Genomic DNA, 230,686 nt, shown 5'->3' with positions numbered 1-230,686 from the left:
CCGATGGCAATCAGCGCGTAGGTGCTTCCCAGCGTGACGCCGTTAAACATCTGCTGCAGGAAATAGAGAAACTGCTCGGACATATGCAAACCTTTTTATACCCGCCCGGCGGTCCGGGCGGTGGGATAATTATTTGGCGACCGAGGACGAACCGTCGGCGTGCCACTTAAAGACACCAAACTCAAATCCCTTCAGATCGCCTTTCTCATCCCAGTTCAGCGGCCCAATCACGGTGTTCGCCCCGTGCGCTTTTAAATCTTTCACCAGATCCAGCGGTTCTTTGCTGCCGGTACGATCCAGCGCCGTCGCCAGAGACTGTACGGCGGCGTAAGTGATCCAGACGTACGGCCCGCTCGGATCTTTTTTCTGCGCCTTGAGCGCATCAACGATAGCCTTGTTGGCCGGATCCTGGTCATAGCGTTTTGGCATCGTCACCAGCATGCCTTCGGCGGCATCACCCGCAATGTTAGACAGGGAGGCGTTACCCACGCCTTCCGGCCCCATAAACTGGGTTTTCAACCCTACCGAACGCGCCTGACGCAGCATTTGTCCCATTTCCGGGTAGTAGCCACCGTAGTAAACGAAGTCGATATTCTCTTTTTGCAGACGGGCAATCAGCGCGGAGAAGTCTTTCTCACCGGCGGTAATACCGTCGAAGAAGACGATGTTTGCGCCGCCTTTTTTCAGGCCGTCCTGAACGGAACGCGCCAGGCCTTCGCCATACTGTTGTTTGTCATGAATAATGGCGATGCGCTGTGGCTTGACGTTTTCGAGGATAAATTTGGCGGCAGTCGGCCCCTGAGAGGAGTCCAGACCGGCGGTACGCATAATGTGCTGATAGCCGCGCTGGGTCAGCTCCGGGTTGGTCGCACCGGGGGTGATCATCAGAATGCCTTCATCTTCGTAGATATCAGACGCCGGCTGGGTGGAGGATGAGCACAGATGGCCGATCACGTACTGGATGCCATCGTTGACGATTTTGTTAGCGACCGCGACGGCCTGTTTCGGATCGCAGGCGTCGTCATATTCCACGCCTACCAGCTTGTCGCCTTTGATGCCGCCTTTGGCGTTGATGTCTTTGATGGCCTGGCGCGCACCGTTGAACTCCATGTCACCCCACTGAGCAACAGGACCGGACATCGCCCCCACAACCGCAACTTTAATGTCCTCCGCCATAGCGGCATGCGAGATCGACAGTGCGACCATCCCCGCGAGTATCGTCTTCGCGTTCCTTTTCATCTCTGAATCCCCATTCGTGATGTCGTGTTTATATTTTGTTTTATTATGGTTAAAAAGCATTCTGTACTTTTAATGAACAACGCTATTTTTACCAGTGCCTTTAATGGTTTAGCGCAGTTTTTTGTCAAAAACCAGACTAAAATCTCTATTTTTCAGGCGATTAAGCAAAGATAATATTCTGAAATCAGGCAGAGATAAACAACTAAAAGTGCAGTTTGCAGCATAAAATAACGGTACAAAGCGCCGAATAAATCACTACCATTCAGGTTAAAATTCTGCTTATTTTTCGATCCATGTGTTTTCAATCTGCCCATTGTGTTGTCAAAAAACTAATCACCTGGCGAATGAGAATAAAAAGAGGAAGCCGCTGAGCGAATAAATTGAGTACACTGCCCCTACTCAATTTGATTTGGACAAGTGGCTAATGAAACTGACTATCGTGCGTCTGGTGACCTTTAGCGACCAGGATCATATCGACCTGGGCAAGATCTGGCCGGAATATTCCCCTTCGTCGCTACGCGTCGATGAGACCCACCGCATTTATGCCGCGCGCTTCAACGAGCGCCTGCTGGCTGCGGTTCGCGTGACGCTAAGCGGGACAGAAGGGGCGCTGGACTCATTGCGCGTACGTGACGTTACCCGTCGTCGCGGTGTAGGACAGTACTTAATTGAAGAAGTGATTCGCACAAACCCGAACGTGACCTCATGGTGGATGGCCGACGTGGGGGTAGAAGACCGCGGTGTGATGGCGGCGTTTATGCAGGCGTTAGGGTTTACGGCGCAGGAGAGCGGGTGGGAGAAGCGCCAGAGTTGATATGTGCGGCCTGATGCCCTCACCCCGGCCCTCTCCCACGGGGAGAGGGAGAAAACATTAAAAAAGGCAACTTACGTTGCCTTTTTGCTTTTATTTGGCGTCCGTCGCCGTGCCGTTAGCATGCCAGTCAAACACGCCGAACTCGAAGCCCTTCAGATCGCCCTTGGCGTCCCAGGAGAGAGGCCCCATAACGGTCTCGACGGTGTTCGCTTTCAGCCAGGTGGCAATTTCAGCTGGATCGGCTGACTGGTTCAGGCCCGCCTGCAGAGACTGCAGCGCCGCGTAGGTGGTCCAGACGAACGCGCCGCTTGGATCCTGTTTCTTCGCCTTGATGGCATCAACGATAGGTTTGTTCGCAGGGACCTGGTCGTAGTTCTTCGGCTTGGTCACCAGCAGGCCTTCCGCAGACTCACCCGCGATGTTAGACAGGGAAACGTTCGCCACCCCTTCTGGTCCCATAAACTGGGTTTTCAGACCGGCCGCGCGTGCCTGACGCAGGATCTGGCCCATTTCCGGGTGGTAGCCACCGTAGTAAACGAAGTCGATATTCTCTTTCTTCAGACGCGCAACCAGCGTGGAGAAGTCTTTCTCGCCCGCAGTGATCCCGTCGAAGAAGACGACGTTCGCATTGCCTTTCTTCAGACCATCCTGCACCGCACGCGCCAGACCTTCACCGTACTGCTGTTTATCGTGAACAATGGCGATGCGCTGCGGCTTCACTTTTTCAAGAATGTATTTTGCCGCCGTTGGGCCCTGGTCAGAATCCAGACCGGTGGTACGCAGGGTCAGCTTGTAGCCGCGTGCGGTCAGCTCCGGAGCGGTCGCCGCCGGGGTGATCATCAGAATACCTTCGTCTTCGTAGATGTCAGACGCAGGCTGCGTAGAGGAAGAACACAGGTGACCGATGACGTATTTGATCCCGTCGTTTACCACTTTGTTCGCGACCGCGACCGCTTGTTTCGGGTCACAGGCATCATCATATTTTACGATCTGCAGTTTTTCGCCCTTGATACCGCCCTTAGCGTTAATGTCTGCAACCGCCTGTTCTGCGCCAGTAAACTCCTGGTCGCCGTACTGCGCTACCGGACCGGACATCGCGCCAACCACAGCCACTTTGATGTCTGCCTGTGCCATGGTGCTGAATGCCAACGCGATACATCCTGCCAGTAACGCTTTACCCTTCATGTTCATCCTGAGATTCCCCATTATTATGGTTATTACGATTGTTGTGATGTTGTTGTGCAGCGCTTTATTTCAGTTATAGGTGTGCTGTTCGCGCTTTTTCAGCATACTCTGCTAAAACATACCCCATTTTTATGATTTTGGAATAGCAAATTTGAAATGAATATATGATAAGCCCGGCAGGGCGTTTTGCCGGGCATGTGGCTTTAACGTGTCAGCGAGGCGAAGATAATGTCCAGCGCTTTACGGAACTGCACCTCGGGGATCGTCAGCGGATAGAGGAAGCGAATGACGTTGCCGTACACGCCGCAGCTCAGAAGCAGCAAACCTTCCTGCAATGCCCGCTCCTGAACCTGGCGGGTAAATTCCGGCGAAGGATGACCCGTTTGCGGGTCGTTAAACTCCACCGCCACCATCGAGCCCTGCGCGCGAATATCCGCGATATACGGGCAGTGCTCCTTCGCTTTGTTCAGCACCTCCACCAGGTGATGGCCAAGATGTGCCGAGCGGGTGCAGAGGTCTTCTTCATCAATCACGTCCAGCACGGCATGCGCCGCGGCAATCGCCAGCGGGTTCCCCGCGTAGGTGCCGCCCAGCCCGCCAGGCGCAGGCGCATCCATTACCTCAGCACGACCCGAGACCGCCGAGAGCGGCATCCCGCCCGCCAGGCTTTTCGCCATGGTGATCAGATCCGGCTTCACGCAGTGGTGCTCCATCGAGAACAGCTTGCCGGTGCGGGCGAAACCGCTTTGCACCTCGTCGGCAATCAGCAAAATACCGTGGGTATCGCACAGGGCGCGCAGGGCCTGCATAAAATCAGCCGGGGCGATGTTGAAACCGCCCTCCCCCTGAACCGGTTCGAGAATAATCGCCGCAACCTGATCCGGGGCGATATCCGCTTTAAAGATGCGCTCCAGGCTCTTTAGCGCCTCCGCGGTGCTGACGCCATGCAGTTCATTCGGATACTGGGCGTGATAAACCGAGCCAGGGAAAGGGCCAAAGCCGAGCTTGTAGGGCGCGACTTTGCCGGTCAGCGCCATGGTCATAAAGGTTCGGCCGTGGAACGCGCCGCCGAAGGTGACAAGGCCAGGACGTCTGGTAAAGGCGCGGGCAATTTTTACGGCGTTTTCCACCGCTTCTGCGCCCGTCGAGAAGAACGCCGTTTTCGCCGGGCCGTCAATGGGCACGCGTGCGTTGATACGCTCGGCAAGCGACACATAGCCTTCATACGGCACAATCTGGTAAGCCGTATGGGTAAAGGCGTGGAGTTGTTTTTCGATGGCGGCAATGACCTTTGGATGGCGATGGCCGGTATTCAGCACCGCGATCCCCGCAGCAAAGTCGATGTACTCGTTGCCCTCGATGTCCCACACCGTGGCGTTCTCCGCTTTATCGGCATAGAAGTTACACATCACGCCGATGCCGCGCGGCGTCGCCTGTAAACGCCGGTCGTTGAGTTCGTTATTTTTCACCCTGTCCCCCTGAGAAAGTCGCCTGCTTAGCGCATCAGTAAGTGTTTGCCAGGGGGCGGAAATTCGCCAGAGCGGGCGCTAAAAAAACAAAACCCCCGGACTTGGCATCCAGGGGTTCTCGTCATACTTCGCGGAAATTACGCTTCGATAGCGGCGCGAAGTTTTTTCATGGCGTTCTTTTCAAGCTGACGCACACGTTCAGCGGAGACGCCGTAGCGGTCGGCCAGCTCCTGCAGCGTGGACTTGTTGTCTTCGTCCAGCCAGCGGGCGCGGATAATATCCTGGCTACGCTCGTCCAGGCCTTCCATCGCATAGCTCAGCTTGTTCGCGGCCTGATCTTCCCAGTTATCCTCTTCGATGCCGTCAGCAAAGTTAGAGGTCTTATCCTGCAGATACAGAACCGGCGCCATTGGCTGGCTGTCGGAAGCATCGTCGTCAGAGGACATATCAAAAGTCATGTCCTGCGCGGCCATACGGGATTCCATCTCACGCACGTCTTTACTGGATACGCCCAGCTCGCGCGCCACCATTTCGACTTCATCCTGATTGAACCAGCCCAGACGCTGCTTGGTTTTACGCAGGTTAAAGAACAGTTTGCGTTGCGCTTTTGTTGTGGCGACTTTCACGATACGCCAGTTGCGCAGCACGTATTCGTGAATCTCTGCTTTGATCCAGTGCACAGCGAAGGAGACCAGTCGCACACCCACTTCCGGGTTAAAGCGACGCACAGCCTTCATCAGACCGATGTTACCTTCCTGAATCAAGTCCGCCTGCGGCAGGCCATAGCCCGCGTAATTACGAGCAATGTGAACAACAAAGCGCAGGTGAGACAGGATCAGCTTTTTCGCTGCTTCCAGATCGCCCTGGTAATGCAGCTTTTCAGCAAGCTCCTTTTCTTCCTCGGCCGTTAACATCGGCCAGGTGTTCGCAGCCCGGATATACGATTCCAGGTTACCAACAGGGGCTAAAGCTAAAGTTTGCATTTCTTTGGTCATTCATTCCTCTCAATGTTTCTTCTGGTCCTGGTTGTCCCCGTCAGGCAACAACCATGCCAAAGCGTTTGAGCAACGAGATTAGCATTCACTCTTTTATCAGACAGTGATTTTATCCACAAGTTCCAGGTGCAACGGTGAATAAATTACGCACAAAATGTGACATGGAGATGATAACAGGGGAAGTGACAACAGGGACGCTTTCCCTGCAGAGCGAACATCTCGGTGCAGGGAAAGATTATATCACGCTTTTCTTAGTCGGGAGTAAAGTGGCGTAAATGTTGAACGGTTGCCAGCCAGGCGGCCACCCACCCGATCATCGAGCACACCAGCAGCAGCAGCAGGCACTCATCGAACCCTAAGCCACTGATATCAAACTTCGTTCCGAAAACCTGCGCCACTTCAGTCACGGCAGATGAAAGCCGCATCACCAAAATTTCTGACAATATCAGTGAAAGAAATGCGCCGGAAAACCCGAGCAGTGCGCCACCGTAAAGGAACGGTCGGAGGATGAAGCCATCCGTCGCACCAATCAGTTTCTGCACGTTGATGGTATCGCGACGGGCGAAGATGCTCAGGCGCACGCTGTTGCCGATGACCAGGAAGACCGCCGCCACCATCAGCACGCCAATCATCGCCGCCACACGCCCGACCAGGCCGGTCAGAGCAGAAAGACGCGCAAACCAGCTGTCATCCATGCGCACTTCGTCAATGCCTTTAATGCGGGTAATGCGATCGCGCAGGGTGTTAAGGGAATCGGTACCCTGGAAATCCAGCTTCGGGATCACCACCGCCACGGCAGGCAGCGGGTTCTCTTCAAGCATATCCAGCGCACCGCCAAAGCCTGACCAGTTGCGGAACTCGCCCAGCGCGTCTTCACGCGAGAGATAATTAACCTTCTCCACGCCCTGCTCGGCCTGAATTTGCCCGACCACCTGCGCCGCCGCGTTATCGTCGAGCGCTTTATCCAGATAGACCGTGATCTGCGGAGACGGATAATACTGTGAAGCCGCCTGGTTAACGTTCTTATAAACCATATAGCAGACGCTTGGCAGCGTGAGGGAGATGGCAATCACCATCACTGTCAGGAACGTCGCCAGCGGTTTGCTTTTCAGGTCCTGCAGCGCGCCGTGGAAGGCGTAGCGCACCTGCTCGTTGAACACGTTGGTTTTGCGCGAAGCCGGCTTAGGCGCGGCCTTCTGGCGCTTCGGCGCATTACGGTTACCGTCACCGCCGCTCTGCGGCTTGCGGAAACGGTCTAACCGGTTGCCAAACTGCCGAATCTGGTTCATTGCATCACGCTTATTCACCGTGGCCTCCGTGCAAATGACCGTCGCTCAGGGTTAGCATGCGGTACGAACGACGGGAAATGAGCCCGATATCGTGCGTCGCCATCAATACGGTGACCCCCACGCGGTTAAATTCCTCAAACAGACGCAAAATCCCTTCGGACAGGGCATCGTCCAGGTTACCGGTCGGTTCATCCGCCAGCAGTACCGCAGGCTTATTCACCACCGCACGGGCAATGCCCACACGCTGCTGTTCACCGCCGGAGAGCTGGATCGGGAAGTTCTTCGCTTTGTCCAGCAGCCCGACCTTATCCAGCGCCGCAGAGACGCGACGGCGGATATCGTCATAGCTGGCACCGGCAATAATCAGCGGAATGGCCACGTTATCGAAAACGGTGCGATCCATCAGCAGGTGGTGGTCCTGGAAAATCATGCCGATCTGCCGACGCAGGAACGGCACTTCGCGGTTTTTCAGGCGGCTGATCTCATGGCCGCCGAAAAAGATTTTCCCGGCGCTTGGCCGCTCGATCCCACAGATAAGCTTGAGCAGGGTACTTTTCCCCGCGCCGGAATGGCCGGTCAGGAATGCCATCTCGCCCGGCTGCAGGTGGAATGTCACCCCCTGCAGCGCTTGTCTCCCACCGAGATAGGCCTTGCTGACGTGTTCAAAGCGAATCATTGTTAGTCCTCTCGGGCAAATAATGCCTCAATAAAGTCGTCCGCTTTAAACGGACGTAAATCCTCAATACGCTCGCCCACACCGATGTAGCGGATAGGAATGCCGAACTGGTCAGCCACGGAGAAGATCACCCCGCCTTTCGCGGTGCCGTCCAGTTTGGTCAGCGTGATCCCCGTCAGTCCTACCGCTTCATGGAACAGCTTCGCCTGGCTGATGGCGTTCTGTCCGGTGCTGGCATCAATGGTCAGCATAATTTCATGCGGTGCGTCTTCGTCCAGCTTCTTCATCACGCGGACGATTTTCTTCAACTCTTCCATCAGGTGCGATTTGTTCTGCAAACGGCCTGCAGTATCGGCAATCAGCACGTCCACGTTGCGCGCCTTCGCCGCCTGAATGGCGTCGAAGATCACGGATGCGGAGTCCGCGCCGGTATGCTGAGCAATCACCGGAATATTATTGCGCTGGCCCCAGACCTGAAGCTGCTCAACCGCTGCCGCACGGAAGGTATCGCCCGCCGCCAGCATCACCGACTTGCCCTGCTGCTCGAACTGACGCGCCAGCTTGCCGATGGTGGTGGTTTTGCCCACGCCGTTCACGCCAACCATCAGAATAACAAATGGCGTTTTGCCTTCAATATTAAGCGGTTCGTCAACTTTTGCGAGAATTTCACCCATCTCGTCTTTCAGCAGGCCGTACAGCGCCTCGGCGTCACGCAATTGCTTGCGGCTCGCCCCTTCGGTCAGATTGGTGATGATCTTACGGGTGGTTTCTACCCCCACGTCCGCGATCAGCAACTGTTCTTCCAGTTCTTCAAACAGATCGTCGTCGATCTTTTTGCCGCGGAACAGACTGATAAATCCGGAACCTAAGTTTTCTTTGGTCTTCAGCAGGCTGCGTTTCAGGCGGGCGAAGAAACCTTCTTTGGTCGGTTTTTCCTGCTCCTGGACAATCTCTTCGCTCTGCTCTGGCTCTTCCACCGGCACGACGATAACCGCTTCTTCAGCGGCCTCTGCCGCCAGCGCCTGAGCTTCCAGCTCTTCGTCGGTCAGCTCGGGTTCGTTTTCGGCCTCTTCTTCCACCGCTTCAACAATTTCAACGGTTTCCGCTTCGGCCTGCCACTCTTCGGCAGAAACGGCTTCGGCTTTCACCTCTTCCGGCAGCGGCAACGCTTCATGTTCGATAACGGCCTGTGGCGCGTCGGGGATCTCATCAACCACGACCGGTTCTGGCTTCTCGCTCTCCTGAACCTCCTCAGTGACCGCAACCACCTCTTCAGCGAAAGATTCGATCTCTTCTTTGCTGTGCGCCGTTTCTTCCGCCTCGACAACCGCGGCGGTTTCTACAGGCGTTTCAGGCTGCGATTGCTCTTCAACGGCATGTTGCTCTTCGGTTTTCTGTTCTGTTTCTTGCTCTTTTTCACCGAAGCCCAGCCAGGAAAAGAAGCCACGTTTTTTTTGTTTTGCCATCTGCGACTACACTCCTCGCGGCGCTATATACATGGAAGCTAAAAAAATGATGAAATAGTCTAACACTTTACTTAATTGACATCACCGCCCGCAATCGCAGGCCAATTGTTAACAGAGCTTTCCTGAAATGAAGAAACCCAACCGCGCCCCGGCCGGTCAAATTCGTATTATCGGTGGTCAGTGGCGAGGCCGGAAATTACCGGTGCCGGACAGCCCCGGTTTACGCCCCACCACCGACCGCGTGCGCGAAACGCTGTTTAACTGGCTGGCCCCGTCAATGGTCGACGCCCACTGTCTCGACTGCTTCGCCGGCAGCGGCGCGCTCGGGCTGGAAGCGCTGTCGCGCTATGCCGCCAGCGCCACGCTGCTGGAGATGGAGCGCGGTGTTGCGCAGACCTTGCAGCAGAATCTGGCGACGCTGAAAGCGAGCAACGCGAAAGTGGTGAACACCAACACCCTGAGCTTTCTGGCACAGAAGGGCACGCCGCATAACGTAGTGTTTGTCGACCCGCCGTTCCGTAAGGGTCTGCTGGAAGAGACGTTATCCCTGCTGGAGCAAAACGGCTGGCTGGCGGATGACGCATTAATTTACGTGGAAAGCGAAGTGGAAAACGGTTTACCCCCGGTTCCCGCCCACTGGGAACTGCACCGTGAGAAAGTGGCCGGTCAGGTCGCTTATCGTCTGTATCACCGTCAGGCACAAGGAGGATCCGATGCCGGTACTGATTAATCTGGGACGTTTGTTGATGCTGGGCGTCTGGGCGTTTTTGCTTCTCAACCTGGTGCACCCGTTCCCGCGCCCGATGAATATTTTTGTTAACGTCGCGCTGATTTTCACCTCGTTCATGCACGCCCTGCAGATGGTGATGCTGAAAAATGGCCTGCCGAAAGATGGCCCACAGATGACCGGCTGGCAGCAGCTGCGCGTCTTTATTTTCGGCGTATTTGAACTGCTGGTGTGGATGAAGAAGTTTAAGGCGCAGGTGAAGAAATAACACCCTCACCCTAACCCTCTCCCGGAGGGAGAGGGGACGATTACACCCTCTCCCTCCGGGAGAGGGGCGGGGTGAGGGAAAATTACAGCGCCGGTTTAAACCCCTCAAACCGCGACCCTTTATAACTCAGCGTCCCTTTCTCCCCCACCGTCAGTTGATGGTACTGCGGCGCCTCCAGGCGGAAGGTCATCTCCAGACCGCCCGTTTCCGGCTTAAAGCTCGCTTCATAGCGCATAGCGGTACCCGCCGGCGCGACCTGCTGTTGCCGCGAGCGGCGGTCGTTAAGGGGCTTCTCGCGTTTGTTGCTCACAATCACACGCTTTTGCATCAGTGGCGCAGCGTCGTTATCCGCCTTTTCGCGGCGCTGTTGCACAAAACGGAACGACGCGGCAATAACGATAATCGCCACCACGATAATGAAAAACAGCGGCATCTTGCTCATTCAACCATCCCATAAGATTATGCGGAATTCAGGATACCCTGCCTTCCCCGCCATTGCCAAACGCCCGCCCGCGTCACTACACTGAATGAGAAACTGATTATTCAGCCTTAACAGATACAGGGAGTTAATATGCTTTGGTCATTTATCGCTGTCTGTTTTTCCGCATGGCTTTATGTCGATGCGTCGTACCGTGGTCCCACCTGGCAGCGCTGGCTGTTTAAACCCGTCACGCTGCTGCTGCTCCTGCTGCTTGCCTGGCAAGCACCGATGTTCAACGCCATAAGCTATCTGGTCCTCGCCGGACTGTGCGCCTCCCTGATTGGCGATGCCCTGACCCTGCTGCCGCGCCAGCGCCTGCTGTATGCCGTGGGGGCGTTCTTCCTGTCGCATCTGCTGTACACCATTTACTTCGCCAGCCAGATGACGCTCTCGTTCTTCTGGCCGCTGCCGCTGGTGCTGCTGGTGATTGGCGCCCTGCTGATTGCGGTGATCTGGTCGCGTCTGGAAGAGATGCGGTTGCCGATCTGCACGTTTATCGCCATGACGCTGGTGATGGTATGGCTGGCAGGTGAACTGTGGTTCTTCCGCCCAACGGCCCCGGCGATGTCCGCATTCTTCGGTGCGGCGCTGCTGTTGATCGGCAATATCGTCTGGCTGGGTAGCCACTATCGCCGCCGTTTCGGGGCAGATAACGCGATTGCCGCCGCCTGTTACTTTGCCGGGCACTTCCTGATTGTGCGTTCCCTGTATATCTAAATAACGCTTGACTCTGGAGTCGACTCCAGAGTGTATGCTGCGGTTAATGAGAAAATTATCATTGCCGGAGACTGCCATGTCGACTCCAGAAATACCTAAAAAAGTTCCTCAATTCTCGGCGCTTAAGCTCAGCCCGGTGCCGTCGAAAGACGACTGCTGCTGCGAAGGCGCGTGTGAAACGCAAACGCAGCCGCTGTCCGAAAGCGGAAATCGCTACAGCTGGATCGTCAACGGTATGGACTGCGCCGCCTGCGCCCGTAAAGTTGAAAACGCCGTGAAACAGGTTCCGGGCGTAAATCATGTTCAGGTGCTGTTCGCCACCGAGAAACTGCTGATCGGCGCCGAGAAGGACGTCAGCAAACAGGTGGAAGCCGCGGTCAGCCAGGCCGGTTACAGCCTGCGTAGCGAAACCGCACCCGCGGAAAAAACGTCATCCCTGCGCGAAAATCTGCCGCTCGTTACGCTCATCATTATGATGGCCCTGAGCTGGGGGCTGGAACAGATCAACCACCCGTTTGGCAATCTGGCATTTATCGCCACCACCCTGGTCGGGCTGTTCCCGATTGCCCGTCAGGCATGGCGTCTGATGAGAAGCGGCAGCTGGTTTGCCATCGAAACGCTGATGAGCGTGGCCGCCATCGGCGCGCTGTTTATTGGCGCGACGGCAGAAGCGGCAATGGTGCTGCTGCTGTTCTTAATCGGTGAACGCCTTGAGGGCTGGGCTGCCAGCCGGGCGCGTAAAGGGGTCAGCGCGTTAATGGCCCTGAAACCGGAAACCGCCACCCGCGTGGTAAACGGTACGCGTGAAACGGTCGCCATCAGTACGCTCCGCCCGGGCGACGTGATAGACGTTGCCGCAGGGGGCCGTCTGCCTGCGGACGGTGAGTTGCTCACCGCCACGGCAAGCTTCGACGAAAGTGCTCTCACCGGGGAGTCCATTCCGGTGGAACGCGCAATGGGCGAAAAAGTGCCCGCGGGCGCCACCAGCGTCGATCGTCTGGTACAGCTTAAGGTTCTTTCCGAACCGGGCGACAGCGCCATAGACCGTATCCTGAAGCTGATTGAAGAGGCCGAAGAGCGCCGCGCGCCTGTCGAACGCTTCATCGACCGCTTCAGCCGTATCTACACCCCCGCCATTATGCTGGTTGCCCTGCTGGTTACCGTCATTCCCCCGCTGTTCTTTGGCGCGCCGTGGGAGGGCTGGATTTATAAAGGGCTGACGCTGCTGCTGATCGGCTGCCCGTGCGCGCTGGTCATCTCCACCCCGGCGGCCATTACGTCCGGCCTGGCGGCGGCGGCACGTCGCGGCGCGTTGATTAAGGGCGGCGCGGCGCTGGAGCAGCTGAGCCAGGTTGAACACATCGCCTTCGATAAAACCGGCACACTGACCGTCGGCAAGCCGCAGGTCACCGGCGTGTATCCGCAGGAAATCAGTGAAGATGAACTGCTGACCCTGGCCGCCGCCGTTGAACAGGGTTCCACTCACCCGCTGGCGATGGCAATTGTGCGTGAAGCACAGTCGCGAGGATTAACCATCCCGGCGGCGACCGCGCAGCGAGCGCTGGTAGGGTCAGGGATTGAGGCCACCGTTGACGGTAAAAAGGTACTGATTGTCGCGGCTGGCAAGTCTGCTAATCCAGAGGTCGAGGCGTTAGAGAAAGCCGGACAGACGGTTGTTGCCGTCATGCTGGACGGCGGCGTGAAAGGCATTCTGGCGCTGCGCGATACCCTGCGTGACGATGCCAGAGAGGCCATAGCGGCACTGCATCAACTGGGCGTGCAGGGTGTGATTTTAACCGGGGACAACCCTCGCGCGGCGGCGGCCATTGCCGGTGAGCTGGGGCTCGAATTTAAAGCCAGCCTGCTGCCTGCGGATAAGGTCAGCGCGGTGACGGAGCTGAACGCACACGCCCCGCTGGCGATGGTCGGCGACGGGATTAACGATGCGCCGGCGATGAAGGCGTCCACCATTGGCATCGCCATGGGCAGCGGTACCGACGTGGCGCTGGAGACCGCTGACGCGGCGCTGACCCACAACCGCCTGACCGGGCTGGCCCAGATGATCGCGCTTGCGCGGGCGACGCGGGCCAACATCCGCCAGAACATCGGTATCGCGCTGGGGCTGAAGGGGATTTTCCTGGTCACCACGCTGCTGGGCATGACCGGATTATGGCTGGCGGTGCTGGCGGATACCGGGGCAACGGTGCTGGTGACGGCAAACGCGCTCCGGCTGTTGCGTCGCCGGTAAAAAAACGCCCGGTGGCGCTAACGCTTACCGGGCCTACATGTCCTGCCAGATCACAGGTCGGGTAAGGCGAAGCCGCCACCCGACTTTTTTTATAAGAAATAGCTCATCGCCAGGCCTAAAAACAGCACCAGACCGACGTAGTTATTGTTCATAAACGCTTTAAAGCAGGCGTCACGTTCACGCTTCGCGATCAGCTTCTGCTGATAAGCAAACAGCAGACCTGCCACCAGCACTGACCAGTAAAACGCCCAGTTCAGACCGTTGAGGCGACCGATCGCCACCATCAGCGCCAGCACGGCAACCTGCAGAATCCCGATGATCAGCTTGTCGTGACGGCCAAACAGAATGGCGGTGGATTTGATGCCAATTTTCAGGTCGTCGTCGCGGTCAACCATCGCGTATTGGGTATCGTAAGCCACGGCCCAGAGAATGTTCGCCAGAAACATCAGCCAGCAACTGAGCGGTAAGGACTCACTAACCGCCGCAAACGCCATCGGAATCGACCAGCCAAACGCCGCGCCCAGCACAACCTGCGGCAGATGGGTGTAGCGCTTCATAAACGGATAAACCCAGGCCAGCGCCAGCGCTGCCACGGAGAGCAGAATGGTCATGGTGTTCAGGGTTAACACCAGCAGGAAGGAGAGCAGCACCAGAACAACGAACAGCACGCGGGCCTCTTTCCCGGTCACCTGCCCACTGGGTAACGGACGACCGGCAGTCCGTTTGACATGGCCGTCGAATTTACGGTCGGCATAGTCATTGACCACGCAGCCCGCCGCACGCATCAGCCAGACCCCGGCAACAAACACGCCAAGGATCCACAGCGGCGGCACGCCTGGCGTCGCCACCCACAGCGCCCATAAGGTCGGCCACAGCAACAGTAACGCGCCAATAGGTTTATCGGTACGCATTAAGCGGTGATAAGCCAACAGCTTATTCTGCGTCAGGCTCCACTCCATTTTTTCTTCCTCTTAGTACAACGGTGATGCCGGTAAAAAAAGCTCCGTCAGAATTAACGGTTTACCACTCAGGCGAAGGCGGGAACGACGCCCCCACAGTTCGGCATCACGACCAATTTCAATAAAATCCCGGGTAAGTTCTGACGAGGTGAAGAGATAACGCCCCAGCGGCGTTTTCCCCAGACGCTGCAGCGCCAGCTCGGGCCCGGAAAGGGTGGACTCGGGTACCACCGTCCGTCCGGCAAGCCACGGTTCACCGTCAGCACAGAGTAAAATTTCACGCAGCCAGTAACGAGGCTCCTGCGGCAGCAGCGGCTGTTCGCTGGCGATCTCATCGCCAGAGACAAACCCTTCCTGAATCAGGGTCACCGTGACCGTTTTCCCCTGCTGCTCAAAACGTTTCGTCATGGAATCTTCCAGCAACAGCCAGTCAAGCTGCTGCGGATCAAGCGCAGGGATGTGGTCGAAATAGCGCAGCGCACGCAGTTGCGTTAGCGCGGGGTGTGACATGCCAGACTCTCCGATACATAACGTACTGGCATTGTATCGCAGAAACGCGGATTGAGGGGGGCCAAACGTTATTTAACGATCACGATCGCAACAAGGGCGCAACAACCTGGACGAGACGAAAAAAAGTGCGCCCACTCAGGCGCACTAAACTACTAACAAATCAGCACTGTGGGGAAACGGTTACCCCTTGCCTTTTACACTGCTGATAAAGGTGGAACGGGCAGTGGTTGAACCTAAACGTTCGGCTTCATCAAGCAGTTTCAGCGCTTTATCGACATCGCCGCGCTTCACCGCCTGCTTAATGGCGTTGTTGAAGTACTCTTCGGTGTCGTTCAGTACCGGCTCAGCTTTCTTCGCCGGGGCCGGCGCTGCGGTCGCTACCGGTGCGGCTGCCGTGGCAGCTGGCGCGGCATAGACAGGTGCAGCGGTATTCCCTACGGTCACCGGCCCTGGGCCTGAGGAGCCAAACAGTGGGCCAACGAGTACGCTGGAGGCGCTATTGGTGGAGACTTTCAGTTTGATCAGGCCATCAGTGGTATGACGGGCAAGCGGGTCCGGAATATCCGGAACCGAGTTGCCGGTGCCTTTCGCATAGGCTTTCGCCGGGTCAACCAGCTTTGTGGTCTGCTGCAAATCTTTCTCGGTGGTGAAGACCAGCACGTAAATTTTTTGCTGTCCCAGGGCTGGCGTCAGGCGCATCACGCCTTGCAGGCGGTCTGCACTCATCACGCCAGGCTCCTGATAGCTAAAGTAGCTGCTCGGGAAGAAAGCAGAAGGCGTCAGGTTTTGGTCCAGAATCAGCACGTTCGGGGCAAATACGCTGGTCTGTTTGTCCACTTCACTGGTTAACGTCAGGGTCAGTTCACCAATATTGGCTGGCACGCTGTAGGCGGCAACCGGCCCGGTGATCCCGGGCACGTTCAGCTGTTGTCCGCCTGTAGAAAGTTGGGTGGATTGCGTCTTGGATTGATCAACCGGTGTCCAGGTCAGTTGCTGGAGCGCCGCCGCCGGGATAGCTGGCGCAGCGCTGGTATTTTGTGGCACGAAATTCACATCTGCCAGGGAGACCGCCGGAACACAGGCCATCAGCCCCGCAGAGAGGCACAGCGCGACGAGACTTTTCTTCATTTTCATTGTTATTACCTCTGATAGCGTGAGCACTGCGGTGGCCAGGCAATAGCGCGCAGCACCCTAAGGATAGAGGGGCTTTCGCCCCTCTTTTTAGGTCATTACGTCAGGTCTAACGAATTACCACCAGATTTCCATCTGGGCGCCGAAGGTCCACTCATCGTCGTCGCCACGGCTGAAGGTTTTCGCGGAAGTGTCACTGTATGCCACGCCAGAGGTGTAGCCGGTGTCACTGTTGTTCGCGTAACCCCATTTCTCATCCCACTTCGCGTAGGTTGCGAAGACACGGATAGCCGGACGAGACCAGATGCTGTCGCCTGCCTGCCATTGCTGTGCCAGGGTGATTTTGTACTGGCTGTTTTTCTCGTCAGTTCTCTGAGATTTGACGTTGTCGTAGCCCACTTCCAGCAAGGTGCTCATGATCGGCGTCCATTTGAACATTGGACGAACACCCACGGTCCACCACTCGGTACCGTTGTTGTTGTCACGATCGATGTTCTGGTACATACCGACGTACATCAGGTCCCAACGGTCTGCCAGGGTGATTGCACCGTGGTCCAGCACACGCCACATGGAGCCATCGTTATCAACGCTACCGCCCTGTGGAATACCTTTGCCGTTAGAGGTCATGGAATCCGTACCGTACTGCAGTACGAACTTGTTGAAGCCCTTCATCATGCTCTGGGTGTGTTCAGCAGTGAACAGCCAGCCATCTTTGGAGGCGCCAGGCTGCAGGTAGTAATCGTCTGGAATGTTGGTGTGACCGTAGTCAACACCCAGCTCCAGCGTACCGCCCGGGTTGGTTTCCAGACCGGCTAAACGCACGTCGAAGACATCGTTCGGCACGATACGATCATAGGTACGGTCGCCGTTAATATCGCGATCGGCGAAGGTGCCGGAACCGCCCGCTTCAGAAGAACGGGTGGCGGCCAGAGAGAGCTTACCAAAGCCCAGGTCGATGTTTTCGATACCCGCACCAGGACCAGAAATATCCCAGTAGTAGAAGTCGATCATGTGAACGTCATGACGCTGATAGAAGCGCTTACCGGCCCAGATGGTGGAGCCTGGCAGCCACTCAATCAGGTTTTTACCCTGCACGTTAGCTTCACGGAATGCCGGGCTGGTGGCTTCCCAGTCATTCTGCTGAGAAACGGAATACGCGACGTTGGTGTCAAAGTAGAAGCTCTTATCGCCCTCTTTCCACACTTCCTGGCCCAGTTTCAGTTCAGCATAGGTCTCACATTCGTTGCCGAGACGGTATTTACTTTGAGCACCGGTTGCCTGGAAACATTGTTGTTCACCGCCACTCCCGGTCCAGCCAATGCCGGAACGAGCATAACCTTTAAAGTCCACGGCGCCTGCCTGGGCAGACAGGATGCCTGCCGCAACGGCGATTGCCAGAGGGACTTGTTTGCGCAGAGTAATCATCATTCTATCTCCTGAGATCATTGCTTTTCTTTGAACACTTCACCTGTCGGTTTCGTGTCTTCTTTTGGGATTGCTTAAACGCCTGGCTCTTTATGCAACCGACGACATGCAGTGCCATCCTCACGGAACAGATGGCAACGCTCTGGCGGCAAGCCGATAGCGAATGTGGCACCCTCTTCTACCAACACCACGTCATTCTGGCGGTAGACCAGGTTCTGACGAATGGCGGGGATCTGGATATGAATCTGTGTTTCGTGACCAAGCTGTTCGACGACCTGAACCTCACCTTCCAGCGTCACATCGGCGATGTGGCTCGGCAGTAAATGCTCAGGACGAATACCGAGGGACATGTTTGCCCCCACCTGTACGTTGGCGCTGTCGACCGGCAGCCAGACTTGCTGACGGTTTGGCAGCTCCACCTGTACCTGTTCAATGGCTGTCGCGGTCACTTTAACGGGCAGGAAGTTCATCTTTGGCGAGCCAATAAAGCCCGCAACAAAGCGGTCTGCCGGGTAGTGATAGAGCTCCAGCGGTTTGCCCACCTGCGCCACGCGACCGGCATCCAGCACCACAATTTTGTCCGCCAGGGTCATCGCTTCGACCTGATCGTGGGTGACGTAAATCATCGTGCGGCCAAGACGTTTATGCAGACGGGAGATTTCGATACGCATCTGGACGCGCAGGGCGGCATCCAGGTTGGAAAGCGGTTCATCGAGCAGGAACACGCGCGGTTCGGCGACAAGGGTACGGCCAATCGCCACACGCTGACGCTGACCGCCGGAAAGCGCTTTCGGTTTACGCTCCAGCAGATGCGCAAGCTGTAACACTTCCGCCACCTGGGTGACGCGCTGGTTAATGACCTCTTTCTTCGCGCCGGCCAGCTTCAGACCGAAGGACATGTTCTCGGCCACGGAAAGATGGGGATAGAGTGCATAGGACTGGAACACCATCCCGACACCACGTTCGGCGGGTGGGATGTCGTTCATTCGGGTATCACCGATCAGCAAGTCGCCGCTGGTGATGGTTTCAAGACCGGCAATCATACGCAGCAGAGTTGATTTACCGCAGCCTGATGGGCCGACAAATACCACGAATTCACCTTCGTGGATGTCCAGATTGATGTCTTTCGACACCACAACATCGCCCCAGGCTTTCGTTACATTACGCAGCTGTACGCTCGCCATGCCCTTCTCCCTTCGTTACAACCTGTCACCGACAGAAACATTCAAGATAAGTTCACTATGGGGTATCCATTACTTTCCTGAATCCTCCACCCCCCGGCTTTTTTATGGGGGAGGAGGCGGGAGGATGAGAGAGCAGGCTCTGCGACCGTCGCTGGCGGGGTGAGGCGAAATTCGTGAAGCGGCCTGCAAAATTCAGTGTGTTTTTATGTGCGCCAGCACTCATAACTTAAATTTATGCAACAGAGATCACACAAACGGGGGGTGGGGCGTAGGGGTTGGGAGGATGGAAAGAGGATGTCAAATAAGGAGACTGAGTCACGTTGAACCACTGAAGTCATACCACGAGACATCACCAAAAAGGATGGCAGATATGAATATCAAGACTGGCGCACGCGTTTTCGCATTGTCCGCCCTCGCAGCAATGATGGTTTCCGCACCGGCGCTCGCCAAAATTGAAGAAGGCAAGCTGGTTATCTGGATTAACGGCGACAAAGGCTATAACGGCCTGGCCGAAGTGGGTAAAAAATTCGAGAAAGACACCGGTATCAAAGTCACCGTAGAGCACCCGGACAAACTGGAAGAGAAATTCCCGCAGGTTGCGGCAACGGGTGACGGTCCGGACATTATCTTCTGGGCACATGACCGCTTCGGTGGCTACGCACAGTCTGGTCTGCTGGCTGAAGTCACCCCGGACAAAGCCTTCCAGGACAAGCTGTTCCCGTTCACCTGGGACGCCGTTCGCTATAACGGCAAACTGATCGCTTACCCGGTTGCGGTAGAAGCCCTGTCTCTGATTTACAACAAAGACCTGGTACCTAACCCGCCGAAAACCTGGGAAGAGATCCCGAAACTGGATAAAGAGCTGAAAGCGAAAGGCAAGAGCGCGCTGATGTTCAACCTGCAGGAGCCGTACTTCACCTGGCCGCTGATTGCAGCCGACGGCGGTTACGCGTTCAAGTTTGAAAACGGCAAATATGACGTGAAAGACGTGGGCGTAGACAGCGCTGGCGCGAAAGCAGGCCTGACCTTCCTGGTTGACCTCATCAAGAACAAACACATGAACGCGGATACCGACTACTCCATCGCAGAAGCGGCGTTCAACAAAGGCGAAACCGCGATGACCATCAACGGTCCGTGGGCCTGGAGCAACATCGACAAGAGCAAAATCAACTACGGCGTGACGCTGCTGCCAACCTTCAAAGGCAAACCGTCTAAACCGTTCGTTGGCGTGCTGAGCGCCGGTATCAACGCGGCCAGCCCGAACAAAGAGCTGGCGAAAGAGTTCCTGGAAAACTACCTGCTGACCGATCAGGGTCTGGATGAAGTGAACAAGGACAAACCGCTGGGTGCTGTTGCGCTGAAATCCTTCCAGGATCAGCTGGCGAAAGATCCTCGTATCGCCGCCACCATGGATAACGCCCAGAAAGGCGAAATCATGCCGAACATCCCACAGATGGCCGCGTTCTGGTACGCCACTCGTACTGCCGTCATCAACGCCGCAAGCGGTCGTCAGACTGTCGATGCCGCGCTGAAAGATGCACAGGGTCGTATTACCAAGTAAGCAGAAAAACGGCGGGTGGCGCTTGCGCTTACCCGCCCTACGACTACGGCACGATCCGTAGGTCAGGTAAGCGCAGCGCCACCTGACGATAAGTTTTCACCGTTGTAGAGGAAAAACCCCATGGATGTCATTAAAAAGAAACGCTGGTGGCAAAGCGACGCGCTGAAATGGTCAGCGATAGGTCTGCTGAGTCTGCTGGTGGGTTACCTTGTTGTTTTAATGTACGTACAAGGGGAATATCTGTTTGCCATCATGACGCTGATTTTAAGCTCTGCTGGCCTGTATATTTTCGCCAACCGTAAAACCTATGCCTGGCGTTATGTCTATCCGGGCGTGGCCGGGATGGGGCTGTTTGTCCTTTTCCCGCTGATTTGTACTATCGCCATTGCGTTTACCAACTACAGCAGCACCAACCAGCTTGCGCAGGAACGCGCGCAGCAGGTCCTGCTGGACCGCTCTTATCAGGCCGGCAAGACCTTTAATTTCGGTCTGTATCCTGCCGGTAAAGAGTGGAAGTTAGCGCTCACTGACGAAGCTAGCGGCAAATACTATGTCTCCGACGCCTTCACGTTCGGCGGCGAACAGAAGCTGGCCTTAAAAGAGGCTGCCGCCCTGCCGGAAGGTGAACGCGCCAACCTGCGCGTCATTACCCAGAACCGTCAGGCGCTGACCCAGCTCACTGCCGTGTTGCCAGACGAAAGCAAAGTGACGATGAGCTCGCTGCGCCAGTTCTCCGGCACACAGCCGCTCTACACCCTGGCGGATGACGGCGCACTGACCAACAACCAGAGCGGCGTGAAATATCGTCCGAACAACGACATTGGTTTCTATCAGTCCATTACCGCCGACGGCAAATGGGGTGATGACAAACTCAGCCCGGGCTATACCGTGACCATCGGCTGGGACAACTTTACCCGCGTGTTCACCGACGAAGGTATTCAGAAACCGTTCTTCGCCATCTTTGTCTGGACAGTCGTCTTCTCGGTGCTGACCGTGCTGCTGACCGTGGCCGTGGGCATGGTGCTGGCCTGCCTGGTTCAGTGGGAGTCCCTGAAAGGGAAAGCGATTTACCGCGTGCTGCTGATCCTGCCCTATGCCGTACCGTCGTTCATCTCGATTCTGATTTTCAAAGGGCTGTTTAACCAGAGCTTCGGTGAAATCAACATGATGCTGAGCGCGCTGTTTGGCATCAAACCAGCCTGGTTCAGCGACCCGACCACCGCCCGCGCGATGATTATCATTGTGAATACCTGGCTGGGCTATCCGTACATGATGATCCTGTGCATGGGTCTGCTGAAGGCCATCCCGGACGACCTGTACGAAGCCTCAGCGATGGATGGCGCAGGCCCGTTCCAGAACTTCTTTAAGATTACGCTGCCGCTGCTTATTAAGCCGTTGACGCCGCTGATGATCGCCAGCTTCGCCTTTAACTTTAACAACTTCGTGCTGATTCAGCTGTTGACCAACGGTGGTCCGGACCGTCTTGGCACCACCACGCCGGCCGGCTATACCGACCTGCTCGTGAGCTACACCTACCGTATCGCTTTCGAAGGCGGCGGCGGACAGGACTTCGGTCTGGCGGCAGCGATTGCCACCCTGATCTTCCTGCTGGTTGGCGCTCTGGCGATTGTGAATCTGAAAGCCACACGTATGAAATTTGACTAAGGAGGGCAACGATCATGGCTATGGTACAACCCAAATCTCAAAAACTGCGCCTCCTCGTGACGCACTTAGGTCTGCTGATTTTTATCGCGGCGATCATGTTCCCGCTGCTGATGGTTATCGCCATCTCCCTGCGTTCGGGTAACTTCGCCACCGGGAGCCTGATCCCGGACGAAATATCCTGGGAGCACTGGAAGCTCGCGTTGGGCTTCAGCGTGGAACACGCGGATGGCCGCGTCACGCCACCGCCGTTCCCGGTCCTGCTTTGGCTGTGGAACTCGGTGAAAATCGCAGGTATTACCGCGGTTGGTATCGTGGCGCTTTCCACCACCTGCGCTTACGCCTTCGCCCGTATGCGTTTCCCGGGCAAAGCGACGCTGCTGAAAGGGATGCTGATTTTCCAGATGTTCCCGGCAGTGCTCTCCCTGGTGGCGCTGTATGCCCTGTTTGACCGCCTGGGCCAGTATGTGCCGTTTATCGGTCTCAACACCCACGGCGGCGTAATCTTCGCTTATCTGGGCGGTATCGCACTGCATGTGTGGACCATTAAAGGCTATTTCGAAACCATCGACGGTTCGCTGGAAGAAGCAGCCGCGCTGGATGGGGCAACCCCGTGGCAGGCGTTCCGTCTGGTGCTGCTGCCGCTCTCGGTGCCAATCCTGGCGGTGGTGTTTATCCTGTCGTTTATCGCCGCCATCACCGAAGTGCCTGTCGCGTCGCTGTTGCTGCGCGATGTCAACAGCTACACCCTGGCCGTAGGGATGCAGCAATACCTCAACCCGCAAAACTACCTGTGGGGTGACTTTGCCGCAGCGGCCGTACTCTCTGCCATCCCGATTACCGTGGTGTTCCTGCTGGCGCAGCGCTGGCTGGTCAACGGCCTGACGGCGGGCGGTGTGAAAGGTTAAGTTTCATTTTGTTATGCCACTGCAACCCTCAACTTTAGACGTATTGTATTGACCCAACTTGTGACTGTTGTTAGGCGCTCTTCGGAGCGCCATTTTTTTATTCTCGCTTCAGCCGCTTCGAATTACACAGCCAAAGGGTGATCACCAGCAGCAGGATCGCCGCCGAGTAGATCAGCACATCGAGGGGGGATTTATGATCGACGATTATCAGCCGCACTATCGCGGTGATCCCAATGTAGACAAAATAGCGTAGCGGGAAGTGAAAGCCTGACTGAAAATATTTCACAATCAGGGCGATAAATTCAAAGTAGAGAAAGTAGACCACCAGTCCTTCCACCAGCGCATATTTGCTGGTTTGCTCGGGGGCGAACAGCACATCCGCCAGATGCACCGTCTCTTTACCCAAAAAGACGACCAGTATCAGGCCAAGGCTCAGCAGACCGAGGTTCAGCACGGTCTGGAGGATTGTTGAGATAAACTCAACGCGCGGGCGAGTCAGGGATGTCATACAGCACCTCATTCTCCAGGGCGAGGTTCCTGTATAACGCAAAAATGTGACGTGGATCTATATTTTTTAATTATGTTTTATGTACGGAGGTAAACGATGGAGCGCAAACCCACCGGGGTTCGTAACGTCACCTGTGGCGAAAATGTCACCGTGTACGAACCGGCCAATCTTTATGACTGCGTGCTCGGTAACGGGGTATTCGTCGGCCCGTTTGTTGAAATTCAGGGCAATACGCGAATTGGCGACGACAGCAAGATCCAGTCGCACACCTTCATCTGTGAGTACGTCACTGTCGGCGAACGCTGTTTTATCGGCCATGGTGTGATGTTTGCCAACGACCTGTTTCGCGAAGGCAAACCCAATGCTGACCGGAACAGCTGGGGGCGAATTACCGTAGGGAATGATGTATCGATAGGCAGCGGTGCCACCATCCTGGCGGTCGCCATCTGCGATGGCGCGGTGATTGGCGCAGGCAGCGTGGTAACCAAATCCATCACCAAGAAAGGCATTTATGCCGGGAATCCGGCGAGGCTTCTGCGCCGCCTGTAGGTCGCCCGGTGGCGCTGGCGCTTACCGGGCCTACGAAACCGTAGGCCGGGCAAACGCAGTGCCGCCCGGCAATCAGGCATCAGCGGAAGTTAATGTTCTTATCGCTGGTCATGTCGTACAGCTGGAACTTACGACCCAGCTGCTGACCGCCGTCACGCGTCAGCGGCGTCCAGCCAATGGCCGCGCGGCTGCGGGTTGGGCCTGACGAGAAGAGATCCAGCGGAATTGACACATACACCCCTTTGGTGAAGTCCCCTTCCCCGTATTCGTCCGGCGAGACGTTGGTGATGGTGGCGTAACCGCCCACGACCACGCCGCTGTCGAAGTGTTTAGAGATATCCAGCGTGCCGCCCTTATCGCCCGCCAGGTACTGACCGACGCTGGCTTTTACCAGCACATCAGGCGCAAACGACGGCGTCCAGTAGGCGGTCAGATGGCCCGTTTTGACGCTGTAGTCGGTGAACTTCATCATGTCCTGCGCGCTGCGCCAGTCACGCTGCTTGACGTAGTTGGCATCAATACCAAACGCCCAGTTGCTGTCCACCGGACGATACAGCACTTCCGCCCCCGCGCCGCCGTACATGGTTTCCAGGTACCCCCCGTAGACCTGGCCGTAGAAGCCGTTGCCAAAGTACTGGAAGTAGTTGGCCTGCAGGTTGTTCACGTAGGCATCGTTCTGCACATATTCACGCACGCGGGTACGCACGCGCGGCAGCGTCGAGTCCTTTGGCGGGTTGGTGTAGTTGAACTTGTCGTAGTTGTTGGCGATGTTGCCAAACAGGCTGCCGGTGGTCAGCAGGTGGTCGGTGAGCCACAGATCCGCCGTCGCCATGACCCCGAGCTGATACATGTAGAAGTTTTCCGGCCCGCCGACGGACTGGTTCAGCACCGGATCGATATGGAAATCAAAGCGCGATTTATCGATATACCAGCCCTGTTCGGTAGTGTCCGGCACGATCGGCTCAACGCGTTTTTGCACCAGTTCGGTTTCATGCCCCAGCGGTTCGCCTTCCAGATGGCGCTTGAGGCTGGCGACGTCCGTTTCCGTTGTCACCTGCGGCAGGTTGAGACGGTTCTCCGTCACGCGGATCGTACGGATCCCGTCCGGCAGATCGTTCATGATGATCCGGTTGGCGCGCTCGATCCCTTCCCGCGAGTCGCGATATTTCACCTGCTCACCGGTGACGTACAGCGTATCCCCTTTGACCTGAATTTTCGGATCGGCGAGGCCTGCGTTGTATTTCAGCAACGTCAGCTGGTTTGCCACCACGGAGTGCTGCAGGATCGCATCCTGCGGCTCCGGCTGGTATGCAGGCCGCGCGTTGTCGTTGTAGTGCGGGCGCATGTCGTTAAAGTTGGTGCGCAGCGTGAAGCCAAACATCACCGTATTGCCACGCTCGTAGCTGAGGTTAACGTCAGCCCAGTCAGTGACGCGATAAATGGCGCCGACGTTAAACTTGCTCTTCTGCTCAATCTTCCCGGCGAAATCCTGCGAGTAGTTATTACCTTCGTACTCCAGCTTCAGGCGCAGCGGCTGCCAGGGGGTCTGATATTCCACACCGCCAAACAGCGATGCCGGGCCGTGGAACATCTGGTCGCCATTGATGGATCCCGCTTTCTGATAACTGTTATCGCGGTAGCAGTATTTATCGCTGTAGGAGCAGAACGGGTTGGTCACGTTACCGCTGGTGCCCAGATAGCCCCATCCCAGGCCGAGAGAGAAGTCGAACGGTCCCCAGGCTTTGCTGGCGACGACGTATTCCGCATCAAACAGACCGGTACCGCCGATATCACGCGCGCCAACGGAGACCTGCGGCATCCAGTAGCTCTCTTCCCACAGACGCAGTTTGACGTCGAAGGCTTTATCTTTGTAGGTCTGATCGCCAGAGAAGGACTCAACGCTGCTGTATTTTTTGGTGCGCACGTCGGTGTAGCGCAGCGTGGTTTCAAGCCACGGGAATAGCTGCACAGACGCCGAGTAGTAGCGATACTGGTCGTTATCGCGGTAGTTAAGGCTCAATTCACCTTCACGCGCCATTCGCGCGGTGGGAGTCTGCATTAAACCGACGCCACCGAAGTCTGACTGAGACGGGCCAATGGGTGCCGGATACGTTTCTGCGTGGCAGGCGGCGCTCACGCAGAGCGCCAGCATGCTGTAGAGATAGGTTCTTTTCATTATTCCGGTATCCGCTGAATCAGGGAGTGAAGGATATCGGCGTTAAGCCCGTCATAGGCCTTCGTCCAGAAATGGTCGGCAAAACCGACAAAAATCACGCTGCCAGGCGCAGGTTCGATATGGCGTTTGTTCCAGTAAGCAACCGGGGCTTTTTGCGTGTGCCCGTCCGGGTAAACCACCCAGGCGTAGCTGTTGTCCGCTCCGCTCAGCAGGCTTTGCTCGTCAAGATAGCTCGCCACATCGCGACCCGGCGTAAAAGGCTTGTTACCCGGGCTGCTGATCAGTCCGAAGACGGTAATGGTGGCAGGCTGTGCCGGTAGCCAGAGCGTGTAATCGCCTTCCAGCGCCGGGTTGCCGTTCTCCGACACCCGCACGTCATCCGGATCGAGATTGACCTGCAGCCGTCCTGTTATTTTCAAAGCCTGAAGCTGCTGGCGAACGCTGTTAATCGCTGCCGCGTCATCACCGTCTTCCTGCTCCGCTAACCCCGTAAGCCTGGCGAGAAGCGCCTTGTGCTGTTGTTCCGCTTCAGCAGTCTTCTGGCGTTCAGCGATGACCGCGCCCGACCACCAGCTGTTTGCCAGACGTGGCTGGCCGACGAGATCGATAAGATGACCGGCATTGGTCAACGTTTTAGGCTGCGTGCTCTCCGGGGTATAGACCTTCACCGTTCCGGCAGACCATGCGAGCGGTGTGGTAAAGCTTGCGATCAGCGCAACGCGAATAAGTGTTTTCATGATTTCGCGGCCTTGATCAGCGTGGTTTTGACCGGGAAGAATCCGGCGCCGAGATACTGCAGGGACTGGCGGATCTGCCCGTCATCGTCGATCCAGAAACGGTTATGCCAGGTGGCCTGATCGGTGACGACCTCTTCATCCAGCACGCGAACACGGGTTTCATCGCTACCCACGCTGACGCTGTCCGTGCCGTTCCAGAGGAAGGTTGAACGCGCCGTGGCGTAACGCACCTGCTTATGTTCGGTCCAGCCCATCGTGCGCGTCCAGCTTGCGCCGTCGGTAATCTGGTTCGGTTTGATCAGCGGGTCGGCCGCGAGGTTATTCACCTCAAGCAGGTTATCGCCGCCCAACAGGGTTTTTACGATACGACCGTGCTGCGTCACGATGGTGGCCTGATCCTGCGTCACCCATTTCTGCTGCCCGTTTTCATCGAAAGCGAGCACCACAAACAGTTGCGGGCCATCGTTAAGCTGCATGTACTGGCTTGCATACGGCATGTTTTGCAGTTCGTCATCGGTCAGATGCACGCCCGGTGTGCCGAACATGCTCTCCCACAGTGAGTTTCCCAGCCCTTTGGTGGTGGCCGAGCACGCCTGCAACAGCAGGCAAATCAGGATGATCCCAGGTCGCTTCACGACTCTTCTCCGCATTATTGCCGGGTGGCGCTACTCGTACCCGGCCTACAGGTCCCGAAGGCTACTGAAAAGCCAGAATAACCACACCGAAGTGTGGTTATGATTAAAACACCCGCTATTACTGGGTGCTGGTTGTCGTGGTGGTCGTGGTTCCGGTATTGGAGCCATCACCGCCACCGGTTGCCGCCAGCGCGACACCCACGGCTGAACTTACGGTGCTGGCGCTGGCCGCGGTAGAACTTCCCGCAGACGCAGACGTCGCAGCCGAACCTGCCGCTTCCCCGACCTGAACCGGAGCTGCATAAACAGATGTCGCCGCAAGCGCAGATATGGCAAAAATGCCATACAGTACTTTCTTCATAAGAATTTCCCTTCATTGAATGAATGGAGATTTGCCCAAAAAGAATTTCAGGCGGATTCGAGTATACACAACTCCCGCCGCGGGTTTGCCGTCCGGGGAAATAGGAAAGGGGTTTTCAGACTAATGGATAAAATTGAAAGATAAGAGCAATTAACCAAATATAGAAAACATATAAATCAATAAGATAGAATTAAAAAGAGACTATGCCGTTATCCGTATATTCCTAAAGTAAACCTCAGTCATTAACGGGTTAACGGCTTTTTTCAGATTAAACTCAGTACAGGAATTTGAGCTAAATAACAGACATCAGGAATTATCTGATAAAAAAATGCCGGCATATCGCCGGCACATTTTCATGACAATTTAATTACGCACGCCATGCTTTATAACGGTTAATCAAGCCATTGGTCGAGCTGTCGTGGCTGGTGATCGCGTTATCGTCACCCAGCTCTGGCAGGATACGGTTTGCCAGCTGTTTGCCCAGCTCAACGCCCCACTGGTCAAAGGTGAAGATGTTCAGGATTGCGCCCTGAGTAAAGATTTTGTGCTCATACAGGGCAATCAGCGCACCCAGGCTGAACGGCGTGATTTCGCGCAGCAGGATGGAGTTGGTTGGACGGTTGCCTTCGAACACTTTGAACGGGACAACGTGGTCCAGCGTGGCCGGATCTTTACCCTGGTCGCGGTATTCCTGCTCAACCACCTCGCGGGATTTACCAAACGCCAGCGCTTCGGTCTGGGCGAAGAAGTTCGACAGCAGCTTCGGATGATGGTCGGACAGCGGGTTATGGGTGATAGCCGGGGCGATGAAATCGCACGGTACCATTTTGGTGCCCTGGTGAATCAGCTGGTAGAAGGCATGCTGGCCGTTAGTACCCGGCTCGCCCCAGATGATTGGCCCGGTCTGGTAATCCACCGCGTTGCCGTTACGGTCAACATATTTACCGTTGGATTCCATGTTGCCCTGCTGGAAGTAAGCAGCAAAGCGGTGCATGTACTGGTCATACGGCAGGATCGCTTCGGTTTCGGCACCGAAGAAGTTGTTGTACCAGATACCGATCAGCGCCAGCAGCACCGGCAGGTTTTTCTCAGGTGAGGTGGTGGAGAAGTGTTTATCCATCGCGTGCGCGCCGGAGAGCAGCTCAACGAAATTGTCGAAGCCCACGGACAGGATGATGGACAGACCGATCGCGGACCACAGAGAGTAACGGCCGCCAACCCAGTCCCAGAACTCAAACATATTCGCGGTATCGATACCGAACTCGCTGACCGCTTTACCGTTGGTGGACAGCGCCGCGAAGTGTTTCGCCACGTGCTTGTTGTCGCCCGCGGTTTTCAGGAACCAGTCGCGCGCGCTGTGGGCGTTGGTCATGGTTTCCTGGGTGGTAAAGGTTTTAGACGCGACCAGGAACAGGGTGGTTTCCGGGTTCACGTTTTTCAGCACTTCGGCGATGTGGGTACCATCAACGTTCGAGACAAAGTGCATGTTGAGGTGGTTTTTGTACGGGCGCAGCGCTTCGGTCACCATGAACGGACCGAGGTCAGAACCACCGATACCGATGTTAACCACGTCGGTAATCGGTTTGCCGGTGTAACCTTTCCAGCTTCCGGAGATGATCGCTTCAGAGAAGGCTTTCATCTTTTCCAGCACCGCGTTCACTTCCGGCATAACGTCTTTGCCGTCGACGATGATTGGGGTATTGCTACGGTTACGCAGGGCCACATGCAGCACGGCACGATCTTCGGTGCGGTTGATCTTCTCACCGGAGAACATGGATTTGATGGCGTCGGCCAGTTCAGTCTCTTTCGCCAGATCCTGCAGTTTTGCCAGCGTCTCTTCGGTGATACGGTTTTTGGAGAAATCCACCAGCATCAGGTCATCGAAAGTCGCGGAGAACTTATTGAAACGATCGGCATCTTTCGCGAACAGATCCGCGATGGTGACGTCTTTCATTTCATCAAAATGTTTCTGGAGTGCCTGCCAGGCAGCGGTCTGCGTTGGGTTGATGTTTTTCATTAGCAATACTCTTCTGATTTGAGAATTGTGACTGCGGTCGATTGTAGCGCCTGCAAATAAAAATTGTGATGGTTTTTATGCCATTGCCCTGGCCTGCATCAAACACAGGTGAAAAGACCCGAAAAGTATAGCTGCTGTATTGCCCTTCTGCGGCGGCGAAAAGTCGGTCAAAAAGCCCTAAAACGGAGCATAAAATCTGGCCCTGTTATAAGTCCTGTTTCTCAGGGGTACCCCCCCATAAAAAATCCGCATAATCCCAGCATTGACAGGACCTCCCCCACATTTTATTTATAGGGCCGTATTTTGCGCCTGCACCTGTTTTCGTTTCATTCTTGTGCCATGGTCGCTTATTCATTCCCTGACACGAGGTTGTTATGACGAGTTTTGTGGTCGCCAAATTTGGCGGCACCAGTGTGGCCGATTACGATGCCATGAACCGCAGCGCCGATGTGGTGCTGGCCGATCCGAATACCCGCCTGGTGGTGCTTTCCGCCTCTGCCGGCGTGACGAACCTGCTGGTTTCTCTGTCTGAAGGACTGGAAGCGACAGAACGTTTCGTTAAGCTGGATGCACTGCGCAAAATTCAGTTCGACATCCTTGAACGTCTGCAGAACCCGAACGTCATTCGGGAGGAAGTGGAACGTCTGCTGGAAAATATCACCACGCTGGCCGAAGCGGCCTCTCTGGCAACCTCCACCGCCCTGACAGACGAACTGGTCAGCCACGGTGAACTGATGTCCACCCTGCTGTTCGTGGAAATCATGCGCGAGCGTAATATTCCGGCGCAGTGGTTTGACGTGCGCAAAGTGATGCGTACCAGCGATCGCTTTGGCCGCGCCGAGCCGGACGTAGAAGTGCTGGCCGAGCTGACCACTCAGCAGCTGGCCCCACGCCTGGCCGATGGCATTGTGATCACCCAGGGCTTTATCGGCAGTGAAGCAAAAGGGCGCACAACAACGCTTGGCCGTGGCGGCAGCGACTATACCGCCGCGCTGCTGGGCGAAGCCCTGCATGCCACCCGCGTCGATATCTGGACTGACGTTCCAGGCATTTACACCACCGATCCGCGCGTCGTTTCTGCGGCCAAACGTATTGATGTCATCGCTTTTGAAGAGGCGGCGGAAATGGCCACCTTCGGCGCGAAAGTGCTGCACCCTGCCACGCTGCTGCCGGCCGTGCGCAGCGATATTCCGGTGTTCGTCGGCTCCAGTAAAGATCCGAAAGCGGGCGGTACGCTGGTCTGCAAGAAAACGGAAAACCCACCGCTGTTCCGCGCGCTGGCCCTGCGCCGTCGCCAGACGCTGGTGACGCTCCACAGCCACAATATGCTGCACTCGCGTGGTTTCCTGGCGGAAGTGTTTGGTATTCTGGCGCGCCATAATATCTCCGTGGATCTGATCACCACTTCTGAAGTGAGCATTGCGCTGACGCTGGACACCACCGGCTCTACCTCCACCGGTGACACCCTGCTGACACAGTCGCTGCTGATTGAGCTGTCTGAGCTGTGCCGCGTGGAAGTGGAAGAAGACCTGGCGCTGGTAGCCATCATCGGCAACAAACTGTCCCGCGCCTGCGGCGTAGGCAAAGAAGTGTTCGGCGTGCTCGACCCGTTCAATATCCGTATGATTTGCTACGGCGCGTCCAGCTATAACCTCTGCTTCCTGGTGCCTGCCGATCAGGCCGAGCAGGTGGTGCAGAAACTTCATCAGAATTTGTTTGAATAAAATTCGTTAGCACGATAAACATTATCTACAAGCCGGGCACAGACCCGGCTTTTTCATAACTAAACAACACGACAATACTGCAAGGAATCCACTATGTTATCCGCCATTACCCGGCTGTTCCCGCTCTGGGCGCTGCTGCTCTCCGTACTCGCGTATTACACTCCCGCTACGTTCACGGGCATTGGTCCGTGGGTCACCACGCTGCTGATGTTGATCATGTTCGGTATGGGTGTCCACCTGAAAATCGACGACTTCAAACGCGTGCTGTCCCGCCCGGCGCCTGTCGCAGCAGGGATTTTCCTGCACTACCTGGTGATGCCGCTTGCGGCGTGGCTACTGGCAATGGCCTTTAAGATGCCGCCCGACCTCTCCGCCGGGATGGTGCTGGTGGGTAGCGTGGCCAGCGGCACGGCGTCTAACGTGATGATCTACCTGGCAAAAGGCGACGTGGCGCTTTCCGTCACTATCTCTTCCGTCTCAACGCTGGTGGGCGTAATTGCCACACCGCTGTTAACCCGCCTGTACGTGGACGCGCATATTCAGGTGGATGTGATGGGCATGCTGCTGAGCATTCTGCAGATTGTGGTGATCCCGATTGCGCTGGGCCTGGTCATTCACCATCTTTTCCCGCGCGTGGTGAAAGCGGTTGAGCCGTATCTGCCTGCCTTTTCGATGGTCTGTATTCTGGCCATCATCAGCGCCGTGGTGGCGGGCTCCGCGTCGCACATTGCTTCCGTGGGGTTTGTGGTAATCGTCGCTGTGGTGCTGCATAACACCATCGGCCTGCTGGGCGGCTACTGGGGCGGGAAGCTGTTTGGTTTTGACGAATCGACCTGCCGCACGCTGGCAATCGAGGTAGGCATGCAGAACTCCGGCCTGGCGGCAGCGCTCGGGAAAATTTACTTTTCACCGCTGGCGGCATTGCCGGGAGCCCTGTTCTCCGTCTGGCATAACCTCTCCGGTTCGCTGCTGGCGGGCTACTGGTCAGGAAAACCGATAGAAGAAAAGCCACAGGAAATTGGCGAATATCGTCTTTAACAGTCGGGTGGCGCTACGCTTACCCGACCTACGCTCTCCGCACGCGCAAGCCGGGGAAAAAAGGGGCTTAACGCCCCTTCTTTTTACGTCCCGGTTGCGTAAAGCGTTTACCTGCGGGCTTGCCTCGCCCTTTCTCTTCCGACTGCGGTGCTTTCACGACCGGGCGTTTAATCGCCTGAGTTTTCGGTTTGGCTTTGGCCTTCGGCTTCGCTTCAGACGAGGAGTTCTCGATAAGCTTAAACAGCTCGATCAGTTCATCATCGGTTAAATCGCGCCACTCGCCCAGCGGGATACCGGACAGGCTGACGTTCATGATGCGGGTACGCTCAAGCTTCGTCACTTCATAGCCAAAGTATTCACACATACGGCGGATCTGGCGGTTTAAGCCCTGCACCAGAGTAATGCGGAACGCGAACGGCGCCTCTTTCTTCACCTTACACTTTTTCGTGACGGTCCCAAGGATCGGCACACCGGCGCCCATGCCGCGAATAAACTCGTCCGTGACCGGCTTATTCACCGTCACAATGTACTCTTTCTCGTGATCGTTACCGGCACGCAGGATTTTGTTGACCAGATCGCCGTGGTTGGTGAGGAAAATCAGCCCCTGAGAGTCTTTATCCAGACGGCCGATCGGGAAGATACGGCTGCTGTGGTTCACGAAATCAACAATGTTATCCCGCTCGCCATCTTCCGTGGTGCTGACAATCCCAACCGGTTTATTCAACGCGATAAACACCAGGTCTTCAGCATCGCGAGGTTCGATGAGCTGACCATTCACTTTTACCACGTCGCCAGGCATCACCTGGTCACCAATCGTGGCGCGTTTGCCGTTGAGGAACACGTTACCCTGTTCAATGTAACGGTCCGCCTCGCGACGTGAGCAGATCCCGCTCTCGCTAATGTATTTGTTTAATCGGGTTGATTGAGTTGGCAGCATAGTTTCTCCTGTGAAGGCGAAATATACCTTAGGTTTGGGCTGGAAAAAAAGATTAGCCGACGGTAACTGAGACGGGTTTTTTAGTTTGCGAGACACTTTCAGGATTTAGCGTCAGGCCATTTATCCTTGAGCTAACTCCTTTTAGCGTTACTCCCCACATACATTTATTTGTAGTTTATAAATCACAGGGAGTAATATGAAGGAGATCGTTCAGACAGAATCCTTCCGACGCTGGGAGCAAAACTTAAAAGATCGGCGAGCAAGGACCATTATCGCTTCCCGCCTCTTTCGGTTGGCAAATGGCTTAGCGGGCGACATAAAACCCGTGGGGGAAGGTATATGCGAGCTGAGGATCCACTTTGGTCCGGGCTACAGAATCTATTTTAAAGACCAGGGCAATTGCATCATCGTGCTGTTGTGTGGTGGTGACAAAAGCAGCCAGGCCAGAGACATACTTATGGCAAAAATGCTGAGCAATGTATCCCAATGGCAGGAGTGAATGAGCATGCATAAATTAACACCCTACGATCCAGCCATCGCGTTGGTGGATGATGAGGAAATAGCCGTGTTTATGGCTGATGCATTAGAAACTGGTGACTCAGCGTATATTGCTAAAGCTTTGGGCGTCATCGCGCGAGCGAAAGGGATGTCGACCATTTCACAGCAAACTGGCCTGTCACGAGAACAACTGTACCGATCATTTAGTGATAAGGGGAACCCAACGCTTAAAACCACGCTGGCGGTCATGAAAGCATTGGGTCTTGGGCTCACAATCAAACCCGCCGGGGATTAATACTCATCCCGCTCGTCATCTTCATCCGGCTGTTCCATCACGCTGTACGCCACCGCACAGAACAATGAGTTAAGGCGTTTCATATCCCCCAGCAGCCCCAGGTGCAGTGAGCTGGTCTCAATACTCTGTACGTTCTGTTGGTGCAGACGTTCCACGTGGGCGTGCGAGTAGCGGCGGTTGAGGATACGGAAGCGATGTTTATTGCGGCGCAGGCGGCGCGCGCTTGGCACGTCGCTGGAAAAGAAGACCAGCATCGCCAGCTTCAGGTTGCTAAGAAGTTGTTCGTGCAGAGCTTCCAGCTCCTTCAGCCCTTCGACGGAGAATGCACGGCGGGCGGCCAGAGATTTGTCAGCAATTTCACTGCCCATCCGCTCCACAATATCCGAAGCCTGCTCAAGGTTAAGCGACATCTCTATGATTTCCGCCCAGCGGCGGGACTCCTCCTCCGCCAGTTCATCCTGCGGTATGCGCGCCAGATAGAGCTTGATGGCGGTATAGAGCACGTTGATATCGTCCGCCAGCCTGCGCAGCTCTTTCTCTTCTCGCGGCTCACCGTGCATCACTTTTTGCAAGCCTTCGAGCATGGTTTCCATGGCGTCGCCCATGCGAAGCGTCTCGCGGGCGGCATTCGCCAGCGCCAGCGCCGGCGTATCCAGCGCGGAGGTATCCAGATGCTTCGGTTTCAGGCGCGCATCCAGCTCCGGTTCATCCTGGATCAGGCGCTCACAGAAGCGGGCCATCGGCTCGGCAAAGGGGACCATCGCCAGGCAACGTACCAGGTTGTAGAAGACGTGGAAGTAAATCACCAGCTCCGCCTTCGGCAGCGGGAGGTTGTCCATCAGGTTCGCCAGTGGATGGACAAACGGCAGAATGATCAGGCTGCCCACCAGCTTAAACAGCAGGCTACCCAGGGCCACGCGGCGGGCGGCAGCGTTGGCGGCGCTGTTATTGAGCATCGCCAGCAGGCCAGAGCCGAGATTAGCCCCGATCACCAGGCACAGCGCGACCGGGAAGGAGATCGCCCCGGCGGCGGTGAGCGTTGCCGTCAGCAGCACGGCGGCCAGGCTGGAGTAGCTGACGATGGCAAACACCGCGCCAATCAGCGCGTCCAGCATGATGTCACCGGTCAGGGAGGCGAAGATCACCTGAACACCGTTGGCCTCAGTAATAGGGGTGACGGCCTGAACAATCAGCTCCAGCGCCAGCAGGATCAACCCAAGGCCAATCCCCACGCGCCCAAGCTGCCCGGCCCGCGTCTGTTTGCGTCCGAGGAAGAAGATGACGCCAATGAAAATCAGCAGCGGCGACAGCCAGGAGAGATCGAACGTCAGGATACGCGCCATCAGCGCGGTACCCACGTCCGCCCCCAGCACAATGACCAGCGCCGGAGCCAGCGCCACCAGATCCTGCGCCACAAAGGAGGTGACAAGCAGTGTTGTGGCGTTACTGCTCTGCACCAGTGCCGTCACGCCAATGCCCGCGCAGAAGGCGAGCGGCTTCTTCTCAACGCTGTTGCTGAGAACGGTGCGTAAACGGGCACCAAAGACACGCATCACGCCGGTACGAACGATATGGGTGCCCCAGACGAGCAGTGCGACTGCAGAGAGCAGATGTAACAAGGTCAGCACGGAAGGTTTTCCTCCTTATCGTTATTCGTTTTCCTTAGGTTCAGTATAAGGGTTTAAACGTAAGAAAGAGACAGGGCGCCCAATGAGCGCCCTGTTTGTTGTAAGGAAAAGTGACGTCAGTCCGCGTCGTAGCCTAAATTCGGTGCTAACCAGCGCTCCACTTCAGCAACGCTCATGCCTTTACGCAGGGCATAATCTTCAATCTGATCCCGCTGCAGCTGCGCCACGGCGAAATATTTGCTGTCAGGATGGCTGAAGTACCAGCCGGAAACGGACGCCCCCGGCCACATGGCGAACGACTCGGTGAGCTTCATCCCGGTATGCGCCTCTACGTCCAGTAATGTCCAGATGGTGCCTTTTTCGGTGTGCTCCGGACAGGCCGGATAACCCGGTGCCGGACGAATGCCCTGGTAGTTCTCGCGGATCAGCTCCTCGTTGCTGAGGTTCTCATTGGCCGCGTAGCCCCAGTGCACCTTACGCACGCGCTCATGCAGGTACTCGGCGAAGGCTTCCGCCAGGCGGTCGGCAATCGCTTTCACCATGATTTTATTGTAATCATCGTGCTGCGCTTCAAAAGCGTCCGCCAGGGCATCTTCTTCCAGACCACCGGTCACGGCGAAGGCACCGATATAATCCGCTTTACCGGAAAGCTTCGGTGCCACGAAATCGGCCAGGCAGTAGTTGGCAAAGCCCACTTTTTCGGTTTGCTGACGCAGATGGCGGCTGACCGCCAGCACATGAGTGCGGGTTTCATCACGATAAATTTCAATGTCATCGCCCACGCGGTTCGCCGGGAAGAGTCCGACCACGCCCCGCGGATTAAGGGTTTTCTCTGCACTGAGCTTATCGAGCATATCGTTGGCGTCTTTAAACAAGCGCTTCGCCTCATCACCGACCACCTCATCCTCGAGGATGCGCGGATATTTACCCGCCAGCGACCAGGTCATAAAGAACGGTGTCCAGTCAATGTAGTTGCGCAGCGTTTCGATGCTGGCGGTCACCTCCTGCACGCCCAGCCGATGGGCCACCGGCGGCGTATAGCTCGACCAGTCAAAGGCCAGATCGTTATCGCGTGCCGCCTGCAGCGTTACCGGTGGCGTACGCGGTTTCTTGCGGGAATGCTGGATGCGGACGGTTTCGTACTCTTTACGGGTACGCGCCACAAAGTCATCGCGCTGGGTGTCAGAGAGCAGCGCGGAGACCACGCCAACGGTGCGCGAGGCGTTCTGCACGTACACCGTCGGGCCGCTGTAGTTCTGTTCGATTTTAACTGCCGTGTGCGCTTTCGAGGTGGTCGCCCCGCCAATCAGCAACGGAATGGTGAAGCCCTGACGCTCCATCTCTTTCGCCACGTTAACCATCTCGTCCAGCGATGGCGTAATCAGCCCGGAGAGGCCAATCAGGTCGGCATTCACTTCGCGCGCGGTCCTGAGGATTTTATCCGCCGGGACCATCACGCCGAGGTCGATAATTTCGTAGTTATTACACTGCAGCACCACGCCGACGATGTTCTTGCCGATGTCATGCACGTCGCCCTTCACGGTGGCAATGACCATTTTGCCGTTGCTGGAGCCCTGCTCTTTGCTGGCTTCGATAAACGGCTCCAGGTATGCCACGGCCTGCTTCATTACGCGGGCAGACTTCACCACCTGGGGCAGGAACATCTTGCCCTCACCGAACAGATCGCCCACCACGTTCATGCCGTCCATCAGTGGCCCTTCGATCACTTCAATCGGACGGGCTGACTGCTGACGCGCCTCTTCGGTATCCTGCTCGATAAACTCGGTGATGCCTTTGACCAGCGAATATTCCAGGCGTTTTTTCACATCCCAGGCGCGCCACTCGGCCTGCTGAACGTTGGCTGCGTCATCCGACTTGCTGCCACGGTATTTTTCGGCCAAATCCAGCAACCGCTCGGTCGCGTCGTCGCGGCGGTTAAGGATCACGTCTTCTACCGCGTCGCGTAGCTCCGCAGGCAGGTCGTCATAAATTGCCAGTTGTCCGGCGTTGACGATCCCCATGTCCATCCCGTTGCGGATGGCGTAATAGAGGAACACGGCGTGAATCGCTTCACGCACCGGGTCGTTACCGCGGAACGAGAACGAGACGTTCGACACGCCGCCGGAGATCAGCGCATGCGGCAGCTCGCGTTTGATGTCTTCACACGCGCCAATAAAATCCTGGGCGTAGTTATTGTGCTCTTCAATCCCGGTCGCGACGGCGAAGATATTCGGGTCAAAGATGATGTCTTCCGGCGGGAAGCCCACCTCTTCGGTTAAAATCTTGTACGCGCGGCGGCAAATCTCGATTTTGCGCTCGCGGGTGTCGGCCTGGCCCACTTCGTCAAAGGCCATCACCACCACAGCGGCCCCGTAGCGACGCACCATCTTCGCGTGGTGGATAAAGATATCCACACCCTCTTTCATCGAGATGGAGTTGACGATGCCTTTCCCCTGAATGCACTTCAGCCCTTTTTCGATGACCTCCCATTTGGAGGAGTCAATCATGATCGGCACGCGGGCGATATCCGGCTCACCGGCAATCAGGTTGAGGAAACGCACCATCGCCGCTTCGGCGTCGAGCATCCCCTCATCCATGTTGATATCGATAATCTGAGCGCCGCTCTCCACCTGCTGGCGGGCGACGTCCAGCGCTTCGCTGTACTTCTCTTCTTTAATCAGGCGCTTGAACTTCGCCGAGCCGGTGACGTTAGTACGTTCACCCACGTTCACAAACAGGCTGTCTTCGCCGATGGTCAACGGCTCAAGGCCGGAAAGACGACAGGCAACGGGAAGCTCCGGCAGCTTGCGCGGCGGCAGTCCTGCTACGGCGTTGCTCATCGCAGCGATGTGCGCCGGCGTGGTGCCGCAGCAGCCGCCGACGATGTTCAGAAAGCCGGACTCGGCCCATTCGCGAATTTGTGCCGCCATGGTGTCGGCATCCAGATCGTACTCACCAAACGCGTTCGGCAGACCGGCGTTCGGGTGGGCGGTGACGTAGCATTCCGCAATACGCGACAGCTCCTGCACGTACTGGCGCAGCTCATCCGGCCCCAGCGCACAGTTCAGGCCGAAGGAGAGGGCCTCCGCATGCCGCAGCGAGTTGTAAAACGCTTCAGTTGTCTGGCCGGACAGCGTACGGCCCGAGGCGTCAGTGATGGTGCCGGAAATCATGATCGGCAGGTCAACGCCCAGCGCCTCGAACTCCTCTTTCACCGCGTAAATCGCGGCTTTGGCGTTGAGGGTGTCGAATACCGTTTCAATCAGGATCAGGTCGGAACCGCCTTCCACCAGCGCTCTGGTCGATTCACGATAGGCCACGACCAGCTGGTCAAAGGTGATATTACGAAACGCCGGGTCGTTCACGTCCGGTGAAATCGACGCGGTGCGGTTAGTGGGACCCAGCACCCCTGCAACGTAGCGAGGTTTCTCCGGCGTGCGGGCCGTCCACTCATCGGCACAGGCGCGCGCCAGCTTCGCGGCTTCATAGTTGATTTCCGCCGACAGGGATTCCATCTGGTAATCCGCCATGGCGATGGTTGTCGAGTTAAAGGTGTTGGTTTCAATAATATCCGCGCCCGCCTCAAAGTAGGCGTTGTGGATATCCTTGATCACGGACGGCTTGCTGAGCACCAGCAGGTCGTTGTTTCCTTTCAGGTCGCATGGCCAGTCAGCGAAGCGTTCGCCGCGGAAATCGTCTTCGCTCAGGCGATAGCCCTGGATCATGGTGCCCATACCGCCGTCCAGCACCAGAATTCGTTCATTTAACTGCGCACGCAGTTGCTCTACTTTGCTGCTCACACTTGCTCCCGACAACGCTCAACAAGGCCAAAAGGCTGCATCCCATACTGGCACAATCTCGCAGGGTGGAAAAGTCACTCAGGGGTAACATGAGACATGTTCACCATCACTCCTCCGATCAGTCAGGATAACGGTTGCAAATTCACCAAATAAAACGAAAATGATTTCCACGATACAGAAAAAGGAGATCGTCATGGTCGCGACCGTTCCCGCTAAACGCGGCAGAAAACCTGCTGCCACCACCGCCGCCGCACAACAGAGCGGACAGGTTCAATCGCTCACGCGCGGTCTGAAGCTGCTGGAGTGGATAGCCGAGTCGCACAGCAGCGTGGCCCTGACGGAGCTGGCGCAGCAGGCGGGCCTGCCGAACTCCACAACCCACCGGCTATTGACCACCATGCAACAGCTGGGCTTTGTCCGTCAGGTCGGCGAGCTGGGGCACTGGGCGGTAGGCGCCCATGCGTTTATCGTCGGCAGCAGCTTCCTGCAGAGCCGCAACCTGCTGGCGATTGTGCACCCGATTCTGCGCAAGCTGATGGAAGATTCCGGCGAGACGGTAAACCTGGCGGTACTCGACCAGAGTGATCATCAGGCGATCATTATTGACCAGGTACAGTGCACGCAGCTGATGCGCATGTCAGCCCCCATTGGCGGCAAGCTGCCGATGCACGCGTCGGGCGCGGGGAAAGCGTTTCTGTCACAGCTGAGCGAGGAACAGGTGACAGGGCTGCTGCACCGCAAGGGACTGCATGCCTACACGCACGCTACGCTGGTGTCGCCGGTGCATCTGAAAGAAGATTTGGCCCTGACCCGCAAGCGTGGCTATTCGTTTGATGACGAAGAACATGCCCTCGGCCTGCGCTGTATCGCAGCCTGTATCTTTGACGAACACCGCGAACCGTTTGCCGCCATCTCCATCTCCGGGCCGATTTCCCGCATGACCGACGATCGGGTCACCGAGCTGGGTGCGCTGGTGATTAAGGCGGCGAAAGAGGTGACCCTGGCGTATGGTGGGATCCGTTAGGCATGCATTGCCGGGTGGCGGCTTCGCTTTACCCGGCCTACATGATGCCCTCTGAAAACCGGATGCAAAAGCGCTGCTTACGGCGGTAAGCGTAGACATCTTCCACATGCCCATTTTTGATCCGCGTTTGCAGTCCCCGCCAGTAGCTGGCGCGGAACAGATCCTCATGCATCTCTTCAAACAACGGCCCGATGCGCGGGTCAGCGCACAGCCAGTGGCGAAACTCTTCAGGAAAGACATCGCCCGGTGAGACGCTGTACCACGGCTCGCCGGAAAGCTCATCTTCCGGATAACGGGGCGGTGGGATATCGCGGAAATTCACTTCTGTCATGTAGCAAATTTCGTCGTAATCGTAGAACACCACGCGTCCATGACGCGTGACGCCGAAGTTCTTAAACAGCATATCGCCGGGGAAAATATTGGCCGCGGCAAGCTGGCGAATCGCGTTGCCGTACTCTTCAATGGCATCACGCAGCGCCTGGCCTTCGGACTGCTCCAGCCAGATATTCAGCGGCACCATGCGGCGTTCAATATAGAGATGGCTTATTACGATTTTGTCGCCAAGATCGGTGATTTTACCCGGGGCTTCCTGCAGTAAAAGGGTCATGAGCGCCGGATCGATCTGCTGCTTATCCAGCACAAAGTTTTCGAACTCCTGAGTATCCGCCATGCGTCCGACGCGATCGTGCTCCTTCACCAGTTGGTAGCAGGCACGAACGTGTGCCGCGGTCATCTCTTTCTGCGGCGCGAATTTATCTTTGATCACCTTAAATACGCGGTCGAAGCCCGGAAGGGTAAATACCAGCATCACCATGCCGCGAATGCCGGGCGCTTCAATAAACTGCTCATCGGCGGTGGTGACATAGCGCAGGTACTCCCGGTAGCTTTCCGTTTTGGCGTGCTTCTGACAGCCAATCGCCATATACAGCTCGGCCGTGGTTTTGCCCGGCAGGATCTCACGCAACCACTCCACGAGCGCGGCAGGTAACGGGGCATAGACCATAAAGTAGGAGCGGGCGAAGCCAAACACAATGCTGGCCTCCGCGCTGGTGGTCAGGCAGGTATCGACAAACAGTTCTCCGTCATCGGTGCGATGGATGGGCAGCAGAAACGGCAGAATGGCCGAGGGTGTAATCAGTTTACCGACCAGCCATGCGGCTTTATTGCGGTAGAAAAGCTCATTGGCGACCTGCAGATGGCTGTGGCTGAGCACCTCCGTACCGAAAGTTTCAATAAGATGGGCGTGGATATAACCAATATCCCGGGCTTTATTCTCCCAGGGCAAGCGCAGCGGCAAATCAGTTAGCACACGATGCAGGAGCTTATCCCATCCGCTATCAGGGAAGAAATCTTTAGCCAGCGGACGCGGAATGGTACGAAAGCGTCGCTCGGGCTGGGAGCTGAAGATAAATAACCGCTCAGGAGATAATGAGCGGTGGTCAAATAACCGGCAATAGACGGAGTTAAAAAAGCTCTCCGCAATCTCGAAGCGCGGGTAGTCCGGTAACAAATGGGTGTAATGATCCTTCACGCGCAGCAAAAATTCCGCATCCGGGCTTTTACCGTCGGTAATACAGCGCAACTGCTCCACCACCAGACCCACGTGGTGGTCGTAAAGATGGATACGCTGCTTCATCGCCTGCTGCACCGCATGCCAGTCAGCGTGTTCAAAGCGCTGCTGGGCGCCGGAGGTCACTTCCAGAAAACGTCCATACTGTGCATCAAAGCCCTGCAGAATAGTTTGGGCAATCAGTAATTCCAGACCACGCGACATATATTCCCCTTACCCCTCACCCCGGCCCTCTCCCCAATGGGGCGAGGGAGAAACAGATCTGCACCAGACCGTCCCCTCTCCCCTTCGGGGAGAGGGTTAGGGTAAGGGGGGAAAAGATTAGAACTGTGCTTCTTCCGTTGATCCCGTTAAAGCGGTGACGGAGGAGGCGCCACCCTGAATGATGGTTGTCACGTTATCGAAGTAGCCGGTTCCCACCTCCTGCTGATGTGAAACGAAGGTATAGCCCTCTTTACCGGCGGCAAATTCTGGCTGCTGCACCTTCTCAACATAGTGCTTCATGCCCTCGCCCTGCGCGTAGGCATGGGCCAGGTCGAACATGTTGAACCACATGCTGTGGATACCCGCCAGGGTGATGAACTGGTACTTGTAGCCCATATCGGACAGCTGCTGCTGGAAGCTGGCGATAGTTTTATCGTCCAGATTCTTCTGCCAGTTGAAGGACGGTGAGCAGTTATAGGCCAGCAGTTTGCCCGGGTATTTCGCGTGGATGGCATCGGCAAAGCGTTTTGCCAGCGCCAGATCCGGCGTCGAGGTTTCACACCAGACCAGGTCCGCGTATGGGGCGTACGCCAGGCCACGGCTGATCGCCTGCTCAATGCCCGCATGAGTGCGATAGAACCCTTCGCTGGTGCGCTCGCCGGTAATAAACTCGCTGTCGTACGGGTCGCAGTCCGAGGTGATCAGGTCAGCTGCGTCCGCATCGGTACGAGCAATGACCAGCGTCGGCACGCCGAGCACGTCAGCGGCCAGACGCGCCGCTACCAGCTTCTGAATCGCTTCCTGGGTCGGGACGAGAACTTTTCCGCCCATGTGCCCGCACTTCTTCACGGAGGCCAGCTGATCTTCGAAGTGAACGGCCGCTGCACCGGCCTCAATCATCGATTTCATCAGCTCAAATGCGTTCAGCACGCCACCAAAACCGGCTTCTGCGTCCGCGACGATCGGCAGGAAGTAGTCAATAAAGCGCGGATCGTTTGGCTCGATACCTGCGGCCCACTGGATCTGATCCGCACGGCGGAAGGTGTTGTTGATCCGATCCACGACCGACGGCACCGAGTTAGCCGGATAGAGCGACTGATCCGGATACATGCTGGACGCCAGGTTGGCATCCGCCGCGACCTGCCAGCCGGAGAGATAAATAGCTTCAATGCCTGCCTTCGCCTGCTGCAGTGCCTGACCGCCGGTCAGCGCACCGAGGCTGTTGATATAGCCCTTTTTGGAACCGCCGTGCAACAGCTTCCACATCTTCGCCGCACCGTTCTGTGCCAGCGTGCATTCCGGATTGACCGAGCCGCGTAATTTCACCACCTCTTCCGCGCTATAAGGACGGCGGATGCCTTCCCAGCGAGGCTGTGTCCACTCTTTCTTTAATTCTTCGATTTGTTGGGTACGGGTTTTCATGTGCAGATGCTCCATATTGTTATGTGGTGAGTTACGCCAGGAAGCGGTAGCCCGGCAGGGTCAGGAAGTCGATTAAGTCATCTGATGTGGTGATTTGCTCCATCAGGCGCGCGGCGTCGTCAAAACGTCCGCTGCTGAAGCGGTGTTCGCCCAGCTCGTCCTGGATCACCCGCATCTCTTCAGCCAGCATCTGGCGGAACAGGGATTTGGTCACCGGCTTGCCGTTGCTGAGCGTTTTTTGATGGTGGATCCACTGCCAGATTGAGGTGCGTGAGATCTCTGCCGTCGCGGCATCTTCCATCAGGCCGTAGATCGGTACACAGCCGTTGCCGGAGATCCACGCTTCGATGTACTGCACGGCCACGCGAATATTGGCGCGCATGCCCTCTTCCGTACGTTCGCCTGCACACGGGGCCAGCAGCTGTTCTTCCGCCGTTGGGGCATCCTCTTCGCGCGTGACGAACAGCTGGTTTTTGTTGTCACCGAGTATGCGGTTGAAGACTTCCATGGCCGTATCCGCCAGACCCGGGTGCGCGATCCACGTCCCGTCATGGCCGTTACGTGCTTCAAGCTCTTTATCGGCTTTAACCTTGTTGAGCACCTGGTTGTTACGCTCAGCATCTTTGCTCGGGATAAAGGCCGCCATACCGCCCATCGCAAAAGCGCCGCGCTTGTGGCAGGTTTTGATCAGCAGACGCGAGTAGGCGCTGAGGAAAGGTTTATCCATAGTAACGACCTGGCGATCCGGCAGCACGCGGTCGGGATAGTTTTTTAGGGTTTTGATATAGCTGAAAATATAGTCCCAGCGCCCACAGTTCAGGCCGACAATGTGGTCGCGCAGGGCATGGAGAATTTCGTTCATCTGGAACACTGCGGGCAATGTTTCAATCAGCAGTGTGGCCTTGATGGTGCCACGCGGCAGGTTGAAACGATCTTCCGCATAGCTGAACACCTCGCTCCACCAGGCCGCTTCCTGCCAGGCCTGCGTTTTAGGCAGATAGAAATACGGGCCGCTACCTTTTGCCAGCAGGGCTTTATAGTTGTGGAAGAAATAGAGTGCAAAATCAAACAGGCTTCCCGGAATGGCTTCCCCGCGCCAGGTAACATGTTTTTCCGGCAGATGCAGACCACGTACGCGACAGATCAGCACCGCCGGGTTCGGTTTGAGTTGATAAATTTTACCGGCTTCGTTGGTATAGCTGATGGTGCCGTTCACGGCATCGCGCAGGTTGATCTGCCCCTCGATGACCTTACGCCAGTCCGGTGCCAGTGAGTCTTCAAAATCGGCCATAAAGACTTTAACGTTCGCGTTCATGGCGTTGATCACCATTTTACGCTCCACCGGGCCGGTGATCTCAACGCGACGATCCTGTAAGTCGTCAGGAATGCCGCGGATTTTCCATTCACCACGGCGAATGGAAGCGGTTTCCGAAATAAAACCAGGCAACTTGCCGTTATCAATTTCCTGCTGCTGATGAATGCGTGCCGCCAGCAGCTTATTACGCTGTGGCGTAAAGCGGGTTACCAGTTCAGTCAGAAATTCTACCGCTTCTGCCGTCAATACTTGCTGTTCCTGCTCGCCATACGGCTGGGTAAAGGCCAGTTCATCGACCGTCGTTGCCTGTTGAGTCATTACTCTGCTCCTCATCAAAGATCCAAAATCACGCCCCCGATGCGAACGAAAGATCGTTGGGTAGTTTTCGCTCAGCAGAATTAAGACTATCTCCATTTTTTCTAAAATCAAAAACAATTTCCATTTTAATTTAAAATAACAGGCAACCAATTGATTTTAATGAGATTAAAGTTACCTCGCTTGATGAGTGGCATTTCGGAAATAAAAAAGGCACCCGAAGGTGCCTGATGTGAATAGCTGAAACGCTTTAGGATCGTTTAGTGCAGACGATTACTCCAGCGTCGGATTCATGTGACGCAGATCGTATGGCGTGATCTGGTAGACGTAATAGTTGAGCCAGTTGGTAAAAAGCAAATTCCCGTGGCTGCGCCAGGTGGCTCTCGGTGTGTTCTGTGGATCGTTTTTCGGGAAATAGTTGTACGGAACATCCGGGTTAAGGCCCGCTTCGACATCACGGAAATACTCTGACGCGAGGGTATGCGGATCGTACTCCGGATGTCCGGTTACAAAGGCAATGCGTTTATCTTTGCTGGCAAACAGGTAAGCATCGCCATCCTCTGTTTCGGCCAGGATCTCCAGATCGGTGTAATCACGTATCAACTGCGCCGGGAAATCGGCATAACGTGAATGTGGCGCCAGGAAAGAATCATCAAACCCGCGCGTCAGCAGAGCATGGGGATGGAGAATGTGGTGTTCGTACACGCCGGAGAGCTTTTCAGTGCGGGTTTGTTTGGGGATGCCATAAAGAATATTCAGAGCGGCTTGTACCGCCCAACAGACAAACAATGTCGACGTGACGTGATCTTTTGCCCACTCCAGCACCTGTTTGATCTGCGGCCAGTAGGCAACATCGTTGAATTCAACCAGACCCAGCGGGGCACCGGTCACAATCAGTCCGTCGAAGTTTTCGCCCTGAATGTCATCGAAGTTGCAGTAGAAGGTGTTCAGGTGCTCAGAAGGCGTATTACGCGACTCTCGGGCATCGATTCGCAGGAGCTGAATATCCACCTGCAGCGGGGAGTTCGAGAGCAAACGCAGGAACTGGTTTTCAGTTTCAATCTTCTTCGGCATCAGATTGAGAATAAGCACCTTCAGCGGGCGAATTTCCTGAACTGTCGCACGTGAAGCCGTCATAACGAAGACGTTTTCTTCACGTAAGAAATTGACGGCTGGTAGCTCGTCCTGCACCCGAATCGGCATAACCTTACTTCCTCACAGTATACGTATAAACGTTTAGACATCCAGACAGCTAACGATACCCAGAAATGATCGGAATGTCGAGTCTGCAAGGCGAAGGTGAGAAAGTTTCAGGGAGAGGGAGAAAAACAAAAGCAAAAAACCCCGCACCTTACGGTACGGGGTTCTTCTAAATTGATGCCTGGCAGTTCCCTACTCTCACATGGGGAGACCCCACACTACCATCGGCGCTACGGCGTTTCACTTCTGAGTTCGGCATGGGGTCAGGTGGGACCACCGCGCTAAAGCCGCCAGGCAAATTCTGTTAATCTGTATCAAAGCTGAAACTTGTGTCGTCTCTTCGCCAAAACATCTTCGGCGTTGTAAGGTTAAGCCTCACGGTTCATTAGTATCGGTTAGCTCAACGCATCGCTGCGCTTACACACCCGACCTATCAACGTCGTCGTCTTCAACGTTCCTTCAGGAGCCTTAAAGGCTCAGGGAGAACTCATCTCGGGGCAAGTTTCGTGCTTAGATGCTTTCAGCACTTATCTCTTCCGCATTTAGCTACCGGGCAGTGCCATTGGCATGACAACCCGAACACCAGTGATGCGTCCACTCCGGTCCTCTCGTACTAGGAGCAGCCCCCCTCAATTCTCCAGCGCCCACGGCAGATAGGGACCGAACTGTCTCACGACGTTCTAAACCCAGCTCGCGTACCACTTTAAATGGCGAACAGCCATACCCTTGGGACCTACTTCAGCCCCAGGATGTGATGAGCCGACATCGAGGTGCCAAACACCGCCGTCGATATGAACTCTTGGGCGGTATCAGCCTGTTATCCCCGGAGTACCTTTTATCCGTTGAGCGATGGCCCTTCCATTCAGAACCACCGGATCACTATGACCTGCTTTCGCACCTGCTCGAGCCGTCACTCTCGCAGTCAAGCTAGCTTATGCCATTGCACTAACCTCCTGATGTCCGACCAGGATTAGCTAACCTTCGTGCTCCTCCGTTACTCTTTGGGAGGAGACCGCCCCAGTCAAACTACCCACCAGACACTGTCCGCAACCCGGGTAACGGGTCTACGTTAGAACACCAGCCATTAAAGGGTGGTATTTCAAGGACGGCTCCATGCAGACTGGCGTCCACACTTCAAAGCCTCCCACCTATCCTACACATCAAGGACCAGTGTTCAGTGTCAAGCTATAGTAAAGGTTCACGGGGTCTTTCCGTCTTGCCGCGGGTACACTGCATCTTCACAGCGAGTTCAATTTCACTGAGTCTCGGGTGGAGACAGCCTGGCCATCATTACGCCATTCGTGCAGGTCGGAACTTACCCGACAAGGAATTTCGCTACCTTAGGACCGTTATAGTTACGGCCGCCGTTTACCGGGGCTTCGATCAAGAGCTTCGCGTTGCCGCTAACCCCATCAATTAACCTTCCGGCACCGGGCAGGCGTCACACCGTATACGTCCACTTTCGTGTTTGCACAGTGCTGTGTTTTTAATAAACAGTTGCAGCCAGCTGGTATCTTCGACTGATTTCAGCTCCACCCGCAGGGGCTTCACCTACATATCAGCGTGCCTTCTCCCGAAGTTACGGCACCATTTTGCCTAGTTCCTTCACCCGAGTTCTCTCAAGCGCCTTGGTATTCTCTACCTGACCACCTGTGTCGGTTTGGGGTACGATTTGATGTTACCTGATGCTTAGAGGCTTTTCCTGGAAGCAGGGCATTTGTTACTTCAGCACCGTAGTGCCTCGTCATCACACCTCAGCGTTAAAAAACGACCGGATTTACCTAATCGTTCCGCCTACATGCTTAAACCGGGACAACCGTCGCCCGGCTAACATAGCCTTCTCCGTCCCCCCTTCGCAGTAACACCAAGTACAGGAATATTAACCTGTTTTCCATCGACTACGCCTTTCGGCCTCGCCTTAGGGGTCGACTCACCCTGCCCCGATTAACGTTGGACAGGAACCCTTGGTCTTCCGGCGAGCGGGCTTTTCACCCGCTTTATCGTTACTTATGTCAGCATTCGCACTTCTGATACCTCCAGCAACCCTCACAGGCCACCTTCAACGGCTTACAGAACGCTCCCCTACCCAACAACACATAGTGTCGCTGCCGCAGCTTCGGTGCATGGTTTAGCCCCGTTACATCTTCCGCGCAGGCCGACTCGACCAGTGAGCTATTACGCTTTCTTTAAATGATGGCTGCTTCTAAGCCAACATCCTGGCTGTCTGTGCCTTCCCACATCGTTTCCCACTTAACCATGACTTTGGGACCTTAGCTGGCGGTCTGGGTTGTTTCCCTCTTCACGACGGACGTTAGCACCCGCCGTGTGTCTCCCGTGATAACATTCTTCGGTATTCGTAGTTTGCATCGGGTTGGTAAGCCGGGATGGCCCCCTAGCCGAAACAGTGCTCTACCCCCGAAGATGAATTCACGAGGCGCTACCTAAATAGCTTTCGGGGAGAACCAGCTATCTCCCGGTTTGATTGGCCTTTCACCCCCAGCCACAAGTCATCCGCTAATTTTTCAACATTAGTCGGTTCGGTCCTCCAGTTAGTGTTACCCAACCTTCAACCTGCCCATGGCTAGATCACCGGGTTTCGGGTCTATACCCTGCAACTTAACGCCCAGTTAAGACTCGGTTTCCCTTCGGCTCCCCTATACGGTTAACCTTGCTACAGAATATAAGTCGCTGACCCATTATACAAAAGGTACGCAGTCACACCACGAAGGTGCTCCCACTGCTTGTACGTACACGGTTTCAGGTTCTTTTTCACTCCCCTCGCCGGGGTTCTTTTCGCCTTTCCCTCACGGTACTGGTTCACTATCGGTCAGTCAGGAGTATTTAGCCTTGGAGGATGGTCCCCCCATATTCAGACAGGATACCACGTGTCCCGCCCTACTCTTCGAGTTCACAACCTGTGCATTTTCGTGTACGGGACTATCACCCTGTACCGTCGGACTTTCCAGACCGTTCCACTAACACACAAGCTGATTCAGACTCTGGGCTGCTCCCCGTTCGCTCGCCGCTACTGGGGGAATCTCGGTTGATTTCTTTTCCTCGGGGTACTTAGATGTTTCAGTTCCCCCGGTTCGCCTCGTTAACCTATGTATTCAGTTAACGATAGTGTGTCGGAACACACTGGGTTTCCCCATTCGGACATCGCCGGGTCAAAGGTTCATATCACCTCGCCGGCGCTTTTCGCAGATTAGCACGTCCTTCATCGCCTCTGACTGCCAGGGCATCCACCGTGTACGCTTAGTCGCTTAACCTCACAACCCGAAGATGTTTCACTTCATGATTGCGAAAATTTGAGAGACTCGAACACACATAACATGTGTGTCGTTTCAATTTTCAGCTTGATCCAGATTTTTAAAGAGCAAAACTTCTTAATGCACTCAAAAGTACATTCAGAAGTTCATCATTCATCAGACAATCTGTGTGAGCACTGCAAAGGCAGGTTCTTTAAGGTAAGGAGGTGATCCAACCGCAGGTTCCCCTACGGTTACCTTGTTACGACTTCACCCCAGTCATGAATCACAAAGTGGTAAGCGCCCTCCCGAAGGTTAAGCTACCTACTTCTTTTGCAACCCACTCCCATGGTGTGACGGGCGGTGTGTACAAGGCCCGGGAACGTATTCACCGTAGCATTCTGATCTACGATTACTAGCGATTCCGACTTCATGGAGTCGAGTTGCAGACTCCAATCCGGACTACGACGCACTTTATGAGGTCCGCTTGCTCTCGCGAGGTCGCTTCTCTTTGTATGCGCCATTGTAGCACGTGTGTAGCCCTACTCGTAAGGGCCATGATGACTTGACGTCATCCCCACCTTCCTCCAGTTTATCACTGGCAGTCTCCTTTGAGTTCCCGGCCTAACCGCTGGCAACAAAGGATAAGGGTTGCGCTCGTTGCGGGACTTAACCCAACATTTCACAACACGAGCTGACGACAGCCATGCAGCACCTGTCTCAGAGTTCCCGAAGGCACCAAAGCATCTCTGCTAAGTTCTCTGGATGTCAAGAGTAGGTAAGGTTCTTCGCGTTGCATCGAATTAAACCACATGCTCCACCGCTTGTGCGGGCCCCCGTCAATTCATTTGAGTTTTAACCTTGCGGCCGTACTCCCCAGGCGGTCGACTTAACGCGTTAGCTCCGGAAGCCACGCCTCAAGGGCACAACCTCCAAGTCGACATCGTTTACGGCGTGGACTACCAGGGTATCTAATCCTGTTTGCTCCCCACGCTTTCGCACCTGAGCGTCAGTCTTTGTCCAGGGGGCCGCCTTCGCCACCGGTATTCCTCCAGATCTCTACGCATTTCACCGCTACACCTGGAATTCTACCCCCCTCTACAAGACTCTAGCCTGCCAGTTTCGAATGCAGTTCCCAGGTTGAGCCCGGGGATTTCACATCCGACTTGACAGACCGCCTGCGTGCGCTTTACGCCCAGTAATTCCGATTAACGCTTGCACCCTCCGTATTACCGCGGCTGCTGGCACGGAGTTAGCCGGTGCTTCTTCTGCGGGTAACGTCAATTGCTGAGGTTATTAACCTCAACACCTTCCTCCCCGCTGAAAGTACTTTACAACCCGAAGGCCTTCTTCATACACGCGGCATGGCTGCATCAGGCTTGCGCCCATTGTGCAATATTCCCCACTGCTGCCTCCCGTAGGAGTCTGGACCGTGTCTCAGTTCCAGTGTGGCTGGTCATCCTCTCAGACCAGCTAGGGATCGTCGCCTAGGTGAGCCGTTACCCCACCTACTAGCTAATCCCATCTGGGCACATCTGATGGCAAGAGGCCCGAAGGTCCCCCTCTTTGGTCTTGCGACGTTATGCGGTATTAGCTACCGTTTCCAGTAGTTATCCCCCTCCATCAGGCAGTTTCCCAGACATTACTCACCCGTCCGCCACTCGTCACCCGAGAGCAAGCTCTCTGTGCTACCGTTCGACTTGCATGTGTTAGGCCTGCCGCCAGCGTTCAATCTGAGCCATGATCAAACTCTTCAATTTAAAAGTTTGATGCTCAATGAATTAAACTTCGTAATGAATTACGTGTTCACTCGTTGAGACTTGGTATTCATTTTTCGTCTTGCGACGTTAAGAATCCATGTCACTTTGAGTGCCCACACAGATTGTCTGATAAATTGTTAAAGAGCAGTTGCAACGCGGCTTTCGCTCACCGTTGCGAGGTGGCGTATATTACGCTTTCCTCTTTCAGAGTCAACCCGTTATTTTCAGGATTTTTTTCTCTTCAACCGACCGGGCTGTTTGTGAAGTGATTCACATCCGCCGTGTCGATGGAGGCGCATTATAGGGAGTTCTCCGCAGGCCGCAACCGCTAAATGACAGAAAGATGACTGACTGCTGCATTCCACAGCAAAACCCCGCCTTATACCTTTTTACACACAGACTTATCCACAATGATACGAAAAAGTGAAAATGTGCGAGCGTTGCGCAAACGTTTTCGTTAAAATGCTCGCGCTTCGCAAGGATGCCTCGTCAGGTGTGTTAGATGAGTTTTTCACAGGAAAATTCATCTAACGCTCTCTGTAATCGTGAAATCCAGGGGATTTACCATGCAACAACGTCGTCCAGTCCGCCGCGCTCTGCTCAGTGTTTCTGATAAAGCCGGTATCGTCGAATTCGCTCAGGCACTTTCTGCACGCGGTGTGGAGCTGCTTTCTACAGGCGGTACCGCTCGCCTGTTAGCAGATAAAGGTCTGCCGGTAACCGAAGTGTCCGATTACACCGGTTTCCCGGAAATGATGGATGGACGCGTCAAAACCCTGCACCCAAAAGTCCACGGCGGTATTCTTGGCCGTCGCGGTCAGGACGACGCCATTATGGAACAGCATGAGATCGCGCCAATCGACATGGTTGTCGTTAACCTCTATCCGTTCGCCCAGACCGTTGCCCGTGAAGGCTGCTCTCTGGAAGATGCCGTAGAAAATATTGATATCGGCGGCCCGACCATGGTGCGCTCCGCGGCCAAGAACCATAAAGATGTCGCCATCGTCGTAAAGAGCAGCGATTACGAAGCCATTATTAATGAGATGGACGCCAACGAAGGGTCACTGACCCTGGAAACGCGTTTCGACCTCGCCATCAAAGCCTTCGAACACACCGCTGCGTACGACAGCATGATTGCCAACTACTTCGGTAGCCTGGTACCGGCTTACCACGGTGAAAGTAAAGATCCTTCCGGTCGCTTCCCGCGCACCCTGAACCTGAACTTCATCAAAAAGCAGGATATGCGTTACGGTGAGAACAGCCACCAGCAGGCTGCCTTCTATATAGAAGAAGAGGTAAAAGAAGCCTCTGTTGCGACCGCCCGGCAGGTTCAGGGCAAGGCGCTCTCCTATAACAACATTGCCGATACCGACGCCGCGCTGGAATGCGTGAAAGAATTCAGCGAGCCTGCCTGCGTTATCGTCAAGCACGCGAACCCATGCGGCGTTGCCGTGAGCACCTCCATTCTGGATGCCTATGACCGCGCGTATAAAACCGACCCGACCTCTGCCTTCGGCGGCATTATCGCGTTTAACCGCGAACTGGATGCCGAAACCGCACAGGCCATTATCTCCCGTCAGTTTGTTGAAGTGATCATCGCGCCATCGGCGTCTGAAGAAGCGCTGAAGATCACCGCGGCGAAGCAGAACGTGCGTGTCCTGGTTTGCGGCCAGTGGGCGGAACGCGTTCCGGGCCTGGACTTCAAACGCGTGAACGGCGGCCTGCTGGTTCAGGACCGCGATCTGGGTATGGTGACAGAAGCCGACCTGCGCGTGGTGACCAAGCGTCAGCCAACAGAACAGGAACTGCGTGACGCGCTGTTCTGCTGGAAAGTGGCGAAGTTCGTCAAATCCAACGCCATTGTTTACGCCAAAGAGAACATGACCATCGGGATAGGCGCAGGCCAGATGAGCCGCGTTTACTCGGCGAAAATCGCGGGCATTAAAGCAGGCGATGAAGGTCTGGAAGTGAGAGGCTCCGCCATGGCCTCTGATGCCTTCTTCCCGTTCCGTGACGGTATTGACGCGGCTGCCGCGGTAGGCATCACCTGCGTGATCCAGCCAGGTGGTTCTATCCGTGACGACGAAGTGATTGCCGCTGCCGACGAACACGGCATTGCGATGATCTTCACCGACATGCGTCACTTCCGCCATTAATTCCCGGAGCAGAAAATGAACGTATTAGTGATTGGTAACGGCGGACGCGAGCACGCTCTGGCATGGAAAGCGGCCCAGTCTCCGCTGGTGAAAACGGTCTTCGTGGCGCCGGGCAACGCCGGTACCGCCCTGGAACCCGCGCTGCAGAACGTGGCTATCGGCGTGACCGACATTCCGGCGCTGTTGAGTTTCGCCCAAAGCGAGAAAATCGACCTGACCATCGTCGGCCCGGAAGCGCCGCTGGTGATTGGCGTGGTGGATGCGTTCCGCGCGGCAGGCCTGACAATCTTCGGTCCGACGGAAGGTGCTGCCCAGCTGGAGGGCTCCAAAGCTTTCACCAAAGATTTCCTCGCACGTCACAATATCCCGACGGCGGAATACCAGAACTTCACAGAGGTTGAGCCCGCTCTGGCTTACCTGCGTGAAAAAGGCGCACCGATTGTCATTAAGGCCGACGGCCTGGCTGCCGGGAAAGGCGTGATCGTAGCGATGACGCTCGAAGAAGCCGAAGCCGCGGTTCAGGATATGCTGGCAGGCAATGCCTTTGGCGATGCGGGCCACCGCATTGTGATTGAAGAGTTCCTCGACGGCGAAGAGGCGAGCTTTATCGTGATGGTCGACGGCGAGCACGTTCTGCCGATGGCCACCAGCCAGGATCATAAGCGTGTGGGCAATGGCGATACCGGCCCGAATACCGGCGGAATGGGGGCTTACTCCCCTGCTCCGGTGGTCACTGATGAAGTGCACCAGCGCACGATGGATCGCATCATCTGGCCAACCGTAAAAGGGATGGCTGCCGAGGGGAATACGTACACCGGTTTCCTCTATGCGGGCCTGATGATCGACAAGCAGGGTAATCCTAAGGTCATCGAATTCAACTGCCGCTTTGGCGATCCGGAAACCCAACCCATCATGCTGCGCATGAAATCCGACCTGGTAGAACTGTGCCTGGCGGCGTGCGAAGGTAAGCTGGACGAGAAAACTTCCGAGTGGGACGAGCGTGCGTCACTGGGCGTAGTCATTGCTGCGGGTGGATACCCAGGCCACTACAACACCGGTGATGAGATCCACGGCCTGCCGCTGGAAGAGGTTGAAGGCGCGAAGGTATTCCACGCCGGAACGAAGCTGGCTGACGATGACCGCGTACTGACCAACGGCGGACGCGTGCTGTGTGCTACCGCGCTGGGCCATACCGTAGCAGAAGCGCAGAAACGCGCCTATGCGCTGATGGCGGATATTCACTGGAACGGTAGCTTTAGCCGCCAGGATATCGGCTATCGCGCGATTGCGCGTGAGCAGGGGGAGTAATTTCCCCCTCACCCTAACCCTCTACCAAAGGGAGAGGGGATCGTTCGTAGGCCGGATAAGCGTTAGCGCCATCCGGCTTAATCCACAGAACTCAGAAACTCTTCTCTGTCGGCTGCCAGGTGCAGAAGTCTTCGTTAGCCACCAGCAGCAGCTGAGAGCCTTCCGGCGCGTCAAGCCACGCCACACTCACTTCCATTGATGAATGCCGCTGACGGCGTTCGATGTGTTCGATGGCCCAGGATTCTAGGTCAGGCTTGATGGTCTGCCCTTCGCAGGTTGTCACCGTCCCATCAGTATGCCAGCGACCCTGGCGCAGCACGACGCGGCCCTGACGCAGCGCATCGCTGGTCTGGCGGATTTGTTCGGCACGGTAACGGTAGAGCGCGACTTGATCGCTGGAAAGCTGCTGTTTTTGACCGCTGACTTCACGCTGCATAAAGCTTAGCTCGCCGTGGTCGTCAAAACGCACTTTCACATGTTCGGGGGTTTTGCTGTAGACGTTCAGTTCAATGAGCGACAGCTCATCGCCCTGCCAGCGATATTCCGCCGTCGACGTATTGCCGTTATGCCACGGACTAAACGCAGAGAGCAGATGAACTTCACCGCCGGAATCTTTACGCCAGATCCTGACCGCTCCCTGGTTATCCGCGTAGCCACTGGCGGTAAACGGTGGCAGAGAGGTATCGTGGCTACAGGCTGACAGCAACAGTATGCCTGCCAGCGCGAGCGTTCCACGCCAGAAAGACAAAAGGGGCGTTGCCGCCCCTTCGCTAAAACTGTTCACTGCCACGCGTCTTACTTAACAGCGTCTTTCAGTGCTTTACCAGAAACAAATGCCGGCACGTTAGCTGCGGCGATTTTGATTTCTTTACCGGTCTGCGGGTTGCGGCCAGTACGCTCAGCGCGGTGGTTCACTTTGAAGGTACCGAAACCAACCAGTTGTACAGCATCACCTTCTTTCAGAGACTCAGTAATAGCAGCCAGGGTAGATTCCAGAGCAGCTTTAGCCTGCACTTTAGACAGATCAGCCTTGTCCGCAATTACATCAATCAGTTGAGTCTTGTTCATAAGTTATCCTTTCAATGTGTTTATCGCTTGCTAAGCATCGAGTGCGACGAAAATGCCAAAAAAGCACTCTCCTGCATACACGCACCGATAGCCACTTTTTTTCGCCCCCCAAATGTAGACCAGACAAGGGTCGAAAGGGAAGAGTCGAGGAGCGACAAAACGGGCGTTATCTCAAGTTTTCTTATCTCATTGGTTAAAAATTATACCAATATTGCTCTCGCCGGCCTCACGTAAGTCTGCGCGCAGCCCTTTTATCAGCTCAATATCGCGTTCTTCACACTCTGCCAGCAGGCGGAAAATTTCCCACTGAATGTCCCATTCTTGCTCTACGGCCGGGTTTGCACGCAGCTCTTCGTCGGTCATTTCACGACCTTCCTGGGTCATTTCCAGCATCGCCACGGTGGTGATAGACGCTTTACTGACTTCGATAGCATGCTCCAGCGTTTCGCCGCTCAGACGGGAGTGAAGCAGTTCGCTTAACGCCACGCAGGCATCAATCGCCGGGTAGACGCCATACAGGTCAAAATCATCCGCAACCGGAATCGCCTCTTCCAGCTTTTCCAGCTGAGAGTCGAAATTCACCTTCGCGTCTTTCACCGTCAGCGTTTCCCAGATCAGGTCCAGAATGCGACGATAAATATGCCCATCGCCAAAGCCCGTCTCCTTACAAAACGCGGCATAGTTGGGATACATGCGCTCGCACAGGCAAGCCATAAAGGTGACGTGCTGCCAGCTTTCCAGCTTTTCCAGGCGCAGGTGAATCGGGTTTTGTAGCATGATGATCTCTCGAATCGAAAATTAGGCGCAGTTTACCTGAATCATCGCTGAATTTCCTGCCAACGAACAAAAGCTGGACGCGAAGAGGCCACGGCGTCTGCCCAGCGCGTGGGTTCCGGTAAACGGTAGCCCTTCATACAGCGCTGCACCCACGCCAGAGCGCTGTCCATGCTTACCCGATGCCCGGTGGCGATAAACAGCGGGTTACAGCGGGCTTTACTGCGCCAGACCCATGCCAGCTGCTCCCCTTTATGGATAAGCGGCGCCAGCGCGCCCGGCTCAGCGGAAAGGGGTTCAAACGCGCCGCAGAGACGTTTCTTGGCGACGCCAATGGTCGGCACATCCACCAGCAGCCCAAAGTGGCTGGCAACGCCTAAACGGCGCGGGTGTGAGATACCGTGTCCATCGACAAACAGCAGGTCGGGTTTTTGCGAAAGTTGCTCCCACGCGGCCAGCAGCGCGGGATATTCACGAAAGGAGAGAAAGCCGGGAATGTAGGGCATGGTGGTGGCGATACGCGCCACCTTGTATTCCACCAGCTCAAGCGAAGGGTATTTCAGAACCACCATTGCCGCTCGCGTCACTTCACCGCCCTGCTCGAACCCAACGTCGGCTCCGCCAATGTACTGCGGAGGATCCTTATCCAGCTGATCCTCACGGATCACTGATGAAGCCAGTTCGATTTGCTGAGCGCGTAGCGACGCGAGATCCATAACCACTCCTTACTGGTGATACTGGGCAGAAAGCCGATGCACCGCCTCCACAAATACGCCAGCGTGCTCTGGCGGCACATCCTGATGAATACCATGACCAAGGTTAAAGACGTGTCCTTCACCCTGGCCGAAACCAGACAGTATAGTCGACACTTCTTCCTCAATGCGGGCAGGCGGCGCATAGAGCATGGAAGGATCCATATTGCCCTGCAGCGCCACTTTGTCACCCACGCGGCGGCGGGCATCAGCGATATCGGTGGTCCAGTCGAGACCCAGCGCGTCACAACCGGTTGCCGCCATGGCTTCCAGCCACTGACCGCCACCTTTGGTGAACAGCGTCACCGGCACGCGGCGGCCTTCGTTTTCACGCAACAGGCCGTCGACGATTTTGTGCATGTAGTACAGCGAGAACTGCTGATAATCGCGCCCGGTCAGCACGCCACCCCAGGTGTCGAAAATCATGACCGACTGCGCACCCGCTTTAATCTGCGCGTTGAGGTAGAGCGTGACGCTCTTCGCCAGCTTGTCGAGAAGCGCATGCAGGGCCAGCGGCTCGGCGTACATCATCTTTTTAATCTGGGTGAAAGCTTTGCTGCTGCCGCCTTCAACCATATAGGTCGCCAGCGTCCATGGGCTGCCGGAAAAACCAATCAGCGGCACTTCGCCTTTCAGCTCGCGGCGAATGGTGCGCACAGCGTTCATCACATACCCCAGTTCTCCTTCCGGATCGGGGATCGGCAGCTTATCGACATCGGCTTTGCTTTTAATCGGGGAGGTAAAACGCGGGCCCTCACCGGTTTCGAAATAGAGCCCAAGGCCCATCGCGTCCGGAATGGTCAGAATGTCCGAAAAGAGAATGGCGGCATCCAGCGGGAAGCGACGCAGCGGCTGGAGCGTCACTTCGCAGGCCAGCTCGGCGTTTTTGCACAGCGACATAAAATCACCCGCCTGCGCGCGCGTGGCTTTGTACTCTGGCAAATAGCGTCCCGCCTGGCGCATCATCCATACCGGGGTGACATCAACGGGCTGGCGCAGCAGCGCACGCAGATAACGATCGTTCTTCAGTTCGGTCATTTTTGCAGTTCCTTAAGCGTCATAGCCCCAGTGTAACACTACTCATACTCGGCCCGACACATCGCCACGGTATCTTCTATCAGCCGACGCGCCACGGTGCCCGGTGGGGGAAGCAGCGGTAAATCGTCATAGCGATACCAGTTCGCTTCCTGCAGCTCTTTCTGATCGATAACGATCTCGCCGCTGTCGTATTCGGCCATAAAGGCCGTCATCAGCGACTGCGGGAAGGGCCAGGGCTGGGAGGTCACGTAGCGCAGGTTCTTCACTTTAATCCCACTCTCCTCCATCACCTCGCGCGCCACCGCCTGCTCCAGCGTTTCACCCACCTCAACGAAACCAGCCAGCACGGTATGAATGCCGTTGCGATGACGGGTATGCTGGGCCAGCAAGATAGAATCCTCCCGGCGGATAGCGACGATAATGCACGGCGCAATTTGTGGGTAGTAGCGTTCGCGGCAGTGGCTGCAGAGCATCGCCCACTCGGTTTTGCTCGGGTGCATAGTGTGACCGCAGTAGCCGCAGTATTTATGCGAGCGGTAAAACTCCGCCAGCTGTACACCACGCCCCGCCAGCTGGAACAGGCCCACATCCAGATCCAACACCTGTCGAACCGATCCCATCTCCTGACGGCGGGGTTGTTGGATCAACCACACCGCATCTCCCTGCCATTCGCCGATTTTCAGCGCCGGCTGGCCCACAAGATCGAACCTCTCTGCTGCGCCATAAGGGATCTCCCCGTCAGGAAGCCATAATTTTTGTTCGTGACTGACGATCCACCAACCGAGATCTGATTTTTCAATAATACGATCCATATCTATTGCACTACCTTCGCTTCACTGACATGTTGTTAGCATTGTGGTTACATTCTGGATGAGCAGATTCAATCCTACACTTTGCGGAGTCGACCATGTTAAACCAGCTGGAAAGCCTGACTGAGCGCGTTAGAGGAAGTAACAAACTGGTGGATCGCTGGCTACATGTGCGCAAGCATCTACTCGTGGCTTATTACAATCTGGTCGGTATTAAGCCTGGCAAAGAATCGTTTATGCGGTTGAATGAAAAAGCGCTGGATGATTTTTGTCAGAGCCTGGTCGACTATCTGTCCGACGGCCATTTCAATATTTATGAACGCATTATCCGCGAAATGGAAGGGACAACACCGTATTTAGCGGCCAGCAAACTCTATCCGCTGCTGGAAGCCAACACCCAACAGATCATGGATTACTACGATTCCACGCTTGAGAACGCCATCGATCACGATAACTATCTTGAGTTCCAGCAGGCGCTTTCCGACCTTGGCGAAGCGCTGGAAGAGCGATTCACGCTGGAAGATAAGCTGATTAGCCTCGTCCTGGATGCCAGCCCCGAAGATAACATCGTGCGCCCTGCTTGAGTTCTTAATCGTTAACGAGTAATTTACAACCATTCGCCCCTCTCACGAGGGGGATTTTTCTTGTCGGAGTGCCCAGAGCGAAAGCCGGGCTGAGACCGTTAATTCGGGATCCGCGGAACCTGATCAGGTTAATACCTGCGAAGGGAACAAGAGTCACACTGCTGTTGTATCGCCCCCTGGGCGATCCTCTCTTGCTTCATCCGTCGTCTGACAAGCCATGTCCTTCACTTTTGGAATGAGCTATGTCTACTGCAAAACTGACCCGCCGCGAACAGCGCGCACAGGCCCAACACTTTATTGATACCCTGGAAGGCACTGCTTTCCCGAACTCAAAACGCATCTACATTTCCGGCTCCCGGGCGGATATCCGCGTCCCGATGCGTGAAATCCAGCTGAGCCCGACGCTTATCGGCGGCAGCAAAGATAACCCGCAGTATGAAGACAACGAAGCTGTGCCGGTGTATGACACCTCCGGCCCGTACGGCGATCCTGCTGTTGCCATTAACGTGCAGCAGGGTCTGGCGAAACTGCGCCAGCCATGGATTGATGAACGTAATGACTGCGAAGCGCTGTCTGATCGCAGTTCGGCTTACACCAAAGCGCGTCTGGCCGACGACGGTCTTGACGAGCTGCGCTTCGCCGGACTGCTGACGCCGAAACGGGCGAAAGCGGGCAAACGTGTGACCCAGTTGCACTATGCGCGCCAGGGTATTATCACGCCGGAGATGGAGTTTATCGCTATCCGTGAAAACATGGGGCGCGAGCGCATCCGCAGCGAAGTGCTCCGCCATCAGCATCCGGGCGAAGGCTTTGGCGCTCGCCTGCCGGAGAACATCACGCCGGAGTTTGTGCGTGATGAGGTGGCCGCAGGCCGTGCGATTATCCCCGCCAACATCAACCACCCGGAATCTGAGCCGATGATTATCGGCCGCAATTTCCTGGTGAAGGTTAACGCCAATATCGGTAACTCGGCCGTCACCTCTTCCATCGAAGAAGAGGTGGAAAAGCTCGTCTGGTCAACGCGCTGGGGTGCGGACACGGTCATGGATCTCTCAACCGGGCGCTATATTCACGAAACCCGCGAGTGGATCCTGCGTAACAGCCCGGTTCCTATCGGAACGGTGCCCGTCTACCAGGCCCTGGAGAAGGTCAACGGCATTGCCGAAGACCTCACCTGGGAAGCCTTCCGCGACACGCTGCTGGAGCAGGCTGAACAGGGCGTAGACTACTTCACCATTCACGCGGGCGTACTGCTGCGCTACGTGCCGATGACGGCGAAACGTCTGACCGGTATTGTCTCACGCGGCGGCTCCATCATGGCCAAATGGTGCCTGTCGCACCATAAAGAGAACTTCCTCTACGAACACTTCCGCGAGATCTGCGAAATCTGCGCCGCGTACGATGTCTCCCTGTCGCTGGGGGATGGCCTGCGTCCGGGCTCCATTCGCGACGCCAACGACGAAGCGCAGTTTGCCGAGCTGCATACCCTGGGCGAGCTGACCAAAATCGCCTGGGAGTATGACGTGCAGGTGATGATTGAAGGCCCGGGACATGTGCCGATGCAGATGATCCGCCGCAACATGACCGAAGAGCTGGAGCACTGCCACGAAGCGCCATTCTATACCCTGGGGCCGTTGACCACCGATATTGCGCCAGGCTATGACCACTTCACCTCCGGGATTGGGGCGGCGATGATCGGCTGGTTCGGTTGCGCCATGCTCTGCTATGTGACGCCGAAAGAGCACCTCGGCCTGCCTAACAAAGAGGACGTGAAGCAGGGGCTGATTACTTACAAAATCGCCGCCCACGCCGCGGACCTGGCGAAAGGCCATCCCGGCGCGCAAATCCGTGATAACGCCATGTCGAAGGCGCGCTTTGAATTCCGCTGGGAAGATCAGTTCAACCTGGCGCTGGACCCGTTCACCGCCCGCGCCTATCACGACGAGACCCTGCCGCAGGAATCGGGCAAAGTCGCGCACTTCTGCTCCATGTGCGGGCCGAAATTCTGCTCGATGAAAATCAGCCAGGAAGTACGCGATTACGCCGCCACGCAAACCATTGAAGTGGGCATGGCGGACATGTCTGAAACCTTCCGCGCCAAAGGCGGCGAAATCTACCTCAAAAAAGAGGAGGCGTAATGTACCAGCCCGATTTCCCACCCGTTCCCTACCGTTTAGGGCTCTATCCGGTGGTGGACAGCGTGGCGTGGATAGCGCGCTTGCTGGAGGCAGGCGTTCGCACGATCCAGTTGCGCATCAAGGATAAACACGATGACGAGGTGGAGGCGGATGTGGTCGCCGCTATTGCGCTGGGGCGCCAGTATCACGCCCGTCTGTTTATCAACGACTACTGGCGACTGGCCCTTAAGCACCAGGCTTACGGCGTGCATCTGGGTCAGGAGGATCTGGAAACAACGGACCTGAGCGCTATCCGGGACGCCGGATTACGGCTGGGGGTGTCAACGCACGACGACATGGAGATCGACGTGGCGCTGACGGCTCGCCCCTCCTATATCGCGCTCGGTCACGTCTTTCCGACGCAAACCAAACAGATGCCTTCCGCACCGCAGGGGCTGACGCAGCTGGCGGGTCACGTCAAACGCCTTGCCGATTATCCTACCGTCGCCATCGGCGGCATTAGCCTTGAACGGGCGCCGGCGGTGCTGGAGACGGGCGTTGGCAGTATTGCCGTCGTCAGCGCCATCACCCAGGCCGCAAACTGGCAGACCGCCACTGAACAGCTGTTACAGCTGGCAGGAGCAGGTGATGAATGATCGTGATTTTATGCGCTACAGCCGCCAGATCCTGCTGGAGGATATTGCCATCGATGGGCAGCAAAAACTGCTCGCCAGCCGGGCGCTGATTGTTGGTCTGGGAGGATTAGGCGCACCTGCCGCGCTCTATCTGGCAGGCGCCGGCGTGGGCACGCTGGTGCTGGCCGATGACGACGACGTGCATCTCAGTAACCTGCAGCGCCAAATCCTTTTTACCACGGAGGATGTCAACCAGCCCAAAGCGCGTATTACCCGCCAGCGACTGAATCAATTGAACCCGGATATTACGCTTATTGCGCGCCAGGAGCGGCTCAGCGGCGAAAATTTGCAGCGTGAAGTCGCCCTTGCTGATGTGGTGCTGGACTGTACCGACAATATGGCGACGCGCCAGGCGATCAACGCCGCCTGCGTGGCCACGCATACCCCCCTCGTCACCGCCAGTGCGGTGGGGTTCGGCGGCCAGATGATGGTCCTGACGCCACCGTGGGCACAGGGCTGCTATCGCTGCCTGTGGCCGGATGATGCCGAGCCGGAACGCAACTGCCGCACGGCAGGCATTCTTGGTCCGGTGGTCGGCGTAATGGGCACCATGCAGGCGCTGGAAGCCATCAAGTTACTCAGCGGCATGGAGACGGAACGCAATACCCTGCGGCTGTTTGATGCCCGCTCCAGCGGCTGGCGCCATCTGGCGCTGCACCGTGACAGCCGCTGCCCGGTGTGCGGAGGCCACGATGCGCATTCTGTTTAACGATGAGCCGATGAAATGCGATGACGGCCTCACCGTTGCCGTCCTGCTCGACAAGCTGCGCCAGCTCAGGCCGGGAACGGCGCTGGCACTCAATCAACAGATCCTGCCGCGCGAGCAGTGGGAACATCAGCAGGTCAATGAGGGCGACCAGATCCTGCTGTTTCAGGTTATCGCAGGGGGCTGAGATGTTACGTATTGCTGATAAAGTTTTTGATTCGCATCTGTTTACCGGAACCGGGAAATTCGCCTCGCCGCAGCTGATGGTGGACGCCATTCGGGAAAGCGGCAGCCAGCTGGTGACGCTGGCGCTCAAGCGCGTGGATCTGCGCCACCACAGCGACGCCATTCTGGCTCCCTTACTGGAAGCGGGCGTCACGCTGCTGCCCAACACCTCCGGTGCGAAAACCGCCGAGGAGGCGATTTTTGCGGCTCAGCTGGCCCGTGAAGCGCTGGGCACACGCTGGCTCAAGCTGGAAATTCACCCGGACGCGCGCTGGCTGCTGCCCGATCCCATCGAAACGCTGAAAGCGGCTGAAAAGCTGGTGCAGCAAGGCTTTACTGTTCTGCCTTACTGCGGGGCCGATCCCGTGCTGTGTAAACGGCTGGAAGAGGTCGGCTGCGCCGCCGTCATGCCGCTGGGCGCGCCTATCGGCTCCAATCAGGGGCTGGAAACCCGCGCGATGCTGGAAATCATCATCGAACAGGCCACCGTGCCGGTGGTGGTAGATGCTGGCATTGGCGTACCCAGCCACGCCGCGCAGGCGCTGGAGATGGGTGCCGATGCGGTACTGGTGAACACCGCCATCGCGGTTGCCGACGATCCGGTCACGATGGCCCGCGCGTTCCGCATGGCTGTCGAAGCCGGCTTGCTGGCAAGAGCATCCGGCCCCGGTTCACGCAGTTTTCAGGCACAGGCCACCAGCCCGCTGACCGGTTTTCTGGAGGCGATCTCATGAGGACGTTTACCGAGCGCTGGCGGCAGCTTAACTGGGACGACATTGCCCTGCGCATCAACAGCAAAACGGCGGCCGACGTGGAGCGGGCATTGCAGGCCCGACATCTGACCCGCGAGGATCTGATGGCCCTGCTCTCGCCGGCGGCCAGTGCGTACCTCGAACCGATGGCCCAGCGTGCCCAGCGGCTTACCCGTCAGCGCTTTGGCAACACGGTGAGCTTCTACGTACCGCTCTATCTTTCGAATCTGTGCGCTAATGACTGTACCTACTGCGGTTTCTCCATGAGCAACCGCATCAAGCGTAAAACGCTCGATGAGGGTGAGATTGCCCGTGAGTGTGCGGCCATCCGTGAAATGGGCTTCGAGCATCTGCTGCTGGTAACGGGCGAACATCAGGGGAAGGTGGGAATGGACTATTTTCGCCAGCACCTTCCCGCTATTCGTCGTCAGTTCGCGTCGTTGCAGATGGAAGTGCAGCCTCTTTCGCAGGAGGAGTACGCGGAGCTCAAAACGCTTGGTCTGGACGGGGTCATGGTCTATCAGGAAACGTACCATGAGGCGACCTATGCCCGGCATCATCTTAAGGGGAAGAAACAGGATTTCATCTTCCGCCTGGAGACCCCGGACAGACTGGGCCGCGCTGGCATCGACAAAATCGGTCTGGGTGCGCTGATCGGGCTCTCCGACAGCTGGCGGGTGGATTGCTACATGGTGGCGGAACATCTCCTGTGGCTCCAGCAGCACTACTGGCAGAGCCGTTATTCCATCTCTTTCCCCCGGCTGCGACCTTGCGCTGGCGGGATTGAACCGGCGTCGCTTATGGATGAACGCCAGCTGGTGCAGACCATCTGCGCGTTTCGCCTGCTCGCGCCGGAAGTGGAGTTATCCCTGTCAACGCGTGAATCGCCGGCGTTTCGCGATCGCGTGGTCCCACTCGCGATCAACAACGTCAGCGCGTTTTCCAAAACGCAACCTGGTGGCTACGCCGACGATCGCCCGGAGCTGGAGCAGTTTGTACCGCATGACGGGCGGCGTCCGGAAGCGGTCGCTGCCGCCCTGAGCGCTCAGGGATTACAACCGGTCTGGAAAGACTGGGACAGCTGGCTGGGAAGAGCCTCACAATAATGTTGCAACGTACCGCAACCCGATAAAAAAGTGTCGAGGCGCTACGGAGAGTCACAACCGGATGATTGCCAGCACTCATCCGGTTTTTTATCGTCGCAGGGTCAGCAACGGATGCTGGCCAGGGCGAAAAGCTTCTTCCTCGTTTCGCCCTGCCTCTGATTAATTGCGCAAAAAGCGCACGCCCGTTTAATAAGTATTTTCTTAATGATCCTTAAGATAAATCATCCCGTCAGTAATCATGTTCCGTATAATTCACCGCTAACCGCAGGACAGCGACTATGCTGAGAGGATATCGGCAGACGAAAAGTATTCACCATCAGGATCGATGTACAACTCATGGCACTTCACAGCAAAAAGCTCTCTTTTACCCGGCCAATCATGCTCAGCTTCGCGGGGATCCTCTGCAGTTTTGCGGTGATCGCGATTGCGGTGACGCTTTCGCAGCGAAAAGATTTTCTTGAGGATTATCACAAGATTAATAGCAATTTCACGCACAACCTGGCGGTGAACTACACCGAATCCATCCTGCGTGAAAATGACTATATCCTTGGCCGCGCCGCGATATACTTCGCGCGCGACGACAGGCTAAACGAGACGCTGAACGTCAACCCGACGCAGGGGCTGCAGATGGTGATGCATTTGCAAAACCTGATGCCGACCGTCTCCTCCATTTCGCTTGCCGACACGCAGGGGCATTATCTGCGCGCACCGGAAGTACTCCCCACTGAGAAGGGTAAAACCTTCGATCCCCGGACGCGCCCGTGGTTTATCGCCCAGGCGGAAGCCAGTATCTTCAGCCACTATACGCGCCCCTACATGGACTACTTCACCGGCCATCCGACAGTAACACTCTATAAACCGTTGATTTCACCGGAAGGAAGACTAAAGGGAACGATCGCGTTTCATCTCGATTTGACCTCAATGGGCTATACGCTGCGTCAGATGGTGGCGCCCGTGCAGGGAGAATTCTTCGTCGTCGAACGTGACGGTGCCGTCGTGCTTCACCCTGATACCGGCGCGCTTTTCAAAAAGTACGTAAGCGAAGCGCTGATGGACAAAATGACCAGCGGCGAAGGCCACCTGTACGACAAGAAAAGCAATGCCTGGTATTACTACTACTCCTTTACTAACCCGGACTGGTTTGTCATCTACCGGGTATCAGGTGATACGCTCACCGATATTACCCGCCACGAAACGACGATTGTTGGCTGGGGATTCGCGCTGGCGGCCATCATTATCATTCTCTTTGGCTTATACCTCCGACACGCCTCGCGTAGCGTGCTGATGCACATTATCAATGCCATCAAAACCGGCGATGTCAGCGAGGCACCGCGTCTTGAAGCCATGCTGAGCCACACGATCCAGTCGAATAAAGAGCGCGAGATGGCCTATGTGCGCCAGGCGACTCACGATGCGCTGACGGGCTGTAAAAACCGCCGCGCATTCGACAGCGATGTCGCGGAACTGCTGAATGCCCAGCAGCCATTTGCGATGGCGCTGGTAGATATCGATAACTTTAAGTCGATTAACGACACCCTGGGCCACCTGACCGGTGATATTGTCCTGCGCAACGTAGCCCGTGAAGGGATCCAGATCATGCAGCCGCACCACGTCCCGGTTTACCGCTACGGTGGAGAGGAATTCGCGGTGGTCTTCCAGGCCGGGCAGATCGCGGACGCCTTCTCCTTACTGGAGGCATGGCGTACCGCGGTTGAAAAGCGCGTCTGGCGGGAGGAAAACCTGCGGGTCACGTTCAGCGGTGGTCTTGGGGAGTGGCATTTCGAACCGCTGGAGCAATTTGTAGAAAGTGTGGATAACGCTCTCTACAGTGCGAAGCGGCAGGGGAAAAACCGCATTCTTCGCACCTCCGTCGGCTGATTTTCGCGATGTCTGGCAAAATTGTAACCGGTTTCAGAAAAATGCTGATTTCTTTGTGATGCCTGACACACAATCGCGGTAAAGCGGTTGTTGAAGCGTTCTGCACGGGATAATTATCAATAAACACATGTAGATCGAGGCTGATTATGAAGAACATCGTTTTATGCTGTGCAGCGGGAATGTCAACCAGCATGCTGGTTCAACGTATGAAAGACGCCGCGCAGAAAAAAGGAGTAGAAGTCACCATTAAAGCCGTTCCGGTTGCGGAGTTTAAAGACAACATCGCGACGGCCGACATCGTTCTGCTGGGGCCCCAGGTGAAATACGAGCAGGCGAAACTCCAGGCGCAGGCCGACCCTCTGGGTAAAAAGGTCGCGGTGATCGACATGATGGATTACGGCATGATGAAAGGTGATGCCGTACTGGAAAAAGCGCTCAAACTTCTGGAGTGAACCATGGAAGATTTAGAAACAACGATCATGGAACTGCTGGTCAATGCGGGTGCGGCACGCAGTGCTGCCCTCACGGCGTTGCAGATGGCGCGTAAAGGCGACTTTACCGAAGCCGAGAAAGCGATGGAAGAGTCGCGGGAATATGTGAAGCATGCGCACACGATCCAGACGCAGCTTATCGGTCTTGATGAAGGCAGCGGAAAACTGCCGGTAAACCTGATCACCGTCCACTCCCAGGATCACCTGATGAACGCGATGGTCATACAGGATCTGGCGGGCGATATGATTGAGCTGTATCGACGGATCCCGTTAGTAAACTGAAATTGTACAGATATAAAAAAACCCGCCGAAGCGGGTTTTTTATTAGCGACTCAACGATTACTCGTTGTCGGAACCACCCAGACCTGCGTTCAGCAGTTCTGCCAGGCTCGCGGATGCATCTTCAGCAGTAACCTGCGGTGCGGCTGGCAGTTCGCCTGCAGCACGACGACGCATACGATCCTGATGGTACGCATAACCGGTACCAGCCGGGATCAGACGACCCACGATGACGTTCTCTTTCAGACCGCGCAGTTCATCACGCTTACCTGCAACAGCGGCTTCGGTCAGGACACGAGTGGTTTCCTGGAACGATGCTGCAGAGATGAAGGACTCGGTTGCCAGAGACGCTTTGGTGATACCCAGCAGATCGCGCGAGAAGGTCGCACCGATTTTGCCGTTCGCTTCCAGTTCGCGGTTAGCGATCTTGACGCGTGAGTATTCAACCTGCTCGCCTTCGAGGAACTCGGAGCTGCCCGCGTTTTCGATGGTTGCTTTACGCAGCATCTGACGAACGATAACTTCGATGTGTTTATCGTTAATCTTAACGCCCTGCAGGCGGTATACGTCCTGTACTTCGTTAACGATGTAACGAGTAACAGCATGCACACCACGCAGACGCAGGATGTCGTGCGGCGCTTCTGGACCGTCGGAAACCACGTCACCACGTTCTACACGTTCACCTTCGAACACGTTGAGCTGACGCCACTTAGGAATCATCTCTTCGTATGGCTCGCTACCGTCTACCGGTGTGATAACCAGACGGCGTTTACCTTTGGTCTCTTTACCGAAGGAGATGATACCGCTGATTTCAGCCAGGATTGCCGGCTCTTTCGGACGACGTGCTTCGAACAGGTCCGCAACGCGTGGCAGACCACCGGTGATGTCCTTGGTACCGCCGGATTCCTGAGGAATACGCGCCAGGGTGTCACCAGAGCTGATCTGTACGCCATCTTCCAGCTGTACAATCGCTTTACCCGGCAGGAAGTACTGCGCAGGCATATCGGTACCAGGGATCAGAACGTCATTACCCTGAGCATCAACGATTTTCAGCGCAGGACGCAGATCTTTACCGCCGGTAGTACGTTCAGCAGAATCCAGAACCACCAGAGAAGACAGACCGGTCAGCTCGTCGGTCTGACGAGTAATGGTCTGGCCGTCGATCATGTCAGTGAAGCGGATGAAACCACTTACTTCGGTGATAACCGGCATGGTGTGTGGATCCCAGTTTGCAACGGTTTCACCGCCGGCAACCTGCTCGCCATCACCTTTCGCCATAACCGCACCGTAAGGCACTTTATAGCTCTCTTTGGTACGACCGAATTCGTCGATCAGCTTCAGCTCGGTGTTACGGGAAGTGATAACCAGTTTACCGCTGGAGTTCACAACCGATTTCGCGTTGCTGAGCTTGATGCTACCTTTGTTTTTCACCTGGATGCTGGATTCAGCAGCCGCACGAGATGCCGCACCACCGATGTGGAACGTACGCATCGTCAGCTGTGTACCCGGCTCACCGATGGACTGTGCCGCAATAACGCCGATGGCTTCACCTTTGTTGATGATGTGGCCACGCGCCAGGTCACGACCGTAGCAGTGCGCACATACACCAAAGTCGGTGTCACAGGATACAACGGAACGCACTTTCACGGAGTCAACAGAGTTCGCTTCCAGCAGGTCACACCACTGTTCGTGCAGCAGGGTGTTGCGTGGAACCAGAATGTCTGCGGTACCCGGCTTCAGGATGTCTTCCGCGGTCACACGACCCAGTACGCGATCGCGCAGTGGCTCTTTAACATCACCACCCTCGATAACCGGGGTCATGGTGATACCTTCGAGGGTGCCACAATCGTCTTCGGTCACAACCAGATCCTGCGCAACGTCAACCAGACGACGCGTCAGATAACCGGAGTTCGCTGTCTTCAGTGCGGTATCCGCCAGACCTTTACGCGCACCGTGCGTGGAGATGAAGTACTGGAGTACGTTCAGACCTTCACGGAAGTTCGCGGTGATTGGCGTTTCGATGATGGAGCCATCTGGCTTCGCCATCAGACCACGCATACCTGCCAGCTGACGAATCTGTGCTGCAGAACCACGCGCACCGGAGTCGGCCATCATGTAGATGCTGTTGAAGGAAACCTGCTGCTCTTCGACACCGTCACGGTTAATCACGGTTTCGGTCTGCAGGTTATCCATCATCGCTTTGGATACACGATCGTTCGCCGCTGCCCAGATATCGATAACTTTGTTATAGCGCTCGCCCGCGGTAACCAGACCAGACTGGAACTGCTCCTGGATCTCAGCAACTTCGGCTTCCGCTTCAGAGATGATCTCGTGTTTCTTCTCTGGGATGACCATGTCATCAATACCAACAGATGCACCTGAACGCGCTGCATAAGCAAAGCCGGTGTACATTGTCTGGTCAGCGAAGATAACGGTCGGCTTCAGGCCCAGAATGCGGTAACAGGTGTTCAGCATTTTGGAGATTGCCTTCTTGCCCAGCGCCTGGTTGACGATGGAGAAAGGCAGACCTTTCGGTACGATCATCCACAGAATGGCACGGCCAACGGTCGTGTCTTTCAGGCTGGTTTTCGCAACGAATTCGCCGTTTGCATCTTTTTCGTATTCGGTGATACGCACTTTAACGCGCGCATGCAGAGAGGCCAGGCCAGCGCGATAAATACGCTCAGCTTCTTTCGGGCCAGTCAGCACCATGCCTTCGCCTTTGGCGTTAACACAGTCACGGGTCATGTAGTACAGACCCAATACAACGTCCTGAGAAGGAACGATGATAGGTTCACCGTTCGCTGGAGACAGGATGTTGTTGGTAGACATCATCAGCGCACGCGCTTCCAGCTGGGCTTCCAGCGTCAGCGGTACGTGAACAGCCATCTGGTCACCATCGAAGTCGGCGTTATATGCCGCACAAACCAGCGGGTGCAGCTGGATAGCTTTACCTTCGATCAGGACTGGCTCAAATGCCTGAATACCCAGACGGTGCAGGGTTGGTGCACGGTTCAGCAGTACCGGGTGTTCGCGGATCACTTCGTCCAGGATATCCCAAACGACAGCTTCTTCACGCTCAACCATTTTCTTAGCGGCTTTGATGGTGGTGGCGAGTCCTCGCAACTCCAGCTTGCCGTAGATGAACGGTTTGAACAGCTCCAGTGCCATTTTCTTCGGCAGACCGCACTGATGCAGACGCAGGTATGGACCTACGGTGATTACAGAACGACCGGAGTAGTCAACACGCTTACCGAGCAGGTTCTGACGGAAACGACCCTGTTTACCTTTGATCATGTCGGCCAAAGATTTCAGAGGACGCTTGTTAGAACCGGTGATCGCACGACCGCGACGACCGTTATCCAGCAGGGCATCTACCGCTTCCTGCAGCATACGTTTTTCGTTGCGTACGATAATGTCCGGCGCAGCCAGATCCAGCAGACGTTTCAGACGGTTGTTACGGTTAATGACGCGACGATACAGATCGTTCAGGTCAGACGTTGCGAAACGACCACCATCCAGCGGAACCAGCGGACGTAGATCTGGCGGCAGAACCGGCAGAACGGTCAGGATCATCCACTCTGGTTTGTTACCAGACTGCACGAACGCTTCCAGCAGCTTGATACGCTTGGTCAGCTTTTTACGCTTGGTTTCGGAGTTGGTTTCGTTCAGCTCTTCACGCAGCTGCTCGCACTCTTGCTCCAGATCCATGCTCTTCAGCAGGGCCTGGATAGCTTCCGCACCCATTTTCGCGTCGAATTCGTCACCGAACTCTTCCAGCGCGTCCAGATACTGCTCTTCAGTCAGGATCTGGTGACGTTCCAGGTTTGTCATCCCGCCTTCGATAACCACATAAGATTCGAAGTACAGAACACGTTCGATATCGCGAAGCGGCATATCCAGCAGCAGACCGATACGGGACGGCAGAGATTTCAGGAACCAGATGTGGGCGGTCGGAGACGCCAGCTCGATGTGGCCCATGCGCTCACGACGCACTTTGGTCTGGGTCACTTCAACGCCGCACTTCTCACAGATCACACCACGGTGTTTCAGGCGCTTGTACTTACCGCACAGGCACTCGTAATCTTTTACTGGCCCGAAAATACGCGCACAGAAAAGGCCGTCACGCTCAGGTTTGAACGTACGGTAGTTGATGGTTTCCGGCTTTTTAACTTCACCGAAAGACCATGAACGGATCATGTCTGGCGAAGCCAGAGCAATTTTGATCGCATCAAACTCTTCGGTTTTAGTTTGCGCTTTCAGAAACTTTAATAAGTCTTTCACGGATTTGCTCCCGTCGGAGTTAGCACACTCTGCTGTCGGGGGTTAACCCGACAGCAGTGACCTGTTTGAGCGAGAATTACTCGTCTTCCAGTTCGATGTTGATACCCAGCGAACGAATCTCTTTCAACAGTACGTTGAAGGATTCTGGCATGCCCGGCTCCATCTGATGGTTGCCGTCCACGATGTTCTTATACATCTTGGTACGACCGTTCACGTCATCAGACTTAACGGTGAGCATTTCCTGCAGGGTGTATGCTGCGCCGTATGCTTCCAGCGCCCACACTTCCATCTCCCCGAAGCGCTGACCACCGAACTGTGCCTTACCACCCAGCGGCTGCTGAGTAACCAGGCTGTAAGAACCGGTAGAACGAGCGTGCATCTTGTCGTCGACCAGGTGGTTCAGTTTCAGCATGTACATGTAACCTACGGTTACCGGACGCTCGAACTGTTCACCGGTACGGCCGTCAAACAGCGTAATCTGGCCAGACGTTGGCAGACCACCCAGTTGCAGCAGCTCTTTGATTTCAGCTTCTTTTGCACCGTCGAATACCGGCGTTGCAATTGGCATACCTTTGCGCAGGTTCTCTGCCAGACGCAGCACTTCTTCATCGCTGAAGGTGTTCAGGTCGACTTTCTGACGCACATCGGTACCCAGATCGTAGGCACGCTGGATGAATTCGCGCAGTTTCGCGACTTCCTGCTGCTGTTTCAGCATGGCGTTAATCTTGTCGCCAATACCTTTCGCAGCCATACCCAGGTGGGTTTCCAGAATCTGACCGATGTTCATACGAGACGGTACGCCCAGCGGGTTCAGTACGATATCTACCGGCGTACCGTTAGCATCGTGCGGCATATCTTCGATCGGGTTGATCTTAGAGATAACACCCTTGTTACCGTGACGACCTGCCATCTTATCACCAGGCTGGATCTGACGTTTAACAGCCAGATACACCTTAACAATCTTCAGCACGCCTGGTGCCAGATCGTCGCCCTGAGTGATTTTGCGGCGTTTCGCTTCGAGTTTTTTCTCGAACTCGTGTTTCAGTTCGTCATACTGCTCAGCCAGCTGTTCCAGCTGATTCTGTTTCTCTTCGTCGGTCAGGCCCAGTTCCAGCCAGCGATCGCGTGGCAGTTTGTCGAGCTTCTCAGCTTCAACGCCACCGGCAACCAGTACCGCATAGATACGGCTGAACAGACCCGCTTCGAGGATCTGCAGTTCTTCAGACAGGTCTTTCTTAGCCTGTTTGAGCTGCATCTCTTCGATTTCCAGCGCACGTTTATCTTTCTCAACGCCGTCACGGGTGAAGACCTGAACGTCGATAACCGTACCGGAAACACCGTTTGGTACGCGCAGAGAAGAGTCTTTAACGTCAGACGCTTTCTCACCGAAGATTGCACGCAGCAGTTTCTCTTCTGGCGTCAGCTGGGTTTCACCTTTCGGCGTAACCTTACCAACCAGAATATCGCCGCCAGTCACTTCCGCACCGATGTAAACGATACCGGATTCATCCAGTTTGGAGAGCGCAGCTTCACCCACGTTAGGGATGTCAGCGGTGATCTCTTCTGGCCCCAGCTTGGTGTCACGGGACACACATGCCAGTTCCTGAATGTGGATGGTGGTGAAACGATCTTCCTGAACCACACGCTCGGAAACGAGGATGGAGTCTTCGAAGTTGTAACCGTTCCACGGCATGAACGCTACGCGCATGTTCTGACCGAGCGCCAGTTCACCGAGGTCGGTGGATGGGCCGTCTGCCAGCACGTCGCCGCGCTCGACCGGCTCACCCAGAGACACACATGGCATCTGGTTGATACAGGTGTTCTGGTTAGAACGGGTGTATTTGGTCAGGTTATAGATGTCGATACCCGCTTCGCCCGGATACATCTCGTCTTCGTTAACTTTGATAACGATACGGGATGCGTCGACGTACTGTACGGTACCGCCACGCTTAGCAACTGCAGTAACACCGGAGTCAACGGCAACAGCACGTTCCATACCGGTACCAACCAGCGGCTTATCAGCACGCAGAGTTGGAACGGCCTGACGTTGCATGTTCGCACCCATCAATGCACGGTTGGCGTCATCGTGTTCCAGGAACGGGATCAGGGACGCACCGACGGATACCACCTGCTGGGTGGATACGTCCATGTAGTCAACCTGGTCGCGGCTGAACAAGCTGGATTCGCCTTTGCTACGGCAGGTAACCAGATCTTCTACAAAGTGGCCTTCGTCATCCAGGTTGGAGTTCGCCTGAGCGATAACGTAGTTGCCTTCTTCGATAGCAGACAGGTAATGAATTTCGTCGGTCACAACACCGTCAGTCACTTTACGGTACGGCGTCTCGAGGAAACCGTATTCGTTCGTCTGTGCGTACACGGACAGGGAGTTGATCAGACCGATGTTTGGACCTTCAGGCGTTTCGATTGGACATACGCGACCGTAGTGCGTCGGGTGTACGTCTCGAACTTCGAAGCCTGCGCGTTCACGGGTCAGACCGCCTGGGCCGAGTGCAGAGATACGACGCTTGTGCGTAATCTCAGACAGCGGGTTGTTCTGGTCCATGAACTGAGACAGCTGGCTGGAACCGAAGAACTCTTTCACTGCTGCAGAAATCGGCTTGGCGTTGATCATATCCTGAGGCATCAGGGTATCCAGATCGCCCAGAGACAGACGCTCTTTCACCGCACGTTCTACACGTACCAGGCCAACGCGGAACTGGTTTTCCGCCATTTCGCCTACGGAACGGATACGGCGGTTACCGAGGTGGTCGATATCGTCCACTTCGCCTTTACCGTTACGGATATCGATGAGCTTCTTCATCACTTCGATGATGTCGTCTTTGCTCAGGATACCGGAACCTTCGATCTCATCACGCAGCAGAGAACGGTTGAACTTCATACGACCCACTGCAGACAGATCGTAGCGGTCTTCGGAGAAGAACAGGTTCTCGAACAGGCTTTCAGCCGCTTCGCGAGTTGGTGGCTCACCAGGACGCATCATGCGGTAGATTTCAACCAGCGCGCTCAGACGGTCGGTCGTTGGGTCGACGCGAATAGTCTCAGAGATATATGGACCGTGGTCCAGATCGTTGGTGAACAGCGTTTCGATACGTTTGTGACCAGCCTGACTCAGCTTAGCCAGCAGATCCAGGCTCAGCTCCATGTTCGCCGGGCAGATCAGCTCGCCAGTTGATTCATCAACGTAATCTTTCGCGGCTACTTTTCCTGCAATGTATTCAACCGGAACTTCGATGTGTTTGATATCATCTTTTTCCAGCTGGCGGATGTGGCGCGCGGTGATACGGCGACCTTTTTCCACATACACTTTGCCGTCAGCTTCGATGTCGAACGACGCGGTCTCACCACGCAGACGTTCCGGCACCAGCTCCATCTGCAGCTTGTTGTCGCGGATTTCAAAGATCACTTTCTCAAAGAACAGGTCCAGGATCTGCTCAGTGGTATAGTTCAGTGCACGCAGAATGATGGTTGCAGGCAGTTTACGACGACGGTCGATACGGACAAACAGGTTGTCTTTTGGATCGAACTCGAAGTCCAGCCATGAACCACGGTAAGGAATGATGCGCGCGTTATACAGTACTTTACCGGAAGAGTGTGTTTTACCTTTATCGCTGTCGAAGAAGACGCCCGGGCTACGATGCAGCTGGGAAACGATAACACGCTCAGTACCGTTGATAACGAAAGTACCGTTGTCCGTCATGAGTGGAATTTCACCCATGTAGACTTCTTGTTCTTTAATGTCTTTTACGGTGCCTTCTGGCGCTTCGCGCTCATAGATCACCAGACGCAGTTTTACGCGCAGCGGTGCGGAATAGGTCACGCCACGGATCTGACATTCCTGAACGTCAAACACCGGCTCGCCAAGGCGATAGCTGACGTACTGCAGCTCGGAGTTACCGCTGTAGCTCTGAATTGGGAACACGGAACGGAAGGCGGCTTCCAGACCGTACTGCCCTTCAGGATCTTGCTCGATAAACTTCTGGAACGAGTCAAGCTGGATAGAAAGGAGATATGGAATGTCCAGAACTTGTGGACGTTTACCAAAATCCTTACGAATACGTTTTTTCTCGGTATAGGAGTAAACCATAGGGTTCCTCAGCTCGCTGACAAGTCGACCCATCTGTCCGACGAAGGGACAGTTTGTGCAACACCATTTTGTGGACCGGAAAATTGAATACTTTCCGCAATACCTGTTGCTATCACGCTTAAACCATTTCATTGCGATTTACACAGAGCGAGCACCCTGTCGCAGTATATTAAGTCGTCGATAGAAACAAGCATTGAAAGACACATCGATAGTCAAACAGTGTGAAATGCTACCGAGGCCTTACAGCGCAAAAAGGCTGGTGACTAAAAAGTCACCAGCCATCAGCCTAATGACTTAGGCTGCAACCAGAAAAGTTGGCTTATTTAACTTCAACTTCAGCGCCAGCTTCTTCCAGAGATTTTTTCAGTGCTTCTGCGTCGTCTTTGCTCACGCCTTCTTTCAGCGCAGCTGGAGCAGATTCTACCAGGTCTTTAGCTTCTTTCAGACCCAGACCGGTAGCGCCACGAACAGCTTTGATTACAGCAACTTTGTTCGCGCCAGCAGCTTTCAGAATTACGTCGAATTCAGTTTTCTCTTCAGCAGCGTCAGCAGCTGGGCCAGCAGCAACAGCTACAGCAGCAGCAGCAGAAACACCGAATTTTTCTTCCATTGCAGAGATCAGCTCAACAACGTCCATTACGGACATAGCGGATACTGCTTCAATGATTTGATCTTTAGTGATAGACATTTAAATTGTTCCTGAATATCAGAATAAGTTTATACGTAAGCAGATGCTTTATAAAGATAACTGCGATTAAGCAGCTTCTTTCGCATCGCGTACAGCAGCCAGAGTACGAACCAGTTTGCCAGCCGAAGCTTCTTTCATGGTTGCCATCAGGCGTGCAATTGCTTCTTCGTAGGTCGGCAGAGTTGCCAGGCGGTCGATCTGAGACGCCGGGATCAGCTCACCTTCAAAGGCAGCGGCTTTGACCTCAAATTTTGCATTCGCTTTCGCGAACTCTTTGAACAGACGAGCAGCAGCGCCCGGGTGTTCCATAGAGTATGCAATCAGGGTCGGACCAACAAACGTGTCTTTCAGGCACTCAAAAGAGGTACCTTCAACAGCACGACGCAGCAGGGTGTTACGAACAACACGCATGTAAACGCCAGCTTCACGACCTGCTTTACGCAGTTCAGTCATTTTATCTACAGTTACGCCACGGGAATCCGCAACTACTGCAGACAGCGCGCCTTTGGCTACTTCGCTGACTTCAGCAACAATCGCTTGTTTGTCTTGAAGATTTAAAGCCATTAGCTTTTGCTCCTGGATGTTTGCCGGAACTCATGTTCCGGAACTCACTTCACTCTTCCCAACGGAAAGAGCGTCTTAATACGGTGAGCAGAAACAAGCCAGAATATCCAAAAATAATCTTAGCGTTCTGTCACCGTCTACGCAGGGGATTAAGTCTCTTGCGAAACACCTGCGGTCTTCGACGGAGGCCTGGATTAGGCCAGGCTCCAACGAACAATTCTTTTAGCCGCTAACTTTCGTTAGCAAACGTGGGGGTAAGATTGTAGACAAAATCACCGCCCACGTAAAGGCATTAGTTTGCAGCAGCGCTCAGGCCAGCCTGGTCAACTGCAACACCTGCACCCATGGTGGTGGAGATGCTAACTTTCTTGATGTACACGCCTTTCGCCTGAGTTGGTTTTGCTTTTTTCAGCGCAACCAGCAGAGCTTCCAGGTTTTCTTTCAGTTTGTCAGCGTCGAAGTCCACTTTACCGATGGTGGTGTGGATGATGCCGTTTTTGTCGTTACGATAACGAACCTGACCTGCTTTAGCGTTCTTAACCGCTTCAGCAACGTTAGGGGTTACAGTACCCACTTTCGGGTTTGGCATCAGGCCGCGTGGACCCAGAACCTGGCCCAGCTGGCCAACAACGCGCATTGCATCTGGAGATGCGATAACAACGTCGAAGTTCATTTCGCCTTTCTTGATCTGGTCAGCCAGATCTTCCATACCTACCAGTTCAGCGCCAGCAGCTTTAGCAGCTTCTGCGTTTGCACCCTGAGTAAATACAGCTACGCGAACGGAACGGCCAGTACCGTGTGGCAGTACAGTCGCGCCACGAACGTTCTGATCAGATTTACGAGCATCGATGCCCAGGTTAACAGCAACGTCAACGCTTTCAACGAACTTAGCGGTCGCCAGTTCTTTCAGCAGAGCGATAGCTTCGTTGATGTCATACTGTTTGGTCGCATCAACTTTGTCACGGATCACGGACATGCGCTTGGTCAGTTTAGCCATTTCTTAGTCCTCCACTACCAGGCCCATGGAACGTGCAGTACCTTCGATTGAGCGAGTCATCGCTTCAATGTCGGCACCAGTCATGTCGGCAGCTTTGGTCTGCGCGATTTCCTGCAGCTGAGCGCGGGAAATTTTACCCACTTTGTCTTTGTTCGGCTTACCGGAACCAGACTTGATACCAGCCGCTTTCTTCAGCAGAACAGCTGCTGGAGGGGTTTTGGTAACGAAAGTGAAAGAACGGTCAGCGTAAACAGTGATAACAACTGGGATTGGCAGACCTTTTTCCAGGGATTCAGTTTTGGCGTTGAACGCTTTACAGAATTCCATGATGTTCACACCCTGCTGACCCAGAGCTGGACCAACTGGTGGACTTGGGTTCGCCATACCCGCTGCAACCTGCAGCTTGACGTAGGCTTGTACTTTCTTAGCCATTCTAAAATCCTCTGATTGGGTGATAACGCCTCAGTGAGGCTCCCCGTGAATAAAATTCGTTTTACGGGCCTTAACCCATAAAAACAAAAGGCGCGAAATTGTATTCCAATCTCGCGCCCTGTGCAACGATTAAATCGTCGCTTTTTTGATCGCTGCTTAGGCTTTTTCGACCTGAGCGAAGTCCAGCTCTACCGGGGTCGCACGACCGAAGATAGAAACAGACACTTTCAGGCGGGACTTCTCGTAGTCCACTTCTTCAACGACGCCGTTAAAGTCAGCAAACGGACCGTCATTAACACGCACCATTTCACCCGGTTCAAACAGCGTTTTCGGACGCGGCTTATCGCCCACCTGCTGCAGGCGGTTCATAATCGCATCAACTTCTTTGTCGCTGATTGGCGCCGGACGGTCAGACGTGCCGCCGATAAAGCCCATCACACGCGGTACGCTGCGCACAAGGTGCCAGCTCGCGTCGTTCATAACCATCTGAACCAGCACGTAACCCGGGAAGAATTTACGCTCGCTTTTGCGACGTTGGCCGCCACGGATCTCAACCACTTCTTCGGTCGGAACCATAACTTCGCCAAATAACTCTTCCATGTTGTGTAATTTGATATGCTCACGCAGCGACGTTGCTACGCGGCCTTCAAAACCGGAAAACGCCTGAACGACGTACCAGCGCTTTTTAGGGGCTTCAGACATCTCAGAACCTCAGGCCAGTGATAAAGGATACCAGGCGAACCAGAATACCATCCAGTCCCCACAGGATCAGTGACATTACAGCGGTAACCGCCGCTACGATCAGCGTGGTGTGCAATGTTTCCTGGCGAGTCGGCCAAATTACCTTGCGGACTTCGGTACGCGCTTCGCGAGCAAAAGCGACAGTCGCTTTGCCTTTCGTCGTCAACAGCGCGACACCACCCGCTGCAGCAATCAGAATTACCACTGCAAGCGCGCGTAGCGGCAGCATAATGTCACGATAAAGGTAGTTACCGACAATCGCTACGATCAGCAGAACGGCTACCACTACCCATTTCATCGCTTCCAGGCCGCGCCCGCTCCCTTGAGCTTCGGTATTCGCACTCATAAACCAACCTGTCAGAAGTATTCTACAAACATTTTCACCCCGCGATTGCGAGGCAAACCAAATCGAAATGCTAATTCGCTTTTCGAATTATACGCTCTCTGCAGAGCCTGTCTCAGCAATGATTATGACAAAAATAATCACTGATGAGCCAGGTTCTGACGTGAAAGCGTGCAAAAAGGGCATCAAATGATGCCCTTTTATTGCGCATTGCGTCAAATGTTATCAGCAATTAGCCGAGAACTTTAGCAACCACGCCCGCGCCAACGGTACGGCCACCTTCACGGATTGCGAAACGCAGACCGTCGTCCATCGCGATTGGGTGGATCAGAGTCACAACCATCTTGATGTTGTCGCCTGGCATTACCATCTCAACGCCTTCTGGCAGTTCGATGGTACCGGTCACGTCAGTTGTACGGAAGTAGAACTGTGGACGGTAGCCTTTGAAGAACGGAGTATGACGGCCGCCTTCGTCTTTGGACAGGATGTACACTTCAGATTCGAACTTGGTGTGTGGCTTGATTGAGCCTGGCTTCGCCAGAACCTGACCACGTTCGATTTCTTCACGTTTGATACCACGCAGCAGAACACCAACGTTCTCACCAGCACGGCCTTCGTCCAGCAGTTTGCGGAACATTTCAACGCCAGTACAGGTAGACTTCGCAGTCTCTTTGATACCAACGATTTCAACTTCTTCGCCAACTTTGATGATACCGCGCTCTACACGACCGGTAACAACGGTACCACGACCGGAGATGGAGAATACGTCTTCGATTGGCAGCAGGAATGGCTTGTCAATCGCACGCTCTGGTTCTGGGATGTAAGAATCCAGGAAGCCAGCCAGTTCGATGATTTTCGCTTCCCACTCTGCGTCGCCTTCCAGCGCTTTCAGAGCAGAACCACGAACGATTGGGGTATCGTCGCCTGGGAAATCGTACTGAGACAGCAGTTCACGAACTTCCATCTCTACCAGTTCCAGCAGCTCTTCGTCATCAACCATGTCGCACTTGTTCAGGAACACGATGATGTAAGGAACGCCTACCTGACGACCCAGCAGGATGTGCTCACGAGTCTGAGGCATTGGGCCGTCAGTCGCAGCAACTACCAGGATCGCGCCGTCCATCTGCGCAGCACCGGTGATCATGTTTTTAACATAGTCGGCGTGGCCTGGGCAGTCTACGTGTGCGTAGTGGCGAGTCGGGGTGTCGTACTCAACGTGAGAGGTGTTGATGGTGATACCACGAGCTTTTTCTTCTGGTGCGTTATCGATCTGGTCGAATGCACGAGCAGAACCACCGTAGGTTTTTGCCAGAACGGTAGTGATTGCAGCGGTCAGCGTTGTTTTACCATGGTCAACGTGGCCGATAGTACCGACGTTAACGTGCGGTTTTGTACGTTCAAACTTTTCTTTAGACATCGATTGTCCCTCTAAGACACGGATAAATCGGTGATATCACCACATCAACCAGGCGAAATGCCTGAATTGTTGAATACAGTAAAATTGAAACAGAGAGAAACGGGAAGGAGAAGTGAAGTGGTGCTGATACCCAGAGTCGAACTGGGGACCTCACCCTTACCAAGGGTGCGCTCTACCAACTGAGCCATATCAGCACGTATTGGAGCGGGCAGCGGGAATCGAACCCGCATCATCAGCTTGGAAGGCTGAGGTAATAGCCATTATACGATGCCCGCATCCTGAAACTCGGCTACCCAGTTCTTTCTGTAACAAAAAAAGAGATTTCTCTCTTTTTCAGTTCGAGCTGATTCAGCTTTTAAACCAGCTCCGGCGGCATTTACGCTGCCAGAAAGTGGTGGTGGGGGAAGGATTCGAACCTTCGAAGTCTGTGACGGCAGATTTACAGTCTGCTCCCTTTGGCCGCTCGGGAACCCCACCGGACTTGATGGTGCCGACTACCGGAATCGAACTGGTGACCTACTGATTACAAGTCAGTTGCTCTACCTACTGAGCTAAGTCGGCATCAAGTAGCGCGCATTCTATGGATACCTGCGCGGTCATGCAACTAAAAATTTGCATAAAACGTTCTTTCGCTCACATTTTATGCGAACAGCGCATTGAGCGCTGTAAAAGTAGTCATTCACGGTCAAATATTCAACATATCAGTGTGATTTGCACCGTATACACCGTAGCGTGACGGCTTCCGCGTTACGCAGCGCTTTCCATCTTTTTTCTTATTATTCCTGTCATCTGGTGTTAACCTCCTGCCCATTGTCCAAAATTAACTGTGTGATGAGCCACGATCCGGCAGTTGTGATGCTGGCTCACTGAAGCATGCTTATGAGCAAAAAAGAGCAAACGTTAATGACGCCTTACCTTCACTTTAACCGCAGTCAGTGGGCTGCCCTGCGTGATTCCGTCCCTATGACGCTGACGGAAGGTGAAATCGCACGGTTAAAAGGGATAAACGAAGATCTGTCCCTGGAAGAGGTGGCAGAAATTTATCTCCCCCTCTCTCGCTTGCTTAACTTCTATATCAGCTCCAACCTGCGTCGTCAGGCGGTGCTGGAGCAGTTCCTTGGAACCAACGGTCAACGCATTCCTTATATCATCAGTATTGCCGGCAGCGTGGCCGTGGGTAAAAGCACCACCGCACGTGTCCTGCAGGCGCTGTTGAGCCGCTGGCCCGAGCACCGCAGCGTAGAGTTGATCACCACCGACGGTTTCCTGCATCCGAACGAAGTATTAAAAGAACGCGGGCTGATGAAGAAGAAAGGCTTCCCGCTCTCTTATGATATGCACCGCCTGGTGAAATTTGTCTCCGATCTGAAATCTGGCGTGCCTCACGTGACGGCGCCAGTCTATTCACACCTGATCTACGATCGCATCCCGGGTGGGGATAAAACTGTGGTCCAGCCGGATATCCTGATTCTGGAAGGTCTGAACGTGCTGCAAAGTGGCATGGATTATCCTCACGATCCGCATCATGTCTTTGTCTCTGATTTCGTCGATTTCTCTATTTATGTCGATGCGCCGGAAGACCTTCTGCAAAACTGGTACATCAACCGCTTCCTGAAGTTCCGTGAAGGGGCGTTCACTGACCCGGACTCCTATTTCCATCACTATGCTCAGCTATCTGAAGAAGAAGCGATCAATGTGGCCACGGGGCTGTGGAAAGAGATCAACTACGTGAACCTCAAAGAGAACATCCTGCCCACACGCGAGCGTGCGAGCCTGATCCTCACCAAGAGCGAGAAGCACGCCGTTGACCAGATTCGCTTGCGGAAGTAATCACGCAGACATAAAAAAACCGGCTAAGCGCCGGTTTTTTTTATTTTATGCGTGTGGCTTCTCGCCATTTTCATCCTGATCGACCGCGAAGCAGGCAACCAGCTGACCACCATACTCCTTCAGCTGCGGCTGTAGCTGGGTGCAAGGGCCAAAGCGACGGCTGCAGCGGGCGTTGAATGCACATCCCGGAGGTGGATTAAGCGGGCTTGGCAGTTCACCCGTCAGCTTAATACGCTCACGACGATCGTCCGGGTTCAGACGCGGCGTCGCAGACAGCAGCGCCTGGGTATACGGGTGACGAGGATTATTAAAAATCTGGTCTTTGGTCCCCTTCTCCACGCAGCGTCCCAGATACATCACCATCACTTCATCAGCGATATGCTCCACTACCGACAGGTCGTGGGAGATGAAGACGTAAGAGAGCCCCAGCTCCTGCTGCAGATCCATCATCAGGTTTAGCACCTGCGCGCGGACGGAAACATCGAGCGCTGAAACCGGTTCATCGGCAATCACCACGTCCGGATCGAGCATCAGCCCCCGCGCGATCGCGATACGCTGACGCTGCCCGCCGGAGAACATATGCGGATAGCGGTCATAATGCTCGGTTTTGAGCCCGACCTTCGCCATCATCGCCAGCGCTTTTTCACGGCGCTGCTCTTTGCTCAGATTGCTGTTAATCAACAGCGGCTCTTCCAGAATCTGCCCTACTTTTTTACGCGGGTTCAACGAACCGTACGGGTTCTGAAACACAATCTGGATTTTCTGGCGACGCAGCTTCTGCGCCTGCGGGTCATGCTTGAGCAGATCCTGACCCTGATAATAGAGCTCGCCGCCGGTCGGCACTTCAATCATCGTCAGCAGACGGCCCAGCGTGGATTTACCGCAGCCAGACTCCCCCACCACCGCCAGCGTTTTACCGCGTTCGAGGTTAAAGGAGACGCCGTCCAGCGCTTTCACCAGGCGCTCAGGGGCAAACAGTCCCTTCTTCACCGGGTAGTATTTTTTCAGATCGATGGCCTGCAACAGCGGCTGTTGCGTGGTGGCCTGTTGCGTACTCATAGTGTTGGCCTCCCGGCATCATCGAGTGGGTAGTGGCATTTTGACTGACGACCGTCAGCAAGCTGGTTCAGCTCTGGCTCTTCTGCCCGACATTTGTCTGTCGCATACGGACAGCGCGGGTTAAGCAGACAGCCCTGCGGACGGTCATATTTACCCGGTACCACGCCCGGCAGCGACGCCAGGCGCGCTTTGTCCTGGGCAAACTCCGGCAGCGCGCGTAAAAGCGCCTGGGTATACGGGTGACGCGGCGCGCGGAAAATATCGTGCGAATTTCCGGTCTCGACCACCTGGCCGGCATACATCACGATGATCTTATGCGCCGCTTCGGCCACCAGCGCCAGGTCGTGCGTAATCAGCACCAGTGCCATATTCTCTTTCTGCTGCAGCTCCAGCAGCAGCTCGATGATTTGCGCCTGAATGGTCACATCCAGCGCCGTCGTCGGCTCATCCGCAATCAGCAGCTTTGGTCGACAGGCAATCGCCATCGCGATCATTACGCGCTGACTCATCCCACCGGAGAGCTGATGCGGGTAAACGTCCAGACGGGATGCCGGGTCAGGGATCCCGACCTGGTTCAGCAGATCGATCGCACGCTGGCGACGGGTTTTCTTATTCCCGCCCTGATGCACCTTGATCGCTTCCATAATCTGGAAACCCACTGTGTAGCAAGGGTTCAGGCTGGTCATCGGGTCCTGGAAAATCATCGCCACTTCCGCGCCCACCAGCTGGCGGCGCTGTTTCTCGGAAATGCGCTTCAGATCCTGACCGTTGAACTGCAGGTTTTCCGCCATCACGCGGCCCGGATAATCAATCAGCCCCATGATCGCCAGTGAGCTTACTGACTTACCGGAACCGGACTCCCCGACAATACCTACCACTTCGCCCTGATTAACGCTGTAGCTGATGCGGTCCACGGCGCGAAACGGGGTGCCTTCATCGCCGAAGTGCACCGATAATTTATCTACATTTAATAACGCCATCTCGTGCCTCTTACTGCTTCAGTTTGGGATCAAGTGCATCACGCAGGCCATCACCCATCAGGTTAAATGCCAGCACCGTCAGCAGGATTGCCAAACCCGGGAAGGTGACAACCCACCAGGCGCTTTGTGCGAACTGCAACACGTCGGAGAGCATGGTGCCCCACTCCGGTGTTGGCGGCTGCGCACCCATGCCCAGGAAGCCAAGAGCGGCCATATCAAGAATGGCGTTAGAGAAACCGAGCGACGCCTGAACAATCAGCGGCGCAAGGCAGTTAGGGAAGATATTGACGAACATCTGACGCATCGCACCCGCACCCGCCACGCGAGACGCGGTGACGTAGTCGCGATTCACTTCCACCAGCACTGCCGCACGGGTTAAACGTACGTAGTGAGGGAGTGCCACGAAGGTCAGCGCCAGCGCGGCGTTACCGATCGACGGGCCAAATATCGCCACCAGCACCAGGGCCAACAGCAGACTAGGTAGCGCCAGCATGATGTCGACAATACGCATGATGATGTTATCAACGATACCGCCGAAATAACCCGCAACCAGGCCGAGGATGATCCCCATAATCAGGGACAGCACCACCACCAGGCAGCCGACCAGCAGCGACAGTCGCGCGCCATACATCAGACGCGACAACACGTCGCGGCCCACGTCATCGGTACCTAACAGGTGCGCCAGGCTACCGCCATCCTGCCATGCCGGGGGGGCAAGCAGCGCATCGCGGAACTGGTCCGCCGGGTTATACGGTGCCAGCACGTTCGCAAACACCGCAATGAGGATCATGATAGAGACATACACCAGCCCCACCACCGCGCCTTTGTTGCGCTTGAAGTAGTGCCAGAATTCCTGCAGCGGCGTCATTGGAACCGGTGCAGCAACCACTTTATTTTCAGAAACGTGTGACATGATGGCCCCTTACTTCTTATGACGAATACGCGGGTTCACCACGCCGTACAGCAAATCGACCAGCAGGTTGACGAGGATAATCATCGTCGCGACCAGCAGTACACCGCCCTGCACAACCGGATAGTCACGGCGTTGCAGCGCATCAATCAGCCACCGGCCCAGACCCGGCCAGGAGAAGATGGTTTCGGTCAGGATCGCCCCCGCCAGCAGTGTCCCCACCTGCAGCCCGATAACGGTTACCACCGGCAGCATGGCATTACGCAGCGCATGGACGATGATGACGCGCATACGCGTCAGGCCCTTGGCGCGCGCGGTGCGGATATAATCCTCACCCAGCACTTCCAGCATGGACGAACGGGTCATACGCACGATGACCGCCAGAGGAATGGTGCCCAGCACCATGGCAGGCAGGATCATATGCGCGACGGCATCAATGAAATTGCCCTCTTCACCCCAGATAGCCGTATCAATCAGCATAAAGCCAGTGAGCGGGTTGGAGTCATCCAGGAAGACCATGTCGCTGACGCGCCCGGAGACCGGCGTCAGGTTAAGCTGAACCGAGACCAGCATGATCAGCATCATGCCCCACCAGAAGATAGGCATGGAGTAGCCGGTCAGCGCCAGGCCCACGGCAGTATGGTCAAAAATGGAGCCACGTTTAACGGCAGCCAGTACCCCAACCGGAATACCCACCGCGGTGGCAAAAATCATGGCGCAGACGCCAAGCTCCAGTGTCGCTTTAAAACGCGGCACGAACTCGTCCCACACCGGAAGACGGCTTTTCAGCGAAATCCCTAAGTCGCCGTGCATGACGCCCCAAATATAATGGAGGTACTGCTGCCACATCGGCTTATCGAGGCCGAGTTCAGCCAGCAGCTGTGCATGGCGCTCAGGGGAAATACCACGCTCGCCCGCCATAATCATTACCGGGTCGCCGGGGATCATATGGACGAAGGCAAAAGTGAGAAGGGTGATACCGATAAACGTGGGGATAACAAGTCCCAGACGTCGGAGGATGAACTGCAACATAACCCGGATTCTCTCTGATGACGCACGACCAGTGGCGTGGCGTCTGTATTGCTCACAAATCTTATCCCCTCTCCTTTCAGAGAGGGAATAAAGCACTGCTGCCGGGTGGCGCTACGCTTACCCGGCCTACATACCGTAGGCCAGTGCAAGCGCAGCGTCGCCTGGCGTGGCTTTTAATTATTCAACAGAAACGTTTTCGAAGTGGTGTTTGCCCAGTGGATCAACCACGTAGCCTTTCACTTCTTTGCGCACTGGCTCGTACACGGTGGAGTGAGCAACAATCAGCGCCGGAGCCTGATCGTGCATGACAACCTGCGCCTGCTTGTACAGTTCAATACGTTTGTTGTGATCGTCGGTCGCACGCGCCGGCTGGATCAGGTCTTCAAACGGCTTGTAGCACCAGCGAGAGTAGTTAGAACCATCTTTTGCCGCCGCGCAGCTGAACAGAGTAGCGAAGAAGTTGTCCGGATCCCCATTGTCACCGGTCCAGCCCATCATTACCGCCTGGTGCTCACCCGCTTTGGCGCGCTTCAGATACTCGCCCCACTCGTAGGTCACAATCTTGGCCTGAACGCCAATCTTCGCCCAGTCAGCCTGAACCATTTCTGCCATGCGGCGTGCGTTCGGGTTGTACGGACGCTGTACCGGCATCGCCCAAAGCTCAACGGTAAAGCCTTTATCCTGGCCTGCTTCTTTCAGCAGCGCTTTCGCTTTCTCAGGATCGTAGGTGTAGTCTTTAACGTCATCGTTATAGCCCCACATGGTCGGTGGGATCAGGTTTTTGGCAGCAACGCCAGCGCCCTGGTAAACCGCTTTGATGATCGCTTCTTTGTTCACCGCGTAAGTCAGCGCCTGACGCACTTTCACGTCATCGAACGGTTTCTTCTCGGTGTTGAAAGAGAGGTAGCCTACGTTCAGACCTGCCTGCTCCAGCAGGTTGATGTTCTTATCCTGCTTCATACGAGCAATGTCAGCCGGGTTCGGGTATGGCATCACCTGGCATTCGTTTTTCTGCAGTTTTGCATAACGCACTGACGCATCAGGCGTGATAGAGAAGACCAGACGGTCGATCTTCGGCTTGGTTCCCCAGTAGCCTTCGAACGCTTTGTAGAGAATACGGGAGTCTTTCTGGTACTGCAGCAGCTGGAATGGACCGGTACCGATTGGGTTCAGGTCGACTTTCTCCGGCGTACCGGCTTTCAGCATATTATCCGCGTACTCTTTAGACAGAATAGAGGCGAAGTCCATGGCCAGGTCCGCCAGGAATGGCGCTTCCGGACGCGTCAGCACGAACTGAACGGTATTATCGTCCACTTTTTTCACTTCGGCGATCAGGTCCGGCAGACCCATCCCTTCGAAGTATTCATAGCTGCCGCCAGAGACTTTGTGGTACGGGTTCTGGGCGTTTTTCTGACGGTCGAAGGAGAACACAACGTCGTCGGCGTTAAAGTCACGCGTTGGTTTGAATTCTTTGCTGTCCTGCCACTTCACGCCCTTGCGCAGGTGGAAGGTATAGGTTTTACCGTCTTCGCTGACGTCCCACTTCTCCGCCAGCCCCGGGATCACTTCCGTAGTACCGGTTTTGAATTCAACCAGACGGTTATAGATTGGTACAGAACTGGCGTCGTATGTCGTACCAGAGGTAAAGAGCTGTGGGTTAAAGCCTTCCGGCGAGCCTTCAGAACAGTAAACCAGGGTTTTTGCCTGTACGCTTGCTGCCACGGTCATAGCCACCAGGCTCAGACCAAGCTTCAGCATCCCTGACTTCTTCAAGGAAATACTCATTATTCTGCTCCAATGTGATGTTTTGCTTTGTTGTGTTACGCCGCCAGACCTTTATTTATTTTTTACCCGGTCCGGTCGGTGATGCCCGAAGGCGTTAAAGGGATGGAGAATCCTTTCAGAAGAGCGTTTGAGTTGCAGCGCAGATCGTCCCTGAAATGCCCCTCATGCCCTACAATCTGTCAACAGAATGTGAAAACGTCAATACAGGTGACGGGGATTTACGCTGAGTGTGAGAAACCGCAAACAAAGATTAAAAAAACTGTGCATGCCAGTTTTCAGCAGGGAAATTTATGCTACTCGCCATCTTGCAGCACAACTATCTTCATATTGCGCAACAATTAGTGATTAACTTTTATTCAGAATGGGTAAATTTTCTTGCAGAATGGTGATTATCTGAGCACTAAATACCGCGAACGTTAAAACGCACAGCGAAAAATGCTGAGGTTATCCATAAGCAACGCGAAAAAAGATCAATCTATATATAAAAAAATACAATGGATTATGTCACAAAATCGTTAACAGGCAGGGTGAAGCGAGGCTAAGGGGCATTTTGGCCACTCTGGCGGGCTAAGATCATAATGCAAAAAGGGCTAACCTTGCGGTTAGCCCTTTTCAGAATGTGGTCGGCGAGAGAGGATTCGAACCTCCGACCCACTGGTCCCAAACCAGTTGCGCTACCAAGCTGCGCTACTCGCCGAATGCGGAGCGCATCTTACTGCTGAGGTGCGCCCCCGTCAATCCCTTAATTTAAAAAAGCCCTTCAACTGGCGATATTCTCGCCAGGCGAGTTACTGCGCGGCTTTAGCGGTGCTGTCAGGGAGTTTGCACCAGTTGTTATTTTCGTTCAGACCGCCGTCCGGAGAGGTATAACCCAGGCAGCCTAAAATAGTGTCGTACAGCTCAACGTGACGACGTGGCACCTTCATATCCGCCTCTTTTTTCAGGTGAGCAAACATCTTCGCTTTCTCCGGATCTTCCAGATACTTGTCAGACATCCACACCATCATCGGTACACGGAACTGCTCCGGCGGCGCCATCTTACGTGGCGTACCGTGCAGGTGCTCGAATTCATTGATGGATTCACCATGGTCCGCCGCATAGAACACTATCGCTTTCTTATCACGCACCTGGTCAATAACCGAATCAATAAAGTGATCCACATACATCACGGAGTTGTCATAAGAGTTAATCAGCTGCTCTTTGGTGCAGTCTTTATCTACCCCGACACATTCCGGCGTCCATTTCGCAAAGCTACGCGGGTAGCGTTGCGTGTAGTTAAAGTGCGACCCTTTGGTATGCAGAATAATCATGTGCTTACCGTTCGGGTTACCGTTGAGAGACAACTTCATCTCATCAATCAGCAGCATGTCATCAACAGGCTTACCGCGGTTACGGGCCTCCGCGCCAATCTGCTCGCGGTAGGAAATGTTCTGCGCCATGGTGTTGCTGTAGAACCACATCTCGCTCTGCATCGCATACAGGTCAGACGTAAACCCAAGCTGATGCAGCACCGAGAAGACGTTTTGCTCTTTCAGCGTCCGCTGTGGGTTATCACTCGCCCCTCCTTCACGTACGAACATGCAGCGCAAGGAGAGCTTGGTGGCGGTATCACAGGAGTAGCCGCGATAGGCAATCAGGTTTTTCTCCTGCGCCAGTTTTGGCGTTGTATCGCGGTCATAGCCAAGAATACCCATATGATCCCAGCGCGTGGTTTCCCCAATAATAAAGACGACGTAGGTATCGTCGATATCTTTTGGCGCGACATAGGTAAACTTCTTCGCCGGGTTCATCAGCGATTTATTATCAGAAGACTCATCCACCTGCGCCCACGCATACAGCCCCAGCGCAGAGATCCAGTTAGACGGTAAATACGAGTTGGCAACCACACCGCCGTAGCTTGGCATATCCACGCCGGAGGTACGTTCGTCATTCTTCTGCTTCACCTCCAGCAGACGAATTGGCCCCCAGACCATCAGACCGGCCAGCAGGACAATCGCAACGCTTCTGAAGCGTTTACCCGGCGTGCGGATCTGGTGAACCAGCGTGTACCGGCAGCGGTTACTCCAGATGAGCAGCAACGGCAAAGCACTGACCGCCGCCACCCAGAGAATAAAGTGCAACCCCACGACCTCTTTAGAGAGATCGATATCCGTGGTCATCACCGAGGCGATAATGCCGTAGCCAATGACCACATTCATAAAGGTCATGTAATAGCTGGCCCCCGCCGAGCACAGCACGATAAACGTTGCCAGCACTCGCCACACGCGACGGCCAAACAGGGTCAGAATACGGAATAAAAAGAAGGTGACCAGTACCGCGGCGACCAATTCGACAACCGCTGCAATTCCTTTCCAGGCGGTAAAATCTTGCGCATAACCGTCAAACCGACGGAAAAAAACCGCGCCATTCATAAACAGGCCGATGTACAACGCCAGCAAAAAGCAGAGCTTTTGTTGCGCCATCGATTTAATGTATTTCATGCAAGCTACCCGGAAATAAGGGACAGTACCGCCGCCTGCCTCGGTTAAAAAGCAGACAGATTAAACATACGCTCAAGGGATCGTTCAATGAAACGTCTGGAGGCGTGGTAAGTAGACCACAGGGAAGCAGAAAAGTGGCAGAAGAGAGTGTGATCGGTACAGTTATTTACAAAAAAGCAAATCCCAAAACAGACAAAAACGCTTTATTACCCGTTTTCAGAAAATACAAAGGCCGGATAACCGGCCTTTCGTGTCGTCATTACGCATGAACTTCTTTGAAAACTTCACGCTGCGGTTGGCGAATCGTGGTAGAGAGCGCCAGGGAGATAATCAGCAGAGCGAAAATCACGCAGAAAGTCACATAGAACCCACCGAACAGGGAAGCAATCAGCGAACCGCAGATACTGCCAATCCCGAAGCCCAGATAGATAACGCCGTAGTTTTTCGCCAGATTATTCAGGCCAAAGAACTCGCTCACCAGTGACGGGAAGACGGTAATGGTGCCGCCGAAGTTAAAGGCTACGCAGGCAATCGCCGCAAAGAAGGTCGCTTCGTTCAGCGGGGCAAACAGCAGAGCCGCCATACCGACCAGCGAAACCACCTGCCCAATCGTAATCACGCGGATACGGGCGATTTTGTCAGAGAGAATACCGAGCACCAGACGACCGGAGAGGTTGGCAATGGAGATCACGGTCACCGCATTGGCCGCCGTGGCCGCATCCAGTTTCACCATCCCCTGGGCGATATCTTTTGCGACACCGATAACATACAGGCCGCTCATGCAGGCCGTCAGGAACATCACCGCCAGCATCCAGTACTGGGGTTTACGCATGGACTGCGCGAGGGTGAAGTCGTTCTCCACCACGCCGTTCACGGACTTAACCTCCTGCTGCGGCGCATCCTTCATCAGCGTGGCGCCGAAGAGGATCATCACCAGAACGATTGCGCCCCAGATCATAAAGGTTTTTTCGAGACCAACGGACGCCAGCAGGTGGGCGTCGATAAATTTGAAGCCGAGGCTGCCCAGACCATAAGATCCGATGGCAAATGCGGAGATCAGGCCTTTACGTTCCGGGAACCACTTCACGCAGTTCGACAGCGTCAGCAGGTAACCTGCGCCATCGGCCAGCCCCACTAGCACCCCGGCGCTCAGCCACAGCATCATCAGGTTGCTGGAATGCGCCGTCAGGAAAAAGCCCAGGCCGAGCAGGAGCCCGGACGCCATGGTCACACGCTTCACGCCAAAACGCTCCTGCAGCTTGCCCGCCACGGAAGACGAAATTGCCAGCCCCAGGCTCAGCAGACCAAAGGAGAACGCGACCTGGCTAACCGGTGCGCCGAGTTTGTCGGAAAGGGCACTGTTAAACAGGCTCCAGGTATAGACCGAGCCCAGCGCAAACTGGGTGACGATGGTGCCAAAGAGCGTGAGCCAGCGCGTGCGGTTATAAGTTGATGTGTTCATGGCAGTTGTCCTGCAAGAGAAATTGAGGGAATTCACTGAGGACAACGATAAACAAAACCTTAATATGCCTGGGGTAAAACGGCATGAAGTGCAGGCGAAACGGAATGAAATGCCTGGAATCGGGAATGAATGGCCTGGCCCGGGAATAAAGCGATAGTATGTTAGTATCTGCTATCGCTGTAACCCCCAGCGGTTATTGTGTTCAGGATGTTATCGTAACGTTTAAAAAAGTAACAACGCTAGAAATTTGCATTAACACCCAGAGTATACAAAAACTCCTCTCCGCTGGTGGTATGTTCCCCTTGTGCAAGCGACGCATAGGCCGCAACGTGCGTGTTAAACGGCATATCCGTTCCCACGGTCACATCCATCCAGTTGCCGTTTTGTGCCGGAGAGGGTGTCTGCGGCATGCCAAACTGCGATTTCCACTGATTCTCACCAAACTGCTGGTTATAGCTAATCTGCGCCCAGGGACGGAGATCGCCGTAGCGGGTATTCACACGCCACCCCAGCGTGCTGACGCTGGCATGCCAGAGCGGGTCGCTGGACGTTTGCATCGTCGCACTATCACCAAACTCGTTAATCATCATGGGAGCCGTGCCGTCATAACGCCACGCCACCACCGGGCCGGTGTTGGTACGCGCTGAAACAGGAAAATTCCAGCCCACGCTCATCGCTCCGTCCAGGGTATTCAGGGCCAGGCCAGGCGCATCCTGTGACGACTGAATACGTTCAGCAAGAATATCCTCATACCGCGGTGGGTGATCCGCGTCCCAGGTATAGCGTTCCGCCGTATTATTTTGTGCGTCTGAAACAATATATTCCTGTTGCCAGGCAGATGCTGTATTACAAAAAAACAGGCAGGCTGAAATTCCCACCAGGCCAGAAGCGGCATGGCGACCACTGATTTTTTTTATCATCATCAATGCGACCCCAGAGAGAGCCGAATTCGGCGATTATTATCATTTTCAGGACGAGATTTTAGAGCCTATGGCTCTGTATTAACTATTGTCTTTTTCGCCAGCACGTCAAGCCAGCCAGGTTGAATTATTTAACGTTCTGTCAGCCACTGCGCTATTCATAAACAACGCTGAAGGTCAGCATGGCGTTAGCCGCTCCCGATTTTGCATCAGGGCTGACCGTGACATAGCTGGCGATATACTCCAGCGCGTTGTTTCCATCAGTGGGGATGATGTGTGCCAGGGGCGTGGGATCGGTGCTCAGCGGATACTGCTGAACGCCCCCGCCGGTTTTAATTTTCAGGGCAATCCCCGTCGCGCCGCCGCTGTCCAGCGCAAAAAGATGGGGGTCCGTGCTGTCCGCCAGGCCATCCATAGTGACGTAAGTCCGGGCCACGTTAGCGCAGTTTTTTAGCGCAATCGTAAATTTCTGTTGATTAAGTTCACGCCCAGCCTGTACCGGGCGCGGCAGTATTACCGACCCCATATCCACCTCAATGTTGTCCTTCTCCAGTTCGCAGGTTCCCTGACGAATGCTGATGGTAAAATGTACATCCCCGGCAGACCCTATATTGACGGGAATCGCCCATGCGCCGCAGGAGATCAGCAGTCCACCATAGATCATCGCGTTTATCATTTTCACGGCGTCACTCCACATCAATTCGCAAGGTGGCGATACCTTCAAAATCGCCGGTTTCCGGCAGCTTACCGGTCGTGCTCACAGGCGAGAACGAAAGCGTGGTGGAGGCCGAACGGTGGATGTCATCCGTCAGCGGCGAGGCCGTCAGCGCCTGCGCATCCGTGCTATTCGGTTTTAGCACCACGCCGCTGGCGTTTTTGATCACTGCGCCAATATCCGGATTACCAAGATCGATGGCTGAACTGTCATTCGCATTCGGCGTTCCCTCAATGCGCAGATAGATTTTCACGCCGTCCGCAATATTAGTGCAATTAAACTGCAGATCTTTCGTCACCGGCGAGGCGCCAGCCGGAAGCTGTCCTTTGCGATCCTTAAAGTCATGCGCCTGGAATTCACCAAAGGGGATCTCCAGCGTGCTGCCGCTGGCCAGTTCACAGCCCTGGGGCACGGTGACAGAACCACTGAGATAAACCGCTGCCAGAGGCATTGCGCTATACACGCCGGGTTTCTTGGTGCCATACAGGTTCATAATATTAGTGGAAGGGATATCCAACTGGCCTACAAAGGGGTGGTTGATATAGAGCGATAATTTTCCTTTACTGCCTGTCGTTATATCTGCGTTCTCAGTGTCAGTATTCACATCACACAATTGACGAGTACTGTTCTTATTTGAAACATCGGAAAAAGGGGCGTCAACATACTCTTTTACACGACCCTCAATCCAAATCTGAGTGGCGATTTGAATATTGTTATTCACACTATAGAACTCTTGCGTACCATCACGATGACCAAATGGAAGTGAAGTGGCTGCTTTATAATATACTGGTGTCGTTTCCTCATTATCCGGGCAGTCGCAGATGCCCGGATATTGCCTCCCTAAATCCCAGGTATAAAAATCCGGTAACACTGTGCCCGAACTGTTCTTCGAGGTATCTGTTACCGTCTTGATCATTAAAGCGTTCAACTGGTACGTGCCGTTCAGGGAGGTGCAGGGGCCCCAGTCGTCTGCCGCCAGCGCCTGGCGGGAAAACAGCGCCGCACACACCAGCCCGGTTAGCGCAAAAACACGTTGATACATCGTCTTTTCCTTCCCTGTTATCGACAGACCGCGTGGGTCATCACCACGTCGCTGCTGTTTTGCTGCTCTGGCAGCGTAAAGTTCACGCGACACTGCTGGCCGGCATCGTTACCCCAGCGCAGCTGTAGCAGCCCGCTCTCCGGCATGCCGCTGATATAAAGCTGCCCCTCTTCACCCACAATACTGCTGTTCTCTTTCTTATCATCCACCAGCGTGGCCGTAGCGCCAAAAGGCACGACCCGGCCATCAACCTGAGTGACGTTCATCAGCACCCGGTAGCCCACGCGGGTATCGAAGCGAGCCCGTACGATGGCGCCCCGCGTGGGCACCACGTTCACCGAGGCATTGTCCAGATCCACCTGGCTGTTCAGGCTGTCGCTTCTCAGCGCGACCTCCGTTTCACGGTACGGACTGAGGTAAGGCACCACCGCATTCCCCATCCAGTCCACCGTCACGCCACCGTTATTGACCACTCTTGCGCCCCGTGCGCCCGGCGCCGAAATCAGCGCAATCGACTCGCCCAACGGCTGTGACAGCGTAATCCCTTCGCTGTGGGCAATAATCCCGCCGCGCAGACCATAGTTAACCTGCTGACTGTCGCGGTTGTAGTTATACCCCATGCTGGCATTGCCAAATCCTCCCTGGTAATCCAGATTGGCGTTGCCGCTGTTGCCAACGCCATTGCTGCCATACCCTTCCTGGACGCTGTAGTTGAGGTTATGGTCTTCCAGCGCAGAGCCGCTTAACCCCGCCTGCTGCAGGGTACGGCCATGCTGGTCGGTGGTAAGGTGGTAGTTGCTCCATACGCGACCGAGCGGCACCGACAGGCTAAACGACCACAAGCGGTCGCTCTCATGACCATCGTGGCTTTTGGTCCAGGAGTAGGCCACGCTGTAATTCACCCGGCCAATACGTCCGTTATAGCCAGCGTTAATGGAGCGCTGCTTACCTTCATCATTCCAGTAATCCTGCTGAGTGGCGTTAACATAAACCGAACCGTAGCTGCCCATCTGCTGGCTGACGTTAGCCTGAATCTGGCTGCGTTTGTGGTAGTTGGCGGAATCACTGCCCGCGTCGCTGCGCACATCTGTTGCTTCCTGGAAGGTATAAAAACCGCTGGTCGAATACTTGTAGCCCATCAGGCGAAAATCCGTCCCGCCGTTAAAGCTTTTGGAATAGAGGAATCGATAAGACTGGCCTTCGTCGGAGCGGCCATCCGCCAGCGTGCTTTTGGCCTGGGTCACATCAACGGAGATCGCGCCAATGTAGCCGAAGTTTTTCCCCAGCCCCGTTGCCAGTGCGGTGTAATCCTCAGAAAGGATGGCACCGCCATAGACAGTAAAACCCAGCGGCAGCCCGTACATGGCATCAAACTGTCCAAATTTTGGCTCGTCACTGCGGTAATTCCCGGCGCGGTATTCCCCACCGGAAAGCGTGTATTTGAGATGTCCCTCGCGCTGAAAAATCGCGACCGACGAGAAAGGCTGAATAAATGTCTGCTCGCTGCCATCGGCCTCTTTCACCTTCACCGTCAGGTCGCCGCTGTTCGAGGTGGGATAAAGATCGTTAATCTCAAATGCGCCAGGCTGTACATACGCACGGTAAATGACGTAACCATTCTGTTCGATGGTCACCTCAGCGTTGCTTTTCGCGATACCACGTACTACGGGGGCAAACCCCCGCTGGCTGTCCGGTAACATGTCATCGTCCGAGGCCAGCATGACGCCACGCATCTGCACGCTGTCAAAGATATCGCCCGCCGTTGAGGTATCCCCGAGGGTAAGTTCAGCTTTCAGCGGCACGATGGCGCGACTCAGAGATGTACCAAGATTATCCCAGTGCTGTTCACCGTCGTTGCGGGTCCAGGTACTGTAGTTACGCAAACGCCATGGCCCCAGGTTCATGCCGCTGCGCGTATTCAGGTAATGGTTGTCGCTGCTGTCACTCAGATCGCTGTTATGGTCGTTGTAACTGGAATGACTGCCGGAAAAGTTGTAGTCCAGCAGCAGAGCGTTGACCCCCTCATCCCAGCGTGATTCGGGTACCGTACCGCGTGCGGTTTGCTGCATAGCGGCCTGGGGGAAACGCATCACCAGCGTTTGTTCAGCAAAATCAAAATGGCTTGCCGCCTGGGGAATAATCTCTTCAAAGGCAACGCAGGCTTCAGGTAGAACCTGCTTAAGCGCCGGGAAACTGTCGATACGCACACCCATGCCTTCAAGCTGCACCCGACTCAGGCAAGGCATCAGCGTTTCACCCAGTTTATCGTGCTGAGCCGGAGTCGCCGCTTTAAACTCCAGCGTTCTGGACTCCATCTTGCGGTCATTCACTACCACTGCCACCCGATATTTGCCAGGTACCTGCTCAGCACTTTTCGATTCAAACAGTGAGAGATCGACGTGCTGATCAATACCAGGTACCTCTTCCAGAAAACGAGGATTAAATTTTCCCGCCCATGCAGGGGACGTCCCCGCCACCATCAGCGCGAGTGCAGACAACGAGAAATGGGGAGCGTTTCTGGCAAAAAAATGTGACATCCATGGCATTGCGGCGTTCCTTAAGACAATGTTCAGTTCAGATGCTGCGTCAGCATCTCGCCTGCCGTCCCAAAGTCATTGATAATGTTATATTTAACGTCTTTTACCTGACCCACTTCTGCAGGAAGCTGGATAATCAATGAGCCTTTTGCAGGGACCATTCCCAACTTTTCAACAGCGTGCCCATCGGCATAAAGCTGATTAAAAGTAAGATTGAAAGCGGAAGGATTGGTCACACTGAGTTGATGGTTTCCCACACGAGAGAAACGCAGCGTTTCCCAGCCATCCATACTTTTGCCCTGAAGACTCGCCGGGCGATAAAAAAGCTTAAGACGTGTACGTACCGCAATCTGCAGCACGTTTTTGTCCGCTGAGCCCTCGCTTTGTGCAGGAATGGATTTTACGTTTATCCAGTAAACAGACTCGCGATCCTGAGGCAGCGCATCCGTGGTTTTCACAATACGCAGGACGTTATTTTTCGTTGGATTCAGTTTGAACAAAGGCGGCGTGATGATAAACGGCGTTTTTTTACTGCCATTGATATCATCAATCCAGGACTGAATAAGAAATTCATCCGTCGTACTTTTATTATTCACCGTGAGCGACGCTTCTTTTTTACTCCCGTCATATATCACTCGCGTACTGCTCAACGCCACCCCAGCGGCGTAACCGGTTGACGTAATAAATGAAAGCGTTAATGTACCGAGTAATATAAAACTGCCACCTCTCATGATTCTCTCCATCGAATCATTAAAGGCAATAGAAACTATTGCCTTTTCTCTTTGTTAATTATTCGTATGTCAGATTGAAGTCAACTTCTGCATTACCATAACCCGTAGTTATAGCAGCCTTGGTGGCGACATAACTGGCGGTGTAGTACAGAACGGTTTGACCCGCCTGAAGCGTTGTTGTCGCTTTTCCTGTATTGACATCAACCAGCTTATTGCCGTTGTCATAGATGCCAATACCTACGCCTGAAGCAGAGCCAGCCTCCGTGTTGACGGAGAGCAGCGAATCGTTTGTTTCATCGGCGATGCCTGAAAAACTCACGTTAACTTTGGTCTTGCTGGAGATATCACATTCTTCCAGTTTGATTTCAAACGGTCTGGAGGAAGATTTATCGCCCACTTCAGTGAATACGCTCTTTTTCACCTGGCCGAGCACAACTTCCTGATTTTGTGAATCAACAGAAATGACGCAGGGTGAATCAACTATTTCACCTGTGAATTTGATCGTACCATCACCGGACGCTGCGGCAAAAACGGATGACGACATAACAGCAAGAATCGGAAAAAGCGCAATAATCTTTTTCATTAAAACTCCTTTTAAAAAATACGCCAATGGGATAAAACAAGCCTGAAAATATAATACACCTGCAGATTCAATAAAATAATATTCATTAAAGAATGTATTCAGTTAAACTAAACACTCCCTTTAATAATCATTAAAACAATATTTAATTTAAACATCTAAACTTATACAGATTAATCAGCCTTGAAAATATAATTCCTATTAATACAAGCCAAAAAATACATTTTGCGAATGTCAGAATGATACGCGGTTCACAGTGTCATCGAAGAGGTTATGCGCTTTGGAGGCTGAACCGTCATAATGTCCGCAGGCTATCGATTCATTTAGCATCAACATCATTAAGGGACATCGCCTATGCAACGTTGCGGTTGGGTAAGCCAGGATCAGCTTTATATCGACTATCACGATGGGGAATGGGGCGTGCCGGAAAGGGATGGCAAAAAACTCTTCGAGATGATCTGTCTGGAGGGCCAGCAGGCGGGTTTGTCATGGATTACGGTACTAAAGAAACGCGAAAACTACCGCAATGCCTTTCACCAGTTCGATCCTGTCGCCGTCGCCGCCATGACCGATGACGACGTGGAACGCCTGGTGCTGGATGCCGGCATCATCCGCCATCGCGGTAAGATCCAGGCCATTATTGGTAACGCACGCGCTTACCTGGCGATGGAGCAAAACGGTGAATCCTTTTCAGCGTTTGTCTGGACGTTCGTGAATAACGAACCACAAATCACGCAGGCCGCCACGCTGGCTGAAATCCCCGCCTCGACGCCAGCCTCGGATGCGCTCTCGAAAGCCCTGAAAAAACGTGGCTTCAAGTTTGTCGGCTCCACTATCTGCTACGCCTTTATGCAGGCCTGTGGCCTGGTCAACGACCATGTTACCGGCTGCTTCTGTCATCCGGGAGGCCATTATGATCCGCAAATGGCAAAGTGAGAATACCGCACCGCTTTTGAGCCTATGGCTTGAAAGCACCACCGTAGCGCATCCGTTTATTGAGGCGAGTTACTGGAAAGAAAATGAAGCCATGGTGCGGGATGTTTACCTGCCTTCGGCTGAAACCTGGGTCTGGGAACAGGATGGCGAACCTTGCGGATTTATCAGCGTGATGCAGTCGCAGTTTGTCGGCGCACTGTTTGTCGCCCCGGGGTATATCGGTAAAGGCATCGGGCGTGCGCTGCTGAACCACGTTCAACAGCGCTTCCCGCACTTAAGCCTGGAGGTGTATCAGAAAAATGTCCGGGCGGTGAATTTCTACCACGCGCAGGGCTTTCGTATTGAAGACAGCGCCTGGCAGGATGACACTCAACATCCGACCTGGATCATGAGCTGGCAGGCGGATCAAACGCCGTTAAGGTAAGCTCGGGTCCCTGATATTTCTCGACCCAGGCCAGCGCCGTGTTTCCTGCACAACCATTCCCCAGCTTCGAGCTGGGGAGATCTTTGGTCAGCACGTTAACCGCCCCGTTTTTACAGATCCCCCCTTCGGTGGGCTCCAGGTCAGGCCAGGCGCCCTGGTGAATACAGAAAACACCCGGTTTAATCCCGTCGCTCACGACCGCTCCGGCCAACACCTGTCCGCGATGGTTCCAGACGCGCACCACGTCACCGTCAACAATTCCGCGGGCGTTTGCATCGAGGGTATTCAGCGTAATCGGTTCTCGCCCTGCAACCGCATACCGCTCACGCAGTGACGTGTAATTAAGCTGGCTGTGCAGACGATGCGCAGGATGGGCTGACAACACCTGCAGCTGCCCCGGCTGGGCGTTGCCGTGCCACTCGTCCGGCTCGAGCCACATAGGGTGCGGCGGGCAGTCGGCATAGCCAAAGCTGGCGATGCGCTCGCTGTAGATCACCATCTTTCCGCTCTCGGTTTTCAGCGGGTGCTTCTCCGGGTCGCGTCGGAAATCGGCGAAACGGACAAACTGCGCGTTCTGTTCACTCTCCGGCATTTCGACGATCTGGTTTGCTTCCCAGAATTCAGTAAAGGGCGGTAGCGTGACACCCTGGGCGGCACCGCGCTGAGCGGCAATCTGATAGAAAGTTTCCAGCCATTCGAGATCGGTTTTCCCCTCGGTGAAACGCTCCCGACCACCCGCTTCCCACAACTCGCTCAGTTCAGCAAATACGTCAAAATCATCACGCGCTTCATCACGTGGCGCCACCACGCGCTTCATCGGCACCATATGCTGGTTGCTGTAGTCGCCGGTCATGGTGAGATCGTTACGCTCAAACGAGGTGGTCGCCGGCAGCACGATATCGGCGTGTTTGGCCGAGGCGGTCCAGAAGCACTCTGAGATCACCACCAGCTCCGGCTTCTGCCAGGCGCGGATCAGACGATGGGTATCCTGATGATGCGTGAAATTCGCCCCACCCGCCCACCAGACAAATTTAATCTCCGGGAAATGGCGGTCCTGACCGTTGTGCTGATAAAAACCGCCCGGATTTTCCAGGGCTTCAACAATACGCGCCACCGGAATTTTATCCACGGCATCCACGCCCCCCTGCACCGAGCCCTGCATGGAGGCTAGCACGGCCGCTTTACGGGTGGGGTTACCGCCGTTCGCGAAGTGATAAGAGAGGCCAAAACCACCACCCGGGGTACCGATCTGCCCGATCATCGCGGCGAGCGTCACCAGCATCCAGTGTTTTTGCTCGCCAAACTGCTGGCGCTGCATCCCCCAGCCGGACATCAGCATCGTGAGGTTTTGATGGAACAACGCCGCCAGTTCGCGGAGTTTATCCGCAGGAACGCCGCAAATGTCTGCCGCCCACTCTGCCGTTTTGGCCACGCCATCCGTTTTACCCGTCAGATAGTCGGCGAATTTATCGAAGCCGGTGGTACAACGCGTCAGGAATTCGACATCGTGCCAGCCGTTTTCGACCAGCGTATGGGCGATACCTAACATCATTGCCACGTCGGTGCCCATATGCGGGGCAATCCACTCGGCGCTGTCGCCAAAGAAGTCCATGGTTTCAGAACGCATCGGGTCAATACAGATGATGCGCTTGCCGCTTTTACGCAGCGCGTCAAAATAGCCAATGCCCTGCTCGTCGCTGGCATTCCAGGCAATTTTCAGCGTGTTGAGGGGGTTAGCGCTCCAGAGCACCACCACATCGGTGTGTTCCAGCACCAGCGGCCAGCTGGTCTGCTGCTGATAAACCTCATTACCCCCCACCACATACGGCATAATCGCCTGCGCCGCGCCGGTGGAGTAATCCCCGAGATGGCCGGTGTAGCCTCCCGCCAGGCTCATATAACGCTGCAGCAGCGTCGAAGCCTTATGCAGCACGCCGTTTGAACGCCAGCCGTAAGAGCCGGCAAAAATAGAGGCAGGACCATAGCTGTCGCGGATCCGCTTGTGCTGGGTGTGGATCAGCGCCAGCGCGTCATCCCAGCTCACGCGAACAAATTCGTCCTGACCACGAATGCCCTGTGGCTTGTCCGGCGAAGCCAGAAATCCTTTACGCACCATCGGCCAGCGCACGCGCGTTTTACTGTGCACCTGATCGCGAACGACGGTCTGTAAAGAGTTGGGATGTTGGGTTGGCAATGCCCCGCGAGAAGACAGGACATTCTCGCCATCGGTTTCGACCAGCATCGGCCCCCAGTGGGCGGCGGTCAGAATGGTTTTCGTTGAGGTGCTCAAGCGTGCGCTCCTGGTTGCGTGCAGGTTTACGGCCTTCTTATTGAGGCAGTTTATGGTTTGTCACAAATTTCAGAGTTATCCCCGGAATTTTCTCCGTATCCGGACGTCATAATCAACTGCCACGCTCGCCGTGGCAAAGAATAAAAAGGATTAAGGAAAGAAGATGAAAAAACGCGTACTCGTTATTGCCGCTCTGGTGAGCGGTGCACTGGCTGTTTCTGGCTGCACAACCAACCCTTACACCGGCGAACGCGAAGCGGGTAAATCCGGTATCGGCGCGGGTATCGGCTCGCTGGTAGGCGCAGGCGTTGGGGCACTCTCCTCCTCCAAGAAAGACCGCGGCAAAGGCGCGCTGATTGGCGCAGCAGCGGGCGCGGCGCTGGGCGGCGGCGTCGGTTATTACATGGACGTACAGGAAGCGAAACTGCGCGACAAAATGAAGGGAACCGGCGTGAGCGTCACCCGCAGCGGGGATAACATCATCCTGAACATGCCAAACAACGTGACCTTCGACAGCAACAGCGCAACGCTGAAACCTGCGGGTGCTAACACCCTGACCGGCGTGGCGATGGTGCTGAAAGAGTACAACAAAACCGCCGTGAACGTGATTGGCTATACCGACAGCACCGGCAGCAAGGATCTGAACATGCGTCTGTCCCAGCAGCGCGCCGATTCCGTGGCCAGCTCGCTGATTACCCAGGGTGTTGAAGCAAACCGCATCCGCACCAGCGGCATGGGCCCAGCTAACCCTATCGCCAGCAACAGCACGGCGGAAGGCAAAGCGCAGAACCGCCGCGTTGAGATTACGTTAAGCCCAATTCAGTAGGTAAAAGCAAAACGGCAACCCCGTTGCCGTTTTTAGTGTTTGCGCCCTCTCCCGTGGGAGAGGGTTGGGGTGAGGGCATCAGGCCGCAACCTCCGGTAAGCGCAGCGCCACCGGGCAAATTACTTGATTCGTCCGATTTTCCCGCTAAGGTATTCTCACTAAATTCAGGGAAATCAGTGATGAGCAAACCAGCCCGGGCCACCATCAGCGACGTGGCGAAAGCCGCCAGAACCGGTAAAACCAGTATTTCGCGCTATCTCAACGGCGAGAAACACCTGTTGTCTGATGCCCTGCTGGCGCGAATTGAACAGGCGATTGCCGATCTCGACTACCGCCCCAGCCTGATGGCGCGCGGGCTTAAACGCGGCCGCACCCGCCTCATCGGTCTTATCATCGCCGATATCACCAATCCCTATTCCGTTAACGTGCTCAGCGGTATCGAAGCGGCCTGTCGCGAGAAGGGCTTCACGCCGCTGGTCTGTAATACCAACAACGAAGTCGACCAGGAGCTGCACTATCTCGATCTGCTGCGCAGCTATCAGGTGGAAGGGATTGTGGTTAACGCGGTGGGCATGCGGGAAGAAGGATTAAATCGCCTGCAGCAGTCCTCCCTGCCCATGGTCCTCATCGACCGTAAAATTCCCGAATTTGCCTGTGATGTGGTCGGGCTGGATAACACCCAGGCCGCCACGACCGCCACCGAACATCTGATTGAACAGGGTTTCGAGGCCATTCTGTTTCTGAGCGAACCGCTGGGCATGGTTAACACCCGTCGTGAACGCCTGGGCGCATTTCGCGCCACGCTGGAGCGTTATCCGGGTGTGATCGCCGAAAATGCCGAAACGCCGCTTCACGAAGCCGACCAGCTCGACAACACCCTGCGCCAGTTCCACACCCGCCATCGCGGGATGCGCAAAGCCGTGATCTCCGCCAACGGGGCGCTGACGCTTCAGGTCGCCCGTTCGCTCAAGCGCATTGGCCTGCACTGGGGCAGCGACATTGGTCTGCTGGGGTTTGATGAACTGGAGTGGGCGGAGCTGGCCGGTGTCGGTATCACCACCCTCAAACAACCCACCTGGCAAATTGGCTATGCTGCTGTAGAACAAGTGGTTCGTCGTATCGAAGGTATCAACGATGCCGTACGCGAGCAGGTGTTCTCCGGTGAACTGATTGTTCGCGGCTCCACCGCGCGTTAATTTCCCCTTGTGATGTCGATCATAAATTCAACATCCTGACCTTTTCTTTGGAACCGGTTCCATCTAGCGTAATAGTATTGATATGTTGCGATGGAGTCCGACGATGGACAGGAAAATTATGGTGGTCACCGCCGCGTACGGCGCGGAACAGGTGCGACAGGCGGGCGGTCAGCGGGCGATGCTTCCCGTTATTGCTGGCGCGGGCGCAGACGGCGTGGAGATCCGCCGGGAACTGTTCAACAGCGAAGAGCTGCTGGCGCTGCCTGCGCTGGGTGAATCCATTGAGCTGCTGGGCCTGCTGGCGTGCTACTCCGCACCCTCCGCCCTGTTTATGCCCGACGGCACACTCAACCCGGACCTGCCCCGCTATCTCTCTGAGGCCAATACCCTGAACGCGCTGTGGCTCAAGGTTTCCCTCGGCCATTTCAGCGACACGCACTCTCTCGACGCCCTGCGTGCGCTGCTGAACACAAGCGGCATGGCGCTGGTCGTGGAAAACGATCAGACCGACTGCGGCCAGCTCGCGCCTATGCAGCGTTTCCAGGCCGCCTGTCGGGACATGGCGCTCCCCGTCACCCTGACCTTCGACATGGGTAACTGGCTGTGGGTTGGCGATTCGCCCGAAGAAGCAGCCCGCCATCTGGCCCCTGCCGTGAGTTATATCCACGTGAAAGCCGCCGTGCCGCATAAGGATAACTTCCGCGCTGTCGCACCGGACCACGCCGATGCGCGCTGGCTGGCTCTGCTCAGCCAGCTGCCCGCCGATGCCCCGCGCGGTATCGAGTTCCCGCTGGAAGGGACGGATTTAACCGCCGTGACCCGCCATTACGTCAACCTGCTACGCGAGGAGTAAACCATGCACAAGACGCTGGATGTCATCACTATCGGCGAGGCCATGGCGATGTTTGTCGCCACCGAAACAGGCGAGCTGAGCGCGGTGGAGCGCTTTATCAAACGCGTGGCAGGCGCAGAGCTGAACGTCGCGACCGGGCTGGCGCGTCTCGGCCTGAACGTCGGCTGGGTCAGCCGCGTGGGGGATGACAGCTTTGGTCATTTCGTTCTCGATTCGCTGAAAAAAGAGGGTATTGATGCCGCAGGCGTCACCCTCGACGGACGCTTCCCCACCGGTTTTCAGCTTAAATCTAAAGTCGAAAATGGAACCGATCCCATCGTGGAATATTTCCGCAAGGGATCGGCTGCAAGCCATCTCTCCGTGGCGGATTACCACGCCGACTATTTTGCAGGCGCACGTCACCTGCACCTGAGCGGCGTCGCCGCGGCACTTTCTGCCAGCTCGTATGAACTGCTCGATCATGCCGCGACCACCATGAAGGCCCAGGGGAAAACCATCTCATTCGATCCCAACCTACGCCCGGTGCTGTGGAAAAGCGAGGCAGAAATGGTTGAGAAGCTCAACCGTCTGGCGTTCCGGGCGGACTGGGTTCTGCCAGGCCTGAAAGAAGGGATGATTCTGACCGGCGAAAGTACGCCGGAAGGCATTGCCGACTTCTACCTTAATAAGGGGGTAAAAGCGGTGGTGCTGAAAACCGGTGCCGATGGCGCATGGTTTAAAACCGTCGAGGGTGAACAAGGCGCGGTCGCTGCGGTGAAGGTTGAGAACGTCGTCGATACCGTCGGCGCGGGCGATGGTTTTGCCGTGGGCGTCATTAGCGCCCTGCTGGAAGGCAAAACGCTGCAGCAGGCTGTCGCGCGGGGCAACAAGATTGGCTCGCTGGCCATTCAGGTGCAGGGCGATAGCGAAGGATTACCAACACGAGCACAGCTCGGCGCTTAAATTCCCTCTCCCTGTGGGAGAGGGCCAGGGTGAGGGCAGCAAGCCGCACCAGATAATTAAACCACCGTGTACCCTACAGACAACGGCGGTAACCACCTCAACAACAGAGGCAAGCCTATGAACAGTTCGACCAATGCAGTAAAACGCTGGTGGTACATCATGCCAATCGTGTTCATCACGTACAGCCTGGCGTACCTTGATCGTGCCAACTTCAGTTTCGCGTCCGCGGCAGGGATCACCGAAGACCTGGGGATCACCAAAGGGATCTCCTCCCTGCTGGGCGCCCTTTTCTTCCTCGGCTACTTCTTCTTCCAGATCCCTGGCGCGATCTATGCGGAACGCCGCAGCGTGCGCAAGCTGATCTTCATCTGTCTGATCCTGTGGGGCGCCTGCGCGTCTCTCACCGGCATGGTGAACAATATTCCTGCCCTGGCCGCTATTCGCTTTATCCTCGGCGTGGTTGAAGCGGCGGTGATGCCGGCGATGCTGATCTACATCAGCAACTGGTTTACCAAATCCGAACGTTCACGCGCCAATACCTTCCTGATCCTCGGTAACCCGGTCACGGTACTGTGGATGTCGGTCGTCTCCGGCTACCTCATCCAGTCCTTCGGCTGGCGCGAGATGTTTATCATCGAAGGGGTACCGGCGATTATCTGGGCCTTCTGCTGGTGGGTGCTGGTGAAAGATAAACCAGCCCAGGCGAAATGGCTCTCCGAAGATGAGAAAGCGGCGCTGCAGGCACAGCTGGATAAAGAGCAGCAAGGACTGAAGGCGGTGCGTAACTATGGCGAAGCCTTCCGCTCCCGCAACGTGATCCTGCTGTGCGCACAGTATTTTACCTGGAGTATTGGGGTGTACGGCTTTGTGCTGTGGCTGCCGTCCATTATCCGCAGCGGCGGTGAAAACCTCGGTATGGTCGAGGTAGGCTGGCTGTCATCCGTGCCGTATCTGGCGGCGACAATCGCGATGATCATCGTCTCCTGGGCATCGGACAAGCTGCAAAACCGTAAGCTGTTTGTCTGGCCGCTGCTGCTGATCGCTGCCTTTGCCTTCATTGGCTCCTGGGCCGTGGGCGCAAACCACTTCTGGGTCTCTTATACGCTGCTGGTGATTGCCGGTGCAGCCATGTACGCCCCGTATGGACCGTTCTTTGCCATCATCCCGGAGATGCTGCCGCGTAACGTCGCAGGTGGCGCGATGGCGCTGATCAACAGTATGGGTGCGCTGGGCTCGTTCTGCGGCTCCTGGTTCGTCGGTTACCTGAACGGTGCCACCGGCAGCCCGGCTGCGTCATACATCTTTATGGGGGTGGCGCTTTTCGCCTCCGTATGGCTTACTCTGATTGTTAAGCCTGCTAATAATCAACAACACCCTGTCGGCGCTCGCCACGCCTGAAACCTTAAAACACAACGGAGATTAGCATGAAGCCGTCCGTCATTTTGTATAAAGCCCTGCCGGAAGATCTGCAGAAGCGCCTTGAAGAGCACTTCACCGTCACGCAGGTGAAGAACCTGAGCCCGGAGACCGTGGCACAGCACGCTGAGGCGTTCGCCCGCGCTGAAGGCCTGCTGGGTTCAAGCGAAAAAGTGGATGTCGCCCTGCTGGAGAAAATGCCGAAGCTTCATGCTACCTCAACCGTGTCCGTGGGTTACGATAACTTCGACGTGGAGGCCCTTAATGCCCGCAGGATCCTGCTGATGCATACACCGCATGCCCTGACGGAAACCGTGGCCGACACGCTAATGGCGCTGATGCTCACGACGGCCCGTCGCGTGGTGGAAGTGGCTGAGCGCGTCAAAGCGGGCGAGTGGACAAAAAGCATAGGTCCGGACTGGTTCGGCGTGGATGTGCACGGCAAAACGCTGGGTATTGTGGGCATGGGGCGTATCGGACTGGCACTGGCGCAGCGCGCGCATTTTGGGTTTAACATGCCGATTCTGTACAACGCGCGTCGCCACCACAGTGAAGCTGAAGGACGTTTTAACGCCCGCTACTGCGAGCTGGATACGCTGCTGCAGGAAGCGGATTTTGTCTGCCTGGTCCTGCCGCTGACAGACGAAACCCGTCATCTGATTGGCAAAGCGGCGTTCGAAAAGATGAAGAAGTCAGCCATTTTCATCAACGCGGGTCGCGGCCCGGTAGTGGATGAGAAGGCGCTGATTGAAGCCCTGCAAAACGGTGAGATCCATGCCGCCGGTCTGGACGTGTTTGAGCAGGAGCCGCTGCCGGTGGATTCCCCACTGCTGACGCTACCCAACGTGGTCGCCCTGCCCCACATCGGCTCCGCCACCCATGAGACGCGCTACAACATGGCGGCCACGGCAGTAGATAATCTTATCGCTGCCCTCAGTGGCAGAGTGGAGATGAACTGCGTGAATCCGCAGGTACAACGGTAGAAACGAAAAAACCCGCCAGAAGGCGGGTTTTTAAATTCTTTGCTACTGGGTTGGAAGCTTACAGGCTTACAACGTTACCAGCTGCTGGGCCTTTAGCGCCGCTTTCGATGGTGAAGGACACTTTCTGACCTTCGTCCAGAGATTTGTAGCCATCGTTCTGGATAGCAGAGAAGTGTACGAACACGTCTTTAGAGCCATCGTCAGGAGTGATGAAGCCGAAACCTTTATCAGCGTTGAACCATTTTACCAGACCAGTCATTTTAGCAGACATAGAATTACCTTAATTAACAAATATATTGTGCCTTCCGGCTTGATGGATTGCGTTACAGATTTTTAAGCGATGAAGGAAGGGTCACTACGAAGGGTATCTATGGATAACAATCTGGACTGCTTTACTAAACTGCTTTAGGTCTGTGTAACAAACCGACGCGAACAGTTATACCGATGTGGGGGAGGAATGACAAGCGTTATTTTCGGAATGCATAAAAAAACCCCGCCGGAAGCGGGGTTTTTTCAGTTTATTCTGTGGCCGCGACGGCTGCGCTCCAGGCCTGGCTAAAGGCCTGATGCTGGGAGGCCAGCGGTCCAATCAGCGTATTGTACTGACTTGCCTGCTGCGAGGTCGGGAACTGAATGCCATTGGCGACAAAGCTTACCTGAGTCTCCTGCTGGGCGATAAAGTCACCCACCTGAACCAGCTGCTGCGTGAAAATTTGCGCGGCCGGAATCAGCGGTTGCAGCGCTTCAGACGGTTTGGTCACCACTTTCTCATACACTTTGTCGAAGACAGGTTTGAGATCGTCGCCCTGCTTCAGCGCAGAACGTGACGCATCAGCCTGCATTTTCGCATTCTGCAACTGCTGACTCAGCACGCCAAGCGCACCGTTGGACTGACGTAACGGTTCGCGCTGCGTCATATAATCCTGTGGAACGCGGATGGCGTTCACGCTATCCACTACCGGGCGGATACCGGAATCCATCGCCTGACTCACCTGCTGTGAATAACCATAAAGAATGGCGTAATCGGACACGAAGGGGCCAAACTGTTTTTTCTGATCCGCAGTCAGCGTCGGCAACCGCTCGCCGCTGCGCATCACTGTATTCTGCAGAAAATCGATAAACGCTTTGCGCTGATCGCCTTCTTTATCAAAACACCCACTCAGGCTAACAACCATCAACAACGCCGCAATAGGCGCAAACCAGCGAGAGCAGGACTTTCCTGTCGCCATTTTATTACTCCTTTCACCCAAAAAAGCGCACACCGGCACACGCGTGCCCAACGCTGACAAGGATAGTCCAGGTCAGCCTTGCAAGATACTCTTTTCATGCAAAACGGCTATTGCCAATTTATTTCTTACCATTTACAAAAAAATACCTGGCGAGGCCGACATATGACTAATCAGGTAATTAGCATAAATATCCATATCGCTGAATCGGGTACAGCATTCGTTACCGCACGATTAATCACAGCCGTGACGATCCTGGGTCTGGATTAGGGACTATTCTTAATTGGCTCTCTGATGTTCTTGATCACGATGTGAGATTTAAGAGGAGTCCTCAATGGAATATAAAGATCCTGAGTTTGAGCTGCTGAGCAGTCTGGAACAGATCATTTTTAAAGATGTACCGCAGACGATTACCCTGCAACAAAAATCCAATCCCTTTACAGAATATGAGCAATTGCGCAAAGGGACAGGACTGAAAACCGAAGAATTCGCCAGAGCGATGGGTGTCAGCGTGGCTATGGTGCAGGAGTGGGAGTCGAAACGTGAGAAACCCACCCCAACCGAGTTAAAGCTGATGCGCCTGATTCAGGCCAACCCTGCACTCAGCAAACAGATAGCGTAGTGACGTTTGAATGCCCCCGCCTTTGCGGGGGCTTGTGTTTTAAAGGCTTTCACAACGCCATCCCGCCTGTTCCCACACCCATTCATGCGTTAACGTTAAGCCTCTTAAAAAAGCCTCATCGTGTGATACCACCAGCAGTGCCCCGGGGAAACCGGCCAGCGCCGCTTCAATCGCCTGTACCGAAGCCAGATCAAGATGATTGGTTGGTTCATCCAGCAGCAGAAGCTGCGTGGCTTCAGCGCGCCAAAGCACGCAGGCGAGCGCAGCCTTAAGACGCTCGCCACCGCTGAGTTCCGCCAGCGGGAGCGTGACTTTGTCGGCACCCAGCTGCAGCTGCGCTAAACGGGTTCGCAATACCCCCTCTTCCAGAGGCGTATGACTCAAATTGAGATGCGTCATGACCGATTGTGAAAGATCGAGCTGTGACAAATGCTGATCGAGATAGGCGCAGCTGACAGAAACCTTACAGGCACCTGAACGTGGGGCGATCTCACCGAGGATAGTTCTTAACAGCGTTGATTTTCCGCAGCCGTTTGGCCCCTTTAACGCCACGCGCATCGGTCCGTCCATGCGCAAGGTGATGGGTGCAACGGGCACATGCGGTAATACCAGATCCTCCAGCACCAGCACCTGTTTGCCTTCCGGGATCTGACTTCCCGGCAGGGTAAACATCACCGGGTTATCTTCTTCAACCCTTTCACGCGCCTTATTAACCGCGGCATTCAGCGCCTCGTTTTGCTCGCTGTGCTGCTTCTTCCAGCTGCCAATTCGTTCCTTTGCCGCGCCTTTGTATTTGACCCGCTCAAACGAGGCGATATTCAGGGTATCAACGGTGCGTAACGTCTTTGCCGACCGCCGCTGGCTGTCGTCATGCTCTTTCTGCATGCGCGCCCGGGTACGTTTGCGCTCGGTTGCTGCATGCTCCAGCGCCGCACGGGCAGCCTGCTGTTCGGTATCCCGCTGATGGGTATAGTCCGCATAATTCCCGCCGTAGCTGCGCAGGCCCGAGGCGCTCAGTTCCAGAATACGCGGTACCTGCTCCAGAAGTTCTCGGTCATGGGAGGCCACCAGCACACCGCCCTGAAACCGTCTAAGCTGGTCGTAAAACCATGCCCGGCTTTGTCGATCCAGATGGTTAGTGGGTTCGTCCAGCAGAAGAAAGTCCGCGTCCGCCGTAAATGCCCCGCACAGCAGGGCGCGAATGCGCTCGCCGCCGCTGAGTTCACCGGCGGGCTTATCCGGATCAAACGCGGGCAGTTGCGCATGGATAAATGCCTCGCTCAGACGCTCGGCTAAATCCCAGTGGCCGTCGAGTATGTCCAGATCCTCAGGCTGGTAATCGCCGCTATCAATACGCTCACGTGCCGCGAAAATCGCCTCATAACCCAGCAGTTCCGCCAGTGTCGTCTGTGCAGAAATAGCATGCTGCTGCGCCACATAGAAGTACGAGCCAAAGCGTTCAATATGACCGCTGGCTGGTTCATCCCGCCCCGCCAGCATGCGCAGCAGACGCGTTTTCCCGCTACCGTTGCGACCAACCAGCGCGCACAGGGAGGGCTCCAGCGTGAGATTCAGCGGACCAAAAAGGATATCGCCCGTCGCAAACTGACAGGTGACCTGATGCAAAATAAAAGAGGGGGACTGCGCAAAATGAGCCATAAGCACTCCTGAATGAAATCAAAACATCCCCTGCCGACGCGGTAGCGTTTAGCAAGGATCGAAATTCATCAGTCGTGTTTGTTCATTTTTGGGGGGCGCTCCAGAGCGAGAAAGTTAACGCGGATAAGAATAGCGGTAATGTGTTGACCATTTCAAGGTTAAATTTTCATCAGTGCACCATAAAAAAACCCGCCGAAGCGGGTTTTTAGCCTTTATAACAACGGGCACATTACTGCAGCAGCGAAATATCCGCCACGCGCAGGAACAGCTCACGCAGTTTTTCGAGCATAGAGAGACGGTTAATACGCAGCTCTTTGTCTTCTACGTTCACCATCACTTTCTCGAAGAAGGCGTCGATAACGTCACGTAGCTCCGCCAGCTCCACCAGCGCTTCCTGGTAGCGGCCTTCCGCGAAGTACGGCTCGAGCTTGTCGCGCAGCACCACAACCTGCATCGCCAGGGCGATCTCTTCCGGCTCTTTCAGCGTCGCGGCGTTTACGCGCTCGTTCAGCGTTTCGTCGGATTTCGCCAGAATGTTGGAGACACGCTTGTTGGCCGCAGCCAGGGCAGATGCCGCTTCCAGCGTACGGAAGTGGGAAACCGCCTTCATACGCGCATCGAAATCTGCCGGACGGGTTGGACGACGTGCCAGTACCGCCTGAATGGTGTCAACGGTGTAACCTTCGTCCTGATACCACGCGCGGAAGCGACCGAGCATAAAGTCGATCACATCATCCACCACGTTGGCGTTGGTCAGCTTATCACCGTACAGACGCACCGCTTCTTCGGTCAGGGTCTGCAGATCCAGGTTCAGGTTCTTCTCAACGATGATACGCAGCACGCCCAGCGCCGCACGACGCAGCGCAAACGGGTCTTTGTCGCCTTTTGGATGCTGGCCGATACCGAAGATACCTGCCAGGGTGTCCATCTTATCGGCAATCGCCACGGCGCAGGCAACCGGGTTAGACGGCAGCTCGTCACCCGCAAAGCGCGGCTGATACTGCTCGTTCAGGGCAACCGCCACGTCTTCCGCTTCGCCATCGTGACGCGCGTAGTGCATCCCCATCACACCCTGGGTGTCGGTAAATTCGAACACCATGTTGGTCATCAGGTCGCACTTGGACAGCAGGCCCGCACGGGTGGCGTGGTTGACATCAGCGCCGATTTCACGGGCGATCCAGCCGGACAGCTCCGCAATACGGTCGGTCTTGTCGCGCAGCGTACCCAGCTGCTGCTGGAACAGTACGGTCTGCAGACGCGGAAGATGATCTTCCAGACGTTTTTTACGGTCGGTGTTGAAGAAGAACTCGGCATCCGCCAGACGCGGGCGCACCACTTTCTCGTTACCGGAGATAATCTGGCTCGGATCTTTCGATTCGATGTTCGCGACAAAGATGAAGTTTGGCAGCAGCTTGCCGTCGTTGGCGTAGACAGGGAAGTACTTCTGGTCACCCTTCATGGTGTACACCAGCGCTTCAGCCGGAACGGCCAGGAATTTCTCTTCGAACTTCGCGGTCAGCACAACCGGCCATTCCACCAGCGAGGTCACTTCTTCCAGCAGGCTGTCGCTCAGATCGGCTTTACCGCCAATCTTACGCGCCGCCTCTTCTGCATCGGCTTTGATTTTGGCTTTACGCTGTTCGTAGTCAGCAATGACCTTACCGCGCTCCAGCAGGATTTGCGGATACTGATCGGCATTGTCGATGGTGAACTCAGGCTCGCCCATGAAGCGGTGACCGCGGATCACGCGATCGGACGCCACGCCCAGGATGGTGGCCGGAATCACGGTATCGCCCAGCAGCAGGGTCACGGTGTGAACCGGACGCACGAAGTGCACGTCGGACGCGCCCCAGCGCATCAGCTTAGGAATCGGCAGCTTAGCCAGCGAACTCGCAATCATGTCCGGCAGCAGCGCTTCAGCGCTTTCACCTTTTACGTGAGCGCGATACAGCAGCCACTCGCCTTTGTCGGTGGTCAGACGCTCGGCCTGGTCAACGGTAATACCGCAACCACGCGCCCAGCCTTCTGCTGCTTTGCTTGGCTTGCCTTCGGCATCGAACGCCTGGGCAATCGCCGGGCCACGTTTTTCCACTTCACGATCCGGCTGAGACGCCGCCAGGTTAGCCACTTTCAGCGCCAGACGACGCGGCGCAGCAAACCATTCAATTTTACCGTGCGCCAGGCCAGCGTTATCCAGCTCGGCAGTCACGTTCGCAGCAAAAGATTCAGCCAGGCTGCGCAGGGCTTTTGGTGGCAGCTCTTCGGTGCCGATTTCCACCAGGAAAGTTTTCTCAGACATGGCCGCCTCTTATTTGTTTCGGTTGCACATCGGGAAGCCAAGGGCTTCACGGGACGCATAGTAAGCTTCTGCAACGGCTTTGGTCAGGGTACGAATACGCAGAATGTAGCGCTGACGTTCAGTCACGGAGATCGCTTTGCGGGCGTCCAGCAGGTTGAAGCTGTGGGCGGCCTTCAGAATACGCTCATAAGCAGGCAGCGGCAGCGGAGTCTCCAGCGCCAGCAGCTGCTGCGCTTCTTTCTCGTACTGCTCGAAGCAGGTGAACAGGAAGTCCACGTCCGCGTATTCGAAGTTATAGGTGGATTGCTCCACTTCGTTCTGATGGAACACGTCGCCGTAGGTGGTTTTACCCAGCGGGCCGTCGCTCCAGACCAGGTCGTAAACGCTGTCTACGCCCTGAATATACATAGCCAGACGTTCCAGACCGTAGGTGATTTCACCGGTGATCGGTTTACATTCCAGACCGCCAACCTGCTGGAAGTAGGTAAACTGGGTCACTTCCATGCCGTTCAGCCACACTTCCCAACCCAGCCCCCAGGCACCCAGCGTTGGGTTTTCCCAGTTATCTTCCACGAAACGGATATCGTGAATGGTGGGATCCATACCCAGCTCTTTCAGTGACCCGAGATACAGTTCCTGAATATTGTCTGGTGATGGCTTAATCACCACCTGGAACTGATAGTAATGCTGCAGACGGTTCGGGTTCTCACCGTAACGACCATCGGTCGGACGGCGGGAAGGCTGCACATAAGCGGTCGCCATTGGCTCTGGCCCCAACGCGCGTAAGCTGGTCATCGGGTGTGAAGTGCCGGCGCCGACTTCCATGTCCAAAGGTTGAACAATGGTACAGCCCTGACGAGCCCAGTAATCCTGTAAGGTCAGGATCAGGCCCTGGAAGGTCTTGGTATCAAACTTTTGCATAGTATTTCGTGCTGGATACGTGTGGTTTTAAATGGAAGGGACCAGTATACCCGCTGGCTGCAAGATATACAGTACGAAACGGAGTTGTTTAGGGAAAATTGGGAAATAAGCATTCAAGCCAGAACGCCGCGGGCGTCTGGCTGTTGATTATCCGAGCAGGCTAGCGCATGGAGAGGTGTAAAAACTGACCGTCCGCATCAAACGAGCAGACAAAGCCCTCTTTACGGGGCGTATGGCCCCGCAGTTCATAGCTTCCCTGAAAGCGCTCAAACCCGGTGACATCAATTTTCTGCACCTCCGAGTTATAACGTCGCGCAGCCTGATCTTTACAGAGCGCTTCCATATTCAGTGAACGTTCCGGGCTCATTTTACCCTGCTGTGCTTTTTGCACCGGTGCTTCTTGCGGGGCACTGCATCCTGCCAGAATGCCCAGCAGAAAGAGTGACGCCACACGCTTCATCATCATTTTTATTACCGCCCTGGTCTGTGGCTGTTATTTTTAGTATCAAAGCTTTTATAGATTATGGTCTGGCATTCTGCGAATCTCGCGGCCTCCCGACAACACTGCTGAATAAATCTCAGATTTTTCCAGGGAAAGATATTTCCACAACGGCAGTCACACTCTATTTACAGGGAAAAGAGGAACTGATGCAGTCTAAAATTAACTGGATTGATAACCTGCGAGGAATAGCGTGTCTGATGGTGGTGATGATCCACACGACGACCTGGTACATCACGAACGCCCACAGCGTCAGCCCCGTTAACTGGGATATCGCCAATATTCTCAATTCTGCTTCACGCGTCAGCGTTCCCCTGTTCTTTATGATTTCCGGCTTTCTCTTTTTTGGCGAGCGTAGCGCGCAGCCGAGGCATTTCATTCGCATCGCGGCTTGCCTCGGGTTTTACAGCGCCATTGCCCTGCTCTATATCACGCTGTTCACCTCAATTAACGCCGGGTTAGCGCTGAAATACGTACTGCAAAAACCGGTGTTCTACCATCTTTGGTTCTTCTTCGCCATTATCGTTATCTATCTGGTCTCCCCCCTCATACAGGTGAAAAACGTCAGCGGAAAAATGCTTCTGGCGCTGATGGTGGTGATTGGCATTGTCGCCAACCCGAATACAGTCTCGCAGAAAATCGACGGTTTTGAGTGGCTACCGGTCAACCTCTACATCAACGGCGATACCTTTTATTATGTGCTTTACGGCATGCTGGGGCGGGCCATCGGGATGATGAATACGCAAAAACGCGGTATGAACGGGCTCTGCGCGGCGCTGTTTATCGCTGGCGTGGCGGTGATTGCGCGCGGGACACTGCATGAACTGCAGTGGCGCGGTAATTTTGCGGATACCTGGTATCTCTACTGCGGGCCGATGGTCTTTATCTGTGCCGTTTCCCTGCTGACGCTGGTCAAAAACACGATGAACGCGCGCCCGCTTCCCGTGCTGGGCTATATCTCGCGCCACTCGCTGGGGATTTACGGTTTTCATGCCCTGGTAATCCACGCTCTGCGAACGAGGGGGGTGGAACTGAAAAGCTGGCCGGTGCTGGACATCGTCTGGATTTTCTCCGCCACACTGGTCGTCAGCTTACTGCTGTCGATGCTGCTACAGAAGGTAGATACGCGCCGCTTCGTCAGTTAACGGTGCGCTGTCGGGCGCGATGAAACTGGCGCGGGGAAGAAAACCCTGCCGCCAGGGAAGCCTGCTCCACGCCACGCCCCTGCAATAACCACTGCTCGGCCACTGCCAGACGCAGCTGCTCCAGGTAATCACGAACGCTAATGCCTAAATGCGTCTGAAACAGACGGGTTAAATGGCGGGGACTGACGTGCGCCAGCGCGGCGATATCCGGGACGCTCCAGGCTTTTTGTGGTTCGGCGGTCAGCGCATCCTGGGCACGGTGGATAGCCGGGTGAAGATGATTGCGGTAGCGTAGCCACGGAGAAAGCTGCGGATCGTCTCCCGACCGGCGGAACCAGACCACCATCTCACGCGCCACGGCCAGCGCCTTTTCGGGGCCACACAGGCGGTTAATCATATGCAGCGCCAGATCGATACCTGAAGTGATGCCTGCGCTGGTCCAGATATTCTCATCCTGCACAAATATCCGGTTTTCTTTAATCACCGCCGAGGGAGCCGCGGTACGCAAACGGCTAATCACATCATGATGTGTGGTGCACTGCCGGTGATTCAGCAACCCGGATTTCGCCGCCAGCAATGCCCCCGAACAGACGCACATCACCGTGATATCCCGACGCTGAATGGCGGGCTGCAGGCGCATCAGCCAGTGCTGGATCTGCAACGCCTGCGGTGTCGAAAACTGAGTGCGGGAGTCGCTCACGCCGGGCAGAACCAGCAGGCTCCCCGCCGGGAGCCCTTCCGGTAAAGGCTGAATGCCGCTCATTGCGAGACCAATCGACGTTTGGACCTCAGGTTGCGGGCCAATGTAATGCAGGCGAAACGCCTCGCCCGCCAGCACAAAGGTTTCCGCCGGGCCGGTCATATCTAAAGACAGCACCCCGGGCAACATCACAAACCAGACGTCGATGCGCATTACAGTGACTCCAGCGTCTCCGCTACCGTTTTAATCCCGGCAAACCGCCCGGCCAGTACCGTTTCGGTACGATGGCGAATTTCCGCTGCACTAAGGGTAATCCCTCTGTACGTCATGGGAAACGTCAGCGTTGCCTCGCTTACAAAGGTCACAGCATAACCCAGATCGGATGCCACCCGTGCGGTGGTCTCGCAGCACTGTTCAGTACGAATGCCACACACGATTAGCTGGTTGATATCACGCTCACGCAACCAGCGGTCAAGCCCGGTATCCGTGAAGGCATTATGGACGTGTTTCTGGAAAACCACATCCGGCTGATGACGTAAAAAGGCCATCGGTTTGACATAGCCGCTTTGCAGTGAGAAAGGGCCATCTTCATCCACATGAAATATATCAACGACGGGAACATTGCGTGCCTGGCAGCCCTCAATCAACCCCAGCATTGCCTGCTGAAAGGCCGGAATGTCTTGTTCCTGCCAGTAATCACGGTGATGAAAAGACTGTTGGGTATCGATGTTGAGTAGTGCAATGCGTGTCATGATGGTGCTCCTCGCCAGTGGGTATGAATACATACTGACGAGGAAACGAGCACGCGGACAGACCAAAAAAGGACATCCTCGTGCCGCTGGCAGACAATCGCGTTTACGACATCAGCGGCAGCAACTGCTGATAAATTTTGCGGAACACATCGCGCCTTTCTGCGTAACGCGCATGGCGTGTCGCATCAGGCAGATGCGCCTGTTCCAGCGTAAGCTGCGGCAACAGTTGCGCAAGCGGTATTTCCGGGTTCATGGCGATCTGCGCCAGTCGCGCGGCACCGAGCGCTGGCCCGACGTCACCACCGGTGCGAAAATCCAGCTGCAGTCCGCTAATATCCGCCAGCATTTGTCGCCAGTACGGGCTTCGCGCCCCGCCGCCGATCAGGGTAATGCTCGCCGGTTTCAGGCCGCAGTCATGCACCACGTCCATGCCGTCAGCCAGGGCATAACCTACGCCTTCGAGAACTGCTCGTGCCAGTTCTGCCGGGCCATGTTGATGGGTTAAGCCAAAGAACACGCCCTTTGCTTCCGGGTTGTTGTGCGGCGTTCGCTCACCGGACAGATACGGTAAAAACCAGACGGTACCGGCATTTTCATCCGCCTGTTGGGCTGCGGCAATCAACGCAGGCACATCGGCCATCCCGGTCAGCTTCGCCGCCCAGTCCAGGCACGACGCGGCACTCAGCATCACCGACATCAAATGCCATTTTCCTGGCAGCGCATGGCAGAAGCTGTGCACTGCACTTTCAGGGTTGCTGCGATACCCATCACTGACGGCAAAATAGACGCCGGAGGTTCCCAGCGAGAGCATAGCCTGCCCGGCCTCAACCATCCCGACACCCACAGCTCCCGCCGCGTTGTCCCCGCCTCCAGCCACCACCGGTACGGCAGGCATATTCCAGCGTTCAGCAACCGCTGGCAGCAATGTGCCCGTCACCTCACTGCCTTCGAACAAGGCGGGCATCTGTTCACGGGTCAAATGGCAGGCATCCAGCATCGCCTCGCTCCAGTCACGTTTCGCCACGTCGAGCCACATCGTGCCGGCGGCATCGGACATGTCGCTGGCAAAATCCCTCGTCATGCGAAAACGCAGATAATCTTTTGGCAGCAATACTTTTGCCACCTGACGGAAAATATCCGGCTCGTGTCGCTGTACCCACAGTAATTTGGGTGCTGTAAAGCCGGGCATCATCAGGTTGCCGGTAATCTCACGAGAGGCAGGAACACGTGCCTCAAGAAGCGCACACTCTTCTGCACATCGGCCATCGTTCCAGAGAATGGCAGGACGGAGCACACGATGCTGGTTGTCGAGCAGCGTAGCGCCATGCATTTGTCCGGCGATCCCCAGCGCGTTGACGTCACGCAAACTGTGCTGCTTACCCAGGGCCTGAATGGCACGATCCGTCGCCTGCCACCACTGCTCCGGATCCTGCTCCGACCACAGCGGGTGCGGACGTGAAACCTGCAGTTTTTCTGTCTGCGTTGCTAACACGTCGCCCTGCTCGCTTAACAGGATGGCTTTCACACCCGATGTGCCAAGATCGATCCCGATGTACATTAACGGTGACTCCTTTAACAGAAATGCCCGGTGGCGCTACCGCTTACCGGGCCTGCGTGCTGTTATTTATCGAACAGGTAGTGATTGACCAGATTTTCCAGCAGCTCCTGGTGTCCGCTCTGGTGCTGCGGAGCCAGCTGATGTTGTTCAGCGTACTTCGCAATTTCCGCAAGCGATAACTGACCTTTCAGAATTTGCTGGCCCAGCTCACTGTTCCAGCCGCTATAACGCTTCGCCACGCGCTTATCCAGCTCGCCGTCTTCGATCATGCGCGCGGCCACTTTCAGCGCCAGCGCCATGGTGTCCATCGCGCCAATGTGGCCGTAGAACAGATCGTATTTATCGGTGCTCTGGCGACGCACTTTGGCGTCAAAGTTCAGGCCACCGGTGGTGAATCCCCCCGCTTTGATAATTTCATACATCACCAGCGCATTCTCTTCCACGCTGTTCGGGAACTGATCCGTATCCCAGCCCAGCTGCGCATCGCCACGGTTAGCGTCGACAGAGCCGAAAATACCCAGCGCAATCGCAGACGCGATCTCGTGATGGAATGAGTGGCCCGCGAGGGTGGCGTGGTTGGCTTCAATGTTAACTTTAATCTCTTTTTCCAGGCCAAACTGCTTCAGGAAACCGTACACCGTCGCCACATCATAGTCATACTGGTGCTTGGTGGGTTCCTGCGGTTTCGGCTCAATCAGCAGCGTGCCGCGGAAACCGATTTTATGCTTATGCTCAACAACCATCTGCATAAAGCGGCCAATTTGCTCACGCTCCTGGCGCAGGTCCGTGTTAAGCAGGGTTTCGTAGCCTTCACGGCCGCCCCACAGAACATAGTTCTCACCGCCCAGCTGATGCGTGGCGTTCATGGCCGTCACCACCTGGGTGGCCGCCCAGCTAAACACTTCCGGATCCGGGTTAGTTGCCGCCCCCGCGCCGTAGCGTGGATTCGTGAAGCAGTTCGCCGTGCCCCACAGCAGCTTCACGCCACTTTGCTGCTGTTTCGCCGCCAGCACATCCACCATCTGCGCGAAGTTGTTCAGGTACTCTTTCAGCGACGCGCCCTCTGGCGACACGTCCACATCGTGGAAGCAGTAGTACGGCACGTTCAGCTTGTGGAAGAACTCAAACGCCACATCGGCTTTCCGTTTCGCCAGCTCGATAGCCTCACCCGGCTGTTGCCACGGACGGTCAAAGGAGCCCACGCCGAACATGTCGGCGCCATTCCAGCAGAAGGTATGCCAGTAACAGGCAGCAAAGCGCAAATGATCTTCCATGCGCTTACCCAGCACCAGCTCATCCGGGTTGTAGTGACGAAATGCTAAAGGATTGGTCGTTTTTGGGCCTTCGTAACGAACACGATCGAGTTGGTCGAAATAAGCTTGCATATTGAGCTCCATAATCAGGGTATGCGGCGAGTCGTTGATACAGGAGTAATAGTGAATAGACATTTGGGGTTGCTCAATTACGTTATTTCACACTGCTATTGAGAGAATGCACAACTGTGCGCTGGCTCGCAAAATAATGCGCAGGCAAACTATTTTTCGGCGTGTATTCCAGAATCAAATGTAATTAAGACGTTACGTATTTTAAAATCCGATCGCGGTCATAAATTCAGAAATAAACCAAATATCATAATAGGAAGATAAAAATCTGTAATTGCCAGCCTGCCTTTCCGCGTTAAAAATTTGCTGCGTCTCAGTAGTGAATGTTTCTTTTATCTCAGCAACACATACCCCTACAAAAGGCCTAATAATTATGAAGATAAAGAACCTGACCCTAACGCTCTGCACTACGCTCCTGCTGGCAAGCTTTGCAGGCCATGCTAAGGAGGTCAAAATTGGCATGGCGATTGATGACCTGCGTCTGGAGCGCTGGCAAAAAGATCGCGATATTTTTGTTAAGAAAGCAGAATCACTCGGCGCAAGCGTGTTTGTTCAGTCGGCGAACGGCAACGAAGAAACGCAAATGTCGCAAATTGAGAATATGATTAACCGTGGTGTCGATGTCCTGGTCATTATCCCCTATAACGGCCAGGTATTAAGTAACGTGGTGAAAGAAGCCAAACAGGAAGGGATAAAAGTTCTGGCCTATGACCGTATGATTAATAATGCGGATATTGATTATTATATTTCCTTCGACAATGAAAAAGTGGGCGAATTACAGGCGCAAAGCCTGATCGACAAAGTGCCTCAGGGCAATTATTTCCTGATGGGCGGTTCGCCGGTAGATAACAACGCCAAACTGTTCCGCGAAGGGCAAATGAAAGTTCTTAAGCCGTACATCGACAGCGGGAAAATTAAAGTGGTTGGCGATCAATGGGCCGACGGCTGGCTGCCAGAAAACGCGCTGAAAATTATGGAGAACGCGCTGACGGCCAACAACAACAAAATTGATGCGGTCGTCGCCTCCAACGATGCTACCGCAGGCGGCGCGATTCAGGCGCTGAGCGCCCAGGGCCTGGCCGGGAAAGTGGCCATTTCAGGGCAAGATGCCGATCTGGCCGGGGTAAAACGTATTATCGCCGGCACCCAGACAATGACGGTCTACAAACCGATTACCGAGCTTGCGAATACGGCGGCGGAAATTGCCGTGGAGCTGGGCAACGGTAAGCAACCTAAAGCCGACGCGACGCTGAATAACGGGCTGAAAGACGTTCCGGCTCGTCTGCTCACCCCTATTGAAGTCAATAAAGAGAACATTGACGCCACCGTGATTAAAGACGGTTTCCACAAGAAGAGCGAACTGTAATCCGGCGCGCCCCTGCTCTGCGGGGGCGCTTCACGTTGTACTGTTCTTCCCTCGGGTTACGTGGAGCAGTTATGCCTTATTTACTTGAAATGAAAAGCATCACCAAGCGCTTCGGCACGGTGAAAGCCGTCGACAACGTCAGTCTTCGGCTGAACCCCGGCGAGGTCGTTTCGCTGTGTGGCGAGAACGGCTCGGGCAAGTCAACGCTGATGAAAGTGTTGTGCGGGATCTACCCCCATGGCAGTTACGAAGGCGAAATCGTCTTTGCCGGTGAAGTGATTCAGGCGACACACATTCGCGATACCGAACGTAAAGGCATCGCCATCATCCACCAGGAGCTGGCGCTGGTGAAGCATCTCACCGTGCTGGAGAATATTTTCCTTGGGGCCGAAATTTCCCGCCACGGCGTGCTGGATTACGACACCATGACGCTGCGCTGTGAAAAGCTGCTGGCGCAGGTGAGCCTCAGCATTTCACCGGACACCCGCGTGGGGGATCTGGGCCTGGGGCAGCAGCAGCTGGTCGAAATTGCGAAAGCACTGAATAAACAGGTCAGGCTGCTCATACTCGATGAGCCAACGGCGTCGCTCACCGAACAGGAAACCGCGGTTCTGCTCAATATCATCCGCGACCTGCAAAACCACGGCATCGCCTGCATCTACATTTCGCACAAGCTCAACGAGGTCAAAGCCATTTCGGACACCATTTGCGTGATCCGCGACGGACAACACATCGGCACGCGTGAAGCCGCGGGCATGAGTGAAGATGACATCATCACCATGATGGTGGGCCGCGAGCTGACGGCACTCTACCCTAATGAACCTCACACCACCGGTGACGAAGTGTTACGCGTGGAAAACCTGACCGCGTGGCATCCCGTTAACCGCCACATTAAGCGCGTCAATAACGTCTCGTTTTCTCTTCACAGCGGTGAAATTCTTGGGATTGCGGGGCTCGTCGGGGCCGGGCGAACCGAAGCCGTACAGTGTCTGTTTGGCGTATGGCCGGGGCGCTGGGAGGGCAAAATTTATATCGACGGACAGCCGGTGAAAATTGACAACTGCCAGCAGGCGATTGCCCGCGGTATTGCCATGGTCCCGGAAGACCGTAAAAAAGACGGCATCGTGCCGGTGATGGCGGTCGGAAAAAATATCACGCTGGCAGCACTCGATCAGTTCTCCGGTGCGCTAAGCAGCCTGGACGATGCCGCAGAGCAGCAATGTATTCTGCAGTCTCTCGCCCGCCTCAAGGTGAAGACTTCCTCTCCTGAACTGGCCATTGGTCGTCTGAGCGGCGGCAACCAGCAAAAAGCGATTCTGGCCCGCTGCCTGCTTCTCAACCCGCGCATATTAATCCTCGATGAGCCCACGCGCGGGATTGATATCGGTGCCAAATATGAAATCTACAAACTGATTAATCAGCTTGTACAGCAAGGGATTGCCGTCATTGTCATCTCGTCTGAGTTACCCGAAGTGCTCGGCCTGAGCGACCGCGTGCTGGTCATGCACGAGGGAAAACTGAAAGCCAACCTGATTAACCAGAACCTGACGCAGGAGCAGGTGATGGAAGCCGCTTTAAGGAGCGAACGTCATGTCGAAAAGCAATCCGTCTGATATCAAAGTCGCTGTTCCGACGCCCGGCGCGTTCGCGGGGCTAAAAGCGCTGAACCTGCAGGTTTTCGTGATGATCGCGGCGATTATCGTCATCATGCTGTTTTTTACCTGGATGACCGATGGCTCGTACCTGAGCGCGCGTAACGTCTCAAACCTGCTGCGCCAGACCGCCATCACCGGCATTCTGGCCGTGGGGATGGTGTTTGTGATCATCTCCGCGGAAATCGACCTGTCGGTCGGGTCGATGATGGGCCTGCTTGGCGGCGTGGCGGCTATTTTTGACGTCTGGCTTGGCTGGCCGCTGCCGCTGACCGTGGCGGTCACGCTGGTATTGGGTCTGGTATTGGGGGCCTGGAACGGCTGGTGGGTTGCCTACCGTAAAGTGCCGTCGTTTATTGTTACCCTGGCAGGAATGCTGGCCTTCCGCGGGATCTTAATCGGCATCACCAACGGTACCACCGTCTCTCCCACCAGCGCGGCCATGTCGCAGATTGGCCAGAGTTACCTCTCAGACAGCATAGGCTTTACGATTGGGGTGATTGGGCTGCTGGCGTTTGTCGCGTGGCAGTGGCGCGGTCGTATGCGCCGTCAGGCGCTGGGGCTGGCGTCTCCGGCGTCAACGTCGGTGGTAGGGCGTCAGGCGCTCACCGCAGTCATTGTGCTCGGCGCAATCTGGCTCCTGAACGACTATCGCGGCGTGCCTACGCCGGTATTGCTGCTGGCCCTCTTACTGCTGGGCGGCATGTTTATGGCTACCCGTACCGCGTTCGGTCGCCGTATTTACGCCATCGGCGGCAACCTTGAAGCCGCCCGTCTGTCAGGGATTAACGTTGAGCGTACCAAACTGGCCGTCTTCGCCATTAATGGCCTGATGGTCGCTATCGCCGGGCTGATCCTCAGCTCGCGTCTGGGGGCCGGTTCTCCCTCTGCCGGCAACATCGCCGAGCTGGATGCTATTGCCGCCTGCGTCATTGGCGGCACCAGCCTCGCAGGCGGTATCGGTAGCGTGGCGGGCGCGGTGATGGGGGCATTTATTATGGCGTCGCTGGATAACGGGATGAGTATGATGGACGTCCCGACGTTTTGGCAGTATATCGTCAAGGGGGCCATTCTTTTGCTGGCAGTCTGGATGGACTCAGCAACCAAGCGACGGGCCTGATAACGGTATTGTGACTTAATTGGGAAGTGAGCCATGTTTGAAAAGCGTCACCGCATTACGTTGTTATTCAATGCCAATAAAGCCTACGACCGTCAGGTGGTTGAAGGGGTTGGCGAATATTTGCAGGCGTCGCAATCGGAGTGGGATATTTTTATTGAAGAAGATTTCCGCACCCGTCTGGAGAACATCAAAGACTGGCTGGGCGATGGCGTCATCGCCGACTATGACGACCCCGTGATTGAGCAACTGCTGACCGACGTCGACGTCCCGATTGTGGGCGTCGGCGGCTCCTATCATTCTCCGGAACACTATCCGCCAGTCCATTATATTGCTACCGATAACCATGCCCTGGTCGAAGCGGCCTTTCTCCATTTAAAAGAGAAAGGCGTTCATCGTTTCGCGTTTTATGGTTTGCCCGCCACCAGCGGCAAGCGCTGGGCCGTTGAGCGTGAGCACGCGTTTTGTCAGCTGGTCGCGCAGGAGAAGTACCGCGGCGTGGTCTATCAGGGGCTGGAAACCGCACCGGAGAACTGGCAGCACGCGCAAAACCGCCTGGCGGACTGGCTGCAAACGCTACCGCCGCAAACCGGTATTATTGCCGTTACGGATGCCCGCGCGCGCCACGTGCTGCAGGTCTGCGAACATTTACACATCCCGGTACCTGAAAAACTGTGCGTGATTGGCATTGATAACGAAGAACTTACTCGCTATCTGTCTCGCGTGGCGCTCTCTTCCGTTGCTCAGGGCACACGTCAGATGGGCTATCAGGCGGCGAAGCTGCTGCATCGTCTGCTGGATAAAGAGTCTCTGCCGCTTCAGCGCTTGCTGGTACCCCCTGTGCGCGTCGTTGAACGGCGCTCAACCGACTATCGCTCCTTAAGCGATCCTGCCGTTATTCAGGCCATGCACTACATTCGTAACCACGCGTGTAAAGGGATTAAGGTCGATCAGGTTCTGGATTCAGTGGGCATTTCGCGTTCGAATCTGGAGAAGCGCTTCAAAGAAGAGGTGGGCGAAACCATTCATGCGGTTATTCATGCTGAGAAGCTGGAGAAGGCCCGCAGCCTGCTCATCTCCACGTCGCTGTCGATCAACGAAATTTCGCAGATGTGCGGTTACCCATCCCTGCAGTATTTCTATTCGGTGTTTCGCAAAGAGTATGACACCACACCCAAAGAGTACCGGGATCGCCACAGCGAGGTGCTGATATAGAAAAGAAAACGCCTTCCAGTGGAAGGCGTTCTTTTAAGATTACATATGGGCGGCAATTAAGCGCTGGTTATCCTGATACATCGCGAACAGATAGTTGTTATAGCTCTGTCCCTTCGTCGAATACCCTTTCAGCTTGTGGATCATCGTACTGGCCGTCACTTCCTGGTCCGCTTTACGCAACTGCGCACGTGATTTACGGAACGATGAGTAGGCCGGGTGCGTGTTCAGATTCACCACGTAGGCATTCACAGAATCTTTCACTGATTCAAACTGAGAATAACCTTTCACCTTGCCAGGCGCATTGTTACAACGCCCTTTCACACACTTCATACCGAAAAGGTTATTGTTGTTACGCGCAAGCTTAGAGGTCCCCCAGCCGCTTTCAGCCGCCGCCATGGTCGCAACCATGCTACCTGGGATGATATCCACACGCTCAAGGAGAGCGTTCCACGGCACACGACGGGTGTTACCGTTCCAGCTCAGCTTGTAGCGCTTCGTGATATCTTTCAGACGCGCACGCTCTGACGGCGACCAGCGGCTATCGTACTGTTTCGAAATCAGCCAGTTACGATCCGCAGTAATCGCGGCATTTTGACTCGTGATGTAAGGCATTACCGTCCGGAGAAACGCTTTTTTCCTTGGTGTTCCGGAAGGGTATTTTCGCAAATCAGGAAGTGAACTACTCTTTGCACTATTGCGAGAATACTCTTGTTTACTGCTAACCTTACTACTTGTCGTCTTTATTACGTGGGCTTTCTTACTCGTTGTATCCGTGTGCGTCTTCGCAAGCACCTCACCCGAAAATGCCGTGGTGAGTAACATGAGTATCGCAGCCCCATATCGTCGAATGGGAGTCGATATCATTAGGTCTCCTGGTCGGATGTAATCATCCTAACACCTTATTTTTTTCACAAATTTGAGAGCGGAATCTCAAATCATATCAAAAATAGACTTCAAGAGCACGTATAGAAATAGTCCAATTCTGAAACTATGTCATCTGAAACTTGCTCATTTAAGCATCAATTCTGAAAAAATGTGTGCGATCTCGCAGATAACTGCCTAATTTTGCGCGAGATCACTCATCCTCACGCATCCTCCGGGCAGAAAGCGCCGGGGGATGAGTTTTTACCCTCCGCCTGGTGGCACACTGGTCAAAAATGCCGCGACAGGAAAATGGAATGAAACGCACCGCAATAGCCTTTCTGATGTTACCCGCACTGGCACATGCTGACTGGTCGTCACCGGGGTTTAACGCCTTTAGCGCCGAAGGCACCGGCGTTTTCATAAGCCAAGCAAAGCTTGCGAAGGGTACGCGTCCTTTGACCGTGAGTTTTGACAACACGTGCTGGCAGCCAACAGACGCGATAAAACTCAATGAGATGCTGTCACTTAAACCCTGTGACGGCACGCCGCCGCAGTGGCGCCTGTTCCGCGACGGTGAATACCAGATGCGGATAGATACCCGCTCCGGCACGCCCACTCTGCTGCTGACCATCCAGAGCACTGCAGAACAACCGGTGGCAAACGTCATCCGCCAGTGCCCGACGTGGGACGGTAAACCGCTGACGCTGGACGTCAGCCATACCTTCCCGGAAGGCTCGGTCGTGCGCGACTATTACAGTAAACAGACCACGACAGTGCAGAACGGAAAAATCACTCTGCAGCCAGCTGCCAACAGCAATGGCCTGCTGCTGCTTGAGCGCGCAGAAACCGACAAACCCGCGCCGTTTAGCTGGCAAAACGCCACCGTCTATTTTGTACTGACCGACCGCTATGTGAATGGCGATCCTGGCAACGACAACAGCTATGGCCGTCATAAAGACGGCATGCAGGAGATAGGCACATTCCACGGCGGCGATCTTAAGGGACTGGCCAGCAAGCTCGATTACTTACAGCAGCTGGGCGTGAATGCCCTCTGGATAAGCTCTCCGCTTGAGCAGATCCATGGCTGGGTGGGCGGGGGGACCAAAGGTGACTTCCCTCATTACGCCTATCACGGCTACTACACCCAGGACTGGACAACGCTTGATGCCAACATGGGTAGCGAAGAGGATTTACGCCATCTTGTTGATGAAGCGCATAAACGCGGCATTCGCATCCTGTTCGATATCGTGATGAACCACACGGGCTACGCAACGCTTGCGGACATGCAGGAGTATCAGTTTGGCGCCCTGTACCTGCAGGGCGATGAGCTGAAAAAGACGCTGGGAGAGCGCTGGACAAACTGGACGCCGGGCGCAGGCCAAAGCTGGCACAGCTTTAACGACTACATCAACTTCAGCGACAAAGCCGCATGGGAAAAATGGTGGGGGAAAAAGTGGATCCGCACCGACATTGGCGATTACGACAACCCCGGCTTCGATGATTTAACGATGTCGCTGGCATTCTTACCCGATTTGAAAACAGAATCCACCGCGCCTTCCGGGTTACCTAACTTCTATCAACACAAACCCGATACCCATGCGAAAGCCATTCCGGGCTATACCCCGCGCGATTACCTGACCCACTGGCTGAGCCAGTGGGTCAGGGACTATGGCATTGACGGTTTCCGGGTGGATACCGCCAAACACGTCGAACTTGCGGCCTGGCAACAGCTGAAAGACCAGGCAAGCCAGGCGCTGGCCGCCTGGAAAGGCGCGAACCCGGACAAAAAGCTCGACAACGCGCCATTCTGGATGACAGGGGAATCCTGGGGCCACGGGGTCATGCAGAGCGATTATTATCGCCACGGCTTCGATGCGATGATCAACTTCGATTATCAGGAGCAGGCGGCGAAAGCGGTAAATTGCCTGGCTGATATGGACCTCACGTGGCAGCAGATGGCGGAAAAGCTGCAAAGCTTCAATGTGCTGAGCTATCTCTCCTCGCATGACACGCGCCTGTTCCGTGAAGGTGGCCAGCGCGCGGCCGAACTGCTCCTGTTAGCACCGGGTAGCGTTCAAATTTATTACGGAGATGAATCTGAACGTCCGTTCGGCCCGACGGGTTCCGACCCGCTGCAGGGCACCCGCTCGGACATGAACTGGCAGGACGTGACGGGCAAACAGGCGTTAACCGTCGCCCACTGGCAAACGCTGGGTCAGTTCCGCGCCCGCCATCCCGCGATAGGTGAAGGCAAGCAAACCACGCTGTCGCTGAAAGAGGGGTATGGCTTCGTGCGCGAGCATAAGGGCGATAAGGTGATGGTGGTTTGGGCAGGTAATCAATAAACCACACCCCTCACCCTTTGGGGTGAGGGGAAAAGCACCAGAACTATTCACTACATAAACCCACTCCCACCCTATAAAACAACAAATCCGACCACACCAGCCGATTTGCACCAGCACGGTGCTAGCGTTATGGTTACCCACTTTCAAAATAAGCTCGACAGATCACCTGCTATGACGTTTTCACTTTTCGGCGACAAATTTACCCGCCATTCAGGCATTACTCGCCTGATGGAGGACCTCAACGACGGGCTGCGCACACCGGGCGCAATCATGCTCGGAGGCGGAAACCCGGCTCAAATCCCGGAGATGAATACCTATTTCCAGACCCTGCTTGCTCAGATGCTGGAAAGCGGCAAAGCAACCGATGCGCTTTGCAATTACGACGGCCCGCAGGGGAAAACTGAACTGCTGGCACTCCTCGCTGAAATGCTGCGTGACGAGCTGGGCTGGGATATCGAACCACAGAATATTGCACTGACAAACGGCAGCCAGAGCGCATTTTTCTACTTGTTTAACCTCTTCGCTGGGCGTCGCGCCGACGGCACCACCAAAAAAGTGCTGTTCCCGCTGGCGCCAGAGTACATCGGCTACGCCGATTCCGGCCTGGAAGAGGATCTGTTCGTCTCCGCGCGCCCGAACATCGAACTGCTGCCGGAAGGCCAGTTCAAATATCACGTCGATTTTGAACATCTGCATATTGGTGAAGAGACGGGCATGATCTGCGTATCACGTCCCACGAATCCAACGGGCAACGTGATCACCGACGAGGAGTTAATGAAGCTGGATGCGCTGGCGAATCAGCACGGCATCCCGCTGGTGATCGATAACGCCTACGGCGTACCGTTCCCCGGTATTATCTTCAGCGAAGCACGTCCGCTGTGGAACCCGAACATTGTCCTGTGCATGAGCCTCTCTAAGCTGGGCCTGCCGGGCAGCCGCTGCGGCATCATCATCGCCAATGAGAAAATCATCACCGCCATTACCAATATGAACGGCATTATCAGCCTTTCACCGGGCGGCATCGGTCCGGCGATGATGTGCGAAATGATCAAACGCAACGACCTGCTGCGCCTGTCGAATGAGGTCATCAAACCTTTCTATTACCAGCGCGTTCAGGAAACCATTGCGATTCTTCGCCGCTATTTACCGGAAGAACGCTGCCTGATCCACAAACCTGAAGGGGCGATTTTCCTGTGGCTGTGGTTTAAGGACCTGCCTATCACCACCGAACTGCTCTACCAGCGCCTGAAAAAGCGCGGCGTACTGATGGTACCAGGTGATTACTTCTTCCCGGGGCTGGATAAGCCGTGGCCACATACACATCAGTGCATGCGGATGAACTACGTGCCCGATCCGGAAAAAATTGAAGCCGGGGTGAAAATTCTCGCCGAAGAGATCGAATACGCCTGGCGCGAAGATACGCAGTAAGAGCTTACGCCAGATGACGCACCAGACGGTACGTCATCTGGCAGGCTCCGCAAGGATAAACCTGCCCTTCTGCTACGCCTCGCGCACGTTAAAACCCAGCTCTTTTGAAATAGCCTCTGCCGTTTCGCGCAGCGGCTTGAGTAAGTTCTTCTCGCCCACCTGCTTCATGCGCGACGTCGACAGCGATATAGAGATCGCGTACGGCACGCGGCCATGAATATCAAATACCGGCACGGCAATACAGGAGACACCCAGTTCGTTCTCTTCTTTGTCCATCGCCATGCTGTGCTCGCGGATCGTTGCCAGCTCGTCATACATCGCGCTCAGTTCGGTGATGGTATTGCGGGTCAACGGCTGGATCTGATCCTGGTGGCTTTCCCAGTAGCTCGCCACATACGCCTGTTGACCAAACGCCATGTAGATCTTGCCCATCGCAGAGCAGTAGAGCGGCATATGCTGACCGATATAAGCACGCGTGCGCAGCATACCGGTTGTCGGCTCAAGCTTATAAATCAGAATGGCGTGGTCGTCTTCCCGGCTGGAGAAGTTCACCGTCTCGCCGGTAGCAATATTCAGCGCTTCAAGGTGTGGCGCCGCCACGTGGATAATATTCAATGATGACAGCGCCTTTTGCCCGACGGCGATAAATTTGGTGGTCAGGCGATAGCTCCCCGCCGCGGGTGCCGGCGTGACGTACCCGCACGACTGCAATCCCTGCAGCAACCGGTGCACGGTGCTCTTATTTAGCCCCGCCAGTTCCGATAAATGCGCCAGCGGACAGCCGTTCGGATAGTTACTGAGGATCTCAATCAGCATCAGGCCGCGAAACAAGCTCTGGCTGCCTGCTGGCCTCTCTTTTTCTTGCGTCATTTCGCTCTCTTTCATGCTTTTCCCATGGCTCCTGTTTAGCGCGTCCTGATGGTAGCGCAAAGTGTGGGTCAGTTCACGATCTCGACAGAAAAAATACAACCAGTTGATTTTAATCGATTTTGAAAAACAGGAATGTCGTTGATCTGACAAATTTTGATCGCTATATTTGAAATCAGATTTCGCATAGTGAAATTTAGCGATAAAAAAGCACTCGCACTTGCCCCGACAAAAACAGGAGAACAGGGATGAAAGTGACCTTCGAAGAGTTGAAAGCAGCGTTCAATCGGGTTCTGCTCGATCGCGGTGTCAGCGCGGACACCGCAGACGCCTGCGCGGAGATGTTTGCCCGCACCACGGAATCCGGCGTCTATTCGCATGGCGTCAACCGCTTCCCGCGCTTTATTCAGCAGCTTGACGCCGGCGACATCATTCCTGACGCCCAGCCAAAACGGGTTACCACATTAGGGGCCATCGAACAGTGGGATGCGCAGCGATCCATCGGCAACCTGACAGCGAAGAAGATGATGGACCGCGCCACCGAGCTGGCGTCCGATCACGGAATTGGTCTGGTGGCGCTGCGTAACGCGAACCACTGGATGCGCGGCGGCAGCTACGGGTGGCAAGCCGCCGAGAAGGGCTATATCGGGATTTGCTGGACCAACTCCATAGCCGTGATGCCCGCCTGGGGCTCAAAAACGTGTTGCATCGGCACCAACCCGCTGATCGTGGCCATTCCTTCAAGCCCGATCACCATGGTCGATATGTCGATGTCGATGTTTTCCTACGGCATGCTGGAGGTCAACCGTCTGGCGGGGCGCGAACTCCCGGTAGACGGCGGCTTTGACGACGAGGGTAATCTCACCAGAGAGCCTGGCGTGATTGAGAAAAACCGTCGCATTCTGCCGATGGGATACTGGAAAGGCTCAGGCTTATCGATCGTGCTCGATATGATCGCCACCCTGCTCTCCAACGGCGCGTCCGTGGCGGAAGTGACCCAGGACAACAGTGACGAATACGGCGTGTCGCAGATCTTTATCGCCATCGAGGTCGATCGCCTGATCGACGGACCAACCCGCGACGCTAAGCTGCAGCGCATCATGGACTTTATCACTACCGCAGAGCGGTCAGATGAAAACGTGGCGGTCCGTCTGCCGGGGCATGAATTTACGCGTCATCTGGAAGAGAACCGTCACCACGGTATCACCATCGACGACAGCGTGTGGGCGAAAATCCAGGCACTGTAAGGAGTGGACCATGATATTCGGACATATCTCGCAGCCCAATCCGTGCCGCCTGCCACGCGCCATTGAAAGAGCACTGGATTTTCTGCGTACCACGGATTTCACCTCCCTGACGCCGGGTGTCGTTGAAATCGAAGGACGTAGCATCTTTGCTCAGGTGCTCGACCTGACTACCAAAGCACAGCATGAGAATCGCCCGGAAGTACATCGCCGCTACCTCGATATTCAATTCCTGGCCTCCGGTGAAGAGAAAATCGGTGTCGCTATTGATACTGGTAATAACAAAATAAGCGAATCATTGCTCGAACAGCGGGATATTATTTTTTATCACGACAGTGAAAATGAGTCGTTTATTGAAATGGTACCGGGCAGCTATGCCATATTTTTCCCGCAGGACGTTCACCGCCCTGCCTGTATTAAAAATAAAAGTTCTGCAATTCGTAAAATTGTGGTGAAAGTTGCCATCAGCGAATTGAATTAATTTTTTTATAAATAGTGGAAACGCGAAATGACCAACACCGGGTTTATTATTGGTGCGTATCCCTGCGCACCCTCGTTTCACCAGCAAGGGGAACAAGAAGAACGGGCCTTCTGGCGGGCACTTTCCGACACGCCGGATATCCGTGGGCTGGAACAACCGTGTCTGGAAAATCTCCATCCGTTTGGTGATGAATGGCTGTTCCGCCATACGCCGGGCGACTGGCAAATGGTTGTCACCGCCGTTATGGAAACCATGCGCCGCCGGGGCACCCACGGTGCGTTTGGCCTGGCGTCTGCTGACGAAGCGCAGCGTAAAGCCTGCGTCAATTTCTACCGTCATCTGCATCAGAAAATTGACGCCGTGAATGCCCGTTTTCCGGGAAAAATTATCGCTCTGGAGATGCAGGCGGCTCCGCAGATCGGCAATGCTTCTGTTGAGCAGGCCACCGACGCATTTTCCCGCTCTGTTCGCGAAATCACCGCATGGGACTGGTCCTGCGACCTGGTGCTTGAACATTGTGATGCCATGACAGGTCTCGCCCCGCGCAAGGGTTTCCTGCCTCTGAAGCAGGTTCTGGAGGCGATCAACGAGACCGATATCAGCGTCTGCATCAACTGGGCGCGTTCGGCCATTGAGGGACGCAACACAACGCTTCCGGTTGAGCATGTGCAGACCGCCCTTCAGGCCGGAAAGCTGGGCGCGCTGATGTTCTCGGGTACCACCCTCAGCGGGGAGTACGGTGAATGGCAGGATCTGCACGCGCCGTTTTCTTCGTTCTGCGCCGACAGTCTGATGTCCACTGAACACGTAAAAGCACTGTTTACTGCGGCGCACGCCGCAACGTTGAAATTCTCCGGTATTAAATTACTGGAAATAAATGCTAATGCTGACGTCGGGCATCGTATCGCTATTTTACGCGACGGCATTAGCGCGATGAAAAAAGCAACACAATAACAATAAAAAAACGTAATTCCGGTTACCTACACTGAGAGATTAAATATGACTACGTCTACTCAAGCCCTACATGCGGACATTCCGCGCCAGCGCTGGCTAAGAATCATTCCCCCTATTCTTATCGCCTGCATTATTTCTTATATGGACCGTGTGAATATCGCTTTTGCCATGCCGGGCGGTATGGATGAAGAGTTGGGTATTTCCGCCACCATGGCAGGTCTGGCGGGCGGGATATTTTTTATCGGTTATCTGTTCCTGCAGGTTCCCGGCGGCAAGATTGCCGTGCACGGCAGCGGTAAGAAGTTTATCGGCTGGTCACTGGTCGCCTGGGCGGTGATCTCGGTTCTGACCGGGCTTGTGACGAATCAGTATCAGCTTCTGGTGCTGCGTTTCTTACTCGGTGTGGCGGAAGGGGGGATGCTGCCCGTTGTGCTCACCATGATCAGCAACTGGTTCCCGGATGCCGAGCGCGGTCGCGCCAACGCCATTGTGATCATGTTTGTGCCCATCGCCGGGATCATCACCGCCCCGCTGTCGGGCTGGATTATTACCGCACTCGACTGGCGCTGGCTGTTTATCATTGAAGGGCTGATGTCCATCGCGGTGCTGGTGCTGTGGGCGTTCACCATTTATGACCGCCCCCAGGAAGCCCGCTGGATCTCAGACGCCGAGAAAAACTATCTGGTGCACACGCTGGCGGCTGAACAGCAGGCCATCGCCGGAAAAGAGGTGAAAAACGCCTCGCTCAGTGCGGTGCTGTCAGACAAAACCATGTGGCAGCTGATCGCCCTGAACTTCTTCTATCAGACCGGAATTTACGGTTACACCCTCTGGCTGCCCACCATTCTCAAAGAGCTGACGCACACCAGCATCGGCCAGGTGGGAGTGCTCGCGATCCTGCCTTACATCGGCGCTATTGCGGGCATGTTCCTGTTCTCTACGCTCTCTGACCGTACCGGCAAGCGCAAGCTGTTTGTCTCCCTGCCGTTGATTGGTTTCGCGCTCTGCATGTTCCTCTCGGTGGCGCTCAAAGCGAATACCTGGCTGGCCTATGCCGCTCTGGTGGGCTGTGGTTTCTTCCTGCAGTCGGCCGCAGGCGTGTTCTGGACCATTCCGGCCCGCCTGTTCAGCGCGGAGATGGCGGGCGGTGCGCGTGGCGTGATCAACGCCCTGGGCAACCTCGGTGGCTTCTGCGGCCCGTATGCGGTAGGCGTGCTGATCACGCTCTACAGCAAAGATGCGGGAGTGTACTGCCTGGCGGTCTCTCTGGCACTGGCATCACTGCTGGCCCTGCTGCTGCCGGCGAAATGTGATGCGGGGACAGAGCCCAATCCCACGGTGACCCCCCATAAACGTGCGGCCTGATGCCCTCAAACCGAACCGTAGGCCGGGTAAGCGCAGCGCCACCCGGCGAATAAGCGAGATCAAGATGAGTGAAAAAGAGCCCTTCTGGCTGGGTATCGATTGTGGCGGTACTTATCTGAAAGCCGGTTTATACAACAGCCAGGGCAAAGAAGTCAGTATCGAACGCCGCTCCGTTGCCACGCTCAGCCCGCGAGCAGGCTACGCCGAGCGGGATATGCATCAGCTGTGGCAGCACTGCCACGCGACCATTGCCTTGCTGCTCAAACATTCAGGGGTAAACGGAAAACAGATCAAGGGTGTCGGTATTTCCGCACAGGGCAAGGGACTGTTTTTACTCGATAAACAGGACCAGCCGCTGGGTAACGCCATCCTCTCCTCTGACCGCCGGGCCCTGGACATTGTGCAGCGCTGGCAGCAGGACAGTATTCCCGAAAAACTCTATCCGCATACGCGCCAGACGCTGTGGACCGGGCATCCGGTCTCCCTGCTGCGCTGGATCAAAGAGCACGAACCGCAGCGGTATCAGCAAATCGGCTGCGTGATGATGGCGCACGACTATCTGCGCTGGTGCCTCACCGGCGTAAAAGGCTGCGAAGAGAGCAACATCTCCGAGTCCAACCTCTATAACATGAATACCGGTCAGTACGACCCACAGCTTACGCGCTGGCTTGGCATCAGCGAGATTGACGGCGCACTGCCGCCGATTGTCGGTTCAGCAGAAATTTGCGGGGAAATAACCTCTCAGGCAGCCGCACTTACCGGTCTCGCGGCGGGCACGCCTGTCGTGGGTGGACTGTTTGATGTGGTTTCCACCGCGATCTGCGCCGGACTGCATGACGAACATACGCTGAACGCCGTGATGGGCACCTGGGCCGTCACCAGCGGGATCGCCAGTGCGCTTCGCGACAACGAACCCTTCCCGTACGTCTATGGACGCTACGTGCATCCGCAGCAATACATCGTGCACGAAGCCAGCCCTACCTCGTCCGGCAACCTTGAGTGGCTAACCACGCAGTGGGGCGACATGTCATTCGATGAGATCAACCTTGCCGTCGCCAGCCAGCCGAAAGCCGAAAGCGATCTGTTCTTCCTGCCGTTCCTTTATGGCAGCAACGCCGGGCTGGAGATGACCAGCGGTTTCTACGGCATGCAGGCGCTACACACCCGCGCGCATCTGCTCCAGGCGGTTTACGAGGGCGTGGTATTTAGCCACATGACCCACCTCAACCGTATGCTCGAACGCTTTACCCACGTTCACGCCCTGCGCGTGACGGGTGGACCCACCCATTCGGACGTGTGGATGCAAATGCTTGCAGACGTCAGCGGCCTGGCAATTGAACTGCCGCAGGTTGAGGAGACCGGTTGTTCCGGCGCGGCGCTGGCAGCCCTGGTTGGCACTGGCGTATATCCCGATTTTCACGCGGCGCAACGCGCCCTTCGACACGACATTCGGGTCATTGAACCTGACATGCACGCCCATGCAGCCTATCAGCGCAAGTATCAGCGCTACCGGCTACTGATTTCAGCACTACAGGGCTACCACGCCCGCGTTAAGGAGTACGACCTATGAGCCGACCATTATTGCAGCTGGCGCTCGACCACACCTCTCTGCAGGCCGCGCAGCGCGATGTCGCGACGCTTGCAGATCACGTTGATATTGTCGAAGCGGGCACCCTTTTGTGCCTGACCGAAGGGCTGAACGCCGTACGCGCCCTGCGCGCGCAGTGCCCGGATAAGATCGTCGTGGCGGACTGGAAAGTGGCCGATGCCGGAGAAACGCTGGCGGAACAGGCGTTTGGCGCAGGCGCGAACTGGATGACCATTATCTGCGCCGCACCGCTGGCGACCGTTGAAAGAGGCCACGAAGTAGCACTGCGTTGCGGGGGAGAAATCCAGATGGAACTCTTTGGCCACTGGACGCTGGACGACGCGCGCGCCTGGCAGCGCATCGGCGTGAAGCAGGCCATTTATCACCGGGGTCGCGACGCCCAGGCCAGCGGACAGCAGTGGGGCGAGGCGGATCTCGCCAGAATGAAAGCCCTCTCCGACATCGGTTTGCAGATCTCGATCACCGGCGGCATCACCCCCGCCGACCTGCCGCTGTTTAAGCAGATCAACGTGAAAGCCTTCATTGCCGGACGCGCGCTGGCAGGCGCGGCCAATCCATCGCAGGTGGCGCACGCGTTCCATTCACAAATCCGCGACATCTGGGGAGCGTAACCATGCGTCAGCATCCGTTAGGTATTTACGAAAAAGCGCTGCCGAAATCCCTCACCTGGCCGGAGCGCCTTGTGCTGGCGAAAAGCTGCGGGTTCGACTTTGTTGAGATGTCGGTTGATGAAACTGACGAACGCCTGTCGCGACTCGAGTGGAGCACCACACAGCGCGCATCGCTGGTTGAAGCGATGCTGGAAACCGGGGTGGCGGTCCCCTCCATGTGCCTGTCGGCCCACCGCCGCTTCCCGTTTGGTAGCCGGGATGAAACCGTGCGTGAACGCGCCCGTGAAATCATGACCAAAGCCATCAGGCTGGCCCGCGATCTCGGCATTCGCACCATCCAGCTTGCGGGTTATGACGTCTACTACGAAGCGCACGACGAGGGCACGCAACAGCGCTTTGCTGAAGGGCTGGCGTGGGCTGTAGAGCAGGCCGCGGCCGCCCAGGTGATGCTGGCGGTGGAGATCATGGACACGGCGTTTATGAACTCCATCAGCAAATGGAAAAAGTGGGATGAGATGCTCGCCTCGCCGTGGTTCAGCGTTTATCCGGATGTCGGCAACCTCAGCGCGTGGGGCAACGATGTGGCTGCCGAATTGACGCTGGGTATCGATCGCATCGCTGCAATTCACCTGAAAGATACCCAGCCCGTCACCGAGCAAAGTCCGGGACAGTTCCGCGATGTGCCGTTTGGCGAGGGCTGCGTCGATTTCGTAGGGATATTTAGCACACTCAATCAGTTGAACTATCGCGGTGCGTTTCTGATTGAAATGTGGACTGAAAAAGCAAAAGAGCCGGTGCTGGAGATCATCCAGGCGCGCCGCTGGATTGAAGCCCGCATGCAGGAAGGAGGCATGACATGTTAGAACAACTCAAAGCCGAGGTACTGGCGGCAAACCTGGCGCTTCCCGCCCACCATCTGGTGACCTTCACCTGGGGCAACGTCAGCGCAGTGGATCGCGCAAGCGGCCTGATGGTGATCAAGCCCTCCGGCGTGGAGTATGACGTGATGACCGCAGAAGATATGGTGGTGGTGAATATCGCCACCGGTGAGGTGGTCGAAGGCCGCAAAAAACCCTCGTCAGACACCCCAACGCATCTTGCGCTGTACCGTCGTTTCCCGGAGATCGGCGGCATCGTGCATACCCACTCTCGCCACGCCACCATCTGGTCGCAGGCGGGACAGGATTTACCGGCATGGGGCACCACGCACGCCGACTATTTCTACGGGACAATCCCCTGCACGCGGAAGATGACCCCGGCCGAGATTGCAGGGGAATACGAATACCAGACGGGGGAAGTGATCATCAAAACCTTCGAGGAGCGCGATCTCAGCCCAGTGCAGATCCCGGCGGTTCTGGTGCACTCTCACGGCCCGTTCGCCTGGGGTAAAGATTCCGCCGATGCGGTACACAATGCCGTCGTGCTGGAAGAGTGCGCCTACATGGGTCTGTTCTCGCGCCAGCTTGCCCCCCAGCTTCCGGTTATGCAGCAGGAACTGCTCGACAAACATTATCTGCGTAAGCACGGGGCACATGCCTATTACGGCCAGTGATCATCCGGAATTAATATGCTCTTTACAGTACCGCCGTTTCCAGACGGCGGGGGTTAACCCGGTGTGCTTTGAAAATATCTGCCGGAAATAGCCTACGTCATTAAAACCGCAGCGGGTGGCCACTTCGGTGAGCGAGGCGGTGCCATCCAGCAACAATTTTTCTGCCGCCCTGACGCGCTGGCGATGTATTGCTTCCGTCAGGGTTAAATGGAAAGTCCGGCGAAACACGCGTCCGAGATAATCAGCATTACAGTGCAACGCTTTTGCCAGCTGTGATGTGGAAAGTGGCAAATGAAACTGCGTGCGAATAAGCTGCTTCGCCTTCCACGCCATTGCCGCCCCGGCCTCATCGGCGTTGTCTTCATATCCCGACGAGATCGACACCTGCTGTAGAATCAATAATAAAATCATCTCCAGCGCCACGCTGCGCTGTAATTTCTCCTGCTCGCTGAGGAATTGCCGAAATAGCGCAATGACATATTGCGCATCCCTTACGCGGCAATGTTGTTCTATTGCCAGAGGGGTGGCTTCTGGCAAGGTGATATGTTGCTTTTCAACCTCAAAGTGGAGCCAGTAAAAGCGCAGGTCCGCCGGGAAATCCTCCACGCCCACGTGTCGACGGCCCGGCCAGAGAAGCAAACTTTCTCCCGCCTTCACCTCAAAGATTTGGTGTTCCTCCTGGATCGTTAATGTCCCTTTTTCAACAAATATTATTTCCCACGAGGTTAACTTCCTGGCAGGGTGACGCCCCACGCCCCGGGAAATAAACAGCCCGCCATTCTGGACTTTAATCGGAAGCGCTATGGATAATTCGAGCATGGATATTCACCATTCCGCTTTTATTGCCGTTAATATTCGACTTACGCTTTGATTATTAATAAATAATCGAATAACGGCCCGATCAAAATCACATTTTTATCATCAGGTCGGAATCGTCATCTTTTTATACTTTTCCCTTCCCTTGTTGGCCTGTCTGTTCGGTGCAGAATAAATGCGTACCTTGCACAAATACGATAATAAATTCGATTCCCGAGGAGTTATCTCATGACTTCCACACCGATTACAGAATCAGACGTGACACAAGGGGCAACCGATAGCCGTTTGTCCGTTCGCGAGAAAATTGGCTACGGCCTGGGCGATGCGGGCGGAACGGTGATGACCTGCCTGATCATGAATTTTCTGACCTTTTTCTACACCGACGTTTTTGGCCTCACCCCGGCACTTGTCGGTACGCTGTTTATCGCCCTGCGCGTCTTTGATGCCATTTCCGACCCGGTGATGGGCATCATTGCCGACCGCACTCAGAGCCGCTGGGGACGCTTTCGTCCCTGGCAGCTGTGGGTGGCATTTCCCATCGGAATTATTGGCGTGCTGACCTTCACCGTGCCGGAAGCCAGTATGGGCGTGAAAATCGCCTGGGCGTTCGGCACATACCTGCTGTTGTCCGTTGGCTATACCGCCATCAACGTCCCCTACTGCGCGCTGATCAACACCATGACGACTCGTCACAACGAGGTGATCTCCTGCCAGTCATGGCGCTTTGTGCTGTGCGGCGTGGCAGGTTTTCTGGTCTCCGTGGGTCTGCCTTGGCTGGTTGCGGAGTTGGGCCAGGGGAATGCCGCACGGGGCTATCAGCTGGGGGTTGGCGTACTGTGCGCCATCGCGGTGGTGATGTTTCTCTGCTGTTTCTTCTGGGTGCGTGAGCGCGTTCCGCTGGCGCTGATGGGCAAATTCACCCTGCGCGAACACCTGTCCGGTCTGCGTAAAAATGACCAGCTGCTGCTGATGCTGGTGATGTCGTTTTTGCTGATCAATGTGTTCAACATCCGCGGCGGCGGTTACATGTACTTCATCACCTACGTGCTGCAGGGCAGCACCGCCTATACCTCGCTGTTTTTCACCATGGTGACCTTCGCGGCCATTCTGGGCGCGGTGATCGTCAACCCTCTCTCTCGCCGCGTTGATACTGTCAAACTCTACTACTACACCAACCTGGTGCTGGCCGCGCTCGCGGTGGGCATGTGGTTCCTGCCCGGCGGCCCGGCCCACCAGACCCTGTGGCTTATCGTCATTCTGAGCAACGGCGTCATTCTCGGTTTTACCCTGCCGCTGCACTTCTCGCTGATGGCCTTTGCCGACGACTACGGCGAGTGGAAAACGGGCGTGCGCTCGTCGGGCATGAACTTCGCCTTTAACCTGTTTTTCATCAAGCTGGCGTGGGCATCCAGCGCCGGGATCATCAGTCTGGTGTTTATCGCCGTGGCCTACCAGCCTGGCACGGGCAACCAGACTCCCGCTTCACTGCAGGGCATCACCGCCATGGAGACGTTACTCCCTGCCCTATTCCACCTGCTGCTGGCTGTCTCTGTTCGCTGGTGCAGGCTCAACAACCCGATGATGTCGCGCATTGCCACCGATCTGCGCCAGCGTCATGTATCGTCCTGAGGAGAACGCTATGTCCGTAATGGAAGCCAATCTGCACAACCTGAAAATCAACGACCCGTTTCTTGGCCAGTATCAGCGGCTGGTGCGTGATGTGGTGATCCCCTACCAGTGGGATGCGCTGAACGATCGCGTGCAGGACGCCGAACCCAGCCACGCCATCACCAACTTCCGCATCGCGGCAGGCCTCGAGCAGGGGGAGTTCTACGGCATGGTCTTTCAGGACAGCGACGTGGCGAAATGGCTGGAAGCCGTAGCGTGGTCGCTGTGCCAGAAACCGGATGCTGAACTGGAAAAAACCGCCGACGAGGTCATTGAACTGATCGCGGCAGCGCAGTGTGAAGATGGCTATCTCAATACCTATTTTACGGTAAAAGCCCCCAGCGAGCGCTGGACCAACCTGGCTGAATGCCACGAACTTTACTGCGCAGGACATATGATTGAAGCCGGCGTGGCGTATTTTCAGGGCACCAGTAAACGCCGTCTGCTGGAGGTGGTATGCCGTCTGGCGGACCACATCGACAGCGTGTTTGGCCCTGGTGACAACCAGCTCCACGGTTATCCGGGTCACCCGGAAATCGAGCTGGCGCTGATGCGGCTTTACGACGTTACGCAAGAGCCACGCTATCTCACGCTGGTGAAATATTTTATTGAACAACGCGGCGTGCAGCCTCACTTCTACGATATCGAATATGAGAAGCGTGGAAGAACGTCATACTGGAACACCTACGGTCCGGCATGGATGGTCAAGGACAAAGCCTATAGCCAGGCGCATCAGCCACTTGCTGAACAGCAAACGGCCACTGGCCACGCGGTGCGCTTTGTCTACCTGATGGCGGGTATGGCGCATCTGGCTCGTCTGAGCCATGACGAGGGCAAGCGGCAGGACTGTCTGAGACTGTGGAACAACATGGCGCAGCGCCAGCTGTACATAACTGGCGGGATAGGCTCGCAAAGCAGCGGTGAAGCCTTCAGCAGCGATTATGATTTGCCCAATGATACGGTCTATGCCGAAAGTTGCGCCTCCATCGGCCTGATGATGTTTGCCCGTCGGATGCTGGAGATGGAGGCCGACAGTCACTACGCCGACGTGATGGAGCGGGCGTTATACAACACAGTGCTTGGGGGCATGGCGCTGGACGGTAAACACTTCTTCTATGTGAACCCGCTGGAGGTCCATCCGCAAACCCTGGCATTCAACCATATCTACGATCACGTGAAACCCGTTCGTCAGCGCTGGTTCGGCTGTGCCTGTTGCCCGCCGAATATCGCTCGCGTGCTGACGTCGCTGGGGCATTACATCTATACCGTTCGCCCGGATGCGCTTTTTATTAACCTCTACGTGGGCAACGAGGTCGCCATACCGGTGGGCGACGAGACGCTGCAACTGCGGATTAGCGGCAATTATCCGTGGCAGGAAGAGGTAAATATCGAGATCGTCTCGCCTGCGCCGGTGAGGCATACCCTGGCCCTGCGGCTCCCGGACTGGTGCGCGGAGCCTGCCGTATCGCTGAACGGTGAAACCGTTGCGGGTGAAATCTCCCGGGGTTACCTCTACCTGACCCGTACCTGGCAAGAGGGGGATGCTGTCACGCTGACGCTACCGATGCCGGTTCGCCGCGTGTATGGAAACCCGCAGGTACGCCAGCAGGCGGGTAAGGTCGCCCTGCAGCGCGGCCCGCTGGTCTACTGCCTGGAAGAGGCCGATAACGGAGCGAACCTACATAACCTCTCCCTGCCTGCTGACAGCGAATTTCGGGTCTTTGCGGGAAAAGGGATATTCGCGCATAAGATGCTGATTCAGGCTGAGGGGATGGGGTGTCACGTGAAGGACACGGATGCGCTGTGGCAGTACGACTGCTCGCCGGTACAACGTCAGCCCCAGACGCTGACCTTTATTCCCTGGTTTAGCTGGGCTAACCGGGGAGAAGGGGAAATGCGGATTTGGGTGGATGAAGGCTGATGATCTGCGGCCTGTTGCCCTCACCCCAACCCTCTCCCACGGGAGAGGGAGAACGTTAAGGCAGCACGCGACGTGCTGCCTCAGCCAGAAATGCGCTTCGATTGCCGAACTGAGGGTGCTCACTTACAAAGGAGTCGATCTTTACCAGCAAACGTCGAGGCATCGTGATGTTGATACGCTCGGCTCTGCCGTCGAACTGCTTCATATTAATATCCACCAAAAGCCATTGCCCCCCAATGAAATCCTCTGGACGACTTTCCAGATGCGCTTCCACATTACCCGGAAGAGGCAGGACTTCATCCACTTCAAACAGTGCTTCGAAGTGGGCGGTGAGTGCATCACGTGCATCCTGAAATGCATCATCCAGGGAATCACCTGCAAAAAAACAGCCCGGAACGTCAGGGAAAAAACCGCTGGCGCTTCCGTCTGAGTCAGAATGAATGTAAGCCGGATAAAACATAACTACTCCTGATATCAGTGTTGAATGCCCGCCTGCCGCCAAATCTGCGCGAGGGTGCCCGGTTTAATATCCTTTTTAGGATGTGGGACAGTCACCAGCCCTTTCTTCACGGGGTGACGAAACTGATGATGGCTTCCTTTCGTTCTCACACATTTCCAGCCATGCCTGATCAGAACAGTAATGACATCCGCACTTTTCACATCCTAATCCTTCCATGATTATACACATAATACACACCATCACTATCGGATCGCATCACATTAGCGCATCGGGAACAACAGTGCAGTCGTAGGTTGCCGGAACGGGAAGATGCATCGAGAAAAGAAAAGGGGGATACGCTGTATTGCAGAAAAAATGCAGGGCCTATCGTAGGCCGGGTAAGGCGAAGCCGCCACCCGGCTTTATCACATCAGAAACGCCAGGTCAGGCCGGTCATCAGCGCGAAGCTATCGTCGCGGTCGATCATCGGGCTGTTCTTCACGTCGTCAGGTAATACGGTATAGACCGCGCTGGCGTTAAGGAACAGCTTCTCGGTTAACTGATATTTTGCCGCCAGGCCAACGTATGGCGTCCAGCTATCACCGGCGGTGTATTCATCCAGACCTGAGCGACGAGACTCGCTGCCGGATACGCCGTAGTAGTAGTCGTTGTAGCTTTCGTCGCTGTAGAAAACACCGACAGAGGGCGTCAAAGTCAGGCGTTCCATCCTGACTGGACGGAAGTACGAGACCTCGCCCACCACGCCACCGCTTTCATCCATCGCATCGCCAGCAACGGCCACTTTCAGAGACCCCCAGCTTTCGTGGCGGTAGTAGGCGCCACCGAGGAAGGCAGACGCTTTACGCTCATCAAGTTTTTTCATCTGATGGTCGTCGTTATCTTCTGGATCAAAATGCAGCGGCATCCACGATGCGGTCAGGCTGAATTCATTTTTTGCGTCTTTCCACAGGATCCATCCGCCCGTGGTCTGGCGAACATAGAATCTGTCGCCTTCATAGCTAATTAACGGAACCGCGGTGGTATTTTCATTATATCCTTTGTAAGGAGACTCATTAAATACAGCCCCCGCGCCAAGTGAAAAGTCACCGGCCATTGCAGAAGTTGTTGCAAATAACGTGGCCGCGATGAGTAAATTGTATTTAATAGTCATTACATGTAATCCATTTATATGCCAAACAAGCGAGGCGCATAATAATGGTTACAAATTTGCCAATGCAACGCTGCGGTTTATATAATATTATATATAAAATCATATAGATGGGTGCGCAGGATGAGTAAATTACAGCTAAAACCACGCGAATTAAAAATCATATCCGTCATCGCCGCAACCCACAGCATTGGTGATGCCGCCGCCCTGCTGGGTATGGCGCAGGCCAACGTCAGTAAATATCTGTCTGATTTTGAAACGCGGGTTGGGCTGAAGGTTTTCGAGCGCACCACCCGTCAGCTCGCCCTCACCCAGTTTGGCGAGGCGTTACTCCCGTACGTGAATGCCACGCTGGATAAGAACAGTCAACTTGTTAATTTCATTGCTGATTATAAGCATGAAAAGCGTGGCAAAGTGACGATTTACGCCCCAACGGGCATCGTGACCTATCTCGCGCGACACGTGATCCATCAGATAGAGAACATCGGTGACATCCGCATCTCCCTGAAAACCTATAATCTGGACCGGAATGAATTTTCAGAAGGAGTTTCCTTTCCGGATGACTGCGATATTTTAATTACTTATGCGCAGCCGAAAGACGAAAGTCTGGTTGCCAGCGTGCTAACAAAATATTCCGTAACGGCATTCGCAACCGTTGAATATTTAAATAAACACCCCTTGAAGGGACCTGAAGATTTAATTAATCACTCCTGTATTCTCATTGATTCCATGCTGGTCGATGATGCAAACATCTGGCGTTTCCGCGTCCACGGCAGCGATCACGTACATGATTACCGGGTAACCGGTAATTATATTTGTGACAATACGCAAACGGCCCTGGAGCTGGCAAGAAATAATCTGGGAATTGTGTTTGCGCCAAAAGAGAGTCTGAAAAAAGAATTAACCAAAGGCATGCTGGTCCCCTGCTTTCCGCACCAGGAGGAGTGGTGGCTCGATCTGACCGCCATCTTCCGTAAACGCGAATACCAGCCCTGGCGTGTGCAATACGTTCTGGACGGCGTTCTGAACTGCCTGCGCCAGCAAATTGCTCAGGCCGCCCATGGACGGCCTGAACTGGGTGATTAGAACAGCCCCAGCGGTTTATCAGAGTAGCTGACCAGCAGACATTTCGTCTGCTGATAATGCTCCAGCATCATCTTGTGGGTTTCACGCCCTATGCCCGACTGCTTATAACCCCCAAACGCCGCGTGCGCCGGATAGGCGTGGTAGCAGTTAGTCCATACACGCCCGGCCTGTATGCCCCGGCCCATTTTATAGGCCAGATTACCGCTGCGGCTCCAGACGCCTGCCCCCAGGCCATATGGCGTGTCGTTGGCAATCTCCAGCGCCTCCTCCATCGTTTTGAAGGTGGTCACGGCCAGCACCGGTCCGAAAATTTCCTCCTGGAAAACGCGCATGTTGTTCTGGCCGAACAGGATCGTCGGCTCAAGGTAGTACCCCTCCTGCAGATCCCCACCCAGCACTTTACGGCGACCGCCGGTCAGAATATCCGCTCCTTCTTTCTTGCCGATATCAATGTAGTTGAGGATAGTCTCCAGCTGTCCGTGCGAGACCTGCGCGCCCATCTGGGTGACGTTATCGAGCGGATTACCGCTGCGGATAGACTCGACGCGGCGAATGGCCCGCTCCATAAAGCGCTCATAGATGGACTCCTGCACCAGCGCGCGGCTTGGGCAGGTACAGACTTCGCCCTGGTTAAAGGCAAACAGCGCAAATCCTTCCAGGGCTTTATCGAAGAAGGCATCCTCTTCTTCCATCACGTCCGCGAAGAAGATATTCGGGGATTTGCCCCCCAGCTCCAGCGTCACCGGAATGATGTTCTGCGTGGCGTACTGCATGATCTGCTGACCCACTTCCGTCGAGCCAGTAAACGCCACTTTAGCGATACGTTTTGAAGTAGCCAGATATTCGCCTATCTCACCGCCTGCGCCGTTCACCACGTTAATCACGCCCGGCGGCAGAAGATCGCCAACGATTTCCATCAGCAGAAGAACCGAGAGCGGCGTCAGACGGGCCGGTTTAAGCACAATACAGTTTCCGGCCGCCAGCGCCGGCGCCATTTTCCAGCTCGCCATCAGCAGCGGGAAGTTCCACGGAATAATTTGCCCGACGACGCCCAGCGGTTCGTGGAAGTGATACGCCACGGTGTCACTGTCTACCTCGCTGATCCCACCCTCCTGAGCACGAATACACGAGGCGAAATAGCGGAAGTGGTCAATCGCCAGCGGCACGTCTGCCGCCATGGTTTCCCGGATCGGCTTGCCGTTATCCCAGGTTTCTGCCGTCGCCAGCAGCTCAAGGTTTTGCTCCATCCGGTCGGCAATTTTGAACAACAGGGCTGCCCTGTCCTGCACGGAGGTATGGGCCCATTTATCTTTCGCTTTGTGCGCCGCATCCAGCGCCAGATCGATATCACGCTTGCCGGAGCTGGCAATCTCACACAGCGGCTGGCCGGTAACAGGGGTCAGGTTGGAATAGTATTCACCGTCGACGGGAGCGACCCAGTCGCCGCCAATAAAGTTGTCGTAACGGGGCTTCAGCTTAAGGGGAAAACCATACTCGCCGGGCTGGATACGCGATGAGGGAGGATTGTTTGTCATGACCGTCTCCTTGCTGTGGGTGTACAACAAGGGTAGTACCGGCTGGTGATTTTATCGCCAGCCGGTAACGGTGTTTACGACAGGGGTCACGGTGTTTCTGGAAAGAGCAGTGAATCCCGCAGGACATGATCGTTACCGCGACGGCGGGTGAAGCCGATGCGGTTGAAATACTCCAGGATCTGAATCGCCAGCTTGCGGCCCACGTTCAGCTGGTCGCGGAAATCGGCTGCGCAGGTGGAGCCCCGCGCCTGATCCCGCTCGCGGATCAGGTTCGCAAACGCAACAATACGATCGTTACGGTAATAACGATCTTTTACGATCGCGACTATCAGCCCCTGCTGCGCGGCATGGCGTAACACCTGGCGCATCACCTGCTCGTCGGCGTTTGTTTCACGAGCCAGATCGCGAACCCACCACGGTTCGTCGCCAAAAAGCGGGGCCACTTTCTGCCATATTGCCTCTTGCTCTGCACTAAACCCGGCCTTGTGATCCGGCAGGTGCAGCCAGCCGTGGTGGCTTTTGATCGCCCCGCTTTCGCGCATGTTTTCAATCAGCAGCAGCACCAGCGCATCGTCTTCCATTGGCAGCGCCATGCGCCGCAGACGTTCCCGACCCGGGCCAGGCTCATCCTGATGCTGTTCATGGTAAGTTGCGAGCGTAGTCAGTATCTTGCGCTGCCAGCGTGCGGCAACCGGGGCATTGAGCAGGCGGTTACCCGCCTGTATAAAGCCCGACTCTTGTGTCAGCTCTCGTAAGCCTTCCCCGCTCAACTGGCGTGCCCATGCGAAATCCTTAAGACTTACCGCCCCACGCTCAAGATGCACCCGCAGCGCGGCGTCATCATCTCTGGCCTGCGCCAGCGCGGCCAGCCATTGCAGATATTCAGGTTTACGCTTGCCGCGTCGCGGTGGGTTAAGCATCACCACCCGCGCCCCGGCCAGCGTTTCACGCGCGGAAATATCACGCAGTACCAGACGATCGTTGTCCGCCAGCCACAGCGGCGAATCGAACACCAGTTCAGCAAGGTCGTTTTCCAGCAGCGACACGCGCCCGGTAATATGGCTGGCCGCGTGGTGAATATGCAGCGGCTGCCATTGGGTCAGCGGCGCATGCGTCTGCAGGGAGACAATGACGCGTTCAGACGGTTCCGGCGGGGCATCGGCCAGCAGCCAGTCGCCGCGGTTAAGCTGCTCTTTTTCCGCATCCCCGGCAATGTTCAGCGCGATCCGCTGCCCGGCGTGAGCCTGCTCTGTGGGCTGGTTTTGAGCATGCAGGCCGCGCACGCGCATCGGTTTATTCACGCCCGTCAGCCATAAGGTATCGCCTACTTTCACTTCGCCGCTGAGCGCCGTCCCGGTGACCACCAGACCCGCTCCCTTCACGCTAAACGCCCGGTCAATCGCCAGACGGAAACGGTGATGGCTGGCGTGGTCACGTGATGAAAGGTGCTGCAAGTGGTGGCGAAGTTCGTCGATACCTCGCCCTTCGGTCGCCACGGTGACAAAAAGCGCTGCATCGGCAAAGCCATAATCCCGTAAGGTCGCCTGCACCGCTTCGCGCACCTCGCTGACGCGTGCGTCATCCACGCGATCGGCTTTAGTCAGCGCTACGGTCAGCTGCGGATTGCCGGTCAGCTGCAGGATCGCCAGATGCTCGCGGGTTTGCGCCATGACGCCATCATCACAGGCCACCACCAGCAGGGCATGATCGATGCCGCCCACACCCGCCAGCATGTTAGACAGAAACTTTTCATGCCCCGGCACATCAATAAAACCCAGCACGCGACCATCAGGCTGGGGCCAGTAGGCATACCCCAGATCGATGGTCATGCCGCGCTTTTTCTCTTCCGGCAGGCGGTCGGCGTTTACGCCGGTGATCGCCTGCAGTAACGTGGTTTTTCCGTGGTCAACGTGACCGGCGGTGGCAATAATCATTTCAACAACATCTCCAGAAATCGCTCTTCATCTTCAAGGCAGCGCAGATCCAGCCACATCCGGCCATCGTAAATCCGCCCGATCACCGGCGTCGACAAATTACGCCAGCGCGACGACAGGGCCTCAAGGTGGCTGCCGCGCCCGTCGCGTGGGGTGAACGTCAGCGCTTCACTCGGCAGCCTGTCCACCGGCAACGAACCGCTGCCAATCTGCGACTGGCAAGGCTCAACGCGAACGTCAAAATCGGGGTAGTGCGGCGCGACGCGCGGCAGCAGTAACTCGGCCTGGGCGCGAATCGAGGCGGCATCCCGGGTTAACAGACGCAGCGTCGGCAGGCGGTCAGCCAGCTTCTCAGGATGGAGATAGAGTCGCAGCGTCGCGTCCAGCGCGGCAAGGGTCATTTTATCGGCACGCAGGGCGCGCTTGAGCGGGTGCTGCTGCAGCTTCGCAATCAGCTCGCGTTTACCCACGATAATCCCGGCCTGCGGCCCGCCCAGCAGTTTGTCGCCGGAGAAGCTGACCAGGCTTACGCCCGCCGCAATCATCTCCTGCGGCATCGGTTCTTTTGGCAGGCCGTACTGGCTCAGGTCGACCAGCGAGCCGCTGCCGAGATCGGCAATCACCGGTATATTCAGCTCGTGCCCTATCGCCACCAGCCCGGCCTCGTCAACAGCTTTGGTAAAGCCTTCAATATGGTAATTGCTGGTGTGGACCTTCATCAGCAGGGCGGTATTTTCATTTACCGCCGCGCGATAATCTTTCGCATGGGTGCGGTTGGTGGTACCCACTTCATGCAGCGTACAGCCCGCCTGGCGCATCACGTCCGGGATGCGAAACGCGCCGCCAATCTCCACCAGCTCACCGCGGGACACCACCACCTCTTTGCCGCTGGCGGTGGCCGCCAGCATCAGCAGCACCGCCGCGGCGTTGTTGTTCACAATGCAGGCATCTTCCGCGCCGGTCAGCTGGCACAGCAACTCCGCCAGCGCGCGATCGCGATGCCCGCGCCCGGCGCCGTCCAGATCGTACTCCAGGGTCACAGGCGCTCGCATGGCCTGCATCACGGCGTCCACCGCCTCTTCCGCCTGCTGCGCGCGCCCCAGATTGGTATGCAGCACGGTTCCCGTCAGGTTAATCACCGGGCGCAACGCGCTTTGCGCCTTCGCCTCCAGCCGCTGTTCAACTTCCTGCTCCCACGCACTACACCAGACGGGCAAGGCGTTTTCTGCCTGAATCGCACCTCGGGCTTCGTCCTGAAGCAGACGTAACATCTCAACCGTCGCGGTATGGCCGAAACGTTCAACAGCGGCATGAATGCGGGGGTTGCGAAGAAGACGATCGGTCGCGGGGATTTGGCTGTACAGCGAATGATGAGTAGTCATGAAAGCGCCTGGCGAGTGAATATCTTCCCCCCTCCCGACGGGAGAGGGAGTTAACATGTGGAGCGATTGTACCGCCTCCCGTGGCGAAGTGTTATAACCCGCGTCAAGCCTTTGGCGGTTCGGTACGGGCAAAGCTCTCGCGGCTAAAAAGCGATTCTGCGAGTTTCACCAGCAACGGACGGTCGACGCACCAGCCAGGGGAGACGCGGCGGAAGTTGAGGTAACCGATGGCGCAGGCGATGGCGATGGTCCCCAGGTTCAGGCTGTCGATGTGGATCTTGCCCTCCTGGATAAGCTGTTCGCACCGGTCCAGGCTGCGGCTGATTTTTTCCCGCTGGCGCAGCAGTTCGTTTTCTGACTGCTGGGCAGCAGGCCTCGCCTGTTCACGCACGGAGGTAAGCGCCGCATCCATAATGCCGTCGGCCAGGGCTTCAATTTGCTTCACCGCCAGCGCCGCTTTTGGGTCAGCAGGCAGCATGGCCGGCGCAACGCCCAGCAGTTCGATGTACTCGGCAATAATCGGGGAATCGAACCAGTATTCACCCTCGTCCGTCACCAGCGCGGGGACTTTCCCCAGCGGATTGTACTGCGCGACGCCGTTTTCGGCGTTGTAGGGCTGCTCATTGACGAATTCAAATTCAATCCCCTTCTCCAGCAGGAGAATCGAGATTTTTCGCACGAAGGGACTGGTGTAGCTACCGATGAGTTTCATTGCCTGATCCTTGATGCCGGAAAAAAGTCAGTATGGATCAAGCGATGAAAAAAGGGCAGGTCTGCGTGTCGCATTCCTGCCCGGGAGGGATTAGTGATCGAGGTAGAGGTAGTGCATCCAGCTGGTCATACGCAGCAGCACTTTACGCATGACAGAAACGTGGGCGAAGTGGTCCGAATAGACTGCCACCTGGGCATAGATACCGTCCGGCAGGGCATCGACTTCGGCGTTGGGTTCCAGCTCAATCAGCGCCTGTACGCCATCCGTGCCCGGCACCACCGTCAGCGACTGCAGTGCGCCCTGCGCCTGATAGGTTCCTCCCGGCACCACCGGCAGAATACTGGTGAGCTTACCGGAGAACACCTGGCCCGGCAGGGCGTTAAACACCACTTCCGCTTCATCACCCGGCTTCAGACGCAGCAGCGAGTTCTGGCGGAACTGGGCCACGATCTGACGTTTCTGTTCAGGAATAAAGACCATCACCGGACGCAGAGGCAGCGCGGCGGCATAGGTCCCCGGACGGATCAGCACCTGGGTGATATAGCCATTGCTCGGCGCACGCACCACGGTCTGATCCAGATTGTATTTCGCTTCGGCAAGCTGGGCGCGTAAGGAGGCAATCTGCGACTGCTCGCCGTTCACCATGCTGTCTAACTGGCTTTGGATCTGCACCTGTTCAGCAACGGAGCCTTTTACCAGTGCATCCTGCGCCAGATAGTTCTGCCGCGCATTGTCGATATCGCTTTCAGAGAACGGATTCACCTTCGCCTGGCTGCCTTTCAGGTAGCGCTGATAATCTTTGTACAGGCGATCGCGCTCAGCGGAAACGCGCGTGGTATTGGCGACAGCTTCCGCCAGCTGCGCTTTCAGATTATCGATGTTGTGCGTCGCGGTCACCAGGTCAGCCTGCAGTCTGTCGACCCGCGCCTGATAACGGCCTGGATCCAGCTTAAATAACACTTCGCCTTTTTTAATTAGCTGGTTATTTTTATCGGTCACTTCGCTAACCACGCCGGTCACCTGCGGCGTAATCGGAATGGAAATAACCGCTTTTTGCGCCGTAAACGTATATGGGTGGTTATAGTTCATGAGCAGAATAAGTCCGGCAACAATAAACACCCCACCTAATGTGGCGGTGGCAAGCGTCCACTGGTTTACCGGAATACGGAATATTTTAAAAATGGCCCAGGCAAATGCCACGTAGGTCAAAATAATCAACAGATCCATGATTAGCGCTCCAGCGTGTTCTTATCAGCAGTAGGCTCTACTGCGGCCAGCTTTTGTTCGAGTTCCGCCACGCGTTTGGCTAGCGCATCCATGTCCGGGACCTCATCAGCCCTGGTGATGTGGTTTTGCATACCCCAGCCGCGATCTTCGCGGTACAGGGTGGCCCAAATCCACAGGAACGGCCAGATGGCATGAAGCGTAAACAGACTAATCCACCCTGCCGTGTGAATAGCATCGGCATGCGGATGGTTACGCTTTTTGGCCATATTATAAGGGATGTCATGAATGGCGATGATTCCATAAAAAAGAACCAGAAATACAAAAATCAATACGCCCAGCGCAAAATAGTTGAGAAACATATTCTCCTCACTTAAACAACGTCAACTCATTAAATTAATAAAACAGTACGCAACCTAATTATTTTTTATAAAAAAGGGTTATTGCTCACTATTTCAGAGCCGGGGAGTATGGGTTTTTATAATATCTCCATGCAAGTTTATAAGCGTGTCAAAATATATCCTGAATAATAATAGACTTAACCTTACAATATGAGCGTAATCCACCTTTTAACTTTTCGCCATACCACACATCAAAAGTGGTTTTTTAGCTTTACGTGTCGTGCTGTTTCAGCATGGCACCGAATCGCAAAGCAGAGTTTGCTGGCGATCGCAGCCGGAGAAATCTGCATAAAAATATTTTGTGAAATCAATCACAATCCAGAAACAAACACGCCAAATCAAAATGTGATGCATATCACGAAAAGTGCTAGTTTTTGCGTTAATTCTCACCATCGTATTTTTTTTGTCCACTTCTTTTGTGATTCAGATCACCCAATTACTGACCACACCCCCTACATTTACGTGACACAAATCACATAAATTTTCACTGTCTGGACAGTTGAACGATTCAGTGCCAGATTTCACAGCATCAGAACAGGGCCCGGCTACCTCTGCCGCCGCACATTAACAATAAACCTCGGGCCACAAGCCTAAGCGTAATCAAAAGAAGGGGTGTTTTATGTCATCCGATTTCAAGATCAAAGTTCAAAGCTTTGGTCGTTTCCTCAGCAACATGGTGATGCCAAATATCGGCGCGTTTATCGCGTGGGGTATCATCACTGCATTGTTTATTCCGACAGGGTGGTTGCCTAACGAAACGCTGGCGAAACTTGTTGGCCCAATGATTACTTACCTGCTGCCACTGCTCATCGGTTTCACCGGTGGTCGTCTGGTGGGCGGTGACCGTGGTGGCGTCGTGGGTGCCATCACCACGATGGGGGTTATCGTCGGCGCGGATATGCCGATGTTCCTCGGGGCGATGATTGCCGGCCCTCTGGGCGGCTGGGCGATTAAGAAATTCGACGTCTGGGTTGATGGTAAGATCAAATCCGGCTTCGAAATGCTGGTGAACAACTTCTCTGCGGGCATCATCGGGATGATCCTCGCGATTCTGGCGTTCCTCGGCATTGGCCCGGCAGTTGAAGTCCTGTCTAAAATTCTGGCGGCTGGCGTTAACTTCATGGTGGCGCACGAGATGCTGCCGCTGGCGTCTATCTTTGTTGAACCGGCGAAAATCCTGTTCCTCAACAACGCCATTAACCACGGTATCTTCTCGCCGCTGGGTATTCAGCAGTCGCATGACCTCGGCAAGTCCATCTTCTTCCTGATTGAAGCCAACCCGGGCCCGGGTATGGGTGTGCTGCTGGCGTACATCATCTTTGGTCGCGGCAGCGCGAAGCAGTCTGCTGGCGGTGCGGCTATCATCCACTTCCTGGGCGGTATCCACGAAATTTACTTCCCGTACGTACTGATGAACCCACGTCTGATCCTGGCCGTTATCCTCGGCGGTATGACCGGCGTGTTCACCCTGAGCGTGCTGGGCGGTGGCCTGGTGTCTCCGGCCTCTCCGGGCTCTATCCTGGCGGTGCTGGCAATGACGCCAAAAGGGGCTTACTTCGCAAACATCGCGGCCATCTTTGCCGCCATGGCGGTCTCCTTCGTGGTCTCTTCTATTCTGCTGAAAACCAGCAAAGTGAAAGAAGATGATGACATCGAAGCAGCAACCCGTCGTATGCACGACATGAAAGCCGAATCCAAAGGCGCGACCCCACTGGCCGCAGGCGATGTCTCTAACGACCTGAGCCACGTGCGTAAAATCATCGTGGCCTGTGATGCCGGTATGGGTTCCAGCGCAATGGGTGCAGGCGTGCTGCGTAAGAAAGTGCAGGATGCGGGTCTGACCAACATCTCCGTGACCAACAGCGCCATTAACAGCCTGCCACCGGATGTTGACCTGGTGATCACGCACCGTGACCTGACCGAGCGCGCCATGCGCCAGGTACCGCAGGCTCAGCATATTTCGCTGACCAACTTCCTCGACAGCGGCCTGTACACCAGCCTGACCGAGCGTCTGGTTGCCGCGCAGCGTCACGAAGATAACGAAGTGAAAGTGCGCACCAGCCTGCAGGACAGTTTTGACGAGAGCAATACCCACCTGTTCAAACTGGGGGCGGAGAACATCTTCCTCGGTCGCACTGCGGCAACCAAAGAAGAAGCGATTCGCTTTGCCGGTGAGCAGCTGGTAAAAGGCGGCTACGTTCAGCCTGAATACGTAGACGCGATGCTGGAACGTGAAAAACTGACGCCAACCTACCTGGGCGAATCCATCGCGGTGCCGCACGGTACGGTGGAAGCGAAAGATCGCGTTCTGAAAACCGGCGTCGTATTCTGTCAGTACCCGCAGGGCGTGCGCTTCGGTGAAGAAGAAGACGACATCGCCCGTCTGGTGATTGGTATCGCCGCTCGCAACAACGAGCACATCCAGGTGATTACCAGCCTGACCAACGCGCTGGATGATGAGTCTGTTATTGAGCGTCTGGCCAATACCACCAGCGTGGAAGAAGTGCTGGCTCTGCTGAACAAATAAGTTCTCTTCCCTCTCCCCTCCGGGGAGAGGGCTAGGGTGAGGGGAAAACGTTCCTCACCCCAGCCCTCTCGGGTAAAAACATTGATTAAGGTTAACACTATGAAAGCATTGCATTTTGGCGCAGGTAATATCGGTCGTGGCTTTATCGGCAAACTGCTGGCAGACGCGGGCATTACGCTGACATTCGCCGATGTAAATCAGGTCGTTCTGGATGCCCTGAATGACCGTCATAGCTACCAGGTACATGTGGTGGGTGAAAATGAGCAGGTGGAAACGGTCACTGGCGTCAACGCGGTAAGCAGTATCGGCGACGACGTTATCGACCTTATCGCCAGCGTTGACCTGGTCACCACGGCGGTGGGCCCGGTGGTACTGGAGCGTATCGCCCCTGCGGTGGCAAAAGGCCTGGCAAAACGTAAAGCGCAGGGCATCGACACCCCGCTGAACATCATTGCCTGCGAGAACATGGTGCGCGGCACCACGCAGCTCAAAGGCCACGTGCTCAACGCCGTAGCAGAGGAAGACAAAGCCTGGGTGGAAGCGCACGTCGGGTTTGTGGATTCCGCCGTTGACCGTATCGTCCCGCCGTCAGAATCTGCGACCAACGATCCGCTGGAAGTGACCGTGGAAACCTTCAGCGAGTGGATCGTTGATAAAACCCAGTTTAAAGGCACGCTGCCGACCATTCCGGGAATGGAATTAACCGATAACCTGATGGCATTTGTCGAACGCAAACTCTTCACGCTGAACACCGGGCATGCTATAACCGCCTACCTCGGGAAATTGGCCGGTCATCAGACCATTCGCGACGCGATCCTTGATGATAAGATCCGTGCGGTGGTGAAAGGGGCAATGGAAGAGAGCGGCGCGGTGCTGATCAAACGCTACGGTTTTGATGCTGACAAACATGCAGCATACATCCAGAAAATCCTCGGTCGTTTTGAAAACCCGTATCTGAAAGATGACGTTGAGCGCGTAGGCCGCCAGCCGCTGCGTAAACTGAGCGCGGGCGATCGCCTGATTAAGCCGCTGCTGGGTACGCTGGAATACGGCCTGCCGCACGCCAACCTGGTGAAAGGGATTGCCGCCGCGATGCACTATCGCAGCGAGCAGGATCCCCAGGCGATTGAGCTGGCTCAGTTGATTGACGACAAAGGCGCGCAAGCTGCGCTGGCGCAGATTTCCGGTCTGGACGCCAACAGCGACGTGGTTGTGGAGGCGGTTAACGCATACAACGCAACCAAATGATGCACAGTGAGGCGCAGGTCATCCTGCGCCCTGATTACAGATTGTCAGATATGCAGGCAATAATGGAACAAACCCAGGCCTTTGAAAATCGTGTGCTTGAGCGTCTGAATGCTGGCAAAACCGTACGAAGTTTCCTGATTGCCGCCGTCGAGCTATTAACCGAGGCGGTGAATATCCTGGTGCTTCAGGTGTTCCGCAAAGACGACTACGCGGTAAAATATGCTGTAGAACCGTTACTGGACGGAGACGGACCGCTGGGCGATTTATCCGTGCGTCTGAAGCTGATTTATGGTCTTGGCGTGCTGAACCGACAAGAGTATGAAGATGCGGAGCTGTTGATGGCGCTGCGCGAAGAGCTCAATCATGACGGTAATGAGTACACCTTTACCGATGACGAGATCCTTGGCCCCTTTGGCGAGCTGCATTGCGTCACTGCGCTCCCCCCTGCCCCCCATTTTGACAACAGCGACCCTGAGCTGTACGCGATGCAAAAGCTGCGTTATCAACAGGTTGTCCGTTCCACGATGGTCCTCTCCCTGACTGAGCTGATTTCCCGAATCAGCTTAAAAAAAGCGTTTCAGAAGTAAGCCTGCTCACATTGGTGTATCCTTCCCTGTAAATTCCCCGTTTTCAGAGTTATTTGTCATGAAAGAAGTCGAAAAGAACGAAATTAAACGCCTGAGCGACCGCCTGGATCTGATCCGCCACCAGATGGCTGGTCTCTCGCTGGTCGATTCCGCCGAGAAGTACGCCGAGCTTGAGAAAGAGACCGCAAAGCTGGAAGCGGAGATCGAGCGTTTGCGTGAAGTTAAAGGCCAGAAGCTGAGCAAAGAAGCGCAGAAGCTGATGAACATGCCGCACCGCCGCGCGATCACCAAAAAAGAGCAGGCCGACATGGGCAAGCTGAAGAAAAGCGTCCGTGGTCTGGTAGTGGTTCACCCGATGACCGAGCTTGGCCGCGAAATGGGCCTGAAAGAGATGACGGGTTTTTGTAAGACGGCATTTTGATTTCATGCCGGGTGGCGCTGCGCTTACCCGGCCTACTCTTTTCCCCTTCGCGTGAATTGGTCCAACCAATAGCGCAATCAATCCTCCCCCGGTTCACAATTCCATCATTTTCGCTCACAAAACCATTGCTAGCTCATAACATCTGGTTAACCATTCATTGTCATTAACCCTACAACACAATATTGGCAGGACCACTTTTACACAGACTGTGACGCAGAGATGAGCGGAGACTCACCCGCAGCGCAGGCTGTCTGGTCCTCAGGAGACCTGCATGAGCCTCTGGCAACAAAACTACGACCCGGCCGGAAATATCTGGCTGTCGAGCCTGATCGCATCGCTGCCGATCCTGTTCTTCTTCTTTGCGCTGATTAAGCTCAAGCTGAAGGGCTACCTTGCCGCGACGTACACCGTCGCCATCGCGCTGCTGGTGGCGCTGTTCTTCTATAAAATGCCGGTCGATCGCGCCCTGGCCTCCGTCGTCTACGGTTTCTTCTACGGCCTGTGGCCGATTGCGTGGATCATCATCGCCGCGGTGTTTGTCTATAAAATCTCGGTGAAAACCGGGCAGTTCGACATCATCCGCTCGTCGATTCTCTCCATCACGCCGGACCAGCGCCTGCAGATGTTGATTGTCGGCTTCTCTTTTGGGGCGTTTCTTGAAGGGGCCGCTGGCTTCGGCGCACCGGTGGCGATCACCGCCGCGCTGCTGGTCGGGCTGGGCTTTAACCCGCTGTATGCCGCGGGACTGTGTCTGATTGTGAACACCGCACCGGTGGCGTTTGGCGCAATGGGGATCCCGATTCTGGTCGCAGGCCAGGTGACCGGGCTGGACAGCTTTGAGATTGGCCAGATGGTGGGCCGCCAGCTGCCGTTCCTGACCATTATCGTCCTGTTCTGGATCATGGCGATCATGGATGGCTGGCGCGGCGTGAAAGAGACGTGGCCTGCGGTGATGGTCGCCGGCGGTTCGTTCGCTATTGCACAGTACCTCAGCTCCAACTTCCTCGGCCCGGAGCTGCCGGACATCATCTCTTCGCTGGTCTCGCTGGTCTGTCTGACGCTGTTCCTGAAGCGCTGGCAGCCGGTACGTATTTTCCGCTTCGCCGACATGGGCGCCTCACAGGTCGATCAAACCCTGGCGCGTACAGGCTATACCGCAGGCCAGGTCATCCGCGCATGGTCGCCGTTCCTGTTCCTGACTGCCACGGTGACGCTCTGGAGCATCCCGCCGTTTAAGGCCCTGTTTGCCCCAGGTGGCGCGCTGTATGACATGGTGATTAACATCTCCGTGCCGTTCCTCGATAAGATGGTCGCCCGTATGCCGCCAGTGGTGCACGCCGCCACGCCGTATGCCGCGGTCTATAAATTCGACTGGTTCTCCGCTACCGGCACCGCCATCCTGTTTGCCGCTATTCTTTCTGTTGTGTGGCTGCGCATGAAGCCTGCCGCTGCGGTGCAGACCTTTGCGGCGACCATTAAAGAATTGATGCTGCCGATCTACTCCATCGGCATGGTACTGGCGTTCGCGTTTATCTCGAACTACTCCGGCCTGTCATCGACGCTGGCACTGGCGCTGGCGCATACCAGCCACGCCTTTACCTTCTTCTCGCCGTTCCTCGGCTGGCTGGGGGTGTTCCTGACCGGTTCAGATACCTCGTCTAACGCCCTGTTCGCCGCCCTGCAGGCGACGGCCGCCCAGCAAATCGGCGTCTCAGACGTGCTGTTAGTGGCCGCGAATACCACCGGCGGCGTGACCGGGAAGATGATCTCTCCGCAGTCCATCGCCATTGCCTGTGCGGCGGTGGGACTGGTCGGTAAAGAGTCGGATCTGTTCCGCTTTACCGTGAAACACAGCCTGATATTTACCTGCATGGTCGGGGTGATTACCACCCTGCAGGCCTATGTCTTAACCTGGATGATCCCATGATAGTGATGCCCAGACGCCTGTCCGACGAGATTGCCTCTCGCGTGCGGGCGCTGATTGAAGAACAACAGCTGGAAGCGGGCATGAAATTGCCCGCCGAGCGCCAGCTCGCCGCCCAGCTTGGTGTATCACGCAACTCACTGCGTGAAGCACTGGCCACGCTGGTCAGCGAAGGAGTACTGGTGAGCCGTCGCGGTGGCGGTACCTTTGTACGCTGGCAGCATGACGACTGGTCCGAGCAAAACATCGTTCAGCCGCTGAAAACGCTGATGGAGAACGACCCGGACTACAGCTTCGACATCCTTGAAGCGCGTCACGCCATCGAAACCAGTACCGCCTGGCACGCGGCCATGCGGGCAACCGACGCCGACAAAGAGAAGCTCAAAGCCTGCTTTGAGGCCACGCAAAGCAGCGACCCGGATATCGCCTCCCAGGCGGACGTGCGTTTTCACCTGGCGATTGCCGAGGCGTCGCACAACGTGGTGCTGCTCCAGACCATGCGCGGTTTCTTCGACCTGCTGCAATCCTCCGTGAAGCAGAGCCGCCAGCGCATGTATCTGGTCCCGCCGGTGTTTGCCCAGCTCACTGAACAACACGAGGCGGTGCTCAACGCCATTCTGGCCGGTGATGCCGGGGCCGCGCGCAAAGCGATGATGGCGCATCTGGGCTTCGTGCACACCACCATTAAACGATTCGATGAAGACCAGGCCCGACAGGCGCGTATTACCCGTCTGCCTGGCGACAGTGATATTTCCAGGGAGAACAAAGCATGATTATTTCAGCAGCCAGTGACTACCGCGCCGCGGCGCAGCGCATTTTGCCCCCGTTCCTGTTCCACTACATCGACGGCGGGGCGTATGCCGAATATACCCTGCGTCGCAATGTGGAAGATCTTTCGGAGGTGGCTCTGCGCCAGCGCGTGCTGAAAAATATGTCTGACCTGAGCCTTGAGACAAAACTGTTTAACGAGACGCTCGCCATGCCGGTGGCCCTTGCGCCCGTAGGCCTGTGCGGCATGTACGCCCGTCGCGGGGAAGTGCAGGCGGCCGCCGCGGCGGATGCCAAAGGCATTCCGTTTACCCTCTCTACCGTGTCCGTCTGCCCGATCGAAGAGGTGGCCCCAACCATCAAGCGCCCAATGTGGTTCCAGCTGTACGTCCTGCGCGATCGCGGCTTTATGCGAAACGCGCTGGAGCGCGCCAAAGCGGCGGGCTGCTCCACGCTGGTCTTTACCGTCGATATGCCGACACCCGGCGCGCGCTACCGAGATGCCCACTCCGGCATGAGCGGCCCGAATGCCGCCCTGCGCCGCTACTGGCAGGCTGTAACGCATCCGCAATGGGCCTGGGATGTTGGTCTCAACGGCCGTCCGCACGATCTGGGAAATATCTCGGCGTATCTGGGTAAACCGACCGGGCTGGAAGATTACATCGGCTGGCTGGCGAACAATTTCGATCCGTCCATCTCCTGGAAAGACCTGGAGTGGATCCGCGAATTCTGGGACGGCCCAATGGTGATCAAAGGGATCCTCGACCCGGAAGATGCCCGCGACGCGGTACGCTTTGGCGCAGACGGGATTGTGGTTTCTAACCACGGCGGACGCCAGCTTGACGGGGTGCTCTCTTCCGCGCGCGCCCTGCCGGCAATAGCCGATGCGGTGAAAGGCGATATTGCCATCCTGGCCGATAGCGGCATCCGCAACGGGCTGGACGTGGTGCGTATGATTGCGCTGGGTGCCGACAGCGTGCTGCTGGGTCGGGCATATCTGTATGCGCTGGCCACCAGCGGCCAGGCTGGCGTGGCAAATCTGCTTAACCTGATCGAAAAAGAGATGAAGGTGGCGATGACGCTGACCGGTGCGAAAACGATCGGCGAAATCAGTAAAGATTCTCTGGTGCAGGAGTTAAATAAATTACCGGCAGCGCTGGCCCCCCTTGCTCAGGGTAACGCCGCCTGACGCTTCCCCCCGTTGCCTTCCCTCACGCGTCCGATCCCCCCTCGGGCGCTTTTTTATGCCAAAAATAACATCCAGATAACATATTGGATAAGAAAATTTGACATCCCCCTGCCGTCCGCAATTGTATAGACAAGCAAATACAAGAACACAAAAACAACATTACATCAGAGGGGTGCGTATGACGTATTCAGGTAAGGTGGATATTCAGCAGGTGATCGATGACAGTCGCTTTTCAGGATTTCACTGGCTTCTTATCGTGCTGGGTTTCCTGGTTCTGGCGATCGATGGTTTTGATACGGCGGCGATGGGCTACATTGCGCCTACGCTGTCGGCTGAATGGGGTATCCATAAACAGGATCTGGGGCCGGTGCTGAGTGCGGCGCTGCTGGGGCTGTCACTGGGCGCGCTGATCGCCGGTCCGGTGTCGGACAGAATGGGGCGTAAGCGCGTGCTGGTCTTTTCGTGTCTGTTCTTTGGTCTTGCAAGTCTGGGTGCCGCCTGGGCGCAAACCCTTAACACCCTGACGCTATGGCGGTTTCTGACGGGGCTGGGTCTGGGGGCGGCAATGCCTAACGCTATCACGCTTATCTCAGAATTTGCCCCTCAGCGCTGTCGCGCCATGGCGATTAACACCATGTACTGCGGTTTCCCTCTGGGCGCGGCGGGCGGCGGAGCGATCTCCTCCTGGCTGATTCCTCATCATGGCTGGCGGAGCGTACTGCTGACCGGCGCGATTGCCCCGCTGATGTTAACGCTGCTGCTGGCGCTGTTTTTGCCAGAGTCGGTGAAATTTCTGGTGCAGCGCGGGAAAGACGTGATGCAGATCCGCCGCATCGCCAGCCGGTTCGCCCGCAGCACGCTGGACGGCGTGACCGGCTTTTTCCTGCAGGAGGAACGGGTCGCTTCTAAAAAAGGGAGCGTGGCGCAGCTGTTTTCCATGCCCTGGCTACCCGGCACCCTGATGCTGTGGGTGACCTATTTTATGGGGCTGGTGATTTATTACGTCCTGCTGAGCTGGATGCCGACGCTGATGCAGGGGATGGGTTATGCTCTGACGGAATCCGCCTGGCTGACGTCACTGTTCACCTTTGGCGGTACCGCAGGCATTCTGCTCGCAGGCTGGATGATGGACCGCTGGGAAGCGCACAAAGTGGTCGCAGGAGGATTTGTCCTGACCATGGGGCTGATCCTGCTGCTTGGCCTTGAGCATAACCATATCGTCCTTTTCGGCGCCTTGATATTCCTGATGGGGATCGCGATGAACGGCGCGCAATCGGGCATGCAAACCCTGGCCGCCACCTTTTACCCCACCGAATGTCGCGCGACGGGCATCGCCTGGATGCAGGGAATCGGCCGTTTTGGCGGCGTGGCGGGCACCATGACCAGCGCGCAACTGCTTTCGCTGCAGTGGCAAGCAGACAGTATTTTAATGATCCTCAGCCTGCCCGCACTGGTCGCCGCAGGGGCCACCGTCTATAAAATGCTGCGCTGTCGCCTGCAGGAACCCGGCGTCGCGTAGTCCCTCTCTTTTCTGCTATTCTGCCCCCGCAATTAAGGGGGCAGTATGCTTAACATCGTTTTATTCGAACCAGAAATTCCGCCAAATACCGGCAATATTATTCGCCTGTGTGCCAACACCGGTTTTCGCCTGCATATCATTGAGCCGATGGGCTTTACATGGGACGACAAACGCCTGCGCCGCGCAGGGCTGGATTATCATGAATTTACCGCCGTGGTACGCCACCCTGATTACGCCGCGTTCCTGGAAAGCGAAAAGCCGCAGCGCATGTTCGCCCTGACCACTAAAGGGACGCCCGCACACAGCGCCGTGAGCTATCAGGAGGGTGACTATCTGATGTTTGGCCCGGAAACGCGCGGCCTGCCCGCCACAATCCTTGATGCCCTGCCCGCTGAGCAGAAAATCCGTATTCCGATGATGCCGGACAGCCGCAGCATGAACCTGTCGAACGCAGTGTCGGTGGTGGTCTATGAAGCATGGCGCCAGCTTGGGTATCCGGGCGCCATTCTAAGGTAGGCCCGGTAAGCGCAGCGCCACCGGGCAAAATCTCAGATGCCGTCACCGTACTCGAAGGTATGGTGAATGCCGTTGAAGTGCTGGTCCATATCCATGGACGGTTTATCGCTGTCGGGTTTGCCGACGATGCGCGCCGGCACGCCAGCGGCGGTGGTATGCGGCGGCACAGGCTGCAGCACGACAGACCCCGCGCCAATTTTCGCGCCGCGCCCCACTTCAATATTGCCGAGGATCTTGGCGCCCGCGCCAATCATCACCCCTTCACGAATTTTCGGATGGCGATCGCCGCTGGTTTTACCGGTACCGCCCAGAGTAACCGACTGCAGGATCGAGACGTCATCTTCAATGACCGCCGTTTCACCGACAACAATGCCGGTGGCATGGTCGAGCATGATCCCGCGGCCAATTTTCGCGGCCGGGTGAATATCCACCTGGAAGGTTACGGAAACCTGGTTTTGCAGGAAAATAGCCAGCGCGCGGCGGCCTTCATTCCATAACCAGTGGCCGATGCGGTAAGCCTGCAGGGCGTGGAAGCCTTTCAGGTACAGCAGCGGCGTAGAATATTTGTCGACGGCAGGGTCACGGGTGCGCACGGCCTGGATATCGCAGGCGGCAGAGGCGATCATCTCCGGGTCAGCGGCGTAAGCTTCTTCCACCACTTCACGAATGGCGATGGCGGGCATGATCGAGGATGCCAGCTTGTTGGCAAGCATATAGCTCAGGGCGCTGCCGAGGTTTTCGTGCTTGAGTAACGTTGCATGGTAGAAACTGGCCAGCATCGGCTCACAGTCGGCCAACGCCCGGGCTTCGGCTTTAATATTATTCCAGACGATATCCAGTTCTTCACACGGCATTGCTAACTCCAGACGATAGTATAATGACCAGCCAGTTCTGCGCTGGCTGGGTCATTCAGGTGATAACGGTTCCGACTAGTTACTGCTGCGCTCGTCCTTGCGCGCACGACCTAATAAGGTCAATGCTGCCTCGCGCGCATTTTTTCCGCAATACAATACCTGATAAATTTCCTCGGTTATTGGCATTTCGACACCAAACCGGTGCGCCAATTCGCGAACTTCTTTGGTATTGCGGTAGCCTTCAACCACCTGACCAATCTTCTCCTGCGCGGCTTTCACATCGCTGCCCTGTCCGAGCATCATGCCAAAGCGGCGGTTACGGGACTGATTGTCGGTACAGGTCAACACCAGATCGCCTAAGCCCGCCATCCCCATAAAGGTGGCCGGATCGGCACCCAGCGCTTCGCCAAGGCGGGACATCTCGGTTAAGCCGCGGGTGATCAGCGCCGTACGTGCGTTGGCACCGAAACCAATGCCGTCGGACATGCCGGCACCAATCGCAATCACGTTCTTCACCGCCCCACCCAGCTGTACGCCGATAAAATCGGGGTTGCTGTAGACGCGGAAGCTCTTGCCGCAGTGCAGCAGTTGTTGCAGATCGTCGGAGAAGGTCTGATCGGTTGATGCCAGCGAAATCGCCGTTGGCAGGCCAGCGGCCAGCTCTTTGGCAAAGGTCGGGCCCGAAATCACCGCCAGCGGGATGTCATCACCCAGCGCTTCACGGGCAACATCCTGCAGAAGGCGTCCGGTTTCGGCTTCCAGCCCTTTCGTCGCCCACACAATGCGTGCATCCGGGCGCATCAGCGGCTTAATCTGACGCAGCACCTCACCGAATACATGGCTCGGGACCACAATCAGAATGTTGCGGCTGGCCGCCAGCGCGGTCGCAAGGTCGCTTTCCAGGTGCAGGGAGTCAGGGAACGGAACGTCCGGGAGAAACGCCACGTTGCAGCGGTCGCGCTGCAGCGTCGCGATATGTTTTGGGTCGTGGCCCCACAGGACCACCTCGTGACCATTTCTTGCCAGCGTGATGGCAAGAGCGGTGCCGTATGAGCCGGCACCGATCACAGTCATTGACGCATTAACAGTGCTCATCAGGCATCCTGATGTTGTTCAGCACCTTCGCCAGCCTGCTGCTGCAGATAGTTCATGAACAGCGCATCAAAGTTAACTGGCGCAAGGTTCAGTTGCGGGAATGTACCGCGGGAAACCAGGCTGGTGATGCATTCACGCGCATACGGGAACAGAATGTTCGGGCAGTATGCACCCAGGCAATGCGCCATCTGGTTACCTTCGATACCGCCGATGGAGAAGATCCCCCCCTGCTGTACTTCACACAGGAAAGCCGTCTCTTCGCCCAGAGAGGCGGTCACGGTCACACGCAGTACGACTTCATACACGTCATCAGCCAGCTGGGTTGATGCGGTATCCAGATCAAGTTTAACCTCTGGCTGCCAGTCTTTCTGGAAAACGTGCGGCGCATTTGGCGCTTCGAAAGAGACATCCTTGGTGTAGATACGCTGGATCTGGAAAGTCATTTCGGTGTTGTTTTGTTCTGACATGGAAAAACCCTTTTTAATTGTCCTAAAGTCTCTTAGCTCAGCAGGGGATCGAGTCCACCACGGGCGTCGAGCGCATACAAGTCATCACAGCCGCCAATGTGCTGCGCATCAATAAAAATCTGCGGAACCGTTGTGCGACCACTACGTTGAATCATCTCTTCGCGTTTAATCGCGTCACCGTCGATAGGCAGTTCCTGGAACGTGACGCCTTTGCTGTTCAGCAGCGCTTTCGCACGATGGCAGAACGGGCAGGTCGCTTTGGTGTAGATCTCAATATTGGCCATCACTGAACTCCTTATTTACCGCGCACCAAAGGAAGGTTTTCCCCGCTCCAGCCGGAAATGCCTTCTTTCAGCACAGATACGTTTTCGAAGCCTGCTTTATGCAGCAGGCTGGCGGATTCCTGCGCCTGCATGCCGGTACCGTCAACAACGATAATCGGCTGGGCTTTATGCTTCTCAAGCTCGCCCACGTTATTCGCTTTGATTTCAGCAGGCAGCAGGTTAATCGCACCTGCAATGTGCCCTTTACGGAAATCGTCACGCTGACGCAGATCGACTACGACGGCATCTTCTTTGTTAATCAGACGCGTCGCTTCACCACGGGTGATAACCTTAATCTTAGACGTCAGACCTTTAAATGTGGTGAACAGCACAGCGGCCAGCAGGCCAATCCACGCGATGCTCAGAACCGGATGGCGGCTAACGAATTGCATAATTTCTTGCATGGAGGGTAACTACTCCCGACTTAGTGATTAAAAAAACCAGGACAGGAGTATACCTGTGCGTTGTGGCAAATACAGCCAGCGACCCTAACCTAATCCATTTTCTGCGGCATGCCACCTAAAAAAATGCCTCAAAATGGTCTGAGAAGCACCTTGCCCTTACGCTTTCTTTGATCTTCTGCGGCTATTTGATCGATTCAGCTGTAGTAAAATTACGCAAATTTTGACTCTTGAGCATGAGGTTGTCGCAATGTCGGTTTCTAAAAAACCTATGGTACTGGTGATTCTGGATGGCTATGGCTACCGTGAAGACAGCCAGGATAACGCTATTTTCACCGCCAAAACCCCCGTCATGGATGCGCTGTGGGCAAAACGTCCACATACGCTGATTGACGCGTCTGGCCTGGAAGTGGGCCTGCCGGACCGCCAGATGGGCAACTCCGAAGTGGGTCACGTTAACCTGGGCGCCGGACGTATTGTGTATCAGGATCTGACGCGTCTGGACGTTGAAATCAAAGAACGCACCTTCTACTCCAACCCAACGTTGTGCGATGCCGTCGATAAAGCCGTTGCCGCTGGCAAGGCCGTACATATCATGGGTCTGCTCTCTGCAGGCGGCGTTCACAGTCATGAAGATCACATCATGGCGATGGTTGAATTGGCCGCTGAGCGCGGTGCGGAAAAAATCTATCTGCACGCCTTCCTGGATGGCCGCGATACGCCACCACGCAGCGCAAAAGGCTCCCTGAAAGCCTTCGAAGACAAATTCGCCGCGCTGGGTAAAGGCCGCGTGGCCTCCATTATCGGTCGTTACTACGCCATGGACCGTGACAACCGCTGGGATCGCGTGGAACAGGCCTATGACCTGATGACCCTGGCAAAAGGTGAATTCCAGTTCGCGACCGCCGTTGAAGCGCTTGAAGCCGCTTACGCGCGTGATGAAAACGACGAATTCGTGAAAGCATCCGTGATTCGTGCTGAAGGCCAGGCGGATGCCGCGATGGAAGATGGCGACGCGCTGATCTTCATGAACTTCCGTGCTGACCGCGCGCGTGAAATTACCCGTGCGTTTGTCAACAGCGACTTCGACGGGTTTGCCCGTAAGAAAGTGGTGAACATTAACTTCATCCAGTTGACCGAATATGCCGCTGATATCAAGGCTCCATGCGCATATCCACCCGCTTCACTGGCGAATACCTTCGGTGAATGGATGGCGAAGAATGATAAGACGCAGCTGCGTATCTCCGAAACCGAGAAATATGCGCACGTCACTTTCTTCTTTAACGGTGGTGTTGAAGAGCCGTTCCCTGGCGAAGAGCGCATTCTGATTAATTCCCCGAAAGTCGCCACCTACGATCTGCAGCCAGAGATGAGCTCTGCTGAGCTGACCGAAAAGCTGGTTGCGGCAATCGTTAGCGGCAAGTACGACACCATCATCTGTAACTATCCGAATGGCGACATGGTGGGTCATACCGGGGTGATGGAAGCGGCAGTAAAAGCAGTTGAAGCGCTGGACCACTGCGTTGAGCAGGTCGCGAAAGCGGTTGAATCCGTTGGCGGCCAGCTTCTGATCACCGCGGATCACGGTAACGCTGAACAGATGCGCGACCCGGCGACCGGCCAGGCGCACACGGCTCACACCAACCTGCCCGTTCCGCTGATTTATGTGGGTGATAAATCACTGAAAGCAGTGGAAGGCGGCAAGCTTTCTGACATCGCGCCAACCATGTTGTCGCTGATGGGGATGCCGATCCCTGAAGAGATGACTGGTAAGCCGCTGTTCATCGTGGAATAATCGCTCCCCATGAGGGGAAAGGCGATTTTTTCAATCACATGGGTCGTGAAGCCGCTTAGGTTATCAGTCAGACCTCTGTTTTACGCCAGCGCACTCAGCGCTGGCGTATTGCTGTGCGCCGCATCCGCCCACGCGGATGACCGTGACCAGCTGAAATCCATTCAGGCCGATATCGCCGCCAAAGAGCGTGCGGTACGCCAGCAACAACAGCAGCGCGCTGCCCTGCTCGCCCAACTTAAGCAGCAGGAAGAGGCCATCTCTGCCGCCACGCGTAAACTACGTGAAACACAAAACACCCTCACCCAGTTGAATAAACAAATTGACGAAATGAACGCGTCGATTGCCAGACTGGAGCGCCAGCGCGATGCGCAGGAACGTAACCTTGCGGCGCAGCTTGATGCCGCATTCCGCCAGGGTGAACACACCGGTCTGCAACTGATCCTCAGCGGTGAAGAGAGCCAGCGCGGCCAGCGCCTGCAGGCCTATTTCGGCTACCTGAACCAGGCGCGTCAGGAGACTATCGCGCAGCTGAAGCAGACACGCGAAGAGGTCACCACGCAAAAAGCCGAGCTGGAAGAGAAGCAGACCCAGCAGCAAACGCTGCTCTACGATCAGCAGGCCCAGCAGGCAAAACTTGAGCAGGCCCGCAACGAGCGTAAGAAAACCCTTTCCGGCCTTGAATCTTCCATTCAGGAAGGTCAGAGCCAGCTAAGCGAAATGCGCGCCAACGAATCAAAACTGCGTAACAGCATCGCCCGTGCGGAAGCCGCGGCAAAAGCGCGCGCTGAAAAAGAGGCCCGCGAGGCGCAGGCCGTTCGCGACAAACAGCAGGAAGCGTCCCGTAAAGGGACGACCTACAAGCCAAGCGAAAGCGAACGTTCCCTGATGTCACGTACCGGCGGCCTGGGCTCGCCTCGCGGTCAGGCTTACTGGCCCGTTCGTGGTTCAATTCTGCATCGCTATGGCGAACAGCTGCAGGGTGAGCTACGTTGGAAAGGGATAGTTATCGGTGCGTCTGAAGGTAGCGAAGTGAAAGCCATCGCTGATGGCCGCGTGATTCTGGCCGACTGGCTGCAGGGTTACGGGCTGGTGGTCGTGGTCGAACACGGTAAAGGCGATATGAGTCTTTACGGCTACAACCAGAGCGCACTGGTCAGCGTCGGCACGCAGGTGCGCGCGGGCCAACCCATCGCCCTTGTGGGCAGCAGTGGCGGTCAGGGCCGCCCGTCACTCTATTTCGAAATTCGTCGTCAGGGTCAGGCGGTCAATCCACAGCCGTGGTTGGGAAGATAAGTTTTGCTTCAATTTCGTCGCATTGTTCTCTCCGTCGTCAGCGCACTGGCGCTGGCTGCACCGGTATATGCAGGTAAACTCGCCATTGTGATTGATGACTTCGGTTATCGTCCACACTATGAAAATCAGGTGCTGGCGATGCCGTCAGCCATCTCTGTTGCCGTCCTTCCGAATGCGCCACACGCGCGTGAGATGGCGACTAAAGCCCATAACGCCGGACATCAGGTCCTCATCCATCTGCCGATGGCACCGCTCAGCAAGCAGCCGCTGGAAAAAGACACCCTGCGCCCGGATATGAGCAGCGATGAGATCGAGCGCATCATCCGCGACGCATACAACAAAGTGCCGTATGCCGTAGGGTTGAACAACCATATGGGCAGCGCGATGACCTCGAGCCTGTACGGGATGCTTAAAGTGATGCAGGCGCTGGAGCGCTACAACCTCTATTTCCTCGACAGCATGACCATCGGCAACAGTCAGGCGATGCGTGCGGCACAGGGAACGGGCGTCAAAGTCATTAAGCGTAAAGTGTTCCTGGATGATACCCAGAACGAAGCCGATATCCGCATGCAGTTTAATCGCGCGGTGCAGCTGGCCCGCCGCAATGGCTCGGCCATTGCCATCGGTCACCCGCACCCATCTACCGTTCGCGTTCTGCAACAAATGCTGCCGACGTTACCTTCCGATATCACGCTGGTGCGCCCGAGCGATCTGCTGAACGAGCCGCAGGTGGATACCTCTACGCCGAATTCTGCACAGCCCGCGCCGACAGCGCCGCGTAATCCGTTCCGCGGCGTGAAGCGCTGCGTGCTGAAGCAGCCGCCTGAACCGGTCTACGCGACTCGCTTCTTCTCTGTCATTGGTGACAGCATCAGCAACAGTACGCTGGTAAAATACGTCCAGCAGCAGTGGCAGGGATGGGGAAAAAAAGCGTGATTGCCTGACGCTTATTTTGCCGTCTGAGAGTCCGTATGCTCTTTCGCAACGGGCTCTTTTTTCTCCTGATGCTGATACCAGGATTTGAAATACTTCAAAAAGCTGTAGGCGGTGGCATAGAGTCCTGTCACCACGCCGACTTTGCCCTGACGCCAGGCACCGCTAAACAGATACCATTTGAAAAACGCCCCGATCGCACTGATTATGCCGCGCCCAATTGAGGGGCGGACAGGCTGGTATTTCACCAGACGGGTGGTGTAACTGTTCAGCTTGTTGAACACTTCATGCAGGTTATAAAACGTGTCGTGGCGCACCCGGCCCGGCATTTTTACTGCAATAATCTTGCCTTCAACTTTGTCGTCCACCGGACGGTGGTTAAAACGGGCCTGGGTACGATTAAACAACCGTACCGGGAAATCGGGAGAGGAGACGGGGTAAATGGTGCGTACCTCTTCACCCAGCACATGCCAGTATCGGGCGATACGCCAGGCGCGATCGGCGGAAGGTTCATCCCCGGCTTTCAGCGCCAGAATAAAATCGACCGTTTCGGCATCCAGGATCTCATCACTGTCCATACACAACACCCAGTCATTGCTCGCCAGATCAACGGCATAATTCATCTGCGCGCCGTGCATGGCATAGGTGTGATGGTGGATAGAAAGTCCATATTCGCGACAAATATCCAGCGTGGTATCCGTGCTGCCGGAGTCCACAACGACAATTTCATCTGCCACCGTTAACAGTGGAGGGATAACCTCGCGCAATAAACGCGCAGAATTACAGGTCAATAAACAAACGGTGAGCTTGAACATAGGCACTGTAAACGTAAACGGATAATCAACAAACTTTATAAGTGTGTGGGTAAAAAAGCGAAGAAAAAATCAAAATATTCTGATTGCGGATGTCAGAAACGTGAAGAGGGCGTAAAAAAGCGCCCGAAGGCGCTTTCTCTGTTAATCCCAGCTCAGGATCACTTTCCCGGACTGACCGGAACGCATTGCGTCAAAGCCCTGCTGGAACTCATCAATGGAGAATCGATGAGTGATAATCGGGGAGAGATCCAGACCAGACTGGATCAGCGCCGCCATCTTGTACCAGGTTTCAAACATCTCACGGCCATAGATGCCTTTGATGAACAGCCCTTTGAAGATGACTTTGTTCCAGTCGATAGACATATCCGACGGCGGAATACCCAGCATCGCGATGCGGCCACCGTGGTTCATGGTATCCAGCATCGTGCGGAACGCCGGTGGCGCACCGGACATCTCCAGACCCACGTCAAAGCCTTCGGTCATGCCCAGCTCTTCCATCACGTCGGTCAGGCTCTCTTTCGAGACATCCACCGCGCGGGTCACGCCCATTTTGCGCGCCAGCGACAGACGATATTCATTCACGTCGGTAATCACGACATTACGTGCCCCAACGTGCTTCGCCACCGCCGCGGCCATAATGCCGATCGGGCCCGCGCCGGAGACCAGCACGTCCTCACCAACCAGATCGAAGGAGAGCGCGGTGTGTACCGCGTTACCGAACGGGTCGAAGATGGAGGCCAGATCGTCAGAAATATTGTCCGGAATTTTGAACGCGTTAAAGGCCGGGATCACCAGGTATTCTGCGAAACAGCCCGGGCGGTTCACGCCCACGCCGATGGTATTACGGCACAGGTGGGTACGTCCGCCGCGGCAGTTACGGCAGTGACCGCAGGTGATATGGCCTTCACCGGAGACACGGTCACCAATTTTGAAGCCTTTTACTTCCTGACCGATACCCACCACTTCGCCAACGTATTCATGGCCGACAACCATCGGTACCGGAATGGTTTTCTGTGACCACTGGTCCCAGTTATAGATGTGAACGTCAGTACCGCAGATAGCCGTTTTACGAATTTTGATCAGCAGATCGTTATGACCGACTTCCGGTTCCGGCACGTCGGTCATCCAAATCCCTTCTTCCGCTTTCAGTTTGGATAACGCTTTCATCTTACGTCCTCAGGCAATGACGCCCAGCTGTTTGCCGATGCGGGTGAAGGCTTCCACCGCACGTTCAATTTGTTCAGGCGTATGCGCCGCAGACATCTGGGTGCGGATACGCGCCTGACCTTTTGGCACCACCGGGAAGAAGAACCCGGTGACGTAAATCCCTTCTTTTTGCAGTTCACGGGCAAAGTTCTGCGCGATGACCGCATCGCCCAGCATGACCGGAATGATCGCGTGGTCAGCACCGGCAAGCGTAAAGCCTGCTGCGCTCATCTTTTCGCGGAACAGACGGGCGTTGGACCACAGGCGATCGCGCAGTTCGGCTCCGGATTCCACCATCTCCAGCACTTTGATGGAGGCAGACACAATAGCCGGCGCCAGGGAGTTGGAGAACAGGTACGGACGGGAGCGCTGACGCAGCCACTCAACCACCTCTTTACGCGCAGCGGTATAGCCGCCGGACGCGCCGCCGAGCGCTTTGCCCAGCGTACCGGTGATGATGTCCACGCGGCCCATCACGTCGCAGTATTCGTGGGAACCACGGCCGTTTTCGCCGACAAAACCGACCGCGTGAGAGTCATCGACCATCACCAGCGCGTCATATTTGTCCGCCAGGTCACACACGCCCTTCAGGTTGGCGATCACACCGTCCATCGAGAACACGCCGTCGGTGGCGATCAGCACATGACGAGCGCCCGCTTCGCGCGCCTCTTTCAGGCGCGCTTCCAGCTCAACCATGTCGTTATTGGCATAGCGGTAGCGCTTCGCTTTGCACAGGCGCACGCCGTCAATGATGGACGCGTGGTTCAGGGCGTCGGAGATAATGGCATCTTCTGCGCCAAGCAGGGTCTCAAACAGACCGCCGTTAGCGTCGAAGCAGGAGGAGTACAGAATGGCGTCTTCCATACCTAAGAAGTTCGCCAGCTTTTTCTCAAGCTGCTTGTGGCTATCCTGGGTACCGCAGATAAAGCGTACGGAAGCCATGCCGAAACCGTGGGTATCCATGCCGTTTTTCGCCGCGGCAATCAGCTCAGGGTGATTCGCAAGACCTAAGTAGTTGTTCGCACAAAAGTTGATCACATGGCTGCCATCGGCAACGGTGATGTCCGCCTGCTGGGCAGACGTGATAATACGCTCTTCCTTGAACAACCCTTCCGCACGTGCGGTGTCGAGGTCGCTGTTTAACTGTTTGTAAAAATCACCACGCATTGCAATTCTCCAGACTCGGCAAATTTCGGGACATATTACCCAAACCTATAGTTCATGACGAGATGACACATTATCTCTTGTCGTTTTTGCAGCATAAATCACGCGTACCCCTGCGCTGTGAAGGTGAATGGCTGAAGGGCAGCCATACTAATGATATGATAGAAACATTAGCGTCCGGGATTGTCCCCGGGCTTCACACTTCAAAGGTTACAGTTATGATCATCGTTACCGGCGGCGCGGGCTTTATCGGCAGCAATATTGTTAAGGCTCTCAATGACAAAGGCATCACCGACATCCTGGTGGTTGACAACCTGAAAGACGGCACCAAGTTCGTCAACCTGGTGGATCTGAATATCGCTGATTATATGGATAAGGAAGACTTCCTTATCCAGATTATGGCAGGGGAAGAGTTCGGCGAGATCGAAGCCATCTTCCACGAAGGTGCCTGCTCATCCACCACAGAGTGGGACGGCAAGTACATGATGGACAACAACTATCAGTACTCCAAAGAGATCCTGCACTACTGCCTCGAGCGTGAAATTCCGTTCCTGTACGCCTCTTCTGCGGCAACCTACGGCGGGCGCACCTCAGACTTCATCGAGTCCCGCGAATATGAGCAGCCGCTGAACGTCTACGGTTACTCTAAATTCCTGTTCGACGAATACGTGCGTCAGGTCCTGCCAGAAGCGAACTCCCAGATTGTCGGCTTCCGCTACTTCAACGTCTACGGGCCGCGCGAAGGTCACAAAGGCAGCATGGCAAGCGTGGCCTTCCACCTGAACACCCAGCTGAATAATGGCGAAAGTCCGAAACTGTTCGAAGGCAGCGACGGCTTTAAGCGTGACTTCGTCTATGTGGGCGACGTGGCCGCCGTAAACCTGTGGTTCTGGGAGAACGGCGTGTCCGGCATCTTCAACCTGGGAACTGGCCGTGCGGAGTCCTTCCAGGCGGTGGCTGACGCCACGCTGGCGTACCACAAAAAAGGCAGCATTGAGTACATTCCGTTCCCGGACAAGCTCAAAGGCCGCTACCAGGCGTTCACCCAGGCGGATCTCACTAACCTGCGTAAAGCGGGCTATGACAAACCGTTCAAAACCGTTGCCGAAGGCGTAACGGAGTATATGGCCTGGCTGAACCGCGACGCGTAAGTATGAGAATTCTGGTGATCGGCCCGTCATGGGTGGGCGACATGATGATGTCGCAAAGTCTTTATCGCACGCTCAAGGCGCGCTATCCCCAGGCGATAATCGATGTGATGGCACCCGCGTGGTGCCGTCCGCTGTTATCGCGCATGCCGGAAGTGAATGACGCCATTCCGATGCCGCTCGGCCACGGGGCGCTGGAAATTGGCGAACGCCGCAAACTTGGCCACAGCCTGCGCGAGAAGCGCTATGACCGCGCGTATGTCCTGCCAAACTCCTTTAAATCCGCCCTGGTGCCTTTCTTTGCGGGCATCCCGCACCGCACCGGCTGGCGCGGTGAAATGCGCTACGGCCTGCTGAACGACGCGCGCGTGCTGGATAAAGAGGCCTGGCCGCTGATGGTGGAGCGCTATGTGGCGCTGGCCTATGACAAAGGCGTCATGCGCAGCGCGAAAGATCTGCCGCAGCCGCTGCTCTGGCCACAGCTTCAGGTTAACGATGGTGAAAAATCCCACACCTGCAACGCGTTTGGTCTTTCGTCTGAACGTCCGATGATTGGCTTCTGTCCTGGCGCCGAGTTCGGCCCGGCAAAACGCTGGCCACACTATCACTATGCGGAGCTGGCAAAACAGCTGATTGACGAAGGCTACCAGATAGTCCTGTTCGGTTCGGCCAAAGACCACGAGGCGGGCAACGAAATCCTCGCGACGCTCAGTACCGAGCAACAGGCGTGGTGCCGTAACCTGGCGGGAGAAACGCAGCTTGAGCAGGCAGTGATCCTGATTGCCGCCTGTAAAGCCGTGGTCACCAACGACTCCGGGCTGATGCACGTCGCTGCTGCGCTCAACCGCCCACTGGTTGCGCTGTATGGCCCAAGCAGCCCGGACTTCACGCCACCGCTTTCGCATAAAGCGCGCGTTATTCGGTTGATCACGGGCTATCACAAAGTGCGCAAAGGCGATGCAGCAGAAGGCTATCACCAAAGCCTGATCGACATTACCCCGCAGCGCGTTCTTGAAGAGCTTAACGAACTGCTGTTGAGCGAAGAAGGATAACGGATGCGGGTACTGATCGTTAAAACGTCGTCGATGGGCGATGTGCTGCACACGCTGCCGTCACTGACGGACGCCATGCAGGCCATACCGGGCATTCGTTTTGACTGGGTGGTGGAAGAGGGCTTCGCGCAGATCCCCACCTGGCACGAAGCGGTCGACCGCGCGATCCCGGTGGCGATTCGTCGCTGGCGCAAAGCGTGGTTCTCCGCGCCGATTAAAGCCGAACGCAAGGCCTTCCGCGAGGCGGTACAGGCGCAGCGTTATGATGCCATCATCGACGCCCAGGGGCTGGTCAAAAGCGCCGCGCTGGTGACGCGACTGGCACACGGCATAAAGCACGGCATGGACTGGCAGACCGCCCGCGAACCGCTGGCGAGCCTGTTCTATAACCGCCGTCACCACATTGCAAAACAACAACATGCCGTCGAACGAACCCGCGAGCTGTTTGCAAAAAGCCTCGGTTATGCCAAACCGGAAACCCAGGGTGATTACGCCATTTCGCAGCACTTCCTTCATAGTTCGCAGCAAGAAGGCGCACCGTATTTGATTTTCCTGCATGCGACGACCCGCGACGACAAACACTGGCCTGAAGCGCACTGGCGCGAACTGATCGGCCTGCTGGGGAGTGCAGGGTTACGTATCAAACTCCCGTGGGGCGCCCCACATGAAGAAGCGCGCGCCAAACGTCTGGCGGCAGGGTTTGATTATGTGGACGTTCTGCCGCGCATGAAACTGGATGGCGTCGCCCGGACGCTGGCCGGCGCTACGGCAGTGGTCTCTGTGGATACGGGCCTCAGCCACCTGACGGCGGCGCTGGATCGACCTAATATTACGCTTTACGGCCCAACGGACCCGGGCCTTATCGGCGGCTATGGAAAAAATCAATATATCTGCCGCCCGGAACACTCATCGCAGCTGAGCGACCTCAGCGCCGCTGCGGTATTTGCGCAATTAGAGCCTTTGCTGGCAGCAGAGAGAGCTTATGTCTGATTTTTTCTCAGCGGAGCGTCCACCCAGGCGCGTACTGATCGTTAAATTACGTCACCACGGTGACGTGCTACTGACTTCGCCGGTGTTCACCGTATTGAAAAAGAACTGGCCGAACGTGGAAGTCGATGCGCTGGTCTATGACGACACGCAGGCGATGCTGACCAGCCATCCGCATATCGACCAGGTCCATACCATTGGGCGCAACTGGCGCAAGAAGGGCTGGTTTGAACAATTCCGCCTCTACCGCACGCTGCTCGCTACCCTGAAAGGCCGTCAGTATGACGTACTGATTAACCTGACCGAACACTGGCACGGCGCGCGTCTGGCGCGTCGCCTGAAACCGCGCGTCTCCGTCGGCTTCAAACCGGATAAACGCAGCGGTCTTGCACGTCGTCGCTGGGTGAAATCATTTACCACGCTCTACCCGGCGATCCAGGACAACAGCCGCCATATGGTGGAGGTCAATCTGGACGCCCTGCGCCGGATCGGCATTCATCCGCAGTCCGACGAAGACAAACACACGCTGTTTGTCCCCGGCGACGCGGCGGAAGCCTCCGTTGCTGAAAAGCTGGCCGGTTTTGGACTCACGAGTAAATCCTACATTCTGGTTCACCCGACCTCGCGCTGGATGTTTAAGGCCTGGGATATCAACAAGCTGGCAGCGACCATTGATAACCTGGCGGCGCGCGGCCTGCCGATTATCCTCTCCGCCGCGCCGTCAAAAGAAGAGAAGGCCTATATGGACGCGCTGCGCGCTGCGCTCACCCAGCCGGTCTTTGATTTAAGCGGTCAGTTGAACCTGAAAGAGCTGGGCGCGCTCATGAAGCACGCGCGGGTGTACTTCGGTGTCGATTCTATGCCGATGCACCTTGCAAGCGCCGTCGGTACGCCAACCGTCGCCATCTTTGGCCCTACCGGTGCCATCAAGTGGGCGCCGTGGGGGGTGAACTACCGTGTGATTGTCGCCGGGTTCACCTGCCAGCCGTGCGGCAAAGCGGGCTGCGGAGACAGCGGTGTCTCAGACTGCATCACCGCCATCACCCCGCAGCAGGTGCTGAGCGCCATCGATACGATGCTCCTGGAAACGGAAACCCCTGCATGAAGCTGGCGATTGTCCGACAGACCTACAACCCCAACGGTGGCGCAGAACGTTTCGTCTCGCGCGCGCTGAACGTGCTGGCGCAGGATACGTCGCTTGATGTCACGCTGATTGCCCGCCAGTGGGAGGATGCCGCAGGCTGGAAAACGCTGACGGTCAATCCGCCGTTTCGTAATCGCATCGCCCGTGAGTCCGGTTTTGCCACCGAAGCTGCCGCGCATTTTGCGCAGTTTGATATTGTGCAAAGCCACGAACGCATACCGGGAGCGACCATCTTTCGGGCGGGCGACGGGGTTCACGCCACCTGGCTTGAGCAATATGGCCGCATTCTGTCGCCGCTGGCGCGCTGGGCTCAGTCGCTCAGCCGGTACCACCGCTACATCCTGCAGGCTGAGGCGCAGATGTTTACCCATCCGCAGCTGCGCAAGGTGATCTGTAATTCGAAGATGGTGCGTGATGATATCGCCCGTCGCTTCGGACTGCCGGACGACAAGCTGACGGTGATCTATAACGGCGTCGACACCGTTCAGTTTAGCCCTGAGGTCCGTGCCCTTTCGCAGCGCGATGCGCTGGGTATTCCCCGTAACGCACCGGTGCTGGCGTATGTTGGGTCGGGCTTCAGCCGTAAAGGCGTCGCTACCGCGCTGCGTGCTATTGTGGCGCATCCTGACGTCTGGCTGCTGGTTGCCGGACGCGATAAACATGCCCGGAAGTTTGAAAAACTGGCGCAGACATTGGGTGTTTCCTCACGCGTGACATTCCTGGGGCCGGTGGCCAACGTGCGTGAAGTGTATGGCACGGCGGATGCGCTTATCCTGCCGACGCTCTACGATCCCTTCCCGAACGTCTGCGTGGAAGCGCTGGCCTGCGGTTTACCGCTGCTTACCAGCCACGGCTGCGGCGCGGCAGAGTGGATTACCGAGGGTAAAAACGGCTGGGTGCGTGATGCGCTGGACAGTGAAGGCTACCAGCAGGCCATCTCGCTATGGCTGAAAGGCCGGGAACAGGGTGTTGATTACTCCGCCGCTGCGCGTGCAACTGCCGAGCCCTTCACCCTGGACAGAATGGCGAAAGAGCTACAGGCGCTTTATCGTGATTTGCTGCGCTGAACCGCATCGGAGAAGACTTTCTCCATCGCGTCCAGCATACATTCCCGGGTAAAGTGCGTGCTCAGGTAGTCATATCCCTGTTGCGCGAGCGTCTCGCGAAGGGCCGAGTCGTCATAGAGTTGCAGGATGGCATCGTGCAGTGCGTTTTCGTCGCGCTGCGCGATGAGCAATCCCGTTTGCCCGTTAATCACCGCATCCCCCGTTCCACCCGCATCCGTCGCAATGGTCGCAACGCGGCTGGCTAACGATTGCAGCACGCCCTGCGGGACACCTTCCATATCGTGCGAAGGGCTGAGCGCAATATCAAATGCCGGGAACCAGCGTTCCGGATCGGATTGATGCCCCGCCATGACTACGCGCTGCTGTAACCCCAGGGCGGTGATTTCCTGCTCCAGCGCCGCTTTGTGCGGGCCTTCGCCAACAATCGCCAGCCTGATCTGCGGATTGTCGATTTTCGCCAGGGCGCGCAGCAGTACGCTATGGCCTTTGTTCGGGCGCAAATGCGATACCACGCCCAGCCAGAAATCATCCTGAGACAAACCACAATGAGTCCGGGCCTGGTGCTTATCTCCCGGATGGAAACGCTGCGTATCAACGCCGCTTGGAACCGACGTGCTCTGGGACATCGGCACGCCAATGTTTGCCACCTGATGGCGCAGCGCCTCCCCGGTGGTCACGATATGCGCGCAGGCCGTGCGGAACAGCCAGCGGGTCGTCCAGTTGTTACGCGGTACGCCGGACGCATGACGGGTTCTCACCAGCGGTACGGGACTGGAGAGCGTCAAATTCGCCAGCGCCACCAGCCAGGTATCGGCAGAGTTATGGCTGTTAATGACGTCAATTGACTGACGGTTATCCTTCAGCCAGCGACGCAGCAACTTCAGGTTTTTAAGGTTCTTACGCTTCAACGGCATAGTGACCACCGTCAACCCGGCGTTGCGCGCCAGGGCGTGCAGCGGCGCAGTTTCCGGACAAAGGAGAGTCACCTGATGGCCACGCTGAATCATCCCTAGCGATTCGTTAATAATGCGCAAAGGCTGTCCGCCTTTGCCGCCGTCTGCTTCAGTGTGAACAATATGCATACATTTCCTGTCGTTAAGCTGAAACCGCTGTTCAGACTGCCGATTATATACGTGGGTATTACGGTAATGCACAGGCGGATTAATCTTGCTTACAAACATTGTCCTTCTGTAGTTATGGCTTCTGTGGTAATTTTCTCAGGCTTTTATTCCATTCGAAATCAGTGGAATTTGCGCATGGCATTGTTAACTAACCGGTATTAACGCCGAGATCCTTTACCAGTACCAAAATTATGACAAATACTCGTAACATCCTGACAGGTCTTTTAGTCCTGTCTGTACTGGCTTTATGTTTTATCTGGCCAATCCCAAACGATCAGCTACCTTTTCATCGTAACGGTCTGATTTATCCTAATATTGTGGTGGCGCTCGGTCTTTTCTTTAGCTCTTCCGTGGCGAGAAAAGCGCTGGACTTAAACAAAATTAAGTTCGTGCTTATTGTGCTGTGGGCCTTAACTTTCTTTATCCTGATTAACGGCTTTTTTGTCGCGCCAGATATTAAAGAAATGGTATCGACCTGGGATGGTCAGTGGTTACGTCCGGTATTGCTTTTCTGTGCGGGGCTGGTGTTATTACCGGTGATTCAGGAGCGCTTCCCCTCTTTATCGGCTGCCCGTTTCTTTACTCTCGTCGTCCTTTTTTTCTGGGGTGTCGTCTGTATTCACCTGCTTGATACCGCCTGGCTTTACTGGCGAGACGGCGTGATCCATTGGGGCGAAACGCGGATTGTTTATAACCGCACGCGCATGAGCTTCCAGGTCAATATGATCACCGGTTTCCTGCTTGCCGAACTGCTTGCGCGCGGTCTGCTGCACCAGCGTTTCTTACGCCTGAAGACACCATTCCTTGCCTTTATGCTGCTGTGTAACCTTGTCTGCACTGCGTTAGTTGATACCCGCTGGGGAACGATCGGCCTGGTCGGCAGCCTGTTCTCCACCTTCATTCTGCTCAGCCTGCACAGTATGCGTCGCAGTCGGGTTGTGCTCACTGGTGGTATCCTTCTCAGCATCGTTATCGTTTCCGCGCTTCTGGGCTATGCCTCCTTTAAAACCGATCCGCGCTGGCAAAGCCTGGAAGATGATGCGGTAACAGGCTGGAACGCGCCTTTCACCAGCTTTTGCTACAACAAAACTAACGGGACGGTACCGAAGAACGATCTGGGCCGACCAATGGACCACTCCAACGGCTGCCGCGCCAGCTTCTTCCACCAGGGCTGGAAACTGGTGGGTGAGCATCCTGCGGGAATGGGGCCACGCAAGGAGGCCTTCCGCTACGTACTGCGTCGCGACACGCAGGACAATCGCATTAATATCCCGCACAGCCACTATGGCCTGATTGAGTTTGGTATTCAGAACGGCGTTGCGGGCATTGCGGGCTGGCTGATTTTACTGGCAGGCTGCTGGTATATCGGCTGGCGTGAGTTCCGCCATGGTAACGCGATGGTGGGGATGTTCCTGCTGTTGTTTACGGTAGGCTTCTTCTCGCGAACCATGGTCGACCACAATCTGAAAGATCACTACCTGGAGCAATATATGCTGTTAACCGGGTTGCTGGTTGGTATGTGCGCATTACGCCCCGCTAAACAGACAGAAACAACCACCTGATCGCGTGTACCTTGCGCCGGGGGTCATAAATGCCGGCGCACAGGTATCCATCAGAACTCTTTTGCCTGCCGGCTGTCGAAAAGCCATTGTACGTTACTGTAAAGCTCGTCGGCCGCATCTCACCGCATGACATTACGGAGTAAGCATGTCTGGAACGCCTCAATTAAGCCTCGTTGTCGCCGTCTATAATGGCGAAAATTTCCTGAGCGCTTTTTTTGAAAGCATTAAGAAACAGAATCTGCCAGGTCTGGAACTTATTATTGTTAATGACGGATCAACTGACGGTTCTGCAGATATCATCGCCCGCTACGCCAGTGAATTCAGTCTTTTTAAGGTAATTGACCAGCCTAATGGCGGTGTCTCCGCGGCCCGTAATACCGGTCTCGCCATGGCAACGGGCGATTACGTCGCGTTTCCGGATATTGATGATGTCATCTACCCGGGGATGTATCCGCGTTTGCTGGAAATTGCGCTTGCCGGGCAACTGGACGTCGCGACCTGCAACGGCACCTATATTTATGATGACGGACGCCCGTCGAAGAAGATCTTCCCTTCAGATAAACTCGCGTCAACCGGCGTGTTGGACGGCCCGACCTGGCTGCAGATGGCGCTCGAATCCCGCAAGTTCCTGCACGTGACATGGCTGAATATCTATCGACACGCCTTTATTAAAGAGCAGGGTTTTCGCTTTGAACACGGCCTGCGTCATCAGGATATTCCCTGGACGACGGAAGTGCTGCTCACCGCCAGACGCGTGCAGTATATTGATGAGGTCTATTACGATTACCTGATCCACTCCGCTTCCGTTTCCCATACCCCAGGCACGGACGATACGCGTATGCGTTCCTCGCGCCACTATATGAAGATTCTGGAGATGCTGGACGCTATCAATAAGCGCTATCCGGAACAGGTGAAACGCGTGCCGGCCTGCCACTGGCAAATCGCCAAAGAGGGTCTGGGGATCCTGCACAGCATTAACAACATTGACGATATGGCCAAAAAACGCGAGATCACCCGTGAGCTTTTCGACCGCGGTATCTGGACCCTGATCTGGCAAAATGCGCGCGGCTTCCGCCAACGGTGGCGTCTGGGACGTCGCTACTTCCGTCTTAAAAAAATTCTTGGCTAACGGAAATTATGAGCAAACTTAAATTACACGCGGTCTCCCGCGCGGATTTCATCGCTAAAAACTACGCAGATTTCCAGACCCTTCTGGATAACCATGTCAATCCTGACGATATTCCGGAGCGATTTTATTGTGGCGGCCGCGGTGGCTGGACGTTCCAGACCACACTGGCGCTGAAGCACTATTATGGTGACGCAATCGAGTGTTCGTTTGGCTCTGAATGCAGGCCCGATGCCATTAACCTGATGCATAACGACGACTTTGGCTCTCGCGTGAAGCCGTGGCGTGGCTTCACCGTGGTCGCACGTGCGGACCGTCCTCCCGTTATTGGCGCCGATGTTGTCGTCGACCAGAACCCGGAAGTGGATAACCATAACAACCGTATCTTCGTTCCCTACTGGCCACAGCCGGGCGTGAAACCCCGTGAGCGCACCGACGAGACCATCAAAACCGTCGCGTTCTTTGGCCGTGTGGACAGTTTCCCGGACGAATACCGCGAAGGGAATTTTAAGCAACGTCTTGCCGAACAAGGTATTGAGCTCCGCATCTCGTTCGATAACTGGACAAACTACCAGGACGTGGACGTGTGCATCAGCTTCCGCAAATCACACGACCACAAACTGGCGCGTAAGCCTGCCAGTAAGCTCATTAACAACTGGCTGGGCAAAACAGTGATGGTTTGCGACGACGAGCCCTCTTACCGTGCAATCCGCGAGAGTGAGCTGGACTACCTGATCGCCAAAACCCCTGATGAAGCCTTCGATGCCATTATGCGGCTGAAAAACTCCCCTGAACTGTATCGTCAGATGCGCGAGCAGGGTGAAAAACGTCTCCAGGTCTATTCCCGCGAAGCGGTCGCTGCACGCTGGTACGCCCTGTTTGAGGATATCTGGCGTAAAGGATTGCACAATCGCCCTACGGTGGTTCGCGCACTGCGCTTTGGCTTTGGTAAAGTCATTCGCCCGCTGACTAAAAAGTTCTGATCGGAATAGAGTCCTTCCATGTTTAAAACAACTTCATCCTCTTCGTTCACCCCACGCAGTAATCTGTTGCGTACCCTGGGGTTGACGCTGGCATTCCTGCTGCTGTTCTCGCTCTCAGAAATCATCATTCTGCTGAAAGATCATGTCTATCAGCCGAAATCCGGTGATATTTCACTGTATCTGATCATCTCTCTGCTGGCTGCTGCCAGTGCGCGTTTCTTCCTGACTCGCCTGCTGCTGGCTGTCACGTTTATCGTGCAGATTTCTGAAGCGGTGTACTACCAGTTCTACGGTCAGTTCTATGGCCCAAGTGAAGTCTGGCTGGCGTTCGTGGAAACAAAAGACATTGCCAGCGGGATCACAGACAGTCTGGGTTCACTGGGCATCTACTTCGCCATCATGATTGTGGCCATTGTCTTTGCGCTGGTCTTTGCGCGTCGTCTGGCGCCGCTTTGGCACAAATGGATTGCGCTTCCTTGCCTGCTTGCCATCGTCGTGATGTTTGTCGGCCAGTTCTACAAAGCGGTCGACGGGCAGATGTACAAATTCAACCCGGACCTGCGCCACTCCCTACTGCGTAACGGCCTGTCTGCGATGAGCTTCAGCGCTATTCGCCTGATCCCGGAAGCGATGTCGGGTGAAAACCAGAATCTGACCCATTACGACCCTTACCAGGTCACCCCTGTTGCGGGAACGCACGCCGGTAAATACTCCATTATTCTGGCGATTGGTGAGAGCCTTAACCCGCACCACGTCAGCGCCCTGGGCTACGAGCGAGATACCACGCCAGAGCTGAAAGCGCTGCTGCAGCAGTATCAGGGTACAGGCCGACTGATTGTCTCCAACGCGGTGTCCACGCGTGTGGCCATTCCAATGCTGGTGAACAACCTGCGTGAACCGGATAACTACGGGGCCTATAAATCTAAATCTACCAATATCTTTGCCAACGCGAAAAAACAGGGTTATCAGACCGCCTTTATCTCTGCTCAGGGGCTGGAAGGGCTGAGCAACTGGATTGGTATTCATGATATTGATCTGTGGGAAGATACCCAGATCCGCCCGGCACCGGATGTCGGCGCGGACGTTGTTCTGACGCCATCCGTTGAGAAAGCAACGCTGGACTGGAACAAACCGTTCCTGATGGTGCTCAACAGCCGTGCTCCACATATCCCGTACGAGCGTAATATCCCGCAGGGCTTCGCGAAGTTCTCTACGCCGCGTCTGAGTGATGATGTGGCGCAGAAGAAAAATGAGTATGACGACGCCGTTCGTCTGTACGATAAAGAACTGGCATCCGCTATTCGTTTGGCCATGGCGAAATCCAGACTGCCGGTCCTGGTGTTTATCACCTCCGATCACGGGGAACGCGTGGGCGATAACGGTTTGTTCGGTCACTCCGTGGTGGAAATGCCGATTGCTCAGGTACCGTTCCTGTACTTCAGTAACGATCCGGAGTACGCCATGAAGAACATCAGCCCGCAAATGCCGCTGAACCATTACCAGGTGGCGACGCTTATCAACAAGATGCTGGGTTATGACGTCAGCAACCCTAACCAAAAAGATGACAGCTTCTTCATCACCGGCGGTGATATCCGCGGCTTGTCGGAGCGCGTAACCTACCATCTGAATGCGCTTCCCGAAGCGGAGCGTTAATCTGAAGCATCATAAACGGGCAAGCGATTGCCCGTTTTTTTATCTGCGAATGAACGTAACGCAGGCAAATGGATGCCTAAAAACACCAAAGAGATAGCTTTAGACGGCCCAAATGCTTAGAATTTGCCCGCCGAAACTAAAAAAACGGATAATCGCTTGGAATTGTTGTATACCGCTCTGCTCTACATCATTCAGCCGCTGGTGTGGCTGAGACTGTTGCTTCGTAGCCGTAAAGCGCCTGCGTATCGTAAACGCTGGGCTGAGCGCTATGGCTTCTGCCGCAATAAAGTCGCACCGGACGGTATTTTGCTGCATTCCGTTTCTGTCGGTGAAACGCTGGCGGCGATCCCGCTGGTTCGCGCCCTGCGTCACCGCTATCCGTCGTTGCCGATCACCGTCACGACGATGACGCCGACCGGCTCGGAGCGCGCGTTATCCGCTTTTGGCAAAGACGTTCATCACGTCTATCTCCCTTACGATCTGCCCTGCGCCATGAATCGTTTCCTGAATACCGTTCGCCCGAAACTGGTGATCGTGATGGAAACCGAACTGTGGCCGAACATGATTTCCGCCCTGCATGCCCGTAAAATTCCCCTGGTGATTGCCAACGCGCGCCTGTCAGAGCGCTCGGCGAAAGGCTACGGCAAGCTGGGTAAATTTATGCGTCGCCTGCTCGGTAAAATTACGCTGATTGCCGCGCAAAACGAAGAAGACGCCGCCCGCTTTGTCTCTCTGGGGCTCAAACGCAACCAGCTCGCGGTAACGGGCAGCCTGAAATTTGATATTTCTGTTACCCCTGAACTTGCTGCTCGTGCAATCACCCTGCGTCGCCAGTGGGCGCCGCGTCGTCAGGTCTGGATTGCAACCAGCACCCATGATGGCGAAGAGGCCATTATCCTGCAGGCTCATCGTCAGTTGCTGGAAAAATTCCCCGATTTACTGCTGATCCTCGTTCCACGCCATCCCGAACGTTTTAAAGATGCCCGAGAAATGGTGCAGAAAGGCGGTTTCAGCTATACCCTGCGCAGCAGCGGCGAGATCCCTTCCGGCAGCACTCAGGTGGTGATTGGCGATACGATGGGCGAGCTGATGCTGCTCTACGGCATTGCCGATCTGGCCTTTGTCGGCGGCAGTCTGGTGGCGCGCGGCGGCCATAACCCGCTGGAGCCGGCAGCGCATGCCATTCCGGTGCTGATGGGGCCGCACACGTTTAACTTCAAAGATATCTGCGCGAAATTGCAGCAGGCCGAGGGTTTAATTACCGTGACCGATGCGGACTCCGTGGTCAAAGAGGTCTCGACCCTTCTGACTGACGAAGATTACCGCCTGTGGTACGGTCGCCATGCCGTCGAAGTGCTGCATCAGAACCAGGGCGCGCTCACCCGTCTGCTGCAACTTCTGCAACCTTATCTGCCTCAGCGGAGCCACTAATGTCAACGCGTCTGTCGGTCGTGATGATCGCCAAAAACGCCGCCGACCTGCTTCCGGACTGCCTGGCCTCCGTCGCCTGGGCTGACGAAATTGTCGTGCTCGATTCCGGCAGCACGGATAATACGGTGGACGTTGCCCGGACAGCGGGCGCCAGGGTCTTTATCGACACGGACTGGCAAGGCTATGGCATCCAGCGCCAGCGCGCGCAGGGATACGCCACGGGCGATTATGTCCTGATGCTCGATACTGACGAGCGCGTCACGCCAGAACTTCAGCATGCCATTCAGGCGGTGCTTGCTTCGCCTCAGCCTGGCGCGGTATACAGCATTGCCCGCCGCAACTACTTCCTCGGCCGGTTTATGCGCCACAGCGGCTGGTATCCAGACCGTGTGATGCGCCTCTACGAGCGCGAACGTTACCAGTACAACGACAACCTGGTCCATGAATCTCTGGACTGCGGTAGCGCGCAGGTGATCCCCCTGACGGGCGACCTGCTACACCTGACCTGTCGGGATTTCGCCAGCTTCCAGCGTAAACAGCTTAACTACGCCACTGCATGGGCGCAGGAGCGTCACCAGCGCGGTAAGAAGACCACGCTGACCGGAATCTTCACCCACACGCTGGGGGCGTTTCTGAAGACGCTATTGCTGCGTGGCGGCATACTGGACGGTAAACAGGGGTGGTTACTGGCGGTGGTGAATGCCCAGTATACTTTCAACAAATACACCGAGCTGTGGGCGCTCTGCCGCGGCTACTCTGAGAAAACGTGAGCCATGAGCACAAAAGCGATTTATCCGGGTACCTTCGATCCGATCACTAACGGTCATCTTGATATCATCACCCGTGCGGCGTGCATGTTCGACAAGGTGATCCTGGCGATTGCCGCCAGCCCCAGCAAAAAACCGATGTTCGATTTGAACGAGCGCGTGCAGCTGGCTACCGACGCCATTTCGCACCTGCCGAATGTTGAAGTGGTCGGGTTTAGCGATCTGATGGCGAACTTCGCCCGCGCTCAGCAGGCAAACATTCTTATCCGCGGTCTGCGCGCGGTGGCAGACTTCGAGTATGAGATGCAGCTGGCGCACATGAACCGCCATCTGATGCCGGAGCTGGAGAGCGTATTCCTGATGCCCTCCAAAGAGTGGTCGTTTATCTCTTCCACGCTGGTAAAAGAGGTGGCGCGTCATCACGGCGATGTGACCCATTTCCTGCCGGATAACGTCCACCAGGCATTGATGGAAAAGCTAAAGTAGCGCTATTTCTGACACTGACGGCAGTAGAACGTGGCGCGCTGGGCGTGCTTCGTGGCAATCACCGGCGTGCCGCAGACTCTGCACGGTTCACCTTTACGGCCATACACCTGCAGCTCCTGGGCAAAATAGCCTGGCTTGCCATCACTTTGCAGGAAGTCCTTCAGGGTTGTTCCGCCCTGTTCAATCGAGCGCAGCAGTACCGCTTTAATCACTCTGACCAGCAGTTCACACTCCTGAGCGGAGAGGGAAGAGGCCAGCCGATCGGGATGGATCCCGGCGGCAAACAGTGATTCGCTGGCATAGATATTCCCCACGCCGACCACCAGTTTGTTATCCATCAGCCAGGGCTTAATCGGGCTTTTCTTCTTCGCGCACTTCGCTTTCAGGTATTCGGCGTTAAACGCGTCTGAGAGCGGCTCTGGCCCCAGATGGGCGAGCACGTTATGCCCTTCCAGCTCTTTGGTCCACAGCCACGCGCCAAAGCGCCGTGGGTCGGTGTAACGGAGCACTTTACCGTTGCTCATCACCAGGTCGACGTGATCGTGCTTTTCCGCAGGCAGTTCTTCGGTAAGAATGCGCAGGCTGCCGGACATTCCCAGATGGATAATAATCCAGCCGTCGGGCAGTTCCAGCAGCAGGTATTTCGCCCGGCGCTGCACGCTCAGGACGGGTTTATCGCTCAGGGCATGGATCTCATCGGACACCGGCCAGCGCAAACGTCCATTACGGACAACGGCGTGAAGAATCGTCGCACCGACCAGATGGGGCTCAATGCCGCGGCGGCTGGTCTCTACCTCAGGTAATTCAGGCATGGTTCCTCCGTTGAGATGCAGAATGCAAAAAACCCCGCAGTTGCGGGGTTTTTCGATACAAGGAGGCTAAAATTATTTGATTTTAGCTTCTTTGTACAGTACGTGCTGGCGTACAACTGGATCGAATTTTTTCAGTTCCAGTTTTTCCGGCTTAGTACGTTTGTTCTTCGTGGTGGTGTAGAAGTGACCTGTACCAGCAGAAGAAACCAGCTTGATTTTCTCGCGAATACCTTTAGCCATGATTTATTTCCTCTTTAAGTACTTAGTACTTTTCGCCACGGGCACGCAGTTCAGACAGAACTGTATCGATGCCTTTCTTATCGATTACACGCATACCTTTAGCAGATACGCGCAGGGTGACAAAACGCTTCTCGCTCTCAACCCAGAAACGGTGAGAGTGCAGGTTCGGCAGGAAACGGCGTTTAGTCGCGTTCAGTGCGTGGGAACGGTTGTTACCGGTCACCGGACGCTTGCCAGTAACTTGGCAGACTCGGGACATGTCTATTCTCCAAAAATCAAATTAGCTCGAGCTTCGTATGGGGTATCGGCGCCTCGTCAGGCTTTACAGCCCGGTCATCGCATAGTTCTAAGTGAACTCTCGATTGCCAGGCCCAAATGCCAAACCCGAGATTCTCAAAGGTGGCGTAGTATACGCTGACTCGGCGGTGTGCTCAAGTCCCGAACAGACAAAGATCCCGATGGATCGCGAGAAATAGCCTAAATCCAGCCATGTTCTGCAAAAGAAATGTACTCTCCGCGGCCAATTATCAGATGGTCCAGCACACGAATGTCCATGAATTGACAGCATTTGATAATGCGTTCGGTGATCTCTTTGTCAGCTCTGCTTGGTTGTGCACAGCCAGAGGGGTGATTATGCGCGAGGATCACGCCCGCTGCATTCACTTTTATCGCTTCCCGCACAATTTCACGCGGATGCACCTCAACGTGGCTTAATGTGCCCGCAAACAGGCAGCTATGTTTCAGCACCCGGTTTCTGTTGTCGAGAAAGATCACCATAAAGATCTCACGTTCGGCATCCGTTAACTGGCTTTGCAGAAATTCGCGCGTCATCACGGGGGTCAGGATCGGCTCTTCCTTCTCGATACGAACATTGTGAAAACGGCGAGCAAGTTCGGCAATGCCCCGTAACTGGGCATATTTCGCCACGCCGATCCCCTCGACGTGCTTAAACTGCGCCAGATCGGCGGTCAACAGCCCATACAGTGAACCAAAATGCGCGATCAGCTCTTTTGCCAGCGCAAAGACGTTTTTTCCGGGCGTGCCGGTACGTAAAAAGAGCGCCAGCAATTCATCGTCTTTTAACAGAGTGACGCCATTGCGCAGCAGCTTTTCGCGCGGCAGCAGCTGCTCATCCTCGTCTTCCATGCTCTTTCTCCTTTTTTAACCTCATGCTGCCACAGGCCAGCCAGCCGCTCGACGGCCACGTTGCGTTCTTGCGTAGCGCCTCGCAAAGAGCCCGAAGGACAACATCACCCGGTTTTAGGGATTGTGATAAAATGCCCGCTCTCTGGTGAAACCCAACAGGAAAGAATCATGATGAGCCTGGCCGGTAAAAAAATCGTTCTTGGCGTGAGCGGCGGTATTGCTGCCTATAAAGCGCCAGAGCTGGTGCGTCGTCTGCGCGAGCGCGGGGCCGATGTGCGGGTCGCGATAACCGAAGGCGGTAAAGCCTTTATCACTCCATTGAGCCTGCAGGCGGTTTCAGGGTACCCGGTGTCAGACAGTCTGCTTGATCCGGCCGCTGAAGCCGCGATGGGCCATATTGAGCTCGGGAAATGGGCTGACCTGGTTATCCTTGCCCCCGCCACCGCGGATTTAATCGCCCGGGTGGCCGCCGGTATGGCAAACGACCTGGTCTCCACCATTTGTCTGGCCACACCTGCGCCTGTTGCCGTTGTGCCTGCCATGAACCAGCAGATGTACCGCAACGCGGCGACTCAGCATAATCTGGCGACGCTGGCCTCGCGCGGCCTGCTGATCTGGGGGCCGGACAGCGGCAGCCAGGCCTGTGGTGACGTTGGCCCAGGGCGTATGCTTGACCCGCTAACCATTGTCGATATGGCCGCCGCGCATTTTTCGCCTGTCAACGATCTGCAACATCTCAACATCATGATTACCGCAGGCCCAACGCGTGAGCCGCTGGATCCCGTGCGCTATATCACCAACCACAGCTCCGGCAAAATGGGCTTTGCGATTGCGGCCGCGGCAGCAAAACGCGGCGCGAACGTGACGCTGGTGAGTGGCCCGGTGTCGCTGCCTACGCCTGCGTTTGTCACGCGAATTGACGTCACCACCGCACTGGAGATGGAAGCCGCCGTGCAGGCGCATGCGCAAAGCCAGCAAATATTTATCGGCTGTGCGGCCGTCGCAGATTACCGCGCCGAGACCATCGCCGAGGCGAAAATTAAAAAGCAAGGTGATGAATTAACACTAAAAATGGTGAAAAACCCGGACATCGTTGCCGGTGTCGCCGCACTAAAAAGCCACCGTCCTTACGTTGTTGGGTTTGCCGCAGAAACAAATAATGTGGAAGAATATGCCCGGCAAAAACGTACCCGCAAAAACCTCGATTTGATTTGCGCGAACGACGTATCGCTGGCCACACAAGGATTTAACAGCGACAGCAACGCACTGCACCTTTTCTGGCAGGATGGAGATAAAGTCTTACCGCTTGAGCGCAAGGAACTCCTGGGCCAACAATTACTCGACGAGATCGTTACCCGTTATGATGAAAAAAATCGACGTTAAGATTCTGGACCCGCGTGTTGGCGAGCAATTCCCGCTGCCAACCTATGCCACCTCCGGCTCTGCCGGACTTGACCTGCGCGCCTGTCTCGATGACGCCGTAGAACTGGCGCCGGGTGCCACCACCCTGGTGCCGACTGGCCTGGCCATTCACATTGCTGACCCGTCTCTGGCGGCGGTGATCCTGCCGCGTTCTGGCCTCGGCCATAAGCATGGCGTCGTGCTGGGTAACCTGGTGGGCCTGATTGACTCCGATTACCAGGGTCAACTGATGGTCTCCGTCTGGAACCGTGGTCAGGACAGTTTCACCATTGAACCGGGTGAGCGTATTGCGCAAATGGTCTTTGTACCGGTGGTACAGGCAGAATTTAACCTGGTGGCAGACTTTGATGCCACCGACCGTGGCGAAGGCGGCTTCGGCCATTCCGGGCGCAAATAACCGCCCGACAGACACGCATCTCACAGCGCCATAACGTCATAACAAACCGCAAACGTCAGTTTGCGGTCGCTGTGTGGATGCCAGCCTGACAAGTGCTTATTTTCAGGGGTATTTTGTAACATGGCAGAAAAACAAACCGCGAAAAGGAATCGTCGCGAAGAAATACTTCAATCTCTGGCGCTGATGCTTGAATCCAGCGATGGTAGCCAACGCATCACCACCGCCAAACTGGCCGCCTCCGTAGGCGTGTCTGAAGCGGCGCTGTATCGTCATTTTCCGAGCAAAACCCGGATGTTCGACAGCCTGATCGAATTTATCGAAGACAGCCTGATCACACGCATCAACCTGATCCTGAAAGACGAAAAAGACACCACCGCGCGTCTGCGTCTGATTGTGCTGTTAATCCTGGGCTTTGGTGAACGCAATCCAGGTTTAACCCGTATCCTGACCGGCCACGCGCTGATGTTCGAGCAGGACAGACTGCAGGGCCGCATTAATCAGCTTTTCGAACGTATAGAAGCGCAACTGCGCCAGGTACTGCGCGAGAAGAAAATGCGTGAAGGTGAAGGTTACAGCACGGATGAAACGCTACTGGCGAGCCAGATCCTGGCGTTTTGCGAAGGGATGCTCTCCCGCTTTGTGCGCAGCGAGTTCAAATACAGCCCAACGGACGATTTTGACGCCCGCTGGCCGCTAGTGGCTGCTCAGTTACAGTAACATCGTTGCCGGATGGCGGCTTCGCCTTATCCGGCCTGGGGTTGTATTGCCCGGTAAAGCTGGCGCCACCGGGCAAGACAATTATACTCCGAACTCTTCCCGGTATGCGCGTACCGCCGCCAGATGGTCAGCCATCTCAGGCTTCTCTTCCAGGTACGCAATCAGGTCTTTCAGGGTGATGATTGACGTCACTGAGCAATGATAATCACGCTCCACTTCCTGAATGGCGGAGATCTCGCCGCGACCCCGCTCCTGACGATCCAGACAAATCAGCACGCCAGCCAGCGTCGCCCCGTTAGCCTGAATAATCTCCATCGATTCACGGATCGCCGTGCCCGCGGTGATCACATCATCCACCAGCATCACGCGGCCCTGCAGCGCGCTGCCGACCAGATTCCCGCCTTCACCGTGAGTTTTGGCCTCTTTGCGGTTAAAGCAGTACGGCACGTCGCGATCGTGGTGTTCCGCCAGCGCTACCGCGGTGGTGGTCGCAATCGGAATGCCTTTATAGGCCGGGCCAAACAGCAGGTCAAAATCAATCCCGGAGTCCACCAGCGCTTCGGCATAGAAACGGCCTAACAATGCCAGATCGCGCCCGGTATTAAACAGCCCGGCATTGAAGAAATAGGGGCTCTTGCGCCCGGATTTCAGCGTAAACTCGCCAAACTTAAGAACCTGCTTGTTAAGCGCAAACTCAATAAACTGGCGCTGATACGGTTTCATGGATTCGCTCCTTTGTCTTTTCTGTCTTACAGGCAAAAAAAAGGCGACTCATCAGTCGCCTTTAAAATCAATTTTCTAACGCCGCCTTCTGCGTCGTTACAATAGATTCAATTCCCCCTCGGGCCAGAGCCAGCAAGGTGAGAAGTTCTTCGTGGGTGAAAGGTTCGCCTTCTGCGGTGCCCTGCACCTCAATGATACGACCGTCTTCGGTCATGACCACGTTCATATCGGTCTCGGCGGCAGAGTCTTCGACATATTCCAGATCGCACAGCGCTTCACCGTTAACGATACCCACGGAGACCGCCGCAACCATGCCTTTCATTGGATTCGTTTTCAGCTTGCCGGCCGCAACCAGTTTATTCAGAGCATCCGCCAGCGCTACACAGGCCCCGGTAATGGAGGCGGTACGCGTACCACCGTCAGCCTGAATGACGTCGCAATCCAGCGTGATGGTGAATTCGCCCAGCGTTTTCAGGTCAACAGCGGCGCGCAGCGCCCGCGCAATCAGACGCTGAATTTCCATGGTACGACCGCCCTGCTTACCTTTTGCCGCTTCGCGGGCATTACGGGTATGGGTCGCACGCGGCAGCATGCCGTATTCAGCCGTGATCCAGCCCTGGCCCTGGCCTTTCAGGAAGCGCGGAACGCCTTCTTCGATGGAGGCGGTGCACAGCACTTTAGTGTCACCAAACTCAACCAGAACGGAGCCTTCAGCGTGTTTTGTATAGTTACGGGTCAGAGTGACGGGACGCACCTGATTGGCGCTACGACCTGCTGGACGCATGATGAATTCTCCGGCTTGAAACGAATGTGGCTGCGCATTATACGGATAAAGGACGCTTATTCCTATCCTGAGAAGCCCCCGAAAGCTATAATCCCCCCATCTCTCCTTTAAAAACGGGAATGTCTATGATCCGCAGTATGACCGCCTACGCCCGGCGTGAAATCAAGGGTAGCTGGGGTAGCGCCACATGGGAAATGCGCTCGGTAAACCAGCGTTACCTGGAAACGTATTTCCGTATGCCGGAGCAGTTCCGCAGCCTTGAGCCGGTGGTACGTGAGCGTATCCGTACCCGTCTGACGCGCGGCAAAGTGGAATGTAATCTGCGTTTTGAGCCTGATGCCAGCGCGCAGGGCGAACTGATCCTTAACGAAAAACTGGCGAAACAGCTCGTCAATGCAGCGAACTGGGTCAAAATGCAGAGCGATGAAGGCGAAATCAACCCGGTTGATATTCTGCGCTGGCCTGGCGTGATGGCCGCCGGTGAGCAGGATCTGGACGCGATTGCCGCTGAAATTCTTGCCGCCCTCGACAGCACGCTGGATGACTTTATCGTTGCCCGTGAAACCGAAGGCCAGGCGCTGAAAGCGATGATTGAGCAGCGCCTTGAAGGGGTCAGCGCCGAAGTGGCAAAAGTGCGCACGCATATGCCAGAAGTGCTGCAGTGGCAGCGCGAGCGCCTGGTTGCCAAACTGGAAGAAGCGGAAGTTCAGCTGGAAAACAACCGCCTGGAACAAGAGCTGGTACTGATGGCGCAGCGCGTTGACGTCGCAGAAGAGCTGGATCGTCTGGAAGCGCACGTTAAAGAGACCTACAACATTCTGAAGAAGAAAGAAGCCGTAGGTCGCCGCCTCGACTTTATGATGCAGGAGTTCAACCGCGAGTCGAACACTCTGGCATCTAAGTCGATCAATGCTGAGGTGACGAATTCAGCAATTGAGCTCAAGGTACTGATTGAGCAAATGCGCGAGCAGATTCAGAATATCGAGTAACGTTTCACGCGATCTCGCGTTGTCTCACTAAGTCTCGTCAGGATAAAAAGGCCATTGTAAATCATGGCCTTTTTTGTTTTATATAGTCTCATATTGTATCGCGATACCTTTAAGATATGGGGTTGCATAAAATGCACAAGTACGTAACGGGGTTTAACGTCCAATTGTGTAAAAACCACTGCAACTACATAAGTTATTGTTTTAAATACAAAAAGGTCAATATAAAAACTGAGGTTGTATGTGGCGATTTATCGCCCGATTTCAGGTAAACTTACCTTTGATGTTCTGGTGAGTTTTAAGGATAAAGAACCATGAAAGTTAGCGAAAAGACATTGCTAGAGTCCGGCTTCAGCCATACAGATCTTCAGAAAATTAAAAGCAATGTGGAAGATTTCGGGGGAACTCTTGATGAAGTGATTCAAGATTTAGCAAAACGATTTAATGTAGCTAAGTGGATAACTATTGTTGCTTTCATAATCCTGATTTTTACATCTTTTTTATCAACGAAAAATAACACACTATCTCTGGCTTTTTCGTTGATTGTAGGATTACCTTTTATCTGGTATTTGGCGCCCGCCAAACTCGCATTTAAAGCTTGGCGGTATAAACAATATGCGTCTAGGATTGAGGGCGATCAGTAATTGTCATCAGATCAAAAATAACTTTTGCCTTCACGCCGTATCCAACTATTTTCATGGTTAGTTTTGGCCTGCTTAATGTACTGACTTTTCTGTAATAATCGACTGGTATGTAGCGAAACAGTCTCCATGATCCAGGCTTCCTTATTAAACCAAAAATGCTGTAAGCATTAGCAACAAGTGAGATTGATTTATATACGCCTAATCCACTTTTAGAACTAAACCCCATAAATTCAGCCGTAGCCATAGCTGCATTAGCAGCAAACCCTTCAGATGTAGAATCATGAAGCACTTGATGGCTAAATTCTTTGCTTAGGCCATTAAATCCATCCACAACAAGTATTGCTCCAGCCAACAAACCCAATGGATTAGCGCTGGCAAGTAGCGTTGTTCCTAAAGCTATCTCTGCTCCCGAAAGCACTACGTTCACAGCAGAAATTACGTAACCCACAATTTTGTTATTTTCCCGCACGAACTCCACTTTGGCGTAAAGCTTCGCAGCTTTCGTACGTAGCATTCGCCCCTGTTCTTCAAGGTTTTCGGTCTCTGTCCTAAGATTTTTTATACAGGCCATGCACTCTTCATCAGATTTTGCGCTCCGGGCCGTGGCGAACTGCAGCTCAATAAACTCTTTTATTTCTTGGACAAACTTCATTCGGGTCAGGCTATCACTCAGGTGGAAAGCAGACAGCGTATTAGCTGTATTGATAAGCTTTCTGGCCTCTAGATTAACCATTGTTTCCGCCCAGTACTTATTCCTGCCTGAGTGCATCATATCAAGTAATGCAGCATCCATTTTTGTTCTCCCTGAATATTACATCACCGATAATACCTCTTTATTTTCAGCTGTAAACCGTCGTTTCAGCCGAAAATATGTTGGTCTTGATATGCCTATTTTCTCTGATACTGCCTTAAAAGGTAGTCCCTGCTAAATCAGAGACATAGCCGAAGCTGCTTCTGGATGGGGCTTCCTGACGAACCGAGTCCCCGAGGCCATTGCAGCAGCCAATAGGCGTCTAAATTTCGACGCATGAGCAAATCGTGGTTTTAATTGTCCAATACCAGTGCTTCAATACTGACTCTTCGCCAAACCATGCATCGTAGAACACCAGTTCGATTCCGCAGGCTTACACAAAAAGAAAGCGCTAACGACCAGGCGACCCGCTAGACGCTCATTCATCCTCACATGAGGTAAAGTTATTCGATGCCCAGTACAACTGGCATTAACATACCTAGCTTTATTTTCATGTCTGCAGTTACCGCAGCCGCATTAGCATGCGGCAAGGCAAGCCATCTGTTTACGGCATCGGAGTTGAATCGCTGCAGCCTTAGAAACGAAGATACAGAGGTTTCCCAGGAAAAAAGCTCATCCGCGCAAACTTCGACGGACTGCTGAGAGCAAGCTCGCTGAATAGCCATTCCCAAACCGACGTAGCGGAGAAGCTCACGTCGTGCATTCTCATCTTTTTGCTTGATTGGTACATCCAGTTTCGGTTTCGGTCCAAAGTACACTCCGGTAGTACCTGGTTGTAATGTTGGGTCACTGGAAAAATAAACCGGAACTCCCATCAATTTGAATGCCGCTGTCAAAATTTCATAGCTAAAGTCTGATCGACTCCAGCGGCCCATGTGGGGTGGTACTTTCGGCAAACCGACCAGATCATCGCCGCGGCTTACAATCGATACGCCCTCAACTGGCACGGATGGTTGCATTCTGAATACAGCGTCAGAATCGATTTCCCAGCCAGCTTCGCTTAACAATCGCAAAAAATTACCAGCAGCCACGCACGATGATTCACTCCACTCAACACAACCGATGCGCAGCTTGTCCCGCTGACCAAACTGTCCTGTTCGAAATAATTCGAGGTATCTATCGCGATTGGAACTATTAACGGCATATGCATCAATCACGGTAGGCGGCACAGGTTTACTTGCAGATTCGGGATTTTGTTCAAGCAAAGCTGGGCTTTTGAAATACACTATAGCGAAAAATGCCGCTGCGCCAGATGCTCTTAACCATCCTTTAAATTTTACTTCCAAGAGACCAGGCAGAACTGAACCAATACCTCCAGCAGCTAGAGCCAGAACTATTCGGTAAACTGTATATTGGTAAGATGTAGGATTAGGGGTTATGAAAGTAGTTGTGATTATGACACCTATCGCCACAACCGCAAAACTATACCCAAGGTACTTGTCTCTCTCTACACTGCTCATTTTAATTTTGACACCTGCATCAAATCCATACGTCGAAAATCCCGGGTAGACCTCCCCCATTGATTAATACAGCTCTATACTCGTAATGAAGCTATTGGCGTTGGTGATGAGTGTAACTGTCCATTCCTCGCTCATAGCGGATATAAGCCAGAGTGTCAGTTCTCTGGTGCCAAGAGCGGAAGTTGCTTAGCGTTTATCTTCTTCAACAAGGATCGACTCAGGTTCATCCAGACTATAACACAACAGCAAAAATCAGAGCCTTGCCATTTTGCGTGACTTCATTTTTTTAATTCTCTTACGGCTAAACATAAGCCTGCCGTCGCCCAGAGTATATCGCCCGGAGTGTATTGCCAGCCAGAACTGCAGCGTTATTAAATAGGGGTTAATAAGCAGTCTGCACAGGCCTTTGCGAAACATACCATTCAAAGTAAGGGGCCTAAAACTCGGATAGTTAAGCGAGAAATAGCGGTATTCCCCCAGCCGCCAGCGCCAGAACGACTTCATTTCAGTTTTTGCATCCTCAATTGCATTACAATTCCAGACCACACCCCAGCGTCTTTCCCATGTGTCTCTTAAGAGCCAGCCATGCATCAGAGAAAACCGTTGCGAGTTAAAAGATGGTTGTTTTTTGCCACCTGGTAGCGTAATGACGCACTGAATAAACTTTATTTCAGTAATTGAAAAATAAATTCCGCGTTCAGAAACCTCCATGAGTTCCTGACGCGGTATCTGGTTTAGGTTAACAATCAGCACAGACTGGTCCAGATTGGCCAGCTCAATTTTCTGCTGGTAACGGATACCATGCCCTGACGCCTCAAAATAAAGCGAGAGGTTCTCCACAAGTGCCCCTTTTGTCCGAAACGCCACGCGGGATTTAACCGACTCATGATCGGCTGAATGGGCAAGCCGCACCGAGTACTCTAAATGCTCACCAAGTGGTTTCCAGTGTGCGCCTAAATGATAGCGCCGGAATTTATACTCATGCGATTTCTGATAGGTTTTCAGTAACCATAATCGTGTGATCTTTTCCCAACCCCATTTGAAGAGGCGTCCAGCCAAACTCCACGGCATTGGTAAACTCATCTGTCTCTCCTGTGTTTTGCTCTAACGCTATCACTTTTCTTCAGAGAGAAATAAAAGCTTTGCGTATCCTTACGTATTGTATAAATCTATTGAAGTTAAGTAGCTTAACGAATCTCCGTTCCTACTCACACAGGCGGGTTTCGATACCTGCTTAGCTGACCCAAAAGAACCCAGCGTAATAGCGCTGAAAGCCAGTCTCAGACAACAGTTAGGGCGTTCACGCTTGACTGCCTTACTTGCTAGACATAAAACAGTGCTTTTCGATGAACGTGAGATCTGGAATCTGTGGCCACGCTGCGTTGAGCAATTAAGCAGCATATACAACATAGCATCTGCTTACGGTGTACTTAAGGGTGTAGCTAATCGAAAAGACGATTAGAGAAAACACTTGTAAATCAAAGCATATACAGCACTACTCAACATTCAGATCCAATCGAGTAACCTTCCTCATCTCTGTTTAAAAGGCCGCTGGATGCAGTGGCCTTTTTCGTTTGGCATCAGAACATAAGAAATTACTGATCAGTTTTGATACACTCTCCGGCGTTTTAATTAAAAGATAAAATAGCGATCGGAAAAGTGAATGGCAAACATCAACTTAACATTAGAGGAAAGCAAAAGCCTCACCGTTGACCGCGAATTCCGCCAGGATATCAACCTGCTGCGTGGCGTTGCCATTCTTTCCGTGGTGCTTTACCACTTCGCGCCTGCTCTGCTCCCAGGCGGGTTTGTTGGCGTGGATATCTTCTTTGTGATCTCTGGTTTTCTGATGACAAAAATTATATCCACCGGCCTCGAAAAGCGTTCGTTTAATCTTATAGAATTTTACGCTGCGCGTTCTAAACGCATCATCCCTGCATTGCTTATGCTGTGTATTATCATGGCGCTGGCGACCTTATTCTGGCTTCCGACAAATGAATACCGAAAACTCGGAAATTATATTGGCTATATTGTTATTTTTATATCCAATATAAAGTTAAAAAAAGAGTCCGGGGATTATTTTGCCACCGACTCGCATGAAAACTGGTTTCTGCATACATGGTCACTCTCGGTTGAATGGCAGTTTTATCTGGTATTACCCTTTATCATTATGGCGTTATATCCGTTCAGAAAATGGGTTAATACCGGCTTATGCCTGCTGGTACTCACGCTGGGCGCATTTTGGTTCAGCATGAGTGCCACAGTGAATGACGCTACCCGGTTTTATCTGATGCCCTATCGCGCCTGGGAAATGCTCTGCGGCGGCCTCGTCTGGTATGGGGCAAACCGTTTAATCCTCCCCAGTGCATTGCGCACAATAACGACGCTGCTGGGATATACGCTCATCGCGGCTTCTGTTTTTTGTATTAGCGCTGAAAACGCCTGGCCTGGCGGACTAACCCTGCTGCCCATCCTCGGTACCATGCTGGTCATCTACAGCAACGACAGCTCACTGATTAGCCTTGCAGACCGCAATCTTCGCTGGGTGGGTTTAAGTTCTTATTCAGTCTATTTGTGGCACTGGCCTGTTGCGGTGTATCTCATTTATGCCGGGCAGCAGCACAACGGACTCTGGGTGGTCGGTGCCATTGCCCTCTCTTTTTTACTCGGATGGATCTCATGGGTATTGATTGAGCAACCCGCCAAACGCTTTTTAAGCCAGCGAAGCATTGCCGCATTCTGGATAATTCTGTTTAGCAGTGTCGGGGCAGCCTGGGGATATAGTTATCTGGTTAAAAACGACATGATTGCCAGCCGTCCTGATGCGCAGGTCGATCGTATAGCCGCCGAAGCGAACAATAAAAACTATGCCGCCGACCCAAAAACGCACATGAGTTTTTACGGTACCGGAACACCGGCAGCCATCATTATTGGCGACAGCCACGCCGAAGCCGCGGCCACTGCCCTCGCTGCAGCCGCCGCAGATCGTGGTTCTGTGGTCGGCATAACCTATTCCGGTTGCCCTACGCTGGCAGATGCCACGCTGCTTGAAAGTAAACGCTGTGGCAAATTTAACCGTTCGCTGAGTGAAAAATTAAAAGCCTACCCGGCCAACGTCCCGGTTGTCATTGTTAACCGCCTGACTCACTATGCTGAGAAAAAGCAGGTGAAATTCAACACAGGCTCCCTGGACGATAAAGACTATTTACAGCAGTATGCGGACTCCATCGTAAAGATGGCCTGTACGCTTAATCGCGAACATCCGGTGGTGCTGGTCAATCCTGTTCCCGAAATGGATGTAAACGTGCCTCGTACGCTCTCCCATCGCTTAATGACGTCTAAAAAAGCGCAGGATATCTCCATTCCTCTGGCGGAGTATCAAAGTCGAAACAGCGCAATACTGCATGCGCAAACTCAGGCAGCAAAAACCTGCGGCGTGAGGGTACTGGACCCTACGCCTTATCTGTGCAGCGCTGGGCGGTGTATGGGAAGTAAAAACCTTGAACCGCACTATTTCGACGATAACCATCTCAGCGAGACGGGCAATAAAGCGCTTGTGCCAATGTTTCGTCAGATTTTCACTCAACGCCCCTGACTCATGAGAAAAAGTAATCTGTAAACACACAAAATAACGCCCAGAAAACGGCAAAAAAGCCTGCTTTAGGATTAGAATAAGTAGGCCTTGCTTGCTCACACAAAAAAAACTAAATAGTGACCTGCTGCACAAAACGCTACTCTGCCGCCCTACATGCTGGGGGAAGACATGCTGCTACATATTCTTTATCTCGTTGGGATCACGGCTGAAGCCATGACTGGGGCACTTGCCGCTGGTCGCCGTCGTATGGATACGTTTGGGGTGATCATTATTGCTACCGCCACAGCCCTGGGAGGCGGATCGGTACGCGATATCCTGCTGGGACATTATCCGCTTGGCTGGGTAAAAAACCCTGAATACATTGTTATTGTCGCGATTGCCGCCGTGCTGACCACCATCGTTGCGCCGGTTATGCCCCATCTTCGCCGTCTGTTTTTAGTCCTCGATGCTTTGGGTCTGGTGGTTTTCTCCATTATCGGGGCGCAAATCGCGCTGGATATGGGTGAAAGCCCGGTCATTGCCACTATCGCCGCGGTCGTAACGGGTGTATTTGGCGGCGTACTGCGCGATATGTTCTGCAAGCGTATTCCGCTGGTTTTTCAGAAAGAGCTTTACGCCGGAATATCCTTTGCCTCTGCCGTTCTGTATATCGCTTTACAACATTATGTTTCGAACCATGATGTTGTGGTCATTGCCACGTTATTATTTGGCTTTACGGCCCGCTTGCTGGCGCTGCGCTTAAAGCTGGGATTGCCTGTTTTTCATTACACGCAAGACACCCATTGAATTCTCAACAAAACCACAACAAAGTAGTAAAAAGCACTTTTTGTCATCTCATATTACCGGGGTAAACGCGATAAACTATCGCACCTTTGCCCCAATGATTTGCGTTAAACAATGTCTTTTGCCAAAACGTCAGCACTGATTATTAATAAAAAACTAAGCAGCCATTTTTTGATTTTGCTGCTCGTTTCCGTGCTGATTCAATTATGGCCAGTATTTTTAACGCAACCGGCCCGGTTCGCAGTGCGCATCGCGATTTGTAATGCGTTGTTACTGGTTTGCGCCGCTGCTGTCTATCGCTCGCTTCCCGGTAAGATCGTCGCATTCGTTTTAACTACCCTGCTCACGTTGAATTTTGCGATTGCCTACAGTACATGGAGCGTCTACCAGAGCGAATTTAATACCGTCTTTGCGATGAGCATTCTCGGTACTCACGTCGCCGAAGTGAAAAGCATGTCGGGTTTATTCCTGAACTGTTTACCCGCCGTGGCGGCTTACTTTATTGTCACCTGGTATACAATCAAATCCGCTAGCGAGCATGCTTCTTACCGGGTGAAAGTTATCGGCTTCGTTCTGCTTGCCGTTTATTTAGGCTGGTACTCAACGGCAAACTGGCTAAAAAAACGCCACGACCTTGAAGTTTATTATCCGCTAAGCTCCCGAATTTTAACCAATACGCCGTTTTACACGGGTGCAGAGTTTATTATTGCCCATCGTGATAACGCGCTGGCGCAGAAAATTAGTCAGCACAGCGTCAATTATCCTGCCTTGCAGTATCAGGACACGGGCATCGAAAACTACGTTGTTATCGTGGGTGAATCCGCGCGTCGCAGCAATATGCAGCTCTACGGATTTAACCAGGATACCACGCCTGTGGAAGCCGGTCTGGCGAAGGACGCCCTCATTTTTAGCAATGCTATTGCCCCTGCGTCAGCCACCGTTCTTTCCGTGCCGATGATATTAAGTAAAGCGGATCCGGACCACTTCACCGCCGATAAGCTTGCTGACAATATCGTTAGCGTTGCTAAAAAAACGGGCTATCACACCGAATGGATTAGCGCCCAGGGTAATACTGGCAAAAGCAACAATTACATTGTGGCGATTGCCTCTGTCAGCCAGAAAGCCCAGTGGATTGACACGCGTTATGACACCGAGCTTTTACCTGCTCTGGATGAGGCGCTTAAAACCCCCGGCAAAAAATTAATTTTCCTGCATATTAACGGTAGCCATGAAATGGCCTGCGATCGGTATCCCGCATCCGCAAATATTCTGCATACCGGCAACAAATATGAAGATTGCTACAATAACGCGATTCTGTTCACCGACGCTTTCATTGGCGAAGTGGTTAAACGTCTGCAGGGAAGCGCGTCCTCTCTGCTCTATTTTTCAGACCATGGGCTGGAAAAAAACCCGCAGCTCAATTCCCTCTATATGCATGGCTCACGCAACCCAAGCAAAGAGGCTTACCAGGTCCCCCAGTTTATCTGGTACAGCCAGCAAGCCCTGAATGCCCAAAAAAGAGCAGTGGGATGGGTCCATGAACTGTGGCCTACAGCAAGCAATTATGAGTTGATGTTAACGTGGCTTGGCATCACAACGGGTGTTGATCAGTGCAGTTCAGTGCTTGAAGCATGCTATCAGGCTCCCACACTGATTCCGGTGATAGATGGCGGCCGCCACATCTATGACTACGATCAGCTTCGCGATACCTTCAGTTCGCCAGACAGACATACCCCCTGGCGCAAAGCTAAAGCAAGCTCGCTCTAAAATCCTGGTACGCCCTGCTGGCCGAGCCACGAAGCCAGGCCAGCAACGCCAGGGTCGTGAATGAATGCGACAATTTTTCTCGCCTTCTCCTCGCCTGTTCCCGGCAAGGTTTGCCAGTCCTTTGCGTTACGTCCGCTCAACTTTTGCCACGTTACGTCCCCCATTGCCTTCAGCGAAGCCTGCGTCAACGGAACACCCAACGCCATGAGCCAGCGGATAAACGGCTGCTCACGCACCAGATTAAACTGATGCCAGAGCGCCAGCCCGCGCGCTGAGGAAAACCCTGGTGTAGCCTGCAGTTGCGCCTGAGTTAATAACAGCCATGAAAAAAGATGCTCAAATTGATGCGCCTGCCAGAGTGTGCGCCAGCCTGACTCGCCTAACCCTTCAATGTTTAACACCTGCTTTGAACTAAGCCATGTCAGCCTGGCAAAGAACTGCTCCATACATTCAGGCGAAGCATAAAAGCAGCTCAGGGAATGAAAGCGCGTGGCGGGCGGTTCCGGCTTTTGTCGGTCCGTCCCACGCCAGACAACCTTATCAAACCTGGGGATCCCCTGCCCGGCAAGGCTCACCTGTATTTGATCGCCGGGAGCAATATCCAGCCTTTGCCAGCGCGCGACCGATCCCAGACTCACCCGCTGCACCTGCTTATCATCCAGTTGCACCGCTTCCAGCGTTGCCACTACGGAAATTTTGCCCGTTCGCCCAACGGTAAAACGAATATCTTTCACTTCCGCTACCTGGGCGGCAGGGGAATACTTCCATGCCACAACCCAGCTGCCTTCACCGGGTAGCCAGCTATCGCCAGGGGGAACATCCGAAGACCGCACCACAATGCCGTCCGTGGCAAAGGGTAATGCCGCGTTTTGCCAGGCCAGACGCTGTTTTTCAACAGCTTCAACCGTCTGTACGGGCACCGTGTAGCGCGCCGTCAGGGTAAATCCTGCCTGCGACAGCGCTGTCAGCGCGTTCTGCATCATCTGCGGCCCGTCCGGCCAGGCCCAGATAAAAATGCCAATCTGGTTCAGAGGCGCTTTGTCCTTTTGTCGCATCATCGCGCCCGCTACCTTTGCACGGGCATTCATTCCGCCCATCTGCCGCTGAACATGGCCCTCACGCAACCAGAAAAGCTCCCCCTGTAAGACGCTGTTTGCCAGCTCGCCGGATACGTGCTTAGGCACGGACGGGATCAAACGCACTTGTGCCGTCCAGTCCTCACCTTTAAGTCCATTGCCACGGCTGATGGCCTGAGCGAGGATTCCGTTGCGATACACCAGCGTCACCGCCACGCCGTCGACTTTTGGCTGCATCCAGAGAGAGGTTCGGCCGTGCATCCACTGAGCCAGCGCGTCTTTGCTGGCAACTTTACGAACCCCCGTATGCGCAACAGGATGTGTCACGCTTCCCGTCAGCGCAGGAAGGGTGTTTGCAGAAATATCGTTGCCAAAACAGCGCTGCCACTGGGTTAAGCGGGCGTTCAGCTGGTCATAAACGTCGTCATTAACCTCGCTCACGCCCTGCTTCCAGTAAGCGTCATCCCAGCGTTTGATTTGTGCGCTTAACGACGCGATCTCTTTTTCCGCTTTTGCCTGCGACCACACCGGGCACACCGCCGCGCCATAGCCACACCACAACAGCATTAACCCGCTTATCAATTGCCACATCGCTATCCCTCCTTTACGTTGCAGGAGGTATACCGCGATGGCTAAAACAACGCTAACCACCTTGTTTCACTGTGCGAGGCGCTATCCGGTCTTTCTTTTTGTTGCTGAAAACCACAAATAAAACCTGAAAACGGCACGCAAAATTCAATAATCCAGGGGAAAAAGTGTGACAAAGGCTACGTCACACGGCGGTGACGTGTATAATAAGCCCGTATGTAGGACTTCTTCGCTAACACATACAAAAGACTCTCATGGCTCAAGGCACGCTTTATATTGTTTCTGCCCCTAGTGGCGCGGGTAAATCCAGCCTTATTCAGGCACTGTTAAAAACCCAACCGTTGTACGACACACAGGTTTCTGTTTCTCACACCACGCGTAAACCGCGTCCGGGTGAAGTGCACGGTGAACACTATTTCTTTGTAGATCACGACGAGTTCAGAGCGATGATCGGCAGAGACGCGTTTCTTGAACATGCTGAAGTGTTCGGTAATTACTACGGCACTTCGCGTGAAACCATTGAGCAGGTTCTGGCCACGGGCGTGAATGTGTTCCTGGATATCGACTGGCAGGGCGCGCAGCAGATTCGCAAGAAAATGCCTGACTCGCGCAGTATCTTTATTTTACCGCCATCGAAAGATGAGCTGGATCGCCGCCTGCGTGGCCGCGGTCAGGACAGCGAAGAGGTGATCGCAAAGCGTATGGAACAGGCTGTTGCAGAAATGAGCCATTACGCGGAATATGATTACCTTATTGTGAATGATGATTTTGATGCTGCACTGAGCGATCTCAAAACCATCCTTCGCGCAGAACGTCTGCGTATGAGCCGCCAGAAGCAGCGACATGACGCATTAATCACCAAACTGTTGGCAGACTGAACCCACTTTCAGTATCATGCCCAGTCATTTCTTCACCTGTGGAGCATTTTAAGTATGGCACGCGTAACTGTTCAGGACGCTGTAGAGAAAATTGGTAACCGTTTTGACCTGGTGCTGGTCGCCGCGCGTCGCGCTCGTCAGATGCAGGTAGGCGGTAAAGATCCGCTGGTACCGGAAGAAAACGATAAAACCACCGTTATTGCACTTCGCGAAATCGAAGAAGGTCTGATTAACAACCAGATCCTCGACGTGCGTGAGCGCCAGGAGCAGCAAGAGCAGGAAGCCGCAGAACTGCAGGCCGTAACCGCTATTGCTGAAGGTCGTCGTTAATTAAACCTGCGGGTCGCCCTTGTATCTGTTTGAAAGCCTGAATCAACTGATTCAAACCTACCTGCCTGAAGACCAGATTAAGCGTCTTCAGCAGGCGTATCTCGTTGCACGTGACGCTCACGAGGGCCAGACACGTTCAAGCGGTGAACCCTACATCACGCACCCGGTAGCGGTGGCCTGTATTCTGGCCGAGATGAAACTCGACTACGAAACGCTCATGGCCGCGCTGCTGCACGACGTGATTGAAGATACCCCAGCCACTTACCAGGACATGGAGCAGCTGTTTGGCAAAAGCGTTGCCGAACTGGTGGAAGGGGTCTCTAAGCTTGATAAGCTGAATTTCCGCGACAAGAAAGAGGCGCAAGCCGAAAACTTCCGCAAGATGATTATGGCGATGGTGCAGGATATCCGCGTCATTCTCATCAAACTCGCTGACCGTACCCACAACATGCGCACGCTGGGCTCACTTCGCCCGGACAAACGTCGCCGCATTGCCCGTGAAACCCTCGAAATCTACAGCCCGCTGGCGCACCGTTTAGGTATTCATCACATTAAAACCGAGCTGGAAGAGCTGGGTTTTGAAGCGTTGTACCCGAACCGCTATCGCGTGATTAAAGAGGTAGTAAAAGCCGCTCGCGGTAACCGTAAAGAGATGATTCAGAAGATCCTCTCTGAAATTGACGGGCGTTTACAGGAAGCGGGGATCCCGTGCCGGGTCAGCGGTCGTGAAAAACATCTTTACTCCATCTACTGCAAAATGGTGCTCAAAGAGCAGCGTTTTCACTCGATCATGGATATCTACGCGTTCCGCGTGATCGTCCACGACGCCGACACCTGCTATCGCGTGCTGGGGCAGATGCACAGCCTGTATAAACCGCGTCCGGGTCGTATGAAAGATTACATCGCCATTCCAAAAGCGAACGGCTATCAATCTTTGCACACCTCGATGATCGGGCCACACGGCGTGCCGGTTGAAGTGCAAATTCGCACCGAAGACATGGACCAGATGGCGGAGATGGGTGTTGCCGCACACTGGGCCTATAAAGAGCACGGTGGCGAGAGCAGCACGACCGCACAAATCCGCGCCCAGCGCTGGATGCAGAGTCTGCTGGAGCTGCAGCAGAGTGCGGGCAGCTCGTTTGAATTTATCGAGAGCGTGAAATCCGACCTCTTCCCGGATGAGATTTACGTTTTCACCCCAGAAGGTCGCATTGTCGAACTGCCTGCGGGCGCGACGCCGGTCGACTTCGCGTATGCCGTGCACACCGATATCGGTCACGCCTGCGTGGGCGCGCGCGTCGACAGACAACCTTATCCGCTGTCTCAGCCGCTCGCCAGCGGCCAGACGGTGGAAATCATTACCGCGCCGGGTGCACGTCCGAACGCGGCCTGGCTGAACTTTGTCGTGAGCTCCAAAGCGCGCGCCAAAATTCGCCAGCTGCTGAAAAACCTCAAGCGTGATGATTCCGTGAGCCTCGGGCGTCGTCTTCTCAACCACGCGTTGGGCGGCAGCCGCAAGCTGGCCGAAATCCCGCAGGAGAACATCCAGCGTGAGCTGGAGCGCATGAAGCTCGCCTCCCTTGACGATCTGCTGGCAGAAATCGGCCTCGGCAACGCCATGAGCGTGGTGGTGGCGAAGAACCTGCAGCAAGGCGACACGACAGCCGTGCCTGCAACGACCCAAAGCCACGGACACCTGCCGATTAAAGGCGCGGACGGCGTGCTTATCACCTTCGCAAAATGTTGTCGTCCCATCCCTGGCGACCCGATTATTGCGCACGTCAGCCCCGGTAAAGGGCTGGTTATCCACCATGAATCCTGTCGTAACATCCGCGGCTATCAAAAAGAAGCCGAGAAGTTTATGGCGGTCGAGTGGGATAAAGAGACCGCGCAGGAATTTATCACCGAAATTAAGGTGGATATGTTCAACCACCAGGGTGCCCTGGCGAACCTGACGGCAGCGATCAACACGGCCTCTTCCAATATTCAAAGCCTGAACACGGAAGAAAAAGATGGCCGCGTGTACAGCGCCTTTATTCGTCTGACCGCCCGCGACCGCGTGCATCTGGCGAATATTATGCGCAAGATCCGCGTCATGCCGGACGTGATTAAAGTCACCCGTAACCGAAACTAGTGGCATGAATTCACAACGTTACGCGCGGATATGCGAAATGCTCGCCAGGCGTCAGCCTGACCTGACGGTCTGCATGGAGCAGGTCCATAAACCGCATAACGTCTCTGCTATCGTCCGTACCGCAGATGCCGTCGGCGTGCATGAAGTGCACGCCGTCTGGCCGGGCCACCGGATGCGAACCATGGTTTCTGCGGCGGCAGGCAGCAACAGCTGGGTGTCCGTTAAGTCTCACCAGACGATTGGCGATGCGGTCTCGCACCTGAAAGGGCGCGGTATGCAGATCCTTGCCACCAACCTGTCCGCTAAAGCCGTGGATTTTCGCGAGATCGACTACACCCGCCCGACCTGTATTCTGATGGGCCAGGAGAAAACCGGGATCACCCAGGAAGCGCTGGATCTGGCAGATCGGGACATCATCATTCCGATGATCGGCATGGTGCAGTCCCTGAATGTCTCCGTGGCCTCCGCGCTCATACTGTATGAGGCGCAGCGCCAACGTCAGAACGCCGGGATGTACGAGCGCAGCAACAGTATGCTGCCGGAAGATGAACAGCAGCGCCTGCTGTTTGAAGGTGGTTATCCGGTGCTGGCTCGCGTTGCGAAGCAGAAAAAATTGCCTTACCCCCACGTCAACGCGCAGGGCGAGATCGAAGCCGATGCCGGGTGGTGGGCCACCATGCAGTACGCAGGGTAACCGATGAAAGGCCGCCTGCTGGATGCCATCCCGCTAAACAGCCTGACGGGCGTGGGCGCGGCGCAAAGCAATAAGCTGGCTAAAATCGGCCTGCACACGGTGCAGGATCTCCTGCTCCACCTTCCCCTGCGTTATGAAGACCGCACCCAGCTGTACAAAATTGGCGATCTGCTACCCGCCATTTATGCCACCGTTGAAGGCGAAATCCTGAACTGCAACATCACGTTCGGCGGACGCCGGATGATGACCTGCCAGATAAGCGACGGCACCGGCATTCTCACCATGCGATTTTTCAACTTCAGCGCGGCAATGAAGAACAGCCTGGCAACGGGCCGCAGGGTGCTGGCCTATGGCGAAGCCAAACGCGGGAAATACGGCGCAGAGATGATCCACCCGGAGTACCGCGTTCAGGGCGATCTCAGCACGCCGGAGATGCAGGAGACGCTCACCCCGGTTTACCCGACGACCGAAGGCATCAAGCAGGCGACGCTGCGTAAGCTGACCGATCAGGCGCTGGAGCTGCTGGATACCTGCGCCATTACCGAGCTGCTGCCACCCGAGCTGGCGCAGGGGATGATGAGTCTGCCCGAGGCGCTGCGTACCCTGCACCGTCCGCCGCCAACGCTACAGCTCAGCGATTTAGAAAGCGGCAAACACCCTGCCCAACAGCGTCTTATCCTTGAGGAATTACTGGCCCATAACCTGAGCATGCTGGCGCTTCGCGCCGGCGCGCAGCGTTTCCATGCTCAGCCGTTAAGCCCGCGTGATGAGCTCAAGGATAAGCTGCTGGCCTCGCTGCCGTTTAAACCCACCGGCGCACAGGCGCGCGTCACCGCCGAGATTGAACGCGATATGGCGCTCGACGTACCGATGATGCGCCTGGTGCAGGGTGATGTGGGATCCGGTAAAACGCTGGTTGCCGCTCTGGCCGCCCTGCGCGCGATTGCCCATGGCAAACAGGTGGCGCTGATGGCACCGACCGAACTGCTGGCCGAACAGCACGCGAACAATTTCCGCGCCTGGTTTGCGCCGCTGGGCATTGAAGTGGGCTGGCTTGCCGGGAAGCAAAAAGGCAAAGCACGCCTTGCGCAACAGGAGGCGATTGCCAGCGGTCAGGTACACATGATTGTTGGCACCCACGCCATCTTCCAGGAGCAGGTGCAGTTTAACGGCCTTGCACTGGTGATTATCGATGAACAGCACCGCTTTGGCGTGCATCAGCGTCTGGCCCTGTGGGAAAAAGGGCTGCAGCAGGGTTTCCACCCGCATCAGCTGATCATGACCGCCACGCCGATTCCGCGCACCCTGGCGATGACGGCTTACGCCGATCTGGATACCTCCACCATCGACGAACTGCCGCCGGGTCGTACGCCGGTGACGACGGTCGCCATTCCTGATACGCGTCGCAGCGATATCATTGACCGCGTGCGCAATGCCTGTACGCATGAAGGACGTCAGGCCTACTGGGTGTGTACGCTGATTGAAGAGTCTGAACTGCTGGAAGCGCAGGCTGCGGAAGCCACGTGGGAAGAGTTAAAGCTGGCGCTGCCGGAACTGAACGTGGGTCTGGTTCACGGGCGAATGAAGCCTGCTGAAAAACAGGCGGTGATGCAGTCATTTAAGCAAGGGGAACTGCATTTACTGGTTGCAACTACGGTCATTGAAGTGGGCGTGGACGTGCCAAACTCCAGCCTGATGATTATCGAAAACCCTGAGCGTCTGGGCCTTGCCCAGCTCCACCAGCTCCGCGGGCGCGTTGGCCGCGGCGCGGTGGCGTCCCACTGCGTCCTGCTCTACAAAGCCCCGCTCTCGAAAACCGCCCAGATGCGGTTGCAGGTGTTGCGCGACAGCAACGATGGTTTTGTGATTGCGCAAAAAGACCTGGAAATCCGCGGCCCGGGTGAACTGCTGGGCACCCGCCAGACGGGGAACGCGGAATTCAAAGTCGCGGACCTGCTGCGCGATCAGGCCATGATCCCGGAAGTCCAGCGCCTCGCCCGCCATATTCACGAACGCTACCCCGAACAGGCGGCAGCGTTAATTGAACGCTGGATGCCGGAAACCGAACGCTACTCCAATGCCTGATGTCAGGCAAACATCGGCAGCATCAGGTACAGCTTAATCACCAGCGCGTTGACGATATCAATAAAGAATGCCCCGACCATCGGGACCACCAGAAACGCCATGTGCGATGGCCCGAATCGCTCGGTGATCGCCTGCATGTTGGCGATTGCCGTTGGAGTTGCCCCCAGCCCAAACCCGCAGTGACCCGCCGCCAGCACCGCCGCATCGTAGTTTTTACCCATCATGCGCCAGGTGACGAACATGGCATAGAGCGCCATAAACAGGGCCTGCACCGCCAGAATCGCCACCATCGGCAGCGCCAGCGAGGCCAGTTCCCACAGCTTGAGGCTCATCAGCGCCATCGCCAGGAACAGCGACAGACAGACGTTGCCGAGCACCGAGACCGCCCGTTCAAACACGCGGTAGAAGCCCATCAGCGCCAGACCGTTGCTGAGGATCACCCCGATAAACAGCACGCAGACAAACGTCGGCAGCTCAAACGCGGAGCCCGCCAGCCCTTGCGCAACCACTTTGCCCACGGTCAGGCAGATGGCAATCATCGCGATGGTTTCAATCAACACCAGTGAGGTAATGCTGCGCCCGACGTCCGGCTTCTCAAAGGCGGTCGGGACCAGCTCATCGTCCGGTCTGCCGTCCGGCGTGGTGGAGTGCTTCACCAGATAACGTGCCACCGGACCGCCAATCAGGCCCCCCAGCACCAGGCCAAAGGTGGCACAGGCCATCGCCACTTCCGTTGCGTTTTCAAAGCCATAGCGCTCGATAAACAATTTACTCCATGCCGCCCCGGTGCCGTGGCCGCCAGACAGCGTAATTGACCCTGCCAGCAGCCCCATCAGCGGATCCAGCCCCAGCAGCGTCGCCATCCCGATACCGATGGCGTTTTGCATCAGCAGCAGCCCGACCACCACAATCAAAAATACGCCGAGCACTTTGCCGCCCGCCCGCAGGCTCGCCAGGTTGGCATTGAGGCCGATGGTGGCAAAAAAGGCCAGCATCAGCGGATCTTTCAGGGACATATCAAAATCGATTTCCCAGCCCATGCTTTTTTTCAGCACCAGCAGGGCCAGCGCCACCAGCAGGCCGCCGGCGACAGGTTCAGGGATGGTGTATTTTTTCAGAAGGGAAACGCTATGTACCAGCTTACGACCAAGCAGCAAGACCAGCGTTGCGGCAACAAGGGTCGACAACGTATCGAGATGAATCATAGAAGGCTCCTGTTTTGCGCGTGTTCCATACACACGCGGCGTTATCCTGGGCCGGTTTGCGCTCTTCATGAGCACCCGGCGCAAAAAGTGTAATTTTTTTTCCTTCTCGGATGTAGAAAACCTGCTCACAGCGGCAGATTTTCTTGTCTTTTTTGCTGGCAATCGTTTGCTTTTACCAGGTGGTCAGATAAAATGCCCGCTTTTCCACCGTGGGATTGCCGCCGATGTCCGTTAACACCATAGAGTCGCCTGATGCGCAACCGATTGCGCAGAAGCAAAATAGCGAACTGATTTACCGCCTTGAAGACCGCCCGCCGCTGCCGCAGACGCTTTTCGCTGCCTGCCAGCATCTTCTGGCGATGTTTGTTGCGGTGATCACCCCGGCGCTGCTGATTTGTCAGGCGCTCGGCTTACCGGCGCAGGATACGCAGCACATCATCAGCATGTCTCTCTTCGCCTCCGGCGTGGCCTCGATTATTCAGATTAAAGCGTGGGGTCCGGTGGGGTCGGGATTACTGTCGATTCAGGGCACCAGCTTTAACTTTGTGGCGCCGCTGATCATGGGCGGTACAGCCCTGAAAACCGGCGGTGCGGATGTCCCGACCATGATGGCGGCGCTGTTTGGCACCCTGATGCTGGCAAGCTGCACGGAGATGGTGATCTCCCGCGTGCTGCATCTGGCGCGTCGCGTCATCACGCCGCTGGTTTCCGGCGTGGTGGTAATGATTATCGGCCTGTCACTGATTCAGGTGGGCCTCACCTCCATCGGCGGCGGTTATGCCGCAATGAGCGACCACACCTTTGGCGCACCGAAAAACCTGCTGCTGGCGGGCGTCGTACTGGCCATCATTATTCTGCTTAACCGTCAGCGTAACCCTTACCTGCGCGTCGCCTCGCTGGTGATCGCCATGGCGGCGGGCTATCTGCTGGCGTGGGCGCTGGGCATGCTGCCGGAGAACACCGCGCCAGCCAACAGCGCGCTGATCACCGTCCCGACACCGCTCTACTACGGCCTGGGCATCGACTGGGGTCTGCTCCTGCCACTGATGCTGGTCTTTATGATCACCTCTCTGGAGACCATCGGCGATATCACCGCCACCTCCGACGTCTCCGAACAGCCGGTTTCCGGCCCGCTGTATATGAAACGTCTGAAGGGCGGCGTGCTGGCGAACGGCCTGAACTCGTTTGTCTCCGCGGTGTTCAACACTTTCCCGAACTCCTGCTTCGGCCAGAACAATGGCGTGATCCAGCTGACCGGCGTGGCCAGCCGCTACGTCGGCTTCGTGGTGGCGCTGATGCTGATCGTTCTCGGCCTGTTCCCGGCAGTCAGTGGCTTTGTGCAGCACATCCCTGAGCCGGTGCTGGGTGGCGCGACGCTGGTGATGTTCGGGACTATCGCGGCTTCCGGCGTGCGCATCGTCTCCCGTGAGCCACTGAACCGTCGCGCGATCATGATTATCGCCCTGTCGCTGGCCGTCGGTCTGGGCGTTTCTCAGCAGCCGCTGATCCTGCAGTTTGCCCCGGACTGGGTGAAAAACCTGCTCTCTTCCGGCATTGCTGCGGGCGGTATCACCGCTATCGTGCTGAACCTCGTTTTCCCGCCAGAGAAAAACTGATCGTCCTCACGGCAGGCTGTCAATGCCTGCCGTGACATCTCTTTACACCATTCCCGCCTTGAGGATTGCGCATAAATCGTGCATAACTCCTCTATGTGCGTTTTGCGGGATGGAAGACCATGAAATTTATTGGAAAGCTGCTCGTCTATCTTCTGGTAGCCCTGCTCATTGTGCTGCTGGCGCTCTATATTCTGCTCCAGACCCGCTGGGGCGCGACTCAGGTCAGCAGCTGGGTGACGGTGAATACCGACTACGAACTCAGTTTCGACAAAATGAACCACCGCTTTTCGTCGCCTTCCCACATCATTCTGGAAAACGTTACCTTCGGTCGGGACGGTAAACCCGCCACCCTGGTTGCCAAAAAAGTCGATATTGGCCTGAGCAGTCGCCAACTCACCGATCCGTTGCATATGGACACCATCACCCTGTTCGACGGTACGCTGAATCTCTCCCCGCAAACCGCGCCGTTGCCCTTGCAGGCGGACCGTCTGCAGCTGAACAATATGGCGTTTAACAGCCCCAATACCGAATGGGACCTGAGCGCGCAGAAGGTGACGGGGGGCGTCAGCCCGTGGCAGCCGGAAGCGGGCAACGTGCTGGGTAAAAGCGCGCAGATCCAGATGAGCGCCGGCTCGCTGACCCTGAACGGCGTGCCGGCCACCAACGTGTTGATCGAGGGCCAGCTTAACGGCAAAGAGGTGGTGCTGAGCACCATTGGTGCCGATATGGCACGCGGCTCACTCACCGGCTCCGCCCTGCGCAACGCCGACGGCAGCTGGATTATCGACACCCTGCGTCTGAACGAGATCCGTCTGCAGAGCGATAAAACGCTGATGGCGTTCTTCGCCCCGCTGACGACGATCCCTTCTCTGCAGATTGGTCGTCTGGACGTTACTGACGCCCGGCTGCAGGGCCCGGATTGGGCGGTAACGGACCTGGATTTAAGCCTGCGCAACCTGACGCTGAGCAAAGGCGACTGGCAGAGCCAGGAAGGCCGCCTGTCCATGAACGCCAGCGAGTTCATTTACGGCTCTCTGCATCTCTTCGACCCGATCCTGAATGCGGAATTCTCCCCGCAGGGCGTGGCGCTACGCCAGTTCACCTCCCGCTGGGAAGGCGGCATGGTGCGTACCTCCGGTAACTGGCTGCGCGACGGTAAAGCGCTGGTGCTGAACGACGTCGCCATCGCCGGGCTGGAGTACACTCTGCCGCAGAACTGGAAAACGCTGTGGATGGCGCCACTGCCGGAATGGCTGAACAGCGTCACGCTGCAAAAATTCGGCCTGAGCCGCAACCTGGTAATCGACATCGATCCTGCCTTCCCGTGGCAAATCACCTCTCTGGATGGCTATGGCGCAAACCTGCAGCTGGTAAAAGATCGCCAGTGGGGCGTCTGGGGCGGCAGCGCAACCCTCAACGGCGCGGCGGCCACCTTTAATCGCGTGGACGTGCGTCGTCCGTCGCTGGCGCTGAATGCCAACGCCGCCACGGTGAATATTACCGACCTGAGCGCGTTTACCGAGAAAGGGATACTTGAGGCGACCGCGACGGTTTCACAACTTCCCCAGCGACAGACGACCGTGAGCCTGAACGGGCGCGGCGTGCCGCTCAACATTCTGCAGCAGTGGGGCTGGCCGGCGCTGCCGATTGCGGGAGACGGCAATGTTCAGCTCACCGCCAGCGGCAGCGTGCAGGCCAGTGCGCCCTTAAAGCCGACAGTGAATGGCAAGCTGAGCGCGGTGAATATGGATAAACAGCAGGTGCAGCAGACAATGACGGGTGGTGTAGTTTCAACACCGGTGCAATAAACAAGCCGGGTGGCGGCTATGCCTTACCCGGCCTACTCGATCCCGTAGGCCCGGTAAGCGAAGCGCCACCGGGCATTTTTACGGCTCAGAAGTAAACCACCACCTCATCCCCCTGAGCTTTCACCACCACGCCCCACTCGCTTCCCGCCGGTGAACCGCCTTTCACGCCGCTCACCTCCGGCACGTTGCGCAAGCAGACCGACCAGTTTCGCGCCTCACCCGCACCGGTAAAGGTCACGGTGTCGCCCTGACGTGATGCCTTCAGCGTAAACGCCACTGAACCGTCCGTCGCAGGTACCTCGCTCACTGCCGTGATGCCATCGCCCAGGTTAAACAGCTGGAAAGCTGTCCCCTCATTCCACGCATAGTCCGGCTTCTGCTTATTGTTGCCCAGCGCCAGCAGGGTATTGTCGCGCACGTAAACCGGCAGGCTCATGAAGCCATGCTGCTGTTTATGCCAGCGGCTGCCCTCGATTTCATCGTTATGCCACAAATGCGTCCACCGTCCTTGCGGCAGGTAGAACTGCACGTCACCCGCTTCAGAGAAGACGGGCGCGACCATCATCGCATCCCCCAGCATGTACTGACGATCGAGGTAATCACACGCCGGATCGTCCGGGAACTCCAGCATCATCGCCCGCAGCATCGGCGTGCCGAACTCGCGGGCTAGCGCCGCCTGACGATACAGATACGGCATAAGCTGGCATTTCACCTCGGTGAAGTGGCGTACCACGTCGCAGGACTCGTCATCGTACGCCCACGGCACGCGATAGGATTTGCTGCCGTGCAGGCGGCTGTGGCTGGAGAACAGCCCAAACGCGCACCAGCGCTTGTAGACGTGCGCCGGAGCGGTGTTTTCGAACCCGCCGATATCGTGGCTCCAGAATCCGAAACCGGAGAGACCGATCGACAGCCCGCCGCGCAGGCTTTCGGCCATCGATTCGTAGTTGGCATAGCAGTCGCCGCCCCAGTGCACCGGGAACTGCTGCGCGCCGACGGACGCGGAACGGGCAAACAGTACCGCCTCTTCCTCGCCCACCGTCTCTTTCAGCACGTTCCACACCAACTCGTTATAGATGAAAGCGTAGTGGTTGTGCATTCTCTGCGGATCGGATCCGTCAAACCACTGCACGTCCGTCGGGATACGCTCGCCAAAGTCGGTCTTGAAGCAGTCGACGCCGATATCCACCAGGCCTTTCAGCTTGTCGGCATACCACCGGCACGCGTCCGGGTTGGTAAAGTCATAAATCGCCAGTCCTGGCTGCCATTTGTCCCATTGCCACACGCTGCCATCCGGGCGCTTGAGCAGGTAGCCCTTCTCTCTCAGCTCCTGGAAGACCGGTGACTTCTGGCCGATATAGGGGTTGATCCACACGCAGACCTTCAGCCCTTTCTCCTTCAGGCGGCGAATCATCCCTTGCGGGTCCGGGAAGGTCACCGGGTCCCATTCGAAGTCGCACCACTGGAAGGCCTTCATCCAGAAGCAGTCGAAGTGGAAGACGTGCAGGGGCAGGTCGCGCTCGGCCATGCCGTCGATAAAGCTATTTACCGTGGCTTCGTCGTAGTTGGTGGTAAACGAGGTGGTCAGCCACAGGCCGAACGACCACGCCGGCGGCAGCGCCGGACGCCCGGTGAAGCGGGTATAGCGGTTCAGCACCTCTTTCGGCGTCGGGCCATCGATCACGAAGTACTCCAGATATTCCCCTTCAACGCTGAACTGTACTTTGGAGACTTTCTCCGAGCCAATTTCGAAGGAGACGTTTTCCGGATGGTTGACCAGCACACCGTAGCCGCGATTGGTCAGGTAGAAAGGGATATTTTTGTAGGACTGCTCGGTGCTGGTGCCACCGTCGCAGTTCCAGGTATCGACTCGCTGACCGTTGCGCACCAGGGCGGTAAAGCGCTCACCGAGACCGTAGACCGTTTCCCCCACGCCCAGATCCAGCCGTTCAAACACGTAATTGCGGTCGGTATGGGTGTCCTGCACGTAGCCGTTGTTTTTCAGCTGACTGCCGGTAATACGCTGACCGTTGCGCAGGAAATCCAGCGCCCAGAACTCGCCTTTGGTGACGCGCACGCTGATGTTGCCGCTCTTCAGCTCAGCAAACTCGGCATTGTTTTCAATCTCAACCTTCACTTCGTTCAGCACGTTGAGCGGGTAGTGTGGGCCTTTATCCTGCCTCCCCTGGAAGTGCTCGATGCGCACCCCGACAATCCCTTCCTGCGGTGCGAAAAGCCGGACGGTGAACATCAACGTATCAAGCTGCCAGGCGCGTTCCCGCACGTCGCGCGGCGCGACGTAGACCACCAGATCATTGCCCTGCCGCTCCACGTCGAACACCTGCACCGGATATGTCACGTTCAGCCCCGGTTGAATAAGCCAGTTTCCATCACTGATTTTCATACTTTCGTCCTCCTGGTTCTGTAATCCTTTGCTGGCCGTCAGGCGCCAGCCGTGTGGCGACACGGGCACTGAGACCGGTTACAGAGGTTTTAAACCATTGTTTCAGGGGGGAGTATTGCGTTTTCTGGTTAGCAAATTACGTTTCTTGTTTTTTGTGATCGGGGTAAATGTTGGGGACACCCAGGGCTAACATGAGGATTTTCTTAAGAATTAACTGAAATGGGGGTATTCAGGTCAAAAGAGAGGTGAAAAAAGTGTGTCGGGGTATGTGGTAAATGCCTGAAAGTAGCTATAATGCGCCCCGCCTCCATGTAGCAATGCAGGCGCGGAAGATCGTCATCTCCGGTGAGGTGGCTGGACTTCAAATCCAGTTGGGGACGCCAGCGTTCCCGGGCAGGTTCGACTCCTGTGATCTTCCGCCAAAATTGTCATCCGCCTCAGTAATAAATAACTTCACTTGTAAATAAATTCTTTCATTTCAGCCATCTTATGTGAACATAATCACTTATTTATTAAAATATGAAGTGTTATCGTCTGACTTATTTAAAAAATTGAAGTGAACTGTAATGGAAAAAGCAACGTCGAGTTAGTTCACGAAAATTTAAAAGCAGATTTGGTTAGAAATATCTTTCTCATTTTTTAAAAACTTAACTGTAACATTTATTATAATGGGAAATGATAAGCTCTTAATATATATCCCTAACTTATCATTTATTGCCTTGTTATTATAATAAATATTTTTGGTGGTTAATCCCCCATAAGTCTAAAACTCATCCTCAAACTGAATGTCCTTTATCGTGCTTCCGGTGCGATCAAATTTGGTTTCTTTTTCTCTTGCATGGATGAGTACAAACGGACGAAGGAAAAACTCATGCAGATAGAGAAAGGCCTTACCGCGATTCAGAATCAACTTCCTGGAAAGCGCCTCGCAATTTCTTAATTGCGCGATCCGTTTGATATCCCTTCTTTGTCATACTCCTGCCACTAACAGCCTGGCTATTAATGACAGCCATTGCATTTATTAACTACAGCTTATATTATTTTTATAAGCTACAGCTTATCATGGACGAAGCATGTGGACGGTTCTGTTCGGAAAGGTATTCGAGCAATGGTTGCTTGCACAGGAAGAAGGATTACAGGATAAGGTGCTGGCAGATCTGCTAAATCTGCAAAACTATGGGCCACATCTTCCTCGTCCCTATGCAGATACGGTTAAAGGTTCAAGGTATAAACATATGAAAGAATTACGTATTCAATATGCTGGTCGGCCGATACGTGCTTTCTTCGCATTTGATCCTGTCCGTCAAGCCATTGTGCTTTGCGCGGATGATAAGAGTAACGACAAAGCCTTTTATGAAAAAATGATTCGCATTGCAGATGCCGAATTTTCTCTACATCTGACAAGCCTGGGGGCAGCCAAGTGAAAACCTTAAATGAAGTGATTGCGTCACGTTCACCGGAAAGCCAACAACGTATTAAAGAGATGGCAGAGGAAATGATCCTCGAAACGGGTCTGCAACTTTTACGTGAAGAGCTCAGGCTTTCGCAAAAAAATGTTGCCGACCTGATGGGGGTGAGCCAGCCCGCAGTGACACAGCTAGAGCAACGGGGAAATGAATTAAAAATTGCCACGCTTAAGCGCTACATTGAGGCAATGGGTGGGAAACTCCGTATCGACGTTGAACTTCCCACAGGAAAACGCGTTGCATTTCATATCTAACAAGCGTGATATCTGCGTTAATTTAGCATTCATTCACCCAACCGCATATGCAACAACGGAAACGGATTCCCCTGCCCGTCCATTTCCGAGCGTCCGACCTGCTTAAACCCCATATGGCGATAAAATTCAACGCCCTGCGGGTTTTGCTCATTCACATCCACTTCATTCACGCCAAACTCTGCGATGGCATATTTCAGCAGTAATTTCCCGACGCCTTTTCCCCGGCTCGCATCGTCAACAAACAGCATTTCAATACGATTTTCATCCACGCCTATAAAGCCATGAATAGCGCCTGCATCATCGCGGGCCATCACGACGGTGAGGTTTGGCAGATAGGCGTTGAGCAATAACGGACGCAGCGCCGCAATATCGCTTTCCTGCAAAAAATGGTGAGTGGCGCGAACGGAGGATTCCCAGATGGCGACCAGTCGTTCGAAGTGTGAGGGGACGGCGGTTTCTATTTTCATCGGGGGATCATGTTTGGAAAACCAAACCAATGCAAGTCACTCTGTGCGTGCTGCACCCCCTCACCCTAACCCTCTCCCTCAAGGGAGAGGGGATTGTCCGTGCGGTTTCTGGCCAACTCAGCGGATGTACCGATCGCGCTAAACCCTCACCTCCATCACCGCATACACCCCATCCTTCGGCACCACCACGGTGACGTTTTCAACCGGGACGCCCGCCGCAATGTGGATATCCTGCAGCTGCTGTAACGACCGCGGGTGAATATCCTCCCAGCCGATACCGCGCAGCACAAAGTCAATCTGCGGGCTGCTGGTCAGCATGTTCGATACAATCACCGCCCCGCCGGGCTTTACCAGCCGCAGCGCGCGCTGGAGGAAAATTACCGCATCGGTATCGTTGAAGTATTCGAAAATCCCCAGCGCATCGACCAGTTCAGCCTGATGCTCGCCCAGCTCCAGCAGTAAGTCCTCGTTACGCACCAGCGTATGAACCAGGTTGCGCCGAAGCAGGGTCAGCTGTTCACCTACCACAATGCCCTCCTGGGCCGCCATGGTTTCTGCCCAGCTGAGCGCCACGGGATCTTTGTCCACCAGCGTGAGATACACCTGCTGGCCGTCGAGCTTTGCTTCGCGCAGCGCCTCCAGCACCGGGATTGCAGCCCCGCTCGCCAGGCTGACCCAGTTGTTCTCACTCTCGTTATGAATGTATTTATCCACCAGCGCGGCCAGCACCCGGGCGCGGGAACGCACGCCTACCGCATCGTTAGCGTGAATAAACCACTGGCGGCTGTCGCTGTCCATTTTGGTTCCGTCTGGCAGGCGGTCTTCCAGCGGGTTTTGCACCACAAACAGCGCCAGCGCGGAGGGCACCAGCCGGGTGCGCCACGCGGTCAGCGCCGGTCGGTTGCGAAAGGCCTGTTCGGAATAGCGGTTCTGCGGGACAAGCACCGCCTCTCCCCCCTCTTCGTATTCAACCCGAGGGGGACGCAGCGCAGGTTCAGCTTTCAGCGCCCGGTCAAGGGTGGCAATCTCACGGACAGCATCGTCTTTCATCGGCCACCGATCGCTGACGTCGGGAAATGACGCACTGAAAATGGTCATGTTTTCCGGTGCATTGCCGCGAAAAGGCTGCCAGTTCATGTCCTCTTCCCTCCGTAGGGCTTTTAACGGAAGTCTATCCAGGCGAGCCATTAATACCCTACGAAGAAAGCACGATCTTTACTGCTTCACCCACACCAGCTGATCAACCCGGAAACCCAGGCTGCGGGCAGTGTTCAGATAATCCTGTTTCACCGCATCCGGGATCGTGGGCGTGCGCGACAAAATCCACAGGTAATCGCGGTTTGGACCGCTCACCAGGGCGTACTGGTACTTGTCGTCCAGCTTGATCACGTTATAGCCGCCGTAGAACGGGCCAAAGAACGACACCTTCAGCGCAGCCGTGGTCGGTTCGCCGGTAAAGTACGCCTTCCCTTCGCTCTCATTCCACTTGTTCTTCACCGGGTCGTAACCGCGGTTAAGCACGCTAATGCCGCCGTCGCTGCGCTTGCCGTAGGTGGCGGTCACCTGCTCCAGCCCGCGTTCAAAGCGGTTTTCCAGGCGGGCGACTTCGTACCATTTACCGAGATAGCGGCTGGCGTCAAAACCGGAAATCGGCTGCACGCCTTTCGGTGGCGTAGGGGATGTACAGGCGACCAGCGTCAGGGCAATGGCAACACCGGTCACAACAGGCCATAGCTTCATGAGAATTCCTTTCATTTGCGCGGTTGGATGTTAAGTGTAGTGCACCGTTTCGGCGCTTCATCCCGTTCGGGAAAATTCGTAGTATATTGAGAGTATTCCTCCACTCTGGACACGGACATGGCTTACTCCATCGGCGAATTCGCCAGACTCAGCGGCATCACCGCCACCACCCTGCGGGCGTGGCAGCGTCGCTACGGTTTACTCAAGCCACAGCGCACGGAAGGCGGCCACCGCCAGTACAGCGATGAGGACGTCCAGCAGGCGCTAAAAATCCTCGACTGGGTTAAAAAAGGTGTCCCGATTGGCCAGGTCAAACCACTGCTGGAACGCCCGACGCCGGGGCGGACCAACAACTGGCAAACCCTGCAGCAGAACATGCTGCAACGTCTGCAGGATGGCAAAATCGAGTCCCTGCGCCAGATGATCTACGACGCCGGACGCGAGTACCCAAGACCCGAGCTGGTCACGAACGTGCTGCGCCCGCTGCGCAGCCAGGTCTCAGCTAACGTCGCCGCCGCCATGACCCTGCGCGCGATCCTTGACGGCATCATCATCGCCTACACCTCGTTTTGCCTCGAGGGCGATAAGAAAGCGCCAGGGGATAATATTCTGCTCAGCGGCTGGCACCTGAACGACGCCTGCGAGATCTGGCTCGAAGCCCTGACGCGCACCGGGCAGGGCCACCGGATCGACATTCTGCCCTCGCCTCCTGACGCGCTGGCACCGGAAATTTTCCCGGAGCGCAAATGGCTGCTGGTCACCAGCGGTAAGCTCACCGCGGCACGGAAAAAACAGGTGGAACAGTGGCAGCAGCAGGTTTCCCTTGAAGTGATTATCCTCTGACGATTTTCCCGTTGCTGCTGAGCCAGTCCTGCAAGGGCAGCAAATCCCTCTTGATTTTAAAAGAATAAAAAAAATAGTCCCGCGAATACTTGGACAAATTAGTCATGTTGTGTAAGTTTTAGTTATATGAACGGGAGGACCACACCATGACAACGAAACCTGTGCTCGGTATTAGCGGATGTTTGACCGGATCCGCCGTTCGCTTTGACGGCGGACATAAGCGTATGGGCTTCGTCATGGATGAGCTGGCCCAGTGGGTGAATTTCAGACCCGTCTGCCCGGAAATGGCCATCGGCCTGCCGACGCCTCGCCCGGCGCTGCGCCTGATCGTGACGATGAACGGTGAAACGCAGATGCGCTTCAGCCATGCGCCTCATGAAGACGTAACGCAGAAAATGGCGGACTTTACGGCAGATTTTTTACCGAAAACCGGCGATCTCTCCGGCTTTATCGTCTGTGCGAAATCCCCCAGCTGCGGCATGGAACGCGTGCGGCTGTATGATGAAAACGGCAACCGGGGCCGCAAGGAGGGGGTCGGGCTGTTCACCGCTGCCCTCCTTGAAACCTGGCCGTGGCTGCCTGTGGAGGAGGATGGACGCCTGCACGACCCGGTGCTGCGGGAAAACTTCGTCGAGCGTGTTTTTGCGCTGCACGAGCTGAACACACTGCGAAAAAATGGCCTGACGCGCCGCGCGCTGCTGGATTTTCACAGCCGCTACAAGCTTCAGCTGCTGGCGCACCATCAGGCGGGTTACCGTGAAATCGGCCCGTTCGTCGCCTCGCTGCACGAGTGGGAAGACCTGGACGCGTTTTTCGTGGCGTACCGGGAGAAGCTGATGACTATCCTGAAAAAGCCCGCCTCGCGGAAGAATCACACTAACGTACTGATGCACATTCAGGGCTATTTCCGTAACCAGCTGAACAGCCGCCAGCGCGGCGAACTGCGCGATGTGATCCTGCACTATCGCAACGGACAGTTGCCTATCCTCGCGCCGATCACGCTGCTGAAGCACTACCTTGCCGAATATCCTGACCGGTATCTGATGACGCAAAACTACTTTGATCCCTATCCTGATGATTTGGGTCTGCGTCTGGCCGTTAAGTAAATAAAGACGCGAAGGCCCCATTGACCCGTAGAGGCCCGCAGCAGTAGCCCGTTTAGACGACATCCTCACTGTCGTCTCTTTTTTGCGCTTAACCCATACGATCGAAAAAAAAAGCGCCGTAAAACAGCGCTCTGAGGATTATGCGACAAAATTCTTTTTCAACGCTTCCAGTCCATCCCGGTAAATCCCGCTGAACAGGGCCTGGGCCTCTGCGTCAGAAACATTTACCGGCGTGAATTCACCGTACCACTCTACGCGTGAGACGTTGCTGTCGGCCGTTTCATGCACCGTAATGGTGGAAAGGTAATCCACCACCGGGAAGGGCGCTTTCATAATCGAGTAGCTGTAGCTGCGCTGGCGGTTATCAAACGCTTCCAGACGTTCAATCACGGTGCCACCATCAGACGTGGTCAGCGAACGCACGCGCCCGCCTTCAGAGGAGACGCTTTCTGGAATGAACGGCAGCCAGTCAGGCAGGGCATCAAAGCCCCCCATCAGTTGCCACACCGTTTCGGCAGATGCCGGGATTTCAATAGATACTGTGGTAGTAGCCATGATTATTCTCTCTTAATATCAGTGATGTAGGATTACATTGCGAGGGTGTCGACAACACCGCCATCCACACGTAGGGCAGCACCCGTGGTCGCGGAGGAGAGCGGTGATGCCAGATAAACGGCGAGGTTTGCCACCTCTTCCACATCCGCGGCGCGCTGAATAATCGAGCTGGGGCGCGCGCTGCGGACAAACTCATCGGCCTGTTCACGTGCGTTACGGCCTGATTTTTCGGCAGCCTCGGCCAGCATCGTTTTCAGGCCATCAGTAAATGTCGGACCGGGCAGAATCGCATTCACGGTGACGCCTGTGCCCGCCAGCCGTTTTGCCAGTCCATGCGAAACCGCCAGGTTAGCGGCTTTGGTGACGCCGTAGTTGATCATGTCACCAGGAATGGCCACGCCAGATTCGGACGACACGAAAATAATGCGTCCCCATCCCTGCTCTGCCATGGCTGTCGCATAGTGCCGCGCCAGGCGCACGCCGGACAGCACGTTAACGTTGTAGAAATGCATCCATTCGTCGTCCGGCACGGTGAAGAAGTCTTTGTCGTTAAATATGCCAAGGTTATTCACCAGCACATCGGCGACAGGCACGGCGGCGATCAGTGCGGCAACACCCTGTTCGGTGCTAAGGTCAGCCACCACACCACGCAGCAACGCGGCTTGATTTTTTGCTTTAATGCTGGCAATCGCTGTGGCCACGCTGTTTTCCTGACGGCCAACCACCACGACGGTGGCTCCCGCTTGTGTCAGCCCGTCGGCAATGCCGAGCCCGATGCCGGACGTAGAGCCGCTCACCACCGCAATTTTGTCGGTAAGATCCAGTTTCATCATATTTCCCATGTAAGTATTGGGGGCCTGACGACCCCGCGGTGATTAACGAACGGGCAGCGGTGCATTCTCTGCAACCAGACCCTGACGGCGCATCTCTTCCCAGAATGCCGCTGGAATGGTGGCTTTTAGCGCAGCCAAATCCTCAGCCATACGGCCAGGGCGGCTGGAGCCAGGGATCACGGCGGTGACGGCCGGATTCGCCAGCGCAAACTGCAGTGCCGCAGCTTTTACATCCACGTTGAACCGCGCGGCAACAGCCTGAATACGTGCCACCTGCTCATGAATAGCCGGAGAGGCTTTTTGATATTCGAAGTGCTCCCCACCGGCCAGCACGCCTGAGCTGTAGGGACCGCCGACCACGATATCGACATTGTGCTCCAGCGCCTCTGGCATCAGACGCTGTAAGGCGCGTTTATGGTCGAGCAGAGAGTAACGGCCCGCCAGAAGGAAGGCATCGGGCTTAGGCTCATCCAGCGCCAGCGTCAGCTCGCACGGCTCGACGCGGTTTACGCCCAGACCCCATGCTTTGATGACGCCCTCTTCCCGCAGGCGAGTCAGGGCACGGAACGCACCGGTACGCGCCACATTGAACTGTTCCAGCCAGCTGTCACCGTAGAAATCCTGCGCTGGGTCGTGGATCCAGACGATATCCAGACGGTCAGTTTTCAGTCGTTTCAGGCTATCCTCAATAGAGCGCAGCGTGGCATCAGCGGAGTAGTCATTGAGAATTTTGTTTTTCAGTCCGTGTTCAAACAGACCGCCTTTCTCACCAAAATCACGGGTCGCGGGATCTTCCATCTCGTCGAGCATGATGCGGCCTACTTTGGTGCTCAGCACATACTCGTCGCGAGGATACTGAGACAGCGCCTCACCCATGCGCAGTTCGGAAAGGCCAGAGCCATAAAGCGGTGCGGTGTCGAAGTAACGCACGCCCAGTTTCCAGGCGTCGTGTACGGTGGCCAGTGCTTCATCC

General features: G+C 55.3%; 203 protein-coding genes, 6 tRNA genes, 3 rRNA genes and 1 riboswitch (2 of these 213 cut by a window edge). Of the genes, 98 read left to right on the top strand and 114 right to left on the bottom strand.

The window, feature by feature from the left end; all coding sequences use genetic code 11:
• Together livH and livK are read right to left on the bottom strand one after the other, a co-directional pair.
• A protein-coding gene (gene livH / locus SP99_RS01345; RefSeq protein WP_025757805.1) for a high-affinity branched-chain amino acid ABC transporter permease LivH crosses the window boundary here: on the bottom strand, positions 1-83 show its 5' portion. It extends 844 nt beyond the left edge of the window; the window shows 83 of its 927 coding nt (coding positions 1-83); its start codon is at positions 81-83; its stop codon lies off the left edge, out of view.
• A 46-nt stretch (positions 84-129) separates the two neighbouring features.
• Positions 130-1,239, bottom strand: coding sequence for a high-affinity branched-chain amino acid ABC transporter substrate-binding protein LivK (livK, locus tag SP99_RS01340; protein ID WP_025757804.1), 1,110 nt, complete (start codon positions 1,237-1,239; stop codon positions 130-132).
• A gap of 424 nt (positions 1,240-1,663) precedes the next feature.
• On the opposite strand from livK, the gene panM reads away from it, so the two are divergent.
• Positions 1,664-2,053, top strand: a complete 390-nt coding sequence (gene panM / locus SP99_RS01335) for an aspartate 1-decarboxylase autocleavage activator PanM (RefSeq protein ID WP_025758967.1) — start codon at positions 1,664-1,666, stop codon at positions 2,051-2,053.
• A 90-nt stretch (positions 2,054-2,143) separates the two neighbouring features.
• Here panM and livJ read toward each other — a convergent pair whose 3' ends face one another.
• From livJ to ftsY, 6 genes are all read right to left on the bottom strand, one after another.
• On the bottom strand, positions 2,144-3,244 hold the full coding sequence (gene livJ, locus SP99_RS01330; RefSeq protein ID WP_072201786.1) for a branched chain amino acid ABC transporter substrate-binding protein LivJ: 1,101 nt from the start codon (positions 3,242-3,244) through the stop codon (positions 2,144-2,146).
• A 197-nt stretch (positions 3,245-3,441) separates the two neighbouring features.
• Positions 3,442-4,707 carry a 4-aminobutyrate--2-oxoglutarate transaminase gene (locus SP99_RS01325; protein ID WP_047957530.1) on the bottom strand — a complete coding sequence of 422 codons (1,266 nt, stop codon included), beginning with the start codon at positions 4,705-4,707 and terminating at the stop codon, positions 3,442-3,444.
• Positions 4,708-4,844: 137 nt separating this feature from the next.
• Positions 4,845-5,702 carry an RNA polymerase sigma factor RpoH gene (gene rpoH / locus SP99_RS01320; protein ID WP_008500093.1) on the bottom strand — a complete coding sequence of 286 codons (858 nt, stop codon included), beginning with the start codon at positions 5,700-5,702 and terminating at the stop codon, positions 4,845-4,847.
• A gap of 251 nt (positions 5,703-5,953) precedes the next feature.
• A complete protein-coding gene (gene ftsX / locus SP99_RS01315) occupies positions 5,954-7,009 on the bottom strand; it encodes a permease-like cell division protein FtsX (RefSeq protein ID WP_025758972.1) in 1,056 nt (351 codons plus the stop codon).
• Positions 7,002-7,667: a cell division ATP-binding protein FtsE gene (ftsE, locus tag SP99_RS01310; protein ID WP_025758973.1), complete on the bottom strand. Its 666-nt coding sequence runs from the start codon at positions 7,665-7,667 to the stop codon at positions 7,002-7,004. The genes ftsX and ftsE overlap by 8 nt, the downstream gene beginning before the upstream one ends.
• A 2-nt stretch (positions 7,668-7,669) precedes the next feature.
• Entirely contained in the window at positions 7,670-9,133 is a 1,464-nt protein-coding gene (gene ftsY / locus SP99_RS01305; protein WP_047957529.1) for a signal recognition particle-docking protein FtsY, read from the bottom strand.
• A 127-nt stretch (positions 9,134-9,260) separates the two neighbouring features.
• Here ftsY and rsmD point away from each other — a divergent pair, with 127 nt between their 5' ends.
• The gene (rsmD, locus tag SP99_RS01300) at positions 9,261-9,863 is read left to right on the top strand and encodes a 16S rRNA (guanine(966)-N(2))-methyltransferase (RefSeq protein ID WP_047957528.1); all 603 of its coding nucleotides are present in this window, start codon (positions 9,261-9,263) and stop codon (positions 9,861-9,863) included.
• Positions 9,847-10,128, top strand: coding sequence for a DUF1145 family protein (locus SP99_RS01295; RefSeq protein WP_008500088.1), 282 nt, complete (start codon positions 9,847-9,849; stop codon positions 10,126-10,128). Before rsmD ends, SP99_RS01295 begins: the two co-directional genes overlap by 17 nt.
• 82 nt (positions 10,129-10,210) lie before the next feature.
• Here the strand turns inward: SP99_RS01295 and SP99_RS01290 are convergent, their stop codons facing one another.
• Entirely contained in the window at positions 10,211-10,570 is a 360-nt protein-coding gene (locus SP99_RS01290; protein WP_025758976.1) for a DUF2500 domain-containing protein, read from the bottom strand.
• A gap of 129 nt (positions 10,571-10,699) precedes the next feature.
• On the opposite strand from SP99_RS01290, the gene SP99_RS01285 reads away from it, so the two are divergent.
• Complete coding sequence (locus SP99_RS01285) at positions 10,700-11,326, top strand: lysoplasmalogenase (RefSeq protein WP_047957527.1); 627 nt, start codon at positions 10,700-10,702, stop codon at positions 11,324-11,326.
• Between the two features lie 76 nt (positions 11,327-11,402).
• Entirely contained in the window at positions 11,403-13,574 is a 2,172-nt protein-coding gene (gene zntA, locus SP99_RS01280) for a Zn(II)/Cd(II)/Pb(II) translocating P-type ATPase ZntA (RefSeq protein ID WP_047957526.1), read from the top strand.
• Between the two features lie 89 nt (positions 13,575-13,663).
• On the opposite strand, the gene ubiA is transcribed toward zntA, so the two are convergent.
• From ubiA to malK, 5 genes are all read right to left on the bottom strand, one after another.
• Positions 13,664-14,533: a 4-hydroxybenzoate octaprenyltransferase gene (gene ubiA / locus SP99_RS01275; protein WP_025758979.1), complete on the bottom strand. Its 870-nt coding sequence runs from the start codon at positions 14,531-14,533 to the stop codon at positions 13,664-13,666.
• A gap of 12 nt (positions 14,534-14,545) precedes the next feature.
• Positions 14,546-15,043, bottom strand: coding sequence for a chorismate lyase (ubiC, locus tag SP99_RS01270; protein WP_047957525.1), 498 nt, complete (start codon positions 15,041-15,043; stop codon positions 14,546-14,548).
• Between the two features lie 180 nt (positions 15,044-15,223).
• Positions 15,224-16,177 carry a maltose operon protein MalM gene (gene malM / locus SP99_RS01265; protein WP_025758984.1) on the bottom strand — a complete coding sequence of 318 codons (954 nt, stop codon included), beginning with the start codon at positions 16,175-16,177 and terminating at the stop codon, positions 15,224-15,226.
• A gap of 114 nt (positions 16,178-16,291) precedes the next feature.
• The gene (locus SP99_RS01260; RefSeq protein ID WP_025758986.1) at positions 16,292-17,602 is read right to left on the bottom strand and encodes a maltoporin; all 1,311 of its coding nucleotides are present in this window, start codon (positions 17,600-17,602) and stop codon (positions 16,292-16,294) included.
• 71 nt (positions 17,603-17,673) lie between these two features.
• Positions 17,674-18,783: a maltose/maltodextrin ABC transporter ATP-binding protein MalK gene (malK, locus tag SP99_RS01255; protein ID WP_008500080.1), complete on the bottom strand. Its 1,110-nt coding sequence runs from the start codon at positions 18,781-18,783 to the stop codon at positions 17,674-17,676.
• Between the two features lie 370 nt (positions 18,784-19,153).
• Between malK and malE the strand changes: the two genes are divergently transcribed.
• The 3 genes from malE to malG all read left to right on the top strand — a co-directional run bounded on the left by malE (position 19,154) and on the right by malG (position 22,914).
• Complete coding sequence (gene malE, locus SP99_RS01250; RefSeq protein WP_032672582.1) at positions 19,154-20,344, top strand: maltose/maltodextrin ABC transporter substrate-binding protein MalE; 1,191 nt, start codon at positions 19,154-19,156, stop codon at positions 20,342-20,344.
• A 120-nt stretch (positions 20,345-20,464) separates the two neighbouring features.
• Entirely contained in the window at positions 20,465-22,009 is a 1,545-nt protein-coding gene (gene malF / locus SP99_RS01245; RefSeq protein WP_047957524.1) for a maltose ABC transporter permease MalF, read from the top strand.
• Between the two features lie 14 nt (positions 22,010-22,023).
• Positions 22,024-22,914 (top strand): maltose ABC transporter permease MalG, encoded by an 891-nt coding sequence (gene malG / locus SP99_RS01240; protein ID WP_025758991.1) that lies wholly within the window; start codon positions 22,024-22,026, stop codon positions 22,912-22,914.
• A 97-nt stretch (positions 22,915-23,011) separates the two neighbouring features.
• Here malG and psiE read toward each other — a convergent pair whose 3' ends face one another.
• Positions 23,012-23,422 (bottom strand): phosphate-starvation-inducible protein PsiE, encoded by a 411-nt coding sequence (gene psiE, locus SP99_RS01235; protein ID WP_000202963.1) that lies wholly within the window; start codon positions 23,420-23,422, stop codon positions 23,012-23,014.
• 96 nt (positions 23,423-23,518) lie between these two features.
• On the opposite strand from psiE, the gene SP99_RS01230 reads away from it, so the two are divergent.
• Entirely contained in the window at positions 23,519-23,971 is a 453-nt protein-coding gene (locus tag SP99_RS01230; RefSeq protein WP_047957523.1) for an acyltransferase, read from the top strand.
• A gap of 79 nt (positions 23,972-24,050) precedes the next feature.
• On the opposite strand, the gene SP99_RS01225 is transcribed toward SP99_RS01230, so the two are convergent.
• The 5 genes from SP99_RS01225 to pgi all read right to left on the bottom strand — a co-directional run bounded on the left by SP99_RS01225 (position 24,051) and on the right by pgi (position 29,897).
• Positions 24,051-26,147: a YjbH domain-containing protein gene (locus SP99_RS01225; RefSeq protein ID WP_045286175.1), complete on the bottom strand. Its 2,097-nt coding sequence runs from the start codon at positions 26,145-26,147 to the stop codon at positions 24,051-24,053.
• Positions 26,147-26,884, bottom strand: a complete 738-nt coding sequence (locus tag SP99_RS01220) for a capsule biosynthesis GfcC family protein (RefSeq protein ID WP_047957522.1) — start codon at positions 26,882-26,884, stop codon at positions 26,147-26,149. Before SP99_RS01220 ends, SP99_RS01225 begins: the two co-directional genes overlap by 1 nt.
• The gene (locus SP99_RS01215; RefSeq protein WP_047957521.1) at positions 26,881-27,519 is read right to left on the bottom strand and encodes a YjbF family lipoprotein; all 639 of its coding nucleotides are present in this window, start codon (positions 27,517-27,519) and stop codon (positions 26,881-26,883) included. The genes SP99_RS01220 and SP99_RS01215 overlap by 4 nt, the downstream gene beginning before the upstream one ends.
• A gap of 118 nt (positions 27,520-27,637) precedes the next feature.
• On the bottom strand, positions 27,638-27,880 hold the full coding sequence (yjbE, locus tag SP99_RS01210; RefSeq protein ID WP_008503423.1) for an exopolysaccharide production protein YjbE: 243 nt from the start codon (positions 27,878-27,880) through the stop codon (positions 27,638-27,640).
• Between the two features lie 367 nt (positions 27,881-28,247).
• Positions 28,248-29,897 (bottom strand): glucose-6-phosphate isomerase, encoded by a 1,650-nt coding sequence (pgi, locus tag SP99_RS01205; protein ID WP_047957520.1) that lies wholly within the window; start codon positions 29,895-29,897, stop codon positions 28,248-28,250.
• A gap of 374 nt (positions 29,898-30,271) precedes the next feature.
• Between pgi and lysC the strand changes: the two genes are divergently transcribed.
• Both lysC and panS read left to right on the top strand, forming a co-directional pair.
• Positions 30,272-31,621 carry a lysine-sensitive aspartokinase 3 gene (gene lysC, locus SP99_RS01200; RefSeq protein WP_047957519.1) on the top strand — a complete coding sequence of 450 codons (1,350 nt, stop codon included), beginning with the start codon at positions 30,272-30,274 and terminating at the stop codon, positions 31,619-31,621.
• A gap of 93 nt (positions 31,622-31,714) precedes the next feature.
• Entirely contained in the window at positions 31,715-32,659 is a 945-nt protein-coding gene (gene panS / locus SP99_RS01195) for a ketopantoate/pantoate/pantothenate transporter PanS (protein ID WP_047957518.1), read from the top strand.
• Between the two features lie 67 nt (positions 32,660-32,726).
• On the opposite strand, the gene rluF is transcribed toward panS, so the two are convergent.
• Complete coding sequence (rluF, locus tag SP99_RS01190) at positions 32,727-33,596, bottom strand: 23S rRNA pseudouridine(2604) synthase RluF (RefSeq protein WP_023621411.1); 870 nt, start codon at positions 33,594-33,596, stop codon at positions 32,727-32,729.
• A gap of 196 nt (positions 33,597-33,792) precedes the next feature.
• Between rluF and SP99_RS01185 the strand changes: the two genes are divergently transcribed.
• Both SP99_RS01185 and SP99_RS01180 read left to right on the top strand, forming a co-directional pair.
• Positions 33,793-34,095 carry a type II toxin-antitoxin system RelE/ParE family toxin gene (locus SP99_RS01185; protein WP_029882644.1) on the top strand — a complete coding sequence of 101 codons (303 nt, stop codon included), beginning with the start codon at positions 33,793-33,795 and terminating at the stop codon, positions 34,093-34,095.
• A gap of 6 nt (positions 34,096-34,101) precedes the next feature.
• Positions 34,102-34,389, top strand: coding sequence for an addiction module antidote protein (locus tag SP99_RS01180; protein WP_013095028.1), 288 nt, complete (start codon positions 34,102-34,104; stop codon positions 34,387-34,389).
• Here SP99_RS01180 and SP99_RS01175 read toward each other — a convergent pair.
• Together SP99_RS01175 and metH are read right to left on the bottom strand one after the other, a co-directional pair.
• Complete coding sequence (locus SP99_RS01175; protein ID WP_025759001.1) at positions 34,386-36,017, bottom strand: Na/Pi cotransporter family protein; 1,632 nt, start codon at positions 36,015-36,017, stop codon at positions 34,386-34,388. The genes SP99_RS01180 and SP99_RS01175 overlap by 4 nt on opposite strands.
• Before the next feature lie 116 nt (positions 36,018-36,133).
• Positions 36,134-39,817, bottom strand: a complete 3,684-nt coding sequence (gene metH, locus SP99_RS01170; protein WP_045286169.1) for a methionine synthase — start codon at positions 39,815-39,817, stop codon at positions 36,134-36,136.
• Between the two features lie 193 nt (positions 39,818-40,010).
• Here metH and iclR point away from each other — a divergent pair, with 193 nt between their 5' ends.
• On the top strand, positions 40,011-40,841 hold the full coding sequence (iclR, locus tag SP99_RS01165) for a glyoxylate bypass operon transcriptional repressor IclR (RefSeq protein WP_047957517.1): 831 nt from the start codon (positions 40,011-40,013) through the stop codon (positions 40,839-40,841).
• A 37-nt stretch (positions 40,842-40,878) separates the two neighbouring features.
• Here the strand turns inward: iclR and aceK are convergent, their stop codons facing one another.
• The 7 genes from aceK to SP99_RS01130 form a co-directional block, all read right to left on the bottom strand.
• A complete protein-coding gene (gene aceK / locus SP99_RS01160) occupies positions 40,879-42,615 on the bottom strand; it encodes a bifunctional isocitrate dehydrogenase kinase/phosphatase (RefSeq protein WP_047957516.1) in 1,737 nt (578 codons plus the stop codon).
• 117 nt (positions 42,616-42,732) lie between these two features.
• On the bottom strand, positions 42,733-44,037 hold the full coding sequence (gene aceA, locus SP99_RS01155; protein ID WP_045286166.1) for an isocitrate lyase: 1,305 nt from the start codon (positions 44,035-44,037) through the stop codon (positions 42,733-42,735).
• 31 nt (positions 44,038-44,068) lie between these two features.
• On the bottom strand, positions 44,069-45,670 hold the full coding sequence (gene aceB / locus SP99_RS01150) for a malate synthase A (protein WP_047957515.1): 1,602 nt from the start codon (positions 45,668-45,670) through the stop codon (positions 44,069-44,071).
• A 270-nt stretch (positions 45,671-45,940) separates the two neighbouring features.
• A complete protein-coding gene (gene metA, locus SP99_RS01145) occupies positions 45,941-46,870 on the bottom strand; it encodes a homoserine O-acetyltransferase MetA (RefSeq protein WP_045286164.1) in 930 nt (309 codons plus the stop codon).
• 176 nt (positions 46,871-47,046) lie between these two features.
• Positions 47,047-47,162: ribosomal RNA gene (gene rrf / locus SP99_RS01140) — 5S ribosomal RNA — on the bottom strand.
• 69 nt (positions 47,163-47,231) lie between these two features.
• A 23S ribosomal RNA gene (locus tag SP99_RS01135) occupies positions 47,232-50,136 on the bottom strand.
• Between the two features lie 199 nt (positions 50,137-50,335).
• Positions 50,336-51,875 (bottom strand): 16S ribosomal RNA (locus SP99_RS01130).
• Together the 16S, 23S and 5S rRNA genes form the textbook arrangement of a ribosomal RNA operon.
• A gap of 566 nt (positions 51,876-52,441) precedes the next feature.
• Between SP99_RS01130 and purH the strand changes: the two genes are divergently transcribed.
• Together purH and purD are read left to right on the top strand one after the other, a co-directional pair.
• Positions 52,442-54,031, top strand: a complete 1,590-nt coding sequence (gene purH / locus SP99_RS01125; protein WP_047957514.1) for a bifunctional phosphoribosylaminoimidazolecarboxamide formyltransferase/IMP cyclohydrolase — start codon at positions 52,442-52,444, stop codon at positions 54,029-54,031.
• Positions 54,032-54,046: 15 nt separating this feature from the next.
• The gene (gene purD / locus SP99_RS01120) at positions 54,047-55,339 is read left to right on the top strand and encodes a phosphoribosylamine--glycine ligase (RefSeq protein WP_047957513.1); all 1,293 of its coding nucleotides are present in this window, start codon (positions 54,047-54,049) and stop codon (positions 55,337-55,339) included.
• Between the two features lie 91 nt (positions 55,340-55,430).
• Here the strand turns inward: purD and SP99_RS01115 are convergent, their stop codons facing one another.
• The 6 genes from SP99_RS01115 to nudC form a co-directional block, all read right to left on the bottom strand.
• Positions 55,431-56,123, bottom strand: a complete 693-nt coding sequence (locus SP99_RS01115; RefSeq protein ID WP_047957512.1) for a DUF1481 domain-containing protein — start codon at positions 56,121-56,123, stop codon at positions 55,431-55,433.
• An 11-nt stretch (positions 56,124-56,134) separates the two neighbouring features.
• Complete coding sequence (hupA, locus tag SP99_RS01110; protein ID WP_002445246.1) at positions 56,135-56,407, bottom strand: nucleoid-associated protein HU-alpha; 273 nt, start codon at positions 56,405-56,407, stop codon at positions 56,135-56,137.
• Between the two features lie 186 nt (positions 56,408-56,593).
• Positions 56,594-57,184 (bottom strand): YjaG family protein, encoded by a 591-nt coding sequence (locus tag SP99_RS01105; RefSeq protein WP_032644509.1) that lies wholly within the window; start codon positions 57,182-57,184, stop codon positions 56,594-56,596.
• Between the two features lie 41 nt (positions 57,185-57,225).
• Positions 57,226-57,897, bottom strand: coding sequence for a deoxyribonuclease V (gene nfi, locus SP99_RS01100; RefSeq protein WP_047957511.1), 672 nt, complete (start codon positions 57,895-57,897; stop codon positions 57,226-57,228).
• A gap of 9 nt (positions 57,898-57,906) precedes the next feature.
• Entirely contained in the window at positions 57,907-58,971 is a 1,065-nt protein-coding gene (gene hemE / locus SP99_RS01095) for a uroporphyrinogen decarboxylase (RefSeq protein ID WP_047957510.1), read from the bottom strand.
• 38 nt (positions 58,972-59,009) lie between these two features.
• Positions 59,010-59,783, bottom strand: a complete 774-nt coding sequence (gene nudC, locus SP99_RS01090; RefSeq protein ID WP_047957509.1) for an NAD(+) diphosphatase — start codon at positions 59,781-59,783, stop codon at positions 59,010-59,012.
• Between the two features lie 95 nt (positions 59,784-59,878).
• On the opposite strand from nudC, the gene SP99_RS01085 reads away from it, so the two are divergent.
• The 10 genes from SP99_RS01085 to SP99_RS01040 all read left to right on the top strand — a co-directional run bounded on the left by SP99_RS01085 (position 59,879) and on the right by SP99_RS01040 (position 68,616).
• Positions 59,879-60,364, top strand: coding sequence for an Rsd/AlgQ family anti-sigma factor (locus SP99_RS01085; RefSeq protein ID WP_025759608.1), 486 nt, complete (start codon positions 59,879-59,881; stop codon positions 60,362-60,364).
• 54 nt (positions 60,365-60,418) lie between these two features.
• A riboswitch (TPP riboswitch) is annotated at positions 60,419-60,527 on the top strand.
• A 79-nt stretch (positions 60,528-60,606) separates the two neighbouring features.
• Positions 60,607-62,502 carry a phosphomethylpyrimidine synthase ThiC gene (gene thiC, locus SP99_RS01080; RefSeq protein WP_025759609.1) on the top strand — a complete coding sequence of 632 codons (1,896 nt, stop codon included), beginning with the start codon at positions 60,607-60,609 and terminating at the stop codon, positions 62,500-62,502.
• Positions 62,502-63,137 carry a thiamine phosphate synthase gene (thiE, locus tag SP99_RS01075; RefSeq protein ID WP_047957508.1) on the top strand — a complete coding sequence of 212 codons (636 nt, stop codon included), beginning with the start codon at positions 62,502-62,504 and terminating at the stop codon, positions 63,135-63,137. The genes thiC and thiE overlap by 1 nt, the downstream gene beginning before the upstream one ends.
• Positions 63,130-63,885 (top strand): HesA/MoeB/ThiF family protein, encoded by a 756-nt coding sequence (locus SP99_RS01070; RefSeq protein ID WP_047957507.1) that lies wholly within the window; start codon positions 63,130-63,132, stop codon positions 63,883-63,885. The genes thiE and SP99_RS01070 overlap by 8 nt, the downstream gene beginning before the upstream one ends.
• Positions 63,869-64,069 (top strand): sulfur carrier protein ThiS, encoded by a 201-nt coding sequence (thiS, locus tag SP99_RS01065; RefSeq protein WP_025759613.1) that lies wholly within the window; start codon positions 63,869-63,871, stop codon positions 64,067-64,069. Before SP99_RS01070 ends, thiS begins: the two co-directional genes overlap by 17 nt.
• 1 nt (position 64,070) lies before the next feature.
• Positions 64,071-64,841, top strand: coding sequence for a thiazole synthase (gene thiG / locus SP99_RS01060; RefSeq protein WP_047957506.1), 771 nt, complete (start codon positions 64,071-64,073; stop codon positions 64,839-64,841).
• Positions 64,838-65,965 (top strand): 2-iminoacetate synthase ThiH, encoded by a 1,128-nt coding sequence (gene thiH / locus SP99_RS01055; RefSeq protein ID WP_047957505.1) that lies wholly within the window; start codon positions 64,838-64,840, stop codon positions 65,963-65,965. Before thiG ends, thiH begins: the two co-directional genes overlap by 4 nt.
• Before the next feature lie 336 nt (positions 65,966-66,301).
• Positions 66,302-67,843, top strand: coding sequence for a sensor domain-containing diguanylate cyclase (locus SP99_RS01050; protein WP_047957504.1), 1,542 nt, complete (start codon positions 66,302-66,304; stop codon positions 67,841-67,843).
• A gap of 146 nt (positions 67,844-67,989) precedes the next feature.
• Entirely contained in the window at positions 67,990-68,295 is a 306-nt protein-coding gene (locus SP99_RS01045; protein WP_014882067.1) for a PTS sugar transporter subunit IIB, read from the top strand.
• A 3-nt stretch (positions 68,296-68,298) separates the two neighbouring features.
• Entirely contained in the window at positions 68,299-68,616 is a 318-nt protein-coding gene (locus SP99_RS01040) for a PTS lactose/cellobiose transporter subunit IIA (protein WP_025759618.1), read from the top strand.
• A 57-nt stretch (positions 68,617-68,673) separates the two neighbouring features.
• On the opposite strand, the gene rpoC is transcribed toward SP99_RS01040, so the two are convergent.
• From rpoC to SP99_RS00975, 13 genes are all read right to left on the bottom strand, one after another.
• Positions 68,674-72,897 (bottom strand): DNA-directed RNA polymerase subunit beta', encoded by a 4,224-nt coding sequence (gene rpoC, locus SP99_RS01035; protein WP_008503454.1) that lies wholly within the window; start codon positions 72,895-72,897, stop codon positions 68,674-68,676.
• Between the two features lie 76 nt (positions 72,898-72,973).
• The gene (gene rpoB, locus SP99_RS01030; RefSeq protein ID WP_025759620.1) at positions 72,974-77,002 is read right to left on the bottom strand and encodes a DNA-directed RNA polymerase subunit beta; all 4,029 of its coding nucleotides are present in this window, start codon (positions 77,000-77,002) and stop codon (positions 72,974-72,976) included.
• 319 nt (positions 77,003-77,321) lie between these two features.
• Positions 77,322-77,690 carry a 50S ribosomal protein L7/L12 gene (gene rplL / locus SP99_RS01025; protein ID WP_013095002.1) on the bottom strand — a complete coding sequence of 123 codons (369 nt, stop codon included), beginning with the start codon at positions 77,688-77,690 and terminating at the stop codon, positions 77,322-77,324.
• Between the two features lie 66 nt (positions 77,691-77,756).
• The gene (gene rplJ / locus SP99_RS01020) at positions 77,757-78,254 is read right to left on the bottom strand and encodes a 50S ribosomal protein L10 (RefSeq protein WP_013095001.1); all 498 of its coding nucleotides are present in this window, start codon (positions 78,252-78,254) and stop codon (positions 77,757-77,759) included.
• 292 nt (positions 78,255-78,546) lie between these two features.
• Positions 78,547-79,251: a 50S ribosomal protein L1 gene (gene rplA, locus SP99_RS01015; RefSeq protein WP_013095000.1), complete on the bottom strand. Its 705-nt coding sequence runs from the start codon at positions 79,249-79,251 to the stop codon at positions 78,547-78,549.
• 3 nt (positions 79,252-79,254) lie between these two features.
• The gene (rplK, locus tag SP99_RS01010; RefSeq protein WP_008503452.1) at positions 79,255-79,683 is read right to left on the bottom strand and encodes a 50S ribosomal protein L11; all 429 of its coding nucleotides are present in this window, start codon (positions 79,681-79,683) and stop codon (positions 79,255-79,257) included.
• 156 nt (positions 79,684-79,839) lie between these two features.
• Entirely contained in the window at positions 79,840-80,385 is a 546-nt protein-coding gene (gene nusG, locus SP99_RS01005) for a transcription termination/antitermination protein NusG (RefSeq protein ID WP_003862341.1), read from the bottom strand.
• Between the two features lies 1 nt (position 80,386).
• The gene (gene secE, locus SP99_RS01000) at positions 80,387-80,770 is read right to left on the bottom strand and encodes a preprotein translocase subunit SecE (protein ID WP_013094999.1); all 384 of its coding nucleotides are present in this window, start codon (positions 80,768-80,770) and stop codon (positions 80,387-80,389) included.
• A 229-nt stretch (positions 80,771-80,999) separates the two neighbouring features.
• Positions 81,000-82,184 (bottom strand): elongation factor Tu, encoded by a 1,185-nt coding sequence (tuf, locus tag SP99_RS00995; protein WP_014830236.1) that lies wholly within the window; start codon positions 82,182-82,184, stop codon positions 81,000-81,002.
• Positions 82,185-82,302: 118 nt separating this feature from the next.
• A tRNA-Thr gene (locus tag SP99_RS00990) sits at positions 82,303-82,378 on the bottom strand.
• 6 nt (positions 82,379-82,384) lie between these two features.
• Positions 82,385-82,459 (bottom strand) — tRNA-Gly (locus SP99_RS00985).
• Between the two features lie 117 nt (positions 82,460-82,576).
• Positions 82,577-82,661: transfer RNA gene (locus SP99_RS00980), tRNA-Tyr, on the bottom strand.
• Positions 82,662-82,669: 8 nt separating this feature from the next.
• Positions 82,670-82,745 (bottom strand) — tRNA-Thr (locus tag SP99_RS00975).
• A 318-nt stretch (positions 82,746-83,063) separates the two neighbouring features.
• Here SP99_RS00975 and coaA point away from each other — a divergent pair.
• On the top strand, positions 83,064-84,014 hold the full coding sequence (gene coaA / locus SP99_RS00970; RefSeq protein ID WP_025759195.1) for a type I pantothenate kinase: 951 nt from the start codon (positions 83,064-83,066) through the stop codon (positions 84,012-84,014).
• Positions 84,015-84,059: 45 nt separating this feature from the next.
• On the opposite strand, the gene dppF is transcribed toward coaA, so the two are convergent.
• The 14 genes from dppF to lpfA form a co-directional block, all read right to left on the bottom strand.
• Positions 84,060-85,073 (bottom strand): dipeptide ABC transporter ATP-binding subunit DppF, encoded by a 1,014-nt coding sequence (gene dppF, locus SP99_RS00965; RefSeq protein WP_008502773.1) that lies wholly within the window; start codon positions 85,071-85,073, stop codon positions 84,060-84,062.
• Entirely contained in the window at positions 85,070-86,053 is a 984-nt protein-coding gene (gene dppD / locus SP99_RS00960; RefSeq protein WP_008502772.1) for a dipeptide ABC transporter ATP-binding protein, read from the bottom strand. The genes dppF and dppD overlap by 4 nt, the downstream gene beginning before the upstream one ends.
• A gap of 10 nt (positions 86,054-86,063) precedes the next feature.
• Positions 86,064-86,966 carry a dipeptide ABC transporter permease DppC gene (gene dppC / locus SP99_RS00955; RefSeq protein ID WP_025759191.1) on the bottom strand — a complete coding sequence of 301 codons (903 nt, stop codon included), beginning with the start codon at positions 86,964-86,966 and terminating at the stop codon, positions 86,064-86,066.
• A 9-nt stretch (positions 86,967-86,975) separates the two neighbouring features.
• The gene (gene dppB, locus SP99_RS00950; protein WP_045285992.1) at positions 86,976-87,995 is read right to left on the bottom strand and encodes a dipeptide ABC transporter permease DppB; all 1,020 of its coding nucleotides are present in this window, start codon (positions 87,993-87,995) and stop codon (positions 86,976-86,978) included.
• 177 nt (positions 87,996-88,172) lie between these two features.
• Positions 88,173-89,780: a dipeptide ABC transporter periplasmic-binding protein DppA gene (gene dppA / locus SP99_RS00945; RefSeq protein ID WP_025759189.1), complete on the bottom strand. Its 1,608-nt coding sequence runs from the start codon at positions 89,778-89,780 to the stop codon at positions 88,173-88,175.
• Positions 89,781-90,400: 620 nt separating this feature from the next.
• Positions 90,401-90,477 (bottom strand) — tRNA-Pro (locus SP99_RS00940).
• A gap of 91 nt (positions 90,478-90,568) precedes the next feature.
• Positions 90,569-92,260, bottom strand: a complete 1,692-nt coding sequence (gene eptB, locus SP99_RS00935) for a kdo(2)-lipid A phosphoethanolamine 7''-transferase (RefSeq protein ID WP_045285993.1) — start codon at positions 92,258-92,260, stop codon at positions 90,569-90,571.
• A gap of 259 nt (positions 92,261-92,519) precedes the next feature.
• On the bottom strand, positions 92,520-93,722 hold the full coding sequence (locus SP99_RS00930; protein WP_047957503.1) for an L-lactate MFS transporter: 1,203 nt from the start codon (positions 93,720-93,722) through the stop codon (positions 92,520-92,522).
• 239 nt (positions 93,723-93,961) lie between these two features.
• The gene (locus SP99_RS00925) at positions 93,962-94,645 is read right to left on the bottom strand and encodes an autotransporter domain-containing protein (RefSeq protein ID WP_047957502.1); all 684 of its coding nucleotides are present in this window, start codon (positions 94,643-94,645) and stop codon (positions 93,962-93,964) included.
• A gap of 151 nt (positions 94,646-94,796) precedes the next feature.
• Positions 94,797-95,324 (bottom strand): long polar fimbrial protein LpfE, encoded by a 528-nt coding sequence (gene lpfE / locus SP99_RS00920; protein WP_047959750.1) that lies wholly within the window; start codon positions 95,322-95,324, stop codon positions 94,797-94,799.
• A 4-nt stretch (positions 95,325-95,328) separates the two neighbouring features.
• The gene (gene lpfD / locus SP99_RS00915) at positions 95,329-96,399 is read right to left on the bottom strand and encodes a long polar fimbrial protein LpfD (protein WP_047957501.1); all 1,071 of its coding nucleotides are present in this window, start codon (positions 96,397-96,399) and stop codon (positions 95,329-95,331) included.
• A gap of 17 nt (positions 96,400-96,416) precedes the next feature.
• Positions 96,417-98,945 carry an outer membrane usher protein LpfC gene (gene lpfC, locus SP99_RS00910; protein WP_047957500.1) on the bottom strand — a complete coding sequence of 843 codons (2,529 nt, stop codon included), beginning with the start codon at positions 98,943-98,945 and terminating at the stop codon, positions 96,417-96,419.
• Between the two features lie 23 nt (positions 98,946-98,968).
• A complete protein-coding gene (gene lpfB / locus SP99_RS00905; RefSeq protein WP_047957499.1) occupies positions 98,969-99,667 on the bottom strand; it encodes a long polar fimbrial biogenesis chaperone LpfB in 699 nt (232 codons plus the stop codon).
• A 58-nt stretch (positions 99,668-99,725) separates the two neighbouring features.
• Positions 99,726-100,250, bottom strand: a complete 525-nt coding sequence (gene lpfA / locus SP99_RS00900; protein WP_047957498.1) for a long polar fimbrial major subunit LpfA — start codon at positions 100,248-100,250, stop codon at positions 99,726-99,728.
• Between the two features lie 351 nt (positions 100,251-100,601).
• On the opposite strand from lpfA, the gene tag reads away from it, so the two are divergent.
• Positions 100,602-101,183 carry a DNA-3-methyladenine glycosylase I gene (gene tag / locus SP99_RS00895; protein WP_047957497.1) on the top strand — a complete coding sequence of 194 codons (582 nt, stop codon included), beginning with the start codon at positions 100,602-100,604 and terminating at the stop codon, positions 101,181-101,183.
• A complete protein-coding gene (locus SP99_RS00890) occupies positions 101,161-101,607 on the top strand; it encodes an N-acetyltransferase (protein ID WP_047957496.1) in 447 nt (148 codons plus the stop codon). Before tag ends, SP99_RS00890 begins: the two co-directional genes overlap by 23 nt.
• On the opposite strand, the gene SP99_RS00885 is transcribed toward SP99_RS00890, so the two are convergent.
• Positions 101,570-103,849 (bottom strand): molybdopterin guanine dinucleotide-containing S/N-oxide reductase, encoded by a 2,280-nt coding sequence (locus tag SP99_RS00885; protein ID WP_047959749.1) that lies wholly within the window; start codon positions 103,847-103,849, stop codon positions 101,570-101,572. The two genes, SP99_RS00890 and SP99_RS00885, sit on opposite strands and share 38 nt — an antisense overlap.
• A 211-nt stretch (positions 103,850-104,060) precedes the next feature.
• Here SP99_RS00885 and SP99_RS00880 point away from each other — a divergent pair, with 211 nt between their 5' ends.
• The 6 genes from SP99_RS00880 to ghrB all read left to right on the top strand — a co-directional run bounded on the left by SP99_RS00880 (position 104,061) and on the right by ghrB (position 110,113).
• On the top strand, positions 104,061-104,723 hold the full coding sequence (locus tag SP99_RS00880; RefSeq protein ID WP_021242473.1) for an OmpA family lipoprotein: 663 nt from the start codon (positions 104,061-104,063) through the stop codon (positions 104,721-104,723).
• 179 nt (positions 104,724-104,902) lie between these two features.
• The gene (locus SP99_RS00875; RefSeq protein ID WP_047957495.1) at positions 104,903-105,919 is read left to right on the top strand and encodes a LacI family DNA-binding transcriptional regulator; all 1,017 of its coding nucleotides are present in this window, start codon (positions 104,903-104,905) and stop codon (positions 105,917-105,919) included.
• A 103-nt stretch (positions 105,920-106,022) separates the two neighbouring features.
• Positions 106,023-106,772, top strand: a complete 750-nt coding sequence (locus SP99_RS00870; RefSeq protein WP_047957494.1) for a sugar phosphate isomerase/epimerase family protein — start codon at positions 106,023-106,025, stop codon at positions 106,770-106,772.
• A gap of 3 nt (positions 106,773-106,775) precedes the next feature.
• A complete protein-coding gene (locus SP99_RS00865; protein ID WP_047957493.1) occupies positions 106,776-107,714 on the top strand; it encodes a sugar kinase in 939 nt (312 codons plus the stop codon).
• A gap of 117 nt (positions 107,715-107,831) precedes the next feature.
• Positions 107,832-109,112, top strand: coding sequence for an MFS transporter (locus SP99_RS00860; RefSeq protein WP_025759175.1), 1,281 nt, complete (start codon positions 107,832-107,834; stop codon positions 109,110-109,112).
• Between the two features lie 26 nt (positions 109,113-109,138).
• Positions 109,139-110,113, top strand: a complete 975-nt coding sequence (ghrB, locus tag SP99_RS00855) for a glyoxylate/hydroxypyruvate reductase GhrB (protein WP_047957492.1) — start codon at positions 109,139-109,141, stop codon at positions 110,111-110,113.
• 58 nt (positions 110,114-110,171) lie between these two features.
• Here ghrB and cspE read toward each other — a convergent pair whose 3' ends face one another.
• Both cspE and SP99_RS00845 read right to left on the bottom strand, forming a co-directional pair.
• The gene (gene cspE / locus SP99_RS00850) at positions 110,172-110,384 is read right to left on the bottom strand and encodes a transcription antiterminator/RNA stability regulator CspE (protein WP_003860775.1); all 213 of its coding nucleotides are present in this window, start codon (positions 110,382-110,384) and stop codon (positions 110,172-110,174) included.
• A 247-nt stretch (positions 110,385-110,631) separates the two neighbouring features.
• Positions 110,632-111,342 carry a DUF3053 domain-containing protein gene (locus SP99_RS00845; RefSeq protein WP_025759171.1) on the bottom strand — a complete coding sequence of 237 codons (711 nt, stop codon included), beginning with the start codon at positions 111,340-111,342 and terminating at the stop codon, positions 110,632-110,634.
• Between the two features lie 331 nt (positions 111,343-111,673).
• Here SP99_RS00845 and SP99_RS00840 point away from each other — a divergent pair, with 331 nt between their 5' ends.
• Entirely contained in the window at positions 111,674-111,961 is a 288-nt protein-coding gene (locus SP99_RS00840; protein ID WP_025759170.1) for an HTH-type transcriptional regulator, read from the top strand.
• 39 nt (positions 111,962-112,000) lie between these two features.
• Here SP99_RS00840 and SP99_RS00835 read toward each other — a convergent pair whose 3' ends face one another.
• The 4 genes from SP99_RS00835 to SP99_RS00820 form a co-directional block, all read right to left on the bottom strand.
• Positions 112,001-113,620, bottom strand: coding sequence for an ABC-F family ATP-binding cassette domain-containing protein (locus SP99_RS00835; RefSeq protein ID WP_047957491.1), 1,620 nt, complete (start codon positions 113,618-113,620; stop codon positions 112,001-112,003).
• Between the two features lie 229 nt (positions 113,621-113,849).
• Positions 113,850-115,919 carry a glycine--tRNA ligase subunit beta gene (gene glyS / locus SP99_RS00830; protein ID WP_047957490.1) on the bottom strand — a complete coding sequence of 690 codons (2,070 nt, stop codon included), beginning with the start codon at positions 115,917-115,919 and terminating at the stop codon, positions 113,850-113,852.
• 9 nt (positions 115,920-115,928) lie between these two features.
• On the bottom strand, positions 115,929-116,840 hold the full coding sequence (gene glyQ, locus SP99_RS00825) for a glycine--tRNA ligase subunit alpha (protein ID WP_003860141.1): 912 nt from the start codon (positions 116,838-116,840) through the stop codon (positions 115,929-115,931).
• A 160-nt stretch (positions 116,841-117,000) separates the two neighbouring features.
• Positions 117,001-117,306 carry a YsaB family lipoprotein gene (locus SP99_RS00820; RefSeq protein ID WP_047957489.1) on the bottom strand — a complete coding sequence of 102 codons (306 nt, stop codon included), beginning with the start codon at positions 117,304-117,306 and terminating at the stop codon, positions 117,001-117,003.
• A 182-nt stretch (positions 117,307-117,488) separates the two neighbouring features.
• On the opposite strand from SP99_RS00820, the gene SP99_RS00815 reads away from it, so the two are divergent.
• Positions 117,489-118,484 (top strand): acyltransferase, encoded by a 996-nt coding sequence (locus SP99_RS00815; protein WP_047957488.1) that lies wholly within the window; start codon positions 117,489-117,491, stop codon positions 118,482-118,484.
• Here the strand turns inward: SP99_RS00815 and SP99_RS00810 are convergent.
• From SP99_RS00810 to xylA, 4 genes are all read right to left on the bottom strand, one after another.
• The gene (locus tag SP99_RS00810; RefSeq protein ID WP_047957487.1) at positions 118,477-119,397 is read right to left on the bottom strand and encodes a GlxA family transcriptional regulator; all 921 of its coding nucleotides are present in this window, start codon (positions 119,395-119,397) and stop codon (positions 118,477-118,479) included. The genes SP99_RS00815 and SP99_RS00810 overlap by 8 nt on opposite strands.
• On the bottom strand, positions 119,397-119,936 hold the full coding sequence (locus SP99_RS00805; RefSeq protein ID WP_047957486.1) for an isochorismatase family protein: 540 nt from the start codon (positions 119,934-119,936) through the stop codon (positions 119,397-119,399). The genes SP99_RS00810 and SP99_RS00805 overlap by 1 nt, the downstream gene beginning before the upstream one ends.
• 103 nt (positions 119,937-120,039) lie before the next feature.
• Complete coding sequence (xylB, locus tag SP99_RS00800) at positions 120,040-121,494, bottom strand: xylulokinase (RefSeq protein WP_047957485.1); 1,455 nt, start codon at positions 121,492-121,494, stop codon at positions 120,040-120,042.
• Between the two features lie 62 nt (positions 121,495-121,556).
• Positions 121,557-122,879 carry a xylose isomerase gene (gene xylA / locus SP99_RS00795; protein ID WP_014830210.1) on the bottom strand — a complete coding sequence of 441 codons (1,323 nt, stop codon included), beginning with the start codon at positions 122,877-122,879 and terminating at the stop codon, positions 121,557-121,559.
• Between the two features lie 370 nt (positions 122,880-123,249).
• Here xylA and xylF point away from each other — a divergent pair, with 370 nt between their 5' ends.
• From xylF to xylR, 4 genes are all read left to right on the top strand, one after another.
• Positions 123,250-124,242, top strand: a complete 993-nt coding sequence (gene xylF / locus SP99_RS00785; RefSeq protein WP_025759158.1) for a D-xylose ABC transporter substrate-binding protein — start codon at positions 123,250-123,252, stop codon at positions 124,240-124,242.
• Between the two features lie 71 nt (positions 124,243-124,313).
• Complete coding sequence (locus SP99_RS00780) at positions 124,314-125,855, top strand: xylose ABC transporter ATP-binding protein (RefSeq protein ID WP_047957484.1); 1,542 nt, start codon at positions 124,314-124,316, stop codon at positions 125,853-125,855.
• Positions 125,833-127,014: a xylose ABC transporter permease XylH gene (gene xylH, locus SP99_RS00775; protein ID WP_025759156.1), complete on the top strand. Its 1,182-nt coding sequence runs from the start codon at positions 125,833-125,835 to the stop codon at positions 127,012-127,014. Before SP99_RS00780 ends, xylH begins: the two co-directional genes overlap by 23 nt.
• A gap of 33 nt (positions 127,015-127,047) precedes the next feature.
• Positions 127,048-128,226, top strand: a complete 1,179-nt coding sequence (xylR, locus tag SP99_RS00770) for a D-xylose utilization transcriptional activator XylR (RefSeq protein WP_021242460.1) — start codon at positions 127,048-127,050, stop codon at positions 128,224-128,226.
• A gap of 39 nt (positions 128,227-128,265) precedes the next feature.
• Here xylR and SP99_RS00765 read toward each other — a convergent pair whose 3' ends face one another.
• Positions 128,266-129,090 (bottom strand): protein bax, encoded by an 825-nt coding sequence (locus tag SP99_RS00765; protein WP_032672543.1) that lies wholly within the window; start codon positions 129,088-129,090, stop codon positions 128,266-128,268.
• Between the two features lie 314 nt (positions 129,091-129,404).
• Between SP99_RS00765 and SP99_RS00760 the strand changes: the two genes are divergently transcribed.
• Entirely contained in the window at positions 129,405-131,435 is a 2,031-nt protein-coding gene (locus tag SP99_RS00760) for an alpha-amylase (protein WP_047957483.1), read from the top strand.
• A 171-nt stretch (positions 131,436-131,606) separates the two neighbouring features.
• Positions 131,607-132,863, top strand: coding sequence for a valine--pyruvate transaminase (avtA, locus tag SP99_RS00755; protein WP_025758385.1), 1,257 nt, complete (start codon positions 131,607-131,609; stop codon positions 132,861-132,863).
• A gap of 72 nt (positions 132,864-132,935) precedes the next feature.
• Here avtA and yiaJ read toward each other — a convergent pair whose 3' ends face one another.
• Complete coding sequence (gene yiaJ / locus SP99_RS00750; RefSeq protein ID WP_025758387.1) at positions 132,936-133,748, bottom strand: IclR family transcriptional regulator YiaJ; 813 nt, start codon at positions 133,746-133,748, stop codon at positions 132,936-132,938.
• Between the two features lie 230 nt (positions 133,749-133,978).
• Between yiaJ and yiaK the strand changes: the two genes are divergently transcribed.
• The 8 genes from yiaK (at position 133,979) to araD (ending at position 141,546) form a co-directional block, all read left to right on the top strand.
• Positions 133,979-134,977, top strand: a complete 999-nt coding sequence (gene yiaK / locus SP99_RS00745; RefSeq protein WP_047957482.1) for a 3-dehydro-L-gulonate 2-dehydrogenase — start codon at positions 133,979-133,981, stop codon at positions 134,975-134,977.
• A gap of 10 nt (positions 134,978-134,987) precedes the next feature.
• On the top strand, positions 134,988-135,455 hold the full coding sequence (locus SP99_RS00740; RefSeq protein WP_047957481.1) for a YhcH/YjgK/YiaL family protein: 468 nt from the start codon (positions 134,988-134,990) through the stop codon (positions 135,453-135,455).
• Positions 135,456-135,482: 27 nt separating this feature from the next.
• Entirely contained in the window at positions 135,483-136,409 is a 927-nt protein-coding gene (locus tag SP99_RS00735; protein WP_047957480.1) for a DUF4862 family protein, read from the top strand.
• A gap of 45 nt (positions 136,410-136,454) precedes the next feature.
• Entirely contained in the window at positions 136,455-137,774 is a 1,320-nt protein-coding gene (locus SP99_RS00730; protein WP_025758393.1) for an MFS transporter, read from the top strand.
• A gap of 64 nt (positions 137,775-137,838) precedes the next feature.
• A complete protein-coding gene (locus tag SP99_RS00725; RefSeq protein ID WP_047957479.1) occupies positions 137,839-139,344 on the top strand; it encodes an FGGY-family carbohydrate kinase in 1,506 nt (501 codons plus the stop codon).
• Positions 139,341-139,994 carry a 3-keto-L-gulonate-6-phosphate decarboxylase UlaD gene (gene ulaD, locus SP99_RS00720; RefSeq protein WP_045286013.1) on the top strand — a complete coding sequence of 218 codons (654 nt, stop codon included), beginning with the start codon at positions 139,341-139,343 and terminating at the stop codon, positions 139,992-139,994. Before SP99_RS00725 ends, ulaD begins: the two co-directional genes overlap by 4 nt.
• Positions 139,995-139,996: 2 nt before the next feature.
• Positions 139,997-140,857, top strand: coding sequence for an L-ribulose-5-phosphate 3-epimerase (locus SP99_RS00715; protein ID WP_047957478.1), 861 nt, complete (start codon positions 139,997-139,999; stop codon positions 140,855-140,857).
• On the top strand, positions 140,851-141,546 hold the full coding sequence (gene araD, locus SP99_RS00710; RefSeq protein WP_047957477.1) for an L-ribulose-5-phosphate 4-epimerase: 696 nt from the start codon (positions 140,851-140,853) through the stop codon (positions 141,544-141,546). The genes SP99_RS00715 and araD overlap by 7 nt, the downstream gene beginning before the upstream one ends.
• Here the strand turns inward: araD and SP99_RS00705 are convergent, their stop codons facing one another.
• The gene (locus tag SP99_RS00705) at positions 141,547-142,365 is read right to left on the bottom strand and encodes a helix-turn-helix domain-containing protein (RefSeq protein ID WP_047957476.1); all 819 of its coding nucleotides are present in this window, start codon (positions 142,363-142,365) and stop codon (positions 141,547-141,549) included. It abuts the gene before it with no gap.
• Positions 142,366-142,590: 225 nt separating this feature from the next.
• Here SP99_RS00705 and SP99_RS00700 point away from each other — a divergent pair, with 225 nt between their 5' ends.
• The gene (locus SP99_RS00700; protein WP_047957475.1) at positions 142,591-143,991 is read left to right on the top strand and encodes an MFS transporter; all 1,401 of its coding nucleotides are present in this window, start codon (positions 142,591-142,593) and stop codon (positions 143,989-143,991) included.
• A 10-nt stretch (positions 143,992-144,001) separates the two neighbouring features.
• Positions 144,002-145,951, top strand: coding sequence for a glycoside hydrolase family 127 protein (locus SP99_RS00695; protein ID WP_047957474.1), 1,950 nt, complete (start codon positions 144,002-144,004; stop codon positions 145,949-145,951).
• 55 nt (positions 145,952-146,006) lie between these two features.
• Here SP99_RS00695 and SP99_RS00690 read toward each other — a convergent pair whose 3' ends face one another.
• The 3 genes from SP99_RS00690 to SP99_RS00680 all read right to left on the bottom strand — a co-directional run bounded on the left by SP99_RS00690 (position 146,007) and on the right by SP99_RS00680 (position 147,561).
• Positions 146,007-146,411 (bottom strand): type II toxin-antitoxin system HicB family antitoxin, encoded by a 405-nt coding sequence (locus SP99_RS00690; RefSeq protein ID WP_045286019.1) that lies wholly within the window; start codon positions 146,409-146,411, stop codon positions 146,007-146,009.
• Between the two features lie 14 nt (positions 146,412-146,425).
• Positions 146,426-146,611, bottom strand: coding sequence for a type II toxin-antitoxin system HicA family toxin (locus SP99_RS00685; protein ID WP_047957473.1), 186 nt, complete (start codon positions 146,609-146,611; stop codon positions 146,426-146,428).
• Positions 146,612-146,820: 209 nt separating this feature from the next.
• Positions 146,821-147,561 (bottom strand): MipA/OmpV family protein, encoded by a 741-nt coding sequence (locus SP99_RS00680; RefSeq protein ID WP_047957472.1) that lies wholly within the window; start codon positions 147,559-147,561, stop codon positions 146,821-146,823.
• A gap of 120 nt (positions 147,562-147,681) precedes the next feature.
• Between SP99_RS00680 and SP99_RS00675 the strand changes: the two genes are divergently transcribed.
• Positions 147,682-148,644: a LysR family transcriptional regulator gene (locus tag SP99_RS00675; RefSeq protein WP_047957471.1), complete on the top strand. Its 963-nt coding sequence runs from the start codon at positions 147,682-147,684 to the stop codon at positions 148,642-148,644.
• On the opposite strand, the gene aldB is transcribed toward SP99_RS00675, so the two are convergent.
• The 6 genes from aldB to SP99_RS00645 all read right to left on the bottom strand — a co-directional run bounded on the left by aldB (position 148,641) and on the right by SP99_RS00645 (position 155,793).
• Positions 148,641-150,179, bottom strand: a complete 1,539-nt coding sequence (gene aldB, locus SP99_RS00670; RefSeq protein WP_047957470.1) for an aldehyde dehydrogenase AldB — start codon at positions 150,177-150,179, stop codon at positions 148,641-148,643. The two genes, SP99_RS00675 and aldB, sit on opposite strands and share 4 nt — an antisense overlap.
• Positions 150,180-150,265: 86 nt before the next feature.
• Entirely contained in the window at positions 150,266-152,113 is a 1,848-nt protein-coding gene (gene selB / locus SP99_RS00665) for a selenocysteine-specific translation elongation factor (protein WP_047957469.1), read from the bottom strand.
• Positions 152,110-153,495 carry an L-seryl-tRNA(Sec) selenium transferase gene (selA, locus tag SP99_RS00660; RefSeq protein WP_047957468.1) on the bottom strand — a complete coding sequence of 462 codons (1,386 nt, stop codon included), beginning with the start codon at positions 153,493-153,495 and terminating at the stop codon, positions 152,110-152,112. The genes selB and selA overlap by 4 nt, the downstream gene beginning before the upstream one ends.
• Positions 153,496-153,598: 103 nt before the next feature.
• A complete protein-coding gene (locus SP99_RS00655; RefSeq protein WP_047957467.1) occupies positions 153,599-154,207 on the bottom strand; it encodes a glutathione S-transferase in 609 nt (202 codons plus the stop codon).
• A 90-nt stretch (positions 154,208-154,297) separates the two neighbouring features.
• Positions 154,298-155,434 carry an HlyD family secretion protein gene (locus SP99_RS00650; protein WP_025758413.1) on the bottom strand — a complete coding sequence of 379 codons (1,137 nt, stop codon included), beginning with the start codon at positions 155,432-155,434 and terminating at the stop codon, positions 154,298-154,300.
• Between the two features lie 2 nt (positions 155,435-155,436).
• Positions 155,437-155,793, bottom strand: coding sequence for a DUF3302 domain-containing protein (locus tag SP99_RS00645; RefSeq protein WP_047957466.1), 357 nt, complete (start codon positions 155,791-155,793; stop codon positions 155,437-155,439).
• 658 nt (positions 155,794-156,451) lie between these two features.
• Between SP99_RS00645 and SP99_RS00640 the strand changes: the two genes are divergently transcribed.
• The 9 genes from SP99_RS00640 to trmL all read left to right on the top strand — a co-directional run bounded on the left by SP99_RS00640 (position 156,452) and on the right by trmL (position 166,531).
• Positions 156,452-158,359 (top strand): PTS mannitol transporter subunit IICBA, encoded by a 1,908-nt coding sequence (locus SP99_RS00640; RefSeq protein WP_047957465.1) that lies wholly within the window; start codon positions 156,452-156,454, stop codon positions 158,357-158,359.
• Between the two features lie 84 nt (positions 158,360-158,443).
• Positions 158,444-159,607, top strand: coding sequence for a mannitol-1-phosphate 5-dehydrogenase (gene mtlD, locus SP99_RS00635; RefSeq protein ID WP_082137930.1), 1,164 nt, complete (start codon positions 158,444-158,446; stop codon positions 159,605-159,607).
• A complete protein-coding gene (gene mtlR, locus SP99_RS00630; protein WP_025758418.1) occupies positions 159,604-160,194 on the top strand; it encodes a mannitol operon repressor MtlR in 591 nt (196 codons plus the stop codon). Before mtlD ends, mtlR begins: the two co-directional genes overlap by 4 nt.
• 58 nt (positions 160,195-160,252) lie before the next feature.
• Positions 160,253-160,615: a YibL family ribosome-associated protein gene (locus tag SP99_RS00625; protein WP_008502724.1), complete on the top strand. Its 363-nt coding sequence runs from the start codon at positions 160,253-160,255 to the stop codon at positions 160,613-160,615.
• A gap of 271 nt (positions 160,616-160,886) precedes the next feature.
• The gene (lldP, locus tag SP99_RS00620; RefSeq protein ID WP_014882014.1) at positions 160,887-162,542 is read left to right on the top strand and encodes an L-lactate permease; all 1,656 of its coding nucleotides are present in this window, start codon (positions 160,887-160,889) and stop codon (positions 162,540-162,542) included.
• Positions 162,539-163,312, top strand: a complete 774-nt coding sequence (lldR, locus tag SP99_RS00615) for a transcriptional regulator LldR (protein WP_025758422.1) — start codon at positions 162,539-162,541, stop codon at positions 163,310-163,312. Before lldP ends, lldR begins: the two co-directional genes overlap by 4 nt.
• Entirely contained in the window at positions 163,309-164,496 is a 1,188-nt protein-coding gene (lldD, locus tag SP99_RS00610; protein ID WP_047957463.1) for an FMN-dependent L-lactate dehydrogenase LldD, read from the top strand. Before lldR ends, lldD begins: the two co-directional genes overlap by 4 nt.
• A 178-nt stretch (positions 164,497-164,674) precedes the next feature.
• Positions 164,675-166,015 (top strand): MFS transporter, encoded by a 1,341-nt coding sequence (locus SP99_RS00605; RefSeq protein WP_047957462.1) that lies wholly within the window; start codon positions 164,675-164,677, stop codon positions 166,013-166,015.
• Between the two features lie 45 nt (positions 166,016-166,060).
• Positions 166,061-166,531: a tRNA (uridine(34)/cytosine(34)/5-carboxymethylaminomethyluridine(34)-2'-O)-methyltransferase TrmL gene (gene trmL / locus SP99_RS00600; RefSeq protein WP_025758428.1), complete on the top strand. Its 471-nt coding sequence runs from the start codon at positions 166,061-166,063 to the stop codon at positions 166,529-166,531.
• Between the two features lie 32 nt (positions 166,532-166,563).
• Here the strand turns inward: trmL and cysE are convergent, their stop codons facing one another.
• The 5 genes from cysE to SP99_RS00575 form a co-directional block, all read right to left on the bottom strand.
• Positions 166,564-167,385: a serine O-acetyltransferase gene (gene cysE, locus SP99_RS00595; RefSeq protein WP_008502718.1), complete on the bottom strand. Its 822-nt coding sequence runs from the start codon at positions 167,383-167,385 to the stop codon at positions 166,564-166,566.
• A gap of 75 nt (positions 167,386-167,460) precedes the next feature.
• Complete coding sequence (gene gpsA / locus SP99_RS00590; RefSeq protein ID WP_025758430.1) at positions 167,461-168,480, bottom strand: NAD(P)H-dependent glycerol-3-phosphate dehydrogenase; 1,020 nt, start codon at positions 168,478-168,480, stop codon at positions 167,461-167,463.
• Positions 168,480-168,947: a protein-export chaperone SecB gene (gene secB, locus SP99_RS00585; RefSeq protein WP_003860835.1), complete on the bottom strand. Its 468-nt coding sequence runs from the start codon at positions 168,945-168,947 to the stop codon at positions 168,480-168,482. Before secB ends, gpsA begins: the two co-directional genes overlap by 1 nt.
• Positions 168,948-168,979: 32 nt before the next feature.
• The gene (gene grxC, locus SP99_RS00580; RefSeq protein ID WP_010426371.1) at positions 168,980-169,231 is read right to left on the bottom strand and encodes a glutaredoxin 3; all 252 of its coding nucleotides are present in this window, start codon (positions 169,229-169,231) and stop codon (positions 168,980-168,982) included.
• 11 nt (positions 169,232-169,242) lie between these two features.
• Complete coding sequence (locus tag SP99_RS00575; protein WP_013094920.1) at positions 169,243-169,674, bottom strand: rhodanese-like domain-containing protein; 432 nt, start codon at positions 169,672-169,674, stop codon at positions 169,243-169,245.
• A 247-nt stretch (positions 169,675-169,921) separates the two neighbouring features.
• On the opposite strand from SP99_RS00575, the gene gpmM reads away from it, so the two are divergent.
• Genes gpmM through SP99_RS00560 form a run of 3 tightly spaced genes read left to right on the top strand, consistent with a single transcriptional unit; the run spans position 169,922 to position 173,695 of the window.
• The gene (gene gpmM, locus SP99_RS00570) at positions 169,922-171,466 is read left to right on the top strand and encodes a 2,3-bisphosphoglycerate-independent phosphoglycerate mutase (RefSeq protein WP_047957461.1); all 1,545 of its coding nucleotides are present in this window, start codon (positions 169,922-169,924) and stop codon (positions 171,464-171,466) included.
• 33 nt (positions 171,467-171,499) lie between these two features.
• Positions 171,500-172,759, top strand: coding sequence for a murein hydrolase activator EnvC (gene envC / locus SP99_RS00565; RefSeq protein WP_229293876.1), 1,260 nt, complete (start codon positions 171,500-171,502; stop codon positions 172,757-172,759).
• A 3-nt stretch (positions 172,760-172,762) separates the two neighbouring features.
• The gene (locus SP99_RS00560; RefSeq protein ID WP_047957459.1) at positions 172,763-173,695 is read left to right on the top strand and encodes a divergent polysaccharide deacetylase family protein; all 933 of its coding nucleotides are present in this window, start codon (positions 172,763-172,765) and stop codon (positions 173,693-173,695) included.
• 11 nt (positions 173,696-173,706) lie between these two features.
• Here SP99_RS00560 and SP99_RS00555 read toward each other — a convergent pair whose 3' ends face one another.
• The 3 genes from SP99_RS00555 to kbl all read right to left on the bottom strand — a co-directional run bounded on the left by SP99_RS00555 (position 173,707) and on the right by kbl (position 176,880).
• On the bottom strand, positions 173,707-174,507 hold the full coding sequence (locus SP99_RS00555) for a glycosyltransferase family 2 protein (RefSeq protein ID WP_047957458.1): 801 nt from the start codon (positions 174,505-174,507) through the stop codon (positions 173,707-173,709).
• A 141-nt stretch (positions 174,508-174,648) separates the two neighbouring features.
• The gene (gene tdh / locus SP99_RS00550) at positions 174,649-175,674 is read right to left on the bottom strand and encodes an L-threonine 3-dehydrogenase (RefSeq protein WP_021242426.1); all 1,026 of its coding nucleotides are present in this window, start codon (positions 175,672-175,674) and stop codon (positions 174,649-174,651) included.
• Positions 175,675-175,683: 9 nt separating this feature from the next.
• The gene (kbl, locus tag SP99_RS00545; RefSeq protein WP_025758439.1) at positions 175,684-176,880 is read right to left on the bottom strand and encodes a glycine C-acetyltransferase; all 1,197 of its coding nucleotides are present in this window, start codon (positions 176,878-176,880) and stop codon (positions 175,684-175,686) included.
• Positions 176,881-177,095: 215 nt separating this feature from the next.
• Here kbl and rfaD point away from each other — a divergent pair, with 215 nt between their 5' ends.
• Genes rfaD through SP99_RS00520 form a run of 5 tightly spaced genes read left to right on the top strand, consistent with a single transcriptional unit; the run spans position 177,096 to position 182,275 of the window.
• A complete protein-coding gene (gene rfaD / locus SP99_RS00540) occupies positions 177,096-178,028 on the top strand; it encodes an ADP-glyceromanno-heptose 6-epimerase (protein ID WP_025758440.1) in 933 nt (310 codons plus the stop codon).
• A gap of 2 nt (positions 178,029-178,030) precedes the next feature.
• Positions 178,031-179,077, top strand: a complete 1,047-nt coding sequence (rfaF, locus tag SP99_RS00535) for an ADP-heptose--LPS heptosyltransferase RfaF (protein WP_047957457.1) — start codon at positions 178,031-178,033, stop codon at positions 179,075-179,077.
• A 3-nt stretch (positions 179,078-179,080) separates the two neighbouring features.
• Positions 179,081-180,067, top strand: coding sequence for a lipopolysaccharide heptosyltransferase RfaC (rfaC, locus tag SP99_RS00530; RefSeq protein WP_025758442.1), 987 nt, complete (start codon positions 179,081-179,083; stop codon positions 180,065-180,067).
• Positions 180,060-181,169, top strand: coding sequence for a putative lipopolysaccharide heptosyltransferase III (gene rfaQ, locus SP99_RS00525; protein WP_047957456.1), 1,110 nt, complete (start codon positions 180,060-180,062; stop codon positions 181,167-181,169). The genes rfaC and rfaQ overlap by 8 nt, the downstream gene beginning before the upstream one ends.
• Positions 181,166-182,275: a glycosyltransferase family 4 protein gene (locus SP99_RS00520; RefSeq protein ID WP_047957455.1), complete on the top strand. Its 1,110-nt coding sequence runs from the start codon at positions 181,166-181,168 to the stop codon at positions 182,273-182,275. The genes rfaQ and SP99_RS00520 overlap by 4 nt, the downstream gene beginning before the upstream one ends.
• Here SP99_RS00520 and SP99_RS00515 read toward each other — a convergent pair.
• Positions 182,254-183,357, bottom strand: a complete 1,104-nt coding sequence (locus tag SP99_RS00515; RefSeq protein WP_047957454.1) for a glycosyltransferase family 4 protein — start codon at positions 183,355-183,357, stop codon at positions 182,254-182,256. The two genes, SP99_RS00520 and SP99_RS00515, sit on opposite strands and share 22 nt — an antisense overlap.
• Positions 183,358-183,587: 230 nt before the next feature.
• Between SP99_RS00515 and SP99_RS00510 the strand changes: the two genes are divergently transcribed.
• The 7 genes from SP99_RS00510 to coaD all read left to right on the top strand — a co-directional run bounded on the left by SP99_RS00510 (position 183,588) and on the right by coaD (position 191,404).
• Complete coding sequence (locus SP99_RS00510; RefSeq protein WP_047957453.1) at positions 183,588-184,958, top strand: O-antigen ligase family protein; 1,371 nt, start codon at positions 183,588-183,590, stop codon at positions 184,956-184,958.
• Positions 184,959-185,103: 145 nt separating this feature from the next.
• The gene (locus SP99_RS00505) at positions 185,104-186,087 is read left to right on the top strand and encodes a glycosyltransferase (protein WP_047957452.1); all 984 of its coding nucleotides are present in this window, start codon (positions 185,104-185,106) and stop codon (positions 186,085-186,087) included.
• A gap of 8 nt (positions 186,088-186,095) precedes the next feature.
• Positions 186,096-187,067 carry a glycosyltransferase gene (locus SP99_RS00500; protein WP_047957451.1) on the top strand — a complete coding sequence of 324 codons (972 nt, stop codon included), beginning with the start codon at positions 186,096-186,098 and terminating at the stop codon, positions 187,065-187,067.
• An 18-nt stretch (positions 187,068-187,085) separates the two neighbouring features.
• Positions 187,086-188,720 carry a sulfatase-like hydrolase/transferase gene (locus SP99_RS00495; protein ID WP_047957450.1) on the top strand — a complete coding sequence of 545 codons (1,635 nt, stop codon included), beginning with the start codon at positions 187,086-187,088 and terminating at the stop codon, positions 188,718-188,720.
• A 156-nt stretch (positions 188,721-188,876) separates the two neighbouring features.
• Positions 188,877-190,151 (top strand): lipid IV(A) 3-deoxy-D-manno-octulosonic acid transferase, encoded by a 1,275-nt coding sequence (waaA, locus tag SP99_RS00490; protein WP_025758451.1) that lies wholly within the window; start codon positions 188,877-188,879, stop codon positions 190,149-190,151.
• Positions 190,151-190,921 (top strand): glycosyltransferase family 2 protein, encoded by a 771-nt coding sequence (locus SP99_RS00485; RefSeq protein ID WP_047957449.1) that lies wholly within the window; start codon positions 190,151-190,153, stop codon positions 190,919-190,921. The genes waaA and SP99_RS00485 overlap by 1 nt, the downstream gene beginning before the upstream one ends.
• A 3-nt stretch (positions 190,922-190,924) precedes the next feature.
• The gene (gene coaD / locus SP99_RS00480; RefSeq protein WP_025758454.1) at positions 190,925-191,404 is read left to right on the top strand and encodes a pantetheine-phosphate adenylyltransferase; all 480 of its coding nucleotides are present in this window, start codon (positions 190,925-190,927) and stop codon (positions 191,402-191,404) included.
• A 2-nt stretch (positions 191,405-191,406) separates the two neighbouring features.
• Here the strand turns inward: coaD and mutM are convergent, their stop codons facing one another.
• The 4 genes from mutM to radC all read right to left on the bottom strand — a co-directional run bounded on the left by mutM (position 191,407) and on the right by radC (position 193,602).
• Positions 191,407-192,216 (bottom strand): bifunctional DNA-formamidopyrimidine glycosylase/DNA-(apurinic or apyrimidinic site) lyase, encoded by an 810-nt coding sequence (gene mutM, locus SP99_RS00475; RefSeq protein WP_023309890.1) that lies wholly within the window; start codon positions 192,214-192,216, stop codon positions 191,407-191,409.
• 72 nt (positions 192,217-192,288) lie between these two features.
• Positions 192,289-192,456, bottom strand: coding sequence for a 50S ribosomal protein L33 (gene rpmG / locus SP99_RS00470; RefSeq protein ID WP_003024094.1), 168 nt, complete (start codon positions 192,454-192,456; stop codon positions 192,289-192,291).
• 22 nt (positions 192,457-192,478) lie between these two features.
• Complete coding sequence (gene rpmB, locus SP99_RS00465; RefSeq protein WP_002436699.1) at positions 192,479-192,715, bottom strand: 50S ribosomal protein L28; 237 nt, start codon at positions 192,713-192,715, stop codon at positions 192,479-192,481.
• Between the two features lie 218 nt (positions 192,716-192,933).
• Positions 192,934-193,602 (bottom strand): RadC family protein, encoded by a 669-nt coding sequence (gene radC, locus SP99_RS00460; RefSeq protein WP_047957448.1) that lies wholly within the window; start codon positions 193,600-193,602, stop codon positions 192,934-192,936.
• A 171-nt stretch (positions 193,603-193,773) separates the two neighbouring features.
• Between radC and coaBC the strand changes: the two genes are divergently transcribed.
• The 3 genes from coaBC (at position 193,774) to slmA (ending at position 196,138) form a co-directional block, all read left to right on the top strand.
• Positions 193,774-194,985 carry a bifunctional phosphopantothenoylcysteine decarboxylase/phosphopantothenate--cysteine ligase CoaBC gene (gene coaBC, locus SP99_RS00455; protein WP_095441480.1) on the top strand — a complete coding sequence of 404 codons (1,212 nt, stop codon included), beginning with the start codon at positions 193,774-193,776 and terminating at the stop codon, positions 194,983-194,985.
• A complete protein-coding gene (gene dut, locus SP99_RS00450) occupies positions 194,963-195,421 on the top strand; it encodes a dUTP diphosphatase (protein ID WP_008502691.1) in 459 nt (152 codons plus the stop codon). Before coaBC ends, dut begins: the two co-directional genes overlap by 23 nt.
• Positions 195,422-195,541: 120 nt before the next feature.
• Complete coding sequence (slmA, locus tag SP99_RS00445; protein WP_047957446.1) at positions 195,542-196,138, top strand: nucleoid occlusion factor SlmA; 597 nt, start codon at positions 195,542-195,544, stop codon at positions 196,136-196,138.
• Between the two features lie 81 nt (positions 196,139-196,219).
• Here slmA and pyrE read toward each other — a convergent pair whose 3' ends face one another.
• Together pyrE and rph are read right to left on the bottom strand one after the other, a co-directional pair.
• The gene (gene pyrE / locus SP99_RS00440) at positions 196,220-196,861 is read right to left on the bottom strand and encodes an orotate phosphoribosyltransferase (protein WP_025758463.1); all 642 of its coding nucleotides are present in this window, start codon (positions 196,859-196,861) and stop codon (positions 196,220-196,222) included.
• Between the two features lie 67 nt (positions 196,862-196,928).
• Positions 196,929-197,645, bottom strand: coding sequence for a ribonuclease PH (gene rph / locus SP99_RS00435; protein ID WP_013094888.1), 717 nt, complete (start codon positions 197,643-197,645; stop codon positions 196,929-196,931).
• 125 nt (positions 197,646-197,770) lie between these two features.
• Between rph and SP99_RS00430 the strand changes: the two genes are divergently transcribed.
• Positions 197,771-198,634: a YicC/YloC family endoribonuclease gene (locus SP99_RS00430; RefSeq protein WP_014830145.1), complete on the top strand. Its 864-nt coding sequence runs from the start codon at positions 197,771-197,773 to the stop codon at positions 198,632-198,634.
• A 311-nt stretch (positions 198,635-198,945) separates the two neighbouring features.
• Complete coding sequence (locus SP99_RS00425; RefSeq protein ID WP_047957445.1) at positions 198,946-199,275, top strand: hypothetical protein; 330 nt, start codon at positions 198,946-198,948, stop codon at positions 199,273-199,275.
• Here SP99_RS00425 and SP99_RS00420 read toward each other — a convergent pair.
• From SP99_RS00420 to SP99_RS00410, 4 genes are all read right to left on the bottom strand, one after another.
• Complete coding sequence (locus SP99_RS00420) at positions 199,253-200,068, bottom strand: DUF4225 domain-containing protein (RefSeq protein WP_047957444.1); 816 nt, start codon at positions 200,066-200,068, stop codon at positions 199,253-199,255. The genes SP99_RS00425 and SP99_RS00420 overlap by 23 nt on opposite strands.
• A gap of 18 nt (positions 200,069-200,086) precedes the next feature.
• Positions 200,087-200,161 carry a hypothetical protein gene (locus SP99_RS25265; RefSeq protein ID WP_395306670.1) on the bottom strand — a complete coding sequence of 25 codons (75 nt, stop codon included), beginning with the start codon at positions 200,159-200,161 and terminating at the stop codon, positions 200,087-200,089.
• 308 nt (positions 200,162-200,469) lie between these two features.
• Positions 200,470-201,486: a hypothetical protein gene (locus tag SP99_RS00415; protein WP_047957443.1), complete on the bottom strand. Its 1,017-nt coding sequence runs from the start codon at positions 201,484-201,486 to the stop codon at positions 200,470-200,472.
• A 252-nt stretch (positions 201,487-201,738) separates the two neighbouring features.
• Positions 201,739-202,569 (bottom strand): hypothetical protein, encoded by an 831-nt coding sequence (locus SP99_RS00410; RefSeq protein ID WP_047957442.1) that lies wholly within the window; start codon positions 202,567-202,569, stop codon positions 201,739-201,741.
• Positions 202,570-203,149: 580 nt separating this feature from the next.
• On the opposite strand from SP99_RS00410, the gene SP99_RS00405 reads away from it, so the two are divergent.
• The 3 genes from SP99_RS00405 (at position 203,150) to SP99_RS00395 (ending at position 207,631) form a co-directional block, all read left to right on the top strand.
• On the top strand, positions 203,150-205,081 hold the full coding sequence (locus tag SP99_RS00405; protein WP_047957441.1) for an acyltransferase family protein: 1,932 nt from the start codon (positions 203,150-203,152) through the stop codon (positions 205,079-205,081).
• Between the two features lie 168 nt (positions 205,082-205,249).
• On the top strand, positions 205,250-205,867 hold the full coding sequence (locus SP99_RS00400) for a trimeric intracellular cation channel family protein (protein ID WP_047957440.1): 618 nt from the start codon (positions 205,250-205,252) through the stop codon (positions 205,865-205,867).
• 111 nt (positions 205,868-205,978) lie between these two features.
• A complete protein-coding gene (locus SP99_RS00395) occupies positions 205,979-207,631 on the top strand; it encodes a phosphoethanolamine transferase (protein ID WP_047957439.1) in 1,653 nt (550 codons plus the stop codon).
• On the opposite strand, the gene ligB is transcribed toward SP99_RS00395, so the two are convergent.
• Positions 207,628-209,298: an NAD-dependent DNA ligase LigB gene (gene ligB, locus SP99_RS00390; RefSeq protein ID WP_047957438.1), complete on the bottom strand. Its 1,671-nt coding sequence runs from the start codon at positions 209,296-209,298 to the stop codon at positions 207,628-207,630. The two genes, SP99_RS00395 and ligB, sit on opposite strands and share 4 nt — an antisense overlap.
• Before the next feature lie 251 nt (positions 209,299-209,549).
• Here ligB and gmk point away from each other — a divergent pair, with 251 nt between their 5' ends.
• Genes gmk through recG form a run of 5 tightly spaced genes read left to right on the top strand, consistent with a single transcriptional unit; the run spans position 209,550 to position 215,416 of the window.
• Positions 209,550-210,173, top strand: coding sequence for a guanylate kinase (gene gmk, locus SP99_RS00385; protein ID WP_025757029.1), 624 nt, complete (start codon positions 209,550-209,552; stop codon positions 210,171-210,173).
• Positions 210,174-210,227: 54 nt separating this feature from the next.
• Positions 210,228-210,503 (top strand): DNA-directed RNA polymerase subunit omega, encoded by a 276-nt coding sequence (gene rpoZ, locus SP99_RS00380; RefSeq protein WP_000135058.1) that lies wholly within the window; start codon positions 210,228-210,230, stop codon positions 210,501-210,503.
• Positions 210,504-210,522: 19 nt separating this feature from the next.
• The gene (gene spoT, locus SP99_RS00375; protein WP_025757028.1) at positions 210,523-212,637 is read left to right on the top strand and encodes a bifunctional GTP diphosphokinase/guanosine-3',5'-bis pyrophosphate 3'-pyrophosphohydrolase; all 2,115 of its coding nucleotides are present in this window, start codon (positions 210,523-210,525) and stop codon (positions 212,635-212,637) included.
• 4 nt (positions 212,638-212,641) lie between these two features.
• Positions 212,642-213,331: a tRNA (guanosine(18)-2'-O)-methyltransferase TrmH gene (trmH, locus tag SP99_RS24850; RefSeq protein ID WP_047957437.1), complete on the top strand. Its 690-nt coding sequence runs from the start codon at positions 212,642-212,644 to the stop codon at positions 213,329-213,331.
• A 3-nt stretch (positions 213,332-213,334) separates the two neighbouring features.
• Positions 213,335-215,416 carry an ATP-dependent DNA helicase RecG gene (gene recG / locus SP99_RS00365; protein WP_047957436.1) on the top strand — a complete coding sequence of 694 codons (2,082 nt, stop codon included), beginning with the start codon at positions 213,335-213,337 and terminating at the stop codon, positions 215,414-215,416.
• Positions 215,417-215,418: 2 nt separating this feature from the next.
• Here the strand turns inward: recG and gltS are convergent, their stop codons facing one another.
• Positions 215,419-216,621 carry a sodium/glutamate symporter gene (gene gltS, locus SP99_RS00360; protein WP_025757025.1) on the bottom strand — a complete coding sequence of 401 codons (1,203 nt, stop codon included), beginning with the start codon at positions 216,619-216,621 and terminating at the stop codon, positions 215,419-215,421.
• A 224-nt stretch (positions 216,622-216,845) separates the two neighbouring features.
• On the opposite strand from gltS, the gene xanP reads away from it, so the two are divergent.
• A complete protein-coding gene (xanP, locus tag SP99_RS00355; RefSeq protein WP_008502668.1) occupies positions 216,846-218,237 on the top strand; it encodes a xanthine/proton symporter XanP in 1,392 nt (463 codons plus the stop codon).
• Between the two features lie 119 nt (positions 218,238-218,356).
• Positions 218,357-220,045, top strand: coding sequence for an AsmA family protein (locus SP99_RS00350; RefSeq protein WP_047957435.1), 1,689 nt, complete (start codon positions 218,357-218,359; stop codon positions 220,043-220,045).
• An 85-nt stretch (positions 220,046-220,130) separates the two neighbouring features.
• Here SP99_RS00350 and yicI read toward each other — a convergent pair whose 3' ends face one another.
• Positions 220,131-222,449 (bottom strand): alpha-xylosidase, encoded by a 2,319-nt coding sequence (gene yicI, locus SP99_RS00345; protein WP_047957434.1) that lies wholly within the window; start codon positions 222,447-222,449, stop codon positions 220,131-220,133.
• Between the two features lie 327 nt (positions 222,450-222,776).
• Here yicI and SP99_RS00340 point away from each other — a divergent pair.
• The 3 genes from SP99_RS00340 (at position 222,777) to SP99_RS00330 (ending at position 224,169) form a co-directional block, all read left to right on the top strand.
• A tRNA-Sec gene (locus tag SP99_RS00340) sits at positions 222,777-222,871 on the top strand.
• 651 nt (positions 222,872-223,522) lie between these two features.
• Positions 223,523-223,873 carry a type II toxin-antitoxin system RelE/ParE family toxin gene (locus tag SP99_RS00335; RefSeq protein WP_047957433.1) on the top strand — a complete coding sequence of 117 codons (351 nt, stop codon included), beginning with the start codon at positions 223,523-223,525 and terminating at the stop codon, positions 223,871-223,873.
• Positions 223,870-224,169, top strand: coding sequence for a helix-turn-helix domain-containing protein (locus SP99_RS00330; RefSeq protein ID WP_025757021.1), 300 nt, complete (start codon positions 223,870-223,872; stop codon positions 224,167-224,169). Before SP99_RS00335 ends, SP99_RS00330 begins: the two co-directional genes overlap by 4 nt.
• A 29-nt stretch (positions 224,170-224,198) precedes the next feature.
• Here SP99_RS00330 and SP99_RS00325 read toward each other — a convergent pair whose 3' ends face one another.
• From SP99_RS00325 to SP99_RS00315, 3 genes are all read right to left on the bottom strand, one after another.
• Positions 224,199-224,636, bottom strand: coding sequence for an acetyltransferase (locus tag SP99_RS00325; RefSeq protein ID WP_047957432.1), 438 nt, complete (start codon positions 224,634-224,636; stop codon positions 224,199-224,201).
• A gap of 138 nt (positions 224,637-224,774) precedes the next feature.
• Entirely contained in the window at positions 224,775-225,773 is a 999-nt protein-coding gene (locus SP99_RS00320; protein WP_047957431.1) for a class I SAM-dependent methyltransferase, read from the bottom strand.
• Positions 225,774-225,851: 78 nt separating this feature from the next.
• On the bottom strand, positions 225,852-226,376 hold the full coding sequence (locus SP99_RS00315) for a lipocalin family protein (RefSeq protein WP_025757018.1): 525 nt from the start codon (positions 226,374-226,376) through the stop codon (positions 225,852-225,854).
• 117 nt (positions 226,377-226,493) lie between these two features.
• Here SP99_RS00315 and SP99_RS00310 point away from each other — a divergent pair, with 117 nt between their 5' ends.
• A complete protein-coding gene (locus SP99_RS00310; protein ID WP_047957430.1) occupies positions 226,494-227,219 on the top strand; it encodes a MerR family transcriptional regulator in 726 nt (241 codons plus the stop codon).
• Between the two features lie 146 nt (positions 227,220-227,365).
• The gene (locus tag SP99_RS00305) at positions 227,366-228,325 is read left to right on the top strand and encodes a YbgA family protein (protein ID WP_047957429.1); all 960 of its coding nucleotides are present in this window, start codon (positions 227,366-227,368) and stop codon (positions 228,323-228,325) included.
• A gap of 138 nt (positions 228,326-228,463) precedes the next feature.
• On the opposite strand, the gene SP99_RS00300 is transcribed toward SP99_RS00305, so the two are convergent.
• The 3 genes in view from SP99_RS00300 to SP99_RS00290 are tightly spaced (at most 45 nt apart) and all read right to left on the bottom strand, a layout consistent with a single transcriptional unit that may run on beyond the window.
• Complete coding sequence (locus tag SP99_RS00300; RefSeq protein WP_047957428.1) at positions 228,464-228,880, bottom strand: SRPBCC family protein; 417 nt, start codon at positions 228,878-228,880, stop codon at positions 228,464-228,466.
• A gap of 32 nt (positions 228,881-228,912) precedes the next feature.
• On the bottom strand, positions 228,913-229,710 hold the full coding sequence (locus SP99_RS00295; RefSeq protein ID WP_047957427.1) for an SDR family NAD(P)-dependent oxidoreductase: 798 nt from the start codon (positions 229,708-229,710) through the stop codon (positions 228,913-228,915).
• A gap of 45 nt (positions 229,711-229,755) precedes the next feature.
• Positions 229,756-230,686, bottom strand: partial view of an aldo/keto reductase gene (locus SP99_RS00290; RefSeq protein ID WP_047957426.1) — the 3' portion only. The gene runs 80 nt beyond the window's last position; 931 of the gene's 1,011 nt are visible here — the last part of the coding sequence; the start codon falls outside the window, past its right edge; it ends in the stop codon at positions 229,756-229,758.

The sequence above is a fragment of the Enterobacter sp. BIDMC92 genome, assembly GCF_001030225.1.
Lineage (GTDB): Bacteria > Pseudomonadota > Gammaproteobacteria > Enterobacterales > Enterobacteriaceae > Enterobacter > Enterobacter sichuanensis.
Note: the sequence above shows the minus strand (reverse complement) of the source record. Positions and strands in the feature narration are given on the sequence as shown.

Excerpts from the sequence above, each read along its gene's own strand:
- livK (WP_025757804.1), bottom strand. The coding sequence starts at position 1,239 with ATGAAAAGGAACGCGAAGACGATACTCGCGGGGATGGTCGCACTGTCG.
- panM (WP_025758967.1), top strand. The coding sequence starts at position 1,664 with ATGAAACTGACTATCGTGCGTCTGGTGACCTTTAGCGACCAGGATCAT.
- livJ (WP_072201786.1), bottom strand. The coding sequence starts at position 3,244 with ATGAACATGAAGGGTAAAGCGTTACTGGCAGGATGTATCGCGTTGGCA.
- rpoH (WP_008500093.1), bottom strand. The coding sequence starts at position 5,702 with ATGACCAAAGAAATGCAAACTTTAGCTTTAGCCCCTGTTGGTAACCTG.
- ftsE (WP_025758973.1), bottom strand. The coding sequence starts at position 7,667 with ATGATTCGCTTTGAACACGTCAGCAAGGCCTATCTCGGTGGGAGACAA.
- ftsY (WP_047957529.1), bottom strand. The coding sequence starts at position 9,133 with ATGGCAAAACAAAAAAAACGTGGCTTCTTTTCCTGGCTGGGCTTCGGT.
- rsmD (WP_047957528.1), top strand. The coding sequence starts at position 9,261 with ATGAAGAAACCCAACCGCGCCCCGGCCGGTCAAATTCGTATTATCGGT.
- SP99_RS01295 (WP_008500088.1), top strand. The coding sequence starts at position 9,847 with ATGCCGGTACTGATTAATCTGGGACGTTTGTTGATGCTGGGCGTCTGG.
- SP99_RS01290 (WP_025758976.1), bottom strand. The coding sequence starts at position 10,570 with ATGAGCAAGATGCCGCTGTTTTTCATTATCGTGGTGGCGATTATCGTT.
- SP99_RS01285 (WP_047957527.1), top strand. The coding sequence starts at position 10,700 with ATGCTTTGGTCATTTATCGCTGTCTGTTTTTCCGCATGGCTTTATGTC.
- zntA (WP_047957526.1), top strand. The coding sequence starts at position 11,403 with ATGTCGACTCCAGAAATACCTAAAAAAGTTCCTCAATTCTCGGCGCTT.
- ubiA (WP_025758979.1), bottom strand. The coding sequence starts at position 14,533 with ATGGAGTGGAGCCTGACGCAGAATAAGCTGTTGGCTTATCACCGCTTA.
- ubiC (WP_047957525.1), bottom strand. The coding sequence starts at position 15,043 with ATGTCACACCCCGCGCTAACGCAACTGCGTGCGCTGCGCTATTTCGAC.
- malM (WP_025758984.1), bottom strand. The coding sequence starts at position 16,177 with ATGAAAATGAAGAAAAGTCTCGTCGCGCTGTGCCTCTCTGCGGGGCTG.
- SP99_RS01260 (WP_025758986.1), bottom strand. The coding sequence starts at position 17,602 with ATGATGATTACTCTGCGCAAACAAGTCCCTCTGGCAATCGCCGTTGCG.
- malK (WP_008500080.1), bottom strand. The coding sequence starts at position 18,783 with ATGGCGAGCGTACAGCTGCGTAATGTAACGAAAGCCTGGGGCGATGTT.
- malE (WP_032672582.1), top strand. The coding sequence starts at position 19,154 with ATGAATATCAAGACTGGCGCACGCGTTTTCGCATTGTCCGCCCTCGCA.
- malF (WP_047957524.1), top strand. The coding sequence starts at position 20,465 with ATGGATGTCATTAAAAAGAAACGCTGGTGGCAAAGCGACGCGCTGAAA.
- malG (WP_025758991.1), top strand. The coding sequence starts at position 22,024 with ATGGCTATGGTACAACCCAAATCTCAAAAACTGCGCCTCCTCGTGACG.
- psiE (WP_000202963.1), bottom strand. The coding sequence starts at position 23,422 with ATGACATCCCTGACTCGCCCGCGCGTTGAGTTTATCTCAACAATCCTC.
- SP99_RS01230 (WP_047957523.1), top strand. The coding sequence starts at position 23,519 with ATGGAGCGCAAACCCACCGGGGTTCGTAACGTCACCTGTGGCGAAAAT.
- SP99_RS01225 (WP_045286175.1), bottom strand. The coding sequence starts at position 26,147 with ATGAAAAGAACCTATCTCTACAGCATGCTGGCGCTCTGCGTGAGCGCC.
- SP99_RS01220 (WP_047957522.1), bottom strand. The coding sequence starts at position 26,884 with ATGAAAACACTTATTCGCGTTGCGCTGATCGCAAGCTTTACCACACCG.
- yjbE (WP_008503423.1), bottom strand. The coding sequence starts at position 27,880 with ATGAAGAAAGTACTGTATGGCATTTTTGCCATATCTGCGCTTGCGGCG.
- pgi (WP_047957520.1), bottom strand. The coding sequence starts at position 29,897 with ATGAAAAACATCAACCCAACGCAGACCGCTGCCTGGCAGGCACTCCAG.
- lysC (WP_047957519.1), top strand. The coding sequence starts at position 30,272 with ATGACGAGTTTTGTGGTCGCCAAATTTGGCGGCACCAGTGTGGCCGAT.
- panS (WP_047957518.1), top strand. The coding sequence starts at position 31,715 with ATGTTATCCGCCATTACCCGGCTGTTCCCGCTCTGGGCGCTGCTGCTC.
- rluF (WP_023621411.1), bottom strand. The coding sequence starts at position 33,596 with ATGCTGCCAACTCAATCAACCCGATTAAACAAATACATTAGCGAGAGC.
- SP99_RS01185 (WP_029882644.1), top strand. The coding sequence starts at position 33,793 with ATGAAGGAGATCGTTCAGACAGAATCCTTCCGACGCTGGGAGCAAAAC.
- SP99_RS01180 (WP_013095028.1), top strand. The coding sequence starts at position 34,102 with ATGCATAAATTAACACCCTACGATCCAGCCATCGCGTTGGTGGATGAT.
- iclR (WP_047957517.1), top strand. The coding sequence starts at position 40,011 with ATGGTCGCGACCGTTCCCGCTAAACGCGGCAGAAAACCTGCTGCCACC.
- aceK (WP_047957516.1), bottom strand. The coding sequence starts at position 42,615 with ATGTCGCGTGGTCTGGAATTACTGATTGCCCAAACTATTCTGCAGGGC.
- aceA (WP_045286166.1), bottom strand. The coding sequence starts at position 44,037 with ATGAAAACCCGTACCCAACAAATCGAAGAATTAAAGAAAGAGTGGACA.
- aceB (WP_047957515.1), bottom strand. The coding sequence starts at position 45,670 with ATGACTCAACAGGCAACGACGGTCGATGAACTGGCCTTTACCCAGCCG.
- metA (WP_045286164.1), bottom strand. The coding sequence starts at position 46,870 with ATGCCGATTCGGGTGCAGGACGAGCTACCAGCCGTCAATTTCTTACGT.
- purH (WP_047957514.1), top strand. The coding sequence starts at position 52,442 with ATGCAACAACGTCGTCCAGTCCGCCGCGCTCTGCTCAGTGTTTCTGAT.
- purD (WP_047957513.1), top strand. The coding sequence starts at position 54,047 with ATGAACGTATTAGTGATTGGTAACGGCGGACGCGAGCACGCTCTGGCA.
- hupA (WP_002445246.1), bottom strand. The coding sequence starts at position 56,407 with ATGAACAAGACTCAACTGATTGATGTAATTGCGGACAAGGCTGATCTG.
- SP99_RS01105 (WP_032644509.1), bottom strand. The coding sequence starts at position 57,184 with ATGCTACAAAACCCGATTCACCTGCGCCTGGAAAAGCTGGAAAGCTGG.
- nfi (WP_047957511.1), bottom strand. The coding sequence starts at position 57,897 with ATGGATCTCGCGTCGCTACGCGCTCAGCAAATCGAACTGGCTTCATCA.
- hemE (WP_047957510.1), bottom strand. The coding sequence starts at position 58,971 with ATGACCGAACTGAAGAACGATCGTTATCTGCGTGCGCTGCTGCGCCAG.
- nudC (WP_047957509.1), bottom strand. The coding sequence starts at position 59,783 with ATGGATCGTATTATTGAAAAATCAGATCTCGGTTGGTGGATCGTCAGT.
- SP99_RS01085 (WP_025759608.1), top strand. The coding sequence starts at position 59,879 with ATGTTAAACCAGCTGGAAAGCCTGACTGAGCGCGTTAGAGGAAGTAAC.
- thiC (WP_025759609.1), top strand. The coding sequence starts at position 60,607 with ATGTCTACTGCAAAACTGACCCGCCGCGAACAGCGCGCACAGGCCCAA.
- thiE (WP_047957508.1), top strand. The coding sequence starts at position 62,502 with ATGTACCAGCCCGATTTCCCACCCGTTCCCTACCGTTTAGGGCTCTAT.
- SP99_RS01070 (WP_047957507.1), top strand. The coding sequence starts at position 63,130 with ATGAATGATCGTGATTTTATGCGCTACAGCCGCCAGATCCTGCTGGAG.
- thiS (WP_025759613.1), top strand. The coding sequence starts at position 63,869 with ATGCGCATTCTGTTTAACGATGAGCCGATGAAATGCGATGACGGCCTC.
- thiG (WP_047957506.1), top strand. The coding sequence starts at position 64,071 with ATGTTACGTATTGCTGATAAAGTTTTTGATTCGCATCTGTTTACCGGA.
- thiH (WP_047957505.1), top strand. The coding sequence starts at position 64,838 with ATGAGGACGTTTACCGAGCGCTGGCGGCAGCTTAACTGGGACGACATT.
- SP99_RS01050 (WP_047957504.1), top strand. The coding sequence starts at position 66,302 with ATGGCACTTCACAGCAAAAAGCTCTCTTTTACCCGGCCAATCATGCTC.
- SP99_RS01045 (WP_014882067.1), top strand. The coding sequence starts at position 67,990 with ATGAAGAACATCGTTTTATGCTGTGCAGCGGGAATGTCAACCAGCATG.
- SP99_RS01040 (WP_025759618.1), top strand. The coding sequence starts at position 68,299 with ATGGAAGATTTAGAAACAACGATCATGGAACTGCTGGTCAATGCGGGT.
- rpoB (WP_025759620.1), bottom strand. The coding sequence starts at position 77,002 with ATGGTTTACTCCTATACCGAGAAAAAACGTATTCGTAAGGATTTTGGT.
- rplL (WP_013095002.1), bottom strand. The coding sequence starts at position 77,690 with ATGTCTATCACTAAAGATCAAATCATTGAAGCAGTATCCGCTATGTCC.
- rplJ (WP_013095001.1), bottom strand. The coding sequence starts at position 78,254 with ATGGCTTTAAATCTTCAAGACAAACAAGCGATTGTTGCTGAAGTCAGC.
- rplA (WP_013095000.1), bottom strand. The coding sequence starts at position 79,251 with ATGGCTAAACTGACCAAGCGCATGTCCGTGATCCGTGACAAAGTTGAT.
- rplK (WP_008503452.1), bottom strand. The coding sequence starts at position 79,683 with ATGGCTAAGAAAGTACAAGCCTACGTCAAGCTGCAGGTTGCAGCGGGT.
- nusG (WP_003862341.1), bottom strand. The coding sequence starts at position 80,385 with ATGTCTGAAGCCCCTAAAAAGCGCTGGTACGTCGTTCAGGCGTTTTCC.
- secE (WP_013094999.1), bottom strand. The coding sequence starts at position 80,770 with ATGAGTGCGAATACCGAAGCTCAAGGGAGCGGGCGCGGCCTGGAAGCG.
- tuf (WP_014830236.1), bottom strand. The coding sequence starts at position 82,184 with ATGTCTAAAGAAAAGTTTGAACGTACAAAACCGCACGTTAACGTCGGT.
- coaA (WP_025759195.1), top strand. The coding sequence starts at position 83,064 with ATGAGCAAAAAAGAGCAAACGTTAATGACGCCTTACCTTCACTTTAAC.
- dppF (WP_008502773.1), bottom strand. The coding sequence starts at position 85,073 with ATGAGTACGCAACAGGCCACCACGCAACAGCCGCTGTTGCAGGCCATC.
- dppD (WP_008502772.1), bottom strand. The coding sequence starts at position 86,053 with ATGGCGTTATTAAATGTAGATAAATTATCGGTGCACTTCGGCGATGAA.
- dppC (WP_025759191.1), bottom strand. The coding sequence starts at position 86,966 with ATGTCACACGTTTCTGAAAATAAAGTGGTTGCTGCACCGGTTCCAATG.
- dppB (WP_045285992.1), bottom strand. The coding sequence starts at position 87,995 with ATGTTGCAGTTCATCCTCCGACGTCTGGGACTTGTTATCCCCACGTTT.
- dppA (WP_025759189.1), bottom strand. The coding sequence starts at position 89,780 with ATGAGTATTTCCTTGAAGAAGTCAGGGATGCTGAAGCTTGGTCTGAGC.
- eptB (WP_045285993.1), bottom strand. The coding sequence starts at position 92,260 with ATGAAATACATTAAATCGATGGCGCAACAAAAGCTCTGCTTTTTGCTG.
- SP99_RS00930 (WP_047957503.1), bottom strand. The coding sequence starts at position 93,722 with ATGAACACATCAACTTATAACCGCACGCGCTGGCTCACGCTCTTTGGC.
- SP99_RS00925 (WP_047957502.1), bottom strand. The coding sequence starts at position 94,645 with ATGATGATAAAAAAAATCAGTGGTCGCCATGCCGCTTCTGGCCTGGTG.
- lpfD (WP_047957501.1), bottom strand. The coding sequence starts at position 96,399 with ATGTATCAACGTGTTTTTGCGCTAACCGGGCTGGTGTGTGCGGCGCTG.
- lpfC (WP_047957500.1), bottom strand. The coding sequence starts at position 98,945 with ATGCCATGGATGTCACATTTTTTTGCCAGAAACGCTCCCCATTTCTCG.
- lpfB (WP_047957499.1), bottom strand. The coding sequence starts at position 99,667 with ATGAGAGGTGGCAGTTTTATATTACTCGGTACATTAACGCTTTCATTT.
- lpfA (WP_047957498.1), bottom strand. The coding sequence starts at position 100,250 with ATGAAAAAGATTATTGCGCTTTTTCCGATTCTTGCTGTTATGTCGTCA.
- tag (WP_047957497.1), top strand. The coding sequence starts at position 100,602 with ATGCAACGTTGCGGTTGGGTAAGCCAGGATCAGCTTTATATCGACTAT.
- SP99_RS00890 (WP_047957496.1), top strand. The coding sequence starts at position 101,161 with ATGATCCGCAAATGGCAAAGTGAGAATACCGCACCGCTTTTGAGCCTA.
- SP99_RS00885 (WP_047959749.1), bottom strand. The coding sequence starts at position 103,849 with ATGCTGGTCGAAACCGATGGCGAGAATGTCCTGTCTTCTCGCGGGGCA.
- SP99_RS00880 (WP_021242473.1), top strand. The coding sequence starts at position 104,061 with ATGAAAAAACGCGTACTCGTTATTGCCGCTCTGGTGAGCGGTGCACTG.
- SP99_RS00875 (WP_047957495.1), top strand. The coding sequence starts at position 104,903 with ATGAGCAAACCAGCCCGGGCCACCATCAGCGACGTGGCGAAAGCCGCC.
- SP99_RS00870 (WP_047957494.1), top strand. The coding sequence starts at position 106,023 with ATGGACAGGAAAATTATGGTGGTCACCGCCGCGTACGGCGCGGAACAG.
- SP99_RS00865 (WP_047957493.1), top strand. The coding sequence starts at position 106,776 with ATGCACAAGACGCTGGATGTCATCACTATCGGCGAGGCCATGGCGATG.
- SP99_RS00860 (WP_025759175.1), top strand. The coding sequence starts at position 107,832 with ATGAACAGTTCGACCAATGCAGTAAAACGCTGGTGGTACATCATGCCA.
- ghrB (WP_047957492.1), top strand. The coding sequence starts at position 109,139 with ATGAAGCCGTCCGTCATTTTGTATAAAGCCCTGCCGGAAGATCTGCAG.
- cspE (WP_003860775.1), bottom strand. The coding sequence starts at position 110,384 with ATGTCTGCTAAAATGACTGGTCTGGTAAAATGGTTCAACGCTGATAAA.
- SP99_RS00845 (WP_025759171.1), bottom strand. The coding sequence starts at position 111,342 with ATGGCGACAGGAAAGTCCTGCTCTCGCTGGTTTGCGCCTATTGCGGCG.
- SP99_RS00840 (WP_025759170.1), top strand. The coding sequence starts at position 111,674 with ATGGAATATAAAGATCCTGAGTTTGAGCTGCTGAGCAGTCTGGAACAG.
- SP99_RS00835 (WP_047957491.1), bottom strand. The coding sequence starts at position 113,620 with ATGGCTCATTTTGCGCAGTCCCCCTCTTTTATTTTGCATCAGGTCACC.
- glyS (WP_047957490.1), bottom strand. The coding sequence starts at position 115,919 with ATGTCTGAGAAAACTTTCCTGGTGGAAATCGGCACCGAAGAGCTGCCA.
- glyQ (WP_003860141.1), bottom strand. The coding sequence starts at position 116,840 with ATGCAAAAGTTTGATACCAAGACCTTCCAGGGCCTGATCCTGACCTTA.
- SP99_RS00820 (WP_047957489.1), bottom strand. The coding sequence starts at position 117,306 with ATGATGATGAAGCGTGTGGCGTCACTCTTTCTGCTGGGCATTCTGGCA.
- SP99_RS00815 (WP_047957488.1), top strand. The coding sequence starts at position 117,489 with ATGCAGTCTAAAATTAACTGGATTGATAACCTGCGAGGAATAGCGTGT.
- SP99_RS00810 (WP_047957487.1), bottom strand. The coding sequence starts at position 119,397 with ATGCGCATCGACGTCTGGTTTGTGATGTTGCCCGGGGTGCTGTCTTTA.
- SP99_RS00805 (WP_047957486.1), bottom strand. The coding sequence starts at position 119,936 with ATGACACGCATTGCACTACTCAACATCGATACCCAACAGTCTTTTCAT.
- xylB (WP_047957485.1), bottom strand. The coding sequence starts at position 121,494 with ATGTACATCGGGATCGATCTTGGCACATCGGGTGTGAAAGCCATCCTG.
- xylA (WP_014830210.1), bottom strand. The coding sequence starts at position 122,879 with ATGCAAGCTTATTTCGACCAACTCGATCGTGTTCGTTACGAAGGCCCA.
- xylF (WP_025759158.1), top strand. The coding sequence starts at position 123,250 with ATGAAGATAAAGAACCTGACCCTAACGCTCTGCACTACGCTCCTGCTG.
- SP99_RS00780 (WP_047957484.1), top strand. The coding sequence starts at position 124,314 with ATGCCTTATTTACTTGAAATGAAAAGCATCACCAAGCGCTTCGGCACG.
- xylH (WP_025759156.1), top strand. The coding sequence starts at position 125,833 with ATGTCGAAAAGCAATCCGTCTGATATCAAAGTCGCTGTTCCGACGCCC.
- xylR (WP_021242460.1), top strand. The coding sequence starts at position 127,048 with ATGTTTGAAAAGCGTCACCGCATTACGTTGTTATTCAATGCCAATAAA.
- SP99_RS00765 (WP_032672543.1), bottom strand. The coding sequence starts at position 129,090 with ATGATATCGACTCCCATTCGACGATATGGGGCTGCGATACTCATGTTA.
- SP99_RS00760 (WP_047957483.1), top strand. The coding sequence starts at position 129,405 with ATGAAACGCACCGCAATAGCCTTTCTGATGTTACCCGCACTGGCACAT.
- avtA (WP_025758385.1), top strand. The coding sequence starts at position 131,607 with ATGACGTTTTCACTTTTCGGCGACAAATTTACCCGCCATTCAGGCATT.
- yiaJ (WP_025758387.1), bottom strand. The coding sequence starts at position 133,748 with ATGAAAGAGAGCGAAATGACGCAAGAAAAAGAGAGGCCAGCAGGCAGC.
- yiaK (WP_047957482.1), top strand. The coding sequence starts at position 133,979 with ATGAAAGTGACCTTCGAAGAGTTGAAAGCAGCGTTCAATCGGGTTCTG.
- SP99_RS00740 (WP_047957481.1), top strand. The coding sequence starts at position 134,988 with ATGATATTCGGACATATCTCGCAGCCCAATCCGTGCCGCCTGCCACGC.
- SP99_RS00735 (WP_047957480.1), top strand. The coding sequence starts at position 135,483 with ATGACCAACACCGGGTTTATTATTGGTGCGTATCCCTGCGCACCCTCG.
- SP99_RS00730 (WP_025758393.1), top strand. The coding sequence starts at position 136,455 with ATGACTACGTCTACTCAAGCCCTACATGCGGACATTCCGCGCCAGCGC.
- SP99_RS00725 (WP_047957479.1), top strand. The coding sequence starts at position 137,839 with ATGAGTGAAAAAGAGCCCTTCTGGCTGGGTATCGATTGTGGCGGTACT.
- ulaD (WP_045286013.1), top strand. The coding sequence starts at position 139,341 with ATGAGCCGACCATTATTGCAGCTGGCGCTCGACCACACCTCTCTGCAG.
- SP99_RS00715 (WP_047957478.1), top strand. The coding sequence starts at position 139,997 with ATGCGTCAGCATCCGTTAGGTATTTACGAAAAAGCGCTGCCGAAATCC.
- araD (WP_047957477.1), top strand. The coding sequence starts at position 140,851 with ATGTTAGAACAACTCAAAGCCGAGGTACTGGCGGCAAACCTGGCGCTT.
- SP99_RS00705 (WP_047957476.1), bottom strand. The coding sequence starts at position 142,365 with ATGCTCGAATTATCCATAGCGCTTCCGATTAAAGTCCAGAATGGCGGG.
- SP99_RS00700 (WP_047957475.1), top strand. The coding sequence starts at position 142,591 with ATGACTTCCACACCGATTACAGAATCAGACGTGACACAAGGGGCAACC.
- SP99_RS00695 (WP_047957474.1), top strand. The coding sequence starts at position 144,002 with ATGTCCGTAATGGAAGCCAATCTGCACAACCTGAAAATCAACGACCCG.
- SP99_RS00690 (WP_045286019.1), bottom strand. The coding sequence starts at position 146,411 with ATGTTTTATCCGGCTTACATTCATTCTGACTCAGACGGAAGCGCCAGC.
- SP99_RS00680 (WP_047957472.1), bottom strand. The coding sequence starts at position 147,561 with ATGACTATTAAATACAATTTACTCATCGCGGCCACGTTATTTGCAACA.
- SP99_RS00675 (WP_047957471.1), top strand. The coding sequence starts at position 147,682 with ATGAGTAAATTACAGCTAAAACCACGCGAATTAAAAATCATATCCGTC.
- aldB (WP_047957470.1), bottom strand. The coding sequence starts at position 150,179 with ATGACAAACAATCCTCCCTCATCGCGTATCCAGCCCGGCGAGTATGGT.
- selB (WP_047957469.1), bottom strand. The coding sequence starts at position 152,113 with ATGATTATTGCCACCGCCGGTCACGTTGACCACGGAAAAACCACGTTA.
- selA (WP_047957468.1), bottom strand. The coding sequence starts at position 153,495 with ATGACTACTCATCATTCGCTGTACAGCCAAATCCCCGCGACCGATCGT.
- SP99_RS00655 (WP_047957467.1), bottom strand. The coding sequence starts at position 154,207 with ATGAAACTCATCGGTAGCTACACCAGTCCCTTCGTGCGAAAAATCTCG.
- SP99_RS00650 (WP_025758413.1), bottom strand. The coding sequence starts at position 155,434 with ATGGATCTGTTGATTATTTTGACCTACGTGGCATTTGCCTGGGCCATT.
- SP99_RS00645 (WP_047957466.1), bottom strand. The coding sequence starts at position 155,793 with ATGTTTCTCAACTATTTTGCGCTGGGCGTATTGATTTTTGTATTTCTG.
- SP99_RS00640 (WP_047957465.1), top strand. The coding sequence starts at position 156,452 with ATGTCATCCGATTTCAAGATCAAAGTTCAAAGCTTTGGTCGTTTCCTC.
- mtlR (WP_025758418.1), top strand. The coding sequence starts at position 159,604 with ATGATGCACAGTGAGGCGCAGGTCATCCTGCGCCCTGATTACAGATTG.
- SP99_RS00625 (WP_008502724.1), top strand. The coding sequence starts at position 160,253 with ATGAAAGAAGTCGAAAAGAACGAAATTAAACGCCTGAGCGACCGCCTG.
- lldP (WP_014882014.1), top strand. The coding sequence starts at position 160,887 with ATGAGCCTCTGGCAACAAAACTACGACCCGGCCGGAAATATCTGGCTG.
- lldR (WP_025758422.1), top strand. The coding sequence starts at position 162,539 with ATGATAGTGATGCCCAGACGCCTGTCCGACGAGATTGCCTCTCGCGTG.
- lldD (WP_047957463.1), top strand. The coding sequence starts at position 163,309 with ATGATTATTTCAGCAGCCAGTGACTACCGCGCCGCGGCGCAGCGCATT.
- SP99_RS00605 (WP_047957462.1), top strand. The coding sequence starts at position 164,675 with ATGACGTATTCAGGTAAGGTGGATATTCAGCAGGTGATCGATGACAGT.
- trmL (WP_025758428.1), top strand. The coding sequence starts at position 166,061 with ATGCTTAACATCGTTTTATTCGAACCAGAAATTCCGCCAAATACCGGC.
- cysE (WP_008502718.1), bottom strand. The coding sequence starts at position 167,385 with ATGCCGTGTGAAGAACTGGATATCGTCTGGAATAATATTAAAGCCGAA.
- gpsA (WP_025758430.1), bottom strand. The coding sequence starts at position 168,480 with ATGAGCACTGTTAATGCGTCAATGACTGTGATCGGTGCCGGCTCATAC.
- secB (WP_003860835.1), bottom strand. The coding sequence starts at position 168,947 with ATGTCAGAACAAAACAACACCGAAATGACTTTCCAGATCCAGCGTATC.
- grxC (WP_010426371.1), bottom strand. The coding sequence starts at position 169,231 with ATGGCCAATATTGAGATCTACACCAAAGCGACCTGCCCGTTCTGCCAT.
- SP99_RS00575 (WP_013094920.1), bottom strand. The coding sequence starts at position 169,674 with ATGCAAGAAATTATGCAATTCGTTAGCCGCCATCCGGTTCTGAGCATC.
- gpmM (WP_047957461.1), top strand. The coding sequence starts at position 169,922 with ATGTCGGTTTCTAAAAAACCTATGGTACTGGTGATTCTGGATGGCTAT.
- SP99_RS00555 (WP_047957458.1), bottom strand. The coding sequence starts at position 174,507 with ATGTTCAAGCTCACCGTTTGTTTATTGACCTGTAATTCTGCGCGTTTA.
- tdh (WP_021242426.1), bottom strand. The coding sequence starts at position 175,674 with ATGAAAGCGTTATCCAAACTGAAAGCGGAAGAAGGGATTTGGATGACC.
- kbl (WP_025758439.1), bottom strand. The coding sequence starts at position 176,880 with ATGCGTGGTGATTTTTACAAACAGTTAAACAGCGACCTCGACACCGCA.
- rfaD (WP_025758440.1), top strand. The coding sequence starts at position 177,096 with ATGATCATCGTTACCGGCGGCGCGGGCTTTATCGGCAGCAATATTGTT.
- rfaF (WP_047957457.1), top strand. The coding sequence starts at position 178,031 with ATGAGAATTCTGGTGATCGGCCCGTCATGGGTGGGCGACATGATGATG.
- rfaC (WP_025758442.1), top strand. The coding sequence starts at position 179,081 with ATGCGGGTACTGATCGTTAAAACGTCGTCGATGGGCGATGTGCTGCAC.
- rfaQ (WP_047957456.1), top strand. The coding sequence starts at position 180,060 with ATGTCTGATTTTTTCTCAGCGGAGCGTCCACCCAGGCGCGTACTGATC.
- SP99_RS00520 (WP_047957455.1), top strand. The coding sequence starts at position 181,166 with ATGAAGCTGGCGATTGTCCGACAGACCTACAACCCCAACGGTGGCGCA.
- SP99_RS00515 (WP_047957454.1), bottom strand. The coding sequence starts at position 183,357 with ATGCATATTGTTCACACTGAAGCAGACGGCGGCAAAGGCGGACAGCCT.
- SP99_RS00510 (WP_047957453.1), top strand. The coding sequence starts at position 183,588 with ATGACAAATACTCGTAACATCCTGACAGGTCTTTTAGTCCTGTCTGTA.
- SP99_RS00505 (WP_047957452.1), top strand. The coding sequence starts at position 185,104 with ATGTCTGGAACGCCTCAATTAAGCCTCGTTGTCGCCGTCTATAATGGC.
- SP99_RS00500 (WP_047957451.1), top strand. The coding sequence starts at position 186,096 with ATGAGCAAACTTAAATTACACGCGGTCTCCCGCGCGGATTTCATCGCT.
- SP99_RS00495 (WP_047957450.1), top strand. The coding sequence starts at position 187,086 with ATGTTTAAAACAACTTCATCCTCTTCGTTCACCCCACGCAGTAATCTG.
- SP99_RS00485 (WP_047957449.1), top strand. The coding sequence starts at position 190,151 with ATGTCAACGCGTCTGTCGGTCGTGATGATCGCCAAAAACGCCGCCGAC.
- coaD (WP_025758454.1), top strand. The coding sequence starts at position 190,925 with ATGAGCACAAAAGCGATTTATCCGGGTACCTTCGATCCGATCACTAAC.
- mutM (WP_023309890.1), bottom strand. The coding sequence starts at position 192,216 with ATGCCTGAATTACCTGAGGTAGAGACCAGCCGCCGCGGCATTGAGCCC.
- rpmG (WP_003024094.1), bottom strand. The coding sequence starts at position 192,456 with ATGGCTAAAGGTATTCGCGAGAAAATCAAGCTGGTTTCTTCTGCTGGT.
- rpmB (WP_002436699.1), bottom strand. The coding sequence starts at position 192,715 with ATGTCCCGAGTCTGCCAAGTTACTGGCAAGCGTCCGGTGACCGGTAAC.
- radC (WP_047957448.1), bottom strand. The coding sequence starts at position 193,602 with ATGGAAGACGAGGATGAGCAGCTGCTGCCGCGCGAAAAGCTGCTGCGC.
- coaBC (WP_095441480.1), top strand. The coding sequence starts at position 193,774 with ATGAGCCTGGCCGGTAAAAAAATCGTTCTTGGCGTGAGCGGCGGTATT.
- dut (WP_008502691.1), top strand. The coding sequence starts at position 194,963 with ATGATGAAAAAAATCGACGTTAAGATTCTGGACCCGCGTGTTGGCGAG.
- slmA (WP_047957446.1), top strand. The coding sequence starts at position 195,542 with ATGGCAGAAAAACAAACCGCGAAAAGGAATCGTCGCGAAGAAATACTT.
- pyrE (WP_025758463.1), bottom strand. The coding sequence starts at position 196,861 with ATGAAACCGTATCAGCGCCAGTTTATTGAGTTTGCGCTTAACAAGCAG.
- rph (WP_013094888.1), bottom strand. The coding sequence starts at position 197,645 with ATGCGTCCAGCAGGTCGTAGCGCCAATCAGGTGCGTCCCGTCACTCTG.
- SP99_RS00430 (WP_014830145.1), top strand. The coding sequence starts at position 197,771 with ATGATCCGCAGTATGACCGCCTACGCCCGGCGTGAAATCAAGGGTAGC.
- SP99_RS00425 (WP_047957445.1), top strand. The coding sequence starts at position 198,946 with ATGAAAGTTAGCGAAAAGACATTGCTAGAGTCCGGCTTCAGCCATACA.
- SP99_RS00420 (WP_047957444.1), bottom strand. The coding sequence starts at position 200,068 with ATGGATGCTGCATTACTTGATATGATGCACTCAGGCAGGAATAAGTAC.
- SP99_RS00415 (WP_047957443.1), bottom strand. The coding sequence starts at position 201,486 with ATGAGCAGTGTAGAGAGAGACAAGTACCTTGGGTATAGTTTTGCGGTT.
- SP99_RS00410 (WP_047957442.1), bottom strand. The coding sequence starts at position 202,569 with ATGAGTTTACCAATGCCGTGGAGTTTGGCTGGACGCCTCTTCAAATGG.
- SP99_RS00405 (WP_047957441.1), top strand. The coding sequence starts at position 203,150 with ATGGCAAACATCAACTTAACATTAGAGGAAAGCAAAAGCCTCACCGTT.
- SP99_RS00400 (WP_047957440.1), top strand. The coding sequence starts at position 205,250 with ATGCTGCTACATATTCTTTATCTCGTTGGGATCACGGCTGAAGCCATG.
- SP99_RS00395 (WP_047957439.1), top strand. The coding sequence starts at position 205,979 with ATGTCTTTTGCCAAAACGTCAGCACTGATTATTAATAAAAAACTAAGC.
- ligB (WP_047957438.1), bottom strand. The coding sequence starts at position 209,298 with ATGTGGCAATTGATAAGCGGGTTAATGCTGTTGTGGTGTGGCTATGGC.
- gmk (WP_025757029.1), top strand. The coding sequence starts at position 209,550 with ATGGCTCAAGGCACGCTTTATATTGTTTCTGCCCCTAGTGGCGCGGGT.
- rpoZ (WP_000135058.1), top strand. The coding sequence starts at position 210,228 with ATGGCACGCGTAACTGTTCAGGACGCTGTAGAGAAAATTGGTAACCGT.
- trmH (WP_047957437.1), top strand. The coding sequence starts at position 212,642 with ATGAATTCACAACGTTACGCGCGGATATGCGAAATGCTCGCCAGGCGT.
- recG (WP_047957436.1), top strand. The coding sequence starts at position 213,335 with ATGAAAGGCCGCCTGCTGGATGCCATCCCGCTAAACAGCCTGACGGGC.
- gltS (WP_025757025.1), bottom strand. The coding sequence starts at position 216,621 with ATGATTCATCTCGATACGTTGTCGACCCTTGTTGCCGCAACGCTGGTC.
- xanP (WP_008502668.1), top strand. The coding sequence starts at position 216,846 with ATGTCCGTTAACACCATAGAGTCGCCTGATGCGCAACCGATTGCGCAG.
- SP99_RS00350 (WP_047957435.1), top strand. The coding sequence starts at position 218,357 with ATGAAATTTATTGGAAAGCTGCTCGTCTATCTTCTGGTAGCCCTGCTC.
- yicI (WP_047957434.1), bottom strand. The coding sequence starts at position 222,449 with ATGAAAATCAGTGATGGAAACTGGCTTATTCAACCGGGGCTGAACGTG.
- SP99_RS00335 (WP_047957433.1), top strand. The coding sequence starts at position 223,523 with ATGTGGACGGTTCTGTTCGGAAAGGTATTCGAGCAATGGTTGCTTGCA.
- SP99_RS00325 (WP_047957432.1), bottom strand. The coding sequence starts at position 224,636 with ATGAAAATAGAAACCGCCGTCCCCTCACACTTCGAACGACTGGTCGCC.
- SP99_RS00320 (WP_047957431.1), bottom strand. The coding sequence starts at position 225,773 with ATGAACTGGCAGCCTTTTCGCGGCAATGCACCGGAAAACATGACCATT.
- SP99_RS00315 (WP_025757018.1), bottom strand. The coding sequence starts at position 226,376 with ATGAAGCTATGGCCTGTTGTGACCGGTGTTGCCATTGCCCTGACGCTG.
- SP99_RS00310 (WP_047957430.1), top strand. The coding sequence starts at position 226,494 with ATGGCTTACTCCATCGGCGAATTCGCCAGACTCAGCGGCATCACCGCC.
- SP99_RS00305 (WP_047957429.1), top strand. The coding sequence starts at position 227,366 with ATGACAACGAAACCTGTGCTCGGTATTAGCGGATGTTTGACCGGATCC.
- SP99_RS00300 (WP_047957428.1), bottom strand. The coding sequence starts at position 228,880 with ATGGCTACTACCACAGTATCTATTGAAATCCCGGCATCTGCCGAAACG.
- SP99_RS00295 (WP_047957427.1), bottom strand. The coding sequence starts at position 229,710 with ATGAAACTGGATCTTACCGACAAAATTGCGGTGGTGAGCGGCTCTACG.